Source organism: Streptomyces ochraceiscleroticus, from assembly GCF_000720485.1.
In the GTDB taxonomy this organism is placed as follows: Bacteria; Actinomycetota; Actinomycetes; order Streptomycetales; family Streptomycetaceae; genus Streptomyces; species Streptomyces ochraceiscleroticus.
This window is the reverse complement of sequence record NZ_JOAX01000011.1, coordinates 1-203,162: the sequence shown is the minus strand read 5'-3', so window position 1 is coordinate 203,162 and position 203,162 is coordinate 1. Positions and strand designations below refer to the sequence as shown.

Sequence of the window (203,162 nt, the reverse complement as noted above, 5' to 3'; positions counted from 1 at the left end):
ACCGAGATCTACACCTCTCTATTCGTCGGCAGCGTCAGATGTGTATAAGAGACAGCCCCGAAGGAGTGCGGGGCGAGCTCCCCGGAGGGATGGGCCAGGCAAGGCATGTGGTCCAGGGGACGGCCCGCAGAGGCGAGTTGGGCGGGTCAGATGGCCCAAGCAGGTCAGATGGCCAAGCCGGTCAGGTGGACCAGGGAAGGGGGTCTGAGGAGGTGTTCCAGTAGAGGGACTTTTGGCGTTGGTGGGCTCGGATGCCGTCGCGGCCTTTTTCGCGGCCGAGGCCGCTGTCCTTCATGCCGCCGAAGGGGGTGGAGATGCTGAATTGCTTGTAGGTGTTGATCCAGACGGTTCCGGCGTCGATGCGGCGGGCGAGGCGCCAGGCGCGGGCGGCGTCCTTGGTCCACAGGCCGCAGGCCAGTCCGTAGACGGAGTCGTTGGCCTGGGCGACCAGGTCGTCCTCGTCCTCGAAGGGCAGGGCGACCAGGACCGGGCCGAAGATCTCCTCCTGGCAGGTGCGGGCGGTGTTGGGCAGCCCGTCCAGGACGGTGGGCAGGTAGTACGCGCCGTCGCGGTACCGCTCGCCTTCGGGCGCTGCGCCGCCGCACAGGACGCGGGCGCCTTCCTCGCGGGCGAGGTCGACGTAGGCGGCGACGGCGTCCCGGTGCTTGTGGTGGACCAGGGGGGCGACCTGGGTGCTGGGGTCGGTGCCGGGACCGATGCGGAGTTTCCGCGTACGGGCGACGAGTTCGGTGAGGAAGCGGTCGTACAGGGGGCGGGCGACGAAGAGACGGGAGCCGGCGATACAGCTCTGGCCGCTGGAGGAGAAGATGCCGAACATCACGCCGGCCAGGGCCTGTTCGAGGTCGGCGTCCTCGAGGACGACGGTGGGTGACTTGCCGCCGAGTTCGAGGGAGACCGGCATCAGTTTGTCGGCGGCGGCGTGCGCGAGGGTGCGGCCGGTGCGGGTACCGCCGGTGAAGGTGACCTTGCCGACCGCCGGGTGGCGGACGATCGCGTCGCCGATGACACTGCCGGGCCCCGGGAGTACGGAGAGCAGGCCCGTGGGCAGGTCGTACTCGGTCAGCGCGCGGTGGACGATGCGGCCGAGGGCGAGGGAGACCAGCGGGGTCCATTCGGCGGGCTTGAGGAGTACGGCGTTGCCCGCGGCGAGGGCCGGGGCGAGCTTCTGGGCGTCGCTGGCGATGGGCGAGTTCCAGGGGGTGATGGCGCCGATGACGCCGATCGGTTCGTGGACGCTCATCGTGACGTACGAGCCCCGGGCCGGGGTGAGGGCGTCCTCGGCGGTCTCCAGGGCGGCGGCGGTGTAGCGGAAGGTGCCGGCGGCGCTGTGGACCAGGGCGCGCGTCTCGGTACGGGCCTTGCCGGTGTCGGCGGTCTGCAGGGCGGAGAGGTCTTCGGCGGCGTCCTCGATGAGGGCGGCGATGCGGTGCAGCAGCCGGGCGCGTTCGTGGGCCGGCAGGTCGCGCCAGGCCGGGTCGGCGGCGGCCCGCGCGGCATGTTCGGCGGCTTCGTCGACGTCGGCGAGCGAAGCGCCGCGGAGGACGGTGAGCACCTGGCCGGTCGCCGGGTCGGTGGTGGTGATCGGGGTGCCGCTGCCCGGCCGCCACTCCCCTGCCACGAGGATCTCGTCGGCCGGGATGACGTCCACGGGGAGCGCGTCCACGCGGGTCGCGTCCCCGCGGGTCGCGTCCAGGGAGGACGCGTTTACAGGGGACGCGTTCGCGGGGATCGACGACGGCGCGGGAGACCCGGACGGCGTCGACGCCCCGGACGACGCGGGAGACCCGGCCGATGCGGGGGCCCCGGACGACGCAGAAGCACCAAGCGACGCGGGGAACTCGGACAACGCGGGGGACCCGGACGGCACAGGAGCACCGACCGACGCGGGAGACCCGGCCGATGCGGATGACTCGGGCCGTGCGGACGGCGCGGCGGGCCTGGCAGGCGTCGGCGGGGTCGGAGGGTTTGAAGTCGAAGACATCGGTGGGTTCCCAGACATCGGTCGGTTCGCGGACATCGGCGGGTGCTTGGGCACGGGGAGTGCGGAGTGCGGACGTGGGATGTGTGCGGAGGTGGGAGGTGTGCGGACGGTACGGGGCTGGACGAGCGCGGACGGCCGGAAGGCCCCGCAGCCCCCAAAGGCCCGGAGCCCCGAAGGCCCCGAAGAGCCGCGAATCCCGGAGCCCCGGAGGCCCCGGAGTCCCGCAGCCCTGGAGCCCCGGACCGAGCAACTTCCGCGTGGTTTCGCACGCTTCGGCTTCGCTCAGCGCCTTCGGGCCGGTACAGACGTTGACCTCTCTCAGGGGACTTCTCTCTGAGGACCTCTCTCGGAGGACCTGCCCCAGAGGACTCCCCTCAGCGAGCTTCTCTCAGTGCCAGAAATCTAAGGGCTTAAGTAATTGCCCGCAAGGGTCCCCGTCGAAAAATTCGCCGGGGCCAGACCCTTGACTTCCACACCCCTTGAGTCGATAGAACTTAAGCCCTAAGACACTTGGCGCTTACGTACGGGACTCCCCCATCTCCCGGCGGACCCTGCGCCCGCCCACTCCCCCCCATTTCCCTCCCCCATCCCTCACCCGTGCCTCGTGCCGGGTCTGGAGGAATCCCGGATGAGAATCGACGCATCTCCGGGCCGTGACGCCGACGCCTTCCGCGCCGGCATCGCCGCCCGGTTCGAACGTCTCCCCCTGTCCCGCTGGCACGTCACCGTCCGCATCGTCATCGGCGTGGTGACCTTCTTCGAAGCCTTCGACCAGCTGCTGATCGCCTACGCCATGCCTGAGCTGCGCCAGGAGTGGCACCTCACGGACGGTGACGCCACCGCCGTCCTCACCATCGGTTCCGTCGGCATGCTCGTCGGCGCGCTCTTCTCGGGGCGGATGGCGGACCGCATCGGGCGCGTGAAGATCATCGCGGTCTGCATCGGCGTGTCGGGGCTGGCCTCGCTCGCGCTGGCCCTGAGCCCTTCGCCGACGCCCTTCATGCTGCTGCGCTTCGTGCAGGGCCTGGCGATCGGCGGTGAAGTGCCCGTCGCCGCGACCTTCATCAGCGAGATCACCCGCAGCTTCAAGCGCGGCCGTTTCGTCCTGCTGTACGAACTGGTTTTCCCCGCCGGCCTCACGCTCGGGGCCGTAGCAGCGGCGTGGATCGTGCCGGCGCTGGGCTGGCGCTGGATGTACGCCGTGGCAGCCGTGCCGGGGCTGCTGTGCATCCTCGTGCAGCGCACCGTTCCCGAGTCGCCGCGCTGGCTCGCCGACCGCGGCCGGCTGCGGGAGGCCGAGACGACGATGGACCTGATCGAGGCAAAGGTCGCCGCGGCGACGGGGGCCCCGCTCCCGCCGGTCACCACGGGCGCCGCGGACGGCACGCCCAGTACGCCCAGCGCGGTCAGTACGCCCGGCAAGGGCGGTGCGGGAACCGGGGCCACGGCAACAGCACGTACCGTCGCCCCCACTGTCCCCGCCACCCCCGCCGAAGCCGCCGCGACCGGTGTGAAGGGGCTGTTCACGGGGCGGTACCGGCGTCGGACGCTGGTCATCGGGGCGCTCTGGTTCACCGGCTACTTCGTCAATTACGGCATTACGTCCTGGCTGCCGACGATCTACGGGAAGCAGTACGGGCTGTCGCTCTCCGACGCGCTGATGTACTCGACGGTCACCTCGGTCGCCGGTTTCTTCGGCTGTCTGCTGGTCGCGCTCACCGTCGACGTGATCGGGCGGCGCAAGGTCTTCGCGCTCTTCCTCGGCGGCGCGGCCGCGCTGCTGATCGTGCTCGGCGCGCTCGGTGCCCGTACGCCCGTGCAGGTACTGGTGTGGACCTCACTCGCCGCGGTCTGCTTCTTCGGCTCGAACATCTGCCTGTACCTCTATACGCCCGAGCTGTACCCGACGCGGATGCGGGCGCTGGGGTGCAGCGTCGGCGGTGCGCTCAACCGGCTCGGGGTGATCCTCGGCCCGGTGCTGGTGGGGGCGATCTACGCGGGCGGGGGCCAGGTCTCCGCGGTCTTCGTGACGCTGGGCGGGGTGGCCCTCGTGGGTGCGCTGGCTGCGGCGTTCTTCGCGGAGGAGACGACGAACCGGCCGCTCGAGGAAGTGTCCCCGTAACAGCCGACGGGGAAGTGCGGTGCCCGCGGACACGGTGACCCGCGGGCACCGCGCGCTGGCTCTCAGTGGCAGCCGAGGCGTTCCAGGACGCGGGTGGCCTGGCCGGGGAGGGTGTCCGGCGGGTTGCGGCTGTGGTCTGCGCGGCGTCGAGGTGGGTGCCGCGCAGTGGTGCGCCGGGGAGCCGGGTCATGGTGACGCTCGGTGGTTCGGCGGTGAGGGCGCAGGTCAGTGGGTGTGGGGCGAGGCCGGGGGCGTGTTCGGCGAGCAGTGTGAGGCCGCGCCATTCGCGTTCGTGTTCGCCGCAGTCCCAGCTGCTGAAGCGCTTGGTGACGCGGTCCGCTTCGAAGGTGATGGCGTGCTTCGTGGTGAGGTCGGCCATGGGGCGATCCTCGCGTATCGCATACGGCGTTCACTTCACTCGTACGCGTACCGCATCATGTACGGCGCCTCACCTGCAGTGCCGCTCCCCCGACTCTCCCCGGCTCACCCCGTCCCACTCACCACCGGTGGATCGTCCGGGTCCGGGATGCGGGTGGACCAGCCGCCCGGGACCGCGCGGCCCTGCTGGGTGCGGAAGCGGACCGGGGCGGTGCCGACCCTCCGGGTGAAGAGGCGGCTGAAGTAGGCGGGGTCGTCGTAACCGACCCGGCGGGCCACCGCGGCGACCGGGAGTTCGGTGGCGGCGAGGAGTTCCTTGGCGCGGCCGAGGCGGATGCCGAGGAGGTAGTCCTTGGGGCTGCAGCCGGCGCCGCGGCGTACGGCGGTGCGGAGTTCGGCGGGGCTCATGCCGTGCCGGGCGGCGTGTTCGGCGACGGAGAGCGGCAGGAACGCGTCGCGGGCGAGCGCCTGCAGGACCGGGTCGCCGTCGGCGTCGGTGTCGGCGCGGGCGCGGCGCAGTGCGACGAGCAGTTCGTGCACCGCGGCGGAGGTCTCGACCTCCAGGAGCGGGTTGCCGCGGCGCGCCGCACGGGCGATGCGGCCGATGGCGGCGCGGGCGGCGGCGGTGTCGGCGAGCGGGACGAGCGGCCGGTCGGGGCGGGGTTCTATGTAACCGAGTTCGGTGTATGTGGTGGCGGCGGGGCCGGTGAAGTCGACGAAGCTCTCGTCCCAGCCGGTCTCCGGGTCGGCGCCGTAGTGGTGCGGGACGCCGGGGGTGAGCCAGAGGAGGGCGGGCGCGGTGACGGGGTGCCGGGTGCCGTCGGGGTCCGCGTACCAGCCGCTGCCCGCGTGGATGATCACGGCTACGTGGTGGTCGAGGGTGCGCGGGCCGACGGCGGGCAGCGTGCCGTGCTGGAGGCCGACGCCGAGGCAGACCAGGCCGAGCCGGTGGTGGACCGGGCTCGGTGTGAAGTAGCGCATCCAGGTGCGGTACACGCATCCTCCTTCCGTCGGCCGGCCGCCTTCCCCGGCCGCCCGCTCCGTACGGAACGCCGGCGCGCGGTCGCGGCCCGGCACGTACTCCGCTCCGCTCCACGCACTGCACGTACACCACGCAGTGCAGGTACACCACGCACCGCACACGCGGACGTTCCGTCCAAACAATGCCGATCTTTGTCCATGGACCGCCCGCCCCGCCAGGGGGTGAGCTGGACGCGACGCGAGCCGGGCGGGAGCGACGGGACGGACGACGTGGCGGATGACAAGGCGAGTCGTGTGAGGACAAATGAGCCTCACGGGGCCGAACGGCGAGAATTCGCCGTCGGGGGGCGGGAGTTCGCGCTCGACGGGCGGCCGGTGCGGCTGCTGTCGGGGGCGCTGCACTACTTCCGGGTGCACGAGGGGCACTGGGGCCACCGGCTGGCGATGCTGCGGGCGATGGGCCTGAACTGCGTGGAGACGTATGTGCCGTGGAATCTGCACGAGCCGCGCCCGGGTGAGTTCCGGGAGCTGGCGACGCTCGGCCGGTTCCTGGACGCGGTGCGGCGGGCGGGGCTGCTGGCGATCGTCCGCCCCGGCCCGTACATCTGTGCCGAGTGGGAGAACGGCGGGCTGCCGCACTGGCTGACCGGACCGCTGGGGCGGCGGGTGCGCACCCGTGATCCGGAGTATCTGCGGGCGGTGGATGAATGGTTCGCGGCGGTATTGCCACAGGTCATCCCGCGGCAGTGCGACCGCGGCGGCCCGGTGATCATGGTGCAGGTCGAGAACGAGTACGGCTCGTACGGCTCGGACGCCGCCTACCTCGCGCATCTCACCGACCGGCTGCGCGACCTCGGGGTGACCGTGCCGCTGTTCACCTCCGACGGGCCGGAGGACCACATGCTGACGGGCGGGAGCGTGCCGGGCGTGCTCGCGACGGTCAACTTCGGGTCCGGCGCGCGGGAGGCGTTCGCGACGCTGCGCCGGCACCGGCCGGACGGGCCGCTGATGTGCATGGAGTTCTGGTGCGGGTGGTTCTCCCACTGGAGCACCGGGCCGGACGGAGGAGCGGCCGCGGGCGCGCGGGACGCGGAGGACGCCGCGGACGCGCTGCGCGAGATTCTGGAGTGCGGTGCGTCGGTGAACGTCTACATGGCGCACGGCGGGACGAGTTTCGGCGGCTGGGCGGGGGCGAACCGGGACGGTGCGCTGCAGGACGGCGCGCTGCTGCCGACCGTGACGTCGTACGACTACGGCGCGCCCGTCGACGAGCGCGGCCGGCCGACGGCGAAGTTCTGGCGGTTCCGCGAGGTGCTGGCGCCGTACGCCGATGGTCCGCTGCCGGAGCCGCCCGCGCCGCAGCCGGTGCTGGGCGCGCCGGCGGAGGTGCGGCTGACGGGCTGGGCGCCGATGGACGCGGTACTGGACGGGCTGGGCGGTCCCGAGGTGCGGTCGGGGGTGCCGCCGACGTTCGAGGAGCTGGACGTGGACCGCGGGGTGGTGCGGTACCGGGTCTCGGTGCCGGGGCCGCGGGAGCCGTACGAGCTGCGGGTCCGTGGGCTGCGGGACCGGGCGGTGACGTTCGTCGACGGCGCGCCGGGGCCCGTACTGGCGGACGAGGACGCGGTGCTCGGGCCGGTGGCCGGGCCAGCGGAGGCGGAGCTGTGGGTGGAGTCGCTGGGGCGGGTCAACTACGGGCCGCGGCTGGGCGAGCCGAAGGGGATCACGGGCGGGGTGCTGCACGAACGGCAGTACGTGCACGGAATAGGGGCGCGGGGGCTGCGGCTGGATGCGCTGGAGGACGCGGGGGCGGTGGGGAAGCTGCCCTTCGGGGCGGGCGCCGGGGCCAGCGCGCGCGGGCTGCATCGCGGGAGCGTGACCGTGCCGGCCGGCGGCGTCGGGGACGCGCTGCTGGAGCTGCCCGGCTGGACGCGGGGCTTCGTATGGATCGGCGGGTTCCCGCTGGGCCGGTACTGGTCGGCGGGGCCGCAGCACGCGCTGTACGTACCGGGCCCGTGTCTGCGCGAGGGACCGAACGAGGTACTGGTACTGGAGCTGGAGGGCGCGGGGCGGGGGCCGGAGGCGGAGGTGCCGCGGCTGGTGCCGTGAAGCCTGACTCAGGCTCTCAGGCGCCCGGTCCGGACCGCGGCCCGGACCGGGCGCCCCGGGACCTCACACCTCCCGTACCTCGAACCCGTCCAGTACGAATTCCGCCGTCCCGTCGTCACCGGTCTTCCGCAGCCCCACCCACGTCTCGCCCTTCTCCGGGGCGGTGAACTCGTAGGTGTAGGCGGCCGGCTGGGTGGCGACGGGCAGCGATTCGCGGCTCAGCTCGCGCGCCGTCGGCTCGTCCACCGCCGTCACCCAGGCGTACTGGTCCGCCTTCTCGTTCTCGTACCGGAAGGTGACCCGGTAGCGGCGGCCCGGTGCGAAGCGCACGGTGTGCGGAACGGTCCGGTAGACCAGTCCGACGTTCTCGCCGCGCGACTTCAGCGACTGGCCGCCGTCGATCACATCGTCGATGGCCTTGCCGTTCCAGCCGCGCTGGGTGTACGGCGCGTGCCGCTGGGCGATGTGGGTGCGCGGGTCGTTCGCGCCGCCCGCGTCGCCCTTGACGAAGACGCCCCAGCCCTGCGGCACGTGCTCGAAGTCCTCGTAGGCGAGGGTGCCGTCCTTCTCCGTGCGGGAGGCGGCCACGACCCGGACGTTGTCGAAGCGGACGCGTGCCTGTCCGGCTGCCGCCTTGAGGGCCAGCGTCACCGGGCCGCCGCCCTCGGGAACGGTGAAGCGGGTGAACATCCGCTGGAAGCGGGTGCCGTGCTTGCGGTCGGCGCCGACGTAGTTGCCGGCCGTGGAGGTCTCCGTCCAGTTGGCCGCGGTGACCCCGTCGGCGGTGCGCACCGTCAGCTCGGCGCGGCGCCGCTCCCCCGCCTTCTCGCCTACCTCGACCTGCACGGATGCCGCGTAGGTACCGGGCGCGAGGCGGTCCAGGCGGCGGGCGACGGCTGCCGCGCCGCCGGCGCCGATCACCAGCTCGTAGTCGCCCAGCGCGCTCGCGCGGACCGTCGCCGGGCCGCTGACCTGCCAGCCGTCGAGCGTGCCGGAGTGGAAGCCGGGGTCGGCCAGGCCGGTGCCCTCGCCCCAGCGGGGGTCCTCCTGGGGCGCGGCCCGCTCCTTGCGGACGACGTACGGGACGCCGGCCGCGGCCTCGATGGTGACCTTGCCGCCCTTGACCGGCAGCCGCTTCTCGTCGGCGCGGCCCTGGTCGGTGAGGCGGTACAGGTACACCGTCCCGATCGCCCAGCCGCGCGGCAGCGTCCAGGTCGTCGTGCCGCCCTTGGGGCTGTAGTGGTAGAGCTTCTGCGGGTCGATGGCGCGGCGCGGCTCCCACGGCAGGAGGTAGGTGCCGTCGTCGTAGACGAGACGGCCGTCGGTGGTGATCCGCCGCTTGCCGCCGTCGGCGTCGGAGACGACCGTGCGGGTCGGGCCCTCGAAGGTGATCTCGTGGTCGGTCCAGGTCTTGATCGGGTACGCCTGGAGATACTTGGCGGGCAGCGCGTCCCGCCAGATCATCCGGTGGAAGGCGTGCCAGTCGGTCTTGCCGACCCAGCCCTCGAAGGTGCCCATGCGGGGCGCGCCGAGCAGGGTCGGCCACTTGTCGGCGAAGACGTCCTTGTGGTGGTTGCGCAGGAAGCGGATCAGCTTGCTGTTGATGCCGCGGGAGGTGTCGCCGCCGTAGTCGGTCTCGTTGGCCCAGTGCGACCACAGGGCGGAGCGCTCCAGGCCGTGGCCCCATTCGGTGGTGACCAGCCAGCCCTGGTCGCGCAGCTGGCGCTGGAGCCGGTCGGAGTTCCAGCCGGACTCGCGGAAGACGTCGATGTAGAGCATGTTCAGGGCCGGGTCGGTCTCATCGCGGAGCTGCTGGAAGCGGGCTGCGATGTCGCCGGAGACCAGGTCGCGGCGGGCGTCGATGCGGTAGGACTGGTCGAGCCAGTCCCACTGCTCGTTGGTCTTGTCGACCAGCGTCTCGGAGAAGGCGTGGGCGACGGGGTAGGACTCGGTGGCGTTGACATGGACGGCGAAGTCGCTGTTCCACTTCTTTCCGGCGCGTACCAGGGCGTTGAGGTCCGCGAGGCCGCCTGCGCGGGTGTTGTAGTTGCCGCCGTAGTCCGGGTGTGCGGAGTCGTGGCCCTCGGACTGGTAGCCCTTGAGGAGGGTGAACTGCCGCAGTCCGTCCGTCGCGAGGGAGATCCGCTTGACGTTGTCGAGGGTGGCGAGGAACGGATTGGTGGCCTGGCTGGCGAAGTTGAAGGGGATGTGCGGGACGACGCGCAGATGCTGTTCGTCCGCGCCGAGCGGCATGACCATGATGTCGCGCAGTGCGATGGCGGCGTCCTGCCAGTCGACGCGGCCGTCGCCGTTGCGGTCGCGGGTGAGGATCACGGTGGCGTACGGCAGGGGTTCGGTGGCGTCCACGGGGGCGGTGGCCGCGCGGTGGGTCCACTGGCCGCAGGCGAGCCGCGCCTCGACGTAGCCGTCGCGCTGTACGGTCTGCCGCCAGAGCCGGCCGTTCTCCCAGGTGGTGGCCCCGGACGGCTTGTCGTACACGGTGTTGGTCTCCAGCGCGGCGGCCAGCCGGCCGGTGGCGACCACCGCGTACGCGCATCCGAGGGGCGCGGCGTCGGCGGGCGTGCCGTCCGTGACCTGGACGAGGGTGTCGCCGCTCTTGGCCTTGTCCAGCTCGATCCGGGCCGCGAGGAGGCTCGCGCCGGGCTGGTCGCTGCGCACACTGAGCAGCGCGAGCGCGGGGATCTGCAGGGTGCCGACGCGCAGCGCGGCGGTGTCGGCGATCTTCGTGACCCGCCAGTGGACCTGCCATCCCTCGACCGCGATCTCCACGCCGATCTCGGTGCCGCCGTCGAAGGCGAGGGTGTAGGCGATGCGGTCGATGGGGGCACCTCCCTGCTCGAGCGAAGCCGAGAGCTTGGGGGAAGGTTGCGCGGTGACTTTCGGGGTGCGCGCCGTGCCGTCGATGACGACCTCGGTGACCGGCTCCGTCTGGCCGTGCAGCACGGCGCCGGTGCCGGTGTCGGTGTACGCGAGGACGCGTGGGAAGGCGGTGTCCACGCGGACCTGGAGCTGCTCGGAGCGGAGCACGGCCTCGCCCGCCCGGGGTGCCGCGTGCGCGGACGCGCCGCCGAGGGGCAGCGCGGTGCCGAGCGCGGCGAGGGCGGTGCCCGCGACGACGGTCCTGCGGCTGGGCCTGCGCCCGTCACCTGTCGGTTCGTTCACGCGCACTGTCCTCCTTCGCACCGGCACTGACTGTCGCCGGACAGCGTGCTGCCCGAGCGACGGATGCGCCCATGGACAAAGGAGGGACAGGTGTTGGACTAACGGGACGGCCCCGGCGCCACGGCCTGCGCCGGGCACCGGGGCCTCATCGCGGCTGCGCGGCGATCAGCCGCCCAGCTGCTCAGCGCCCTTCTTGATGTCCGCGGCGAACGCGCTCACCTCGGTGTACACGCCGGGCTTGCCCGGCCGCGCGCAGCCCTCGCCCCAGCTCACGATGCCGACCTGGAGCCACTCGCCCGCGTCGTCCTTGCGGAACATCGGGCCGCCGGAGTCGCCCTGGCAGGTGTCCACGCCGCCGGTGTCCAGCTTGCCGGCACAGATCTCGTCTCCGGGGGTCAGGTCTGTGCCGTAGGCCTTCTCGCAGGTGGCGTCGTCGATGAACGGCACCTGGGCCTTGAGCAGGTGGCGCTGCTGCTGGCCGCCCTCCTTGTCGGCGCCCCACCCGGCTATGGTGAAGTCGCCGCTGTTGAGCTTGTCGTCCTCCGCGATCTTCAGGGTGGGGAGGTTCTCGATGGGCTTGGCCAGCTTGATCAGCGCCCAGTCCTTGCCCTTGCCGTCGTAGCCCGGAGCCTGCAGGACCTCGGTGGACTTCACCTTCACGGCGGCGGAGTCCTTGAGGTCCACGACGCCGGCGGTGGCCGTGATCGAGGTGTTCGGGCCGCTGCCGTCCACGCAGTGGGCGGCGGTCAGCACGACGTCCTTGGCGTACAGCGCACCGCCGCAGCCCATCGACAGCCGCACCATGAACGGGAATTCGCCCTGCTGGGCGCGGGTGCCGCCGACGACCGTGGGGTGGTCGCCGCCGTCGCGGGCGGGGGTCGCGGCGCCGGCCGTGCCGGGCTGGAGGCTGACGGCCGCGAGGGCCACGGCTGCGACGGCGGTGGCTCTCTTGATGTGCTTCAGGTAGCTCAACGGGCTTCCTTTCGTGGGGGGTTGCACGTCTCTGACGAGCCCATGCCAACACCGGAGCCGGTGAACACCACCGCGCGGAACAAGAACCGGCAAAAAGAACCGGCACACACGGCAGCACACGAAAGGCGTCCGGACCCAGTGGGGGTGAGCCCGTAAAGCGCCCTGCGATTATGTGGAACGCGCGACAAGTGTGACAAGAGTGCCCAGCCGCTCAATTCCCTTACCACCGTGGGCAGTACGACCCGTACCGTCCCGTTACGCGCGCCCGTACAGTGGTCGGGTGGCAGTGGGAGGCACCCGTCCCGGCAGCGAGGTCGTGCACGGCTATCCGCATCTGGAGACGGTCCGGGCGGCCGTGACCGCGCTGTACAAACGGATGTCGTACGACACGGTGCGCACCTTCGAGACCGCCGTGCCGCCCGTCGACGCGGCCTTCGGCGACGAGGAGGATCTGCACCTGGGCGTGCAGCGGGTGGCCCGCGCGATGGTGGCGCATCTGCGGCTGCCGGACGCCCGCATGATCGTCTCCTTCCGCGGGATGCGGCACGCCGCGAACGTCGAACTGACCGCGGGGCCCGAGTACTTCATCGAGCTCAACGACCGCTTCCGCCACCACCGCAGGGACATCGCCGCCGCCCTGGCGCACGAGGTGATGCACATCTATCTGCACCGCCTCGGCCTGTCCTTCCCCGGCACGCACGCCAACGAGATCCTCACCGACACCGCGACCGCCTACCTCGGCGCGGGCTGGCTGCTGCTGGACGCCTACCGCGAGCACGGCACGTCCTCGCAGAAGCTGGGCTACCTCACCCCCGAGGAGTTCGGCTACGTCCTCGCCAAGCGGGCGCTGTTCTTCGGCGAGGACCCGGCGCCGTGGTTCACCAGCCCGCAGGCGTACGACGCCTACCGCGCGGGGCGGCTGCGGGCGCTGGACGACATCCGGCGGCCGCCGCTGGCCGCCGCGGGCCGGGCCGACCGGTGGCGGTACGCGAAGGACCGGCGCGCCGCCCGCACACCGCGCCGCTCCCCCGGCCCGCCGCAGGACGCCGGATACGCCTTCGACGGCCCGGGCCCGCTCCGCGTCTCCTTCCCGTGCCCGGCCTGCCACCAGCGCATCCGGCTCCCCGTGCGCGGTCCGCTCCGTGCCCGTTGCGCGCTGTGCCGCACGGAGCTGGAGTGCGACACGTAACGGCTACAGCCAGTCGGTCTCGGGCGTGGCCGCCGCGAGCGTCGCCGCCGCGTTCTCGGTGATCGGGTCGCCGTGCGGTACGCACACCACCTCGACCCGCTCCAGCGCGGCCAGCCGCCGGAAGGAGGCGATGGCCCGCTCCCGGTCGATGTTCATGGGACCGAGCACCGCCCTGCCCTCGCCGGTGCCGATGAGGTCCCCGGGGAAGAGCACCCGGGACTCCGGGAGGTGCAGGGCGATGCCGCCGGGGGTGTGGCCGTGCGTGGCGAGGACGTGCACGGGCTCGCCCCATCCCTCCAGTACATCGCCGTCGTGCAGCTCGGTGTCGACCGCGACGGGGCGCGGCGGCTCGATGCCGGACTCCGCGAGACCCGCCATGATCTTCTCGTGCAGGAGGCGTTCGGCGGCGGTGAGGACCGGCTCCGGCTCCGGCACCTCCCCGCGGATGGCCGGGGCGTCGGGCGCGCCCGCCAGCACGGTGGCGCCGGTGGCCGCCGCGAGATCGGCGGCCGAGCCGGTGTGGTCGAGGTGGGAGTGGGTCAGCACGATCTGCCGGACGTCCTCGGGGCGCCCGCCGAGCCCGGCCAGCGCCGCCAGGACCGCCGGTGCCGAACCGGAGACGCCGGTGTCCACCAGGGCGTACCCGGGCCGCCCGGCAGGTCCGCCGGTCGGCAGCCGCACGATGTACACATGGCCCACGGGGAACGGGAGTTGCCATATCGCGGGGGTGAGCTGTCGGGTTGTCATGCGGTGAACCTACGGCGGCGCGGCCGTGCGGATCAGGCCTTCCGCTGTGGGCTGAGCACCGGCCGCAATGCCTCCACAACGGCCAAGTCCTCGGCCTTCGAGCGCGCTCCAGCGCCTAGGCTCGGCCGTATGAGCCCTTCCATCGCGACGAACAAGAAGGTCGAACTCGCCGAACTGCTGGAGTTCGTCCGCCCCCGGCACCGCGCCATCCTGCTGACCCGCCGGTCCGACGGCACCCCTCAGGGCTCGCCGCTGACCTGCGGCGTGGACGACTCGGGCCGGATCGTGATCTCGACGTACCCGGAGCGCGCCAAGGTACGCAACGCCCGCCGCGCGCCGTCCGTCAGCGTGATCGTCCTCTCCGACGAGTGGAACGGCCCCTGGGTGCAGGTGGACGGCGAGGCCGAGGTCATCGACGCGCCGGACTCGGTCGAGCCGCTGGTGGAGTACTTCCGCAACATCTCCGGCGAGCACCCGGACTGGGACGAGTACCGCGAGGCCATGCGCAAGCAGGGCAAGTCCATCATCCGCATCACCCCCCGCCGCTGGGGCCCCATCGCCACCGGCGGCTTCCCGGCGCGGCTGGTGGAGGACGAGGGCTGAGCGCCTGACACACCGGCGCCATACACACGCGCGGCGCCTGCCCTCACCGGTCGGGGAAGGGGCAGGCGCCGCATTTGTTCCGTACGTCGTTGTACGGGACATTCAGGGGTGACGGTGCGTCACACAGTGCGTCACACGGCCAGTGCGCGGTCCGTCGGCTTGATCGGGGCCGGCAGCGAGGACGCGCCGGTCAGGAAGCGGTCCACGCCCTTGGCCGCGGAGCGGCCCTCGGCGATGGCCCACACGATCAGCGACTGGCCGCGGCCGGCGTCACCGGCCACGAAGACGCCGGGGACGTTGGTCTCGAACTCGGCGTTGCGCGCGACGTTGCCGCGCTCGTCCAGCTCCAGGCCGAACTGCTCGACGAGGCCGTTCTCCTTGTCGGTGCCGGTGAAGCCCATGGCGAGGGTGACCAGCTGAGCGGGGATCTTCCGCTCGGTGCCCGGCTTCTGCTCCAGCTTGCCGTCCTTGAACTCCACCTCGACCAGGTGCAGCCACTGGACGTTGCCGTCCTCGTCGCCCTCGAAGTGGGTGGTGTTGACGGAGTAGATCCGCTCACCGCCCTCCTCGTGCGCGGAGGTGACCTTGTAGAGCATCGGGAACGTCGGCCAGGGCTGGCTCTCGTTCCGCTCCTCGCCCGGCTTGGGCATGATCTCCAGCTGGGTCACGGAGGCCGCGCCCTGGCGGTGGGCCGTGCCGACGCAGTCCGCGCCGGTGTCGCCGCCGCCGATGACGACGACGTGCTTGCCCTCGGCGGAGATCGGGGACGTGGTGAGGTCGCCCTCCTGGACCTTGTTCGCGAGCGGGAGGTACTCCATCGCGAAGTGGATGCCCTTGAGGTCGCGGCCGGGCACCGGCAGGTCGCGGGAGGTGGTCGAGCCCGCGGCGATCACGACGGCGTCGTAGCGACGGCGCAGCTTCGCCGCGTCGATGTCACGGCCGATCTCCGTCTCGGTGCGGAACTTGGTGCCCTCCGCGCGCATCTGCTCGATGCGGCGGTTGATGTGCCGCTTCTCCATCTTGAACTCGGGGATGCCGTAGCGGAGGAGACCACCGATACGGTCCGCGCGCTCGTAGACGGCGACGGTGTGACCCGCGCGGGTCAGCTGCTGGGCGGCGGCGAGACCCGCCGGGCCCGAGCCGATGACGGCGACGGTCTTGCCGGACAGGCGCTCGGGCGGCTGCGGGGTGACGTCCCCGTTGTCCCACGCCTTGTCGATGATGGAGACCTCGACGTTCTTGATGGTCACCGGCGGCTGGTTGATGCCCAGCACACAGGCGGCCTCGCACGGCGCGGGGCAGAGGCGACCGGTGAACTCCGGGAAGTTGTTGGTCGCGTGCAGCCGCTCGCTCGCGGCCTCCCAGTCGTTGCGGTACGCGTAGTCGTTCCACTCGGGGATGAGGTTCCCCAGCGGACAGCCGTTGTGGCAGAACGGGATGCCGCAGTCCATGCAGCGCGACGCCTGCTTGCTGATGATCGGCAGCAGGGAGCCGGGCCGGTAGACCTCGTTCCAGTCCTTGACCCGCTCCTCGACGGGACGGGTCTGAGCGACCTCGCGGTCGTGGTTCAGGAAGCCCTTGGGGTCAGCCATTGGTCGCCGCCTCCATCATCTTCTCGTGGGTCTCGGACTCGGAGAGTCCGGCCTGCTCAGCGGCGTCCTTGGCGGCGAGCACTGCCTTGTACGTGGGCGGGATGACCTTGCTGAAGCGCGCGGCCGCGGCATCCCAGTCGGCGAGGAGCTTCTCGGCGACGGTGGAGCCGGTCTCCTCCTGGTGGCGGCGCACCACGTCGTGCAGCCACTGCTTGTCGGTCTCGTCCAGCGCGTGCACCGCGGAGACGAGCTCCTTGTTGACGTTGGCCTTGTCCAGGTCGATGACGTAGGCGAAACCGCCGGACATGCCGGCCGCGAAGTTGCGGCCCGTCTCGCCGAGCACGACCGCGTTGCCGCCGGTCATGTACTCGCAGCCGTGGTCGCCCACGCCCTCGGAGACCACCGTGGCGCCGGAGTTGCGGACGCAGAAGCGCTCGCCGACCCGGCCGCGGAGGTACAGCTCGCCGCCGGTGGCGCCGTAGGCGAGGGTGTTGCCCGCGATGGTGGAGTACTCGGCCAGGTGGTCGGCGCCGCGGTCCGGGCGGACGATCACACGGCCGCCGGAGAGGCCCTTGCCGACGTAGTCGTTGGCGTCGCCCTCCAGGCGGAGGGTGACACCCTTCGGCAGGAACGCGCCGAAGGACTGGCCGGCCGAGCCGGTGAAGGTGATGTCGATGGTGTCGTCGGGCAGGCCCGCGCCACCGAACTTCTTCGTCACCTCGTGGCCCAGCATGGTGCCGACCGTGCGGTTGATGTTGCGGATGGCGACCTGCGCCCGTACGGGCTGGGCCTCCTCCGCGGTGTCCGCGGCGAGCGCGTCGGCGGCCAGCTTGATGAGCTGGTTGTCCAGCGCCTTCTCCAGGCCGTGGTCCTGCACGGTGATCTGGTGGCGGACGGCGCCCTCGGGCAGCTCGGGCACGTGCAGCAGCGGGGCCAGGTCCAGGCCCTGCGCCTTCCAGTGCGTCACGGCCTGGGTGGTGTCCAGCAGCTCGGCGTGGCCGACGGCCTCCTCCAGCGTGCGGAAGCCCAGCTCGGCGAGGAGCTCACGGACCTCCTCGGCGATGAACTGGAAGAAGTTGACGATGTACTCGGCCTTGCCGGTGAACCGCTCGCGCAGCGTCGGGTTCTGCGTGGCGATGCCGACCGGGCAGGTGTCCAGGTGGCAGACGCGCATCATGACGCAGCCGGAGACCACCAGCGGGGCGGTCGCGAAGCCGTACTCCTCGGCGCCCAGCAGGGCGGCGATGACCACGTCACGGCCGGTCTTCAGCTGGCCGTCGGTCTGCACGACGATGCGGTCGCGCAGGCCGTTGAGCAGCAGCGTCTGCTGGGTCTCGGCGAGGCCGAGCTCCCAGGGACCGCCCGCGTGCTTCAGCGAGGTGAGCGGGGAGGCACCCGTACCGCCGTCGTGGCCGGAGATCAGGACCACGTCCGCGTGCGCCTTGGAGACACCCGCGGCGACCGTGCCGACGCCGACCTCGGAGACCAGCTTCACGTGGATGCGGGCCTGCGGGTTGGCGTTCTTGAGGTCGTGGATCAGCTGAGCCAGGTCCTCGATGGAGTAGATGTCGTGGTGCGGCGGCGGGGAGATCAGGCCCACGCCCGGCGTCGAGTGACGCGTCTTGGCGACCCACGGGTAGACCTTGTGGCCGGGCAGCTGACCGCCCTCACCGGGCTTGGCGCCCTGGGCCATCTTGATCTGGATGTCGTCGGAGTTGACCAGGTACTCGCTCGTCACACCGAAGCGGCCGGAGGCGACCTGCTTGATGGAGGAGCGGCGCGCCGGGTCGTACAGGCGCTCCGGGTCCTCGCCGCCCTCACCGGTGTTGGACTTGCCGCCCAGCTGGTTCATGGCGATGGCGAGGGTCTCGTGCGCCTCCTGCGAGATGGAGCCGTACGACATGGCACCGGTCGAGAACCGCTTGACGATCTCGCTGGCCGGCTCGACCTCCTCGATCGGGATCGAGGGGCGGTCCGACTTGAAGCCGAACAGGCCGCGCAGCGTCATCAGCCGCTCGGACTGCTCGTTGACCCGCTCGGTGTACTTCTTGAAGATGTCGTACCGGCCCGAGCGCGCGGAGTGCTGCAGGCGGAAGACGGTCTCCGGGTCAAAGAGGTGCGGCTCGCCCTCGCGGCGCCACTGGTACTCGCCGCCGATGTCCAGCGCGCGGTGCGCCGGGGCGATGCCGGAGGCCGGGTACGCCTTGGCGTGCCGCTCGGCGACCTCCTTGGCGACGACGTCCAGGCCCGCGCCGCCGATCTTGGTGGCGGTGCCGTGGAAGTAGGTGTTGACGAACTCCTCGTCCAGGCCGACGGCCTCGAAGACCTGCGCGCCGCGGTAGGAGGCGACGGTGGAGATGCCCATCTTGGACATGACCTTCAGGACGCCCTTGCCGAGCGCCTTGATCAGGTTCTTGATGGCGGCCTCGGCCTCGACGCCGGACAGGAAGGTGCCGGCGCGGACCAGGTCCTCGACGGACTCCATGGCCAGGTACGGGTTGACCGCGGCGGCGCCGTAGCCGATCAGCAGCGCGACGTGGTGCACCTCGCGGACGTCACCGGCCTCGACGAGCAGACCCACCTGGGTGCGCTGCTTCGTACGGATGAGGTGGTGGTGGACGGCCGAGGTGAGCAGCAGCGACGGGATCGGCGCGTGCTCGGCGTCGGAGTGCCGGTCGGACAGCACGATCAGGCGCGCGCCGTCCTCGATGGCGGCCTCGGCCTCGGCGCAGATCTCGTCGATCCGGGCCGCGAGGGACTCCCCGCCGCCGTGCACGCGGTACAGGCCGGAGAGGGTGACGGCCGTCATCCCCGGCATGTCGCCGTCGGCGTTGATGTGGATGAGCTTGGCCAGCTCATCGTTGTCGATCACCGGGAAGGGCAGGGTGACGCTGCGGCAGGAGGCCGCGGTCGGCTCCAGCAGGTTGCCCTGCGGGCCCAGCGAGGAGATCAGCGAGGTGACGAGCTCCTCGCGGATGGCGTCCAGCGGCGGGTTGGTGACCTGCGCGAAGAGCTGGGTGAAGTAGTCGAAGAGCAGCCGGGGACGCTCGGAGAGCGCGGCGATCGGCGAGTCCGTGCCCATCGAACCGATGGGCTCGGCGCCGGCCTTGGCCATCGGCGCGAGGAGGACGCGCAGCTCCTCCTCGGTGTAGCCGAAGGTCTGCTGGCGGCGGGTGACCGAGGCGTGGGTGTGCACGATGTGCTCGCGCTCGGGGAGGTCCTCGAGCTCGATCTCGCCGGCCTCCAGCCACTCCGCGTACGGGTGCTCGGCGGCGAGGGCGCCCTTGATCTCGTCGTCCTCGACGATGCGGCGCTCGGCGGTGTCCACGAGGAACATCCGGCCGGGCTGCAGGCGGCCCTTGCGGACGACCTTGGCCGGGTCGATGTCCAGGACGCCGACCTCGGAAGAGAGCACGACGAGGCCGTCGTCGGTGACCCAGTAGCGGCCGGGGCGCAGGCCGTTGCGGTCGAGCACCGCGCCGACCTGGGTGCCGTCGGTGAAGGTGACGCAGGCCGGACCGTCCCAGGGCTCCATCATCGTGGAGTGGTACTGGTAGAAGGCGCGCCGGGCCGGGTCCATGGAGGGGCTGTTCTCCCACGCCTCCGGGACCATCATCAGCACGGAGTGCGGCAGCGAGCGGCCGCCGAGGTGGAGCAGCTCCAGGACCTCGTCGAAGGACGCGGAGTCCGAGGCGTCCGGCGTACAGACCGGGAAGAGGCGGTCCAGCGTCTCGGTCGCGTCACCGAAGAGCTTGCTGGAGAGCTGGGACTCGCGGGCGCGCATCCAGTTACGGTTGCCCTTGACCGTGTTGATCTCGCCGTTGTGCGCGACGAAGCGGTACGGGTGGGCCAGCGGCCAGCTCGGGAAGGTGTTGGTGGAGAACCGCGAGTGGACCAGCGCGATGGCGGTGGCGAAGCGGCGGTCGGACAGGTCCGGGAAGAACGGCTCGAGCTGCCCGGTGGTCAGCATGCCCTTGTACACAATCGTGCGCGCGGACAGCGACGGGAAGTACACGCCGGCCTCGCGCTCGGCGCGCTTGCGCAGCGCGAACGCCTTGCGGTCCAGCGCCAGCCCGGTGTTCTCGCCGTCGGCGACGAAGAGCTGGGAGAAGGCGGGCATGGTGGCGCGGGCGCCGTTGCCGAGAAGCTGCGGGGCAACGGGGACGACACGCCAGCCGAGGACGTTCAGGCCCTCCTCGGACGCGATCGTCTCGATCTTCGAGACGGCCGCCTGGGCCTCGTCGGCGTCCGAGGGGAGGAAGGCGATGCCCGCGGCGTAGGAGCCGGCCTCGGGCAGCTCGAACGTGACGTTCTCGCGCAGGAAGGCGTCGGGGATCTGGAGCAGGATGCCCGCACCGTCGCCGGAGTCGGGCTCGGAGCCGGTGGCGCCGCGGTGTTCGAGGTTCCGCAGGACGGTCAGCGCCTGTTCGACCAGCGCGTGGCTCGCCTCGCCGGTGAGGGTCGCGACGAAGCCGACGCCGCAGGCGTCGTGCTCGTTACGCGGGTCGTACATCCCCTGCTGGGCGGGGCGCCCATCCATGGGCGACCAGGCGGCGCTGGTAGCGCTGCCGGTGGTCGCGGAGTGCGTGGACGCGGAACGCATCGGCTCTCCCAACGTCGTCGTGGCATGTGCAGTGCCGAGGGACGACGTTGGCCCTCCGCGAAATTTTGCGTGCAGGTTACAGGATGACCCCGATCTCGTGAATCGGATAGGGGCTTCCAGCATGCGGACACCGCTCGAAGCGGTGGATCAAGAACGCGATGGGACAGATCATCGTCCGACAGCGCGGGTCACCGGTAAGCGACGTTGCCTCCGGCGCCAGAGCCTTATGCCCGCTGCACCAAAACTGAAACCGCGAGGTAACAGGTTAATTATGCGTCTGCACGCATAGGGGCGTCACCCTACGGCGGTTCCGAACAGCGCGCCCAGGACGTATGTCACACCCGCGGCGGCACCGCCGAGGGCCAACTGGCGCAGTCCGCTGTACCACCAGGACCGTGCCGTCACCCGTGCAACAACCGCACCGCAGGCGAAAAGTCCCAGCAGCGCGAGCAGCACGGCGGGCCACAGCGCGGAGGCGCCCAGCAGGTACGGCAGGACCGGCAGCAGCGCGCCCAGCGCGAAGGAGCCGAAGGAGGACGCGGCGGCGACCAGCGGCGAGGGCAGGTCGGACGGGTCGATGCCCAGCTCCTCGCGGGCGTGGATCTCCAGCGCCTGCTCCGGGTCCCTGGAGAGCTGCGCGGCCACCTCGCGGGCGAGGTCCGGGTCCACACCTCGCGACTCGTACAGCGCGGCCAGCTCGTCCTGCTCGTCCTTGGGGTGCTTGCGCAGCTCACGGCGCTCGATGTCCAGCTCGGCCTGGACCAGCTCGCGCTGCGAGGCGACCGAGGTGTACTCCCCGGCGGCCATCGAGAAGGCGCCGGCGGCCAGCCCGGCCAGCCCCGTGATGACGATCGTCTGCTGCGACACCGAGCCGCCGGCCACACCCGTCATCAGGGCGAGGTTCGAGACCAGCCCGTCCATGGCGCCGAAGACCGCCGGCCGCAGCCAGCCGCCGTTCACGTCACGGTGCGTGTGGTTGTCACGGTGGGCGACATGCGTCGGAGCCGACGCGTCCATGACATCAATGACGGACATAGGGACCTCTCCCTCCCTCGCGAGGTGTGGGCCGATGAGCGGCACTTCCCCCTGCAACACCTTTGAAGTTAGGCGCCTCACACCCCTTCGCGCTAGCAAGGAAGGCCGTACTTACCGCGCTGACCTGCGGCTTTGCCAAAGCCCTCGCCGTGAGATCCGGATCACACCCTCTCTTTCGCGACCCGCCGGATACGGCCATCACGACATCGCTCCGATCCGGCGCGATCTCCCCCCATTCGCGGCAAACCGGCCCTAGCATCCCTCAGACGCGTACGCATCCGGACCGGCCGGCGGAAGGGCACGCACATGAGCACACCGCACGCCCCCTCGCCCGTCCCGGTCACCCCGGGTGACCGGCCCGCCGATCTGCGGGACCGGGGCCGCGGCGCGCTGCTGGGCCTCGCCGTGGGCGACGCGCTCGGCGCCCCCGCGGAGAACATGAAGCCCTCGCAGATCCGCCGCCGCTGGGGCCGCATCGAAGGCTTCGTCGCGGAGGACCCGGCGGGCACCGACGACACCGAATACGCCATCTTCTCCGGCCTGCTGCTGGCCGAACACGGCTCGGCGCTCACCGTGGCGCACGTCGAGGCCGCCTGGCACCAGTGGATCGCCGACCTGGACGAGGGCCCCTTCCGCGGCGCCGGGTTCAGCGAACGCGGCACCCTGGAGAACCTCCGCCGGGGCCTCGCCGCACCGATTTCCGCTCAGCACCGGCATGCCTGGAGCGACGGACTGGCGATGCGGGCCGCGCCCTTCGGCGTACACGCGGCGGGCCGGCCCGCCGAGGCCGCCCGGCTGGTCGCGGTGGACGGCACGGTCAGCCACGACGGCGAGGGCATCTACGGCGGACAGGCCGTCGCCGCCGGGGTTGCGGCCGCGATGGTCGCCCGGACCACCGACGCGGTCATCGCCGCCGCGCTCTCCGTCGTCCCCGAGGACTCCTGGACGGCGCGCTCGCTGCGCCGGGCGGTCGCCGCGGCCCAGCGCTCCCGGCTGGACCCCGGCATCACCCGGCTCGGCACCGAACGCGCCGTACGGTCCGCCGTCGTCATCGGCGGCTACCCCTGGACCGACCTGGCGCCCGAAGCGGTCGGGCTGGCCTTCGGCGCGTTCGCCGCCGCGGCCGGCGACTTCCCCGCCTCGGTCCTCACCGCCGTCAATATGGGCCGCGACGCCGACACCACGGCGGCGGTCGCCGGCGCCCTGGCCGGCGCGCTGGGCGGCTTCGCCGCCGTCCCCGAGGACTGGGCGGCGGTCATCGCCCCCGCACGCGGCAGCTGCCTCCCGTCCATGGCGGGCTACCACGTCCTGGACATCGCCGACCTGCTGACACCCGCGGGCCGGGAGACGTCATGACCGCCTCCGGCCCGGACGGCGGCGCTGCCGGGGATGCCCCTGACCCGCCGCGGGCGGCTGCCGCACCGTCGGGGCCGTTCGCGCAGTTCCCCGCGCCCCTGATCGCCCTCCGGGCTCGCCCCACCCCCGCTGCGGGCAGTCGTGCCGCCGCCTCCCCACCCACCCCCGCTGCGGGCGGTTGTGCCGCTGGGGCGGCACGGGCGGGCGCAGCGGCACCCCCACCGGCGGGCAGCCGAACCCCGCACCCCCCGCCCACCCGCACCGGACCCGCGGCCGCCCCCCAAGAGGAGCCCCGCCGCGCCAGCGGCACCGGCACCGGCACCGGCACCCGAATCGAGGGCCTACTCCTGGGCATCGCCGCAGGAGACGCCGCGGGTTGGCCGGCGGCACGGCACCGCGCCGCCCGCATGCCCGAGTGGACCCGCCGCCTCACCCGCGAGCTCGACACCTTCGCCGAGCAGAACGCCACCACCACCCTCCCCGTCCCCATCGCCCTCAACCAGCCCCCCGAACCGCTCCGCCTGGGCCCCTCCGACGACGCCGAGTGGGCCGCCTTCACCGCCGGCTCCGTGCTCACCGCGGCCGGTGCCTTCCTCTCCGACCTCGGCCGGGACCGCCGGATGCGGGCAGCGCTCGACCTCGCCTGGACCGCGCTGGCCTGCGAGGTCGCGGCCGCCGCCGACCGGGCCCCGGAGGTGGAGTCGGCCGTACTGCCGCTGCGTGCCCGGATCTCCGTACGCGCAGGGCTCGGCAACCTCGCGGCCGGGCTGCGGCCGCCCGCCACCGGCCACGACAACCCGCACTTCTTCGACGACGCGGCCTGCGTGCGCGCCGCCGTACTGGCCGTCGTCCACCCCGGCGACCCGGAGGCCGCCGCCGGGCTCGCCGAGTTCGACGCCCGGTACACCCAGGACGGCGACGGCGTGCACGGCGCCCGCGCGATGGCCGCCGCGGTCGCCGCAGCGCTCGGCGGTGCCGACGTGGCCACCTGTGTGGAGGCCGCGCTCGCCCAGCTCCCCGAGGGCACCGAGATCCGCCGCAACGCGCTGCACGCCGTACGCCTGGCCGAGACCACCGCCGACGGCCGCCCCGGCGCCGCCTTCGCCCTGGTCCCCACCCTGGAGCACGAGATCGTCGACCATGTCTACAGCTACGGCATCGCCGCCGCCGAGACCGTGCCGGTCGCCCTCGCGCTGGCCCTCGCGGGCGGCGGCCGGACCGCCGAGGCGGTGCCCGCCGCCGCCTGCCTCTCCCGCGTCGCCGACTCCGCGCCCGCCCTGGCCGGCGCGCTGACCGGCGCCCTCGGCGGGGCCGCCGCGCTGCCCGCCGCCTGGCGCGACGCCTGCCGCACGCTCTCCGGCTGCGCGCTGCCACGGCTGGCCGGCACCGACCTGGTCGAGCTGGCCGAACTGCTCGCGGGCACCGAACTGACCACCCCGCAGACGCCCATGGCCACCCAGCAGACACCCCTGGCCACTCCACAGACGCCCCTGATCAGCCCGCAGACGCCCCTGGCGAAAGGACCGGCCGAGCCATGACCGACACCGCCGCACCACCCACCACCACGGCGTGCCCCTCGCTCGCCGACCGTACGGCCGGTGCCCTCGCCGGAGCCGCGGTCGGCGACGCGCTCGGCGGGCCCGTCGAGGGCTGGAGCCCGGAGCAGATCCGGGAGCGGCACGGCGGCCCGGTCCGCGGCATCGTCGGCCCGTGGCACGAGGACTGGCGTACCGCCCGGCCCCTCGCGCCGTACCACAAGGGCGACGGCCACGTCACCGACGACACCCTCATGACCCACGCGCTGATCAGGGTGTACGAGCAGGTCCGCGACCACCTCGACGCGTACGCCGTGGCCGAGCATCTGGTGCCGGACCTGATGACCCACCCCCGCTGGATCCCCGAGCTGGAGGCCGAGGCGCTGCCCCTGCAGCGCGTCTTCCTCGCGGAGAAGTGGCTCGTCACCCGGCTCCATTACGGGCACGCCGACCCCCGCGAGGCAGGCGTCGGCAACATCGTCAACTGCGGCGCCGCGATGTACATGGCACCGGTCGGCCTGGTCAACGCCGGTGATCCGCGCGGCGCTTACACCGAGGCGCTGGACGTCGCGGGCGCGCACCAGTCCTCGTACGGGCGGGAGGCGGCCGGCGTCCTCGCCGCGGCGGTGGCCGCGGCCTGCACGCCCGGTGCCACGCCCGACTCCGTGGTCGAGGCGGCCCTCGCCCTCGCCAAGGACGGCACGCGCACGGCCATCGAGGCGGTCTGTGAAGTGGCCGTGAAGTACGACGAGTCCGAGCCCGCTTTGCCGCAACTCCGGGGTGCTGTCTCGCCGTTCGACACCGTGGGGCCCGAGTACCGGCGGCCCTCTCTCGGCGCCCGGCGGCCCTCCCGGCTCCACTCCATCGAGGAACTCCCCATCGCACTCGGCCTGTTGCTGATCGGCGGCGGCGACTACCGCGAGACGGTACTCGGCGCCGTCAACTACGGCCGCGACTGCGACTCCATCGCCACCATGAGCGGCGCCCTGGTCGGCGCGCTCGGCCACCCCGTGCCCACCGAGTGGACCGCGGCCGTCTCCGAGGCCAGCCGCCTGGACCTCACGGCCCCCGCGGAAGCCCTCACCGCCGTGACCCGCGAGATCCACCACCGCGATCTCCTGCGCCGCCGCGCCCACGAGGCCGCGTTCGCCGCCCTCACGGAGGTCCGGTGACATATCCGCCTCCGTCGCTGCGGGTGACCTGGGTCCAGCCGGAGGACCTGCTCGGCCACGAGCTGCGGCAGGCCGCCGAGGACGGCCGCGACGCCACCGTGATCCGCCTCCGCTGGCACACCGCGGGCGGCGGCCCCGCGCCGGAACGGGCCGGCGCCTCCCCCGCGCCCGCCCCGCCGCACCTCCGGACCCTCGCCACCGCCCTCCTGGACGACCTGGCCACGCTGCCCTCCCCGCTGGCCGCCGACGAGCCCACGGACCTGGCGGCCGTCCGGGCCGCTGCCCCGCCTCCGCCGCCGGTGCCCACGGCGCCCGGGCTGCTCCCCCGCCTCGAAGCCGCGTGGCTGGGCCGCGCCGCAGGCTGCCTGCTCGGCAAGCCGGTCGAGAAGCTGCCGCTGGCCGGCATTCGCGAGATCGCCCGGTCGACCGCGAACTGGCCGCTGCACACCTGGTTCACCGAGGCCGGGCTGGACCCCGCGACCGCCGCCCGGTACCCGTGGAACCGCCGCAGCCGCGCCACCTCGCTCGCCGAGAACATCGACGGCATGCCGGAGGACGACGACCTGAACCACCCGGTGCTCGGCCTGCTCCTCCTCCGGCGCCACGGCCACGCCTTCACCACCGCCGACCTCGCCCGGCTGTGGCTGGAGGAGCTGCCGGCCGGCCGGACGTTCACCGCCGAGCGCGTCGCGTACCGCAACCTCCTCGACGGCATCGAACCGCCGGACACCGCCCGCTTCCGCAACCCCTTCCGCGAGTGGATCGGCGCCCTGATCAGGGCCGACATCCACGGCTGGACGCACCCGGGCGACCCGGCCGGGGCCGCGGCCGCCGCCTGGCGCGACGCGGTACTGAGCCATACCGCCAACGGTGTGTACGGGGCGATGTTCGTCGCCGCGGCCCTCGCCCGGGCCGCCGCCGGGGGCGCGGACGTGCACGCCTGCCTGCGTACCGGCCTCGCCGTCGTCCCGCCGCGCGCCCGGCTGGCCCGGGCCGTGCGCTTCGGCATCGCGGCGGCCCGGGAGGCGTCCGACCGTACGCCGGCCGGCTTCGAGACCGTGGTGGACCGGCTGCACGCCGCGTACGGACGGCACCACTGGGTGCACGTCCTGCCCAACGCCGCCCTGCTCGCCGCCGCCCTCACCCACGCCGACGGGGACTTCACCGGGTCGGTCTGCCGCGCCGTCTCCGGCGGCTGGGACACGGACTCCAACGGCGCGACGGCCGGCTCCCTCACCGGCCTCCTGGCCGGCTCCCCCGAAGCGCTCCCCGCCCGCTGGACCGCCCCGCTGGCCAATCGCCTGGCCACCGGCATCGGCGGCCTGGACGGCATCGGCTTCGACGCGCTGGCCCGCGAAACGGCGGCCCTCGCGGTCACCGCCCCGCCCGACGAAAAACGGGCCGCGGCCCCCGATGAGGACCACGACCCGCTGTGCCCGGCGGACGGCCGGGACTAGAGCTTCTTGTTGCCGGTGTGCTCGGCGTCTTCCGTGCGCTCGGCGCCGTCCTTCGCCCGCCCGGCGTCGTCCGCCCGGTCGGCGTCTTCCGTCCGGTCGGCGGGCGCGTCGTCATCGGCGGGGCTGTCGGCCGGGCCGTCACCCGCACCGTCCGCCGCGTCGTCCTCCGGCTCGTCCGCTCCCGGCTCGACGACCGCCTCCCGGCCCGGCGACCGCTTCGCCGAGAGCACCATGTACACCAGCGCCAGGACCAGCACGATCAGCGCCGTCCATACGTTCAGCCGCAGGCCCAGGATGTGGTGCGCCTCGTCGACCCGCATGTACTCGATCCACGCCCGGCCCGCGCAGTACGACGCGACGTACAGCGCGAACGCCCGGCCGTGCCCCAGCTTGAACCGCCGGTCCGCCCAGATGACCAGGATCGCGACGCCGATGCACCACAGGGACTCGTACAGGAACGTGGGGTGGTACGTGCCGCCCACGCGCCCGATCGCCGGGTCCGAGGTGATCTGCAGCGCCCACGGTACGTCCGTCTTCCTGCCGTACAGCTCCTGGTTGAACCAGTTGCCCCAGCGGCCCATCGCCTGCGCCAGCGCGATGCCCGGCGCAACCGCGTCCGCGTACGCCGGGAGCGGGATGCCCCGGCGGCGGCAGCCGATCCAGGCACCCACCGCGCCCAGCGCGATCGCGCCCCAGATGCCGAGGCCGCCCTCCCAGACGTAGAACGCCTTGATCGGGTCACCGCCCTCGCCGAAGTACGGCTCATACGTCGTGATGACGTGGTAGAGCCGCCCTCCGACCAGGCCGAACGGCACCGCCCACACGGCGATGTCGGCGACCGTCCCGCTTTGGCCACCGCGCTGGATCCAGCGCTTGTTGCCGAGCCAGACGGCGATGAAGACGCCGATGATGATGCAGAATGCGTAGCCGCGCAGCGGGATCGGGCCGAGATGCACGACGCCGGTCGACGGGCTGGGAATGAATGCGAGGTCCATGGCAGCCCTGACGCTACCGCGCCGGGCGGGCCCGGCGGCAACCCACCCCGCAACGGCTCAGTAACGACCCCCCGTACGGCACTTCTGCGCCGTGCTTCTCTTCTTCACTTCTTCTTGTTCGCGTCCAGCACCATCTGCTTCAGCTTCTGCGGGGTCATCTGCGCGCTCTGGTCGGCGAAGAGGTTCTTCCCGTTGAGCAGGACGGTCGGGGTGCCCTGGAATCCGCCGCCCTGGAACGCCTCCTGCGACTTCTGCACGAAGCCGTTGTACTTCCCGTCCTGCACGCAGGAGCGGAAGTCCTGCGTCACCAGGCCCGGGACCTTCCCCGCCAGCTGGATCAGATACTTCTTGCTCGCGTACTTGTCCTGCTGCTCGGGGGGCTGGTTGCTGAACAGCACGTCGTGGTAATCGCGGAACTTGCCGGCGCTCTGCGCGCACAGGGCCGCATTGCCGGCGTTCAGCGAGCCCTTGCCGCCCATGTTGCCGTCGATGAGCAGGGCGAGGTGGTAGTCGGTCCGGAGCTGACCGTTGTCCTGGAGCTCATGGAGGGTCGAGCGGAAGCCCGTCTCGAACTGCTTGCAGGCGGGGCAGCGGAAGTCCTCCCACACCTGCAGCGTGGACGGGGCGCTCTTCTCGCCGACGGTGACCATCGGCTTGGCCCCGCCCGTCGCCCCCTTCGGCGCGGCGACCGGCGCGCTCTTGTCCTCGCCCGTCGACGACGCCCAGAGGGCGATGCCGGCGGCCACCGCCAGGACGACGACCACCGCCCCGGCGACCTTCGCCTGCCTGCCGCGCCGGGCGCGGGCCTTTTCCTTCTCGCGCTGTGCCTGCAGCCGCTCGCGGGCGCTGCCATCGGCTCGGGATTTCTGGCTCACACCCGTGAAAAACGAGGCGGAGGGACGCGACTGCGCCCCTCCGCCCCGGTTTTCGTCCTATCGAGGGACCCGCCCGGCGTGGGCTTTACGCACGCCGGGTGCGGGCGTTATGCCCGTACGCCCTTGGCCAGCTCTCCGGCCAGCTCGCGTACGCCCGCGAGCCCGGCCTCCAGGTCGCCCTCGTGCGCCAGCAGCCGCTTCACGAACGCGGAGCCGACGATGACTCCGTCGGCGAACTGCGCGACCTCCGTCGCCTGGGTGGCGTTGGAGACGCCGAGGCCCACGCAGACCGGCAGGTCGGTGGTGGCCCGGGTGCGGGTGACCAGGCCCTGGGCCTCCCAGCCGACGGACTCGCGAGTACCGGTGACGCCCATCAGCGACGCCGCGTACACAAAGCCCGTACCGGCAGCGGTGATCTTGGCGAGCCGCTCGTCCCGGCTGCTCGGCGCGACCACGAAGACCGTGGCCAGGCCGTGCTGCTCGGCGGCCTTCCGCCACACCTCGGACTCCTCGACCGGCAGGTCCGGCAGGATGCAGCCGGCGCCGCCCGCGGCGGCCAGGTCGGCGGCGAACCGCTCCACGCCGTACGCGTCGACCGGGTTCCAGTACGTCATGCACAGCACCGGCGCACCGGTGGCGGCGTGCGCCTCGCCGACCGTGCGGATCACGTCGACGATCTTGACGCCGCCGCGCAGCGCGATGTCGTCGGCGGTCTGGATGACCGGGCCGTCCAGCACCGGGTCGCTGTGCGGCAGGCCGACCTCGACGACGTCGCAGCCGCCCTCGATCATCGCGGTGACGGCGCGCACCCCGCCGTCCACGGTCGGGAAGCCGGCCGGGAGGTACCCGACCAGGGCCGCGCGGCCCTCGGCCTTGGCGCCGGCCAGTACAGAGCTCAGCAGCTCGAGGTTGCCCGCCATCACTTGGTCCCCTCCTCGTGCGCGCCGAGCGCGGTGTCCGTGGCGTCGGTGTCGTCCGCCTCGACCGCGTCGTCGGCGGGCGCGTCGTACAGCCCGAAGTACCGCGCTGCCGTGTCCATGTCCTTGTCGCCGCGGCCGGACAGGTTGACCAGGATCAGCCCGTCCTTGCCCAGCTCGCGGCCCACCTCCAGCGCGCCGGCGAGCGCGTGCGCGCTCTCGATGGCGGGGATGATGCCCTCGGTCTGCGAGAGCAGCCGCAGCGCCTGCATGGCCGCGTCGTCGGTGACGGCGCGGTACTCGGCGCGCCCGACGTCCTTGAGGTAGGAGTGCTCGGGCCCGATGCCCGGGTAGTCCAGGCCCGCGGAGATCGAGTACGGCTCGGTGATCTGGCCGTCCTCGTCCTGCAGGACGTAGGAGCGGGAGCCGTGCAGGATGCCCGGGGTGCCCTCGGTGAGGGTGGCCGCGTGCTCGCCGGTCTCCACGCCGTGGCCGCCCGGCTCGCAGCCGATCAGGCGGACGTCCTCGTCGGGCAGGAAGGCGTGGAAGAGGCCGATGGCGTTGGAGCCGCCGCCGACGCAGGCCACGGCCGCGTCGGGCAGCCGTCCGGCGCGCTCCAGGAGCTGCCGGCGCGCCTCCACGCCGATGACGCGGTGGAAGTCGCGGACCAGGGCGGGGAAGGGGTGCGGACCGGCGACCGTACCGAAGAGGTAGTGGGTCCGGTCGACGTTGGCGACCCAGTCGCGGAACGCCTCGTTGATCGCGTCCTTCAGCGTGCGGCTGCCGGACTTCACGGCGATGACCTCGGCGCCGAGCATCCGCATCCGGGCGACGTTGAGCGCCTGGCGCTCGGTGTCGATCTCGCCCATGTAGATGGTGCATTCGAGGCCGAAGAGGGCGCAGGCGGTCGCGGTGGCGACGCCGTGCTGGCCCGCGCCGGTCTCGGCGATGACGCGGGTCTTGCCCATGCGCTTGGTGAGCAGCGCCTGGCCCAGCACGTTGTTGATCTTGTGCGAGCCGGTGTGGTTCAGGTCCTCGCGCTTGAGGAAGATCCGCGCGCCGCCCGCGTGCTCGGCGAACCGCGGCACCTCCGTGAGGGCGCTCGGCCGGCCGGTGTAGTTGACCATCAGGTCGTTGAGCTCGGCCGCGAAGGCGGGGTCCGCCTTGGCCTTCTCGTACTCCTCGGCGACCTCGTCGACCGCGGCGACCAGCGCCTCGGGGATGAACTTGCCGCCGAAGGCACCGAAGTACCCCTGGGCGCTGGGGATCCGGCCCTCGGGGTCGGGAATGAAGAAGTCAGACGACATCCGACGTACTCCTCGTTCGGGGCGCACACATACGCCCCGGAAGTCTCGATATCTCGAAATACGGGCATCAAGCTACGTGCCGCGCACCACGGGCCCGGGTGTCACACTCCGCCGGAGCACCCGCAGGGGTGTCCGGTCAGGCGTGCGAGCCCGCGCGCAGCGCGGCCGTACGGCGCCATCGGCGCCCGTTGATCTGCCCCGGCTCCGAGCCGATGTGGTACCGGACGCGGCGTCCGTGGATGCGTCGCGCGGGCGCCCGGCAGCCGCGCGGCCTGCACCCGCGCCCCAGGGCCGCGTGCGGCAGGCGCGCGGCGCTCACCGCTGCCGGGCGCAGGCCCGGAAGCGGCGGCTGGGTGCGGGCGGCGGTCATGAGGGTCAGTCCCGTCCGTGCCGGATGGCGGGGTGCGAGCCGGCCGCGACGAGGTCGGCGACGGCGGCCTTCGGGTCCTTGCCGGTGACCAGCGACTCGCCGACGAGGACGGCGTCCGCGCCTTCGTTGGCGTACGCGATGAGGTCGTGCGGCCCGCGGACGCCGGACTCGGCGATCTTGACGATGTGGTCCGGGATCTCGGGGGCGACGCGGCCGAAGTTGCCGCGGTCGACCTTGAGGGTCTTCAGGTCGCGGGTGTTCACGCCGATGATCTTCGCCCCGGCGGCCACCGCGCGCTCGACCTCTTCCTCGTCGTGCGCCTCGACCAGCGGGGACAGCCCGATCGACTCGGCCCGCTCGATGAGCGAGACCAGCGCCTCCTGCTCCAGCGCGGCCACGATCAGCAGCGCCAGGTCGGCGCCGTACGCGCGGGCCTCCCAGAGCTGGTACGCGCTGACGATGAAGTCCTTGCGCAGGATCGGGATGTCGACCTTGGCCCGGACGGCCTCCAGGTCGGCCAGCGAGCCGCCGAAGCGGCGCTGCTCGGTGAGGACGGAGATGACGGCCGCGCCGCCCGCTTCGTAGTCGGCGGCGAGCCCGGCCGGGTCGGCGATGGCGGCCAGCGCGCCCTTGGACGGGCTGGAGCGCTTGACCTCGCAGATCACGCGCACGCTGTCGCCCTTGAGGGCGGCCACGCCGTCCTTGGCGGGGGCGGCCTTCTGTGCCCGCTCCTTCAGCTCGTCGAGGCTGACGCGCGCCTGTCGCTCGGCGAGGTCGGCGCGGACTCCGTCGATGATCTCGTCGAGCACACTCACGCGAGCGGCCTCCTTCTTGAGCGGTGGAGGAAAACTGTCACCCTCGGGGACGCGGTGCGCTCCCAGCAGGCACTCCGATGGTATCCGGCCAGGGGCGGTAGCCCCGCATCCGCCTGTCGGCGGTCCCACAACATGGACAGGTACCGGCCGCGCGAGCGCTCCCCGGCGGGCGCGAAAACGGCGCGGATCATGGGGCGAGAACCGATCCGGCGGGCACGTTGCGTACCACCGTGAAGAGCAGCACGACACCGCCGACGAGCCACCAGTGGACGGGTCTCGGACGCGGCCCGGCGACCGGCAGCCCGCGGGCGGCCCGCACCAGCCAGGCCGCCCAGAACACCGCGAACGCGGCGTAGCCGAGCACTGCCAGGGTGTTGGCGCCCAGCGCCGCGCCCAGGTCGCCGTGGGCCACCGCGTGCGCGCTGCGGAGCCCGCCGCACGCCGGGCAGTACAGGCCGGTGAGCCGCAGCAGCGGGCAGACGGGGTAGTGCCCCGCCTCGTTGGGGTCGACGGCGCCGACGTACGCGAAGGCCGCCAGGACCGTCGCCAGGGCGCCCAGCGGGGCCGCGAGGCGGCGCGCCGCGCCGGCGCGCGCGGCAGGGGCCGGGGGCGGTTGCTGCGGGCTGCGCGCCACGGGTTCGGTCACGGTCCCGATTGTTCCCCCCTACGCGCGAAGGCGCAGCTTTCCCGCCGCCGCACGGGCCGTTCCGCGCCATGAGCGCGGGGCGTGCGGGCGGCCGGGAAGCCGCGCCTTCGTCGTCGGGCGTCGGGCGTCCGAACGGGCGGTCAGCTCTCCTGCGGCTGGGGGCTGCCCTTGGCGCGCTTGGGCTCGGAGCCCATGCCCGCCAGCCGCATCAGGCCGCCGACGACCGCACCGGCGAAGATGAGAACGATGCCGGCCCAGAAGCCGGGCACGTTGGCGAGCACCGTGAAGACGCCCGCGACGCAGAAGCCGATGAACGAAATGATGACGCCGGTCCAGGCAGCCGGGGTGTGTCCGTGGCCGTGGCCATTGCTCGACATGAGTGCTCCTCGTTGCTTTCTCGCGCCTGGGTCGGGGCGCGGCGTTCGCTCGGAATCATTGTCCCTGATGCGGGGGGCGGCCCCGCCATCGGGTCGGTGCGGACCGGTGAAGGGACGTCGGCTAGGCGGTGGGGTCCTCGCCGCGGTCCAGGGACTTCCAGATCTCCTCCGGGCGGTCCAGGTCCGGCTGCTTGGCGGCGCGGCGCGGGCCGCGGGGGCCGTTGCCCGCGCGCTCGTAGCGCCCGGACATGGCGGGCCAGCGCCGCCCGTACGCCAGCGCCAGCAGCCCGGCGACCAGCAGCAGCGCGCCGCCGCCCGCGGCCACCCAGGGCCAGGCGGTGTGCGCGACGTCGTGGACGCCGGCGCCGCTCATGCCGGTGGCGGTGGCGGCCTTGGCCTTCAGCGCGGAGGTGTCGGCGTTGCCGAGGAGGGCGCCGGCGACGGTGCCGGCGCCGCTCAGCGCCAGCAGCGCGGAGACGGCGACGCGGCCCGCGCCGCGCACGGCGAAGACGGCGACCAGCGCGGCGAGCCCGACCACGGCGAGCGCGCCGGGCACGCCGGTGACGTCCTGGCCCGTCGCCTTCTGCGGGAGCTCGCCCTGGGCGACCACGGCGGTGGCGGTGGCCCAGGTACGGCCGGAGGACAGCAGGGCGAGGGCGGCGCCGAGCGCTCCCAGGAGGAGCGCGAAGGCCAGTGCCCTGCGCGGGGGCTTGGCCGACGAGGCTTCACCGGAGGCGGGGGCCTCCGTCTCGGCGGCATCGGGGCGGGGCTGGGGTACGGCACTCACACGTACCACTATCGCGTACGTTGCCGGGTGTACGTCGGCTCGGGGGTACCGACGGCCTTCGGCCGCGGTGTCCTCAATCGCCGGACGGGCTTATTCGAGGTTGTTCGCCGTGTTCACGGCCCTGAGTACCGCCGCCGCCTTGTTGCGGCATTCGGCGTCCTCCGCCTCCGGGTCGGAGTCGGCGACGATTCCCGCGCCGGCCTGGACGTATGCCGTGCCGTCGCGGAGCAGGGCCGTGCGGATGGCGATCGCGGTGTCGGAGTCGCCGGCGAAGTCCAGGTAGCCCACGCAGCCCCCGTAGACGCCGCGCCGGGTGGGCTCCAGCTCCTCGATGATCTGCAGGGCGCGCGGCTTCGGGGCGCCGGAGAGCGTGCCGGCGGGGAAACAGGCGGTCAGCACGTCGAAGGCGGTGCGGCCCTCGGCGACCTTGCCGGTGACCGTGGACACGATGTGCATGACGTGGCTGTAGCGCTCGATGGACATGAAGTCCACGACCTCGACGCTGCCGGGCTCGCAGACCCGGCCCAGGTCGTTGCGGCCAAGGTCGACGAGCATCAGGTGCTCGGCGCGCTCCTTGGGGTCGGAGATCAGCTCGTCGGCGAGGGCCTGGTCGAGCTGCGGGGTGCCGCCGCGCGGCCTGGTGCCGGCGATCGGGTGCACCATGGCCTGCCCGTCCTCGACCTTGACCAGCGCCTCCGGGCTGGAGCCGACGACATCGAAGGGGAGGCCGTCGCCGCCCTCGAAGCGGAAGAGGTACATGTACGGGCTGGGGTTCGTGGCCCGCAGCACCCGGTAGACGTCCAGCGCGGAGGCCGTGCACGGCGTCTCGAAGCGCTGCGAGGGCACCACCTGGAACGCCTCGCCGGCCCGGATGCGCTCCTTGATGTCCTCGACGGCGTCCTTGAAGGCGTCTGCGCCCCACTTCGCGGTGTACTCGGGCAGCTCGGAGGCCGGGAGCGCGGCGGCGTTCGACGGGGCCGGGCGGCCCAGGTCGTACGCCATGGTGTCCAGCCTGGCCACCGCGTCCGCGTACGCCTCGTCGACGCCGGTGTCCAGGTCGTTGTGGTTGATCGCGTTGGCGATCAGCAGGACCGTGCCGTTCCAGTGGTCCAGTACGGCCAGGTCCGAGGTGAGCAGCATGGTCAGCTCGGGAAGCCGCAGCTCGTCCTCGGTGGAGTCGCCGATCTTCTCCAGACGGCGGACGATGTCGTACCCGAGGTAGCCGACCATGCCGCCGGTGAAGGGCGGCAGGCCCTGGCCCTCGATGAGGTCGCGCGGGGTGTGCAGCGTCTCGATGGTCTCGCGCAGCGCGGCGAGCGGGTCACCGGCGGTGGGCACGCCGACCGGCGGGGTGCCGAGCCAGTGGGCCTGCCCGTCGCGGGCGGTGAGGGTCGCGGCGCTGCGGACGCCGATGAAGGAGTACCGGGACCAGCTCCGGCCGTTCTCCGCGGACTCCAGGAGGAAGGTGCCGGGGCGCTCGGCCGCGAGCTTGCGGTACAGGCCCACCGGGGTGTCGCCGTCGGCGAGGAGCCGCCGGGTGACCGGGATGACCCGGCGGTCCTTCGCGAGGGTGCGGAAGTTTTCGAGGTCCGGAGTCGCGGTGCCGGTGGTTCCCGTGGTCATGTCAGCGGATCCTAGTAGCGATCAGTGGCGGGCGCGGCTCCGTCCGCGTACTGATCGGCTCCGGCCGGACGGCCTCCCGAGGCGCGGTCAGCCCTCGGCGAGCAGTACGTCCTTGTCGAAGCAGGTCCGCGCGCCGGTGTGGCAGGCCGCGCCGACCTGGTCGACCTTGACCAGCACGGTGTCCGCGTCGCAGTCCAGCGCGACGGACTTCACGTGCTGGAAGTGCCCGGACGTGTCGCCCTTGACCCAGTACTCCTGGCGGCTGCGGCTCCAGTACGTGCAGCGCCCGGTGGTCAGCGTGCGGTGCAGCGCCTCGTCGTCCATCCACCCGAGCATCAGCACCTCACCGGTGTCGTACTGCTGCGCGATGGCCGGGACCAGGCCGTCGGGGGTGCGCTTGAGCCGGGCGGCGATGGCCGGATCCAGAGAGGCGCCGGACGGGGACGGGGTGGCGGGGCTGCTGCTCATGCCCTCCATTGTGCCGTGCGGCATCATGCGGACATGAACGACCAGTACCCGCCCCCTGACGACGACCGGGTGGCCAAGGTGGCCACGATCGTGGTGTGTGCGGTCTTCGCGGCGGCCGTTCTGGTGATGACGGTGATCCTCGTGCATCTGTGACGCGGGGCGCGGAAGGGACCGTGCGGCGTCGTGGCACGGACGGCCGGGGCGGCCGTAGGGTGAGGCCATGTCGACCCATGCCAAGCGTGAACGACTTCTTCTCGCCGATCTGTTGGAGAGCGCCGGACCCGACGCGCCGACGCTGTGCGAGGGCTGGAGCACCCGCGACCTGGCCGCCCATGTGGTGGTGCGCGAGCGGCGCGCGGACGCGGCCGGCGGACTGGTGCTCAAGCCGCTGGCGTCCCGGCTGGAGCGGGTGCAGTCCGAGTTCGCCGCCAAGCCGTACGACGAGCTGATCCGGCTGATCAGGACCGGTCCGCCGCGGCTGTCGCCGTACGCCCTGAAGCAGATCGACGAGGCGGCGAACACGGTGGAGTTCTTCGTGCACACGGAGGACGTGCGGCGCGCCGCGCCGGACTGGTCGCCGCGCGAGCTGAGCCCCGTCTTCGCCGACGTGCTGTGGTCCCGCATCGAGCGGATGGCCCGGGTGCTGGGGCGGAAGGCCCCGGTGGGCCTGGTGCTGCGGCGCCCGGACGGGCAGACCGCGGTGGCGCACCGCGGCACGCCGGTCGTCACGGTCACCGGCGAGCCGGGCGAGCTGACGCTGTTCCTGTTCGGACGGCAGCGCACCGCCGACGTCGAGCTGGACGGCGACAAGGAAGCGGTGGCCCGCCTCCACGAGGCCGAGCTGGGACTGTAGCCCCGTGAGCGGTCAGGCCGGGCGCCGCGCGTCCGGCCTGACCTCGTCCGTTTCGTACAGTCCCGTCTCCTCCAGCGTGCGCAGCCGGCGGTAGTCCGTCTCGATCTGCCGCGGATTGCGGTGGACGAGGTAGCAGACGCCGGGCGAGGTGAGCGAGTCGACGGTGGGGGCGAGGTGGTCGCCGACCTCGACGGAGAAGTGGTGCCCGGCGTACGAGGGCAGCGCGCGGATCTCGTCGAAGCGGGCCAGGGAGACCAGTCGGCCGCCGCGCGGGGAGATCAGGGAGACATAGCGCAGCGGGACGCGCGGCTGGGCCGGGCGGTCCGTGCGCGCCATGAAGGCGGCCGGATCGGCGCAGGCCAGCGCGGTCAGCGTGATGTGGTCGGTGCCGAAGCAGCGGCTGACCACGTCGGGCAGGATGCTGCCGGCCGGGCGGGCGCCGGCCTCGATCAGCACCGGTCCCTCGTCGGTGAGCATGATCTCGGTGTGCGCCGGTCCGTTGCGGATGCCGAGGGCGTCCAGGGCGCCGAGGAGGTACGGGCGGAGCGCGGCGGTGGCCGGCTCGCGCGCGGAGACCGGCTCCTCGTAGTCGTAGACCGGGGCGCCGCCGCGGCCCGGGCGCTTGTGGTAGCGCCAGATCTCGGCGATGTGGTGGCGGCCCGCGACGCTGACGGTGTTGGCGAAGTACTCGGTGCCGGTCAGGTGTTCCTGGACGACGACGGTGCGGTTGCGGGCGCCGGTGAAGTTCACCGAGCGCAGGATGTGGTCGAAGGCGGTGCACAGCTCCACCGGACCGGCGCAGAAGAAGACGTTGTCGGTGCCGGCGCTGTCGGCGGGCTTGACCACCACGGGCCAGCGGCCGTGCGAGCGGGCCCAGGCCAGGGCGGTGTCGAAGCGGTGGGTGCGCAGGGTGTCGGGCGCGCGCAGTCCGTGTGCCCGGACGGCCCTGGCCATCTCGTACTTGTCGCGGCGCACGCGGCGGCCGTCGATGACGTTGCCGGGCAGGCCGAGCCGGGCGGAGAGGGCGTCGGCGAGGTCCACGCCGGTCTCGTTGCCGGGCAGGACGCGGGCGGGCCTGTACGGGAGTACCGCGGTGACCAGGGCGTTCAGGTCGCCCCGGTACGTGAACCGGTCGGCGACCGCCTCGTGCGGGAAGGGCGTGCGCAGCAGGCGGTCGGCGATGCCGGGCGCGCTGTCGATGTGGACCGTGGTGATGCCGTGCGCGGCCAGCGCGGCGGGCAGGAAGCGGCCGCTGGAGTAGGCGTCAACTACCAGGCAGTGCATGGATCTTCTTGCCTTCCTGGGCCGCCGCGGCCGGGGGTGCGCCCCGGCGGGCGAGCAGCCCGAGCCCGATGAGGACGGTGATGACGGTGATGCCGACGGCGGAGGGCACCGAGAACGTCAGCCGTGTGTCGGCGAGTTGGAGCAGGAGCGTCAGGGCCGGCGCGAGGGTGCAGATCATGGAGGCGGTCACCGGGGTCACCCGGCGGACGCCGATCTGCACGAGGACGGCCGGTATGCCGACGCCGATGACGGCGACCACGGCGCCGGGCAGCAGCGCCTCGCCCAGCCGGGCGGTGTCGCCGGTGGCGGCGAGCAGCCAGCCGGCCGCGGCGACCAGGCCGAAGCGCAGGCCCATGACGGTGGGGACGTCGACGCCCGCGGCGCCCAGGCGGGCGGAGAAGACGACGTTGGCGGCGCCGCCCGCGCCGGAGGCGACCGCGGCGCACACGCCGAGCGCCATGACGGCGGCGGCCCGGTCGCCGACGCCGCTGCGGCCGTCCAGGGAGGCCCAGACCAGGCCGGCGAGGGCGAGGACGATGCCGAGCGCGGCGAGGAGTTCGCCGGGCAGCACGCGGTCCTTGCGCCACCACAGGTACTGGAGCAGCACGGTGCAGGCCGGGCCGATGGCGATGGAGACGACGTTGGCGACGGCCGGTTCCATGAGCTTGAGCGCGTACAGCAGGGACAGCCAGGTCACCGCGGTGGTGACGTTGAGGACGAGCAGGTCGGCGGCGTGCGCCCGGGCCACGGCGACGACCCGGGCCGGGCGCGTCCGCAGCAGCGTCAGACCGCAGAAGAAGACGCCGGTGAGGGTGAAGGCGACCGCGGCGACGCTGCCGGGGTCGAGGTGCTGGAGCCGCTGCGCGGCGAACACGTCCACCAGCGCGGAGAACAGGGCGAAGACGAACAGTGCGGCCACGGCACTCCCTAGCGGGTGGCCGGCGGGCCACCGGCACGGGCATCCGGTGGGCCGCCGGCGCGCCGCGGCCGGGGTCCGAAGAGCGCCCGGCCCACCCGGACCAGCGTTGCGCCCTCCGCCACCGCGGCCTCGAAGTCGGCGCTCATGCCCATGCTGAGCTGGCTCAGGCCGTGCGCGGCGGCGAGCGAGCGGAGCAGCCGGAAGTGCGGGCGCGGGTCGCGGCCGTACGGCGGCAGGCACATCAGGCCGACGACGGGCAGCCCGTACACGTCCCGGCACTCCTTGAGGAGCGCGTCGGCGGCCTCCAGCGGTACGCCGCTCTTGTGCGGCTCGTCGGCGGTGTTGACCTGGACGAAGCAGTCGGGCCTGCGCCCGGTGCGGGCCATGGCGGCGGCGAGGGCCGCGGCCAGCCGCGGGCGGTCCACGCTGTGCAGGACGTCGAAGCCGGTGACGGCCGCCGCGGCCTTCTTGGTCTGCAGCGCGCCGACGAGGTGCAGCCGGACGTCCGGGTAACGGGCGCGCAGCGGCGGCCACTTGGCGCGGGCCTCCTGGACCCGGCTCTCCGCGAAGTCGCGCTGGCCCGCGTCGAGCGCGGCGGCGACGAGCTCGCGCGGGTGGTACTTGCTGACCGCGACGAGCTTGACGGAGCCGGGCTCGCGGCCGGCGCGGCGGCAGGCTTCGTCGAGGCGGCGGGTGAGCACGTCGAGGCGCGCGGCGGGGTCCGGAGCCGGTCCCGGGTCGGGGCGGTGGCTGTCCGGGAGGCCGCCGTCGGGCGCGGTGCAGTCCGGCGCGTTGCGGTCGGGTGCGGTGCGGTCGTCGGTCATGGCGTTCACTCCGCCCCTTCCGCCGCGTAGGGCGCGTCGTCGGTGGCGTACTGCGCGTACCGGCCGTCCCAGACGCTGAAGTACTTCCAGGCGGAGTCGAACAGCACGGTGATCACGACGGCGTCCGGGGGCAGCGTGCGGGCGAGCCGCCGCGCGGCGAAGACATTGCCGCCCGCGGTCGGCCCGACGCACAGGCCCTCCTTCTCGATGAGCTCCTTCATGACCGCCCAGCCGTCGTCCCCGCTGATCAGCTCGACCTCGTCGACCAGTTCCTCGCGCAGATTGGCGGGCACCTTGCCGGGGCCGAGGCCCATCAGGTTGTGCGTGTGGTGGGTGAAGGGCAGGCCGTGGCGCTTGGCGTACAGGGCGGCCGAGCGGTCGACCTCGACGGCGGTGGTGCGCAGCCCCGGGTGGGCGGCCTTGAGGACGTCCGCGATACCGGTGAAGGTGCCGCCGGTGCCGAGGGAGCAGACGAACCGGTCGGGGACGAGGCCCAGCGCGTCGAGCGCGGTGACGATCTCGGTGCCGCAGGAGCGCCAGGCGCGCCAGTTCAGCTCGTTGGCGGACTGGTCCAGGTAGTGGCTGCCGGGGTGGGCCGCGACGTACCGGCGGGCGGTCTCCTCGCCTTCGAGGAGGAAGCCCTCGGGGTCGGTCTCGATGACGGTGCCCCCGAAGGAGGCGATCTGCCGGCGGCGTTCCTCGGTCATGCCGGCCGGCATGACGATGACGACGCGGTAGCCGCGGTCCCGGCCGGCCCGGGAGAGCGCCGCGCCGCCGTTTCCGGTGGAGCATTCGACCAGGGTCATTCCCGGGGCGATCGTGCCGGCCCGTTCCAGTTCGTCGAGCATGAAGGCGAAGACCCGGTCCTTGTGGCTGCCGGTGGGATTACGGAACTCGCACTTGGCGAATATCCGCGCGGCCCCCGGATCGGCAGTGCTGCGTAGTTCGTACAATTCCGTGTGCCCGATTTCGGCACCGTGCACAAATGCACTCACGTGCGGTTCCCCCGAACCCGTACTGGACAGCATGGTGAAAGAAGTGAAGAAGAAATGCCCGACCACGTCGGGACATGGCGAACCCGACCGCGTCAGACAGACGATCCCGACTGCGTCAGGAGACGACGAGCCGTACCGCGTCAGGACATGACGACGGCGCGCCCGGTCCGTTCATCGACGGTGATCCGGATGACGGACTTGACCGTGATGCCGAAGCGCTCGGCGACCTTTTCCCGGCCGCCGTTCTCGGGCTTCTCCACCGCCACGACGACCTCGCCGACCCGGGCACCGGCCGCCTGCACGGCCTCGATCAGCGCGAGCAGGGTGCCGCCGGTGCTGATCGTGTCGTCCACGATGGTCAGCCGGTCGCCCGGCTCGATGCCGTTGACGTAGAGCGTGCCCTGGAAGTACTCGCTGTCGATGGGCACCGACACGGACCGCGCGCCGAGGTCGTAGGTGTACCAGCGGGCGACCGCCAGCGGCAGCCCCGCGGCGAGCGAGAGCGCCCCGCCGAGAATGGCGCCCTTGTCCTCCTCGACAAGGATCTTGTCGGCGTCGAAGTCGCCCAGCGCGAGCATGCGGCCTGCGGCTTCCGCGAGGACTTCCGGGCGCAGCGCGGGCGATTGGTCCGTGAATTCGTTCACGGTGGTCAGATGGCGTCCCGACTTTACTGTGGGCGCGCCCGCGTAGACCTCTTCGAGCAGCATGGTGATGTTCTCCCCCGTTGATTCCCCCGATTGCCGGCCGCGGACTGCCGGACGGCAAGTGAGGCATTCGTACCGCGATGTCCCGTCGGCAAGCAATGGCGTACCGGATTTGTGCGTGGAAAACGCCGGTCGCGCAGCGCGCGGATATTCCCCGCGCGGCGCACGGACTCCCGCCACCAGGCAGGGCCGCCTCTTCGGCCGTACGGCAATATCACGTCGTACTGGCCGGAAACCGCCCCCGTGCTGCCGTGGCCGCCGGGGCGGGTCTAGCCGTCCGCGGCCCCGGGCGTGAGGTGGCGTACGAGGATCCGCTGCAGCTCGCGGGCCGCGCGGGGCGGCGAGACGTCCGCGCGGTGCGCGACGGAGATGTTGCGGTGCAGGCCCGGCGCGGCGAACGGGGTGCTGCGCAGCCCGGCCCGCTCGGCGACCATGATCGGCACGACGGCGCTGCCGAGCCCCGCCCGTACGAAGCCGAGCACCGCGTCCATCTCGCCGCCCTCGACGGTGAAGACCGGCTCGAAGCCGGCCGCGCGGCACGCGGCCACGGTGAATTCCCGCAGGTCGTAGCCGCGCCGGAACATCACCAGCGGATGGTCGCGCAGATCGTCCACGCGGAGGTACTTGCGGCGTACGGGCGGCGGCGCATCCGGCGCCGAGACCAACACCAGCTCCTCGCGCAGCAGCTCGGCGGTGGTCAGCGCAGGCGCCTGCACCGGCAGCGGGGTGATGACGAGGGCGAGGTCCAGCTCGCCCGCGGCCAGTACGCGCACCAGGTCCTGCGAGCCGCTCTCGTGCACCTGAAGATCGACGCCCGGATAGCGGTCGTGGAAGGCGCGGAGCACGTCGGGCACGACGGAGGCGCACAGGCTGGGCGGGGCGCCGAGCCGCAGCCGGCCGCGGCGCAGCCCGGCGACCTCCTGGACCTCGCGCCGCGCGGTGTCGGCGTCGGCGAGGATGCGGCGCGCGAACGGCAGCAGCGTCTCCCCCGCGTCGGTGAGCATGATGTGGCCGCGCGCCCGGTGGAACAGCTCGGCGCCCAGCTCCCGCTCCAGGGACCGGATCTGCTGGGAGAGCGAGGGCTGCGCGACGTGTTCCTGCTCGGCCGCGCGGGTGAAGTGCCGGGTGTCGGCGACGGCCGCGAAATAGCGGAGCTGCTGGAGCTGCATGCGGCCAGAATAGTGGCTCGATAGCCAACGTCTATGGAGTTGAGCTCCACCATGTCTTGGACTGATGGCTTATCGCGTCCCTACCGTCGTGCCCATGGCAGTGGACACCCGGACGGACCGACGGCCGTCCTCCTACGCGGGCATCCTGTGGCACTCGACCGTCGGCAAGAAGACGGCGATGGCCGTCAGCGGCATCGTGATGCTGCTGTACTTGGTCGCCCACATGCTGGGCAACCTCAAGATCTTCTTCGGAGCCGCCGAGTTCGACGGTTACGCCCACTGGCTGCGCACCATCGGCGAGCCCTTCCTGCACCACGAGTGGTTCCTGTGGATCGCCCGCGTCGTGCTGCTCGCCGCGGTCGTCGTGCACGCGGTCGCCGCGTACCAGCTCAGCCGCCGCGACATCGCCGCACGTCCGCAGAAGTATGCGCACAAGAAGAAGCGGGCCAGCTACGCCACCCGCACCATGCGCTGGGGCGGCGTCATCCTCGGCCTCTTCATCGTCTGGCACATCCTGGACCTGACGACCCTGACGGTGAACCCGCACGCCGCGGCCGGACACCCGTACGCCAATGTCGTCGCCACCTTCTCCACCTGGTACGGCAACGTCATCTACATCGTCGCGATGCTCGCGCTCGGCCTGCACATCCGGCACGGCTTCTGGAGCGCCGCCCAGACGCTGGGCGCCAACCGTCCGGGGCGCGACCGCACCCTCAAGGCCATCGCCAACCTCCTGGCCCTGGTCCTCACCCTCGGCTTCATCGCCGTCCCCGTCTCCGTGATGACCGGAGTTGTGAGCTGACATGAGCACCTACAGCGAGTACCGGACCGGCGAGCCCGTCGCCGACACCAAGGCCCCGGACGGCCCGATCAACGAGCGCTGGGACCGCCGCCGCTTCGAGGCGAAGCTGGTCAACCCCGCCAACCGGCGCAAGCACACCGTCATCGTCGTCGGCACCGGGCTGGCCGGCGGCGCGGCCGGCGCCACCCTGGCCGAACAGGGCTACCACGTCGTCCAGTTCTGCTACCAGGACTCGCCGCGCCGCGCCCACTCCATCGCCGCCCAGGGCGGCATCAACGCGGCGAAGAACTACCGCAACGACGGCGACTCCGTCCACCGCCTCTTCTACGACACCGTCAAGGGCGGCGACTTCCGCGCCCGCGAGTCCAACGTGCACCGCCTGGCCCAGGTCTCGGTCGAGATCATCGACCAGTGCGTGGCCCAGGGCGTGCCCTTCGCCCGCGAGTACGGCGGCCTGCTCGACACCCGCTCCTTCGGCGGCGTCCAGGTCTCCCGCACCTTCTACGCCCGCGGCCAGACGGGCCAACAGCTCCTCCTCGGCGCGTACCAGGCGCTGTCCCGGCAGATCGCGGCCGGCACGGTCGAGATGCACCCGCGCACCGAGATGCTCGACCTGATCGTCGTCGACGGACGGGCCCGCGGCATCGTCGCCCGCGACCTGCTCACCGGCCGCATCGACACCTACTTCGCGGACGCGGTGGTGCTGGCGAGCGGCGGCTACGGCAACGTCTTCTACCTCTCCACCAACGCCAAGAACTCCAACGCCACCGCGATCTGGCGGGCCCACCGGCGCGGCGCGTACTTCGCCAACCCCTGCTTCACCCAGATCCACCCCACCTGCATCCCGCGCTCCGGCGACCACCAGTCCAAGCTGACGCTGATGAGCGAGTCGCTGCGCAACGACGGCCGCATCTGGGTGCCCAAGGCCAAGGGCGACACCCGCCCGCCGGCCGAGATCCCCGAGGACGAGCGCGACTACTACCTGGAGCGCATCTACCCGGCCTTCGGCAACCTCGTCCCCCGCGACATCGCCTCCCGCGCAGCGAAGAACGTCTGCGACGAGGGCCGCGGCGTCGGCCCCGGCGGCCAGGGCGTCTACCTGGACTTCGCGGACGCCATCGCCCGGATGGGCCGCAAGGCGGTCGAGGAGAAGTACGGCAACCTCTTCGACATGTACGCGCGCATCACGGCGGAGGACCCGTACACGACGCCGATGCGCATCTATCCGGCCATCCACTACACGATGGGCGGCCTCTGGGTCGACTACGACCTGCAGACCACCGTGCCCGGGCTCTTCGCCATCGGCGAGGCCAACTTCTCCGACCACGGCGCGAACCGCCTCGGCGCCTCCGCCCTCATGCAGGGCCTGTCCGACGGCTACTTCGTCCTCCCCGCCACCATCAACGACTACCTCGCCCGGCATCCCCACGACGAGGTACCCGACGACCACCCGGCCGTCATCGAGGCCGTCACCTCGGTCACCGACCGCCTCTACCGCCTCCTCTCCAACAACGGCGACCGCACCCCGGACTCCTTCCACCGGGAACTGGGCGAGCTGCTGTGGGAGGAGTGCGGCATGGCCCGCACGGAGACCGGTCTGCGCAAGGCCCTGGACCGCATCCCCGAACTCCGCGAGGAGTTCTGGCGCCGCATCAAGGTCCCGGGCTCGGGCCAGGACCTCAACCAGTCCCTGGAAAAGGCCAACCGCATCGCCGACTACTTCGAACTCGCCGAGCTGATGTGCCTGGACGCCCTGCACCGCTCCGAGTCCTGCGGCGGCCACTTCCGCGAGGAAAGCCAGACCGAAGGCGGCGAGGCCGAACGCCGCGACGAGGAATTCTCCTACGCGGCGGCCTGGGAGTTCACCGGTACCGGCGAGGCGCCCGTGCTGCACAAGGAGCAGCTCGACTTCGAGTACGTCCACCCCACTCAGCGGAGTTACGCGTGAACCTCACCCTGCGCATCTGGCGCCAGTCCGGCCCCGATTCCGCGGGTCGTATGACCGAGTACGACGTGCGGGACATCTCGCCCGAGATGTCCTTTCTCGAAATGCTCGACACCCTCAATGAAGAGCTGATTCTGCGCGGTGAGGAGCCGGTCGCCTTCGACCACGACTGCCGCGAGGGGATCTGCGGGGCCTGCGGCATGGTCATCAATGGTGAGGCACACGGGCCGGAGCGGACCACCACCTGTCAGCTCCACATGCGGCACTTCGACGACGGCGACACGATCGACATCGAGCCGTGGCGCGCCTCGGCGTTCCCCGTGGTCAAGGACCTGGTCGTGGACCGTACGGCCTTCGACCGGATCATCGGGTCCGGCGGCTACATCACGGCTCCGACGGGCAGCGCCCCCGAGGCGCACGCCACGCCGGTGCCGAAGCCGGCCGCCGACACCGCCTTCGAGCACGCGGAGTGCATCGGCTGCGGCGCGTGCGTCGCGGCCTGCCCCAACGGCTCGGCGATGCTCTTCACCTCCGCCAAGGTCGTCCACCTCAACTCCCTGCCGCAGGGCGCCCCGGAGCGCGAGTCCCGGGTCCTGGACATGGTCGGGCAGATGGACGACGAGGGCTTCGGCGGCTGCACGAACACCGGCGAGTGCGCGACGGCCTGCCCCAAGGGCATCCCGCTGTTCAGCATCACGAAGATGAACCGTGAGTTCGTCCGGGCGGCCCGTAAGGCGTGAGCCCAAACCCCACTGACCGGCGCCGCGGCGGCAACCGACGCTCCGCAGCCGCGGCGCCTTTCAGACCGCGGCGGTCCCGATGAGACCCTCCCGTGTCACGAGGCGGGCGAGTTCTTCCTCGCCCAGCCCGTCCGTGCCATCGGGCCGCCGCGGCAGCACCATGTAGCGGCTCTCCGCGCTGGAGTCCCAGACGGTGACCGTGACGTCGTCGGGCAGTTCGAGCCCGAACTCCGCCAGGACGGACCGCGGATCGCGCACCACCCGCGACCGGTACGCCTCGCTCTTGTACCAGGACGGGGACGGCCCCAGCAGCCCGATCGGATAGCACGAACACAGGGTGCAGACGAGGACGTTGTGCACCTCCGTCGTGTTCTCGACGACCTTGAGGCGCTGTTCCTGGATGCCGCCGGTCATCGACAGGCCGAGCTCGGGCAGCGCCGTATTGGCGTCCGCCAGCAGCCGCTCCTTGAAGCCCGGGTCCGTCCAGGCGCGGGCCGTCACCCGCGCGCCGTTGACCGGAGACGCGCCGTTCAGCAGCTTGGTCAGGATCGCGTCGAGCTGGTCGTCGCCGACCACCCCGGCCGCCACCAGCCGCTCCTCCAGGCGGCGCACCCGCACCGCCACCGTGCTGCTCGCATGTTCCCCGCTCACGCCCGCTCCTCCGCTGCCTGTTCCAGGTACGACTCCCAGAGGTCCACCGTGACCTCGTGCGTGCCCTCGCCCCACAGCTCCCGGGCCGGGAAGGCGACGGTGTAGACGGTCTCCACGCGTGGCTCCGCGGCGCCCGTGGCCCGGTCGTCGGCCAGCGGCCAGCGGCCCTGCGACTCCACGACCCGGCCGGTGTGCCCGCGTACGTACCGCGGTGCCCGCGTGTGCCCGTCCGGGTCGGCGGCCCGTACCCGCACCCGCTGTCCGGCCGCGAAGGCCGCCGGCTCAGGCATCGCCGAGCACCTTCCGCTCGGCGACCAGCGTCTCGATGGCGTGCAGCCACCGCTCGTAGTACGAAGCCGCCAGATACTCGGCGGGCGCCATCCGTTCCACGGCGTCCCGGAACTCGTCCAGCGTGTAGACCCCGCCGCGCACCAGCGCCATGTTCAGCGCGTACACCCGCGCCTCCCAGTCCGCGTGGAACGGCGGCTCCCCCGCCTCGATCCGCAGCGCGCCGAACCCGGTCTGCCCGCCCACGTCGTTGACTCGGCTCATGGGCCGAGCCTACGGCGGTGGCGGGTCTCCGACCAGGAGATGTACCGGCCGTGTCAGCGGACCGGGTGACCCGTTTCGCGGAGGGTGTTCTTGACCTCGCCGATGCGCAGGTCGCCGAAGTGGAAGACGGAGGCGGCGAGGACGGCGTCGGCGCCGGCGTCGATGGCCGGCGGGAAGTCGGTGAGCTTGCCGGCGCCGCCGGAGGCGATGACCGGGATGGTGACGTGCTTGCGGACGGCGGCGATCATCTCGGTGTCGTAGCCGTCCTTGGTGCCGTCGGCGTCCATGGAGTTCAGCAGGATCTCGCCGGCGCCGAGCTCGGCGGCGCGGTGCGCCCACTCGACGGCGTCGATGCCGGTGCCGCGGCGGCCGCCGTGGGTGGTGACCTCGAAACCGGAGGGGGTGCTGGTGCCCTCGGGCGTGCGGCGGGCATCGACGGAGAGGACCAGGACCTGACGGCCGAAGCGTTCGGCGATCTCCCGGATCAGCTCGGGGCGGGCGATCGCCGCGGTGTTGACGCCGACCTTGTCGGCGCCCGCGCGCAGCAGCTTGTCGACGTCCTCGGGGGTGCGGACGCCGCCGCCGACGGTGAGCGGGATGAAGACCTGCTCGGCGGTGCGGCGGACCACGTCGTAGGTGGTCTCGCGGTTGCCGGAGGAGGCGGTGATGTCGAGGAAGGTCAGCTCGTCGGCGCCCTCCTCACCGTAGATCTTGGCCATCTCGACGGGGTCACCGGCGTCGCGGAGGTTCTGGAAGTTGACGCCCTTGACGACCCGGCCGTTGTCGACGTCCAGGCAGGGGATGACTCGGACCGCCAGGGTCATGTCTGTTCAGACCTCTCTGAAAGCTTCTAGTTCTACTTGGATCAGGATGCGGGGGTCGACGAAGCCCGAGACCACGACGACGGTCGTGGCGGGGCGGACCGCGCCGAAGAGCTCCTGGTGGGCGCGGGCCGCCTCGTCGATGTCGCGGGTGTGGGTGAGGTAGACGCGGGTGCGGACGACCGCGTTCGCGTCCAGGCCGAACTCCGTGAGGGCGTCGAGCGCCCTGGTGAAGGCGACCCGGGTCTGCTCGTACGGATCGCCCTCGCCGTACAGCACCGTGCCGTCGAACGGCGTCGTGCCGGCGACATGGACACGGTCACCGGCCGCGACGGCGCGCGCCGCTCCGAACGCCTCTTCCCAGGGTCCTTCACCAGGCACGCGCCGTACGTCGGTCATCGGTCCATCTCCCTGCTAGCGGGTGGCCTCCAGGGCCTCTTCGAGGGTGAACGCCTTGGCGTACAGGGCCTTCCCGACGATCGCGCCCTCCACGCCTTCGGGGACCAGCGTCGCGATGGCGCGCAGGTCGTCGAGGGAGGAGACGCCGCCGGAGGCGACGACGGGCCGGTCGGTCGCGGCGCAGACGTTCTTCAGCAGCTCCAGGTTGGGGCCCTGCAGCGTGCCGTCCTTGTTGATGTCGGTGACGACGTACCGGGCGCAGCCCTCGGAGTCCAGCCGGGCCAGCGTCTCGTACAGGTCGCCGCCGTCGCGGGTCCAGCCGCGGCCGCGCAGCGTCGTGCCGCGCACGTCCAGGCCCACCGCGATCTTGTCGCCGTGCTCGGCGATGATCTTGGCGACCCACTCGGGGTTCTCCAGGGCCGCGGTGCCGATGTTGACGCGCGTGCAGCCGGTGGCGAGCGCCGCGGCCAGCGAGTCGTCGTCGCGGATGCCGCCGGACAGCTCGACCTTGATGTCCATGGAGCGGGCGACCTCGGCGATCTGCGCGCGGTTGTCGCCGGTGCCGAAGGCGGCGTCCAGGTCGACCAGGTGCAGCCACTCGGCGCCCGACTGCTGCCAGGCCAGGGCGGCCTGCAACGGGTCGCCGTAGGAGGTCTCGGAGCCGGACTCGCCGTGTACGAGGCGGACGGCCTGGCCGTCGCGGACGTCGACGGCGGGCAGCAGTTCAAGCTTGTTCACAGCGTTCTCCGCGTTCACAGCGTGTCGATCCAATTGCTCAGGAGCTGGGCGCCGGCGTCGCCGGACTTCTCGGGGTGGAACTGGGTGGCCCACAGCGGCCCGTTCTCCACGGCGGCCACGAAGGGCTCGCCGTGCGTGGCCCAGGTGACCTGCGGCGCGCGCATGGCGGGGTTGCTGACCTCCAGCTCCCACTGGTGCACCGCGTAGGAGTGCACGAAGTAGTAGCGCTCGTCGGCGTCCAGGCCGGCGAAGAGCCGCGAGTCCTGCGGCGCCTCGACGGTGTTCCAGCCCATGTGCGGCACGATGTCGGCCTTGAGCGGGCCGACCGTGCCGGGCCACTCGTCCAGACCCTCGGTCTCCACGTCGTGCTCGATGCCGCGGCCGAAGAGGATCTGCATGCCGACGCAGATGCCCATGACCGGGCGTCCGCCGGCGAGGCGGCGGCCCACGACCCAGTCGCCGCGGGCCTCGCGCAGGCCCTTCATGCAGGACGCGAAGGCGCCGACGCCGGGCACCAGCAGGCCCTCGGCGTTCATGGCGGTGTCGTAGTCGCGGGTGACCTCGACGTCGGCGCCGACGTGGGCCAGCGCCCGCTCGGCGGACCGGATGTTGCCGAAGCCGTAGTCGAAGACGACCACTTTCTTACGGGGCGTGCTCAATTCCAGACCTCCAGCCGGACGATGCCCGCGACGAGACACAGCACCGAGCCGATGGCCAGCACCGCGATCAGGCTCTTGGACATCTGCTGCTTCCAGAAGGAGAAGACTCCGCCGAGCAGGAAGAGGCCCACGAGGATGAAGACCGTCGAGAGACCGTTCACAGCGCGCCCTTCGTGGAGGGCAGGATGCCGGCCGCGCGCGGGTCCCGCTCGGAGGCGTACCGCAGCGCCCGGGCCAGCGCCTTGAACTGGCACTCGACGATGTGGTGGGCGTTGCGCCCGTACGGCACGTGGACGTGCAGCGCGATCTGGGCCTGCGCGACGAAGGACTCCAGGATGTGCCGGGTCATCGTCGTGTCGTACGTGCCGATCATCGGCGCGATGTTCTCGGGCTCGGTGTGGATCAGGTACGGGCGGCCCGAGAGGTCGACGGTGACCTGGGCGAGCGACTCGTCCAGCGGGACCGTGCAGTTGCCGAAGCGGTAGATGCCCACCTTGTCGCCGAGGGCCTGCTTGAAGGCGGCGCCCAGCGCGAGGGCGGTGTCCTCGATGGTGTGGTGGGTGTCGATGTGCAGGTCGCCGTCGGTCTTCACGGTGAGGTCGAACAGACCGTGCCGGCCGAGCTGGTCGAGCATGTGGTCGTAGAAACCCACGCCGGTCGAGACGTCGACCTGTCCGGTGCCGTCGAGGTCGATCTCGACGAGGACCGAGGTCTCCTTGGTCTTGCGCTCGATCCTTCCAATGCGACCCTCGCGAGTCATGCGTCTGTCTCCTTCATGATCGCGCGCACCGCATCGAGGAACGCGTCGTTCTCGGCCGGGGTGCCGGCGGTTACCCGCAGCCAGCCCGGCACTCCGTTGTCACGGACCAGGACGCCCTGGTCGAGGATGGCCTGCCAGGCGGCGTGCTGGTCGTCGAACCGGCCGAACTGGACGAAGTTGGCGTCGGAGTCGACGACCTCGCAGCCGATCGCGCGCAGCTCGTCGACGATGCGGTCCCGTTCGGTCTTGAGCTGCTCGACGTACTTCAGCAGCGTATCGGTGTGCTCCAGGGCCGCCAGCGCGGTGGCCTGGGTGACCGAGGAGAGGTGGTACGGCAGGCGTACGAGCTGTACGGCGTCGACCACGGCCGAGTCCGCGGCGAGGTAACCGAGGCGCAGCCCGGCCGCGCCGAACGCCTTGGACATCGTCCGGGAGACGACCAGGTTCCGCCGGCCCTCGATCAGCGGGAGCAACGAGGAGCGGTGGCTGAACTCGCCGTACGCCTCGTCGATCACGACGAGCGCCCCGGCAGTGTCCGCCTTGGCGGCCTGCGCGGCCTCGTAGAGCGCCAGAACCGTTTCCGCTGCCACGGCGGTGCCGGTCGGGTTGTTCGGCGAGCAGATGAAGACCACGTCCGGCTTGCGCTCGGCGATGGCCTTCTTGGCGGCCTCGACGTCGATGGTGAAGTCGTCGTTGCGCGGCCCTGAGATCCACTCCGTGCCCGTGCCGCGCGAAATCAGGCCGTGCATCGAGTACGACGGCTCGAAGCCGATGGCGCTGCGACCGGGGCCGCCGAAGGTCTGCAGAAGCTGCTGGATGACCTCGTTGGAGCCGTTGGCGGCCCAGACCTGGTCCTTGGTGACCTCGTGGCCGCCGGTGCGGGAGAGGTACCGGGCCAGCTCCGTGCGCAGCTCGACCGCGTCCCGGTCCGGGTAGCGGTTCAGGTCGCGCGCCGCCTCGGTGACCCGCTCGGCGATCCGCTGCACGAGCGGCTCGGGCAGCGGGTACGGGTTCTCGTTGGTGTTCAGGCGTACGGGCACGTCCAGCTGAGGGGCGCCGTACGGGGACTTGCCGCGCAGCTCGTCCCGGATGGGGAGCTCGTCCCAAGGGGACGAAGAGGGATTCCTGGTCACTTGCCCTGCGGGACCTTCCAGTCGAACCTTGCCTTGATGGCCGCGCCGTGTGCCGGGAGGTCCTCGGCCTCGGCGAGGGTCACCACGTGGTGGGCGACCTCGGCCAGTGCGTCGCGGGTGTAGTCCACGACATGGATGCCGCGCAGGAAGGACTGCACGGAGAGCCCCGAGGAGTGGCACGCGCAGCCGCCGGTGGGCAGCACGTGGTTCGAGCCCGCGCAGTAGTCGCCGAGCGAGACGGGCGCGTACGGGCCGACGAAGATCGCGCCGGCGTTGCGGACCCGCGCGGCCACGGCCGAGGCGTCGGCGGTCTGGATCTCCAGGTGCTCGGCGCCGTAGGCGTCCACGACCTTCAGGCCCTCGTCCAGGCCGTCGACCAGCACGATCGCGGACTGCCGGCCGGCCAGCGCCGGGATGATCCGGTCCTCGATGTGCCGGGTCGCGCGGACCTGCGGCTCCAGCTCCTTCTCGACCCGCTCGGCCAGCTCCTCCGAGGCGGTGACCAGGACGGCGGCGGCCATCGGGTCGTGCTCGGCCTGGCTGATCAGGTCGGCCGCGACGTGCGCCGGGTCGGCGGTGTCGTCCGCGAGGATCGCGATCTCGGTGGGGCCGGCCTCGGAGTCGATGCCGATGCGGCCCTTGAGAAAGCGCTTCGCGGCGGCGACGTAGATGTTGCCGGGGCCCGTGACGAGGTTCACCGGCAGGCAGTCCTCGGTGCCGTACGCGAACATCGCGACGGCCTGGGCGCCACCGGCCGCGTAGACCTCGTCCACGCCCAGCAGGGCGCAGGTGGCCAGGATCGTGGGGTGCGGCAGGCCGCCGAAGTCGGCCTGCGGCGGCGAGGCGACGGCCAGCGACTCGACGCCGGCCTCCTGCGCGGGCACCACGTTCATCACCACGGACGAGGGGTAGACCGAGCGGCCACCGGGCACATACAACCCGACCCGTTCGACCGGCACCCACCGTTCGGTGACCGTGCCGCCCGGCACGACCTTCGTCGTCACATCCGTACGCCGCTGCTCACGGTGGACCGTGCGGGCCCGCTTGATGGACTCCTCCAGGGCGGCCCGGACCGCCGGGTCCAGCTCCGCCAGCGCGGTCCGCAGTGCCTCGGCGGGCACTCGCACCCGCTCGATCTCGACCCGGTCGAACCGATGGGCGTACTCGATCAGCGCAGCCGTGCCACGATGGCGCACGTCCTCGCAGATGGGCCGCACCTTCTCCAGGGCGGCTTCCACGTCGAACTCGGCACGGGGCAGCAGGTCGCGCAGGGCGCCGCCCTCGGGGAGGGCGTCACCGCGCAGATCGATTCGGGAGATCACCCCTCCAGTGTCTCAGACGTGCTGCCGGTGTCCGTCGCCCGTATCAATCGGTGATACGTAGTGCCCGGGGTGATTCAGACCACTGGCGTTCACGCGGTCACTCAGCGGGAATGGGGTGCCGAGGGGGCCGCAGCGGTACGCGTGGGACGCCCGGTACGCATGGAGAGACGGCGGCGCCCGGACGGCGCGGCCGGGAACGAGAGGGGGAGGCCGCGGTGAGTGACTCCACCGACGGCGACGCGCCGCCGGAGCTGGATCTGACCTCGGCGGAATGGAGCCTGTGGCAGGCGTTCCGCAACGGCAGCACCTGCGATCTGCGCACCGACGACCCGGCGCGCAACGATCCGCACGCCCGCCACGAGTGGGGCCCCGAGCGCACCGTGCGCGCCCGGGTCATCGCGCTCCTCCTGCTGAACGGCCCGCCGGCCCAGCCCGGCCGGGTCTCCGCGCTGAAGCTCACCGGCGCGTACATCACCGACTCCCTCGACGTCGCGGGCGGCACAATCGAGCCATTTGTGGAGCTGCGCGACTGCCGCTTCGAGAGGGAGATCGTCCTCCCCGAGAGCCGCTTCACGACGCTGCGGATGGTCAACTGCGCCATCCCCCGGCTGGAGGCCGCCCGCCTGCACACCGAGGGTGACCTGCACCTGCCGCGCTGCATCGTCCAGCGCGGCATCCGGCTCACCGACGCGCACATCGGCACGGACCTCATGCTCAACCAGGTCGTGGTGCACAAGGACCGGCGTGGCCGGTCCCTCACCGCCGACGGCCTGACCGTGGCCCAGGACCTCCAGGCCGAGATGATGGAGTCGTACGGCGAGCTGACGCTGCGCGGCGCCACCATCGGCGTGTCACTGAGCCTGCGCGGCAGCCGGCTGAGCAATCCCTACGGCCGCCGGGCCCTGAACGCCCCGCAGCTCACCGTGGAGCGCACGCTCTACCTCACCGCCGCCGGCCTCTCCGGCTCGGTCTCCAGCTCCGCCACGCCCCCGTACGGCATCACCACGACCCCGGCGCGCGGCACCCGTATGCAGCGCTTCGAGTGCGAAGGCGGCATGCGGCTGGACGACGGGCGCTTCGGGGACGCCGTCGACCTGGACCAGGCGCGCTTCATCCTGGAGTCCGACCAGGAACTGTCCATGCGCCGCATCCAGACGCCCGAGCTGCGCTTCCTGGGCGAGCGCCCGCAGCGCGGCCGGGTCATCCTCTCCGGCGCCCGGGTCGTGAACCTCGTCGACAAATCGACGAGCTGGCCCGGTCTGGGCGGCCTGTGGATGGCCGGTTTCGCCTACGAGACGCTGATCCCCCGCGGCCACTTCCCGCTCTCCCTGCGCCTGCAGTGGGTGGCGGCCGCCACGCCCGAGTACGCGCCCGAGCCGTACGAGATGCTCGCCGCGGCGCTCCGCCGCAGCGGCGAGGACTCCGACGCACGCGAGGTCCTCCTCGCCAAGCAGCGCAGACGCCGCGAAACCCTGCCGCTCGCCGCGAAGTCCTGGGGCTTCCTCCAGGACTGGACGGTGGCCTACGGATACCGCCCGGGCCGCGCCGCCGTCTGGATGGCCGTCCTGTGGGCGGTGGGCACGGTCTTCTTCTCGCAGAACCCGCCGCACGCCCTCAAGCCCGGCGAGACCCCGCTCTGGAACCCCTACCTGTACTCCCTCGACCTGCTGCTGCCGGTCATCGACCTGAACCAGGACAGTTACTGGCGCCCCGAGGGCGGCTCCCAGTGGGCCGCCGCGATCATGATCCTGGCGGGCTGGGTGCTGGCCACCACGGTCGCCGCCGGTGCCTCCCGGCTGCTGCGCCGCCAGTAGACCGCTGGGGCCGGGAAACACTCCTGTGACGCCCGGCCCCTCCGGGGGCGCCGCCGACCATTTAGGCTTACGGGCTGTGACCTCCGTGCGCCTACCGCTCTTCCCGCTGAACACGGTGCTGTTCCCGGGCCTCGTGCTTCCGCTGAACATTTTCGAAGCGCGGTACCGAGCTCTGATGCGGGACCTGCTCGACCTCCCGGAGGACGAGCGCCGCTTCGGAGTCGTCGCGATCCGCGACGGCCGCGAGGTCGCCGCCACCGCCCCCGGGATGCCCGACAGCACCGCGCTCCCCGACAAGGGCGCGGCGGCCGGCTTCGGCGACGACCCGATCCGCGCCTTTCACCCCATCGGCTGCGTCGCGGACGCGGCCACCATCCAGGAGAAGGGCGCCACCGCGGGCCCGGCACCGGAGGGCAGCGACGAGAACACCTCCTACGAGGTGCTGACCACCGGCACCACCCGCTTCCGGCTGCTCTCCGTCGACACCTCCGGGCCCTACCTCACCGGCGAGATCGAGCCGCTGGAGGAGGAAGAAGGGGAGGGCGCGGGCGCCCTCGCCGTCGGCGTGGAACGGGCGTTCCGCACGTACCAGAAGAAGCTGGCCTGGGCGAACGAGCGCACGGTGACCAGCTCCCAGGAGCTCCCCGACGACCCGGCCGTCCTGTCCTACCTGGTGGCCGCCGCGACCGTCCTGGACGTACCGCGCAAGCAGCAGCTCCTGGAGGCCGCGGACGTCGCGTCCCGTCTCGCCCAGGAGCTGAAAATGCTGCGCCAGGAGACCGCCGTGATCGGTAAGCTCCCGTCGCTGCCGGCCGTGGACCTCACCCGGCAGCCGACCAGCCCGAACTGACACGAGGCCGAGACGGTGGCGAAGAAGTCCAAGAACGGCAAGCAGGGCGGCACCCCCGCGACGGTCGCCCTGACTCAGGCGGGCGTCTCCTTCACCACGCACGCCTACGAGCACGACCCCGCCACCGCCTCGTACGGCGAGGAGGCGGCCCAGGCCCTCGGCGTCTCCCCCGACCAGGTCTTCAAGACGCTGCTGGCGGACGTGGACGGCACGCTGACGGTGGCCGTCGTGCCCGTCTCCGGCTCGCTGGACCTCAAGGCCCTCGCGGCCGCGGTCGGCGGCAAGCGCGCCACCATGGCCGACCCCGCGCTCGCCGAGCGCACCACGGGCTACGTACGCGGCGGCATCTCGCCCCTCGGCCAGCGCAAGAAGCTCCGCACCGTACTGGACTCCTCTGCGGAGGCCCTGACCACCCTCTGCGTCTCGGCGGGCCGCCGCGGCCTGGAGGTCGAGCTGTCCCCCAAGGACCTGGCGAGGCTCACCGAGGCGGTCTTCGCGCCGATCGGCCGGGCCTGAGGCACCGGCGCCGAGCCGTACTCGTACGGCCGACGCGCACCCTTTACGGCGCCCGCCACCGCGACTAGTACCCGTAGGGACCCCGACCGAGGAGGTCCCATGTCGAAGAAGACCCGCAAGCGCAAGTGGCGCATCAAGAAGGGCCGCGCCAACCACGGCCGCCGGCCGGCGTAGCCCCGCACCCCGCGACCGCGCGCCGCGGCCCCCGGGACGTCAGTCCCTCAGCACTCCTGGGGCGTCAGTCCCTCGGCGGCTGCGGCGCGTGCCAGTCCGGCTCGAACGGCTCGGGGTCGCGCGGCCCGAACATCCCCGTCAGCAGCAGTTGCGCCAGCGCGGCGCCGATCGGCCAGGCCAGCAGCGCGCCCTTGGCCTGCAGCCGCAGCGGCGCGTCGAAGGCCACGCCCTTGCCCACCGCCTTGGCGTGCGCCACCACGTCCTGCTCCGGACCCAGCAGCATCCCCAGCCGCCAGGCGAGCACCGAACCCAGCAGCCCGCCGACCACCAGTGCCACCACCAGCGGCACGCCGCCGCGCCGCCGCCACAGGAAGACCACCGCCGCGCTCAGCACGCCCAGTGCCAGCCCGAGGAGCATGAACGTGCCGTCGGCTCCGACCGACTCCTCGCCCTCGGCGTTCTTCAGATAGACGGCCCGGCCGTCCGAGATCAGCGGCACATGCGGCGCCAGCCACGCCCACAGCACGCCGAGCAGCACCCCGCACACCGTCGTGACCAGCACGATCAGCACGGCTTCCCGCAGCTCGCTGCGGAGACCGGGGCCGTCGTCCCCGTCCAGGGGGCGGGCGCCGGGCCCGCCGTACTCCTGTGGGGACGTCGGCACGGAGTCCTCCTCGGTCGCAGGCCGGGCCCACGGGGCGCGGGTGTCCCCCGGCTGCTGGTTCGACGGACGGTCGGGCGGGGTCAGCGGTGCACTCACCCCGCCATCGTGCCAGGTCCCGGCCGCGCCACCGGCGGCAGGACGCTTCTCCGGCCCGGTCGGCCCGCCTTGTTCGGTCACCGCACGGCCGCCCGGCGGTACGCCCACGTCGCCACGGCCAGCGAGAGCACGCCGACCCCGGCGCAGACACCCAGATCGGCGCAGATCAGCAGCCAGTCGGGGTGCGCCTCGAAGCTGTGTGCCAGCGCCTCCACGCCGTACGTGGAGGGCAGCAGGTCGCGCGCGTAGCCGATGACCGCGGGCAGCCGGCCGGCCGGCAGGACGCCGAGCAGCAGCGCCGCCGACATGCCGAGCTGGCCGAGGAGCGTGGCCAGTTCCTGGCGGGGCGCGAGCAGCCCGAGCGCGGCGCCCAGACCCGAAAGCGCCGCACCGGAAAGCGGGATGACCGCGACGAGTACCCAGAGGTTCGTCAGCGGCAGTTGGAAGAGGACGCTGCCGGCCACCGCGGTGACCACCGCGCCCGGCACGGTGAAGGAGGCGTATGCGGCCGCCGCGCCCAGCACCACGGCCGCCGGCGGCACCGGCAGCGTGGCGTAGTGGTCCAGGCCGCCGCCGGCCCGCAGTTGGCCGAAGTACTGCGCGAGCAGGTTCAGCGCCACGAACGCCACGACGAGCACGCTGGACCCGGACACCACGGCCCGCGCCTCCTCCGGCCCGTCCGCGACACCGCGCATCAGGACCATGATCCCGACGGACTGGAAGGTGGCGACGAACAGCAGCGGGATGCGGGCGACCCGGGCCCGGGAGAGCTGCGCGCGGTACACGGCGGCCAGCGCCGGGCGCAGCCGCGCGCGCGGCGCCAGCTCTGCCGCCGCCGGGACGTCGGGGGTCCCGGCACCGGCCCGCCCGCCGGTCACCGCCTCCGCAGAAACCACACTCACGCCGCGCCGCTCCTCTTCCGTTCCGGCCGGGCCGCTCTCACGCCTTCACCAAGCCTTCCTCAGTCCGCCCGCCGAGGGCGAGATAGACATCCTCCAGGCTGGGCGTGGCGAGCGTGAAATCGTCCAGCGCCGCGAAGGCGGGCCCGCCGGTGACCGCGGCCACCGCGGCCCGGGCCTCGTCCGGTGCCAGCCGCAGCGTCCAGCGCCGCCCGTTCTGGCGCGCGTGCTCGCCGAGCCGGGCGACCTCGGGCACGTCCAGCGGGGCGCGGTCGCGCCAGACCAGCTCGACGCGTACTTCCTCGCCGACCATTTCCTTCAGGCCGCCGGGCGTGTCGCAGGCGATGACCCGGCCGCGGTCGATCACCGCGACCCGGTCCAGTACGGTCTCCGCCTCAAGGACGTTGTGGGTGACGAGCAGGACGGTGGCGCCGCGCTCGGCGCGCCGCCGGTCCACGGCCGACCACACCGCGCGCCGCGCGAGAGGGTCCATGCCGGTCGTCGGCTCGTCCAGGACCAGCAGCGGGCGCTCGCCCACCAGGGCGGTGGCGAAGCAGGCCAGCCGCCGCTGGCCCCCGGACAGCTTCTTCAGCGGGCTGCCGGCGATCTTCGCGAGCCCCAGTTCGTCGAGGACGGCGTCCCGCTCGCCGCGCGCCGCGCGGGTCTCCAGGCCGCGCAGCCGGCCGGTGGTCTCCACGGCCAGCGCCACGGTCATCTCGTCCAGCGCGGTGGACTCCTGGCCGAGGTAGGCCAGCAGCCGGGCGGCCCGCTCGGGGTGGCGCACGATGTCGTGGCCGAGCACGGTGACGCTGCCGGAGTCCGGCCGCAGCAGCCCGGTGAGCTGCCGTACCAGGGTGGACTTGCCGGCGCCGTTGGGGCCCAGCAGGCCGAAGATCTCACCGCCCCGGATGTCCAGGTCGATCCCGTCGCTGGCGCGTACGGCGGGCACGTCGGCAGCGCCGCGGCGCCCGCGCACCGCGGGATACGTCTTGACCAGATCCCGCACGGCCACGACGGTCCCGCCGTCCGCGGCCTGCTGTGTGCCCGCTTTTGTGCCCGTCCTCACGAGGAACGAGGGTACGCGCCCGCCGTCGGCCCGCCGCCCGCGGGGCGGCCGGCGGGCGGCGCGGTCAGTCGGCCGCCGGCGCGTGCTCGGCGGCCGTGCGCAGGTCCACCTCGCGCCAGAACCCGGCCCGGATGGCGTACCGGTCGTGCTCGTCGATCTGGTCGTCCTTGTGCGCGAGCAGCCCGAACCGGGCGGCGTAGCGCAGCAGCTCGCCGTCGATGCGGTGCGGGATGCGCGGGTACTCCGTGGAGAGCTGCTGGAGGTGTGCGGTGTCGCTGAGGCGTTCGGTCCAGCGGCGGGCGAAGACCTGGCCGACCTCGAAGGGGTCGCCGCCGACCGCGGTGATGTCCTCCTCGCGGTCGGCCCAGCGTTGTTCGGCGCTGGTGAGCTGGGCGAGGGTGGGCAGCGAGGCGGTCTCCGGCGGCTCGCCGACCGGCCCGCCGGCCCGTTCCACCCAGCCCTTGTCGGAGGACCAGCGGAGCGTCGCGGCGGCGGGCACGGGGGTCCCCGCGGGCGGTGTCGTGTGGTTCTTGCCGAGGCCCGCGAGGTCCTTGGGGGTGGGCACGCCCTTGGTGCCGGCCGCGGCGGCGCCCGCCTCGGCGTCGCGGTCCTCCGTGCAGGTGCCGTCCGCCGTGGTGGGCCCGGCCGGTGCCGCGCCGTCGTGCGCGTCGGCGCGCGGGACATGCGCGGGCCGGGCCGTGCCGTTGCGTTCGCGGTGGTGGTGGTGGTGGTGCGGGTGGTCGCCGTCCTGGGCGGCCGCCGAGGCGGCAGCGGCAGCGGCGACCGCGGATTCCGGCAGCGGCGCCGAGAGGATCGCGCCGATTTCCGTACGCGGCACGGAGGAGGGCGGGCAGACGCCGCTGATGTCCTTGGCGCGCACCGCGCGGGTGATCCACGCGCGGTCCAGCACCCGGCGCTCGTCGGCCTCGGCGACCAGGTCCTCGGACTGGTTGTAGTCCCCGTCGGCAGCCTGGACGGCCCAGAGGTGTACGGCCACGCCGTGCTCCTTGGCCGACATCAGGCCGGGCAGCAGGTCGCCGTCGCCGGTGACCAGAACGATGTCGGAGCAGGCGCGGTTCCTGGCCAGTTCGGTGAGCTCGGCGTGCATCGCCGCGTCCACGCCCTTCTGTGCCCAGCGGCCGTCGCTGCGGGTCAGGGCGCCCAGCCGCACCGTGACCCGGGGCATCACCCGCAGCCTGCGGTGTTCGGGCTGCGGCACCCGGTCGGGGGCGCCGTCGAACCAGTAGATGCGCAGCAGCTTCTGCTCGGTATCGGCCTCGGCGCGCTCGCGCAGGCCCTGGATGAGGGCGGCGTGATCAACCGTGATCCGGGACCGGGCGGGCTCTCCGGCCAGCAGGCTCGCGGCGGCGCCCAGCAAATACCCGGCGTCCACCAGGACGACGCAGCGGTCCACGTTCCACCCTCTTCCCTAAAGGTCCTGCGGTCCGGTCGCCCCCCGGCTCGGCCTGTCGGCTGAGGTGTCCTCGGCTTTCGTCGAGTCTGCTTTCCTCGAGTCTGCCCGACCGGGCGGGGGTTATCTGCCGGAACTCGATCATCGGCGTGGCGCTTTACGCCGCCGCCGGCGCGATCCTGCCGCCGACACTCCGCCTCACCCAAGAGAATTGCCCGGAATGCACTCCTTTACCCGGCGTGTAACTCTGGCTTCGGCCCCGATCCCAGGATCCCCCTCAGGAGGCACGATCATGGCCAAGAACAAGAAGAGCCGGGACCGCAGTCAGAAGGCCGCCGAGCAGGCGGAGCGCGGACAGCAGCAGGCACAGCAGTCGGCGATGGAAGCACAGGCCAGGTCGGCCGCCACGGCAACACCGGGCGACGTCGCCCGCAAGCACCGCGAGCGCCGCTTCGGCCACAACTGACCGGCGCCGCACCTTGCGCGAGGGGCGCGCCCCGGGAGTTCCCGGGACGCGCCCCTCGTGCCGTGTGCGTACGGCGTCAGCCGGTCAGGCAGGAGGCGCCGAGCAGCACCTTCAGGTCGCCGAAGAGCGACGGGTCGGCGGTGACGCGGTGCTTGTCCAGCCGCAGCACGGTCGTCTTCCGCGTGCCCTGCAGCTTGATCCGCACCTCCGTCGAGCCACGGTGCTGGTTCAGCACGTCGCCCAGCTTCTCGACCAGCGGCGGGGTGACCTTGAGCGTCGGGATGGTGATCGTCAGCGGCGCGTTCGTCCCCGCGTCCGAGAGGTCGGGGATCATCATCTCCATGGCGACCAGCCGCGGGATGTCCTCGCGCTTGTCCAGTCGGCCCTTGACGAAGACGATCGCGTCCTCGACGAGCTGGGTGGAGACGAGCTGGTACGTCGCCGGGAAGAACATGCAGTCGATGGAGCCGGCCAGGTCCTCGACGGTGGCGATCGCCCAGGCGTTGCCCTGCTTGGTCATCTTGCGCTGCAGGCCGGAGATGATGCCGCCGATGGTGACGATCGAGCCGTCCGAGTAGTCGCCGCCGGTGAGCTGCGCGATCGCGGCGTCCGCCTTGTCGGACAGTACGTGCTCAAGACCGAACAGCGGATGGTCCGAGACGTACAGACCCAGCATCTCCCGCTCCTGCGCGAGCAGATACGTCTTGTCCCACTCGACGTCGGAGAACTCCACGTCCAGGCCGAAGCCGGGGCCGCTGTCGTCGGCGGCGTCGCCCATCCCGCCGAAGAGGTCGAACTGTCCCTCGGCCTCCTTGCGCTTCACCTGCACGACGTTGTCGATCATCGTTTCGTAGTGCGCGGTGAGGCCCTTGCGGGTGTGGCCCATCTCGTCGAAGGCGCCGGCCTTGATCAGCGACTCGGTGGTGCGCTTGTTGCAGACCACCGCCTCGACCTTGTCGAGGTAGTCCGGGAAGGAGGAGAACTTCCCCTTGGACTTGCGGGCGCGGATGATCGCTTCGACGACGTTCGTACCGACGTTACGGATCGCCGAAAGACCAAAGAGGATCACGTCGTCGCCCTGGGCCGCGAAGTTCGGCTCGGACTCGTTGACGTTCGGCGGGAGCACCTTGATGCCCATCTTGCGGCACTCGTTCAGATAGACCGCCGACTTGTCCTTGTCGTCGCGCACCGAGGTGAGCAGCGCGGACATGTACTCGGCCGGGTAGTTCGCCTTGAGGTACGCGGTCCAGTAGGTGACCAGGCCGTACGCGGAGGAGTGCGCCTTGTTGAACGCGTAGCCGGCGAACGGGACCAGCACGTCCCACAGCGCCTGGATGGCCTCGTCGGAGAAGCCGTTCTTCCGCGCACCGGCCTGGAAGAGGACGAAGTTCTTCTCCAGCTCCTCGGGCTTCTTCTTGCCCATCACGCGGCGGAGGACGTCCGCCTCACCGAGGGAGTACCCGGCGACGATCTGGGCGGCCTTCTGGACCTGCTCCTGGTAGACGATCAGGCCGTAGGTGAGGCCCAGGACCTCCTTGAGCGGCTCCTCCAGCTCCGGGTGGATCGGCGTGATCTCCTGGCGGCCGTTCTTCCGCTCCGCGTAGTTGGTGTGGGAGTTCATGCCCATCGGGCCCGGGCGGTACAGGGCCGAGACGGCGGAAATGTCCTCGAAGTTGTCGGGCTGCATCTGGCGCAGCAGCGAACGCATCGGGCCGCCGTCGAACTGGAAGACGCCGAGCGTGTCACCCCGACAGAGCAGCTCATAGGTCTTGGGGTCGTCCAGCGGGATCTCCAGGAGGTCCAGCTTGACGCCCTTGTTCGCCTCCACCATCTTGCGGGCGTCGTCCATGATGGTGAGGTTGCGCAGGCCCAGGAAGTCCATCTTCAGCAGGCCGAGCGACTCGCACTGGGGGTAGTCCCACTGTGTGATCGTCACGCCGTCGGTGTGCCGCGTCCAGAGCGGGGCGTGGTCCACGATCGGCTCGCTGGACATGATCACGCCGGCCGCGTGCACACCCATCTGCCGGACCAGGCCCTCCACACCCTTGGCGGTGTCGATGACCTTCTTCACGTCCGGTTCGTTCTCGTACATCCCCCGGATCTCGCCGGCCTCGCTGTAGCGCGGGTGCTCCGGGTTGGTGATGCCGTCCAGGTCGATGCCCTTGCCGAGGACGTCGGCGGGCATCGCCTTGGTGAGCCGGTCACCCATCGCGTACGGGTAGCCCAGCACACGGGCCGAGTCCTTGATCGCGTTCTTCGCCTTGATCTTGCCGTACGTACCGATCATGGCGACCTTGTCCTCGCCGTACTTCTCGGTGACGTACCGGATCACCTCGACGCGCCGACGCTCGTCGAAGTCGATGTCGACATCGGGCATGGAGACACGCTCGGGGTTCAGGAACCGCTCGAAGATCAGCCCGTGCTCGATCGGATCAAGGTCCGTAATACCCATCGCATACGCGACGATCGAACCGGCCGCCGAGCCACGACCCGGTCCCACGGCAATCCCGTTGTTCTTCGCCCACATGATGAAGTCCGCGACGACCAGGAAGTATCCCGGGAACCCCATCTGCAGGATGATGTCCATCTCGTACTCGGCCTGCCGCTGCCGGTCCTCGGGCACGCCGCCCGGGAAGCGGCGCGCCATGCCCCGGCGGACCTCCTCCTTGAACCAGGTGACCTCGGTGTAGCCCTCCGGGATGTCGAACTTCGGCATCAGGTCGCGCTTCTCGAACATCCCGGTGGTGTCGATCATGTCGGCGATCAGCCGGGTGTTGTCGCAGCCCTCCTGCCACGCCTCGGAGGAGTCGATGGCGTACATCTCCTCCGTGGACTTCAGGTAGTAGCCGGTGCCGTCGAAGCGGAAGCGGTCGGGATCCGAGAGGTTCTTGCCGGTCTGGATGCACAGCAGGGCGTCGTGCGCGCTCGCCTCGTGCGAGTAGGTGTAGTGCGAGTCGTTGGTGACCAGCGGGGGGATCCCCAGCTCCTTGCCGATCTTCAGCAGATCCTCGCGGACCCGGCGCTCGATCTCGATGCCGTGGTCCATCAGCTCCAGGAAGTACCGGTCCTTGCCGAAGATGTCCTGGTACTCGGCCGCCGCCTTCTTGGCCTCCTCGTACTGCCCCAGGCGCAGCCGGGTCTGGAGCTCACCGGAGGGGCAGCCGGTGGACGCGATCAGGCCCTCGGACCACTGGGAGATGGTCTCCTTGTCCATGCGCGGCCACTTCTGGAGCCAGCCCTCCTTGTACGCGTCGGAGGAGAGCCGGAAGAGGTTGTGCAGCCCGGTCTTGTTCGACGCCCAGATCGTCTTGTGGGTGTAACCACCGGAACCGGAGACGTCGTCGCGCTTCTGGTGCGGCTGGCCCCACTGGATCTTGCGCTTGGTCCGCCGGGACTCCGGGGCGACATACGCCTCGATGCCGATGATCGGCGTCACACCGGCCTTCTGGGCGCTGTGGAAGAAGTCGTACGCGCCATGGAGGTTGCCGTGGTCGGACATGGCGACGTGCGTCATGCCCATTTCATTGGCGGCATTGAACATGTCCTTGAGCCGCGCGGCACCGTCCAGCAGCGAGTACTGGGTGTGAACGTGCAGGTGCGTGAACGGCGGCTTGGCCACGGCGGAGGACCTCCATAAATGGTTACTGCGGCGCAAAGCGCCTCGATGAGGGGCGGTGGTCGGGCGACGGGTGGGCAGTCGGCGGCGGGTGAGGGAACGGTCTGGAAGTCTACGACTCCCGACTGACAACCGGCACGAACTCAGGCCGCCCGCCGGGCGTCGAACGGGGCGAGGTCGCCGAGATCACAGGCGCACCGTTCGCCCGCCGGTACCCGCATCCGGGGACGCGGTGGCGGGTCGACCAGCACTCGGACACCACACCCCAGGAGGTAGCTGCCCTGCTGGTCCGGAGTCCAGCGGGGCCAGACGTCACGCATGTGCTCGCCGGCCGGCTGCATGTACCAGCTGCCCGGAACGGACGGCTCGGCCTCGTACGCCGCGAGCCGCTCCGACGCCGACCGATATTCGCTCCGGTACACAGCTTCCGCATCGGGGGTGGAGAAGACACCGGCACGCCGGTCTTCCATGAGATCTGTCAGGTATCTCCGGAGCCGTGCGATCTCCTCACCGTGGTCCCGCTTCGCTCGGTACAGATGCTCGACGACGGGAGCGTCCGTCAACCGCTCCGCGATCTCCGCCTCCAGCCACTCCTCCACCGCATCGGCCCGGATACTCACACTCTTGTGCGGGGCTGCGAGCGCTCCAAGGCACCTCAGCGTCTCTGCGCCCGAAGATTCGGATCGCTTCATGTTCTTGCCGCAGAGTCCGCACACGACGATCCCGTACAGCCAGTGGGATGGCCTGTTCGGCCTCCGCGGCCGGTATCCGGATTCGAAGAGCTGAGCGACAGCGTCGTACTCGGCCTCCGTCAGCAGAGGCGACCAGAACTGCAGCGGGGCGCCATCTCGGCAGATCACTTTCCCCGTCCTGTGCTCGATGCGCCGCCCGAGCAGCGTCGGCGAGGTCATCACGATCTTGATGGATTTGTGTGACCAGGCGGCCGGAGCGGGCTCCGGCTTCGTGGAATTGTGCACGCGGGGCGCCGGCACACCGCGCGCCTGCAGATCCGCCGCAACACGCGTCGGTGAGTCGCCGGCCAAGAGACGATCCGCGAGCTCACGAATCACGGGCTCGGCGCGCTCGTCCCGCACGAGCACCTTCCCCGCTCCCTGCTGATTCGGGGCCGGGCGGAGCCCGTAAGGCACCCGCCCCCCGGTCCAGCGGCCGAGTCTCCTCATGTGGTTCTGTGCGGAGACGACTCGCTCCCGGTTCAGTTCACGTTCGAACTCGGCGAAAGAAGCCAGGACATTCGCTGCGAACCGACCGTGCGGCGTGGAGACGTCCCAGCCGTCCTCCACCGCTACCAGCCGCACTCCGCCACCGTCACACAGCTGGACAATTTCCGAGAAATGAGTAAGGGACCTGGCCAATCGGTCCGCCCGCCACACCAACAGCACATCGAACTGATCCAGCCGTTCGCACAACCTGCTGAGCGCCGGGCGCTCCCCGGGAGGCACGGCTCCCGAGACATTGCCGTCCACGAAAACTTCCATGACCGGCCATCCCTGTGCTGCTGCGAAGGCCCGGCAAGCAGCCTCTTGCCGGGCGAGCGAAGTGCTCGCTTCCGTGGTCCGTGACAAGCGCCCATAGATCGCCACTCGCTCGGCATTCACACGAATTCCCCCTCAACGTCAATCCCGCGAGGAAGACTCTCGTAGGTCGATACGTTGAGGGTCTTTTCATTCATTGGTTCACCCATACGTGCGACCAACATGCAACGGACTTCTCCGGAGCAGCCAGAAACGCGCACCACCCCGCCCTCACCACCCGGGCACTCACACGTAAGCTGCGACGTTGTCCGAGAGAGCCCCACCCGCACGACAGGAGACGCACTCGCGATGACCAGCACCTTCGAGGCCGACAGGACACAGCGCGGCGAGGAGATACTCGCCGTCTTCGACACCGCCTTCGGGGAGCTGCTCGCCGCCGATCCCACGGCCTTCCGTGTGAAGTTCCGCAAGATGGCCGCGTCCGCCTTCGCCTTCTACCGCGGCACGGCGTGCCTGTTCTACTCCGATCTGGATTCAGAGCAGCAGGGCGGCCCCTACCTGGATGAGCGGACCAGCCGGGTGTGGGTCCACGGTGACCTGCACGCAGAGAATTTCGGCACGTACATGGATGCCAACGGAAGTCTGGTATTCAACGTAAATGATTTTGATGAGGCTTATGTTGCTCCCTTCACCTGGGACCTCAAGCGCTTCGCCGCCTCCGTGGCGCTGATCGGGTACGCCAAGGCGCTCAGTGACGAGCAGATCACCGACCTGGTGCGTACCTACGCCGTCGCCTACCGGGAGCGGATTCACGCGCTGGCCGCGGGCGCCAAGAACGACGAGGTGCAGCCCTTCACGCTGGACACGGCGCAGGGGCCGCTGCTGGACGCGCTGCGCGACGCCCGCGCGCGCACCCGTTTCGCGCTGCTGGACTCGATGACGGAGATCCGCGACTTCGAGCGGCGCTTCTCCCCCGGCGGCGGCGCCATCGAGCTGGACGCGGCGACGCGGTACAAGGTCCTCGCGGCGTTCGACGGCTATCTGGAGACGCTGCCGGAGTCCAGCCTGACCCGCCCGGACTCCTACCGCGTCAAGGACGTGGTCGGCCGCCGCGGCATCGGCATCGGCTCGGCGGGCCTGCCCTCGTACAACATCCTGCTGGAGGGCAACAGCGACGCGCTGGAGAACGACGTCGTCATCTACATGAAGCAGGCGCAGACCCCGGCGGTCTCGCGGCACGTCACGGACCCCGAGGTGCGCGCGTACTTCCAGCACGAGGGGCACCGCACGGTGATCTCCCAGCGTGCTCTGCAGGCGCACGCCGACCCGTGGCTGGGCTGGACCGAGATCGAGGAGAACGGGAGCCGGCACGGCCAGCTCGTCGCCGAGGTCTCGCCGTACGCCGTCGACCTGGACTGGTCCGACATCGACGAGGTCGACGAGATCGCCGCGGTGGTGGCCGACCTGGGCCGCGCGACGGCCGCGATGCATGCCGCGGCCGACGACGAGAGCGGCCACTCGCTCGTACCGTTCTCCACGGAGCGCGCGATCGACGCGGCCATCGCCGCCGACGAGGAGGGCTTCGCCGAGCTGCTGGTGGACTTCGCGCACGGCTACGGCTCCCGGGCCCGCCGCGACCACCAGATATTCGTTGACCTCTTCCGCAACGGCCGCATCCCGGGGCTGTGATGGACGCTGGGCACCGGGGCCCGGGGCCGGGCCCCGGTGCGGCCCCGGGCCGGTCCCGATTCACAGAAACCCCTTAAGCGGCACTTATCCCGGCCCATGGCAGACTCGATTTCGATGGACATCTCGGCGGCACACCTGCGGGCACTGCGCGCGGCGCTCTTCACGGCGCTCTGCGTGACGCTGTCCGCTGCCTCCCATGTGCTGCTGTCCCGGATGCCGCTGCCGCTGACCACGGTGGGCGCGCTCGCCGTCGCCGTGTTCGTGCTCGCGTACGCGCTGGCCGGCCGGGAGCGCCGCTTCGGGCCGATCGCCGCGCTGCTCGTGCCGCTGGAGCTGGCCGCCGACACGGTCTTCAGCGCCGGCCAGCACGCCTGTTACGGCGCGGCCGGCGGCCCCGTCGCCGGCCCGTTGCGCTCGCTGGGCGTGGACCTGCTGTGCCGCGGCGGCGACGTCGGTACGCCGCTGGCCCCGGCCGCCGGGCACCAGCCGGCCCCCGCCTGCACCTGGCTGCTGCTGCTCGTCGCGCACGTCGCCGTCGGGCTGCTGGCCGCCGCCTGGCTGCGCCGCGGCGAGGCGGCGCTCGCCCAGTTGCTGGGCGCGCTGGCCGTCTTCGCGCTGCGGCCGCTGCTGGTCGCGGTCGCGGTGCTCACCGCGGGCCGCGCCCCGCGCCGCCCGGCCGTGCGCCCCGCGCCGGCCACCGGCCCCTCCCGCAGTACTCCGCTGCTCGTGCACTGCGTCGTACGCCGGGGACCACCGGCCTGCTCCCTCGCGGCCTGACAGCCGCGGGCCACCGGTCCCCTTCCGTACCCGTGCGGGGCGCACGCCGCCCCGGCACACAGCAGACCCCTGGAGCGACACGATCATGAGCAACCGCAACAGCCAGGCGAACAAGCAGGCAGCCCGCGAGCGGCTGCGCGCCGAGCGCGAGCGGCAGGCCAAGAAGGACAAGCTGCGCCGTCAGCTCACGGTCGGCGGCGCCATCGTCGTCGTCCTGGCCATCGCCGGCGGCATCGGCCTGGCCGTCGCCAACTCCGGCGGCGGCGACGGCAGCCCGGAGGACACCTGGGCCAACGCCAAGAACGCCAAGCTGGTCAAGCCCGCCCACACCTCCGGCGCCGACGGCACGACCGTCACCATCGGCGAGAAGAACGCCAAGAACACCCTCGCGCTGTACGAGGACCCGCGCTGCCCGGGCTGCGCCAACTTCGAGCAGAACGTCGGCAAGACCGTCGAGAAGGACATCGCGGACGGCAAGTACAACGCCACCTTCCACCTGGGCACCTTCCTGGACGACAACCTCCAGGGCACCGGCTCCAAGAACGCGGTGAGCGCGCTGGGCGCCGCGCTGAACAAGAGCCCCCAGGCGTTCCTGGAGTACAAGTACGCGCTGTACTCGAAGAAGTACCACCCGGAGGAGACCGGCCCGGACAAGTTCGCCGACGACGCGTACCTGATCAAGGTCGCGGACACCGTGCCGGAGCTGAAGGGCGACAAGGCGTTCCAGAAGGCCCTGAAGGAGGGCACGTACGACCGCTGGGCGCTGACGATGTCGGACGCGTTCAACAAGGCCAAGGACGTGCGGAGCACGCCGACGATCAAGCTGAACGACAAGATCCTCTCGGCCGACGGCCAGAGCGCTCCGTCGACCGTCGACGCGTTCAACTCCCTCGTGGACAAGGGTCTCAAGAAGTAACGGACGCATCCGCCGCGGCCGGCGGGCGTACGGGCGGCAGCCGTCCCGTAGGCCCGCCGGCCGTTGCCGAATCTTGACCCCGCGCCGGCCGGCCACCATGGCAGACTCCCCGCCATGGAGGGGACCGAATGAGCAACCGCAACAGCCAGGCCGCCAAGTCCGCGGCGCGTGAGCGCATCCGTGCCGAGCGGGAGCGGGAGAAGAAGCGCGCGAAACTCCGCCGTCAGCTCGTCGTGGCCGGTGGCGTGCTCGGCGTCCTGGTGATCGCCGGCGGCATCGGATACGGCGTCATGAAGGCCAACGAGCCCACCGGCTGGGAGGCCGCCAAGGAGGCGAAGCTGGTCGAGCCCGCGCACACGCAGGGCAAGAACGGCACCGAGATCCTCATCGGCGACAAGAAGGCCAAGGACACCCTGGAGGTGTTCGAGGACGTCCGCTGCCCGGCGTGCGCGGCCTTCGAGCAGTCCACCGGCAAGGTCCTCCAGAAGGACATCGAGGACGGCCGCTACAAGGTCCGCTTCACGATGTACGCGTTCATCGACGACATGGGCGGCGGCGAGGGCTCCAAGAACGCACTGAGCGCGCTGGGCGCCGCGCTGGACAAGAGTCCCGAGGCGTTCCTCCACTACAAGGAGGCGCTGTACTCGCTCAAGAACCACCCCGAGGAGTCGGTGGACACCTACGCCAAGGACTCCGCGCTGCTGAAGGTCGCCGAGCAGGTGCCCGAGCTCAAGGGCGACAAGGAGTTCCAGCAGGCGGTCGAGAAGGGCACGTACGACCGCTGGGCGATGGAGATGGCCGGGCTGTTCGGCCGCAAGGGCGTCAAGGGCACGCCGACCTTCATGCACGGGGACAAGAAGCTGGAAATGGCGCAGATCCCGCAGCAGCAGATGACGCAGGCGCAGTACAACAAGCTCGCGCAGGCCAACTTCAAGAAGATGATCGACGGGGAGTTCGGCCCGGCGAAGAAGTGACGGCGCGGGGGCGCCGACCGGGGTACGGATTCACGGATTCGATGGAATCCGTACCCCTCGCGATGCTTACCAGCCAGTAAGGTGATCGGCCGTGACCGATCATGACCAGATCTCGCGCCGTACTGCCGTCACGGCCGTAGCCACGACCGCCGCCCTGCTGCCCTTCGGCGCCACCGCCACCGCGCGCGCCGCCGAGCCCGCCGCCGCGGCCCCCTTCCAGCACGGCATCGCCTCCGGCGACCCGCTGCCCGACGGCGTCCTGCTGTGGACCCGCGTCACCCCCGCCGCCGACGCGCTGCCGGGCTCCGGCAAGGGCCCGGCCACCGAGGTGAGCTGGCAGGTGGCCGCCGACAAGGGCTTCGCCAAGGTGGTCGCGCGGGGAACCGCGACCGCCTCGGCGGCCACCGACCACACCGTCAAGGCGGACGTACGGGGCCTCGTGCCCGCCACCACCTACTGGTTCCGCTTCACCGCGCTCGGCGTCCACTCCCCCGTGGGCCGCACCCGCACCGCGCCCGCCGCCGGGACCGCGGCCGCCAACGTCCGCTTCGGCGTGGTCTCCTGCGCCAACTGGGAGTCCGGCTACTTCTCGCCGTACCGCCACCTCGCGGCCCGCACCGACCTGGACGCGGTGCTGCACCTCGGCGACTACCTCTACGAGTACAAGACGGGCGAGTACCCGGCGCTGAAGTACGTCGTGCGCCCGCACTCCCCCGGCCACGAGATCATCACGCTGGCCGACTACCGGATCCGGCACGGCGTCCACAAGACCGATCCCGACGCGCAGGCGATGCACGCCACGCACCCGGTGATCGCGATGTGGGACGACCACGAGTTCGCCGACAACGCCTGGCAGGGCGGCGCGTACAACCACACGCCCGGCGCGGAGGGCGACTGGGCGGCGCGGATGGCCGCGGCGAAGCAGGCGTACTTCGAGTGGATGCCGGTACGCCCCTCCACCGCCGGCACCACCTACCGCCGCCTGCAGTTCGGCACGCTCGCCGATCTGCACCTGCTGGACCTGCGCAGCTTCCGCGACGAGCAGGTGCCGGTCGGCAGCGGCAGGGCCGACGACCCGGGCCGCACGCTCACCGGGCGCGCCCAGCTCGACTGGCTGAAGGCGGGGCTGGAACGCTCGGCGGCGGCCTGGCGGCTGGTCGGCACCTCCGTGATGATCTCTCAGGTGGCCTTCGGGTCCGTGCCCGCGCATCTGCTGGGCCCGCTCGCCGAGGTGCTCGGCCTGCCCAAGGAGGGGCTGGCCATCAACACCGACCAGTGGGACGGCTACACCGACGACCGGCGCGAGCTGCTGTCGCACCTCAGCGACCGGTCCATCGGCAACACCGTCTTCCTGACCGGCGACATCCACATGGCGTGGGCCAACGACGTACCGCTCAAGGCCGCGACGTACCCGTCACAGGACCCGGTGGCCACCGAGTTCGTCGTCACCTCGGTCACCTCCGACAACCTCGACGACACCCTTCATGTCGCCCCGCACACGGCCTCGCTGCCCGCCGCCGCGGCGATCCGCGCCGCCAACCGGCACGTGAAGTGGCTGGACATGGACAGCCACGGCTACGGCGTCCTGGACGTCACCGCCGAGCGCACGCAGATGGACTACTTCGCCGTCTCCGACAAGGCGGACAAGAACGCCACGTCCGCGCACGTGCGCTCGTACCGCACGCTCAGCGGTACCCAGCGCGTGGAGCGGGCCGACGGGCCGGTGGTCTGAGCGGGGACCGCGTACGGCCGCCGGGCCGCGCCTCGGGGCTCCGGGCTCACAGGCTCGCGAGGAAGCCCAGCCCCACCTTCCAGGCACTCTCGGCGGCCTCCTTGTCATGGTCGGGCAGCCCGTCGTCGGTGAAGAGGTGCCCGGCCCCGGCGTAGCGGTAGATCTCCACGTCGGCGCCGGCCCGCTGCATGCGGAGGTACCAGGCGTTCAGCCAGTCGTGCGGCTCGAAGGGGTCGGGGTCGGCGACGTGGAGCTGGACCGGCAGCTCGTCCACAGAGGCGTCGTCGGCGATGTCGGACGTCCCGTGCATCAGCAGCAGGCCGCGCGCCTTCTCGTCGCCCAGCGCCAGGTTCTGCGCCACGGAGCCGCCGAAGGACAGGCCGGCGTAGACCAGCCCGCGGTCGGAGTACGGGGCCGAGGCCACCACCGCGCGCCGCAGCAGCTCGTCCTTGCCGATCTCGTCCTTGATCGCGATGCCGTCCTCGATGGTGTCCGCGGTGCGCCCGTCGAACAGGTCGGGAACGATCACTTCATGGCCGGATGCACGCAGCCGCTCGGCGCCCGCCTGTACAGCCGGCCGCAGCCCGTATACAGAATGGAACAGAATGACGGTTTGAGTCGCCGCAGAGCCGGTCACTGGATTCACTTCCCTGTCGATGGATCGCACTCCTTCCATCGTGCCAGTTACGGTCGACAGGGAGCGGACCCCGACCAGGAGGAATCACGTGTCCATGGAGGACGTACTGCGTCCGCTGATCGTCGTGGGCGGTTCGGTCGCCCTCACGCTCGCCCTGGGATGGGCGGCCGACCTGGCGATGCGCCGGGCCGACGCCGCGCGCCCGGACACCCCGCTGTGGGGGCTGCTGCGGCGCTGCCGGATACCGCTCCAAGTGGTGCTTCTGACGGCGCTGTTGCGCGGCACCTTCGACCGCACCAACCTCACGATCATCGACGCGCACAGCGCCGGCATCGGGCAGTTGCTCTCCCTCGTCCTGATCGCCGCCACCGCCTGGCTGGCGATCAGGATCTCGGCGGCGATCGTGGAGTCCTCGTACTCGCGGTACGCGGCGGGCGCCCGGGACGCCGCACGGGTCCGCCGGGTCCGTACGCAGGTCACGCTGATCCAGCGGGTGGTCACCGCGATCGTCACCGTCGTCGCCGTCGCCGCGATGCTGCTGACCTTCCCGGAGATGCGCGCCGTCGGCACCTCGATGCTGGCCTCGGCCGGTGTGCTGGGCATCGTCGCCGGTGTCGCGGCGCAGTCCACGCTCGGCAACCTCTTCGCGGGCCTGCAGATCGCCTTCGGTGACATGGTGCGGATCGGCGACACGGTCGTGGTGGACGGCGAGTGGGGCACGGTCGAGGAGATCACGCTGACCTTCCTGACCGTACGGACCTGGGACGAGCGCCGGATCACCATGCCGGTTTCGTACTTCACCAGCAATCCGTTCGAGAACTGGTCGCGCGGCGGCGCGCAGATGACCGGCACCGTCTTCTTTCAGCTCGACCACAGCGCACCGGTCGAGGAGATGCGCGAGAAGCTGACGGAGATCCTGAAGAACTCCGACGCCTGGGACGGCCGGGCGCAGACCCTGGTGGTCACGGACACCACGCCCACCACGATCGAGGTGCGGGCGCTGGTCACCGCCCGGGACGCGGACGCGATCTGGACGGTGCGCTGCGAGGTGCGCGAGCAGATGATCACGTGGCTGCGGGACGCGCACCCGTACGCGCTCCCGCGCATCGCGACCGCGCCGGCCCCCGCACTGGAGCCCGCCGAGGGGCAGGCCCGGCCCTCCCTTGAGAAGTAGCGTTTCAGCAGGAGATCAGGAGGACGTGCTGCGCATACTCCGTACGTCCAGGTGACGCAGCACCCGGTCGACCACCTCCGGGTCCGAGCCGGGCTCGCTGCGCGCCGAGAGCACTTCGTGGCGCGCGGCCGACAGCAGCTCGCCCTGGATCCGCTGGACCTTCTTCACGCGCGCGATGCGCTTGTCGTAGCCCTCGCGCCGCTCGTCGTCCACGATGTCCGGCGAGATGCGGGCGCCCATCTCGTACGTGCTCCGGGAGAGCCGCTCCACGACCTCGTCGGACAGCTCCTCCTCCGCCAGCACCTCCTTCAGCCGCTTCCTGGACGCCTTGACCACCCGGACCGCCAGCTCGCGCTCCAGCGCGTCCTCAGCGTCCGTGTCGGCCCGCACGCCCAGCTTCTTGACCAGGAAGGGCAGCGTCAGGCCCTGCACGACGAGGGTGGCCAGCACCACGGCGAAGGCGATGAAGAGGATCTCGTCGCGGGCCGGGAACGCCTTGCCGCCGTCGATCTCGTACGGGATGGCCAGCGCCAGCGCCACCGAGGCCACCCCGCGCATCCCCGACCACCACATCACGATGGTCTCCCGCCAGCTGGACGGGATCTCCTCCGCGATGCGGTGCCGGTGCAGCCGCCTGGCCAGCCACGCGGCGGGCAGCAGCCACAGCAGCCGGACGCCCACCACGACGGCGACGACGGCGGCGCAGGCCCCCAGGAGCTGCTGCCAGTGCCCGGCGGCGGTGCCGAAGATGTTGTGCAGCTCCAGGCCGATCAGGCCGAACGCGACGCCGGTGACGAGGGTGTCGACGACCTCCCAGAAGGTGTGCCCGGCGAGCCGGCCCATCACGTCGTCGGCGTCGGCGGCGTAGTGCGCGAGGAAGAGCGCGGCGGTGAGCACGCCCAGCACGCCGGAGCCGTGCAGCTCCTCGGAGAGGACGTACGCCACGAACGGCACCAGCAGCGACAGACCGACCTGCAGGGTCGCGTCGTCGACCACGTCCATCAGCTTGTTGGCCAGCCAGCCGAGCACCACGCCGACCACTATCGCCACGACGGCGGAGAGCACCAGCATGCCGACGGCGGCCGGCGCCGAGAAGGTGCCGGAGACCGCGGCGGCCAGCGCCACGTGGTACAGCACGATCGCGGTGACGTCGTTGAAGAGCCCCTCGCCCTCCAGGATCGACACCAGTCGGCGGGGCAGCCCGAGCTTGCCGGCGACCGCGGTCGCGGCGACCGGGTCCGGCGGCGCGACCAGCGCGCCCAGGACGACGGCGGCGGCCACCGGCAGACCGGGGACGACGCTGTGCGCGACGGCGGCGACGGCCGCGGTGGTCGCGAAGACCAGCGCCACCGCGAGCAGGAAGATCGGCCTGATGTTGGCGGTGAACTGGCGCCAGGACGTGCGCTGCACCGCCGCGTACAGCAGCGGTGGCAGCAGCAGCGGGAGGATGTACTCCGGCGGCACATGGACGTTCGGGACGAACGGCAGCAGGGCCAGCACGGCGCCCCCGATCGTCATCAGCACCGGTGACGGCAGCCCCAGCCGGTCACCCAGCGGGACCATGACCACGGCCCCCAGCAGCAGGACGAACATCAGGGCCAGCTGGTCCACGGCAGGCACGCTCCGGAGCTTCGAAATCAGTCGATCACTGATCAAGCCTGCCATGAAGTCCGGGAAACGCCCGCCGACAGGTCCTTCGGTGGCGGCGGGCCGAGCCGGTCCGGGGTGTCAGGCGCTCTCGGCGCGCACCCGGTCCAGGGCGCGCTGCAGGTCCTCCGGGTACTCGCTCTCGAACTCCACCCAGCGGCCGTCCGCCGGGTGCTCGAAGCCGAGGCGCACGGCGTGCAGCCACTGCCGGGAGAGGCCGAGGCGCTTGGCGAGCGTGGGGTCGGCGCCGTAGGTGAGGTCGCCGACGCAGGGGTGGCGGTGCGCGGACATGTGCACGCGGATCTGATGCGTGCGGCCGGTCTCCAGCTTGATGTCCAGCAGGCTGGCCGCGCGGAACGCCTCGACGAGGTCGTAGTGCGTGACGGAGGGCTTGCCGTCGGCGGTCACTGCCCACTTGTAGTCGTGCTGCGGGTGGCGGCCGATCGGGGCGTCGATCGTGCCGCTGAGCGGGTCGGGGTGGCCCTGGACGAGGGCGTTGTACCGCTTCTCCGGGACGCGCTCCTTGAACTGGCGCTTCAGGGACGTGTACGCGCGCTCGGACTTGGCGACGACCATCAGGCCCGACGTGCCGACGTCCAGGCGGTGCACGACGCCCTGGCGCTCCGCCGCGCCGGAGGTGGAGATGCGGTACCCGGCCGCTGCCAGGCCGCCGATGACGGTCGTGCCGGTCCAGCCGGGGCTGGGGTGCGCGGCGACGCCGACCGGCTTCATGATCACGACGATGTCGTCGTCGTCATGGACGATCTCCATGCCCTCGACGGGCTCGGCGACGATCTCCACGGGCGCGGGGGCCTGCGGCATCTCGACTTCCAGCCAGGCGCCGCCGTGCACCCGCTCGGACTTCATCACCTCGGACCCGTCGACCCGGACCTTTCCGGCGGCGGCGAGCTCGGCCGCCTTCGTACGGGAAAAGCCGAACATGCGGGCCAGCGCGGCGTCGACGCGCTCGCCCTCCAGGCCGTCCGGTACGGGCAGGGTGCGGATCTCGGGAATCGTGCTCACCCCACGAGTATGGCAGTCCCCGCGGACACTTCCGCCGGCCCCGCCCCTGCCTGTGGACAACCCTTGCGGGGCCCGGCGTCAGTCCTTGTGAACGGTGCCGTCCGGGTCCAGGCCGCGGAAGGAGAGCAGCACGATCAGGATGCCGCCGCAGACGATCCCGGAGTCGGCGAGATTGAAGACCGCGAAGTGCGCGGGGGCGATGAAGTCGACCACCGCGCCCTGGAAGACGCCGGGCGAGCGGAAGAGCCGGTCGGTGAGGTTGCCGAAGGCGCCGCCGAGCAGCAGGCCGAGCGCGAGAGCCCAGGGCAGGCTGTAGAGCTTGCGGGCGATCCGGAAGATCACCACGATCACCGCGGCGGCGATCAACGTCAGGAAGATGGTCAGCGCCTCGCCCATGCTGAAGGCGGCACCGCGGTTGCGGATCACCTCGAACTGCAGCAGCGTGCCGATCACCTGGACCGGCTCGTGGTGCTCCAGCTTGGCCACCACCAGCAGCTTGCTGCCCAGGTCCAGGAGGTACACGATCAGCGCGACGAGCAGCAGCGCGCCGATCCGCCGCCGCCCGCGCGGCGCGGCGCTCGCGCCCGTCTCCGCCACGCCCTGCTCGGTCTCCCCGCCGTCCCCCTGCCCGGGCTCCGGTCCGTTGCCCGGCGTACCGGTGATGCGCTCCGCCTCTGCCACGTGTGAGTCCTCAGCCCGTTCCGTGTCCGCGGCCAGGCCCCCGCCTGGCTGAGGTCGAGGGTACGGCACCGAGGGCAAGCGCAGGTGAGTACGGGTGCGGCTGCGCGTACCGGAACGGCACGGGGCCGGGGCGGCGCCGCCCCGGCCCCGCCCGCTCCTACCGCCGCTCGGTCTTCTGCTTGCACTCCACGCAGAGCGTGGCCCGGGGGAACGCCTGCATACGCGCCTTCCCGATCGGCTTGCCGCAGTTCTCGCAGAGCCCGTACGTGCCCGCGTCCAGCCGCTCCAGCGCCCGTTCGGTCTGCAGCAGCATCTCGCGCGCGTTGGAGGCCAGCGCCATCTCGTGCTCGCGGGTGATGTTCTTCGAGCCGGTGTCGGCCTCGTCACCCGTACTGTCGCTGGAGTCCCGCATCAGGCCCGCGATGGCGTCCTCGGAGGACCGGATCTCGTCGCGCAGCCGGTTCTCCTCCTCCCGCAGCATCGAACGGGCCTCCTCGACCTCACCCTCCGACCACGGATCCTCGCCCGGCCGTACGGGCAGCTCGGCGGCGGTCGCCGGGCCGGTACGCGCCTTGGGCAGGGCCGTCGCGGCGGCCGTCTGCTCACTGTCGTCCACCGCAGCGGCCGGTGCCCCGCCCGGAGTCTTCTTCGCCACCACCGTCTTGGCTCCCGTCTTTTTCGCGGGCACCGCCTCTTCCGGCGGTGCAGCCTTCTTGGCCGTGCTCTTGCCGGCGGCCGTCCCGGCCGTCGTCCCCTCGGCCCCGGTGTCCCCGGCGGACGCTTTCTCCGCCGTGGTCCGCCCGGCCGGGGCTTTCCCGGCCGGCGCCTTCTTGGCCGCGGCCTTCCTGCCCGTGGTCGTCTTGTGTGCGGCCTCCTTGGGGGGCGGATTCCCGGTCGCGGTTCTGTCCGTTCCGGTGTCGTCGGCCTCTGTGGACGCGTGCCCCGTCACGGCCTCCTCGGTCGCGGCGTCCTCGGGAGCGTCCTCCCCCACCGGCGCGTTCCCGGTCGCCGTCTTCTTCGCCGCGGCCTTCTTCGCCGTCTTCCTGGCGGGCTGCTTCTTCGCGGCGCTCTGCCCCGCCCCGGCATCACCGAGGGGCGCACCGCCGGCCCGGGCCGCCTCGTCGGGCCGGCCCGTCACGGGGTCGGGCACCGGGTCCGTCGCCGGGTCTCCGGCCGCGGCTCCGTCCGGCGGCGCGCCCCGTCCGTGCGCCGCCGTGCTGTCGTGCGCGGCGGTCTCTTTCGCCACCATGGCCGCGATCCCTTCACGTATGTGATCTTGCTCGCGAATCGTGACCGGAACGATAAATCGACTCACAGCACGCGGCAACGGGACGCACCGCCCTCCACCGTCCGGTCTCCCCGCACGGGAGCCCGGTCTGCAACCGTTGTGCCCCGCTCCCCGCCCGGTAATCCGGCCGCGATCCGGCAGCCCATCAGGGGCGCGGCGGCTCCTTCGTACGCCTGCCGCATTCCGTCGCGTTGCGTATCGGCATTCGGGTCAAGCTTCCCGCCGCCGGTACCCCGGTCGGCGCAGCACGGAAAAGCGGGCGGCCGTCCCGTCCCGCGCCCCGTACACTGGGCGGAGCGAAAGGCGTGGATGGGACGAGTAGCGCCGCACGCAGCCAAGAGCGACCCGGGGACGGTGGGAGCCCGGGGGTGTGCGCGACGTGAAGATCACCCCGGAGCCGCCGGAAGAACGCCCCAGGAAGCCCCTGGGTGCCATTAGACCCGGCATCGCGACCCCAATGAGGGGGCCGAGGAGTTCCTTCTCGGCCAAGGAGGGTGGTACCGCGGGAGCAGCAGCTCTCGTCCCTCCGGTCGGAGAACGCAAGCGGTGTCCGCCGGAGGAAGCCCCCGATGAGTCCCACACCCCAGTACAACCAGGTGCCCGCGCAGGTGGACCTGCCCGCCCTCGAGCATGCCGTGCTCGACTTCTGGCAGGAGCAGAAGGTCTTCGCGCGCACTCTCGAGCAGTCCGAGGGACGCCCGGAGTGGGTGTTCTACGAGGGCCCGCCGACGGCGAACGGCATGCCGGGCGCGCACCACATCGAGGCCCGCGTCTTCAAGGACGTCTTCCCCCGCTTCCGCACCATGCAGGGCTACCACGTCGGCCGCAAGGCCGGCTGGGACTGCCACGGCCTCCCGGTCGAGCTGGCCGTGGAGAAGGAGCTGGGCTTCAACGGCAAGAAGGACATCGAGGCGTACGGCATCGCCGAGTTCAACGCCAAGTGCCGCGAGTCGGTGACCCGCCACACGGACGCCTTCGCCGAGCTCACCACGCGTATGGGCTACTGGACCGACCTCGATGCCCCGTACCGCACGATGGACTCCGACTACATCGAGTCGGTGTGGTGGTCGCTGAAGGAGATCTTCAAGAAGGGCCTGCTGGTCCAGGACCACCGCGTCGCCCCCTGGTGCCCCCGCTGTGGCACGGGCCTCTCGGACCACGAGCTGGCCCAGGGGTACGAGACGGTCGTCGACCCCTCGGTCTACGTCCGCCTCCCGCTGACCTCCGGCCCGCTGGCCGGCGAGGCGGCGCTGCTGATCTGGACGACCACGCCCTGGACGCTGGTCTCCAACACCGCGGTCGCCGCGCACCCGGACGTCACCTACGTCGTCGCCACGGACGGCAACGAGAAGCTGGTCGTCGCCGAGCCGCTGGTCGAGAAGGCGCTGGGCGAGGACTGGACGACCACGGGGCAGCGCTTCACCGGCCGCGAGATGGAGCGCTGGGCGTACCAGCGCCCGTTCGACCTGGTCGAGCTCGAAGGCGCGAACTTCGTCGTCAACGCCGAGTACGTCACCACCGAGGACGGCACGGGCCTGGTCCACCAGGCGCCCGCCTTCGGTGAGGACGACCTCAAGACCTGCAAGGGCTACGGCCTGCCGGTCGTGAACCCGGTCCGCCCCGACGGCACCTTCGAGGAGGACCTCGCCCTGGTCGGCGGGCAGTTCTTCAAGAAGGCCGACGAGGCGCTGGTCGCCGACCTGGACGCGCGCGGCCTGATGTTCCGCCACCTCGCGTACGAGCACAGCTACCCGCACTGCTGGCGCTGCCACACGGCGCTGCTGTACTACGCCCAGCCGTCCTGGTACATCCGCACCACGGCCGTCAAGGACGCCCTGCTCCGCGAGAACGAGAACACCAACTGGTTCCCGGAGTCGGTCAAGCACGGCCGCTTCGGCGACTGGCTGAACAACAACATCGACTGGGCGCTGTCCCGCAACCGCTACTGGGGCACCCCGCTGCCCATCTGGCGCTGCGAGGAGAACCACCTCACCTGCGTCGGCTCGCTCGCGGAGCTGACGGAGCTGACGGGCACCGACCAGACGGGCCTGGACCCGCACCGCCCGTACATCGACGACATCACCTTCACCTGCTCCCACGAGGGCTGCTCGGCGGAGGCCGTGCGCGTCCCCGAGGTCATCGACGCCTGGTACGACTCGGGTTCGATGCCGTTCGCGCAGTGGGGCTACCCGTACCGCAACAAGGACCTCTTCGAGAAGCGGTACCCGGCGCAGTTCATCTCCGAGGCCATCGACCAGACCCGCGGCTGGTTCTACACGCTGATGGCCGTCGGCACGCTCGTCTTCGACAAGTCGTCGTACGAGAACGTCGTCTGCCTCGGCCACATCCTGGCCGAGGACGGCCGGAAGATGTCCAAGCACCTGGGCAACATCCTGCAGCCGATCCCGCTGATGGACCAGCACGGCGCGGACGCGGTGCGCTGGTTCATGGCGGCCGGCGGCTCCCCGTGGGCGGCGCGCCGCGTCGGTCACGGCACGATCCAGGAGGTCGTCCGCAAGACGCTCCTGACGTACTGGAACACCGTCGCCTTCCAGGCGCTGTACGCGCGGACGGCCGGCTGGGCGCCGAGCGCGTCCGACCCGGCGCCGGCCGACCGCCCGGTCCTGGACCGCTGGCTCCTCAGCGAGCTGAACTCCCTGGTCGAGGAGGTCACCACGGCGCTGGAGTCGTACGACACCCAGCGCGCGGGCAAGGCGCTCTCCGCCTTCGTCGACGACCTCTCGAACTGGTACGTGCGCCGGTCCCGCCGCCGCTTCTGGCAGGGTGACGCGGCCGCGCTGCGCACCCTCCACGAGGTCATCGAGACGGTCACCCGCCTGATGGCGCCGCTCACCCCGTTCATCACCGAGCGGGTCTGGCAGGACCTGGTCGTCCCGGTCAGCCCGGACGCGCCGGACTCCGTGCACCTGTCCTCCTGGCCGGTGGCGGACACCTCGGCGATCGATCCGACGCTCTCCGCGCAGATGGTCCTGGTCCGCCGGCTGGTCGAGCTGGGCCGCGCCACGCGTGCCGAGTCCGGTGTGAAGACCCGCCAGCCGCTGTCCCGCGCGCTGGTCGCGGCGGCCGGGTTCGAGACGCTCGGTGACGAGCTGCGCACCCAGATCACCGAGGAGCTGAACGTCTCCTCCCTGGCCTCGCTCTCCGAGGTGGGCGGCTCGCTGGTCGACACCACGGCCAAGGCCAATTTCCGTGCCCTGGGCAAGCGGTTCGGCAAGGGCGTCCAGGCGGTCGCCAAGGCCATCGCCCACGCGGACGCGGCGGCGCTGTCGCTGGCGCTGCGCGAGGGCACGGCCTCGGTCGAGGTCGACGGCGAGACGGTCAGCCTGGCGCCGGACGAGGTGATCATCACCGAGACCCCGCGCGAGGGCTGGTCGGTCGCCTCCGACTCGGGCGCGACTGTCGCACTGGACCTGGAGATCACCCCGGAGCTGCGCCGCGCGGGCCTCGCCCGCGACGCCATCCGCCTCATCCAGGAGGCCCGCAAGAACAGCGGCCTGGACGTCGCGGACCGGATCGCGCTGCGCTGGAGCTCGGCGGACGAGGAGGTCCGTACGGCGCTGACCGACCACGCGGCCCTGATCTCCGACGAGGTCCTGGCGACGGACTTCACGACGGGTGACGGGGACGACACGTACGGCGAGCCCTTCACGGACGAGCCGCTGTCGCTGACGTTCCGCCTCCGGAAGGCGTAACGCCAACGGACACCGCTCCGTACGCACAACACACCGAGGCCCCCGGTTCGAGCGAACCGGGGGCCTCGGCGCACCAGGGGCGCGGGGAACTGCGCGACCAACCACGACGGTGGTGCAGCCCGCCGTCGACCTGACCGCCCACGGCGATCATCGGCCCACGCCGAAGGCGAAAACGTCGGTCCACGCCGAAGGCGAAAAGGGCCGGGCCCCCGGGGAGATCCCCAGGGGCCCGGCCCTGATTGCCGACTAAGTGCGACGCGCCAGCGTCAGCCGCCTCAGCTGTCGTCCTCGTCGATGAGGAAGCCACGCATCGGCGACGGAGCCTGCTGCATCTGCTGCTGGCCCTGCGGCCGGACCGGCGCCATCGGCTGGGTCATGGCCGGCGACATCTGCTGCTGACCGCCGTACGACGGGGCGCTGCTGCCGTTCGAACCGCCGTGGCCGCCCATGGACTGGTTGCCGCCCATGGTGTGGCTGGAGCCGCCGCCCATGGAGCCGGCACCGGCCGACGCCATCGACGGGGACGCCGGCAGCGAGGCCGCAGCCGGGGTCCGCGGCGGGGCGAGCGACTCGTCGGACTGGTTCTCCAGCTGACGGAGCTGGCTCTCCAGGTACGACTTCAGTCGCGTGCGGTACTCGCGCTCGAAGCCTCGCAGGTCCTCGACCTTGCGCTCCAGCGTGGCGCGGGCGGACTCCAGGGAGCCCATCGCGACGCGGTGCTTCTCCTGCGCGTCCCGCTCCAGCGCGTCGGCCTTGGCGCGGGCGTCCCGCTCCAGGCCCTCGGCGCGGCTGCGCGCCTCGCCGACGATCTTGTTGGCCTCGGAACGGGCCTCCGCGATCGCCTGGTCTGCGGTCTGCTGCGCCAGCGACAGCACGCGCGCGGCGCTGTCACCGCCCGGGCCGCCCTGGCCCGGCTGCGGAAGCTGCGGGCCGCCCTGCGGACCACCCATCGGGCCGCCCATGGGACCGCCGGGGCCCATCTGGCCGCCGTGCGGGCCCTGCGGACCGGGACCGTGGCCACCGGGACCTGCGGGCAGCTGCGGTGCACCGCCGGGCAGCTGGGGCGGGCCACCCATCCCCTGCTGCTGGCCGGGCGGGACCGGCTGCGGACCTGATATGGCGGCGGGCACGGGGGCACCGGGCCGCTGCTGCTGCGGCGGGCCGTCCTGCTGCTCCTGCTGCTTGCGCATCCCCTGCTGCTGCTGGCTCTGGGCGGCAGCACGAGTGGCGGCGGCCAGCTTGGCGCGCAGGTCCTCGTTCTCCCGGAGCAGACGGGTCAGTTCTGCTTCGACCTCATCGAGGAAGGCATCGACCTCGTCCTCGTCATAGCCTTCTCGGAGGCGGACGGTCGTGAACTGCTTGTTCCGCACGTCCTCGGGGGTCAACGGCATCTCTTCTTCACCTCAACGTAGTCGTCGGCAATCGGCAAGACCGTATCGTTCACAGCCGGCTCACGGCCTCACGACGGTGATCAGGATGTAGACGATGATCATCAGTACGAAGAAGGACAGGTCGAGCGCCACGCCCCCGAGACGCAGCGGCGGTATGACACGCCGCAGAAGCTTGAGTGGCGGATCAGTGACAGTGTAAGTGGCCTCCAGTACGACCACCATCGCCTTGCCGGGTTGCCATGAACGGGCGAACTGGAACACGTAGTCCATCACCAGCCGGAAGATCAACACAATGAGGAAGCAGTACAGCGCGATATAGATCACCTGCAGTGCGATGCCCATCTCGCGCTTCCCTCTCCCCTTGCCTGTGCCGGCCCTACGGCCTCGGTGTGCCCGGTGTTGCGTCTCAGCTCTGGTTGAAGAACCCGCCCTCTGCGATACGGGCCTTGTCCTCCGCCGTGACATCGACGTTAGCAGGAGACAGCAGGAACACCTTCTGTGTCACCCGCTCGATGCTCCCGTGCAAACCGAACACCAACCCGGCCGCAAAGTCGACAAGTCGCTTCGCGTCCGTGTCGTCCATCTCCGTCAGATTCATGATCACCGGAGTGCCCTCACGGAAGTGTTCCCCGATGGTACGGGCTTCGTTGTAGGTCCGGGGGTGCAGTGTGGTGATGCGGTACGGCTCCCGCTCGGACACAACCTTGGGCATGATCACCGGTGCGTTCTTCTCCAGATTCGGACGTTCGGGTGTGATGGACGCCACGGGGGCGATTCGGGCGGGTCGTCCGTTTTCCGTACCCACTGGCGGAGACTCGCGCTGCGCCGGCGGCGATACGACTCGTGCCGGTTCGTCCCGTTCGGGGCGTGACTCCGTGGGCGGCTGGTGCTGTTGCCGCCTCTCGGGCTCGGGCTCCGGGTCGAGTTCGGGCTCGAAGTCGTCGTCGGGGTCGAAGCCCCGGCCGTCGTACCCATCGTCCTCCACGAGGCCGAGGTAGACCGCCATCTTGCGCATCGCGCCGGCCATTCTCTGCGTCCTCCGCTCTGTGGTGGATCGGCTCCGTCACCGGTCGCCTTGGATCCACTCGGCCTGCCCGTCTTTTGACGGTAATGACCATATTTTGTGCTGTGGTCCGACTTGCTTCGCGACGTTACCCGAGCCGTGGTCGGACTCCGAGTACCGCAGTGCCCACGCGTACATGTGTCGCACCGGCGGCCACCGCGTCCTCGAGATCCGAACTCATTCCTGCCGAGACCATTTTCGCAGCAGGATGACCCGCCCGCAGGCCGGATGCGATTTCCGTCAGCCGGTCGAAAGCCGCCCGCGGCCGGCCCGCGTACTGCCCTGCCAGCGGAGCGACCGTCATCAGGCCGCCCAGCCGCAGCCCGTCGGCCGCCGCCACCGCGTCGGCCAGCGCCGCCACCCCGTCCGGACCGACGCCGCCGCGGTCGCCGCGCTCCCCCGACTCGGCGTCAAGTGCCACCTGGATCAGGCAGTCCAGCTCGCGCCCGGCACGTACGGCCTCCTTGGAGAGCGCGGTGACGAGCTTGACCCGGTCCACGGACTGCACGATATCCGCGTAACTGGCCACAGACCGGACTTTATTTGTCTGCAATTGGCCGACGAAATGCCAAGTAAGCGGCAAATCCGAGCAAGCGGCCGCCTTGGGCGCCGCGTCCTGGTCGCGGTTCTCCGCGACGTGCCGGATGCCCAATTCCGAAAGGATACGGACATCGCTCGCCGGATAGGTCTTTGTGACCACAATCAGGGTCACATCATCGCGATTACGACCGGCTTTGGCACAAGCGGTGGAGATACGGTCCTCCACCCGGGCCAGGTTCTCGGCCAGTTCCGTTCTACGGTCCGTCACAGCTCAGCCGTCCAGCCATACATAACTCGCGAGCCGCCCCGTTGTGCGGTCGCGCCGGTACGAGAAATGGTCCGCCGATTCCAGCGTGCAGATGTGGGAATGTTCACGCACCCGCACGCCGCACCGGGCGAGTTGGGCGGCCACCCCGGCCACCACGTCCACCGCCGGGGTTCCCCAGCCGGTGGTCGCGTGGGCCTCGGGCACCGCGGCGGCGACCTCGGCGCGCATCGCCTCCGGCACCTCGTAACAGCGCCCGCAGACCGCGGGGCCGGTGTACGCGACGATCCGCTCGGGGTCGGCCCCGAGGGCGGTCATCGCCTCGACCGTGGCCGGTACGACCCCGGCCACCAGCCCGGGACGTCCGGCGTGCGCGGCGCCCGCGACCCCGGCGACCGGGTCGGCCAGGAGGACGGGGGTGCAGTCGGCGGTGAGGACGGCGAGGGCGAGACCCCGACGGGCCGTCACCACCGCGTCCACGCAGGGCACCTCGGTCCCGTCCCGCCACGGCCCGTCCACGACCGCCACGTCGCGTCCGTGCACCTGGTTCATCCAGACCACATCGGCCGGATCCAGTCCGAGGGACTTGGCCGCCAGCTCGCGATTGGTCCGTACCGCCTGTGGGTCGTCGCCCACGGCGCCGCCGAGATTGAGCTCGGCATACGGAGCGGCGCTCACCCCGCCCCACCGGTCGGTGAAGGCAAAGCGCGCGCCGCTCGCATCATTCGTCAGCACATCGTGCTGCTGCCCTATCACTGCGTGTCTTCGGCTACTTCAGGAAGTCCGGGACGTCCAGCTCCTCGGCCGTGCTGTCCGTGTACGGACGGGCCGGGGGAACCTGCGGGGCGATCGGGGGCGGGGCCGGGGCCTCGCTGACCGGCGCCGGCTCGACCGGGGCCGGCTCCTCGTCCCGCACCGGGACGGAGCCGAGGCCGCCGAAGGCCGGGCGGGGCTCCGGGGGCGCGGCCGGACGGCTCGCCGGAGCGGCCGGCTCCTCGCGCTTGCCGGAGGAGGACGAGCTGATGACGTTCTCGCGGCGGGCCGGCGGCTGACCGCCGTCGAAGCCTGCGGCGATGACCGTCACGCGGACCTCGTCGCCCAGCGCGTCGTCGATGACCGCGCCGAAGATGATGTTCGCCTCGGGGTGAGCCGCCTCGCTGACGAGCTGGGCCGCCTCGTTGATCTCGAAGAGACCGAGGTCGGAGCCGCCGGAGATGGACAGCAGCACACCGCGGGCGCCGTCGATGGACGCCTCCAGAAGCGGCGAGGAGATGGCCATTTCCGCGGCGGCCACCGCGCGGTCGTCGCCGCGCGCGGAGCCGATGCCCATGAGGGCCGAGCCCGCCTCGGACATCACGGACTTCACGTCGGCGAAGTCGAGGTTGATCAGACCCGGGGTGGTGATCAGGTCGGTGATGCCCTGGACACCGGACAGCAGCACCTGGTCGGCCGACTTGAAGGCGTCAAGAACGCTCACCTGGCGGTCCGAGATGGACAGCAGCCGGTCATTGGGGATGACGATGAGCGTGTCGACCTCTTCGCGCAGCTGCGCGATGCCGTCCTCGGCCTGGTTGGCGCGGCGGCGGCCCTCGAAGGTGAACGGCCGGGTGACCACACCGATCGTCAGGGCGCCCAGCGAGCGCGCGATGTTGGCGACCACGGGCGCGCCGCCCGTACCGGTGCCGCCGCCCTCACCCGCGGTCACGAAGACCATGTCGGCCCCCTTGAGGACCTCCTCGATCTCCTCGCGGTGGTCTTCGGCCGCCTTGCGGCCCACGTCCGGGTTTGCGCCGGCGCCGAGGCCACGCGTCATTTCACGGCCGACGTCGAGCTTGACGTCGGCGTCGCTCATCAGCAACGCCTGCGCATCGGTGTTGATCGCGATGAACTCGACGCCCTTGAGCCCGACCTCGATCATCCGGTTGATGGCGTTCACGCCACCGCCGCCGATGCCGACGACCTTGATGACTGCGAGGTAGTTCTGCGGTGCTGCCACGTCGAAGGCCTCTCGCCTCGAGTTACGTGTCGGTGCCTCACATGTGCTGTGGACAACGACTGATGCCGATGGGACGGTCCGTATTGCCGACCCGAACCCTAACGTTGAAGTTTAGGGTTACCAGTGCCTGTGTTCCCTGGGTTCTTTGGAACGAGACACTAAGTCGACAAGCGGCGCACGTTCAACGAACACGCCGAACCTCCCGTTTTTCTTTTCACCCTATGTGATCACCCGTAGTGGTAGCCATCCAGGGTGCTGGCCTGCGCGTACGTACGTCAACTCCCGGACGCGGCGGGCGCACTGGGGACGCTGACGTCGAAGTGGCGCGCATCACGCGCCGCTTTCAGCAGCGCGCGGAGTACCTTGGCCTTTTCCGTGCCGTGTTCCTCGCTGCCCCACTCGACCCGGCGTCCGCCGGTCAGCTCCAGGGTGATGGAGTCGTACGAACGTACGCGGATGACGCGCACGTCCTTGCCGACCGTATCGGGAAGCGCGGTGGCGACCTTCACCGCCGCGCGGTTCAGAGCAGGGATACCGAAACGGCGCAGGCTCGGCGAATCGGCCGCGTCCATTTCCAGCCGGGGTACATCGCGCGGCGCGATACCGACGGTGGCGAAGCGTACGCCCCGGTCGTCCACTTCACGGAACTTTCCGCCCTTTTGGACGACCAGGACGGGCTGGCGCTCCGTCACGTTCAGGGAGATGGTGTCCGGCCACGAGCGCTCCACTTCGACCGACTTGATGCGGCGGAGCCGGTCGGCCAGCCGGGCGGCGATACCGTCGGTGTCCACGGAGGCGAGCGGCGCGCCCAGGGGCACCTCCGCCGCGGCCTTCACCTCACGCACCGTCAGGACGTCGGTGCCGCGCACCTGTACCTGCTCCGCGCGGAGCCAGTCCGAGCCGTACAGCGCCCAGGTACCAAAGCCGACCAGCAGCGCTATGAGGACGGTGGCGACGATGAGCGTGCGGCGGCGCGGGCGGCCGGGGAGGCGCGCCCCCGGCCGCGGCAGCCGCAGCCACCGCGGCCGGAACCGCTCCTCCGGTCCCTCGGAGTCGGCGGGCGGGCCGGCCGGCACTCGTTGCTGCTCACCACGGCGGGCGGTGCTCGGTCCGGCCACGCGCGCTCCTTTTCCTGGCTCGGTTCACCTCCGGCGCGCCCCTTCGGCTCACTCGCCGATGCGTCAGCCCCGGCGGGAGGCGATTGCTTCGTAGACCATGCCGACGAGGAGTTCGTCGGCGTCTCTGCGGCCGAACTCGGCGGCCGCGCGGGACATCTCGTACAGCCGGTGCGGGTCCGAGAGCACCGGCAGGACGTTGCCCTGCACCCACTCGGGGGACAGCTGCGCGTCGTCGACCAGCAGGCCGCCGCCGGCGTTGACCACCGGCTGGGCGTTCAGCCGCTGCTCGCCGTTGCCGATGGGCAGCGGGACGTACGCGGCGGGCAGCCCGACGGCGGACAGCTCGGCGACGGTCATCGCGCCCGCGCGGCAGAGCATCATGTCGGCCGCGGCGTACGCGAGGTCCATCCGGTCCACGTACGGTACCGGGACGTACGGCGGCATCCCGGGCATGTTGTCGACCTGCGGCAGTTCGTTCTTCGGGCCGACCGCGTGCAGCACCTGGATGCCGGCGCGCTGGAAGCTCGGCACGGCGGCCTGGATGACCTCGTTCAGCCGGCGGGCGCCCTGCGAGCCGCCGGAGACCAGCAGCGTCGGCAGGTTCGGGTCCAGGCCGAAGGCGGCGCGCGCCTCGGCGCGTACCGCCGCCCGGTCCAGGGTCGCGATCGTGCGGCGCAGCGGGATGCCGACGTAACGGGCGTCGCGCAGCTTGCTGTCGGGGGTGGAGACGGCGACGAACTTGGCGTAGCGCGAGCCGATCTTGTTGGCCAGACCCGGCCGGGCGTTGGCCTCGTGCACGACGATCGGCACGCCGAGCCGCTTGGCGGCCAGGTAGCCGGGCAGCGCCACGTAACCGCCGAAGCCGACGACGCAGTCCGCCTTCGTGCGCTCCAGGATCTGCTCGGCGGCCTTGATCGTGCCGCGCAGCCGCCCGGGGACGGTGATCAGCTCGGGGGTGGGCTTGCGCGGCAGCGGAACGGCCGGGATCAGCCCCAGTTCATAGCCGCGCTCCGGTACCAGCCGGGTCTCCAGTCCGCGCTCCGTGCCCAGGGCCGTGATGCCCACGGTCGGGTCCTGCCTGCGCAGGGCGTCCGCGAGGGCGAGCGCGGGCTCGATGTGGCCGGCGGTCCCCCCACCGGCGAGTACGACATGCACCGAAATTCACCGCTCTCCGGACGGCAGCTTCTTGACGCGCCGTCTCATCGTCTTCCGTCTCACCCCAGCCGGCATTCTCGCGAATACCGGCTGCCGCATGGCCAGCGCCGCCCGCGCCGCGGGCTCGTCACGCGCGAAGGCGATCAGGAGTCCGACGGCGAACATCGTCGGCAGCAGGGCGGAGCCTCCGTAGGAGAACAGCGGGAGCGGGACACCGGCGATCGGCAGCAGGCCGAGCACCGCACCGATGTTGACCACGGCCTGGGCCGTGATCCAGGTGGTCACGCCACCCGCGGCGTACCGTACGAAGGGATCCTCCGTGCGTCCGGCCACGCGGATACCCGCATAGCCTAGAGCCGCGAAGAGGGCGAGTACCGACAGCGTCCCCGCCAGTCCCAGTTCCTCCCCGGTGATGGCGAAGATGAAGTCGGTGTGTGGCTCAGGGAGTTCACCCCATTTTTCCATACTCGCGCCGAGACCGGATCCGAAGAATCCGCCGGACGCGAGGGCGTATATCCCGTGCACGGCCTGCCAGCACTGGTCACCCGGGCCGGGGTCGGTCGCGCCGATGCACGCGAGCCGGGACATCCGGTTGGCGCTCGTCTTGATGAGGAGCGCGCCGATGACGCCGGCCGCTGCCAGCACCCCGACGAACAGCCGGGTGGGCGCCCCCGCCAGCCACAGCAGTCCGAAGAGGATGGCCGTGAGAATGATCGCGGTGCCCATGTCGCCGCCGAGCATGATGAGCCCGAGCAGCAGGAAAGCGGCCGGAATCAGCGGTACGAGCAAATGCTTCCACTGTGTCAGCAGCCGCCGCTCCTGCTTGCGCGCGAGCAGGTCGGCGCCCCACAGGACCAGCGCCAGCTTGCCGAACTCGCTGGGCTGGAGCTGGAAGGGCCCGCCGAGCGAGATCCAGTTCTGGTTGCCGTTGACCGCGACGCCTATCCCCGGCACCTGGACCAGGCACATCAGGAAGACGGAGCCGGCGATCAGCGGGTACGCCAGCGCCCGGTGCGCCCGGACGGGCAGCTTGGTCGCCAGCACCATCAGCCCGCCGCCGAGCGCCGCGGCGAGCAGCTGCTTGCGGAAGAAGTACGTGGGCGACAGCCCGGACTGCAGCGCCTTGATCTGCGAGGCGGAGTAGACCATGACCAGCCCGAGCACCATGATCAGCAGGCTGCCGCCGAGCACGAGGTAGTACGCCGTCAGCGGCCGGTCCCAGGCCCGCTTCGCCCGGTGGTACAGGCGCCGCGGGCCCGTGGGGTCGCCGGGGCGCGGCATCCGGGGGCCCGGCGGCGTCCGCCGTACCGGGCGCAGCGGACGCGGTGGGCTCGGCGGTGCCTCCTTCGCCGGTCGGGCCGTCATCCTCGTCCCTCCACAGATGCGCTGCGCCGCACGTCCACGACGCGGGCGGGGACGGACGGGTGGGTCTACTGGTCCTGCGCGGCCAGCTCGCGGACCGCGTCGGCGAAGGCGTCGCCCCGCTTGTTGTAGTTCAGGTACATGTCCATCGAGGCGCAGGCCGGTGCCAACAGGACCGTATCGCCCGGCCGGGCGAGCCGCGCGGCTTCCCGTACGGCCTCGGACATCGCCCCAGTGTCGGTCCGGTCGAGGTCGACAACGGGCACATCCGGGGCGTGTCGCGCGAGCGCTTCGGCGATCAGGGCCCGGTCCTTGCCGATCAGGACGGCACCGCGGAGGTGCCCCGCCGACTTCTGGACGAGCTCGTCGAACGTCGCGCCCTTGGCGAGGCCGCCGGCGATCCACACGATGTGCTCGTACGCGGCCAACGACGCCTCGGCGGCGTGGGTGTTGGTCGCCTTGGAGTCGTCGATGTACGCGATCCCGTCGACGTCCGCGACGTGCTGGATGCGGTGCGCGTCCGGGTGGAAGGCGCGGAGGCCGTCGCGTACGGAGGCGGGCTGCACGCCGAACGCGCGGGCCAGCGCCGCGGCCGCGAGGGCGTTGGCGATGTTGTGCGGAGCGGGCGGGTTCACGTCGGAGACCTCGGCCAGCTCCTGGGCCTGCTTCTGCCGGTTCTCGACGAACGCGCGGTCGACGAGGATGCCCTCGACGACGCCCACCTGGCCGGGTCCCGGCGTGCCGAGGGTGAAGCCGATCGCGCGGCAGCCCTCCTCGACATCCGCCTCACGGACCAGGTCCTCGGTGGCCTTGTCGGCCACGTTGTAGACGCAGGCGACGGTGTTGCCCTCGTAGATCCGGCCCTTGTCGGCGGCGTAGGCCTCCATGGAGCCGTGCCAGTCGAGGTGGTCGGGCGCGAGGTTCAGCACAGCCGCGGAGTGGGCGCGCAGCGAGGGCGCCCAGTGGAGCTGGTAGCTGGAGAGCTCGACGGCGAGCACGTCGTACTCGCCGGAGAGCACCACGTCGATGATGGGGGTCCCGATGTTGCCGACGGCCGCGGTGCGCAGCCCCTCGGCGGCCAGGATCGACGCCAGCATCTGCGTGGTGGTCGTCTTGCCGTTGGTGCCGGTGATCGCGAGCCACGGTGCGGCGTCGGGGCCGCGGAGCCGCCAGGCGACCTCCACGTCCCCGATGACGTCCACGCCCGCCTCGGCGGCGGCCGCGAAGAGCGGGCTGCTCGGCTTCCAGCCGGGTGAGGTGACGACCAGGTCGGTCCCCTCGGGCAGCGTCTCGCCGTCCCCGAGGCGTACGGAAATGCCCGCCGCCTCCAGCTCCGCCGCCGTGGCCCGCTGCTTCTCGCCGTCGCCGCCGTCCACGACGATGACGGTCGCGCCGAGCCCGGCCAGGGCGCGCGCGGCGCTGATGCCGCTCACGCCCAGGCCGGCGACGGTGATCACCTGGCCGGTGAAGTCCTGCGCGCTCACTTGGCTGCCTGCCAGCCGCCGTAGAAGATGCCGAGCGCGACGATCACGCACATGCCCTGGATGATCCAGAACCGGACCACGACAAGGACTTCGGACCACCCCTTCAGTTCGAAGTGGTGCTGGAGTGGCGCCATCCGGAACACGCGCTTGCCGGTGAGCCGGAAGGACCCGACCTGGATCACCACCGACATGGTGATCAGCACGAAGAGGCCGCCGAGGATGGCGAGCAGCAGCTCCGTACGGGAGCAGATCGCGAGGCCCGCGAGCGCGCCGCCGAGGGCGAGCGAGCCGGTGTCCCCCATGAAGATCTTGGCGGGCGAGGTGTTCCACCACAGGAAGCCGAAGCAGGCACCCATCAGGGCGGAGGCCACGACCGCGAGGTCGAGCGGGTCACGCACTTCGTAGCAGCCGGGGCCCGCGGTGATCTGGTTGGCGCAGGACTCCTGGTACTGCCATATGCCGATGAAGGTGTACGCGCCGAAGACCATCACCGAGGCGCCGGTGGCCAGGCCGTCCAGGCCGTCGGTGAGGTTCACGCCGTTGGACATCGCCAGGATCATGAACAGCGCCCAGATCACGAAGATCACGGGGCCGATCTGCCAGCCGAAGTCCTGGGTGAAGGAGAGCCGGTCCGAGGCCGGGGTCTGTCCGCGCAGGTCGGCGAACTGCAGGGACAGCACAGCGAAGGCGATGCCGACGATGAGCTGGCCCGCCATCTTGGCCTTGGCCCGCAGACCCAGCGACCGCTGCTTGACGATCTTGATGTAGTCGTCGAGGAAGCCCACCAGGCCCATGCCGGCCATCAGGAACAGCACCAGCACACCGGAGAAGGTGGGGTCGCTGCTCGTGATCACCTTGGTCAGCGCGTACGCGATGATCGTGGCCAGGATGAACGCGATGCCGCCCATGGTGGGCGTACCGCGCTTGCTGTGGTGGTCCCGCGGTCCGTCGTCGCGGATGAACTGCCCGTAGCCCTTTTTGGCCAGCAGCTTGATCAGCAGCGGCGTGCCGATCAAGGTCAGGAAGAGCCCGATCATTCCGGAGAAGAGGATCTGCTTCATCGTGTTCATCGGGTGGCGGCCCCGCCCTGCGCACCGTTGCCTGCCGCATCGTCCAGCAATGCGGCCGCGACCCGCTCCAGCCCCTCCGACCTGGACGCCTTCACCAGCACCACGTCTCCCGGCTGCAGCTCACTGCGCAGCAGGTCGACCGCCGCCCGTGCGTCGGACACGTGCACCGACTCCTCACCCCACGAACCCTCGTTATAAGCGCCCATTTGCAGCCAGGCCGCTTCCCTGCCCCCGACTGCCACGAGCTTGCTGACGTTGAGCCGGACGGCGAGCCGTCCGACCGCGTCGTGCTCGGCGAGTGACTCCTCGCCGAGCTCGGCCATCTGACCGAGCACCGCCCACGTACGCCGCCCCTTGCCCATCGACACGAGTGCGCGCAGCGCAGCCCGCATCGACTCGGGGTTCGCGTTGTAGGCGTCGTTGACGACCGTCACGCCGTCCGCGCGCTCGGTGACCTCCATGCGCCAGCGGGAGAGCGTGCCTGCCTCGGAGAGCGCGGACGCGATCTCGTCTGCGGGCATGCCCGACTCATGGGCGACGGCGGCCGCGGCGAGCGCGTTCGACACGTGGTGCTCACCGTACAGCCGCAGGATCACGGCGCTGCACCCGGAGGGTGTGTGAAGCGTGAAGGCGGGGCGACCGTCGTCGGTGAGCCGGACATCCTCGGCACGCACGTCGGCGTCGGCGGACTCGCCGAAGAAGACGGTGCGGGCCTTGGTACGCGACGCCATCGCACGTACGTACGAGTCATCGGCGTTGAGGATCGCGATGCCGCCCTCGCTCGCGTCGGGCAGCGACTCGACCAGCTCGCCCTTGGCCTCGGCGATCTTCTCGCGGCCGCCGAACTCGCCGATGTGCGCGCTGCCGACGTTCAGGACGAGCCCGATGCGGGGCGGGGTCAGCTCTGTGAGGTAGCGGATGTGGCCGACGCCGCGCGCGCCCATCTCCAGGACGAGGTGGCGGGTGCCGGACTCGGCCCGCAGCGCGGTCAGCGGCAGGCCGATCTCGTTGTTGAGGTTGCCCTCGGGCCACACCGTCGGGCCGCTGCGCTGCAGCAACTGCGCGATGAGGTCCTTGGTGCTGGTCTTGCCCGCCGAACCGGTCAGCGCGACGACGTCCGCGCCGGTACGCCGGACGACCTCGCGGGCCAGCGCGCCGAGCGCGGCCACCACGTCGTCGACCACTATCGCGGGCACGCCGACGGGACGCGTGGCCAGTACGGCCGCCGCGCCCGACCGCACGGCCTGCTCGGCGTAGTCGTGCCCGTCGACCCGCTCACCGGCGAACGCGGCGAACAGCGCGCCGTCGGTCACGGCCCGCGAGTCGATGACGACGGGGCCGGTGACCAGGACCGAGCCGTCCGGTATGTCGTGCGGCCGCCCGCCGACGATGCCGGCGATCTCGGCGAGGGACAGGGAGATCACAGGTCACCTCCGGCCGGGGGCTGGAGATGCCGAGATGGGGGTTGTGCGCGCATGGCGGTGTGTCATCCCTGGTGGTCGTGCTGCTGCTGCAACTTCAGTGAGCTCTCGATGGCCTCGCGCAGCACCTGGCGGTCGTCGAAGGGGCGAACCACTCCGGCGATGTCCTGGCCCTGCTCATGGCCCTTGCCGGCGACGATGACAGTGTCGCCGGGCTCCGCGCGGGCGACCGCGGCGGCGATGGCCGCGGCGCGGTCCTCCTCGACCAGTACCGTGCCGCGCTCGTGGGACGGCACGTCGGCGGCGCCCGCGAGCATGGTGGCGAGGATCGCGAGGGGGTCCTCGGAACGTGGGTTGTCGCTGGTGAGCACCGCGGTGTCGGCGAGCCGGGCGATCGCGGCGCCCATCGGCATGCGCTTGGTGCGGTCGCGGTCGCCGCCGCAGCCCAGTACGGCGTGGATCTTGCCCTCGGTGACCTTGCGCAGCGCGCGCAGGACCGATTCGACAGCGTCCGTCTTGTGCGCGTAGTCGACCACCGCGAGGTAGTCCTGGCCCGCGTCCACCCGCTCCAGCCGGCCCGGGACGCCGGGCACGGCGGCCACGCCGTCGGCGGCGGTCTGCGGGTCGACGCCGGCCACCACGAGGGCCGTGATGGCGGCGAGCGCGTTGGCGACGTTGAAGGGGCCGGCGATCGGCGACGCGGCGCGTACGGTCACGCCGTCCGGGCCGTGCACGGTGAACGTCGAGCCCAGCGTGCCGACCTCGACGTCGGCGGCGCGCCAGTGGGCGTCCGGGTGGCCCTCGGCGGAGAACGAGGTGACCGGCACCTCGGACTCGCCCTCGATGAGCCGGCGGCCGTACTCGTCGTCGAAGTTCACCACGCCCAGCCGGGAGCGGGCCTTGGTGAAGAGCTGCGCCTTGGCCTGGAAGTAGTCCTCCATGCCCGTGTGGAACTCCATGTGTTCCGGGCTGAGGTTGTTGAAGACCGCCACGTCGAACACGCAGCCGTCGACCCGGCCCAGTACCAGGGCGTGGCTGGAGACCTCCATGGCGACCGACCGGACGCCGCGCTCGCGCATCACCGCGAAGAGCGCCTGCAGGTCGGTGGCTTCGGGTGTGGTCCGCTCGGACTTCAGCCGCTCGTCGCCGATGCGGGACTCGACGGTACCGATCAGACCGGTCAGTCCCCCGCCGGCCTTCTCGGCCGCGGCCCGGAGTCCGCCGTCGATCAGGTACGCGGTCGTCGTCTTGCCCGACGTGCCCGTGATGCCGATCTGCAGCAGCTCCGCGCCCGGGTCGCCGTAGATCGACACCGCCAGTGCGCCCACCCGGGCCCGCGGGTTGTCGACCGTGAGGACCGGCAGGCCCGTCGCGGCGGCCCGTTCGGTGCCTCCGGGGTCGGTCAGGATCGCGGCGGCGCCCAGCTCGACGGCCTGTGCGGCGAAGTCGGCGCCGTGGAAGCGGGCGCCGGGCAGCGCGGCGTAGATGTCACCGGGGCGTACGGCGCGGGAGTCGTGCGTGATGCCGGTGACCGCGGCCTCCGCCGTCGGCACGGCCGTGCCAAGCTGGTGCGCCAGATCCGCCAGCGGGATGGCGCGGACGTGCTCGGGGCGGGGCGGGCCGGGGTGTTTGCCGGGGCCGTCCTGCTGGGCATTGGGGGACTGATCAGCATGTGACACGGCGGTGAGCGTACCGGGCCCATGGGCCTCACGGCGAAGCGAGGGACGCGACGGTGGGCGGTTCCCTGCGTCGGAAGTGATGGTCATCACGAATCACCTCATTCGCCCGGCTTGAAGCTGACCGGGAGTCGTGGTGCCTCGGCACCGGTCGGCGGCACCTGGAGCGACTTCAGCGCGAACTGCATGACCTGCTTGTAGATCGGCCCGCAGACCTGGCCGCCGAAGTAGCTTCCGCTGGTCGGATTCTGTACGGCGCAGTAGACGGTGATGCGGGGCTTGTCGGCGGGCGCGAAGCCCGCGAAGGAGGCCGTGTAGCCGTGGTAGCGGCCGGTCTTCGGATCCACCCGGTTGGAGGTGCCGGTCTTGCCGCCGACCCGGTAGCCGGGGATCTTCGCGGCGGTGCCGGTGCCCTCCTGGTCGTCGACCACGGATTCGAGCATCCGGGCGAGCGTCTTCGCGGTCTTCGGGCTCACCACGCGGGTCTTCTCGGGCTTCGGCGCGGCGACGTACCGGCCGTCGGGGCCCTTCGTGCCGCGGACGAGCGTGGGCGCGATCCGCTCGCCGCCGTTGGCGATGGTGGAGTACACGGAGGCGGCCTGCACGGCGTTGAGCGAGAGGCCCTGCCCGAAGGGGATCGTGTACTGCTGCGAGGTGCTCCAGTCCTGGGGCTTGGCCAGAATGCCGGGGGTCTCGCCCGGGAAGCCCAGCCCGGTCGGCTGCCCGATGCCGAACTTGCGCAGGTACGAGTGGAGCACCTGGTTCGCCTCGCGCTGGGTCTTGCCGAGCTGTTCGACCGACAGGATGGTGCCGATGTTGCTGGACTTTGCGAGCACGCCGTTCAGCGTCAGGTGCCAGGTGGGGTGGTCGATGTCGTCGGCGAAGAGCCGGTCGCCGCGGTGCAGCCGGTTCGGGACGGTGACGTGCGTGGACGGCGTCGCGGCGCCCTCCTCCAGCACGGCCGCCAGCGACATCAGCTTGCTGGTCGAACCTGGCTCGAAAGCGTCGCTCAGCGCGGCGTTCCCGAGCGCGTCGGCATCCGACCGCGTGATGTCGTTCGGGTCGAACGCGGGGGCGTTGGCGAGCGCCAGGATCTCGCCGGTCTTCGTGTCCTGGACGACGACGTAGCCGCGGTCCGCCTTGGACTTCTCGACCTGCTTGGTGATGGCCTCCTGGGCCGCCCACTGGATGTCCCGGTCGAGGGTCAGCTCGACGTCCGTACCGGGCACCGCGGGGTGCTCCTGGGTGTCGGCGGTGGGCACCCGACGTCCCCCGGACTGGGCGTAGACGAGCTTGCCGGCCTTGCCCGCGAGCTTCTTCTCCAGGCTCGCTTCGAGGCCGCCCGCGCCCTTGCCCTCGGAGTTCATGAACCCGAGCACCCCGGAGGCCAGCTCCTTGTTCGGGTACACCCGCTTGCTGTGCTCGTCGGCGAAGATGCCGAGCAGGACGTTGGGCCGCGGGTCGCTCTTGGGCGCGGCCTGCGCCTTGGCGTCCAGCGCGCTCCGCAGGTCCTTGATCTGCTTCCAGACCTGGGGGCTCTGGCGGCGTGAGAGCAGGACGTAGCGGGAGCCGGACTTGGAGAGCTTTTCGGCCAGTTCCTTCTGGTCCTCGCCGAGGATCGGCGCGAGCAGCGCGGCCGCCTTCTGGGGCGCGTCGTCGATCTTGATCTTGTCGGGCGCCAGCAGGCTCGGGTCGGCGGTGATGTCGTACGCGTCCACGGTGGTGGCCAGGTCCACGCCGTCCCGGTCGGTGATCGCGCCGCGCTCTGCGGCGAGCGTGACCGGCACGTACCGGTTGACGTTGGCCTTGGCCGCGTACACGTCGGCGTTCACCGCCTGCACCTGGAAGAGCCGTACCGCGAAGACCAGCATGACCAGCGTCAGCGCGACGGCCACCAGGCGGAGCCGGGGGCGGGGGTTGCCGAGGCGGAGGGGGGCCGGTGTGGGGGTACGGGGGCGCGGCGGCCGGGGCGCGCGCTTCTGTGCGGCTGCCGGGCGCTTCGGTGCGGCGGCGGCGCGCTTCGAGGCGGCGCCCGGGTTCTTCGGAGCGGCGGCCGGGCGCTGGGCGGAGGAACGATTCGCGGAGGGTGCTCGCTTCGGGTCACGGCGGGCGTCAGCGGGCCGCTTGGCGGCGGACGGGCGCTGCGGGCGGCCCTCGCCCCGGGGCGACGCGCCGCCCTGGGAGGGGCGCGGCACGCGGCGCCCGGGGGTGCCCGGGCGGGCGGGGCCGCGCCGGGCCTTCGGGTCGCGCCGGTTCTCGGGGTCCCTGGGGTCCCTCGGTTCGCTCACTGCTCCCCCTCCGTCTCCGTCCGGTCTGCGGGCGATGCGTCCGCGGGCGCGGCGTCGTGCGTCACGAGGTCACCCGCCGGCGGCCGTCGGGGAGGGCTGCGGGGAGGCGGTGGCGCGCGGGCTTCCGGACGGCGTGTGCGTCCCGGAGAGGGCCGGCGGGCGGCTCTGCGGCGCCTGCATCACCGCGGGCTGCCCCGTGGCCTCGCTGGGCGCGCCGCGCACCGTGCCGTCCGGGCCCAGGAAGGCCGGGTTGCCGCCGGGCACCATGCCGAGGCCGCGGGCCCGCTTCTCCAGGGAGCCGGGCGCCGAGTAACCGTCCACGTCCTGCTGGAGCGCCTGCTGTTCGTCCGTCAGTTCCGTGGTCTGCTTCTCCAGCCTGCTCAGCTCGAAGGAGCCCTGGTTGAGCGCGGAGTTCAGCAGCAGCAGCGTGATCAGGCCGGATCCGAGCAGCACCACGACCAGCAGCACGAACGGCGTGCGCGCCGCCGTGCTCGTACCGGAGGGGACCAGGGCGGCCAGCCGCCCGCCCCCCGTACCGCGAAGCCGCCCGGAACCGGTCACGCGTTGTCCTCCCGGATGCGTTCGGCGCCGCGCAGCCGGGCGGGCGCCGCCCTGCGGTTCTCCGCGATCTCCTCTTCCGTGGGCAGCTCGGCGCCACGGGTGAGCAGCTTCAGCCGCGGCTGGTACTGCTCCGGTACGACCGGCAGCCCGGGCGGTGCCGTGTTGGCGGCGCCCGCCGCGAACACCTGCTTGACCAGCCGGTCTTCGAGCGAGTGGTACGAGAGGACGGCGATCCGGCCGCCGACGGCCAGCGCCTGCACGGCGTTCGGTACGGCGCGCTCCAGCACCGACAGCTCGCCGTTGACCTCGATGCGCAGCGCCTGGAACGTGCGCTTCGCGGGGTTGCCGCCCGTGCGCTTGGCGGCCTGCGGCAGCGCGTCCCGGATCAGCTCGACCAGCCGCGCGCTGTTCGTGAACGGCTCCTTCTCACGCTCCCGCACGATCGCCGAGACGATCCGCTTGGCCTGCTTCTCCTCGCCGTAGGCCCGCAGGATCCGGACGAGCTCGCCCGGCGCGTAGCTGTTGAGGACCTCGGCCGCGCTCATCCCGGTCGTCTGGTCCATCCGCATGTCCAGCGGGGCGTCCTGGGCGTAGGCGAAGCCGCGGTCGGCCTCGTCGAGCTGCATCGAGGAGACGCCCAGGTCGAACAGGACTCCCTGGACGCGCGGCACGCCCAGCCGCTCCAGGACGTCCGGCAGCTCGTCGTACACGGCGTGCACGAGGGTCGCGCGGTCCCCGTAGGGCGCCAGCCGCTCCCCCGCGAGCTTCAGCGCTGAGGTGTCGCGGTCCAGGCCGATCAGGCGCGCGGCGGGGAATGTCGACAGCAGCGCCTCGCTGTGTCCCCCCAGACCGAGCGTGCAGTCGACGACGACCGCACCGGGCTCGGCGAGCGCCGGGGCGAGCATGTCCAGACAGCGCTGGAGCATGACGGGGACGTGGCGGGTATTGCTGCTGCTCATGCGCCTTCCGATGAGGAGGGCGGCGGATACCGCCCCCTCGGGGAAGGTGCCCACCTGCCGTTGGCCGACGGAGGCCGCACGTACTGTTTGGTCCCCGCCCGCTCTGAAGGGGAAGCGGCCGTCCGCCGACGGGGAAGTGACGTCGGATGGCCGGTGGAGCGGGAGGAGACCGAACCGCACGTGCGGTTCCCCGCGCGCGGGATTCGGGATCCAAGGAGAGTCTCACGCCTCCCACTTCGCGTCACTTTAGTCCACTCATCCCTTCGGTCAACCAACTGGTCGGGCGCGTCCCCGCGCGGCCGCCGGACGCCTCCGGGCCGCGCCCTCCCGGGCGTTGTCGATCATTGATTTCACTCGTACGGGGCAACGCCCACCCGTTCCTGTGGGTTACCTCACAGACAGGTCCGTTGATCCGCTATGCCCGTCCTCACAAGCGATGCTCCGGCGCCACAGCGATTACTTTTATGGCTATGTCGATATCCGCGTCGCAGGCACTGTCCCCGTCCGATGACCCCGCAGCCGCCCCTTCAGGCGACTCCGTCACCGATCGCATCGTCGAGGCCAACGCCCGATACGCCACGGCCTATACCGAAGCCGAAGCCGGCATGGACGCCCGTCCGGCCCAGAAGGTCACCGTGGTGACCTGCATGGACGCCCGGCTCAACCTCCCCGAGGCGCTCGGCCTCAAGGTCGGTGACCTGCACACCCTCCGCAACGCGGGCGGCGTGATCACCGATGACGTCATCCGCTCACTGACCATCAGCCAGCGTGCGCTGGGCACCCGTTCGGTGGTCCTCATCCATCACTCGGGCTGCGGCATGCAGACCCTGACCGAGGACTTCCGCAACGAGCTGGCCGACGAGGTCGGCGAGCGCCCGAACTGGGCGGTGGAGTCCTTCAAGGACGTGGATGCCGATGTACGCCAGTCGATGCAGCGCGTCCGTACGTCGCCGTTCCTGCTCCACACGGACGACGTGCGCGGTTTTGTCTTCGACGTGAAGACGGGTCTGCTGCGCGAGATCGACCCGCAGGACTGACGCGAAAAACCCCCGCACCCTCCCCTGTTCGCCGGTACGTCGACGACGTGCCGGCGAGCGTTTGTTCCGGCCGCCGTCCCTCCCGGTGACCGGTGCGCACCCTTCCGAGTTATCCACAGCCCATGACGCGAAGCCGCGCGGGCGGCAAGAATGCATAGGTGACGTCGTTTCCGGCCCGGCCGGGGACGGCGCGCGATCGGGGTGGGCCGGACCGGGAAAGAGGCGTCGGCCCTGAATTGGGGAACCCCCGCTTTTCGTGAGCGCGGGGCAGGGCCGAGGAGGGCCGGGTGACGACCTATGACGAGCGAGCGAGCCTCAGCGATCTGACCACCACAGCCGAGCGCGTCCGCCGGTCGGTGGAGGGCGTGATCGAGGGCAAGCCCGAGGTCGTACGCCTGGCGCTGACCGTGCTGCTCGCCGAGGGCCACCTCCTCATCGAGGACGTGCCGGGCGTCGGCAAGACCATGCTCGCCAAGGCCCTCGCCCGGTCCGTCGACTGCTCGGTGCGGCGCATCCAGTTCACCCCCGACCTGCTGCCCTCGGACATCACCGGCGTGAGCGTCTTCGACCAGCGGCAGCGCGACTTCGAGTTCAAGCCGGGCGCGATCTTCGCCCAGATCGTCATTGGTGACGAGATCAACCGCGCCTCCCCCAAGACCCAGTCCGCGCTCCTGGAGTCCATGGAAGAGCGCCAGGTCACCATGGACGGGCAGACGTATGCGCTGCCGAGCCCCTTCATGGTGGTCGCCACCCAGAATCCCCTGGAGATGGAGGGCACGTACCCCCTCCCCGAGGCCCAGCGCGACCGCTTCATGGCGCGCGTCTCGATCGGCTATCCCAGCGCCGAGGCCGAGCTGCAGATGCTGGACGTGCACGGCGGAAAGTCGCCGCTGGACGACATCCAGCCGGTCGCGCACGCCCACGACATCGTGAAGCTGGTCGAGGCGGTGCGCACGGTCCACGTCGCCGACCCGGTGCGCAGATACGCCGTCGAGCTGGTCGCCGCCACACGCAACCACCCCGACCTGCGCCTCGGCGCCTCCCCCCGCGCGACGCTCCATCTGCTGCGGGCCGCCAAGGCCGCGGCGGCCCTCGCCGGCCGGGAGTACGTCCTCCCGGACGACCTCCAGTCGCTGGCCGGCGCGGTCCTCGCGCACCGCCTGCTGCCCACCGCCCAGGCCCAGCTCAACCGCCGCTCGGCCGAGCAGGTGGTCCTGGAGATCCTGCATCACACCCCGGTCCCCGATCCCTCGGCGCAGTGGCCGCCGGCCTCCCGGAGCTACTGATGCGGGGCGGGGGCGGGGGCGTCGAGGCACCGGCGGCGGCCGGCCGGGAGTACGGCGAGCCCGGGGCGCCGGGGAGCGGCGGTTTTCCGGCCGCGGGCCTGCCGGAGGCCGGCGGGCTGCGGGCCGCGCTCGGCGGGCTGACGACGCGCGGGCGGTCCTTCCTGGCGGCCGGCGTCGCCGCCGCGATCTGCTCGTACGTCCTGGGCCAGGCCGACCTGCTCCGGGTCGGGCTGCTGCTGGCCTCGCTCCCCCTGGTCTGCGTGGCCGTGCTGTACCGCACCCGCTATCGGGTCGCGGGCAGCCGCAGCCTCTCCCCCGCGCGGGTGTCCGCCGCGGCCGAGACCCGGGTCCGGCTGCGCGTCGAGAACGTCTCGCGGCTGCCCACCGGCGTGCTGATGCTCCAGGACCGGGTGCCGTACGTCCTCGGGCCGCGGCCGCGCTTCGTCCTGGACCGGGTCGAGGCGGGCGGCCGCCGCGACGTGTCCTACCGCGTCCGCTCGGACCTGCGCGGCCGTTACCCCCTCGGGCCGCTGCAGCTCCGCCTGTCCGACCCGTTCGGCATGTGCGAGCTCACCCGCTCCTTCAGCACGCACGACACCCTGACGGTCGTCCCCCGGGTCGAGCCGCTGCCCCCGGTCCGGCTGGCCGGCGAGGCGTCGGGATACGGCGACGGACGCCACCGGGCCCTCGCGCTGGCCGGCGACGACGACGTGATCCCGCGCGGGTACCGCCACGGCGACGACCTGCGCCGGGTGCACTGGCGCTCCACCGCGCGCTACGGCGAGCTGATGGTCCGCCGCGAGGAGCAGCCCCAGCAGGCCCGCTGCACGATCCTGCTGGACACCCGGAGCGCGGCGTACCAGGGCTCCGGACCGGACTCCCCGTTCGAATGGGCGGTCGCCGGTGCCGCGTCCGTCGCGCTGCATCTCCTGGAGCGCGGCTTCTCCGTACGCCTGCTGACCGACACCGGCAGTTCCGTGCCGGGCCCGGACGGCGCCGGTGGCTTCTCCGGCGGCGGCGCCTCGGCCGACGCCGCGGGCCTGCTCCTGGACACGCTGGCCGTCGTCGACCACTCCGAGGAGCCCGGCCTGTCCCGGGCGCACGACGTCCTGCGCGGGGGCAACGAAGGGCTGCTGATCGCGTTCCTCGGCGAGCTGGACGAGGAGCAGACCGCGCTGGCGGCGCGAATGCGCCGGCGCAGCGGCTCCGCTGTCGCCTTCGTCCTGGACGGCGACACCTGGAGCGGTGCCGCGGCGCCCCCGCAGTCCGGTGCGGCGCCCGGCCCGCTCCTCCTGGCCGACCGCCTGCGGCTGCTCGACGACGCCGGCTGGACGGCCCTCGCGGTGCGGCCGCAGGACAGCCTGCCCGCCCTGTGGCGGCTCGCCGACACCGCGCGCACCCGGCGGACGGCCGCGCGCGGCGGGATGCCGCCCGGTGGCCCCGCCTCCGGGCGAGCGGGGGCGGAGCGATGAGCGGCCGGGCGCGGCTCGCGGTCTGCGCGCTGGTGGCGACGCTCAGCGCCGCCTGCGCGCTGCTGCCGCTGGTGGAGCCGATCGGCTGGATGTTCCAGGCGGCGATCCTGCTAGGGCTGGTGACCACGGTCGGCGCGCTGGCCCGCCGGGTCCCGCTGGCCCGCCCCCTGACCGTCGCCGCGCAGGCCCTGGCCGGGCTCGTGCTGCTCACGCTGATGTTCACCCGCGGCCAGGCCGTCGCCGGGCTGCTGCCGGGCCCCGACGCCTTCCGGGAGTTCGGCCAGCTCCTCCAGGAGGGCGCCGACGACGTCGGCCGGTACGCCATCCCGGCCCCGGTCACCACGGGCATCCGGCTGCTGCTGGTCGGCGGCGTGCTGGTGATCGGCCTGATCGTGGACGCGCTCGCGGTGACGTATCGCAGCGCCGCCCCCGCCGGCCTGCCGCTGCTCGCGCTGTACTCCGTCGCCGCCGGGCTGTCCAAGGGCGGTGCGGGCTGGCTGTGGTTCCTGCTCGCCGCGGCCGGCTATCTGTTGCTGCTGCTCGCCGAGGGCCGGGACCGGCTGTCCCGGTGGGGCCGGGTGTTCGGCGGCGGGCCGACGACAGCGGGCCGCCCGTACGCCACCGGGGGCACCGGGTTCACCGCTGCCGGCGGGCCCGCGCCGGCCCCGGTGCGCACGGGCCGCCGGATCGGCGCCCTCGCCCTAGGCATCGCCCTGGTCGTCCCGGCCGCGCTGCCCACGCTCGGCGGCGGGCTGCTGGACATGAGCGGCCGCGGCCGTGCCGGGGCCGACGGCGGCACGATCTCCGCGGTGAACCCCCTGGTGTCCCTGCAGAACAGCCTCAACCAGCCCGAGGACCAGGAGGTGCTGAACTACCGCACGACGACCCCCGACACCCGCGACCTGTATCTGCGGATCGTCGCGCTCGACCAGTTCGACGGGGCGGCCTGGAAGCCGTCGCAGCGCACGGTCGTGGACGTGCCGGACCGGCTGCCCGATCCCCCGGGCCTCGCGCCCGACGTGGACACCACCGCGGTGAACACCTCGGTCTCCACGGCGAAGTGGTACGCCCAGAACTGGCTGCCGATGCCCTATCCCGCCTCCCGGGTCGACATCCCGGGCCGCTGGCGCTTCGAGCCCGAGGGCCGCACCCTCGTCGGCGACCGGGGACAGAACACCCGCGGGGTCCGTTACCAGGTCGAGAGCCTGATCGTGCGCCCGACGGCCCGGCAGCTCGCCGAGGCGCCGCCGCCGCGCCGCGCCCTGCGGCGCGAGTACACCCGGGTGCCGGACTCGCTGCCCCCGGTGGTCCAGCGGACGGCACGGCAGGTGACGCGGGGCGCCCGCTCGGCGTACGCGAAGGCGGTCCGGCTCCAGGACTGGTTCGCGCTGAACGGCGGCTTCACGTACAACACCGAGGTCCGGGCGGGCAGCGGCACACAGGCGATCGCGCGCTTCCTGAAGCAGAAGGAGGGCTTCTGCGTCCACTTCTCCTTCTCGATGGCGGCGATGGCCCGCACGCTCGGCATTCCGGCCCGGGTGGCGGTCGGCTTCACGCCGGGCGGCAAGCGCGCCGACGGCTCGTACTCGGTCGGCCTGAAGGACGCGCACGCCTGGCCCGAGCTGTACTTCGAAGGCATCGGCTGGACGCGCTTCGAGCCGACGCCGAGCCGGGGCAGCGTGCCGGACTACACGATCTCCGCGGACGCGCCGGACGAGGACGACCCCGGCCGGGCCGAGCCACTGCCCGGCCGCACCGCGGCGCCGCCGTCCGAGCCGTCGGCGGACGGCGGGAGCTGCCCGCCGGACCAGCGGCGGGTCGCCGAGTGCGGGGCGCTGCCCTCGCAGTCCGGCGGCGGCCCGGCCGACGACGGTCCGGCGCCGGGGACGGTCGCGGCCGGGGTGCTCGTCGCCCTGCTGGTCCTGCTGCTGCCGGCGGTCCCGCTGCTCTGGCGGATACGGACCCGCGCCCGCCGCCTCGGCGCCGCCCGGCCCAGGAACCGGGGCCCGGGCGCCCGCAGCCGGGGCCCCGCGGCGGGTGTCCTCGGGCCCTGGCGGGAGCTGGTGGATTCGGGCTGGGACTACGGCATCGTCCCGGACGACGCGCTGACCCCGCGCAAGGCGGCCGAGCGGATCGTACGGGTCGGAGAGCTGACGGGACCGGCCGCGGAGGCGGCCCACCGGGTGGCCGGCTCGGTGGAGCAGGCGCTCTACGCCCCGCATCCGCAGGCCGTGCCCGGCCTGGCCGACGAGGTGCGGCGAGTACGGACCGGGCTGCGCGACGCGGCCTCCCGGCGGCAGCGGCTGCGCGCCGTACTGGCCCCGCGCTCCGCCGTCCGCCTGCTGTGGACCGCTTCGGCCCGCGCCTCGGCCGCCCTGGACCGGCTCCGCACGGCGATACCGGGCCGGTCGGCGGCCCGCTGATCCGGGGGCCGGCCGGACTGCCGGGCTGCCGGGCTGCCGCCGGAGGGTGCCCCGACATGAGTGAGTGGTGTGGGCCGGTCCCGGAAACCGGGGCCGGCCCACACCACTCTCAGATCTCGGAAGCCTCAGACGTCGAAAGGGCCAGGAGACGTAGAGGCGGGGCTCAGTGCCCGTATCAGTGGCCGCGTGTCAGTGGCCCTGTTCGTCCCTGCGGCGCTGCCAGCGTTCTTCGATGCGGTCCATCATCGAGCGCCGTGGCCGGGACGTACGGCGTGACGCTCCGCCTCCGCCGCCTCGGGCGGCCCCCGCTCCGGCCTGCTGCTCGCCCGGCTTGGGCGCCTTGCGCCAGCTCGTGACGGCCAGGACCGCGCAGCCGAGCATCACGAGGAAGCCCACCACGCTGATCCAGATCTGCTGCGCGACCATTCCGGCCATGAGGAGCGCGATACCTACCAGGAAGCCCGCGACCGCTTGGTAGACCCGTCGCCGGGTGTACGTACGCAGCCCGCTTCCCTCAAGCGCTGTCGCGAACTTGGGATCTTCGGCGTACAGCGCTCGCTCCATTTGCTCGAGCATGCGCTGCTCGTGCTCCGAGAGCGGCACGGAGTCCTCCTACTCGTCGGTCGCGGGGGGCGACCGGGTGCGACCCTTTCAGGATAGGCAGGGAATCGCCCCCGTGAAACCCGCCCCTCTACGCCAATTCACTGTCCGCGCCACCATGGTGGCCGGTGGTGATGCACCCTGCATTCCCCATCCGCCCTCCCGCCATGCCGGACGTGGTACCTCCGATCATACGGGGCGAAGCGGCTGATCGGGGGCCCTGTGGCCGACTGCACCCGGCAGTCGGGGTTCGCCTCGCGGCGCGCGCCCGGCTGCGGTAGGGGCAGCGGCCCGTCAGCCGCGCTCGGCGAGGACGTGCAGCTGGGTGGCGACGGAGTGGAAAGAGGGGAGCTCGGCGGCCGCGGCCTCGAGCTTCAGCAGCGCCTCCATGGCGCCGGGCTCGGTGTCCACGAGCACGCCGGGGACCAGGTCGGCGAAGACCCGCACGCCGTGCACCGCGCCGACCGCGAGACCGGTACGGGTCACCAGCTCGGTGAGCTGCTCGGCGGTGAAGCGGCGGGGCACCGGGTCGCCGTCGCCCCAGCGGCCCGCGGGGTCGCTCAGGGCGCGCTGCGCCTCGGTGAAGTGGCCGGCGAGGGCGCGCGCCAGCACGGCGCCGCCCAGACCCGCGGCGAGCAGGCTCAGCGTGCCGGCGGGACGGAGCGCCGCCACGGCGTTGCGGACGCCCTCGGCCGGGTCGTCGACGTACTCCAGTACGCCGTGGCAGAGGACCGCGTCGTAGCCGCTGCGCTCGACGACCTCGAAGAGGCCGTGCGCGTCGCCCTGGACGGCGCGTACCCGGTCGGCCACGCCCTCCTCGGCCGCCCGGCGCTCCAGGGCGAACAGCGCGTTGGGGCTGGGGTCGACCACGGTGACGCGGTGACCGAGCCGGGCGACGGGCACGGCGAAGTTGCCGGTGCCGCCGCCGGTGTCCAGGACGTCCAGGGCGTCACGCCCGGCGGCCTTGGCCCGGCGCTCCAGGGCGTCCTTCAGGACCTCCCAGACCACGGCGGTACGAAGGGATGCGCGCGGGCGCAGCGGGTCAGACACGGCGGGTGGCTCCTCGCGGGGGCATGTACTGATAGGCGCCTCCCACCCTATGGGGTCGCGCGCCCTCCGCCACGCCCGCGCATGGCCGAACCACACCCGGCGGCCGGTCCGGGCCGGTGCCGGACACGGGTTCCGGCCGCCTACGGGCAGTGCGCCCCGGGCGTTCTCCGGGGCACTTCGAGGTGGCTCAGAGGTGCCTCGGAGGGAATTCCCCTTCGCGCCCTCCCGGAGGAAAAGGGCGGACGCCGAAGTGCCGCCGGGTCGTCGGAAAAACCGGCCGGGCGGGAACTCCGCGGAATGCCGGGGAATCTCGGAAGAGACGGGCGGAGAGCGGACCGAAGGCAGCGGGCCGGGAATGAGACGACGCGGAATGCGCCCCGGGATTTCCCGGGCGAACCCCGCCGGAACGCGCGCCGCCATCACTTCCGGGCGCGGCCCACCACCCGGCCGCCGATTTTCCGGCCGCCGTCCGCCACGCTTCCGTCCGCCACGCTTCCGCCCGTCACCCGGCACGTGTCCGAGGTGGCGGGAGCAGTGGCTGGAGGGCCAGCAGGCGCTCGACGAGGCGGAGGAAGTGGGCGGCGGCGCGCAGGAGGTCATCGGCCTCCCGGGGGCCGGCCGCCCCGGGTATGCCCGCTTCGGCGCGGGCCCGGCGCTCGGCACCGGCGGCGAACAGGGCGCTCCACTCCGATAATTCGGGCGCGACCTCGGGCAGCACCTCCCAGGCGCTGCGGATGCGCTGCCGGCGGCGGAGCGTCGGCTCGGGCCGGCCCCGTACGGCCAGCACCGCGGCGGCGGCGCGCAGGGCGGCGAGGTGAGCCGTCGCGAAGCGCTCGTTGGGAGCTTCCAGGGACGCCGCCTCCTCCAGGCCGCGCTGGGCCTTGGCCAGCAGGTCGAGGGCGGCGGGCGGGGCGGCCGTCCGGCGCAGGACGGGATGAACATCGCTCGGGGGACCGTACGCAGCGGAACCAGCCCCAGTGGGACGAGTTGCCATGACGAACCTCCTGTCGTCGCATAACGGCTCGGAACCGCACAACCCATCGTGAGGCACACCACTGACAATCGGCCTGACCTGGACTTTCGCCCGGTAATCGAGCTGTAGTCCAGATCACGCCGGCCTCACTTCAGGCCGACTTGCGCCCACCCGGGCACCATGCGGCATACTTTTTGCACTGACTGGTCAGTTCAAGAGGGAGGGAACGTGGACAGCACCCCGCACGGGGCGGCGGTCAAGGCCCAGGGACTCGGAGTCAAGGGACCTCGCGGCTGGGCGTTCCAGGACGTCGACATCACGGCCGAGCCCGGCGCGCTGATCGCGATCGAGGGGCCGTCCGGCTCCGGCCGCACATGTCTGCTGCTCGCGCTCACCGGACGCATGAAGACGGCCGCGGGCAAGGCCCGGGTGGGCGGTCTGTCGCTGCCCAAGAAGATGGCCGCCGTACGGGCGGTCACGGCGCTGGCCCACGTGCCCGGTGTCGCCGAGCTCGACCCGGCCTTCACGGTCGCCGAGCACCTGCACGAGCGCGCCCTGCTGCAGCGCCGCTTCGGCAGCCCGGTACGCGCCCTGCTGCGCCCGCGCCGTGAGCGCCGCGCCGAGGCCCGGGGCCGGATCGATGCCGCGCTGGAGGCCGCCGGGCTGGACCCGGAGACGCTGCCCAAGGGCGTACGGACGTCCGTACGGGACCTGGAGCGGCTGGAGGCGCTGCGGCTGTCGGTCGCGCTGGCGCTCATCGGCTCGCCGCGGCTGCTTGCCGTGGACGACACCGACATGAAGCTGTCGGACGAGGAGCGCGCGCAGGCGTGGGCGCTGCTGCGCAAGCTAGCCGCTGCCGGGACGACGGTACTGGCGGTGTGCAGCCAGGCGCCCGAGGACGCCCTCGTGGTCTCCACGGCGCGCCGCCCGGAGAAGCCGCGGCCGGAGCCGGAGCAGAAGACCGAGTCCGGCTCGCCGGCAGCGAAGCCGGAGGCCGAAGCGGCCGCGGAAGACGGACCTGAGCCGGAGGCCGAAGCGGCCCCGGAAGCGGGCACCGAGAAGAACATCAAGAACGAGGAGGGGGCGGCGGATGCGCTCGCCGAAGCTGGCCGCGCTTGAGCTGAAGCGGTTCGGCAGGGGGAAGCTGCCGCGCGCCGCGCTGGTGGCCCTCCTGTTGCTGCCGCTGCTCTACGGGGCGCTCTACCTGTGGTCCTTCTGGGACCCGTACTCGCGCCTGGACAAGATCCCGGTCGCGCTGGTCAACACCGACCGGGGCGCCTCGGCGAAGGGCGAGCAGATCAACGCCGGCGACGACCTCGTCAAGGGCCTCGAGGACAGCGACACCTTCGACTGGCACCCCGTGAGCGCCGCCGACGCGGCCAAGGGGGTCGAGTCGGGCACGTACTACCTCTCGCTGACCGTTCCCGCCGACTTCAGCACGTCGATCGCGTCCAGCTCGGGCGACCACCCGGAGGCCGGCGAGCTGAAGGTCCGTACGAACGACGCCAACAACTACATCGTCGGGCAGATCTCCAAGACGGTCTTCTCCGAGGTGCGCGCCGCGGCGTCCGCGAAGTCCTCGCGCGGCTTCCTGGACAAGATCTTCGTGTCGTTCTCCGATCTGCACGACGCCACCCAGAAGGCGGCCGACGGCGCCTCCCAACTGAAGGGCGGCATCGGGGAGGCCAAGAAGGGCACCGGTGACCTGAAGGACGGCCTGGGCACCGCCAAGAAGGGCAGCAGCGACCTGGCCGACGGGATCGACACCGCCAAGAAGGGCAGCCACGACCTGGCGAACGGCCTGAAGGACCTCGACTCCGGGGCGGGCAAGCTGGACACGGGGGCCGGCCAGGTCTCCAAGGGCGCGGGCCAGGTGGCCGACGGCACCCAGAAGCTCGCCGACAAGGTGAACGAGGCCAACAAGGCCGTGGGTCCCTTCGTGCACGCGCACGGCAAGGAGATCGGCGACGCCGCGCGTCTGGTGGCCGACGGCTCGCAGGCCATCAAGGACAACCTCGACAGGCTGCCGAAGGCCGCCTCGGACGGGGCCACGGCCTCCCGGGGGCTGGCCAACCAGGTCGCGGCCTTCTACAAGCTGCGCTGCGAGAGCGCGCTGACCGACCGCGACCCGTCCTGCACCGAACTCAAGGACATGCGGGACAAGTCCGATGCCGCGGCCGACAAGGCCGAGGAGGTCAGCGGCCTGGTCCAGAACGAGAAGAACCTGGCCCAGCTGGGCAAGGACCTGGACCAGGTGCACCGGCTCGCGAGCACGCTGGCCGAACACGGCCCCACGCTCGGCCAGGACCTGGACACGGCCGTCAAGCAGGTCAACGACCTCAACAAGGGCGCGCACGCGGTCGCCACGGGCGCCGACAAGCTGGCCACCGGAGCGGGCGACCTGCACAAGGGGACCGGCACCGCCAAGAAGGGCGGCACCGACCTGGACACCGGTATGGGCCGGCTGCAGACCGGCGCCGGCGACCTCGACGAGGGCGTGGGCAAGCTGAAGAACGGCGCCGAGACCCTGAACGGCGGCATGTTCAAGCTGTCCGACGGCTCGGCGAAGCTGGCCGGCGGACTGCACGACGGCGTCAAGCAGATCCCGGACTACGACAAGGACCAGCGGGACGCCCGTACGGGTGCGATGTCCGACCCGGTGCAGCTCGCCTCGGGCTCGGCGCACAAGGCGCCCAACTACGGGACGGGCTTCGCCCCGTACTTCATCCCGCTCTCCCTGTGGGTCGGCGCGATGGTCGCCTACATGCTGATCCAGCCGCTGAACCGGAGGGCGCTGGCGGCCGGCGCGAGCGCCCTGCGGACCGCGGTGTCCGGCTGGCTCCCGGTGTTCGCCATCGGGGTGCTGCAGATCGCCGCCCTGATGTCCGTGCTCCACTTCGGGCTGGGCCTGGAGATGGTGAACGCGGCGGGCACGATCGGGTTCCTGGTACTGGCCACGGCCTGCTTCGCGGCGATCGTGCAGTGGCTGAACGCGCAATTCGGCGCCGCGGGCCGGATCCTGGTGCTGGCGCTGCTGATGCTCCAGCTCACCTCGGCGGGCGGCACGTACCCGGTGCAGACCAGCCCCGGCTTCTTCAACGCGCTGCACCCGTACCTGCCGATGACGTACATCGTCGGGGGCCTGCGCCGCCTCATCACGGGCGGTGACCTGACACCCGTGTGGCAGGGCAGCATCGTGCTGGCGCTCTTCACCGTGGGCGCGCTCGCGCTCACCACGTGGACCGCGCGCGGCCGGCAGGTCGTACGGATGAAGGACCTGCACCCGGAGCTCAGCTTGTGAGCAGGCACACCGCAGGGGGCACAATCGCCTCCATGGACAGCTCCCACACGCGTCGCGAGGCGACCCGGCGCAAGCTCTTCGAGGCCGCGGTGACGCTCATCGCCGAACAGGGTTTCTCCTCCACCACGGTGGACGAGATCGCCGAACGGGCGGGTGTCGCGAAGGGCACGGTCTACTACAACTTCGCGAGCAAGAACGTGCTCTTCGAAGAGCTGCTCCGGCACGGTGTGGAGATGCTGGCCGCCTCGCTCCAGAACGCCGCCGACGAGGTGGCGGAGCGGGGCGGCTCCCGGGTCGACGCGCTGGACGGGATGATCCACGCGGGGCTGTACTTCATCTCGCAGTACCCGGCGCTCACCCAGCTCTACGTGGCCGAGCTGTGGCGCACGAACCGGACGTGGAACTCCACGCTGATGATGGTGCGGGAACGGGCCGTCTCCGTGGTCGCCGACGTCATCCGTGACGCGGTGGCCGGCGGCGAGCTGAGCGAGGAGATCGACATCCCGCTGACGGCCTCCGCGCTGTTCGGAATGGTGCTGGTGGCAGCGCTGGACTGGCAGTCCTTCCAGCCGGACCGGTCGCTCGACGACGTGCACGCGGCGCTCTCCCGGCTCCTGCAGGGGCGGGTGAGCGGCCATCAGGGCACGGGCGGGGCCGGTGCCGAGGCCGGTAGCGGCCGTTCCTGAGGATGAGCACCCAGCCCTGAGTACACGTACTCAGAAGGCGAGATGAGTAGGTACGCGGATGGGCCGCGACCTGCGCAGACGGGAAAGTGGAGACCACGGAGGGGAAGCCGGCACCGGAACCGCCGACACGGGGCGGCGGAACGGTACGGCCTCCCCGACGTGGCAGGGGGAGCCCGGGGGAACAGGGCTCCACGGGGGAGCCACGGGGGAACGGGGCTCCACGCTCCACGGGGGGAGCACGGGGGAAGTACGGGGGACGCCGGGGAAACTCGGCGGAACGGGGGAAGTACGGGGGACGCCGGGGAAACCCGGTGGCACGGGGGAAGTACGGGGGACGCGCTGTCCTGGTCGGATCGAAGGGGGAACGATCCGCGCCAGGGCAGCGCGTTTTTTCGTGCCCGGGTGCCCGCGGCCCAAGGCCCGAGACCCGGTCGGCACCCGCTCCGACCTGCGGCGGGAGGCCACCCGGCGGCGTTGTCAGTGGTCGCCGATAAAGTCTCGGACATGGCACGGATTGCGGTGATCGGCGCCGGGACGGGCGCGATGGCGGCCGCCGCCCGGCTGGCCGTCGCGGGCCACCGGGTGGCGGTGTGGGAGCGCGGCGAGACCTATGGCGGCTCGCTGCGGCGGTTCGAGCGCGCCGGTTTTGGCTTCGACACCGGGCCCGGGCTGCTGCATCTCCCGGCCGTGCAGCGCGACCTGTTCGTCAAGACCGGCCGCGAGCCGCTGGAGAAGCTCGTGGACCTGGTCCAGGTCGACCCGGCGAGCCGCCATGTCTTCCCCGACGGCACGGACGTCGCCCTGCCGAACGCCTCGCGGGCCGGCGTCACCGAGGCGCTGGACCGGGCGCTCGGCGCGGGCGCGGGCGAGCGCTGGAGCGCGCTCCTGGGCCGCGCCCGGGAAGCCTGGGACCGGACCCGGCGGCCGCTGCTGGAGGAGCCGCTGTGGCCCGACTGGCGGGTGCTGGGGCGCGAGCCGTATCCGGCGGTCGGCCGCAAGGGCCTGCTCAAGCGGCGCCCGGCGCGCACCCTCGCCGAGGTCGCGGCCCTGGAGCTCAAGGACCCGCGGCTGGTCGCGCTGCTGGAGAGCCACGCGCTGGCGTACGGCTTCGACCCGCGCACCGCCCCCGCGAGCGCGACGGTCCTGCCGTACATGGAGCAGACCTTCGGCTCGTGGTACGTCGGCGGCGGGCTGCGCGCCCTGGCCACGGCGCTGTACGAGCGCTGCCTGGCCCGGAAGGTGGAGTTCACCTTCGGGGCCGAGGTGCGGCGGCTGGTCGTCAAGGACGGCCGGGCGGCCGGGGTGGAGCTGGCCGACGGTCAGGTGGCGGACGCCGACGTGGTGGTCGCGGGCGTCGACCCGTGGATGCTGGCCGGGCTGACCGGCGACTCCCCCGGCGCGGCCGGGCAGGTCCGCGGCGCGGACGACGTGCTGCCGCCGGCGGCGCCGCCGAGCGGGCGGTTCAGCGTCCTGCTGGCGCTGCGCGGCGCCCGGGAGGCGGGGGCCGCGCACCGTACGGTCGTGCACGCCACGGACCGGGAGGCGGAGCTGACCGGCGTCTTCGGGGGCGGCGGGCTGCCGCAGGCGCCCACGGTGACCGTGCTGCGCCCCGACGACCCGGCGCAGCGGCCCGACGAGGACCACGAGGCGGTGACGCTGACGGTGACGGTCCCGGCGCATGCGGAGGGCGGTGCGGGGGGCGTCGACTGGACGGCGGACGGTGTGGCCGGGGCGTTCGCCGACCGGGTGGTCGCGGCAGCCGCCGCCGCGGTGCCGGACCTGGGGAGCCGTGTCCTGTGGCGGGAGATACGGACGCCGGCGGACACCGCCGCCGACACGGGCGCGCGGGGTGGCGCGGTGCCCGGCCCCGCGCTGGCGGGGCTGGACGGACAGGCCCTGAGCCCGGCCAACGGTACGCGGATACCGGGCCTGTACACGGCCGGCGGCTGGTCCCATCCGGGCGGCGGCCTGGCCCACGCGGGCATGTCCGGCGCGCTGGTGGCGGGCCTCGTCGTCAACGGCGACGACTGGCGCGGCTCGCAGTAGCGGCACGGGCCCGCTGGGCCCCTCAGTACCGGTACTGCTGCCCGTCGTACCCCTGCTGCGGATAGCCGTAGCCCTGGTGCTCCGGCTGGTATTCGGGCTGGTGCGGGGGCTCTTCGGGCGGGAGCTCGCCGCCCGCGCGCTGCTGGGGGACCCAGACGCCGCCGGGCGGGGTCTCCGGGCCCGCGCCGTAGTGCTGGCCGTCGTAGCCCCCGCCGTACTGCGGCGGGACCTGGCCGCCGTGGCCGTAGGGGTCCTGCCCGCCGTAGGGGTCGGCGGGCGGGTACTGCGCGTAGGGGTCGTACGGCGCGCCGTACGGGTCCTGGCCCGCGTACGGATCGGCGTGGCCGGCCGGGCCGCCGCCGTAACCGCCGTAGGGATCGGCGGCGTAGCCGTCATGGGCGGCGGCGGGCTCGTAGTAGCCGCCGTAGGGGTCCTGCGGATGCTGTCCGGGCCGGGCGTCGGTGCTGTAGATGCCGTACTGGCCGGTCTCGTCCGGCAGCGGCTGCGGGGCGTAGACCGGCTCGCTCCGGGTGGCGTCCGTGCCGTACGGGTCGGCGTAAGCGTCCGGGCGGGCGTCGTAGGCGTCCGTGTACGAGGCCGCGACGGCGTCGGGCGAGTAGCCGGCGGCACCGGCGTACCCGGCCTGCGGGCCGTAGTCATCGGCGTGGTGGCCCTCGGTGCCGTGGCCGTCACCGGCCTCCTGCGGGGCGTGCCCGTCGTCGTCGGGGAACGGGCCGGCCGCCGGGTCGAAGACCGCGCCGGCGGCCTCCGGGACCGGCTCGGCGGTCCCCCGGCCGCCCGGGCGCCGCCGTCGGCTCACCCGGGGCCGGCCGGCCTCGAGGGCCCAGCCCATCGTGAAGCCGCGCCGGAAGGAGAGCGTGACGTAGGTCTGGCCCACCGCGAAGGCGATCGCGCCGACCGCGATGACCACGATGGACGGCAGGACCACGCCGATGACGACGCCGAGGAAGCCGAAGAAGGCCAGCAGCCGCCAGCGGAGCCGGGCCTTGTACTGCAGCAGGACCTCGCCAAGCAGCCATAGCGCCACGATGCCGAATGCGAGGTAGAGGATCGTCCAGCCCATGTACGCCCCTGTTTCCGCCGCTGTGGGCCACCGTGGTCAGGTCTGCTGGTGCAGACCCAGATTCTCGTAGATTTCCAGCGTCGCCGTGGAGTGGTTCAGGGTAATGAAGTGCAACCCCGGAATGCCCTCGGCGGTCAAGCGTGCACACAGCTCCGTGGCGTACTCGATACCAATGGAGCGTACCGCCGCGGGATCGTCCTTGACGGCCAGGATGCGTTCCGCCAGCTCGGGCGGGAAAGCCGCATTGCTGAGCTGCGCGAACCGCTCGATCTGCCGGACGTTCGTGACCGGCATGATCTCCGGGATGATCGGCGTTTCGCAACCGGCGGCGGCCACCCTGTCACGAAGACGCAGATAGTCCTCCGCGTAGAAGAACATCTGGGTGATCGCGAAGTCGGCGCCCGCACGGCACTTGTCCACGAAGTGCCGGATGTCGGTGTCCCAGTCGGTGGAGCGCGGGTGCATCTCGGGGAAGGCCGCGACGCCCACGCAGAAGTCGCCGGACTCCTTGATGAGCCTGACCAGGTCGGCGGCGTACGCGATGCCCTCGGGGTGGCGCACCCACTCGCCCAGCGGGTCGCCGGGCGGGTCGCCGCGCAGCGCGAGCATGTTGCGGATGCCGGCGTCGGCGTACTGGCCGATGATGTTGCGCAGGTCCGCGATGGAGTGGTTGACCGCGGTCAGGTGCGCGACCGGGGTGAGCGTGGTGTCCGTGGCGATCCGCTCGGTGGCCCGGACGGTGCCCTCACGGGAGGTGCCGCCGGCGCCGTAGGTCACCGACACGAAGGTCGGGGCGACGGCCTCGATCCGGCGAATGGCCTTCCACAGGGTCCGCTCGCCCTTCTCGGTCTTCGGGGCGGCGAACTCGAACGAATAGGACCGCTTGCCGGAAGCGAGCAGTTCGCGCACCGTACGCGCGCGGTCAGTCCTGGTGGAAGCTGTACCTAGGGCCATACCGGCAGGTTAACCACCGGCCAGGCAGGCCCCCAACCATGCCCGGCGCTATGCCCCGGTTTGCCGGTTTCCTGTTCACCAGTCGGACACTTCACGTCAGACCACTGCTCACCGGCCCGGGGCGCCGCAACCCCCTGTACGCAGGGAGTCACACGGGGTGTGCCGCCGCGTCACGCTTCGCCCGCGTCACGCTTCGTACGCGCGGATCCGCTTCGCCAGCTCGGCCGCCGCCGCGCCGGGGTCGGCTGCCTCGGTGAGCGCGCGCACCACCACGACCCTGCGGGCGCCCGCCGCCAGCACCTCGTCCAGATTGCCCGCGTCGATCCCGCCGATCGCGAACCAGGGACGGTCGGGGCGCTGCGCCGCGGTGTACCGCACGAGGTCCAGGCCTGGGGCGTGTCGGCCCGGCTTGGTCGGGGTGGGCCAGCAGGGGCCGGTGCAGAAGTAGTCCACGCCCGGCTCGGTGAGGGCGGCGTCCACCTCCGCCTCGGCGTGCGTGGACCGGCCTATCAGGACGTCCTCGCCGAGGATGGCGCGCGCCGCGGGGACCGGCAGGTCGCCCTGTCCGAGGTGGAGCACGTCGGAGCCGATGGCGTGCGCGACGTCCGCCCGGTCGTTGACCGCGAGGAGCTTGCCGTGCCGCCGGCAGGCGTCCGCGAAGACCTCCAGGTGCGCCAGCTCCTCGCCGGCCTCCATGCCCTTGTCGCGGAGCTGCACGATGTCCACGCCCGAGGAGAGCACCGCGTCCAGGAACTGCGGCAGGTCGCCCTGCTCCTTGCGGGCCCCCGTGCACAGGTAGAGGCGGGCGTCGGACAGGGCCTGTCGTGCGGTGCTCATCGGGTCTTCCCCCAGACGGGGCGTACGGACCGGGCCGGGCCGGGCCGTACGCCCTTCGGTTGCGGCGGTGGTGGCGGGTGTGTCAGACGGCGAGCGCCTGTGCCCGGCGCTTCACCTCCGTGCCGCGATTCTCGCGCAGCGCCTGCGCGGGCGTCCCCGGCAGGGTCTCATCCGCGGTGAACAGCCACTCCAGCATCTCTTCGTCGGTGAAGCCGTCGTCCCGGAGGAGCGTGAGCGTCCCCACCAGGCCCTTGACGACCTTGCCTTCCTTGATGAACTCGGCCGGCACATGGAGGGCCCTGTTCTCACCGCGGCGCATCGCGATCAGCTGGCCCTCCTTGACCAGCTGCCGGACTCGCGTCACCTCGACGCCGAATTCCTCGGCGATGTCGGGGAGGGTGAGCCAGGCGGAAACCAGTCCATCGATCTTTGCGTCAATCTCGGTCACACCCCCAAGCGTGCCATCCCCCACTGACAGTCGGTAGCCGGGCATCGCCATCAGTGCACACCACCGGCCACACGGGGCGGCCGCGCTGCTGCTAAACCGCCTGCGCCGCAGCCGATTTCAGGGGTACCGAGGCGTCCGCCGCGGCCGTCCGGTCCAGCAGCGCGCCCCGCTCGATGAGCTTGCGCCCCTGCGCCAGGTCGCGCGGCCGCCCCACGGCCAGCAGCGACACCAGCGCGCCCTCCCGCAGCCACAGCACCGTCCAGGCCGCGCTCGCCGGGTCCCCGCGCCAGACCAGCTCGTCGGCGACGCCGTGGTACCCGGCGCACTGGACGAACCGGCCGAACTGCTCCGACCAGAAATAGGGCACGGGGTCGTACACCGTGCCCTCCACCTCGCACCGGGCGATGTTCGAGGCGACCGTGCGCGGCCCCTGAAGGGCGTTGTCCCAGTGGTGCACCAGGAGCCGGCGGCCGTAGCGCGCGGACGGGAAGGAGGCGCAGTCACCGACCGCGTACACATCGGGCACCGAGGTGCGCAGCCGCTCGTCGGCCCGTACGGAGCGGTCCTCGCACAGCTCGACACCGGAGCCGGCCAGCCAGTCCGTGGCGCAGCGCGAGCCGATGCCGATCACCACGGCGTCCGCGGGCAGCGATGTGCCGTCGGCGAGCAGGACGGCGCCGTCCTGTACCGCGGCGACTCTGGTCCCGGTACGGAGCGTGGCGCCCGCGTCGGCGTACCAGCGGGCCATGTGGGCGGCGACCTCTTCGGGCAGCGCGCCGGCCAGCGGGCGGTCGGCGGCCTCCACGACGGTGACCTCGCAGCCGGTCTCGCGGGCCGCGGTGGTGAACTCCGCGCCGATCCAGCCCGCGCCGACGACCACGATGCGCTGCTGTGCGGCCAGTACCGGGCGCAGCCGCTCGGCGTCGTCCAGGGTGCGCAGCACGTGCACACCCGGTACGCCCTCGCTGCCCGGGAGGGTTATCGCCTCCGCCCCGGTGGCAATGACCAGCCGGTCGTAGGGCACCGGGCCGGCGTCGGTCAGCACCTCATGGGCGTCGGCGGCGAGCCCGGTGACGCTCCTGCCGAGCACCAGCTCGATCCCGAGGGAGGCGAAGTCGACGTCGAAGGCCGAGCCGTCCGCCTTGCCGAGCAGCACCGCCTTGGAGAGCGGCGGCCGGTCGTAGGGCGGGTGCGGTTCGGCGCCGAGCAGGGTGATCGTGCCGCGCCAGCCCTGTTCGCGCAGGGCAACGGCGGTCTGCACGCCCGCCATCCCCGCGCCGGCGATGACGACGCGGCGCGAGCGGTCGGGGGTCCGCGAGTACTTGCTCTGCTGGCTCACTCGATCACTCTAGGACGCGCCCCCTGGCCGGACTCAGCACCTCGCGACGAGATCTCTGACACAGGGTCACGCTCCGGCCGCGCAGAGCACCCTTACGGCGAGTATTGCGCGCGTACTACTCTGACGGCACTTGTACTCGCGGGAGCCCGGACGCACCGGGCTGAGAGGGAGGCTGCGGCGGCCTCCGACCGTACGAACCTGATCCGGGTCATGCCGGCGAAGGGAGGGGTTGGACACCTATGCATCCACCTGCACGTACACCATCGGGGACGGCTGCCGGACGGCCCGACGCGGTGATCGTCGGGGGCGGTCTCATGGGGCTCGTGACGGCCTGGCGGGCGGCCCAGCGGGGCCTGCGCGCCACGGTCGTGGACCCGGAGCCGGGCGGCGGCGCTGCGCGGGTCGCGGCCGGCATGCTGGCCGCCGTCACGGAGCTGCACTACGGCGAGGAAACGCTCCTGGGGCTGAATCTCGACTCCGCGGCGCGCTATCCGGCGTTCGCCGCCGAGCTGGCCGAGGCGAGCGGCCAGGATTTGGGACACCGGCGGTGCGGCACGCTCGCCGTGGCCCTGGACGCCGACGACCGGGCCCACCTGCGGGAGCTGCACGCGCTGCAGCGCCGCTGCGGCCTGGACTCGGAGTGGCTGACCGGCCGCGAGTGCCGGAAGCTCGAACCGATGCTCGCGCCGGGCGTGCGCGGCGGGCTCCGGGTGGACGGTGACCACCAGATCGACCCGCGACGGCTCGCGACGGCCCTTCTGACGGCCTGCGAGCGGGCCGGGGTGGAGTTCGTACGGGAGCGGGCCGGGCGGCTGACGGTGGCCGGGGAGCGGGCCACCGGCATCGAGCTGACTGACGGCACGGCGCTGCCGGCCGGGCAGGTCGTGCTGGCGGCGGGCAGCTTCAGCGGGCGGCTGGCCGGGGTGCCCGAGCACGTACGGCCGCCGGTCCGGCCGGTCAAGGGCCAGGTGCTGCGGCTGAAGATCCCCGCCGCGTACGGCCCGTTCCTGTCCCGCACCGTGCGGGCCGTGGTGCGCGGCGGCCCGCTCTATCTGGTGCCGCGCGAGAACGGCGACATGGTCGTCGGCGCCACCAGTGAGGAGCTGGGCTGGGACACCACGGTGACCGCGGGCGGCGTCTACGAGCTGCTGCGCGACGCGCACGAGCTGGTGCCGGGCATCACCGAGCTGCCGCTGACCGAGACGATCGCCGGGCTGCGCCCCGGGTCGCCCGACAATGCGCCGCTGCTGGGCCCCACCGCGCTGCCCGGCCTCCTGCTGGCCACCGGTCACTTCCGCAACGGTGTGCTGCTCACGCCGGTCACCGGCGACGTCATGGCCCACGCGCTGACCACCGGCGCGCTGCCCGAGGAGGCGCGGCCCTTCACGCCGCTGCGCTTCGGGCCCGCAGCCGCCCCCGTCCCGGCGCCGCAGCGCGCCGCACTCCAGGAGCAGACCGCATGACCGCCTCGAAGGCACCCGGCCCCGCATCCGGGGCCGGCCCCACCGCCCCCGTAGCCGCGCCCGTCACCGTCTCCGTGAACGGCGAGCCGCGCGAGATCCCCGGCGGCCTGCCGCTCGACCGGCTGGTGGCCACGCTGACCACCGCCGCCAGCGGGGTCGCCGCCGCCGTCAACGAAGAGGTCGTCCCGCGCAGCCAGTGGGCGGCGACCCCGCTCGGCAACGGGGACCGCGTCGAAGTTCTCACCGCAGTCCAGGGAGGCTGATCCGTCCAGATGGCCGATACGTACACCATCGAGGAGACCGCCGCCCCCGAGGCGGCGCCGAGCGCGGCTCCCGAAGGCGACCCGCTGGTCATCGCCGGTACCGCCTTCCGGTCCCGGCTGATCATGGGGACCGGCGGCGCGCCGAGCCTGGACATCATGGAGCGCGCGCTGCTGGCCTCCGGTACGGAGCTGACCACCGTGGCGATGCGGCGGCTGGACCCGACCGTGCAGGGCTCGGTGCTCTCCGTACTGAACCGGCACGGCATCCGTACGCTGCCGAACACCGCGGGCTGCTACACAGCCGGCGAGGCCGTGCTCACGGCCCGGCTGGCCCGGGAGGCGCTCGGCACGGACTGGGTGAAGCTGGAGGTCGTCGCCGACGAGCGGACCCTGCTGCCGGACCCGGTGGAGCTGCTGGACGCGGCCGAGACGCTGGTCGACGACGGGTTCACGGTCCTGCCGTACACCAACGACGACCCGGTGCTCGCGCGGAAGCTGGAGGACGTGGGCTGCGCGGCGATCATGCCGCTGGGCTCCCCCATCGGCTCCGGGCTCGGCATCCGCAACCCGCACAACTTCCAGTTGATCACCGAGCGGGCCGGGGTGCCGGTCATCCTGGACGCGGGCGCCGGCACCGCCTCGGACGCCGCGCAGGCCATGGAGCTGGGCTGCGCCGCCGTGATGCTGGCCTCGGCCGTCACCAGGGCGCAGGAGCCGGTCCTGATGGCGCACGCCATGCGGCACGCGGTCGAGGCGGGCCGGCTGGCCCACCGGGCGGGCCGCATCCCGCGCCGCCACTTCGCCGAGGCGTCCTCGCCGGCCACCGGAATGGCCGAGCTGGACCCGGAGCGGCCCGCCTTCTGAGGCATCTCGGCCAGGGGCGCCGGAAGCCCGCCAGCGGCGCCGGAAGGCCCGCCACCGGCGCCCCGACCTGCGCTTCACACCCCTCCGTCCGTCACCGTTCGGCTGCAGTCCGGCCCGTACGGCACGGAGGGCATGAGGGCGGTGGACAGTCCCTCGTAGACTCGTCTGCCGTGGATACCACCCTTCAGGACCCCCTGGTCGGACAGCTGCTCGACGGCCGCTACCGCGTCCAGGCGCGCATCGCCACCGGCGGGATGGCGACGGTCTACCGCGCCGTCGACACCCGGCTGGACCGTGTGCTCGCCCTGAAGGTGATGCACCCCGCACTGGCCGCCGACGCCTCCTTCGTCGAGCGCTTCATCCGGGAGGCGAAGTCGGTGGCCCGGCTGTCGCACCCGAACGTGGTCGGCGTGTTCGACCAGGGCACCGACGGCACGTACGTGTACCTCGCCATGGAGTACGTCGCGGGCTGCACCCTCCGGGACGTGCTGCGCGAGCGCGGCGCCCTGCAGCCGCGCGCCGCGCTGGACATCCTGGAGCCGATCCTCGCGGCACTGGGCTCGGCACACCGGGCGGGCATGGTGCACCGCGACATGAAGCCGGAGAACGTGCTGATCGGGGACGACGGCCGGGTCAAGGTCGCCGACTTCGGCCTGGTCCGCGCGGTCGACACCAATACGACGGCCACCACCGGCACGGTGCTGGGCACCGTCTCCTACCTGGCGCCCGAGCAGATCGAGGACGGCAGCGCGGACACCCGCGCCGACGTCTACGCCTGTGGCGTGGCCCTCTACGAGATGCTCACCGGCAGCAAGCCGCACGGCGGCGGCACCCCGGCCCAGGTGCTCTACCAGCACCTCCACGAGGACGTGCCGGCACCGTCCGCGCTCGTACCGGGGCTGCCGCCCGAGCTGGACGACCTGGTCGTCGAGGCCACCGCGCGCAACCCCGAGGTGCGCCCGCAGGACGCCGTCACGCTGCTCGCGCTGGCCCGTAACGCGCGCGCCGCGCTTACGGACGAGCAGCTGGACACGGTGCCGCCGCAGGCGAAGGCCGCGACCGGGCCGGCCGGCGCCGAGGACCGTACGAGCGTGATCCAGCGCGCGGCCGCGGTACAGCTCTCGCTGCCCGAGGTGGCCGACGCCGCCGATGACACGGCGGGCCACACCACCCGCCTTGAGATGCCGCCGGCCGCGGACGGGACGACGGGCCGGCTGCCCACGGGGGCAGCGGGCGGCGTACGGGGCGCGGAGACCGCCCGGGCGCCGCGCCGCAGGACGCTCGTCGTCGTCCTCGCGCTGCTGGCCGCGCTGCTCGCGGGCACCGGCGTCTGGTACGTCACCACCGGCCAGTTCACGACCGTGCCGACGGTGCTGGACATGACGCAGGCCAAGGCCGAGCGGACGCTGCACGGCGCGGGCCTGGACGTGAAGGTGCGGCGGGCGTACAGCTCCACCGTGAAGCGCGGCCACGTGATCTCCACCGACCCGGAGAACGGGCAGCGCATCCGGGGTACCGGCACGGTCACCGTGACGCTCTCCAAGGGCCCGGACATCGTCTCCGTGCCGGACCTGTCCGGTACTCCGGTCGCCGACGCCAAGCGCAAGCTGCGGGACCAGGGGCTGACCCCGGGGACCGAGCGCAGGGCGTTCAGCGACGAGGTGGCCAAGGGGTCGGTGATCCGTACGGACCCGGACGCGGGGGCCAAGCGGCGGCCCGGTACGGCGGTGGCGCTGACCGTCAGCCGGGGCAGCGCGATCGACGTGCCGGACGTGGTCGGCGACGACCGTTCGGACGCGGCGGCGGAGCTGCGGGAAGAGGGCTTCCACGTGAAGTTCGCCGCGGCGCCGGTGTACTCGGAAGAGGACAAGGGCGCGATCGCGCGGCAGTCCCCGACGGCGGGCGAGCGGCTGGGCGAGGGGGACACGGTGACGCTCACGCTGTCCAAGGGGCCGCAGATGGTCGAGGTGCCGGACGTCGAGGGCCAGCAGGTGGACGACGCTAAGCAGGTGCTGACCGCCGCGGGCTTCGAGGTCGAGGTGAAGAAGCCGTTCTTCTTCCCGACGGACACGGTCGGCGGCCAGTCCGTGGACGCCGGTGACACCGCCCCGAAGGGCAGCACGATCACCATCACCCTGGACAGCAAGCTGTGAGGCGTACCTGACAGCCGGGGAGGCCCGGCCGCCTGGCACCCTTGACGGTGTGAGCACTTCTCCGCAGCGCGCCCGTGAGCGCAATCCGATCGGCGGCCACGTCCCCGTGGCCGGCGGTCTCGCCAAGGTCGGCATCCCGTACGCCCAGGAGATCGGCGGCGAGTCCGTCCAGGTCTTCGTCGCGAACCCGCGCGGCTGGGCGACCCCGCCCGGCAATCCGATGCAGGACGAGGCCTTCCGTACGGCCTGCGCGGAGCGTGACATCCCCGCGTACGTGCACGCGCCGTACCTGATCAACTTCGGGTCGCACAACGCGGTGACGGTCGAGAAGTCGGTGGAGTCGCTGCGGCACTCGCTGCGGCGCGGCCGCGAGATCGGGGCGCTCGGCGTGGTCGTGCACACCGGCTCGGCGACCGGCGGGCGGGAGCGCGCCACGGCGCTGGCGCAGGTACACGAGTACATGCTGCCGCTGCTGGACGAGCTGACCCACGACGACGACCCGTGGCTGCTGCTGGAGTCGACGGCCGGGCAGGGTGCCTCGCTGTGCTCGCTGGCGGAGGATCTCGGGCCGTACCTGGACGCGCTGGACCGGCACCCGCGTGCGGGCCTCTGCCTGGACACCTGCCACGCGTTCGCGGCCGGGCACGACATGGCGGCGCCCGGCGGCACGAAGGCGCTGCTGGACGAGCTGGTGGATGTCGCGGGCGAGGGCCGCCTGAAGCTGATCCACGCCAATGACTCCAAGGACGTGGCCGGGGCGCACAAGGACCGTCACGAGAACATCGGGTCCGGCCACATCGGCGCCGAGCCGTTCCGCGAGCTGTTCCGGCACCCGGCGACCGCGGGCGCGCCGCTGGTCATCGAGACGCCGGGCGGCAAGGAGGGCCACGCGGCGGACGTCGCGCGCCTGAAGGTGCTGCGGGACAGCGGGGACACGCCCGAGATCTCTTGAGGAATACCCCAGGGGGGTATACGGTTCCTGTTCTCGGCAGGAACCGTTCCTTCCTGGATGGGGGCTCCCATGCAGCACCAGCACGTACACGCCGAGCATCACCACACGGCACCCGCGCCGGCCGGCTGGGCCATGGCGGCCAAGGCCACGCTGCACTGCCTCACCGGCTGCGCGATCGGCGAGATCCTCGGCATGGTCATCGGCACCGCGCTGGGCTGGCACAACGTGCCGACGATGATCCTGGCCATCGCCCTGGCGTTCGTCTTCGGCTACTCACTCACGCTGCGCGGCGTCCTGAAGGCCGGTCTCGACTTCAAGGCGGCCGTCAAGGTCGCGCTGGCCGCCGACACCCTCTCGATCGCGGTCATGGAGCTCATCGACAACGGCGTGATCGCGCTCGTGCCGGGCGCGATGGACGCGCACCTGTCGGAGTGGCTGTTCTGGGGGACGCTGGCGTTCTCGCTGGTCCTGGCGTTCCTGGTGACCACACCCGTCAACAAGTGGATGATCGGGCGCGGCAAGGGGCACGCCGTGGTGCACCAGTACCACTGATACCGCCGAGGGGTAGGGGGCTCAGAGCTCCGGACCGTCGCCCGGCTCCTCCTGGTAGGAGTAGCGCTGCTCGCGCCACGGGTCACCGAGGTTGTGGTAGCCGCGCTCCTCCCAGAAGCCGCGGCGGTCCGCCGTCATGTACTCGATGCCGCGCACCCACTTCGGCCCCTTCCAGGCATAGAGGTGCGGCACGATGAGCCGTACGGGGAAACCGTGCTCCGCGGTGAGCAGTTCACCGTCCCGGTGGCCGGCGAACAGGCAGCGCTCGTCCGCGAAGTCCGCCAGGGGCATGTTCGAGCTGAATCCGTACTCGGCCCAGACCATCACATGAGTGACATCAGGGGCCGGCGGCGCCAGGTCGAGCACCGTACGCGTCAACACCCCGCCCCATTCGGCACCCAGCACGCTGAACTTCGTCACGCAGTGCATGTCGGCGACGACGGTGGCATACGGCAGCGAGGTGAATTCCTCGTGCGTCCAGCAGTGCTTGTCACCGTCGGCCGTGGCGCCGAACACCCGGAATTCCCAGCGCTCGGGGCGGAACTTGGGGACGGGCCCGTAGTGCGTGACCGGCCACCCGCGCTGCAGACGCTGCCCCGGAGGAAGCTGTGGAGGCTCCTCTTCGCGGCTATCCGGCTGACCCATGCCTCCATGGTGTCAGACCGGAAGGGGTGCTGATGACCAGGGCGGGACTGATTCGGGCAACTCCCACTAAGCGTGCACTTACTGGACGCTCCGCGCGCCCCGGTGCAAGGATGCCCGGCACCTGTTCAGTCGACGTGTGGAAGGAGCCCCGCAGTCATGCAGGGAGACCCCGAGGTCATCGAGTTCCTCAACGAGCAGCTGACCGCCGAGCTGACCGCGATCAATCAGTACTTCCTGCACGCAAAGATGCAGGAGAACAACGGGTGGCCCAAGCTCGCCAAGTACACCCGGTCCGAGTCGTTCGACGAGATGAAGCACGCGGAGATCCTCACCGACCGGATCCTCTTCCTGGAGGGCCTGCCCAACTACCAGCGGCTCTTCCATGTCCGCATCGGCCAGACGGTCACCGAGATGTTCCAGGCGGACCGGCAGATCGAGGCCGAGGCCATCGACCGGCTGCGGCGCGGCATCGAGGTCATGCGCAACAAGGGCGACATCACGTCGGCCAATATTTTCGAGAGCATCCTCGCCGACGAGGAGCACCACATCGACTACCTCGACACCCAGCTGGAGCTGGTGGAGAAGCTCGGGGAGCCGCTGTACATCGCGCAGCTCGTCGAACAGCCGAGCTGACGGGCCGCGGGAGCGCTCAGGCGGCTTCGGGGTACCGGGCGGGCGGCTCGACGATCTCGGGTGCGGCCGGCTCGGCGACGGACGTCCCGGACGCGGCCGGTTCCGCCGGATCGGCGGCCAGCGGCGCCGCGTCCCCCTGGTCGATCAGCGTGCGGCGGGGGCAGCTCCCCCGACCGAGGAGGGCCTGTATGCGGCGTACGCAGCCGCCGCAGTCGGTGCCGGCCTTGCAGGCGGAGGCGATCTGGCGCGGCGTGCAGGCGCCCGTCCCCGCGTGCTCACGCACCTGCTCCTCGGTGATGCCGAAGCACGAGCAGACGTACACGCGGTTCACCCCCGTACCTTTCCCGTAGCTTCGGATGATCTTGAGTGAGGTTACCCTTACCTTACCCGCCATGGCGGGCGCTTAACAACGCAGTGGGGCGCGGATCACAGGATCCGCGCCCCACTTCGCGTCTACGCGCCCGTCTACTGGTCCCGGTACATCTCCGCGACCAGGAATGCCAGGTCCAGCGACTGGCTGCGGTTCAGCCGGGGGTCGCAGGCCGTCTCGTACCGCTGGTGCAGGTCGTCGACGAAGATCTCGTCGCCGCCGCCCACGCACTCCGTGACGTCGTCACCGGTGAGCTCGACGTGGATGCCGCCCGGGTGCGTACCCAGCGACTTGTGGACCTCGAAGAAGCCCTTGACCTCGTCCAGCACGTCATCGAAGCGCCGGGTCTTGTGACCGGAGGCGGCCTCGAAGGTGTTGCCGTGCATCGGGTCGCTGATCCACGCGACCTGCGCGCCCGAGGCGGTGACCTTCTCCACCAGCGTGGGCAGCTTGTCGCGGATCTTGTCCGCGCCCATCCGGGTGATGAAGGTCAGCCGGCCCGGCTCGCGGTCCGGGTCCAGCCGGTCGATGAGCGCGAGGGCGTCCTCGGGCGTCGTCGTCGGGCCGAGCTTTACGCCGATCGGGTTGCGCACCTGGGCGGCGAACTCGATGTGCGCGTGGTCGAGCTGCCGGGTGCGCTCGCCGATCCACAGCATGTGGCCGGAAACGTCGTACAGCTTGCCGGTGCGCGAGTCCGTACGGGTCAGCGCCGTCTCGTAGTCCAGCACCAGCGCCTCGTGCGAGGCGTAGAACTCGACGGTCCTGAACTCCTCCGGGTCCACCCCGCAGGCGTTCATGAAGTTCATCGCCCGGTCGATCTCGCGCGCCAGCGCCTCATAGCGCTGCCCCGAGGGCGAGGACTTCACGAAGTCCTGGTTCCAGGCGTGCACCTGGCGCAGGTCGGCGTAGCCGCCGGTGGTGAAGGCGCGCACGAGGTTCAGCGTCGCGGCGGAGGCGTGGTACATCCGCTTCAGGCGCTGGGGGTCCGGGATCCGGGCCGCCTCGGTGAACTCGAAGCCGTTGACGGAGTCGCCGCGGTACGTCGGCAGCGTCACGCCGTCGCGGGTCTCGGTCGGCTTGGAGCGCGGCTTGCTGTACTGGCCGGCGATCCGGCCGACCTTGACGACGGGCACGGACCCGGCGTACGTGAGGACGGCGCCCATCTGGAGCAGCGTCTTGAGCTTGTTGCGGATGTGCTCGGCCGATACCGCGTCGAACGCCTCGGCGCAGTCGCCGCCCTGCAGCAGGAACGCCTCACCACGGGCGACGGCTCCCAGGCGCTCACGCAGCTGGTCGCACTCGCCCGCGAAGACGAGCGGCGGATAGGACTCGAGCTCCGCGATCACATCGCGCAGAGCCTCTTGGTCCGGCCAGTCAGGCTGCTGCGCCGCGGGCAGGTCTCGCCAGGTGTTGCCACCGGCGTGGATTTCAGCGTTCACGGTCACCTCGTCAACATTACGGGGTCTTCGCGGGCGTCCAGTACGCCGACCGCAGTATGAGACAGGGCCCACACGGGACACGCCGCCCCCGGTCACCACGCGGCTCACTCCGGGAACGCGTCCTCCGGGGTGCCGCGGGCCACGGCCGCCAGGGTGGTGAGCGCGTACGGCAGCAGGTCCGGCGGCGCGCCCGCCAGGGCCAGGCGTACGGCGTGCGGTGCGGGCGCCGTCCCCTGCGTGCCCTCGGGGGCGACCGCGAAGGCGGTGCCCGGGGTGACGGCGATGCCGCGCCGTGCCGCGGCCGCGAGGAAGCTCTCGGCCCGCCACCCCTCCGGCAGCTCCCACCAGGCGAAATAGGAGCGCGGGTCGGCGCTGACGGCGAATCCGTCGAGGTGCCTGCGGACCAGGGCCTGCCGCTCCGCCGCGTCCCGGCGCTTGGCCCGCACGATGCGGTCCACCGTGCCGTCGGCCAGCCAGCGGGTCGCGGCCTCCAGCGCGAAGCCGGTGGCGGTCCAGCCACCGGACCGCAGCGCGGAGGCGACGGCGTCCCGGCGGGCGGCGGGCGGGAGCACGAGGCCGACGGTCAGCCCCGGGGCCAGCCGCTTGGAGAGGCTGTCGACGAGGACGGTCCGCTCGGGGGCCAGGGCGGCGAGCGGAGGCGGCGCGGCCGGCCCGGCCTGCGGCGGGACGGGCCCGGCCGCCGAGCTGCCGGGTGCCGCCGGGACCGGGTCTTCGTCCAGGAACGACCAGATCGCGTCCTCCACGGCCCACAGGTCCAGCTCGCGGAGGGTGTCGGACAGCTCGACACGGCGCGGGGCCGGCATGGTCACGCCGAGCGGATTGTGCAGCGTGGGCTGGAGATAGACCGCGTGCAGCGGAGCCGAGCGGTGAGCGGCCCGCACGGCCTCGGGACGCAGCCCGTGCGCGTCCATGGCGAGCGGCACGAGGGTCACTCCGATCCGCGCCGCGATGGACTTGACCAGCGGATATGTGTGCGCCTCGACGCCGAGGCGGCCGCCCGGCGGGACCAGCGCGGCCACCGCCCCGGCCACCGCGTGCCGCCCGTTGCCTGCGAAGAGGATCCGGTCGGGGTCGGGAGTGAAGCCGGTACGGGTGAGGAGCGCGGCGGCCGCGGCACGGGCGGCCGGGTGGCCGGCCGGGCCGAGGGGCCGCAGGGCCGCGTCGAGCGCGTCCGGGCGGAGCAGCGGGGCCATCCCCTCGGCGAGCAGTGCGGCCTGCTCGGGCACGACCGGGTAGTTCAGCTCCAGATTGACGCGGGTCCCGGCGTCCGGGGCCGCGGGCTCGGCGAGCGCGGGGCCGGGGGCGTGCTGGGCGGCCCGGACGAACGTACCGCGGCCGACCTCGCCGACGGTCAGGCCGCGGCGGGCCAGCTCGCGGTAGACCCGGTGCGCGGTGGAGTTGGCGATGCCGTGCGTACGGGCGAAGGCGCGCTGGGTCGCGAGCCGGTCGCCGGGGCGCAGCCGCCCCGCGGCGATGTCGGCCGCGACGGCGTCCGCGACGCGCAGATAGTCGTCCGTGCCGGCCATAGGAATCCCCCATATTGCACCGAGAGCAATGTTTTTATTGCACCGAGATTGTGCGCGCCATAGCATCGAGCCGTCAAGAGGCACATGCCTCAACAGGCATACGGGAGGGGCGAGTTGCCATGGGCATCGCGGAGCTGGACGGCGGCGTACGGATCGCGTACGAGGACCGGGGCGAGGGGCCGCCGGTGCTCCTGGTGCACGGCCACCCCTTCGACCGGACCATGTGGGCGCCGCAGACCGCCTTCCTGGCCGGCAACGGATTCCGCGTCGTCGTTCCCGACCTGCGCGGGTACGGCGGCTCCCCGGCCACGGGCCCGCTCGACGGGCTCGCGGACTTCTCGCGCGACCTCGCCGCGCTCCTGGACCATCTCGGTGTCGACGAGCCCGTCGTACTCGGCGGACTGTCCATGGGCGGCCAGATCGCACTCGACTTCTGCCGCCTCTTCCCCGCGCGCGTACGGGGTCTCCTGCTCGCCGACACCTCGGCGCCCGCCGAGACCGAGGACGGCAGGAAGTGGCGCCACACCCTCGCCGACCGGCTGCTGCACGAGGGCCTGACCCCGTACGCCGACGAGGTGCTGGACAAGATGATCGAGCCTCGGACGATCGCCGACCGCCCCGATGTGGCCGCGCACGTCCGCCACATGATGCGCGGCACGTCGCCCGAAGGAGCGGCCGCCGCGCTGCGGGGCCGGGCCGAGCGCCCCGACTACACAGCCCTGCTCCCCCGGATCACCGTCCCCGCCCTCGTCGTGGTCGGCAGCGAGGACACCTACACGCCACTCGCCGATGCCCAGTACCTGCACGACCGCCTCCCGGACTCCGTCCTCACGGTCGTCGAGGGCGCGGCCCACATGCCGAACCTGGAACGGCCCGGTGTCTTCAACGCCGCGCTCGCGGAGCTGCTGCGCAGGAGCATCGGGTAGGGTGCACAGCATGTTCGCGCAGACAACCATGAACTGGTGGTGGACCGCTCATCCGGCGGCCCACTGATTCGCGCGCACACCACAGACTTCGCGAAGGCCGCCCGAGGGGCGGCCTTCCTGCGTTTTCCGGGCCGTTCCTCTCCCCAGCCCCTGTGTGAGAAGGACGAGGACCATGCACCTGCCCGAGCTGCTCGCCGACGACCGGCCCTTTGCCCTGCTGCGCCGCCGCACCCCCGGCCACGATCAGGGCACGGTCGAGGTACTGATCGGCCCGGTCGCCTCGTACGACCGGCTCGCCGACCTCCCCGAGGGCCTGGCCCTGGTGCCGTTCCGGCAGATCCGCGAGCGCGGCTTCGACGTGCGCGACGACGGCACACCGCTGGTCGCGCTGGTCCCCGAGGAGCGGTACGAGCTGCCGCTCGCCGACGCGCTGGCGCAGCTCCCGGACCACGCAGTGCAGGTCCAGGGCAGCGGCTTCGACGTGAGCGACGAGGAGTACGCCGGGATCGTCGGGCGGGTGCTGGACCAGGAGATCGGCCAGGGCGAGGGCGCGAACTTCGTGATCCGGCGGACCTACGAGGGCGAGATCCCGGGCTTCGGGCGGGCCGACGCGCTGGCCCTGTTCCGGCGGCTGCTGGCCACGGAGCGCGGCGCGTACTGGACGTTCGTGGTGCACACCGGGGAGCGCACGCTGGTCGGCGCGAGCCCGGAGGTGCATGTCCGGATGAGCGGCGGCACGGCCGTGATGAACCCGATCAGCGGGACCTACCGCTACCCGGCCGGCGGCCCCACCCCCGAGGACCTGCTGGAGTTCCTCGCCGACGGCAAGGAGATCGAGGAGCTCTCGATGGTCGTCGACGAGGAGCTCAAGATGATGTGCACCGTCGGCGACAAGGGCGGCGTCGTGATCGGGCCGCGCCTGAAGGAGATGGCGCACCTCGCGCACACCGAGTACGAGCTGCGCGGCCGGTCGTCGCTGGACGTGCGGGAGGTACTGAAGGAGACGATGTTCGCGGCGACCGTGACCGGGTCACCCGTGCAGAACGCGTGCCGGGTCATCGAGCGGTACGAGCCGGGCGGGCGCGGCTACTACGCGGGCGCGCTGGCGCTCATCGGCAGGGACGCGGGCGGCGCGCAGACCCTGGACTCGCCGATCCTGATCCGCACCGCCGACATCGACGCGGACGGGAAGCTGCGGGTGCCGGTCGGGGCGACGCTGGTGCGCGGCTCGGACCCGGCGAGCGAGGTCGCCGAGACGCACGCCAAGGCCGCGGGCGTGCTCACCGCGCTGGGCGTGCGGGAGGCACCGGCCCGCCGCGCGGACGCCGCGCCGCCGCGGCTGGCCGACGACCCGCGGGTGCGGGCCGCGCTGGACGCGCGCCGGGCCGGCCTCGCGCCGTTCTGGCTGCGGATGCAGACCACCGCGCCGACCGCCGCGCTGAGCGGCCACGCGCTGGTGATCGACGCCGAGGACACCTTCACCGCGATGCTGGCGCACCTGCTGCGCACCTCGGGGCTGACCGTGGAGGTACGGCGGTACGACGAGCCGGGGCTGCGGGAGGCGGCGCTCGCGCACGAGGGGCCGATCGTGCTGGGCCCGGGGCCCGGCAACCCGTCCGACGCGGCCGACCCGAAGATGCGGATGCTCCGCGCGCTCGCCGCCGAGCTGGTCCGCGAACACCGGCACGGGCTGCTGGGCGTCTGCCTGGGGCACGAGCTGATCGCCGCGGTGCTCGGGCTGGAGATCGCCCGCAAGGACGTGCCGTTCCAGGGGGCGCAGGAGCGGATCGACTTCTTCGGGCGCGAGGAGACCGTCGGCTTCTACAACACCTTCACCGCGCGCTGCGACGAGGCGGCCGTCGCCGAACTGGCCATGCACCGCGTGGAGCTGAGCCGGGACCCGGCGACCGGGGACGTGCACGCGCTGCGCGGGCCGGGCTTCGCGGGGGTGCAGTTCCACCCCGAGTCGGTGCTGACGCTGGACGGCGCGGCCCTCACCTCCCAGCTGCTGGCTGCCGTTCTGGTGTGAGCCGCCCCTCCGGGGCGACGAGGAGGTTCTCGCCCGCGCGGCCGGCCAGGTAGTCCTCGACATTGGCGAGTGTGGTGTCGACGATCTGGCCGACCGCGTCCTCGGTGAAGTACGCCTGGTGCGAGGTGACCAGCACGTTCCCGAAGGTCATCAGGCGGGCGAGGGTGTCGTCGTGGATCACTTCGAGGGACTTGTCGAAGAAGAAGAGGCCCGCCTCCTCCTCGTACACGTCCAGCCCGACACCGCGCAGCCGCCCCGCCTTGAGGGTCTCGACCAGAGCCGCGGTGTCCACCAGCCCGCCGCGGCTGGAGTTCACCAGGATCGCGTCGTCCTTCATCGCGGCCAGCGCGGGCCCGTCGATGAGGTGCCAGGTGCTCTCCAGCAGCGGTACGTGCAAGGAGACCAGGTCGGACTCGGCGAGCAGCCGGTCGAGGTCCACGTACGTCATGCCCAGCTCGGCGCAGGCGGGGTTGTCCGCGACGTCCCAGCCGAGCAGCCGCATCCCGAAGCCGTGCGCGATCCGGGTGAACGCCTCGCCGATCCGGCCGGTGCCGACGACGCCCGCCGTACGGCCGCGGAAGTCCCGGCCCATCAGGCCGTCCAGCCGGAAGTCGAAGTCGCGGGTGCGGTGGGCGGCCCGGACGAGGCGCCGGTTGACGGCCATCGCCAGGCCCCAGGCGAACTCGGCGACGGAGTACGGCGAGTAGGACGCGACCCGGCCGATGGTCAGGCCCAGGTCGGCGGCGGCGCGCAGGTCGATGTTGCTGTGCCCGGTGGAGCGCTGGGCGATCATCTTCGTGCCGCCGGCCGCCAGCTCCTGGAGCACCTCGGCGTTCAGATCGGCGTTCACACCGGCCGTGATGATCTCGTAGCCGGCCGCGATGGGGGCCGTGTCGCGGTTGAGGGAGACGTCGAGGCAGCGGATCTGGTGGTGGCCGTCGAAGGCCCGCTCCAGCAGCGGCCGCTCGTCGGCCTGCACGCCGAACGCCAGGATTTCCACGCTTCCTCCCACTGATCCCCGTATCGGGCACCTTGCGGCGATGGGCCGAATATACGGCCCACCGCCCGGCGGCGCGCGCCGCGTCAGCCGAAGAAGACCCCGGCCTCGGAGTACAGCTTCGGGTCGACCGTCTTCAGCTTCGCGGTGGCCTCGGCAAGCGGCACCCGCACGATGTCCGTACCGCGCAGCGCGACCATCGTCCCGAAGTCGCCGTCGCGCACGGCGTCGATGGCGTGCAGCCCGAAGCGGGTGGCCAGCCAGCGGTCGAAGGCGCTGGGCGTGCCCCCGCGCTGGGTGTGTCCCAGTACCGTCGTGCGCGCCTCCTTGCCCGTGCGCCGCTCGATCTCCTTGGCCAGCCACTCCCCCACCCCGGAGAGCCGGACGTGCCCGAAGGAGTCGGTGGAGTCGTCCTTCAGGACCATCTGGCCGTCCTTGGGCATGGCGCCCTCGGCGACGACCACGATCGGCGCGTACCGCACCTTGAAGCGGGACTCGACCCAGGCGCAGACCTGGTCGATGTCGAAGCGCTGCTCGGGGATGAGGATGGCGTTGGCGCCGCCCGCCAGGCCCGAGTGGAGCGCGATCCAGCCCGCGTGCCGCCCCATGACCTCCACGACCAGGACCCGCATGTGCGATTCGGCGGTAGTGTGCAGCCGGTCGATGGCCTCGGTGGCGACGCCGACGGCGGTGTCGAAGCCGAAGGTGTAGTCGGTGGCCGAGAGGTCGTTGTCGATGGTCTTGGGGACGCCGACGCAGGGCACGCCGTGCTCGGCCGAGAGCCGTGCGGCGACGCCGAGGGTGTCCTCGCCGCCGATCGTGACCAGCGCGTCTACCTCACACTTGGCGAGGTTCTCGCGAATTCGCCGGACGCCCTCCTCCTGCTTGAAGGGGTTGGTGCGCGAGGACCCCAGGATCGTGCCGCCGCGGGGCAGGATGCCGCGCACCGCGGGGATGTCCAGGGGGACCGTGTCACCCTCCAGCGGCCCGCGCCAGCCGTCCCTGAAACCCACGAAGTCGTACTCGTACTCCTGGGTGCCCTTGCGCACCACCGCCCGGATGACCGCGTTCAGACCGGGGCAGTCGCCGCCACCGGTAAGCACTCCTACCCGCATCGCTTCTTCCCTTCGTCCCGTGATGGACCGACGCGGGTCACGCTAATGGTGATCCAGGTCACTCAGGAGAGGAACGCGGGGCTGATTCCGGTGATTTTCCGGGGTGTTGGGCCGCTCCGTTCACTCGTACGAGCGGTCCGTGCCGGGGCGCTCAGGGCGTGTCGAGCCCGCGCTCTATCGCGTACCGGACCAGCTCGACCCGATTGTGGAGCTGGAGCTTGCCGAGGGTGTTCTGGACGTGGTTCTGCACCGTGCGGTGCGAGATGACCAGGCGCTCGGCGATCTGCTTGTACGAGAGGCCCTTGGCGACCAGCCGCAGCACCTCGGTCTCGCGGTCGGTGAGCCGCGGCGCGCCCGGCTCGTCCGCGGTGGCCGGGGCCGGGTCGCTCGCCAGCCGGCGGTACTCCCCCAGCACCAGCCCGGCCAGGCCCGGGGTGAACACCGGGTCGCCGACGGCGGTGGAGCGCACCGCCTCGATCAGCTCCGCCGTGCTCGCGGACTTGACCAGATAGCCCGTCGCGCCGGACTTCACGGCCTCCAGCACGTCCGCGTGCTCACCGCTCGCGGAGAGCACCAGGACCCGCAGCCGGGGGTTGGCGCCGACCAGCTCACGGCAGACCTCGACGCCGGGCATCCCCGGGAGATTGAGGTCCAGGACCAGCACGTCGGGCCCGGCGGCCTGGGCTCTGCGGACCGCCTGCGGCCCGTCGCCCGCGGTCGCGACCACGTCGAACCCGGCCTCGGCCAGGTCCCTGGCCACCGCGTCCCGCCACATCGGGTGGTCGTCGACCACCATGACCTTCACGCCCTGCGGCTCGCTCATGCGCCTGCCTTCGCCCGTCGTCCGCCCTCGGGCGCCCCGCCCTTGGGAACCATCAGCTCCACCTCCGTGCCCTGGCCGGGGACCGAGATCCACTCGGCGCGGCCGCCGAGGTCCCGCAGCCGCCCCCGGATGGAGAGCGCGACCCCGAGCCGGCCCTCGCGCTCGGCGTCGGCGAGCCGGCCCTCGGGGATGCCCGGGCCGTCGTCCCGCACCGTCACCAGCACCGCCTCCGGCTCGTCCTCGACCAGGATCCACGCATGGGCGCCGGCCCCCGCGTGCACTCGTACATTGTCCAACGCGGCACTGACAGCGGCGGCCAGCTCCGCCGCGCGGCCCGCCGGGAGCAGTACCGGGGCGCCCGGCTCGGAGAAGGTGACCCCGGCGCCCGCGTGCGGCGCGAGCAGCGCCCGCACGTCGCACGGCTCGTCGGCGAGCTCGTCCTGCCCCTCGGGCACGCAGTTGTCGCCGTACGAGGGCCCGTCCGCCTCGCTGTCCTCGTATCCCGTGCCTTCCGTGCCCGCCGCGTCCGGAGCCGTGCTCCGCCTCTTCGCGGGCACCAGGCCGCTGGAGACCAGCGTGCGCAGCGCGACCTCCTGCTCGCCCGCCATCCTGCCCAGCTCCGCCGCCTCGCCGCCGAGCGCGGCGCCGCGCCGCTGCACCATCGCCAGCACCTGGAGCACGCTGTCGTGGATGTCGCGGGCCAGCCGCTCGCGCTCGCGGGTGGCCGCCTCGATCTGCAGGGCGCGCGCGAGGGTGCGCTCACTGGCCCTGGCCACCTCGACGACGTAACCGATCGCCACGCTCGCGACCCACACCAGCAGCACGTTGTGGACGGTGTCGCGGGCGAACTCCTGGCGCTCGGCGAGGTTGGCGAGGGCCACCACCGAGGAGGCGCCGGCCGCCCAGCGCCAGCCGCCCTTGATCGCGAAGCCCAGCGCCGCGCCGGCCGTCCATATCGACGGCAGCGTGGGCGCGCCGCCCGCGATCCGCGCGTGGGTGTCGACGAGCGGGGTGACCAGGATGCCGGCGACCGCGAACGCGAGGTCGCCGAAGAGGAAGCGGCGGCTGCACCGCTCGGCGGAGGTCGTGCAGCGCCAGGTCAGCACCATCCACACCGTGAGCGCCGCCATGTAGGCCGCGCCGCCCCACGGGTGGGCGTACTCGGTGTAGTTGAGGGAGAAGATCACCACGGCGTAGACCAGGGTGAGCACCCGGTACCCCGTCAGCGCCCGCCACAGCGGGAGTTCGACGGACATCCGCAGCACCCGCGGCTGTCGGGTACGCGCCTTGGCCCCCTCGGCCGTTTCTTCCACCGCCGTCGTGCTCGCCGTCCCCGCCGCCACGGCCGGTATCCGGTCCTCCGCTGTCATCTGGCCCACCCCTCGCCGGCCGGCTAAGCGCCGGAGCCGGACTTCTTCGCCGCCTTCTCCGCCTCGGCCTGCTTCTTGGCGGCCTCGGCGATCTGCCGCTTGGCCGCGGTCGCGTAGATGTCGACGTACTCCTGGCCCGACAGCTTCATGATCTCGTACATGACCTCGTCGGTGACCGACCGCAGGATGAAGCGGTCGCCCTCCATGCCGTGGTACCGGCTGAAGTCCAGCGGCTTGCCGATGCGGATGCCGGGCCGGATCATCTTCGGCACGACCTTGCCGGGCGGCTGCACCTTCTCCGTGTCGATCATCGCCACGGGGATCACCGGGGCGCCGGTGGCCAGCGTCACCCGGGCCAGGCCGCCGGGCTTGCCCCGGTAGAGCCGGCCGTCGGGCGAGCGGGTGCCCTCGGGATAGATGCCGAACAGCTCGCCGCGCTCCAGCACCTCGATACCGCTCTTGATCGCCGCCTCACCGGCGCCGCGCCCGCCGGAGCGGTCCACCGGAAGCTGGCCCACGCCCTTGAAGAACGCGGCGGTCAGCTTGCCCTTGACGCCGGGCGAGGTGAAGTACTCGGCCTTGGCGATGAAGGTGACCTTCCGGTCGAGCACCGCGGGCAGGAAGAAGGAGTCCGAGAAGGACAGGTGGTTGCTCGCCAGGATCGCGGGCCCCTCGGCGGGGATGTTCTCCAGGCCCTCGACCCAGGGGCGGAACGCCAGCTTCAGCGAGTTGCCGATGGAAAACTTCATTGCGCCGTAGATCAACGCCACTCCTTCTGTGTCCGACGCAAAGACCTTAACCCGCGCGGCGGCCCGCCCCCTCACCGTGCATGGCGCCGCCGCTCCCCGCAGGGCACACCCTTCCCTGCGGACCTATCCGGGCGGCTGGGCTTTGCGTACCCTGCAGTTACCAGCTTTCGCCGCAGGCCGGCGCTCTTCCTCATCTCCTTTGTCTCTCGCTTCCCCTTTACCGAACGGAGTCCTCCGGTGCCGCTTCTCCCCGGGGCCGAGCCGTTCCGCCATGAAGGCGGTCGGGTCGGCGTCCTCGTCTGTCACGGCTTCACCGGCTCCCCGCAGTCCGTCCGCCCCTGGGCCGAGTACCTCGCGGCCCGCGGCCTCACCGTCTCGCTGCCGCTGCTGCCCGGGCACGGCACCCGCTGGCAGGATTTGCAGGTCACCACCTGGCAGGACTGGTACGCGGAGGTGGACCGCGAGCTGCGCGCGCTGACCGCCCGCTGCGACCAGGTCTTCGTCTGCGGCCTGTCGATGGGCGGCGCGCTGTCGCTGCGGCTGGCCGCCCGGCACGGCGATGCGATCAGCGGCCTGGTCGTGGTGAACCCGGCGAACAAGGTGCACGACGCGGCGGCCCCGCTGCTGCCGGTGCTGCGCCATCTCGTCCGTACGACCAGGGGGCTGACCAGCGACATCTGCCAGGCGAACGCGATGGAGACCGGCTACGACCGGGTGCCGCTGCACGCGGCGCACTCCGTACGGCAGTTCTTCCGCCTGGTGGACGCCGAGCTGCCGCAGGTCACCCAGCCGCTGCTGGTGATGACCAGCCCGCAGGACCATGTGGTGCCGCCGGCCGACTCCGAGCGCATCATGAGCCGGGTCTCGTCCAAGGACCTGCGACAGAAGCTGCTGGAGCGCAGCTATCACGTCGCCACCCTGGACCACGACGCCGAGCAGATCTTCGAGGACACCTACGACTTCATCGCCCGCCTCGCACCGGCCGTGAAGGGGGAGGGGACGACCACCAGTGGGGGAGCGTGACTCGCGCGATCCTCTGGACGAGGACGCCGCCTGGGCAGAGATCGTGGCCTCCTACGGGGAGGAGCCGGCCTTTCCCGCGCCGGAGGACCGGCCGTCCGCGCCGGTCTCCGTGCAGCCGGAGGCCGGGGAGCCGGAGCGCCCGGTGACGGACCTGGACCTGGAGAAGGGCCTGGCGAACTGGGAGAAGGAGCTGGGCCTGGAGAAGAAGCCGGCGGACGGCGCGGACGCGGCGCGGGAGAAGGCGGCCGAGGCGCCGCAGCCGGGTGCCGCTGAGGAGGCGGCGGGTGACGCGCCGCCCGCCGAGCGGCCGGCGAGCGGTCCCGCCGACCGGCCCGGGGACGCCTCCGGTGACCGGCCCGGCAGCTTCATCGTGTACGCGCCGGGCGTCGGGCCGCGCGACTGGTCGGCCGACGCGCCCTCCGACGAGGACTTCGACGAGGACGACGAGGGCCACTTCACCCCGCCCGAGCCGCCGCCGCTGCCGCAGGCCGACGTGACGACCAAGTTCGCCTGGATCGCGGTACTGGGCGGCCCGCTGCTGCTCATCCTGGTGATGATCTTCCAGCAGCCGGTGACGTGGTGGATCACCACGCTGGGGATCGGCGGCTTCCTGGGCGGCTTCGCGACGCTTTTCGCCCGGATGAAGACCGATGACGAGGACGACGACCCCCGGCCCGGGGGCGGTGCGGTCGTCTGACGACGCCGGGCCGCCCGGGGCGGGCCGCTCAGGAAGCGGCCGGCACCCGTAGCGCCGCCAGTACCGGCAGGTGATCGGAGGCCGCCAAGAGGTCCGCCTCCCGTACGCCCGGGAGATCGATCGGTACGCCGCACGCCAGGACCTCCACGCCGGAGGTCGTGAACACGCCGTCGATGCGCTGGTGCGGATCGTGCGGCGTGGAGGTGTACTCGCCGCCCCAGGGCGCGGCCTGCCAGGCGTCCGTCAGCGACCCGGCCAGCCGCCGGAAGCTGCGGCCCTTGGGCCGGTCGTTGACGTCGCCGCCGGCCACCGCGTGCGGCGCGTCCAGCAGCGCGAGCCGTTCCAGGAGCAGCCCCGCCTGCTCGTACCGCTCCGCCGCGCTCAGGCTCAGATGCGCGCTGAGCACGCCGAGCCGGGCTCCCCCGATGCGCAGCACCGCGGTCGCGAAGCCGCGCCGGTGCAGGCCGGGGGTCTTCGGCAGCAGGACGTCCTCGGCGCGCTCCACGTGGGCGCGGAGCGAGGTGAGGATCATCGGGCCGCAGGCGGTCGCGCCGCCCGTGGCGTACACCAGCTCCGATTCCCGGGCCAGGGCCGCCGCGGCCTTCCGCCAGCGGAAGAAGCGCGGCGCCTCCTGGATGAGCGCGACGTCGGGGGCGCAGGCCCGGACGACCCTGGCGAGCGCCGCCCGGTCGTCACGCATCGAGCGGATGTTGTAGCTGAGCACCCGGATGACGGCGGAACCGTCGGACTCGGTCGCGGACTGCGGGAACCCGGCCGCGGTCTCCGGGCGCTCGGCCACCACCACTCAGCCCTGGCGTGCCAGGTCGGCGGCGCCGACGAGCCCTGCCTTGCCGCCGAGCTGGGCGGCGAGGACCTGGGCGTGCGGCCGCCACTGATTGCCGACCAGCCAGCGGCGGAAGGACTTGCGGATCGGGTCCAGGACCAGCTCGCCCTCGTCGGAGACGCCGCCGCCGACGATGAAGGCGGAGGGGTCGAAGAGCGAGGCGAGGTCGGCCAGGCCCGCGCCGGCCCAGCGGGCCAGCTCGCGGAAGGAGTCGACGGCGACCGGACAGCCCTGCCGCGCGGCCTCGCTGACGTGCCGGCCCTCGATGCCCTCGGAGGTGCCGTCGCCCAGGCCGAGCAGGATCCCGGCGTTCTCGGGGGTGGCGAAGGCGCGCTGCCGGGCGTACCGGAGCAGGGCGCGCCCGGAGGCGTACTGCTCCCAGCAGCCCTGGCTGCCGCAGCCGCAGAGCAGGCCGTCCGGCACGACCCGGATGTGGCCGAACTCGGCCGCGACGCCGAAGCGGCCGCGGCGCAGCTTGTTGCCGATGATGATGCCGCCGCCGAGGCCCGTGCCGAGCGTGATGCAGATGACGTCGCTGTGGCCCTGGCCCGCGCCGAACTTGTACTCGCCCCAGGCCGCGGCGTTCGCGTCGTTCTCCACCACGACGGGGAGGCCGACGCGCTGCTCGACGTTGTCCTTGAGCGGCTCATGGCGCCAGTTGATGTTCGGGGCGAAGAGCACCGTGGCGCGCTTCTCGTCGACGTACCCGGCCGCGCCGATGCCGACGGCCTCGACCTGATGGCCGGCCCCGACGCTGCGGACCGCGTCGGCGATGGCCTCGGTCAGCAGCTCGGAGGTCGGCGGGGTCGGCACCTTGCACGTCTCGAGGATCGTGCCCTCTTCGTCGACCACGCCGGCCGCGATCTTCGTGCCGCCGATGTCGACGCCGATGGTGAGTCCCATGTGTCCCTCAGTTTTCCGGTCGAACCCCGCCAACGGACAACCGTACCGGAGCCGGGGCCCCACCGGAGGCCAATGGATCACCAGGCGGACATCTGATCCGCTAGTCGAGGTCGATGCGCTCGCTGCCGCCCGCGCCTGCCGGGCCCTCGTCGTCGCGTCCGCCGGGCCCCTCCGGGCCCTCCGTCTGCCGGTCGCGGGCCGTGGCGTCCCGCCCGTCGGCCGCGCCCTGGGTCCAGCGCCGCTCGCCCGCCTCCACAGCGGAGCGGTACGCGGCGAGCAGCTCGGAGCCGGCCGCCGCGAGGTGGTCGAAGACCTCGGGGTTGCGCTCGATCACCGGCTCGACGGCGGCCCTGGCCTGCTGGAGGAACTGGTTGACCGCGCCCTTCGCGGCGATCCCGCCGACGGCGCCGGGCAACTGGATGCCGGCGATCTTGTCGCTCACGGCCTCGGCGAGCTTGCGCAGCTCCTCGGCGGCGCTGCCCGGCTGCCGGCCGTACTCGGCGCGGCGGCGGGCCCGCTCCGCTGCCAGGTCCTCGGCGCATGCCTGTTCCCAGGCGTTGTCGTCCGTCCCGTGCGGGTTGTCGGCGGGGCGCTCGGTGTCATCGGTCATGACGGGCTCCTGGCGGCGGTACGTCGGAGTGCGGGTGCTTCCGACGTTACCGGAATGGCGGTACCTGCTGGTCCCGCAGACCGCAGGCACCTTTCTTCATCGGCCGCCCGGCCCGCCGCTCTCCCGGGGCCACAGCTCGGGGTCGGGGGTGAAGCGGATGTGCAGTACCCCGTCGCGCAGCCCGGCACCGGAGACGGTGCAGCGGCGCAGTGCGGAGGGGAGCGTACGGATGCGCCGGAACGGGCCGACCGTGATGATCAGTTCTTCGCCGCGCCGGACCAGGCCGAGTGCGTCACGGGTGGCGCCGGGCAGCGGCAGCTTCCAGATGAGCAGCCCGTCCTCGGCGAGGCGGTCCGCCACGGTCCCGGCAAGATCCGCGCGGCTCGTACCGCCGTCCGCCGAGCCTTCCGCTGCACCGTCCGGCTCGCCGATCAGCTCTGCCAGCTCCCCCGTCCCGCGGGGATCGCGGCCCAGGTGCGGCACCTCGTGCACCGGTACCCCGGCGAACTCCTCCCGCAGCTCCTTCAGGGCGGCCTGCTGCTGACCGGAGAGCCCGGCCAGGAACGGGTCGGCGGAGCCGGCGGGCAGCAGCCGGTTGGCGACCACGGCGTCCAGCCGGTGGCCGAAGAGGGCGAGGCCCGCGCGGGCGGTGCGCAGATCGGCGGCGCCGGCCGGACCCGGCTCGACGACCAGCCGCACGCTGGTGCCCGGGTCCTCGATGACGGCCTGCACGGCGGCCAGTTCGTGCTCCCAGCGCGCGGCGGTCTCGTACACCTTCTGCGCGGGCATCGGCACCCCGGCGAGCTGGGCGAGTACCGGGCGCAGCGCGCGGGCCGCCTGCCGCTCGGCCGGCAGCAGCCGGCGCAGGCCCCGGCGGGCCTGCTCGGGCAGGGCGAGCAGGCGGACGGCCCGGTCGGCGGGCGGCAGGTCGACCACGACCAGATCCCAGGCGCCGGCTTCGTGCGCGGCGCGCAGCGCGTGCAGCAACGCGAAGATCTCCGCGCCGGGGAGTTCGGTGAGCTCGTCCTCGTCCAGCGGGGTGGCGCCCAGCAGGTCGAGCGCGGCCGCCGCACGGTCCTGGAAGGCCAGGAACTCGCGGCGGAAGTGGTCGGCGGTGTCGACCCGGAGGGCCCACAGGCCGGGCGCGGCCTCGGTGGGATCGCCGGTCAGCGGCGTGCCGAGGACCGCCTCGGGGACGCCGCTCTTCAGGGTGAGGAGGAGGACGCGCTGCTGCCGCCGCGCCGCCGCGAGGGCGGTGGCGGCGGCGACGGTGGTGCGGCCCGCGCCGCCGGGGCCGGTGACGAGGACCGTACGCACGCTCAGCCGCTCGCGGCCTCGTCGGAGGCGCCCGGGGCACCGCTCTCGACACGCTTCTTCAGGCCGGCCAGCGCGCGGTCGATGATGACCTTCTCGGCCTTGCGCTTGATCATGCCGAGCATCGGGATCTTGACGTCGACGGTGAGCTGGTACGTGACCTCCGTACGCGCCCCGCCGTCCTTCGGCGCCAGGCGGTAGGAGCCGTCCAGGGCGCGCAGCATCTGGGACTTGACGAGCGACCAGGCGACCTCGTGCTCGCCGGTCCAGGTGTAGGCGAGGGTGTGGTCGTCCTTGATGGCGCCGGCGTCCAGCACGAGCCGGACCTGCTTGGCGCGGCCCTGGTCATCCTTCTCCAGTACCTCGGCCTCCTTGACCTCACCGGTCCATTCCGGATAGCGGTCGAAGTCGGCGATCACTCCCATCACATCGGCGGGTGCCGCCTCGATCGTGATGCTAGAGCTGGTGTGTTCGGCCATCGCCGTGACTCCTCCATGCCGATTCATGCCGGTGCGCCGACTCGTGGGGCCCGTGTCCGGACGGTGCGGACGACCGTGTCCGACCCTGCTGCTGAAGGCTACCGCGCGGCGGGGGCCGCCCCGACCCGCGGTCGGCGGGCGCGGCCCGGCACAGCACGGGTGACCGAGGGTCCCGACGGGCTCCGCGGGTCACCACTCCAGCGCGAACGGCGTCCCGGTGGCATTGAAATGCCCGACATTGATGCACTCCGTCCGCCCGATCCGCATCCGCCGGGACAGTGGCTGGTGGACGTGGCCGAAGAGGGAGTAGCGCGGGCGGGTGCGGTGGATGGCGTCGAGGAGGGCGCGACTGCCGCGCTCGAAGCGGCGGGCGACGGTGTCGTAGCAGAGGTCGGGGACGTCGGGCGGGATGTGGGTGCACAACACGTCCACCTCGCCGACCGCCTCGACCTTCGCCGCGTACTCCTCGTCGCTGATCTCGAAGGGCGTGCGCATCGCGGTCCGCAGGCCGCCGCCGACGAAACCGAAGACCCGGCCGCCGATCTCCACCCGCTGGCCGTCCAGAACGGTGGTGCCGGGACCGGCGAACTCCGGCCAAAGGCCGGGCAGATCGACATTGCCGTAGGTGGCGTACGTCGGAGTGGGGAACGCGGCGAACATTTCGGCGTACTGCTTGCGCACCGCGCCCTCGATGGCGGCGTGCTTGTCCCGCCCCGCCCACAGCCGGCGGCCCAGCTCACGCGCTTCCTCGAAGCGGCGGGCCGTGCGCAGTTCGACGAGCCGGTCGGCGTTCTCGGTGCCGAAGAGGTCGGGGAAGATCCCGCGCGAGTGGTCGGCGTAGTCCAGGAAGAGGACCAGGTCACCGAGGCAGACCAGGGCGTCGGCCCCGTCGCCGGCGGAAGCGAGGTCCCGGCTGTTGCCATGTACGTCACTGACCACATGTACGCGCATACGGCTCAGATTAGGCCCCCGGGTCTGGCGCCGGGAGACCCCGCCCACCTGCGGTTACTTTCGAGTCACCGAAAACCTGGACTACGCTGCGCGAATGCAGTCCAGAGATGTGTGACGCATAAAACATCTGGGCGGACCCCCCTATCCCCGAAGGCATACCGGTGGGTAACGTCCGGGCAGTCCAATCCCTCCCCTGCCTGATCATGGACCGCAGCCGGCCTGACGCACAGCGTGGTGACGCCGGCGCCACCGAGGAGCAGCAGTCTTGCGCGAGTTCAGCCTTCCGGCCCTGTACGAGGTCCCCGCGGACGGCAACCTGACGGATCTCATCCGCCGGAATGCCGCGCAGCACCCCGATGTCGCGGTCATCGGCCGCAAGGTCGCCGGCCAGTGGCAGGACGTCACCGCCGCCGCCTTCCTGGCCGAGGTCCGTGCGGTGGCCAAGGGGCTGATCGCCTCCGGCGTCGGCCCCGGCGACCGCATCGGCCTGATGTCCCGCACCCGCTACGAGTGGACGCTGCTGGACTTCGCCATCTGGAGCGCCGGCGCGGTCACCGTCCCCGTCTACGAGACCAGCTCCCCCGAACAGATCCAGTGGATACTGGGCGACTCCGGCGCGGTGGCCTGCCTGGTGGAGACGCCCGGACACGAGGCCGCGGTGGAGTCGGTGCGCGACCGGCTCCCGGCCCTAGCCAACATCTGGCAGATCGAGCGGGACGCGATAGCCCGGCTGCACGCCGCGGGCGACGGAATGTCCGACGACGAGGTGGACGCGCGCAGCGCCCTCGCCGACGCCGACTCCCCCGCCACGATCGTCTACACCTCCGGCACGACGGGCCGCCCCAAGGGCTGCGTCCTCAGCCACCGCGCGTTCTTCGCCGAGTGCGGCAACATCGTCGAGCGGCTGCGTCCCCTCTTCCGTACCGGCGACTCCTCCGTCCTCCTCTTCCTCCCCGTCGCGCACGTCTTCGGGCGCCTGGTCGAGGTCGCCTCCGTCATGGCCCCCATCAAGCTCGGCCACGTCGCGGACATCAAGCACCTCACCGACGAACTGGCCGCGTTCAAGCCGACGATGGTGCTCGGCGTGCCGCGCGTCTTCGAGAAGGTCTACAACACCGCGCGGGCCAAGGCGCAGGCCGACGGCAAGGGCAAGATCTTCGACAAGGCCGCGGACACCGCGATCGCCTACAGCCGCGCGCTGGACACCGCGGCCGGCCCGTCGATGAGCCTGAAGCTGAAGTACAAGGTCTTCGACCGGCTGGTCTACGGCAAGCTGCGCGCCGTGCTCGGCGGCCGCGCCACGCACGCGATCTCCGGCGGCGCGCCGCTGGGCGAGCGCCTCGGCCACTTCTACCGCGGCATCGGCTTCACGGTCCTGGAGGGCTACGGCCTCACCGAGTCCTGCGCCGCCACCGCCTTCAACCCCTGGGACCGGCAGAAGATCGGCACGGTCGGCCAGCCGCTGCCCGGCTCGGTCGTCCGCATCGCCGACGACGGCGAGGTCCTGCTCCACGGCGAGCACCTCTTCACGACGTACTGGAACAACGAGCAGGCCACGGCGGACGCGCTGTCCGACGGCTGGTTCCACACCGGTGACATCGGCACCCTGGACGAGGACGGCTACCTCGCCATCACCGGGCGCAAGAAGGAGATCCTGGTGACGGCCGGCGGCAAGAACGTCGCGCCCGCCGTCATCGAGGACCGCATCCGGGCGCACGCGCTGGTGGCCGAGTGCATGGTCGTCGGCGACGGCCGCCCCTTCGTCGGCGCGCTGGTCACCCTGGACGAGGAGTTCCTGCCGCGCTGGGCCACCGAGCACGGCAAGGTGGGCAAGAGCGCCGCCGAGCTGACCGAGGACCCGGAGCTGCTGGCCGCGGTCCAGCGCGCGGTGGACGACGGCAACGCGGCCGTCTCGCGCGCCGAGTCGGTACGCAAGTTCCGCGTCCTGCCGACCCAGTTCACCGAGGAGTCGGGGCACGTCACCCCGTCCCTGAAGCTCAAGCGCAACGTGGTCGCGAAGGACTTCGCGGAGGACATCGAGGCGCTTTACCGGGGCTGACGCCCTGGAAGTACGCCAAAGGGCCGGCCCGGGACTCCGGGCCGGCCCTTTGCCGTCAGGGCTACAGCAGCTCCTTCAGACGCTCCGCGAGCAGGTCCCAGCGCCACTTCTCCTCGACCCAGGCACGGCCGCGCTCGCCCATGCGGCGGCGCAGGTCCGGGTCCTGGAGGAGGGGGACGATGCGGTCGGCGGCGGCGGTCGGCGAGCCGCCGGGCACGACCCAGCCGGTCTCGCCGTCCAGCACCGCGTCCGGGGCGCCGCCGGAGTCGCCCGCCACGACCGGCAGCCCGGTGGCGGACGCCTCCAGGTAGACGATGCCCAGGCCCTCCACGTCCAGGCCGCCGCGCCGGGTGCGGCAGGGCATCGCGAAGACGTCGCCCGCGCCGTAGTGCGCCGGCAGCTCCGCCCACGGGACGGCGCCGGTGAAGTACACGTCGTCGGCGACACCGCGGGTCTCCGCGAGGGCGCGCAGGTCCTTCTCGTACGGGCCGCCGCCGACGATCAGCAGGGCCGCGTCCGGGACCGCGGTACGGATCCGGGGCATGGCCTCGATCAGGGTGTCCTGGCCCTTGCGCGGCACGAGCCGGGACACGCACACCACGACCGGGCGGTCGGCGAGTCCGAGCCGGGCCCGAACCTCGTCGCCGCCGGAGCCGGGGTGGAAGGTCTTCTCGTCCACGCCGGGCGGCAGTTGGGCCATCCGCGCGGCGGCCGCGGGGGTCAGCGCCCGCGCGATCCGGGAGCGGGTGTACTCGCCGAGGTAGGTGAGCGTGTCGGTGCCCTCGCCGATCCGCCGCAGCAGCTCCCGCGAGCCCGGGAGCTGCGCCCAGCCCGCCTCGTGGCCGTGGGTGGTGGCCACGATCCGGCGCGCGCCCGCCGCGCGCAGCGCGGGCGCCATCAGCCCGAGCGGGGCCGCGGCGCCGAACCACACCGACGTACAGCCGTGTTCGCGCAGCAGGGCCGTTGCGCGGCGGGTGACGCGGGGGGTGGGCAGCAGCATCGTGGTGCGGTCCCGGACCACGGGGTACGGCTGCTCGGCGTCGAAGGCCGCGGTCGCCGCGAGGCCGTCCGCGCTGCGCTTCCAGGTCGACGCGTAGACGACGACCTTCTCCGGGTCGAGGCGGAGCGCCATGCTGTGCAGAAATGCCTGGATTCCGCCGGGGCGGGGCGGAAAGTCGTTGGTGACGATCAGGGTCTTGTCCATCGAGTGCGACAGTACCGGGTGCCGTTGGTGACCCAGCGACGCGATTACCCGAGTTCTTGGTTCACGTACATTCGCCACTTCGCCGTGAACTCCGCCGTGGAGAGGTGCAGCTCCTTGCGCAGCGTGCGGTCCAGGCCCTGCGCGCCCTTCGGGGCCGTCGCCATGGCTCGGTAGAACGATGTCAGGCGGGATTCGCCCCAGGTGTCGGCGATCAGGCGGCAGGCCAGCCAGGCGCCCTCGTAGGCGCGGTTCAGGCGGTCGGCGCCCGCGTCGAAGGTGAAGTCCGCGGCGGTCGGCAGCCGCTCCGGGAGGCGGCCCGCCGCCACCGCGCGGGTCAGTTCCGGCGCGGCGGCCCGCGGCGTGCGCCGCGCCGTGCGGTACGCGATCCAGTCGGCGAAGCCCTCGGAGAGCCACAGCGGGGTGGCGGCCGTCGTCACGGCACGGGTGGCGACGTGGGCCGTCTCGTGGGTGAGGACGATCACCCGGCCCAGGGAGCTCAGCTCCCCGTACGCCTGTGGGTTCACGATCACCCGGTCCGCCGGCGCCCGGTTCGAGGTGCCCGCCTCGCCCGTGGTGACGGCCGCGATGCCCGTGTACGCGGAGTCGTCCGAGGAGCCCAGCAGCTCGGCCATCCGGCGCACCGAGTCCGGCGCCTCGACCACCACCTTGCGCGACCAGCGGCCCGGCCAGGCGTCCGCGACGGCCGGCACCGCGGCGTCCGTGCGCCGGGCCAGCTCCCGCAGGCGCGCGGCCGGCTGCCCGGTGCCCAGCACCAGGCTGCGCTCGCCGCGTACGAGACGGACCCGGCCCTGGTCCCAGAGCTGGCGCGCCGTCCGCTTGCCGTTCAGCGCGCCGTCGGTGTCCGAGGTGATCCGCCAGTGGCCGTCGCGCCGGGTGAGGGTGAGGTACTGGATGGTGGTGACAGGCGCGGTGTCGTACCCGGCGAGGCGGTACCGCAGCCGGACTTCGGCGGCGACGCGGGGACCGCTGCCCGCCGCGTCGGGGAGCGGGAAGGCGCCGGTGCGCACGAGGCGGTAGCGCCAGTCGGCGAGCGGCACGCCGCGCAGGTTGGCGAACATCTCCCGCTGCCGGTCCCGGAAGCCGTCCGCCGCCGGGTCCACCGAGGCGAGGAAGGCGCCCTCGTCGTGGTCGCGGACGGCGGCGGCGCGGGCGTCCAGCACCTGCTGCACGGCCGTCCGGTCGGCCACTTCACGGTCGGGGCCCCCGCAGCCCGTGAGCACCGCGAGCAGCAGGGCCAGACAGGCCGCCGCCCAGGTCGCCGCCGTGTGCCGCCGGTACGGCCGCCGCTTTTCCGCCACCCGCCGAATCGTACGCGTGAGCGGATACCGGTGAGCAACATTCGGACGCCCGGCAGCCGCTTCCGGCGGGACGAGGCTCAGACGCGGGTCACCCCGGACACCGGCATCATGCCGACCGGGTCGTAGCGCACCTGCGCGCCCGGGTGCGGCGCGTGCACGACCTGCCCGTTGCCCACGTACATCCCGACGTGGCTGGCGTCGGAGCGGTAGATCACGAGGTCGCCGGGGCGGGCCTGGGACAGCGGGACCTGGCGTCCGGCGTACCGCTGCGACTGCGAGGTGCGCGGCAGGGAGACCCCGGCCCTGGCGTACGCCCACTGCATCAGACCGGAGCAGTCGAAGGACCGCGGGCCCGACGCGCCCCAGACGTACGGGGCGCCGACCGCCGACCGGGCGGCGGCCACCGCGAGCGCGGACCGGCCGGCGAGCCCCCTGAGTTCGGTGAGCTCCGGGAGGGCTCCGTCGCGGGCGCCGCGCGAGGCGCGGGTGTAGGCCGCCCGGTCGCGCGCGGGCAGCGCGGCGAGCAACTGCCGGGCCGCGCCGAGCTTGCGTTCGACGGCGTGCTTGTGGCGGGCGACGGCGCGCCGGGCCTCCTCCAGCCTGGCCAGCCGGCCGGCGGCCTCCCGGCGCTGCCGCTGCAGCAGCCGCTCGGCGTCCACCAGCCGGTTCAGCCGCCCGGCCTGGGCGGTGCCGAGCCGGTTGAGCGTCTGCGCCTTGTCGAGGTAGTCGGCGGGGCGCGCGGAGAGCATCAGGGCGAGCGAGGGGTCCACGCCGCCGGAGCGGTACTGGGCGGCGGCCATCGCGCCGAGCCGGTCGTGCAGGCGGTTCACCCGTTCCTGGGCGCGGGCCGCGCGGTCCTGGAGGACCGTTACCTGGTCACGCAGTTCGGCGGTGCGTTCCTTGGCGCCGTTGTACCGCTCGGTGGCCCGTTCAGCACGGGCATAGAGCGCGTCGACGCGCGCGGTGAGTTTCGCGTGGCTCGCGGTCCGGCCGGCGCCGGTACCGGGGTCGGCGGTCGCGGGGACCGCGGTCAGCGCGGCGGCGGTGGCCGCGGCGGCAGCCGACATCAGCGTGATCCGTGCCGGGCCCTGCGGGCCGGCCGGTGAGGAACGGCGGTGGGACGCCACGTGAGGCCGCACTCCCTTCCCGTGCAGCCCCTGCCGCCCGGGGCGGGCGGTCCGTGTCCGGCGACTGCGAGGGCAGACAGTAATCGCGCCGGTACACCCCGGCCAAAGACCTCCGGACCCGTACAAAAATCCGCCTCGCCGGTGACTGCGCAGGTCACCGGCGAGGCGGTAAGTCAGCGGCGGCTGCCGCAATTCCCCCGATCGGGCGGCACGTTCGGACGTTTCCGGCGTGTCGGGCCGGCCGTCGTCACGCAGCGTCAGCCGCGTACACGTCAGACGCGGACGCCGTACATGAAGGGCATGTTGTCCATCGCCTCGAAGCGCACCGCGGCGCCCGGCTTGGGCGCGTGCAGCACCTGGCCGTTGCCCGCGTACAGGCCGATGTGGTGCAGGTCGCTGTAGAACATGACCAGGTCGCCGGGCTTGAGCTGGCCGCGGCCGATCTGGGTGCCGGCGGTGGCCTGCTCCTGCGAGGTGCGCGGCAGCGACTGGCCGGCCTGCTGGTAGGCCCACTGCGTCAGGCCCGAGCAGTCGAAGGAGGACGGGCCGGTGGCGCCCCAGACGTAGGGCGAGCCTATCTTCGTCTTCGCGGCGGCGAGGGCCGCGGCGGCCCGCTGCGAGCTGGGGACGGCGCTGCCGAGGTCGACCCGGCTGTTGGCGCGGTTGGCGCGCTCCTCCTTGGCCTGGAGCGCCGCGCGCTCCTTGGCAGTGAGGGTGTTGAGCAGCTTCTGCGCCTTGGCGAGCTTGCCCTGGATTTCGTCCTTCTTGTCGCCCAGCGCCTTGCGGGTGTCGGAGAGGTCCTTGATCTTGCCGGCGGCCTCTTCGCGCTCCTGCGACAGGGTGCGCTGCTTGTCCGCGATGACCTTGAGCTGCGACGCCTGCTTGCCGCTCAACTGGTCGAGCGTGGACGCCTTCTCCAGGTAGGTGTCCGGGTCGCCGGAGAGGAAGAGCTGTACCGAGGGGTCGATGCTGCCGCTGCGGTACTGGCCCGACGCGACCGAGCCGATGCCCTTGCGGAGCTTGTTCAGCTCCTCCTGGCCACGGGCGACCTTGTCCTGGAGGCGGTCGACCTCCTTCTGCAGCTTCTGCTGGTCCTCCTTGGCACCGTTGTACTTCTCGGTGGCCTGCTCCGCCTGCTCGTAGAGCTTGTCGACCTCGGACTTGACTTCTTCCTTGGTCGGCTTCGGCGCGGCCTGAGCGGCCTGGGAGGACAGGGCGACCGCAGCGGCGGCGGTCGCGGTGAACACGGTGACGCGCGTGCGGCTCGGCTGCTTGGGTCGACGGTGGGACGCCACGGGGGCGAGCTCCTTCTTCCTTCAGCCGCCTACCGGGTGGTGGGGGGAACTGGGGTCCCCGGCTCCGCGTGAACGCCGCGGACTCGGCGGTTCCTTCACTGTTCATCCCGGTTGGATGATCAACTGCATGAAGGCTCGGGGCCTGACCTTAGTAACCGAGTTGTGATCGCTTCAAATCTTCACGGGAAAAAACTTGGCCACACGCGCATCCTTTACCAATGTGGCACCGCCCGTAGCAGGTAACTGACGCTCCGAGACCGCCGGACGGGCCGCCGAGTGTTCTATCCCACATCGCCCGCACCGCGGCCGACGACCGCTCAGGTACGGGCAAGTCGCTTGAGAAGCAAGGCCGATGCCACCGGACGGGCCCCCGCCTTCGCCACTCCGTCGGCCACTTCGCGGTCGGTGGAGACCACCACGACGGGACGGCCGGGCGGTTCGGCACGTACGAGCTGACGAATCAACTCATCGGCCGTTACGCCCGGTTTGCTGAAAAGAACCCGTACGCCCCGCGGTGGGGCGAGCAGTACCGGCGCGGCCAGCTCGGCGCCGTCGAAGACGCATGTCATCTCGGCGCCGGTCTGCGCGGCCAGTACGGCCAGCCCGCCCAGCAGCCGCAGCCGCTGCTTGTCCAACGGCATCGTCGGATAGCCGGTCTTGGTGACGTTGTAGCCGTCCACCACGAGGTGGGCCTGCGGCAGCGCCAGGAGCTGGTCCAGCAGCGCCGGGTCCGTGTCGGACAGGGCGCGCGCCGCGACGTCCTTCGGGGTCATCCGGCCCGGCTCGACCGCGTCGACCGTGTCGGCGGGGTGGACGTTGGCCGGCGGCAGCGCCAGTTCGCGGCGCAGACCCTGGGCCGCGTCCAGGACGGTGTCCAGAAGCAGTCGCAGGCGCATGTCCTCGACACTGCGCCCCTCCCGCGCGGCGCGGCGCCCCGATTCGAGCGCCGATTCCGCCTCCGCGACCCGGGCTTTGAGCCGGCGCATCTCGCTGTCGCTGGTCGCCTTGTCCGTGGCCGCCGCGGAGCGCAGCGACTCGGTCTCGGCCTCCGCCTTGCGCGCCGCGGCCTGCGCGCGCTTCACGTCGCTGAGCGCGCTGCGCAGCTTGCGCTGCAGCACCTCGTTCTCCTTGCGCGCCGCTTCGAGGTCGCCTCTCGCCCGGTCGGTCTCGGCGCGGGACGCCGCCCGCGCCTCGGCCAGCTCCTCCCGCAGCCGGGCGAGCTCCCGCTCGGCCTCCTCGCCGGCCCGCTGCTCGTCCGCGCGCCGGACCTCCTCGCCCGCGGCGGCGACCAGCTTCGCCCAGCCCGGCGGGCGCAGAACGTACGCCGCCGCCGCGACGTCCATCGGGTCGGCGGCGGCGGGCGGGGTGCCCTGCTGCAGGGCCTCGGCCAGCTCGGCCTGGGTCTCGCGCAGCCGGGCCGCGATCCGCTGCCGGAAGACCGGATCGCTCTCCAGCGCCGCGGCCATGGCGTTGCCCGCGAACTTCAGCCGCCGGGACGGCGTAAAACGGGCGTACTGCCGCAGAGGTGGCGGGAGTTCGGCGACCGTCAGGCCGCCGAAGGACTCCGCGGTGAGCGCCACGACACGGCGCCGCACGCCCTCGGGCAGGGGACGGTCGAGCACTTCGTCGGCCGCACCGGCCTCCGGGTCGCGCTCTTCCCCCTCATGCCCTGCTGGACGCTCCACCACTGCTGCACCGCTCCGATCTCAGGCGTCCGCGCCGGGGCGGTCCACCAGCTCGATCTGGTCGACCGCGTTGCACCAGCGGCAGCGGACGGACTCGATGCTCTCACTGAGCACCTCGCGCTCCTCGACCTTGGGCTCACCGGCCAGGTCGAGGTGGACGTACTCCACCACCTTGGACTGGCGGGTCACGTCGAAACGCGTGAGGTTGCCGCACAGGGTGCAGCGCCACCGGGTTTCGGCCGTCGGCAGGGGAACAGCCATTGTGTCGTCCTCTTTCGTCAAGCGTGGTGCGGTTGTGCGGTCTCTCGCGGTGCGCCGTCGAACTGCGGAGGTACGGAAAGTACTGCCCGTAACCCTACGGCCTGGTGGACGCCGGGTCCCGTCCGCGCCCGGGTGCCGGAACACGGCGAGGCGCTCTGTCCCCTTTGTGGCTATTACGGCATGATCACTTCATGTCGGCCTCGTTCCCGTCCCCGCGGACCGTGTTCTCCCGTATGACCAACATCCTGATCGGCATCTGCTGCGTGGTGTTCGTCATCGGCCCGGCCTCGGGGCTGAACGGGATACACGGCACGGGTGAATCGCTCCTGCAGGCGCAGAGCGCGTACTTCGCCCGCTGGGGCGTCATCCCCCGCGACCTGTGGAGCGGCGATCCGAAGGCCCTGCTCACCCCGCTCACCGCGCTCTTCGTGCACGGGAGCTGGCTGCACCTGCTGGGCAACATGCTCTTCCTCTACGTCTTCGGGGGCATGGCCGAGGCCAGGATGGGCCGGCTGCACTTCGCGGTCTTTTACGTCCTGACCGGTTACGTGGCCCTGATGGGCTATGCGGCGGCGCACGCCGAGTCGGGCCAGACCCTGGTCGGCGCGTCCGGATCGATCTCCGGCGTGCTCGGCGCCTTCCTCTATCTCTTTCCCCGCGCGCGGGTGACCAGCCTCTTCCCGTTCCTCTTCTTCCTGCCGCTGCGCTTCCCCGCCTGGGCGGTGCTGCTCTTCTGGTTCGTCCTGCAATGGCTGGCGGCCCAGCGCGCGGTCAACGGCCCCGGCGTCGCCTATCTGGCCCACGTCGTCGGCTTCGTACTGGGCTTCCTGTACGCCTGGGTCCGCTACCACGTACCGGACGCTCCACCGCAGGCCGCGCCGGGGCTCCCCGGTAGGGTGGAGCCCACAGAACGGCCGACCGAGGGAGAGAGCCAACCGTGATCACTTCGATCGTGCTCATCAAGACCAGCGTGGACCAGATCCCGGAGATCGCCGAGAAGATCGCGGCCCTCGACGGCGTCAGCGAGGTCTACTCGGTCACCGGCGCGCACGACCTGATCGCGATGGTCCGGGTGGCCGAGCACGACGAGCTGGCCGACGTCATCCCCGGCCGCATCAGCAAGGTCCCCGGCGTCGCCGCCACGGAGACCCACATCGCGTTCCGCACGTACTCCCAGCACGACCTGGAGGCGGCGTTCGCGATCGGGCTGGATGCGTAATTCTTCAGCCTGTCCTGGGGGCACCTCCCAGCGGTAGCTGGGGGAGATTGAGGACAATCCTGAACGCCGAACGGCCACCGGCCGGCAGCGGTCCCTCAGCAGGACCACCACCGGCCGGTTCTTCCGCGGCTCAGGCCGCTGCGCCGCGATCCGGCACGCAGCGCCCTTCCTCGGTCCGGTAGGACCACTTCGCACCGTCCCGCACGAGCTCCTTCACCGCGCTGACGAACCGCTCCACATGCTCATCGGGCGTCCCAGCCCCAAAGCTCACCCGGATGGCGTTCAGCGACCGCTCCCCCGGCCGGGCGTCCGGCGCGCCGCACTCCCCCGGGTCCTGCGGGTCGCTGCCCAGCAGGGTGCGCACGAGCGGGTGGGCGCAGAACAGCCCGTCCCGTACGCCGATGCCGTACTCCGCCGACAGCGCGGCCGCGAAGTGCGAGCTGTTCCAGCCCTCCACGACGAACGACAGCACGCCCACCCGCGGCGCGTCGTCGCCGAACAGCGACAGCACCTTCACCTCGGGCACCTCGGCGAGCCCGGCCCGCACCTTCCCGATCAGCTCCTGCTCACGGGCGACGAGGCTGTCGAAGCCCGCCTCGGTCAGCGCCTTGCACGCGGAGGCGATCGAGTACACCCCGATCACGTTCGGCGAGCCGGCCTCGTGGCGGGCCGCCGTGGTGTGCCACTCCACCTGTACGCCGCCGTCCTCGCGCCGCGCGACCTTGCGGCTCGCGCCGCCGCCGGCCAGGTACGGCTCGGCGTCCTGCAGCCAGTCGGCGCGCCCGGCCAGTACGCCGGACCCGAAGGGCGCGTACAGCTTGTGGCCGGAGAAGGCCACCCAGTCCACGTCCAGCTCGGCGATGTCCACCGGGTGGTGCGGGGCCAGTTGCGCGGCGTCCAGCACGATGCGCGCGCCGTGCGCGTGCGCCGCGGCGGCCAGCTCGCGCACCGGCCACAGCTCACCGGTCACGTTCGACGCGCCGGTCACGCACACCAGCGCCGGGCCGTAGGGCTCGCGCTCGGCGAGCGCCTTCTCCAGCGTGTCGACGGCCTGCTGCGGGGTGCGCGGGGCGTTCAGGTACGTCACCTCGACATCCGCCCGCTGCTCCCAGGGCAGCAGCGACGCGTGGTGCTCGGTCTCGAAGACGAACACCCGGGTGTGCGCGGGGAGCACGCTCGCCAGCAGGTTGAGCGAGTCGGTCGTCGAGCGCGTGAAGACGACCTGGTCCGCGGCGCGGCAGCCGAGGAACTCCGCGACCGTCTGCCGGCTGTTCTCGAAGAGGTCGGTGGAGAGCTGGGAGAGGTACCCGGCGCCGCGGTGCACGCTCCCGTAGTACGGCGCGTACGCGGCCACGTCGTCCCACACCCGCTGCAGGGCCGGGGCGCTGGCGGCGTAGTCCAGCGCGGCGTAGGTGACCTCGCCGCCGGTGACGAGCGGGACGCGCACGTCACTGCCGAGAACGGGGAGCGGCGCGGCGGCGGTGCAGGCGGGGTCGGCGTCGGCGGAGTCGGCGGTGGCGAGGGCGGTTTCAGGGCGCACGGACATGGCGGAGTCTCCCGGGGATGCACGAGATGTGCGAAGTAGGCGAATGACACGCACGGGGCGTGGAAGGACCCGCGGGCGCACGGAAGCCTCGTACGACTCGTACAGAGGGGCGCCACAGGCGGGGTGTTCGGAAAACGGGGCCTACAGGCCCTAGCGCATTCGCTGCATCACGGAAGAGCTCCCTCGATAACCAGGATCCCTGGCGAGGGATCCGCGCTTGCCGCTGGCCTTGCTGCCTGCGGCCTGGTCATCACCCGGGGCACCCCGCCACGGACGGAGGGTTGCCGGACAGCAAGCCGGGGCCTAATCGCTGTCACTCGTGACCTGCCGAGAATCATGCCACATGATCACTGCACCGCAAGGGGTGTCCGCATCCCGGACACCCCTTGCGTCGCGGACCGTGGCGCTACGCGTGCGAAGCGGCCACCCACCGGTCCAGTACACGCTGTGCGGCACCGGAGTCGATCGACTCCGCCGCCCTGGCCATCCCCGCCGCGATCTGGTCGTTCAGCGGGGCGTCCGTCGGGTCCAGGGCCACCAGCGCGGCCGCGGAGTTCAGCAGGACCGCGTCCCGTACGGGGCCGGTCTCGCCGGCCAGCAGGCGGCGGGCGACGTCCGCGTTGTACGACGCGTCCGCGCCGCGCAGCGCCTCCACGGGCACCAGCTCGATGCCCACGTCGCGCGGGTCGAAGGGCACCTCGCGCACGGTGCCGTCCCGCACCACCCACACCGTGGAGGTCGCCGTGGTCGTCAGCTCGTCCAGGCCGTCGTCGCCGCGGAAGACCAGCGCGGAGGAGCCGCGCTCGGCGAGCACGCCGGCCAGGATGGGCGCCATCCGGGCGTCGGCGACGCCGGTGGCCTGGGCCGCGACCTTGGCCGGGTTGGTGAGCGGGCCGAGCACGTTGAAGGTCGTGCGGATGCCGAGCTGGCTGCGGGCCGGGGCGACGTGCCGCAGCGAGGGGTGGAACTTCACCGCGAAGCAGAAGGTGATGCCGGCCTCCTCGGCGACCTCCACCACCCGGCGCGGCGCCAGGTCCAGGTTCACGCCGAGCTTCTCCAGGACGTCGGAGGCGCCGCTGGCGGAGGACGCGGCGCGGTTGCCGTGCTTGACGACCTTCGTGCCCGTGCCGGCCACCACGATCGAGGACATGGTGGAGATGTTCACGGTCTTGGCGCCGTCGCCGCCGGTGCCGACGATGTCCACGCTGCGGCCCGGCACCTCGATGAGGTTGGCGTGCTCGTACATCGCGCGGACCAGCCCGGAGATCTCCGCGACCGTCTCGCCCTTGGCGCGCAGCGCCACCGCGAAGCCGGCGATCTGCGCGTCGCTGGCCTCGCCGCGCATGATCCGGTCCATCGCCCACTCGGTGGAGTCGGCGGAGAGGTCACGGCCTTCGAGGAGGGCGTTCAGCACGCCCGGCCAGGTGCGGGCCGCCACGCTGCCGCCGCCATCCGGGGTCACAACGTTCATGGTCCACGCTCCTGGGTGAGTCAAAAATCTTCACAGCGAGCCTATCGGGCCCGGTGCAACGCCGGAGGGCCCCGTCCGGTGCTCGGACAGGGCCCTCTGGGTGGCGTTCTTTGCTACGTGCTCGGGGTCAGCTCGGGTGTACAGACCTGGCCCCGCGGAGATCAGTGGTGGCCGTGGCCGCTGGTGATCTCCTCGTACTCCTCCACCGTGGGCTTCGGAATGACGTTGTCCTCGCCGTAGAAGCTCTTGGAGAGCTTGGCGCGGAGCTTGTGCGAGCGCTTGATCTTGCGCCGGACGCCGTTCTCGTCGACCTCGGGGCCGATCTCCAGCGGCTTGGGCTGCTCGTGCTGGGTGAGCGCGTGCAGCTGCTCCTGGGTGAGCGGCTCGTGGACCTCGATGAACTCACCGTGCGGCAGCCGCTTGATGATGCCGGACTCGCGTCCGTGCAGCACCTTGTCGCGGTCGCGCCGCTGCAGACCCATGCAGATCCGCTTGGTGATGATGAAGGACAGCACCGGGCCCACGAAGAACGCGATCCGGACGAACCAGCTGATCGAGTTGATCGACAGGTGGAAGTGCGTCGCCCACAGGTCGTTACCACCACCGACGAGCATGACCAGGTAGGCGAAGAGCCAGGCCACACCGAAGGCGGTACGGGTCGGGGCGTTGCGCGGGCGGTCCAGCAGGTGGTGCTCACGCTTGTCGCCGGTGACCCAGGACTCGATGAACGGGTAGACCGCGATGGCCGCCAGGACCAGCGGGAAGACCACGATCGGGATCAGCACACCGAAGTTCACGGTGTAGTGACCGGCGATGTTCCACTCCCAGCCGGGCATGACACGGATCAGACCCTCGGCGAAGCCCATGTACCAGTCGGGCTGGGCGCCGGTGGACACCTGGTCCGGACGGTACGGGCCGATGGCCCACACCGGGTTGATGCTCGCGATCGCGGCGATCACCGAGATCACACCGAAGACCAGGAAGAAGAAGCCTCCGGCCTTGGCCATGTAGACCGGCAGCAGCGGCATGCCGACCACGTTCTTCTCGGTCTTGCCGGCACCCGGGAACTGCGTGTGCTTGTGGTAGAAGACCAGGATCAGGTGCGCCACCAGCAGGCCGAGCATGATGCCCGGCAGCAGCAGGACGTGCACCGTGAAGAACCGCGGAATGATGTCGTGGCCGGGGAACTCCCCGCCGAAGATGAACATCTGCAGGTACGAGCCGACCAGCGGCATCGCCAGGATGACACCCTCGATGAAGCGGACACCGGTGCCGGAGAGCAGGTCGTCCGGGAGCGAGTAACCGGTGAAGCCGGTGAACATGCCCAGGACGAACAGCAGGAAGCCGAACAGCCAGTTGACCTCGCGCGGCTTGCGGAAGGCGCCGGTGAAGAACACCCGCATCATGTGGACCATCATGCCGGCGAGGAACACCAGCGCGGCCCAGTGGTGGATCTGCCGGATCAGCAGGCCGCCGCGGACGTCGAAGCTGATGTCCAGCGTCGACTCGAACGCCTGCGTCATCCGGATGCCGTGCATGGGCACATAGGAGCCGTGGTAGACGACCTCGGCCATGCTCGGGTGGAAGAACAGCGTCAGGTAGACGCCGGTCAGGATGATGATGATGAAGCTGTAGAGGCAGATCTCACCGAGCATGAAGGACCAGTGGTCCGGGAAGATCTTGCGCATGTTGGACTTGGCGAGGCTGTAGATGCCCAGCCGGCCGTCCGCCCAGTCGGCGATCCGCTCGCCCCGCGGCGCCTGGCCGCGGCGCGCGTTGGTCGCGCTCGTCTCGTTACTCATCCGCGCTCCCAGAAGCTCGGGCCGACGGGCTCCGCGAAGTCGCTGACGGCTTCGAGGTAGCCGTCCTTCACCGTGATGTGCAGCTGCGGCAGGGCGTGCCCGGCCGGGCCGAAGATCACGCGGCCACCGTCGGAAAGGTCGAAGGTGGACTGGTGGCAGGGGCAGAGCACGTGGTGCGTCTGCTGCTCGTACAGGGAGATCGGGCAACCGACGTGGGTGCAGATCTTCGAGTACGCCACGATGCCCTCGTGCGACCACTCAAGTTCCTGCTTGTCCTTGATGTTCTGCGGCTGGATCCGCACGAGCATCAGGGCGTCCTTGGCGATCTTCGAGTGGAACTCGTGGTCGTCCTCCTCCAGGCCCTCGGGCTTGGCGAAGGTGAGCGAGCCCACCGCGATGTCCTCAGGACGCAGCGGGAGGTTGGTGGACTGGTTGACCAGGCGGATGCCCTTCTTCCAGCCCGTGGTGCGGAGCTTCTTCTCCGGCAGCGGACCGAGGTCGCGCAGCAGCACCACACCGGACAGCGGCACCAGGGCCAGCGCGCCGAACATGGTGTTGCGGATCAGCTTGCGGCGGCCCATGCCGGACTCCGCGGCGCCTTCCCGGAAGTCGGCCATGACCTTGGCCTTGACCTCGGGCTCGGCCTCGATCGGGTGCCGCTCCTGGGCCACCTCGACGTCGGACATCAGCGTGCGGGCCCAGTGGACCGCGCCGGCGCCGATGCAGAACAGCGCCACGCCGAGCGTCAGGCCCAGCGCGAAGTTCAGCGCGCTGATGTGGCCGAGCGGCCAGACGTAGATGATCTTGTCGATCGGGAAGATCACGTACGAGGCGATGAAGCCGATCGTCGCGAGCATGGACACCACGAAGAACAGGGCCACGGTGCGCTCGGAGCGCTTGGCCGCCTTCTCGTCGATGTCCTGGATGCGGTGCTCGTGGGGGGGCAGGCCCGGGTCGGCGAAGGGGTTCTCCCTCGTCGCCACGTCACCGTGGGCGCCATCGCGCCCACTGGGCAGGGTTTCTTCTGGCACGTCTGCGTGTCGTCCAGTCTCACTCATGACTTCTTGGCCTTCGCTGTCCGGGCTGCGACCCAGATGGCGACCGCGACCAGTGCGCCCAGGCCGAAGATGTAACCGAAGAGGCCCTCACTGACCGGGCCGAGACCGCCCAGCTCCATGCCGCCGGGGCTCGCGGTCTTGTCGCCGTTGACCTCACCGAGGTAAGCGACGATGTCCTTCTTGTTGGACTGCGAGAGGGAGCCGTCACCGAACGAAGGCATGTTCTGCGGGCCGGTCTCCATGGCCTCGTAGATGTGCTTCGGGTCGACCCCGTCGAGCGCCGGTGCGAACTTTCCGTTGGTCAGGGCGCCGCCCTTACCGGTGAAGTTGTGGCACTGCGCGCAGTTCGTACGGAACAGCTCACCGCCCTTGGCGATGTCCGCTCCGTCCTTGCTGTACTGCTCCTTGCCGGGCACGGAGGGACCGGCACCGAGCGACGCGACGTACGCCGCGAGCTGGTCGATCTCGGCCTGGCTGTAGATGTTCTTCTTCCGCGGCACCTGGGCGCCGGGCTGCTGCGCCGGCATCCGGCCGGTGGCCACCTGGAAGTCGACGGCGGCGGCGCCCACGCCGACCAGGCTCGGGCCGTCGGAGGTGCCCTGACCGCCGGTGCCGTGGCAGCTTGCGCAGCCCACGGCGAAGAGCTTCTTGCCCTCCTTGATGGCAAGAGACTGGGCGGTGTCATCGGCCTGAGCCTTGTCCGCCGGCGCGAACGCGGCGTACAGCCCCCCAGTGACCGCCAGCGCGAAGAGTAGGACGACGAGCGCCGCCAGCGGATGGCGCCGTCGTGCGGAGAGCTTTTTCACGGATTACCCCGGTGTCAGGATCTTCTGCGTCGATGCTTCTGGTCTGTGTCTGTCTGAACTGCGGGTCCGGTCGGGACCGGACTACCTACTTGATCAGGTAGATCGTGGCGAAGAGGCCGATCCAGACGACATCGACGAAGTGCCAGTAGTAGGACACGACGATGGCCGCGGTGGCCTGTTCGTGGGTGAACCTCTTGGCCGCGTACGTCCTGCCCAGGACCAGCAGGAAGGCGATGAGGCCGCCTGTCACGTGCAGTCCGTGGAAGCCGGTGGTCAGGTAGAACACCGAGCCGTACGGTCCGGACGAGAGCGAGAGGCCCTCGTGCTTGACCAGCTCCGTGTACTCGAAGACCTGACCGCCGATGAAGATCGCACCCATGATGAAGGTGACCACGAACCAGGCCCGGAGCTTCTTGACATCGCCGCGCTCGGCCGCAAAAACACCGAGCTGGCACGTCAGAGAGCTGAGCACCAGGATCGTGGTGTTCGTCGCGGAGAACGGAAGATTCAGCGCATCGGCGGATTCCTTCCAGTAATCAGCTCCGGTCACCGATCGGAGGGTGAAGTACATCGCGAAGAGGGCCGCGAAGAACATCAGCTCGGAACTCAGCCAGATGATGGTTCCGACGCTGGTGAGGTTCGGCCGATTGACCGACGGGTGCGCGTGCCCGGTTTCTACTGCTGTTGCTGTCGCCACGACCGACATTATGTCGGTCGCTTATCTTGCGCTCACTCCGGGGGGTGCCGTTCGGTGTGTCAAGGGGGTGTGCCCTGCCCGTACGGTCCAGTGGCGGGGTCCCCCGAAGGGGGGAAGCGCACCTTCCGCCCCCTCTTGGCTGCCCCGCTCCGACCAGTCCTGACGGGCCGTCGGGCGCAGCATTGATCCGTACGAACCCTCCTGCACTTGCCCTTCCGGGCAGTAGCATCCGCTGAACGGGACCGGCCCCAGTGGTGCTCCCGTCGACGGTGCTCCCCAAAAGCGTGGAGGAACGATGCAGGCGACTGCCACGGTGCTGGTCTACAGCGATGATGCGGGCACCCGCGAGCAGGTGCGCCTCGCGGCCGGCCGGCGACCCGCCGCCGATGTGCCGCAGGTGGAGATTGTGGAGTGCGCGACACTCCCGGCCGTCCTCGCGGCCCTGGAACAGGGCGGCATCGACGTCTGTGTGCTGGACGGCGAGACCGCCCCGGCGGGCGGCATGGGCGTGTGCCGGCAGATCAAGGACGAGATCTTCAACTGCCCGCCGGTGCTGCTGCTGATGGGCCGCCCGCAGGACTCCTGGCTCGCGACCTGGAGCCGGGCCGACGCCGCGGTGACCCACCCGGTCGACCCGGTGGCGTTCGCCGACGCGCTGGCGGGGCTGCTGCGCCGCCGCCTGCTCGCGCAGACCTGACCGACGGCCCCGCGCGGGGCCTCGCGGACGTACAGCAGGGCTTGAAGGGCGTACAGCGCCCCGTCCGGGCGGGAAAAGGCCCGGACGGGGCGCTGTGTGCCGTTCTGCGGGCCGCTCAGACCCGCGGGCGCAGTCGGGCGGCGTCGGCGGGCGCGGCGGCCTCCTCGTCGCTCCCGGCGCCGCTCACGCCGCCGCCCAGCGAGCTGCCGGCGCGCCACTTGTCCCAGGGCAGGTTCCAGTCGCCGAACCCGTTGTCGAACGGGACCATTTTGTCGCCCTTGCTGTTGACCACCTGGACGACGTCGCCGACCCGTACGTGGTCGAAGAACCAGTGCGCGTCGCCGGTCGACATGCCGGTACAGCCGTGGCTGACGTTGGCCGCGCCCTGCGAACCCACGGACCAGGGCGCCGCGTGCACGTACTCGCCGCTCCACGTGACGCGGGTGGCCCAGTGGACCGGCAGGTCGTACGCCTCCGAACTGCCCCGCGCGATGCCCACGGTGGTGCTGCGCATCCGGACGAACGGCTCCTTGCCCAGCACGGTCTTGATGCCGTTGCGGGTCTCGAAGCCGGCCTTGCCGGTGGTGACGGGCAGCGTCTTGATCACTTTGCCGTTGCGCCGGACCGTCATCCGGTGCGCGGCGGCGTCGGTGACGGCCACGACCCGGTCGCCGGTACGGATCCGCACCGGCTTGCCGGGCCCGCCGTACAGGCCCTCGGCGACCTTCAGGCCCTGCAGGTTGCTGTACGCCTCGACGGAGGCGTGCGCGGGCCAGTAGGAGCGCGGGCGGTAGTGCAGGGTGCGGTCGTCGACCCAGTACCAGGAACCCACCACGCGCGGGCTGCTGTCGACCTTCAGGGCGCCCTCCACGAGCGCCTTGGCGCGCGCGCCGCGCACCGGCCTGCTGAGCTCCGCGGTGAGCGGCTGGCCGACGCCGTACGTGCCGCTGTCGGGTCCGAAGGTGACCCGCAGCCGCCGGTCGCCGCCGCCCCGCGTCTCCATCCGCAGGACCTTGCGGCCCGGCTTGCCGTCGCTGTCCTCGGTGCTCACCCGCACGGTGTAGCGGGTGCCGGCGGCGAGCGGCACGGTGCTGCGCCAGCGGGTGCCGTCGGCGGTCAGCCGGCCGCGGATGTGGCGCCCCGCGGTGTCCGTCGCGGTGACGTCCGTGATCCGCGCCTCGTCGCCCGTGGTGGTGACTTCCAGTGGCCGGTCGGGGTCGGCCTTCCGCTCGCCCGCCGGGGCGTTGGCCGCGATCTGGCCGGCCGCGTCGTAGGGCTGGGCGGCGAGCGGATCCGATGTGGCCCCGCCGCACCCGGTGACCCCCGCCGCCAGGGGCAGCAGCAGGAGCGCTGAGCTGAGCACCGTCCGGGATCGTGGCATATGGCTCATAGGCCCAAAATACGAAGAGGCACGCCGGGGCGGCGCGTTCAAGGACTGCAAATGGGTCGGGCCCGGCCACTCCTTGGAGTGGCCGGGCCCGACCCGTGCGTGCGGAACCGCGCTTACTGCGTGCGGTTCTCGCCCCGGTAGTACTCGAACACCCAGCCGAACAGGCCGACGAGGATGATCGGAGCGGAGAAGTACAGCAGCCACCAGCCGAAGACGACGCCCAGGAAGGCGAACGCACCGCCGATGCCCAGCGAGAGCGGCTGCCAGCTGTGCGGGCTGAAGAAGCCCACCTCGCCGGCGTCGTCCGCGACGTCCGCGTCCTTGCGGTCCTGCGCGCCCGCGTCGACCCGCCGGGCCGTGAAGGCCAGGTAGTAGCCGATCATGATGCACAGACCGAACGCCAGGAACAGCGCGGTGGTGCCCGCCGGCTCCTTCGACCAGACGCCGTAGACGATCGCCATGGCGAGGACGAAGACGGAGAGCCAGATGAACATCTTGCCCTGGATCTTCACTTGCCGGCCTCCTTCGTGCCGCCCATGAGCGCCGTGTCCTTCTGACCGTCGTTCTCGAGCACGTCGAGCGCGGCGATCTCAGGGTGGTGCAGGTCGAACGCCGGGGATTCGGAGCGAATGCGCGGCAGGGTGAGGAAGTTGTGCCGCGGCGGCGGGCAGGAGGTCGCCCACTCCAGCGAGCGGCCGAAGCCCCACGGGTCGTCGACCTCGACCTTCTTGCCGTACTTGGCGGTCTTCCAGACGTTGTACATGAACGGCAGGATCGACAGGCCCAGCAGGAAGGAGCTGATGGTCGAGATCGTGTTCAGGGCGGTGAAGCCGTCGGCCGCCAGGTAGTCGGCGTAACGACGCGGCATGCCCTCGGCGCCCAGCCAGTGCTGGACCAGGAAGGTGCCGTGGAAGCCGATGAACAGCGTCCAGAACGTGATCTTGCCCAGGCGCTCGTCCAGCATCTTGCCGGTGAACTTCGGCCACCAGAAGTGGAAGCCGGCGAACATCGCGAAGACGACCGTACCGAAGACGACGTAGTGGAAGTGCGCCACGACGAAGTACGAGTCGGAGATGTGGAAGTCCAGCGGCGGCGAGGCCAGGATGACGCCGGTCAGACCGCCGAAGGTGAAGGTGATCAGGAAGCCGACCGCCCACAGCATCGGGGTCTCGAAGGACAGCGAGCCCTTCCACATCGTGCCGATCCAGTTGAAGAACTTCACACCGGTCGGAACCGCGATGAGGAACGTCATGAAGGAGAAGAACGGCAGCAATACACCGCCCGTGACGTACATGTGGTGCGCCCACACGGTCACCGACAGACCCGCGATCGAAATCGTCGCCGCAATCAGACCGATGTAACCGAACATCGGCTTCCGGGAGAAGACCGGAATGACCTCGGAAATGATGCCGAAGAATGGCAGCGCGATGATGTACACCTCTGGGTGTCCGAAGAACCAGAAGAGGTGCTGCCAGAGCAGTGCGCCACCATTTGCCGCATCGAACACATGCGCACCGAACTTGCGGTCCGCCTCCAGGGCGAACAGTGCGGCGGCCAGCACCGGGAAGGCCAGCAGGACCAGCACACCGGTCAGCAGGACGTTCCAGGTGAAGATCGGCATGCGGAACATCGTCATGCCGGGGGCACGCATGCAGATGATCGTGGTGATGAAGTTGACCGAGCCGAGGATCGTGCCGAAGCCGGAGAAGGCCAGACCCATGATCCACATGTCGGCACCGACACCCGGCGAGCGGACCGCGTCCGACAGCGGGGAGTAGGCGAACCAGCCGAAGTCGGCCGCACCCTGCGGGGTGAGGAAGCCGGCCACCGCGATGAGCGAACCGAAGAGGTACAGCCAGTAGGCGAACATGTTCAGCCGCGGGAACGCCACGTCGGGCGCGCCGATCTGCAGCGGCATGATCCAGTTCGCGAAGCCGGCGAACAGGGGCGTCGCGAACATCAGCAGCATGATCGTGCCGTGCATCGTGAACGCCTGGTTGAACTGCTCGTTCGACATGATCTGCGTGCCGGGACGGGCCAGCTCGGCGCGCATGAAGAGCGCCATCAGGCCGCCGATGCAGAAGAAGGCGAACGAGGTCACCAGATAGAGCGTGCCGATCGTCTTGTGGTCGGTGGTCGTCAGCCACTTCACCACGACGTTGCCGGGTTGCTTCCTGCGTACGGGCGGTGCTGCCGGAGCCGATGCGGCGGCGGCACCCTGAGGATCGTTGAGGATGCTCACTTGTTCTTGGTCTCCGCGTTCCTGGCGTGGTCGGTCTGCTCGATACCGGCCGGCAGGTAACCGTTCTGGCCCTTCTTCGCCAGGTCCTTCAGGTGCTCCTGATACCGCTCAGGAGACACGACCTTGACGTTGAAGAGCATCCGGGAGTGGTCGACGCCGCAGAGCTCGGCGCACTTGCCCATGAAGGTGCCCTCCTTGTTCGGAGTCACCTCGAAGACATTGGTGTGACCCGGGATGACGTCCTGCTTCATCAGGAACGGCACCACCCAGAAGGAGTGGATGACATCACGCGAGGTCAGGATGAACTGGACGGTCTCGCCCTTGGGCAGCCACAGCGTGGGGCCGGGGTTGCCGTTCTGCGGGTTCCGCTCGCCCGGCGTGCCCTGGTCGTAGACGCCCTCGGCACCCGCGGGAGCCGACTTCTTCCACTTGTCCGGGATGGCGGAGAGCTCCTTGGAGTTGACCGCCGAGTTCGACTTGTCGCCGTCGACGTCCTCCATGTAGTTGAACGCCCAGCTCCACTGGAAGCCCACCACGTTCACGACGTGGTCCGGCTTCTTGGAAGTCTTGAGAAGTTCGTTCTCATCGCGCGCGGTGAAGTAGAACAGCACCGCGATGATGATGAACGGGACGATGGTGTACAACGCCTCGATCGGCATGTTGTACCGGGTCTGTGCGGGGACCTCCACCTTGGTCCGGCTGCGGCGGTGGAAGATCCAGCTCCAGATGATCAGGCCCCACACCAGCACGCCCGTTGCGAGGGCGGCGGCCCAGGAGCCCTGCCAAAGGGAGAGGATCCGCGGCGCCTCATCCGTGACCGGCGTTGGAAAACCGAGGCGGGGGAAGTCCTTGTATGTGCAACCGGTCGCGGTCGCCAGGACCAGGCCCGCAGCCAGCACCTGCGGCAGCTTCCGCCGCATCGGGCGCCGCGACGAGCGGTCGGAGCCGTTGGGACTCACGTAGCGCCTTCCCGAGAGTCTCGCCCGCGATCTCACCGGCTGCGGCCGTCTCAGCTGGTCGGTCGCCGGCCCGTCACGGGCAGGGGTTTGGATGTTTATGCGGACCAAACCCTACTGGACGCTATTTGGCGTCGCGCGGGGAGGGTGCCCAACGCGGCGCGTTGCCCCCCGAAGGGGTGGCCATCCGCTCCCACTGGGCGCCCGCGGCCTCCGGATTCCCCGCTTCCTCCCGGCATCTGACGCCGCGCCCGGCCGCTTCGTTCCGGCGTCTTACCCGCCCTTCCCGGTGACCGATACCGCGCCCGGTCATTCCTTCCCGGGGGCCCGACGCCGCGCCCGGCGCGCAGGACCGCACGCGTTAGCGTTTCGTCCGTGCCCTACTTCGATGCCGCGTCCTCCGCTCCCCTCCACCCCGTCGCCCGCGAGGCGCTGCACGCCGCGCTCGACGAGGGCTGGGCCGATCCGGCCCGGCTGTACCGGGAGGGGCGGCGCGCCCGGCTGCTGCTGGACGCCGCGCGCGAGGCCGCGGCGGAGGCGGTCGGCTGCCGCCCCGACGAGCTGGTCTTCACCCCGTCGGGCACCCGCGCGGTGCACACGGGCGTGGCGGGCGCGCTGGCCGGCCGGCGGCGTGTCGGTGCCCGGCTGGTCCACTCCGCCGTCGAGCACTCCGCCGTCCTGCACGCGGCGGAGACGCACGAAGCCGCGGGCGGCAGCGTGGCCGTGGTGGGCTGCGACCGTACGGGCCGGGTCGACCCGGCCGAGTTTGCCGCCGCGCTCACCCCGGACACCGCGCTGGCCGCCCTGCAGTCCGCCAACCACGAGGTGGGCACCGAACAGCCGGTGGCCGAGGCGGCGGAGGCGTGCCGCGAGGCGGGCGTGCCGCTGCTGGTGGACGCCGCCCAGTCGCTCGCCTGGGGGCCGGTGGCGGGCCCCTGGTCGCTGCTGGCGGGCAGCGCGCACAAGTGGGGCGGCCCGGCCGGGGTGGGGCTGCTGGCGGTGCGCAAGGGCACCCGCTTCGCGCACCAGGGACCGGCCGACGAGCGCGAGTCGGGGCGCGCCCCCGGCTTCGAGAACATCCCGGCCGTCGTGGCAGCGGTCGCGTCGCTGCGCGCGGTACGGGCCGAGGCGGTGGCCGAGGCTGCCCGGCTGCGCGCCCTGGTGGACCGGATCCGCGCCCGGGTCCCGGAGCTGGTGCCGGACGTGGCGGTGGTCGGCGACCCGGAGCGGCGGCTGCCGCACCTGGTGACCTTCTCGTGTCTCTATGTCGACGGGGAGACGCTGCTGCACGCCCTGGACCGGGCGGGGTTCTCCGTCTCCTCCGGTTCCTCGTGCACCTCCAGCACGCTCACCCCCAGCCACGTCCTGAAGGCGATGGGCGTGCTCTCGGAGGGCAACGTCCGGGTGTCGCTGCCGGCCGGGACCTCCGACGCCGACGTGGAGCGCTTCCTGGAGGTGCTCCCGGGCGCGGTCGCCGCGGTACGGGAACAGCTGGGCGCGCCCACGGAGCGGCCCGCGCACGCGCCCGAGGGCACGTCCGGCGAGCTCGTCGTGGACGCGCTCGGCGCCCGCTGCCCGGTTCCGGTGATCGAGCTGGCGAAGGCGATCACGGAGGTCCCGGTCGGCGGCACGGTGACGGTGCTGTCCGACGACGAGGTGGCGGCGCTGGACATCCCGGCGTGGTGCTGGACGCAGGGCCAGGAGTACCTGGGAGAAGCGCCGGAACCCCCGGAGCGCGGCGCCGCCTACGTGGTGCGGCGCCGCGCCTGAGCGGAGCGGTCAGTTCAGGTACTGCTGGATCTCGGCGGCGGCCTCGTGGCCGTACGCCTTGGTGAAGCGGTCCAGGAAGTGGCTGCGGCGCAGCTCGTACTCCTGCGTGCCGACCGTCTCGATGACGAGGGTGGCCAGCATGCAGCCGACCTGCGCGGCGCGTTCCAGGGACACGCCCCAGGCGAGGCCGGAGAGGAAGCCGGCGCGGAAGGCGTCGCCGACGCCGGTCGGGTCGGCCTTGGCGTTCTCCTCGGGCACGCCGACCTCGATGCTGGGCTCGCCCTCGCGCTCGATGCGGACGCCGCTGGCCCCGAGGGTGGTGACGCGGGTGCCGACCTTGCCGAGGATCTCCTCGGCGGTCCAGCCGGTCTTGGACTCGATGAGGCCCTTCTCGTACTCGTTGGAGAAGAGGTAGGCCGCGCCGTCCATGAGGGTGCGGATGTCGTCGCCGTCCATGCGGGCGATCTGCTGCGAGAAGTCGGCGGCGAAGGGGATGGAGCGCGAGCGGCACTCCTCGGTGTGCCGGATCATCGCCTCGGGGTCGTCGGCGCCGATCAGGACCAGGTCCAGGCCACCCACGCGCTCGGCGACATGCTGCAGCTCGATGAGGCGGGCCTCGCTCATGGCGCCGGTGTAGAAGGAGCCGATCTGGTTGTGGTCGGCGTCGGTGGTGCACACGAAGCGGGCGGTGTGCAGCACCTCGGAGATCCGTACGGACGCGGTGTCCACGCCGTGCCGGTCCAGCCAGGCGCGGTACTCGCCGAAGTCGTTGCCGGCGGCGCCGACCAGGATCGGCTCCGTGCCGAGCTGGCCCATGCCGAAGCAGATGTTCGCGGCGACGCCGCCGCGCCGCACGTCGAGCTGGTCGACGAGGAAGGAGAGGGAGACCGTGTGGAGCTGGTCGGCGACCAGCTGGTCGGCGAAGCGTCCGGGGAAGGTCATCAGATGGTCGGTGGCGATGGAGCCGGTGACTGCGATACGCACGGCGATTCGCTCCTGCGGGGAGGCGTGGGGCGGTGACGGACGTGACCCAACGCTACCCGTTCGGGACTCCCGCTCCGACCTGGCGAAACTACCCGATAGTAGGGCTTCTTCCCCGGGGCCTGGGGTGCGTACGGTGCGCATATGACCCAGCATGTGAAGCCCGTCACAGCAGCTCACCCCGCCGGCCGTCGCCCGGACGGCGGGGAGCACGACTCGATGGAGCAACTGCGCGGCGACTGCGCCCGCATGGCGCCGCACTGGAAGCCGGACGGCCTGTCGGCCGGTCCGCGCCGTCCGGCCGCCGAGCTGCGCGGGATCACGGTCCCCGCCGCCTCTGCGAAACTGCTGGAAGGGATGTCCGAGTACGGCGACTGAGTACGGCGATCCATACCTCCACCGCTCTTCCACGGGCCGCGGGCGGAACCGCCCGCGGCCCGGCTCCGTCCAATCGGCGTCCCCCTCACGGAGGATGGCGCATCAGTTGTTCAGCGGAGCCGAAGGAGCGATGCGGTGAGCACCGAGGACACTCCCCCTGCCACCGGCGGCGGGAACCCCACCGAGAACCCCACCGCCCCGGGACGGCGCGGGCGCAGGCCGCTGGTGGTCGCCTCGATGGCCGCGGCCGTGCTGCTGGCCGGCGGCGGCGCGGCGTACTGGGCATCCGGCGCGTCCGGCCAGGACGGCGAAGGCGGCGCGGGCGCGGCGGCCGACCCGCCGCCGCTGGCACTGGAGGGATACGGCCAGTCCCAGTCCCGCGACGGCATCGCGCCGGGCGAGCCGAATCCGCAGGGCGCCGGATACCGCGCGGTCGCCGGGCTGCCGGACGGCCCGGCCGACGCGCCCGTGTACCGCCCCCAGGGCCCCATCGGCAAGGACGCGGTGGCGCGGCTGGCCAAGGCGCTGGACGTGGCGGGCCAGGTCCGCTCCGAGGGCGGTACGTGGAAGGTCGGCGGCCAGGACAAGGACTCCCGCGGGCCCGTGCTGCAGGTGGCCAAGGCCGGCACCGGCTCGTGGACGTTCGCGCAGTACGGCACGCCGGGCGGGGTGAACTGCGCGCTGCCCGCGACGCCCAAGGGCAAGGCGGCGGACGAGCAGACCGGGCACTCCTCCGACGGGCCCGGCTGCCCCTCGTACCGCGGCCGGGAGGCCACGACCGAGGACGACGGCAGCGGCAAGGGCGCCGTGTCCCAGGAGAAGGCGAAGCAGGCGGTCAAGCCGGTGCTCGCGGCACTGGGGCAGCAGGACGCGAAGCTGAACGCCGGCGGGCTGTCCGGCGCGGTGCGCATCGTCTCGGCGAACCCGGTGATCGGCGGCCTGCCGACGTACGGCTGGCAGAGCGACCTGCAGGTCGGCGCGGACGGCCAGGTGGTCGGCGGCAGCGGCCAGCTCGCGCGGCCGCTCAAGGGCGACACGTATCCCGTACTGAGCGCGGAGAAGACGCTCGCGCACCTCAACGGCGGGGCGGCCGGCTCCGGCTCGGCCGAGGGCAAGGGCAAGGACGCCGAGTGCGCCACGCCGCTGCCGGACAAGGACGGGAAGGGCGGCGGCAAGGCGGACGGGAAGGATGTCGCGCCGTGCGAGCCGGCGCCCGGGAAGCCCGCGCCCGCCGAGGTGACCGGCGCCCGGTTCGGCCTGTCGGTGCAGTTCGTGAACGGCAGCCAGGCGCTGGTGCCGTCCTGGATGTACGAGGTGCGGCAGCCCGGTTCGACCAGCGGCAAGGACGCCCGCACCACGGTCGCGCACCCGGCCGTCGACCCGAAGTTCGTGGTGGACCGGAACGCCGGGGACGCCGCGACGCAGCGGCCCGCGCATCCGCCGCAGGGCGGCAAGGAGGGCAAGAAGGGCGCGATGGGCCTGGAGTCGTACTCGGTGGCGGACGGCGGCAAGAAGCTGACGCTGCACTTCTGGGGCGGGGTGTGCAGCGACTACTCGGCGAGCGCCGACCAGTCGGGTACGGCCGTGACCGCGCAGGTCACCGGCAAGGACAAGAAGCCGGGCGGGGTCTGCGTCAAGGTCGCCAAGCAGTTCACCAAGACGGTGACGCTGGATTCCCCGCTGGACGGGCGGGAGGTCATCGACGCCTCCAGTGGCGAAACGGTGCCGCAGACGCAGAAGTGACGGCGGGCCGGAGCCGCCGGTAGGGCGGTCAATGACGAAGGCGGCGTTCCCCGAGGGGAACGCCGCCTTCGTCTGTGTCTCCGTGTGCCGGAGCCCGTCGGCTCAGCTGAAGGAGTCGCCGCAGGCGCAGGAGCCGGTGGCGTTGGGGTTGTCGATCGTGAAGCCCTGCTTCTCGATGGTGTCGACGAAGTCGATGGAGGCGCCACCCAGGTACGGGGCGCTCATCCGGTCGGTCACGACCTTCACGCCGTCGAAGTCCTTCACGACGTCGCCGTCGAGCGAGCGCTCGTCGAAGAAGAGCTGGTAGCGCAGGCCGGAGCAGCCACCGGGCTGGACAGCCACGCGCAGCGCGAGGTCCTCGCGGCCCTCCTGCTCCAGCAGGCTCTTCACCTTCGACGCGGCCGCGTCGGACAGGATGATGCCGTCGCTGACGGTGGTCTCGTCCTGAACGCTCATCTACATCTCTCCCGGGTTGTACGGACCCCTTGCCCTCGGCAGTAACCGACGGGGCCCCGGATTCATTCCGGGCGGGCTCGAAGTTCTGGCGGAATTCTCCGCCCCTCCTCATGCTCGCACACCCCATCCGGAAGGTCAGCGGCTGACGGCATACGGCCGGCCGGGTAATGCGTCACATCGACACAATGCCCATCGTCAAACTGACGTGAAGCGGCTATGATAGATAACGTCATTTCGACGAAAAGTCGAAAAGGTTCTCCGTAACAACGAAGAGAGGGTGCGTGTCGTGACCACCGCCCAGCCCCGTCAGGACCTCGACGTGCAGCCCACGCCGCTCGCGCTGCTGCTCCTCGGCCGGGAGGCCGACCCGAAGAGCGAGCGCGGCGTCGAGTGCCCCGGCGACCTGCCCGCTCCCTCCGACCCCGACCTCGTCGAGCGCGCCCGCGCCGCGAAGGCGAAGCTCGGGGACAAGGTCTTCGTCCTGGGGCACCACTACCAGCGCGACGAGGTCATTGAGTTCGCCGATGTCACCGGCGACTCCTTCAAGCTCGCGCGCGACGCCGCGGCCCGCCCGGACGCCGAGTACATCGTCTTCTGCGGCGTGCACTTCATGGCCGAGTCCGCGGACATCCTCACGGGCGACGACCAGAAGGTCGTCCTCCCGGACCTGGCGGCCGGCTGCTCGATGGCCGACATGGCCAGCGCCGAGCAGGTCGCCGAGTGCTGGGACGTGCTGACCGAGGCGGGCATCGCCGAGCAGGTCGTGCCCGTCTCGTACATGAACTCCTCCGCGGACATCAAGGCGTTCACCGGCAAGCACGGTGGCACGATCTGTACGTCGTCCAACGCGAAGCGGGCGCTGGACTGGGCGTTCGAGCAGGGCGAGAAGGTGCTGTTCCTTCCCGACCAGCACCTGGGCCGCAACACCGCGGTGCGCGACATGGGCATGTCGCTGGACGACTGCGTCGTCTACAACCCGCACAAGCCGAACGGCGGGCTCACCGTCGAACAGCTCCGCGCGGCGAAGATGATCCTGTGGCGCGGCCACTGCTCGGTGCACGGCCGCTTCTCGCTGGAGTCGGTCGAGGACGTACGGGCGCGGATACCGGGCGTGAACGTGCTGGTGCACCCGGAGTGCAAGCACGAGGTCGTGGCGGCCGCGGACTACGTCGGCTCGACGGAGTACATCATCAAGGCCCTGGAGGCGGCGCCGGCCGGGTCGAAGTGGGCGATCGGTACGGAGCTGAACCTGGTCCGCCGCCTGGCGAACCGTTTCGCTCCGGAGGGCAAGGAGATCGTCTTCCTCGACAAGACGGTCTGCTTCTGCTCGACGATGAACCGCATCGACCTCCCGCACCTGGTCTGGGCCCTGGAGTCCCTGGCGGACGGCAAGGTCGTCAACCGGATCGAGGTCGACAAGGAGACGGAAGACTTCGCGAAGCTGGCGCTCGAACGAATGCTCGCCCTGCCATAACAAGCCCGTCTGGGGGCACCTCCCAGCGGTAGCTGGGGGAGATTGAGGACGAGCGGCCGCCAAGCCGCGATACACCGGGGCGCCCCACTCCTGAGCGGAGGGGGCGCCCCGGCGCGTTGATCAAACGCTGGCCGGTTCCGGCGAGCGGTCCTCGTCGGTGACCTTCGGGCCGTCGGCCCGCTTGGCCGCCTTCTTCGCGGCCCGCCGTTCCCTCCGCAGCTCGATCATCGCGTACAGCGTCGGTACGAGCAGCAGGGTCAGCAGCGTGGAGGTGATCAGGCCGCCGATCACGACGACCGCCAGCGGCTGGGAGATGAAGCCGCCGTCGCCGGTGACCGAGAGGGCCATCGGGAGCAGCGCCATGATCGTGGCCAGCGCCGTCATCAGGATCGGACGGAGCCGGTGGCGGCCGCCCTCGATGACCGCCTCGACCACGCCGTACCCCTGCGCCCGGTACTGGTTGATCAGGTCGATCAGCACGATCGCGTTGGTGACGACGATGCCGATGAGCATCAGCATGCCGATCATCGCGGGCACGCCCATCGGGGTCCCGGTCGCGACCAGCAGACCGATCGCGCCGGTCGCCGCGAAGGGGATCGACACCAGCAGGATCAGCGGCTGGATCAGCGACCGGAAGGTCGCCACCAGCAGCATGAAGACGATCGCGATGGCCGCGAGCATCGCCAGGCCGAGCGAGCTGAACGCCTCGTCCTGGTCGGCGGAGACGCCGCCGATCTCGGCCGTGGCGCCCTTGGGCAGGTCCAGGTCCTTCAGCTCGGACTGGAGCTGGGCGGTGACCGCGCCGGTGTTGTCACCGGTCGGCTTGGCGGTGACCGTCGCGGACCGGGCGCCGTCGATGCGGGTCATCTGCACCGGCCCCGGCACGGTCTTCACCTCGGCGATGTCGCCGAGCCGCACCACGCCCGACGGGCCCGGCAGCGCCAGCTTCTTCAGCTCGGCCTCGGTGGTGGCCGGGTGCGCCGACTTCACGACGACGTCCCGCTCGGCGTCGTCCAGCAGCGCCGTGCCGCTGGTGGTGCCGCGTACCGCCTGGGCGACGGCCTGGCCGAGGGTGGCCTGGGAGTAACCGGCGGCCGCCGCCTTGCTGTTGGCGGTCACGGAGATCCGCGGCACGCTCTCCGCCAGGTCGCTGGTGACGTCGGTGACGTAGTCCAGGCCCGCGACCTTCTTGCGTACCTGCTCTGCGGCGTCCTTCAGTACGTCGCCGTCGGCTGCCTTCACGACCACGCTCAGGTCCTGATTGCCGAACGCCTGGCCGGCCGAGACGGTGGTGTCGCCGATGGCGGGGCCGAGCTTCGCGAGGCCGTCCCGGATGTCCTCGACGACCCGGTCGGAGTCGTCGGCGCTGGCCAGCTTGACCTGGTACGACGCCTGGTTGGCGGACGAGCCGCCGCCGAAGGCCGCCATCATGCCCGACGAGCCGACGGTGACCTGGTAGTCCCGCACGCCGTCGGTGTTCGCGAGCACCTTCTCCACCCGCTTCGCCTGCTTGTCGGCGGCGGTCAGGCTGGTGCCGGGGGCCAGTTCCTGCTGGAGGGACAGGGTGTCCTGGTCGCCCTGGTCGAAGAAGTTGGTCTTGAGCAGCGGGGCCATGCCGAACGTGCCGATCAGGATGACGACGGCGATGACCAGGCTGGTGATCCGGCGCCGGGTCGCGAAGCGCAGCACCGGTACGTACAGCCGCTGCAGCGCGCTGCGGCTCTCCTTCTCCTCGGCGGCCTTGCGCAGCGCCTCCGGGTCGCCGCCCTCGGCGTCCTTCGGGGCGCGCAGGAACCAGTACGAGAGGACCGGTACGACCGTGAGGGAGACCAGCAGCGAGGCCAGCAGGGCGACGGTGACGGTGATCGAGAAGTCGCCGAAGAGGGCGCCGACCATGCCGCCGACCACGCCGATCGGCAGGAAGACCGCGACGGTGGTGAGCGTGGAGGAGGTGATCGCGCCGGAGACCTCGCGGACGCCGGTGAGGATGGCGTGCTTGCGCTCCTCGCCGTAGCCCAGGTGCCGCTTGATGTTCTCCAGGACGACGATGGAGTCGTCCACGACCCGGCCGATGGCGATGGTCAGCGCGCCCAGGGTCAGCATGTTCAGCGACAGGTCGCGGGTCCACAGCACGATCAGCGTGATCACGACGGACAGCGGGATGGAGACCGCGGTCACCAGCGTCGAGCGCAGGCTCAGCAGGAAGACCAAGATCACGATCACGGCCATGACCAGGCCGAGCAGGCCCTCGGTGGTGAGGGACTCGATGGACTTGGAGACCTGCGGGCCCTGGTCGGAGACGACCGTGACGTCCGCGTCCTTGCCGAGGTCCGCGCGGATCTGCGGGAGCTTGTCCTTGACCGCGTCGGAGATGGCGACGGCGCTGCCGTCCTGGTCCATGGTGATCTGGACGGCGAGGCTGGGCTTGCCGTTCGTGCGGGTCAGGGAGGTCGGGGTGGCCGACTCCTGCTTCACGGTGGCGATGTCGCCGATCCGTACCGGCGCGCCGGCCCCGGCCTTGCCCGCCGCGGCGCCGGCCGCTGCCGGGGAGACGGTGAGGTCCTTGATCTGCTGGAGCGAGGTGTAGCCGCTGCCGACCTGGACGGTACGGCTCTTGCCGTCCTCGGAGAAGGAGCCGGCCGGTACGGAAGCGCCGCCCGCTTCGAGGGCCTGGCCGAGCGCCGCCGGGGTCAGCCCCGCCTTCGCGAGCTTGGCGTCGTCCGGGGTGACGGCGACGACGCGGCCGCGGACGCCGCTCACGGTGACCTGGCCGACGCCCTCGATGTCCTTCAGGGACGGGACGACGCTGCGGTCCAGGCGGTCGGCGAGGGCCTGCTGGTCCTGGCCCGCTGAGGAGACGGCCAGCACGGTGGTCGGCAGATCGTCGGTGCCACCGGCCACGACCTGCGGGTCGACGTCCTCGGGCAGCTTGGCGCGGGCCCGGTTGACGGCCTGCTGGACGTCGGCGACCAGCGACTTGGTGTCATTGCCGTAGTCGAACTCGGCCATCACCACGGCCGAGCCCTCGCTGGCCGTCGAGGTGACGCCGGTGATGCCGTCGACCGCCTGGATGCCGTCCTCGAGGGGCTCGACGACCTGCTTCTCGACGACGTCGGGCGAGGCACCCTGGTACGGCGCCACGACGGACACCATGGGCATATCGATGGACGGCAGCAGCTGCTGCTTGAGCTGTGGGATCGCGATGGCCCCGAAGACGATCGCCACGATCGACATCAGTGCTATCAGGCCCCGTTGTGCGAGGCTGAGTCGGGACAGCCTGAACATGGGTGGGGTCTCTCTCTTTTGTTCTGAACGCTTCTCGGCACCGGCCCATGGCGGGCCCGCTTACACCATCCGGTACGGAGAGCGCTGTTTCCCTAGCACCCAGGTCCATTTCCGGGGCCGGGGCGTACCGCGTCCGTAGTACGCCCCGCTCCACCCGCTGCTACACCCGCGGGCGGACGAGTCCCGATTCGTACGCCATGACGACGAGCTGCGCCCGGTCGCGGGCGCCCAGCTTGGCCATCGCACGGTTCACATGCGTCTTGACCGTCAGCGGGCTGACGGTGAGCTGCCCGGCGATCTCGTCGTTGGACAGGCCGCCCGCGACCAGTACCAGTACCTCGCGCTCCCGGCCGGTCAGCGACGCCAGGCGCTCGGCGTCCGGCCCCGCGCCGCCCTCCTCGCCGCTCCCCTGCGCCAGGAACCTCGCGATCAGCCCCTTGGTGGCCACCGGCGAGAGCAGCGCCTCACCGGCCGCCGCGACGCGGATGGCGCTGAGCAGCTCGTCCGGCTCGGCGCCCTTGCCGAGGAAGCCGCTCGCGCCCGCCCGCAGCGCCTGGATCACATAGTCGTCGACCTCGAAGGTCGTCAGGATCACCACACGTACGCCGGCCAGCTCCGGGTCCTCGCTGATCATGCGGGTGGCGGCCAGCCCGTCCACGCCGGGCATCCGGATGTCCATCAGGACCACGTCGGGCGCGGCCGAGCGGGCCAGCTCGTACGCCTCGGCGCCGTCCGACGCCTCGCCCACCACCCGCATCCCGGGCTCGGAGTCCACCAGCACCTTGAACGCGCTGCGCAGCAGCGCCTGGTCGTCGGCGAGCAGCACCTTGATCGTCATGTTGTCTCCCCCGTGCGCGCGGGCTGCAGCGGCAGCCGCACCCGTACCTTGAAACCGCCGGCCGGGCGGGGCCCGGTCTCCACCGTGCCGCGCAGCGCCGCGACCCGTTCCCGCATTCCGATCAGGCCGTGGCCGCCGCCGTCCGTACGGTCCGCCGGCTCCTCCTGCCCGTCGGGGCGCGGGCGCGGCCCGGCGGGCCGCCCGCCGCCGTCGTCCAGCACCGTCAGCGTCAGCGCCTCGGCCGACCGGACGATGCGGACCGTGGCCCGGGCCCCTTCCCCCGCGTGCTTGTGCACATTGGTCAGCGCCTCCTGGACGATGCGGTACGCGGTGAGGTCGACCGAGGCGGGCAGGCCCTCGGGGCTGCCGGGCGGCAGCTCCAGCTCGACGGGCAGCCCGGCCCGTACGAAACCGTCGATGAGCTGGTCCAGGACGCCGAGGCCCGGGGCCGGTTCGGTGGGGGCCTGCGGGTCGTCGGACTGGCGCAGCAGGCCGACCGTGGCACGCAGCTCGTCCAGCGCGGACCGGGACGCCTCCCGGACGTGGGCGAGGGCCTGTTTGGCCTGGTCGGGGCGGCTGTCCATGACGTGCGAGGCGACGCCTGCCTGAACGTTGACCAGCGCGATGTGGTGCGCGACGACGTCGTGCAGCTCGCGGGCGATGCGCATGCGTTCCTCGGCGACCCGGCGCCCCGCCTCCTCCTCGCGGGTGCGTTCGGCCCGCTCGGCCCGCTCCTCGATGGCGGCCACGAAGGCGCGGCGGCTGCGGACCGCGTCACCGGCGGCCGCCGCCATCCCCGTCCACGCGAAGATCGCCAGGTTCTCCTGGGCGTACCAGGGCCGGGTACTGGTGAGCATCGCGGCGGCGGTGAGCACCAGGACGGTCAGCGCGCCAATCCGCCAGGTGGTGGGGCGGTCGGTACGCGCGGCGAGGGTGAAGACGGCGATGACCGAGGCGGCGGCGACCGGGGCGCGCGGCTCACTCGTGGCGGTCACCAGCTCGGCCACCGTCATGGCGCAGGTGAAGGCGAGGACGCTGCGCGGGTAGCGGCGGCGCAGTACCAGCGCGGCGCAGGCCAGCGCGGCGAAGAGGACCGCCGTCGGCTCCAGCGGGTGGGCGCCGAAGCGGGGCCCGTACCGGCGGTGCGGACCGGCCGCCGCGCCGATCAGGATCACCGCGAAGACGGCCACCGCCAGGACCGCGTCGAGCACGACGGGGTGCGCGCGGAGCCGGGCGAGCAGCGCGGGCCCGGGCAGCGGGCCCTGTCCGGTGGCGAGGGGAGTCACGAGGAGAAACGGTAGCGCCCCGGCCACCGGGCGCGGCCCGCCGAGGCGGACTGCGGCCCGGTGGCCGGGGCGCGGACCTGCTGGAAGAAGCCGGGCGGTCACGCCCCCTTGTGCTGGGGACGGGGCCGCCGGAGCGGGCTGGTCAGCCCGGGATGAGGCCGTCGTCGCTGAGCATCTCGCGGACCTCTTCGAGGGTGGCGTCGGGGCCGGGGAGGATCAGCTCCGAGGGCTCCAGGGAGTCGTCGGGCAGCGGGTCGCCCAGCCGGCGTACGGCGTCGAGCAGCGCGCCCAGCGTCCGCCGGAAGCCGTCCGTGTCGCCGCTCTCCATCTCGGCGAGCAGCTCGTCATCGAGCTTGTTGAGCTCGATGAAGTGGCTGTCCGCCACCCTTACCTGCCCCTCGCCCATGATCCGTACGATCACGACGGTCTCCTCTGGTCCGGTCCGGCGATCCCGACGAGGCTATCCGCGCCTGCCGGTCACTGCTTGTCGAAACGCGGCTGGTCCTGCTGCGGCGCCTGCTGGGCCTGGCCGCCCTGACCGCCTTCGATGGCCTGCTGCCCGCCGGAGGTACCCCCGGCCAGCTCGGCCTTCATGCGCTGCAGCTCCAGCTCGACGTCGCCGCCGCCGGAGATCCGGTCCAGCTCGGCGGTGAGGTCGTCCTTGGCCATGCCGGTCGGGTCGTCCAGCGCGCCGGACGCCAGCAGCTCGTCGATGGCCCCGGCCCTGGCCTGCATCTGCGCGGTCCGGTCCTCGGCGCGCTGCACGGCCAGGCCGACGTCGCCCATCTCCTCGGAGATGCCGGAGACGGCCTCGCCGATCCGGGTCTGCGCCTGGGCCGCGGTGTAGGTGGCCTTGATGGTCTCCTTCTTCGTACGGAAGGCGTCCACCTTGGCCTGGAGGCGCTGCGCGGCGAGCGTGAGCTTCTCCTCCTCGCCCTGCAGCGTCTGGTGCTGCGTCTCCAGGTCGGTGACCTGCTGCTGCAGGGACTGCCGGCGGGAGAGCGCCTCGCGGGCCAGGTCCTCACGGCCGAGCGCGAGGGCCTTGCGGCCCTGGTCCTCGAGCTTGGAGGACTGGCCCTGGAGCTGATTGAGCTGGAGCTCCAGGCGCTTGCGGGAGGTCGCGACGTCGGCGACCCCGCGCCGCACCTTCTGGAGCAGCTCAAGCTGCTTCTGGTAGGAGTAGTCGAGGGTCTCGCGCGGATCCTCGGCCCGGTCAAGGGCCTTGTTGGCCTTCGCGCGGAAGATCATCCCCATCCGCTTCATGACACCGTCGCTCATGGGCCTCGAGCGCCCCCTTCTGACCGAGTTTCTTCGGGCTTCGGCTCCAGCACATCTACAGACCCCACAGTACGGGCCCGGGTTCCATTACCGCACTGGTTGGACGCGGATGTGCTCCTCCTGCAGGACGATCAGGTACATCCCTTTCTCCGGCGCAGGGAGTAGGCGGGGTACGGGTACCCGGCCTGCCGTTGCCGGATCGTTCCCCTCGGACTCTGGCCCTCCGAGGCCGACCGCGTACCCTTGGGTTTTGTGTTCCGAAGCCGTTCGAAGGATGAGCAGGCCGCGACCGCCAAGGTGACCGCGGACCAGCCCCAGCAGCCACGCGACCCGCAGGCCCCCAAGGGCCGCCCGACGCCGAAGCGCAGTCAGGCGCAGAATCAGCGCCGTACTCGCGCGCAGTCGGCACCGGCCAACCGCAAGGAGGCCGTCAAGGCCCAGCGGGAGGCCCGCCGCGCCGACATGGCCAGGCAGCGCGAAGCGCTGGCCAAGGGCGACGAGCGGTACCTCCCCGTCCGGGACAAGGGCCCGGTCCGCCGTTTCGCGCGCGACTACGTCGACTCGCGCTGGTGCGTCGCGGAGTTCTTCCTGCCGGTCGCCGTGATCATCCTGGTGCTGACCATGGTGCGGGTGCCGCAGATCCAGAGCATCGCGCTCATCCTGTGGCTGGTCGTCATCCTGCTGATCGTGCTGGACTCGATCGCCGTCTGGATCGGCCTGACCAAGCGCCTCAAGGCGAAGTTCCCGAACGAGAACCTCAAGGGCGTCAAGCCCTACGCCCTCATGCGCACCCTCCAGATGCGCCGCCTGCGCCTCCCCAAGCCGCAGGTCAAGCGGGGAGAACGGCCCTGAGCACGGCTTCCTCCGGCTTTGCCGGAGGGGCCGGCCCCTGGCTCGACGAGCTCGGGGGCATCCGGAACACCGTCCGGCAGGAGCTCGTGGCCCGGCAGCTCGAGGAGCAGATCACCGCGCGGTTCCCGGTGGGCCAGCGGCTGCGCGTCCTGGACGTCGGCCTCGGCCAGGGCACCCAGGCGCTCCGCCTGGCCCGCGCCGGCCACAAGGTCACCGGCCTGGAGTCCGACCCGACGATGCTGGCCGCGGTCCGCGCGTCACTGGCCGGTGAGCCGGCCGGCATACAGGAGCGGGTCCAGCTGATCGAGGGCGACGGCCGGGACACCGGCGTGCACTTCCCTGCCGGCACCTTCGACGTGGTCCTCTGCCACGGCGTCCTGATGTACGTCGACGAGCCCGACCCGATGCTGGCCGGGCTGGCCCGGGTCCTGGCACCCGGCGGCCTGCTGTCCGTCCTGGTGCGCAACGCCGACGCGCTCGCGCTGCGCCCGGGGCTGTCCGGCGACTGGGACACGGCCATGACCGCGTTCGATACGCCCCGGTACAAGAACCGGCTCGGCCTCACGGTGCGCGCCGACCGGCTCGCCGCGCTCACCGACACCCTCACGGGGATCGGCGCCCCGCTGCACGCCTGGTACGGCGTGCGGCTCTTCACCGACCTCGCGGCCGACGACGCCGTGCCGCCGCCCGTCGAGGAGCTGACGCGGCTGCTGGCCGCCGAGGAACGGGCCGGACGCACCGATCCGTACCGTGCGGTGGCGGCCCTGCTGCACCTGTGCGGCGTGCGGGGCTGATCCTGCGGACGCCACGCTCATCCTGCGGACGTGAAGGGGCGGCGGACCACTGGGCCCGCCGCCCCTCACGCGTGCCGGGAGCCGCTCAGCCCTCCGCCGCCTCGCCGCTCTCCTCGGCGTGCAGGCTCATCGGGCCGTAGACCTTCACGCCGTCCTCGAACAGGGTCACCTGGTCCACATCACGGTCCAGGAGCGTCTTCCACTCCTCGCCGATCCAGGACTCCGCGTCCCCCTGTGTCGAGAAGTCCTCCGGCGCCTCTCCCGCCGGGGCCTCCGTACCGTCGGCCTTCTCGAACCGCCACGTCCACGCCATGTCCGCCTCCATGTCCCACCGGGTACGTGCTTGCTCGTGCTGGTGCCGTGCAGTGGTCATGTCCTGTGCCGCCGCTGAGGTGTGATGCCCCGTGCTGCGCTCAGGTGACATGTCCCGTACTACTGCGCAAGTACTGATCAGCAGCCTAACGGCCGTGTCGAGACGTCCCCCCGCGCGCCCGCGAGCCGGGGACAGGAGAAAATCGGCGGGTGGAACTGACACTGCTCGGCACCGGGGCCCCCGAGGGCCTGCCCCGCCCCGGCTGCCCCTGCGCTTCCTGCGCCGCCGCCACGGGTGACGCGGCGCGGGCGGCCACCGCGCTGCTCCTGGACGGCGCCCTGCTCCTCGACCTGACCCCGGGGGCCGCCTTCGCCGCGGCCCGCGCCGGGCAGTCGCTCACCAACGTGCGCCAAGTGCTCCTGACGCACCCGCACGAGGGACCCGCCGTCGAGGTGCCCACCGGGGTGCCGCAGCCGGGCCGGGTCGCGGACGGGCGGGAGCTGGCGCTGCTGGACGGGCACCGGGTACGCGCGGTGGCGGTGGACGTGCCGGGCACCGGCTACGAGATCGGCGGCACCTACGGCGAGCGGCTGCTGTACCTGCCGCCCGGCGCCGCGCCCGCCGGTGCCGCCGCCGAGGGCAAGGGGCCGTACGAGATGGTCGTACTGGACGTACTGGGGCGCCCCGACGCGCTGGCCCGGCTGCGGGCGAATGGCGCCGTGGACGCGGCGACCGACGTGATCGCGGTGCACATCGACCACGACACCCCGCCCGGAGAGGAACTGCACCGGCGGCTCGCCGCGCTGGGCGCGCGTGCCGTGCCGGACGGCACGTCGCTGCTGGTCGGCGAGTACCACGCGGTGCCCGACCTGCCGCGCAGGACGCTGGTGCTGGGCGGCGCGCGCAGCGGCAAGTCCGTCGAGGCCGAGCGCCGGCTCGCCGCCTTCCCCGACGTGCTGTACGTCGCGACCGGCGGGCTGCGGGACGGCGACACGGAGTGGGCGGCGCGGGTCAGCGCGCACCGCGAGCGCCGCCCGTCCTCCTGGCGGACCGCCGAGACCTGCGACCTGGTGCCGCTGCTGGCGGGCGAGGACGAGACCGGCTCCGGTGCCGGTCCAGGCCCCGGCTCCGGCTCCGCGGAGAAGACCGCCGACTCCCCACTGCTGATCGACTGCCTGTCCCTGTGGCTCACCCACGCCATGGACGAGGTGGGCGCCTGGGACGACGAGACCTGGGCGAACGGCGGCGAACGGGCGCTGCACGCGCGGGTGGACGAGCTGGTGGCCGCTGTACGCGCCACCCGCAGACCGCTGGTGGCGGTCAGCAACGAGGTCGGTTCCGGAGTGGTCCCCGCGACCCCGGCGGGCCGCCGCTTCCGGGACGAACTGGGCCGCCTGAACGCCTCGTTCGCCGCCGAGTGCGAGCACGTGCTGCTGGTCGTCGCGGGGCAGGCCATTACGCTGCGCGGGTGACGCGCGCGGGCGGCGGCCCGTGTCCCGCTTGCCGGACGGCCTTCCGTACCGTCACCTGACGGCATGGAACCGTTCGACGAGGCGGTGCGCCGCTATCTGCGGGACCGTCCGCAGGCCACGGTCGTGGCGCTCGGGGAGGGCCTGGACACCGGCTTCTGGCGGGTGGACAACGGGCAGTTGCGCTGGCTGACCGTCGAGGAGCCGGCGACCGCCGCGCTGCGCCGGATGCTGCTGCCGGACGGTCCCCGGTGGCGCACCCTCACCGGCCGGGCCACCGGGCCCCAGTGGCCCGCCGCCGTCGCCCGCCCCGCGCTCGGCGTCCTGGTCCTCGTCTTCGGGCCGCCGCCCGCCGCCGGGGCGCTGCGCGAGCTGCGTGCCCTGTGCGCGCGCCGGCTGCCGGGCGCGGCGCTGCTGCTGGAGGCCCCGCTCCGGCGGCGGTACCGGCCGTCCGCGCACCGAGGGCGGCGTTCCCGGTAACCTGCGCCGAATGAGCGCCCTGAACCTCGATGACTTCTCGAACCTGATCGAGCGCCCCGACGGCGGCCTGCGCCGGGACGCCGAGGAGCGGCGGGAGCGCCGCCTCGTGCGCCCTGCCGCGCTGGGCCGCCTGGACGAGCTGGGCGACTGGCTGGCCGCCGTGCAGCAGCAGGTTCCGGTCCGGCCCCTCGACCGGGTCCGTACGGTGCTGTTCGCGGGCGATCACGGGGTGGCCGGGCTGGGCGTCTCGGGCCGCCCCGCGGGCAGCGCGGCGGAGCTGGTGCGCGGGGTACTGGACGGGACGAGCCCGGCGGCGGTGCTGGCGCGGCGGTTCGACGCCCCGCCGCGCGTGGTCGACATGGCCCTGGACTGCGACCCCGGCGAGCTGCCCGAGGACGTCACCCGGCACCGCGTGCGGCGCGGCTCCGGGCGGATCGACATCGAGGACGCGCTGACCGCCGAGGAGACCGAGCAGGCGTTCCGCGCGGGCATGGCGATCGCCGACGAGGAGGCGGACGCCGGTACGGATCTGGTCGTGCTCGGCGATCTGAGCGTGGGCGGCACCACGGCGGCCGGCGCCCTGATCGCCGCGCTGTGCGGCACCGACGCCTCGGTGGTCACCGGGCGCGGCGGCGCCGGCATCGACGACCTGGCCTGGATGCGCAAGTGCGCGGCGATCCGCGACGCGCTGCGCCGGGCCCGTCCGGTACTGGGCGACCAGCTCGCGCTGCTGGCCACGACCGCGGGCGCCGATCTGACCGCGGCCACCGGCTTCCTGCTGCAGAGCGCGGTGCGCCGGACGCCGGTGATCCTGGACGGCGTGGTCTCCGCCGCCTGCGCGCTGGTGGCGCAGCGGATCGCGTTCCGCGCGCCGGACTGGTGGGTGGCCGGGCAGGCCGGCGGCGAGCCGGCGCAGGCCAAGGCGCTGGACCGGATCGCGCTGACCCCGCTGCTCGACCACGGCGTCACGGCCGGCGAGGGCACGGGCGCGCTCCTGGCACTGCCGCTGGTCCAGGCCGCGGCGTCCTTGGCGGCGGAACTCCCGGTACGCCCCGAGGAGTCCACGAAGGAGTGAGCACGCGCCCCGCCAGGGGCGCGGGGCGTGTCGATATGCGGCTCCGCCGCGTGGGCGCGCCCAGCCACAACGGCGCCGCACCCGGCAACGGTCCCGTCGGGGCACCCCCGACTCCGCACCGGCGCGCCGGCCACGGTTAGCCTGCCGCGGTGAGCGACACCACCGACCGACCGGCCGCCCCGACCCCCACAGACGCACTGCGATTCGCATTCGGCACCCTGACCGTGCTCCCCGTACCGCTGACCCGCTGGGACCGCGAGACGGCCCGCGGCGGCATGCTCTGCGCACCGCTCGCCGGGCTGGTCGTCGGACTCTGTGCGGCAGCACTCGGCGCGGGACTGCTCCTGCTCGGCGGCGGACCCCTGCTCGCCGCCGTCGGCACGGTCGCGGTACCGGCCGCGCTCACCCGCGGCCTGCATCTGGACGGGCTCGCGGACACCGCCGACGGGCTGGGCAGCGGCAAGCCGGCGGACGACGCGCTGCGCATCATGAAGCAGTCCGACATCGGCCCGTTCGGTGTGATCGTGCTCCTCCTGGCGCTGCTCGCGCAGGTCGCGGCGCTCCACGAGCTGTACGCGGCGGGCTGGGCGTCGGGCGCTGCGGCGGCCGTGGCCGGCGCGGTCACGGCCCGCCTCGCCCTCACCCTCGCCTCCCGGACGGGCGTGCCGGCGGCCCGTCCGGAGGGACTGGGCGCCGCGGTGGCGGGGACGGTCCCCGTACGCCGGGCGGCGGTCGCCGTACTGGCCGCCCTGGCCGTACTGGCCGGTCTCGGGGCGTACGGAGGCGCGTACGGCGCCCTGCACACGGCCGTCGCGGTCCTCCTCGGTCTCGCCGCCGGCGAGGTACTGCTGCGGCACTGCGTGCGGCGCTTCGGCGGCGTGACGGGTGATGTGTTCGGCGGACTGGCGGAGACGGCCGGGCTGGTGACCATCGTGGTGCTGGCCCTCGGCTGACGCCGCCGCTCACCGGCTCAGCAGGTCTGCCGCCAGGCCGTCAGGTCCATGTCCTTCCGCAGCGAGCTGAGCTTCAGCTTCCGCGACGTCGCGCAGAAGCGCTCCGGCGGCAGCTCGTACTCCACGTGGAAGACGGCCTTGCCCGCACGGACGAACGGAGTGAGCCGCTCGCACTCGTCGTACTGCGCGCACTGCTCGTTCACCGCGAAGTCGAAGTCGCCCACCAGCTCCGGGATCTGGTCGAGGTCGTTCTTCAGGCCGACCGCCATGCCGCGCTCGTGCGCGAGGCGAGCCACCATGCGGTTGAACTCGAGCTGGTCGGCGGCGGTCAGCGGGAAGCCGGAGCGGTTGGCGTAGCCGTCGACGTTGTCCGGCTCGATCGCGTCGAAGCCCTTGTCGCGGCACATGTCGAACCGCTCGGCCAGCAGCGGTTCCAGCACGTCCAGCCGCCGGATGTCCAGCCACCGCTCGCCCTTCCAGCCGTTGGACCGGCCGATGACGGAGCGCGGGAAGTCGCCGGCGTCCGGGCGCCAGTCCTCCCAGGCGCCGACGCTGAGGTAACAGATCACCTTGCGGTCGCGGCGGTGCAGCCCGGCGACGGTGGCCGCGCTGTGGTCGAAGCCCTCGATGTCGTAGACGGGCGCGTCGACGCTCCGGTCGAGGCGGCCGCTGAGCTGCCACTGCCAGTCCGTACCGGGCTTCGGCTGCCAGCGCGCGCCCCGCGCCCGGTCCGTCCCGTCCCCGCCGCCCTCCCCGGGCGGAGCCGTCGTACAGGCCGTGGCGAGGGCCAGCAGCAGCGTGACCAGGCCGAGGGCGTGGGTGAACGGCCGTCTCATGTACCGGCTCTCCTGTCTGCGACGCGGCGCGGTGCCGCGCTCCGCCTTCAGGGACGGTGATCACCGGTGGGTGGTTGCCCGGCCGCGGCGACATCCGGCGGCCCATCCTCCGGATAAATCCGCCATACCACCCCGTAGTCACCCAAGTCCCGGCACAACCAAGGGAGTTCGCTTCGCGGGGCGGCAATTCGGCCGGTCGGAAGGGGGAACGGGTATGGCATCGGGCGGGACCGGGCAGGGCACCCGAGCGTAGGCTCGGCGCCAGCAGCGCCACGAGCGCTCATGGATCCCCGGACGGAACAGGACCTTCAATACCGTGACTGCACTGACCCTCAGTACTTCATCCGCCGCGACGCTGCGCGCGGACGCCGTTGTCGTCGGCCTCGTCAAGGGCGCCAAGGGCCCCGTCGTCGCGCCCGGCGCCGAGGCCGTGGAGACGGCCTTCGACGGCAGGCTCGCCGACGTCCTGGAGACCCTGGGCGCGAGCGGCGCCGAGGGCGAGGTGACCAAGGTCCCGGGCGGCTCCGGGCTCAAGGCGCCGGTCGTGCTGGCGGTCGGTCTGGGCGAGGCCCCGGCCGAGGGCAAGAGTTACGACAACGAGGCGCTGCGCCGCGCCGCCGGTGCCGCCGCGCGTGCGCTGACCGGCACGAAGAAGGCCGCCTTCGCGCTGCCCGTCGCGGACGCCGACGCGGTCGCCGCGGTCTCCGAGGGCGCGCTGCTCGGCGCGTACAGCTTCACCGCCTACCGCAGCAGCAACGGTGACGCCAAGAAGGGCGCGGACAAGTCCGCACCGCTGGCCGACATCGCCGTTCTGGGTGCCAAGCCGCGCGACAAGGCCCACAAGGCCGCCGCCGAGCGTGCGCAGGCGCTGGCCGCGGAGATCAACCGCGCCCGCGACCTGATCAACACCCCCTCCAACGGCCTCACCCCCAAGACCTTCGCCGCCGAGGCGCAGGCCGCGGGCAAGGAGTACGGCCTCAAGGTCGAGGTGCTGGACGAGAAGGCGCTCAAGAAGGGCGGCTACGGCGGCCTCATGGGCGTCGGCCAGGGCTCGGAGAACCCGCCCCGGCTGGTGAAGATCAGCCACACCCACGCCAAGGCGAAGAAGCACCTGGCGCTGGTCGGCAAGGGCATCACCTACGACTCGGGCGGCATCTCCCTGAAGCCGGCCGGCCACAACGAGACGATGAAGTGCGACATGAGCGGCGCCGCCGCCGTGCTCTCCGCGGTCGTCACCGCAGCCCGCCTGGACCTCCCGGTCAACGTCACCGGCTGGCTCGCGCTCGCCGAGAACATGCCGTCGGGCTCGGCCACCCGCCCCGGCGACGTGCTGACCATGTACAGCGGCAAGACCGTCGAGGTGCTGAACACCGACGCCGAGGGCCGCCTCGTCCTCGCCGACGCGATCACCCGCGCCTCCGAGGAGACCCCGGACGCGATCGTCGACGTCGCGACGCTGACCGGCGCGATGGTACTGGCGCTGGGCAATCGCACCTTCGGCATCATGGCCAACGACGACGCCTTCCGCACCTCGGTCCACGAGATCGCCACCGAGGTCGGCGAGCAGTCCTGGCCGATGCCGATGCCCGCCGAGCTGCGCAAGGGCATGGACTCCCCGGTCGCCGACATCGCGAACATGGGCGAGCGGATGGGCGGCGGCCTGGTCGCCGGCCTCTTCCTCCAGGAGTTCGTCGGCGAGGGCATCACCTGGGCGCACCTCGACATCGCGGGCCCGGCCTTCCACGAGGGCGCGCCCTACGGCTACACCCCCAAGGGCGGCACCGGCTCCGCGGTCCGCACCCTGGTCCGGCTCGCCGAGCGCACCGCCGCGGGCGACCTGCTCTGAGAGCCTGTACCCAGGCTCCGACCTGCTGCGGACGCAGTGCAACGAAACGGCCCCGGGCTCCGCGCGCGGGGCCGTTCGTGCGGGCGCGGACAGGTGTTCGCTCTCGACGAAATCCGTAGGTCCGTACGGCTGCGTAACCCGTCCGGGCAGCCGATCGGCGGGCCCCGGGCCCGGCCCGCCGTCCCGCCCGTGTTCAACAAGTGCGAAGATGGGGCTCGGCAGGACAGGGCCCCCCTTACCCAGGGCCGAAGTACTAGCGGCCGAACAACAGCCGCCGTCCGGTCATCGGAGACCGGCTCCGGCGTACCCATGCATGGAGGACGTGACGTGGCGAACGACGCCAGCACCGTTTTCGACCTAGTGATTCTCGGAGGCGGTAGCGGCGGCTACGCGGCTGCCCTGCGCGGTGCGCAGCTCGGCCTGGACGTCGCCCTGATCGAGAAGAACAAGCTCGGCGGCACCTGCCTGCACAACGGCTGCATCCCCACCAAGGCGCTGCTGCACGCCGGTGAGATCGCGGACCAGGCCCGTGAGGCCGCCCAGTTCGGTGTCAAGACCTCGTTCGAGGGCATCGACATCGCCGGGGTCCACAAGTACAAGGACGAGGTCATCTCGGGTCTGTACAAGGGTCTGCAGGGTCTGGTCGCCTCCCGCAAGGTGACCTACATCGAGGGTGAGGGCCGGCTGTCCTCCCCCACGTCCGTCGACGTGAACGGCCAGACCGTCCAGGGCCGCCACATCCTGCTGGCGACCGGCTCCGTGCCGAAGTCGCTGCCGGGTCTGGAGATCGACGGCAACCGCATCATCTCCTCGGACCACGCGCTGACGCTGGACCGCGTGCCGGAGTCCGCGATCATCCTGGGCGGCGGCGTCATCGGCGTCGAGTTCGCCTCGGCGTGGAAGTCCTTCGGCACCGACGTCACCGTGATCGAGGGCCTCAAGCACCTCGTCCCGGTCGAGGACGAGAACAGCTCCAAGCTGCTGGAGCGCGCCTTCCGCAAGCGGGGCATCAAGTTCAACCTCGGCACCTTCTTCGAGAAGGCCGAGTACACCGAGAACGGCGTCAAGGTCACCCTTGCCGACGGCAAGACCTTCGAGGCGGAGGTGCTGCTGGTCGCGATCGGCCGCGGCCCCGTCTCCCAGGGTCTCGGTTACGAGGAGGCCGGGGTCGCCATGGACCGCGGCTACGTCCTCGTCGACGAGTACATGCGGACGAACGTGGAGACGATCTCCGCCGTCGGTGACCTCGTCCCCACGCTCCAGCTCGCGCACGTCGGCTTCGCGGAGGGCATCCTGGTTGCGGAGCGACTGGCCGGTCTGAAGACCGTGCCGATCGACTACGACGGCGTGCCGCGCGTGACGTACTGCCACCCGGAGGTCGCCTCGGTCGGTATCACCGAGGCCAAGGCCAAGGAGCTGTACGGCGCCGACAAGGTCGTCGCTCTGAAGTACAACCTCGCGGGCAACGGCAAGAGCAAGATCCTCAAGACCGCGGGCGAGATCAAGCTCGTCCAGGTCAAGGACGGTGCCGTGGTCGGCGTCCACATGGTCGGTGACCGTATGGGCGAGCAGGTCGGCGAAGCCCAGCTGGTCTACAACTGGGAGGCTCTGCCGGCCGAGGTTGCGCAGCTCATCCACGCGCACCCCACGCAGAACGAGGCGCTCGGCGAGGCCCACCTGGCCCTGGCCGGCAAGCCCCTCCACTCCCACGACTGACCCCCAGTCCGGGCGCGACCACATCCCGCAATTCGTTAGGAGCAACTGAAACCATGGCGGTTTCCGTAACCCTTCCGGCGCTCGGCGAGAGCGTCACCGAGGGCACCGTCACCCGCTGGCTCAAGGCCGAGGGTGAGCGCGTCGAGGCCGACGAGCCCCTGCTCGAGGTGTCGACCGACAAGGTCGACACCGAGATCCCCGCCCCCGCGGCCGGCGTCCTGGCGTCCATCAAGGTCGCCGAGGACGAGACCGTCGAGGTCGGCGCCGAGCTGGCCATTATCGACGACGGCTCCGGCGCGCCTGCCGAGGCTCCGGCCCCGGCCGCTGCTGAGGCCCCCGCCGCGCAGCCCGAGCCCGAGGCCGCCCCGGCCCCGGCCGCCGAGGCCCCCGCCGCTCCGGCCGCCGGCTCCGCCGAGGGCACCGACGTCGTCCTGCCCGCGCTGGGCGAGTCGGTCACCGAGGGCACCGTCACCCGGTGGCTGAAGGAGGTCGGCGAGTCCGTCGAGGCCGACGAGCCGCTGCTCGAGGTCTCCACCGACAAGGTCGACACCGAGATCCCGGCCCCGGCCTCCGGCACCCTGCTGGAGATCGTGGTGGGCGAGGACGAGACCGCCGAGGTCGGCGCCAAGCTCGCCGTCATCGGTGCGGCCGGCGCTGCCCCCGCGGCCGCTCCGGCCCCGGCCGCTCCGGCGCCCGCCGCCGAGCAGCCCGCCCCGGCCCCGCAGCCCGAGCCCGCCCCGGCGCCGGCTCCGGCCGCTCCGGCTGCCCCGGCCGCTGAGGCCCCGGCTCCGGCTCCGGCCCCCGCCGCGCAGCCCGCCCCCGTCACCCCGGCCGCCCCCGCCGGTGAGCCCGACGGCGCCTACGTCACCCCCCTGGTCCGCAAGCTGGCCCAGGAGAGCGGCGTGGACCTCGGCTCGGTCAAGGGCACCGGCGTCGGTGGCCGCATCCGCAAGCAGGACGTCATCGCCGCCGCCGAGGCCGCGAAGACCGCTGCTCCGGCCGCTGCCGCCCCGGCCGCCTCCGCCGCGCCCAAGACGCCGGCGCTGGAGGTCTCGCCGCTGCGTGGCCAGACCGTCAAGATGCCGCGGATGCGCAAGGTCATCGGCGACAACATGATGAAGGCCCTGCACGGCCAGGCGCAGCTCACCTCCGTGGTCGAGGTGGACATCACCAAGATCATGCGGATGCGCGAGAAGGCCAAGGCCGGCTTCGCGGCGCGTGAGGGCGTCAAGCTGTCCCCGATGCCGTTCTTCGTCAAGGCCGCCGTCCAGGCGCTGAAGGCCCACCCGGTCATCAACGCCCGGATCAACGAGGACGAGGGCACCATCTCGTACTTCGACTCCGAGAACGTCGGAATCGCGGTGGACAACGAGAAGGGCCTGATGACCCCGGTCATCAAGGGCGCCGGCGACCTGAACATCGCGGGCATCGCCAAGAAGACCGCCGAGCTGGCCGGCAAGGTCCGCGAGAGCAAGATCAGCCCGGACGACCTGTCGGGTGCGAGCTTCACGATCAGCAACACCGGCTCGCGCGGTGCGCTGTTCGACACGGTCATCGTGCCGCCGAACCAGGTCGCCATCCTGGGCATCGGTGCCACCGTCAAGCGCCCGGTGGTCGTGGACCACCCGGAGCTGGGCGAGACCATCGCGGTGCGCAACATGACCTACCTGTCGCTCTCCTACGACCACCGTCTGGTGGACGGCGCGGACGCCGCCCGCTACCTGACCACGGTCAAGCAGATCCTGGAGGCCGCCGAGTTCGAGACCGAGATCGGTCTCTGATCCCGACCGGCCCTCAGCAGGTGTGACGAAGGGGACGGCCCCGGTTCGTACGAACCGGGGCCGTCCCCCGTTGCGTCCCCGCAGATAATGAACCGTTGGCCTGCCCGTCCCGTGCGCCGGCCCGTCCGCCGCTAAGGAGCACCCGCATGACCCCACCCGTCGTCCATTCGCTGCGCGAGCAGATCCGCGAGCACATCCTCGAGGGGATCGTCAGCGGCCGCTGGCAGCCGGGCGAGCGGATCGTCGAGCGGCGTATCGCGGTGGAGCTGGAGGTCAGCCAGACGCCCGTGCGCGAGGCGCTGCGCGAGTTGGAGAGCCTGCGGCTGATCGAGTCGGCACCGAACAAGGGCGTACGCGTACGGAATCTGACCGCGGCCGACCTGAAGGAGAGCTATCCGGTCCGGGCGGGCCTGGAGCAGGTCGCGGCGGAGCTGGCGGCCGGGCGGCTGGCGGACGACACCGCGGCCCTGGAGCGCGAGGTCGCGGCGCTCACCACGGCCGACGCCGCGGGGGACGGCGAGGCGCAGGTACGGCACACGGTGGCCTTCCACCGCGAGATCATCCGGGCAGCGCGGAACGACGTCCTGCTGCACACCTGGGAGTCGCTGGGCGTGGAGGTGTGGACGACGCTGTCGATCCGCTGGTTCTCGCCCGACCCCCGCTCGCACGCCCAGGACCACCAGGACCTGGTCGACGCGTTCCGGCGGCGCGACCCGAAGATCGGCGAAATCCTCAAGGCACACGTCCTGAGCTGCGCACCTCGGGTCTGAGGAGTCCGGGAGGATCTTGACGGAGGTCGGCGGGCCTTAGCGGAGTGAGCCTCCGGGGGCTCATTTGAGGCTGGCACGCGGTGCCCAAAAACACGACACCCCGTGCCGACCTGCGGTTATTCCGCCCGGAAGCGTTGATCGATCATCGATCAGGGGCGTATCGTCCTCCCTCGGGGCGCGACACCCTGCCTGCCAGCAAAACCTCGCACCTCCCTCCCTCCGTCCGGAAAGGGGCCACCCATGCCCGATCCCGTACGTTCTCCGTACAGCCAGCTCGACCAGCTCCCGGACAGGGATCCGCAGGAGACGGCCGAGTGGCGCGAGTCCGTCGACGCCGTCACCAAGGCAGCGGGCCCGCAGCGCGCGGACTACCTCATGCGCCGCGCCCTGGAGCACACCGCGCGCAACGAAGGCAGCGCGCTCCCCCCGCTCCTGGAGAGCGACTACGTCAACACCATCCCCACCGCCGACGAGCCGGACTTCCCCGGTGACGAGGCGATGGAAGCCCGGATCACCGCCTGGAACCGCTGGAACGCCGCCGCCATGGTGACCCGCGGCTCGCGGTTCGGCGTCGGCGGCCACATCGCGACCTTCGCGTCCGCGGCCTGGCTGTACGAGACCGGCTTCAACCACTTCTTCCGCGGCAAGGAAGGCGACGGCTCCGGCGACCAGCTCTACATCCAGGGCCACGCCTCGCCCGGCATCTACGCCCGCGCCTTCCTCGACGGACGCCTCGACGAGCAGCAGCTCGACAACTTCCGCCAGGAGGCCGGCGGCAACGGCCTCCCGTCCTACCCGCACCCGCGGCGCCTGCCCTGGCTCTGGGAGTTCCCGACCGTTTCCATGGGCCTCGGCCCGCTGTCGGCGATCTACCAGGCCCGCTTCAACCGCTACCTCCAGGGCCGCGGCATCAAGGACACCGCCAACTCGCACGTCTGGGCCTTCCTGGGCGACGGCGAGATGGACGAGCCCGAGTCGACCGCCGCCCTCGCGCTGGCCGGCCGTGAGGGCCTGGACAACCTGACCTTCGTCATCAACTGCAACCTGCAGCGCCTCGACGGTCCGGTGCGCGCCAACTTCAAGATCGTTCAGGAGCTGGAGGCGCAGTTCCGCGCCGCCGGCTGGAACGTCGTCAAATCCCTGTGGGGCTCCGCCTGGGACGAGCTCTTCCAGCTCGACACCACGGGCGCGCTGGTCCGCCGGCTGCGCCAGGTGCCGGACGCGCAGTTCCAGACGTACGCCACCCGCGACGTCGCCTACATCCGCGATCACTTCTTCGGCGCCGAGCCGGCCCTCGTCGAGCTGGCGAAGCTGCTGACCGACGCGAAGATCGCCGAGTGCTTCCACACCGCCCGCGGTGGCCACGAGGCCCGCAAGGTGTACGCGGCGTACAAGGCGGCCGTCGAGTTCAAGGGCGCGCCGACCGTTATCCTCGCGCAGACCGTCAAGGGCTACACCCTCGGCCCGGGCTTCGAGTCCAAGAACGCCAACCACCAGATGAAGAAGCTCTCGGGCAAGGAGTTCCGCACCATGCGGGACCTGCTCGACCTGCCGATTCCGGACTCCAAGCTCGACGAGGAGCTCGTACCGTACGGCCACCCCGGCGCCGACTCCCCCGAGGTCCGCTACCTCCAGGAGCGCCGTGCGGCGCTCGGCGGTCCGGCCCCGGCCCGCCGCCTGCACGCCTCCGCCGCGCTGCCGCAGCCCGAGGAGCGTGCCTTCAAGGCGCTGTACAAGGGCTCCGGCAAGCAGGAGATGGCCACCACGATGGCCTTCGTCCGGCTGGTCAAGGACCTGATGCGGGACAAGCAGACCGGCAAGCGCTGGGTGCCGATCGTCCCGGACGAGGCCCGTACCTTCGGCATGGAGTCGCTCTTCCCGTCGGCCGGCATCTACTCGCCCAAGGGCCAGACGTACGAGCCGGTCGACCGCGACCAGCTGATGTACTACAAGGAGGCCACCGACGGCCAGATCCTCAACGAGGGGATCACCGAGGCCGGCGCGATGGCCGACTTCATCGCCGCCGCGACGTCGTACGCGACGCACGGCGAGCCGATGATCCCGTTCTACATCTTCTACTCGATGTTCGGCTGGCAGCGCACCGCCGACCAGATGTGGCAGCTCGCCGACCAGCTCGGCAAGGGCTTCATCGTGGGTGCCACCGCCGGCCGTACGACGCTGACCGGTGAGGGCCTCCAGCACGCCGACGGCCACTCGCACCTGACCGCGTCCACGAACCCGGCGTCGCTCAACTACGACCCGGCCTTCGCGTACGAGATCGCGGTGATCGTCAAGGACGGTCTGCGCCGGATGTACGGCGAGACCGCCCCCGGCGAAGACTCGAACGTCTTCTACTACCTCACCGTCTACAACGAGCCCAAGCAGCAGCCGGCCATGCCGGAGGGCGTCGAAGAGGGCATCGTCAAGGGCCTGTACCGCTTCAAGGAGGCCGAGGGCGCGACCGACAAGGCCCCGCGCACCCAGCTCCTGGCCTCCGGCACCGCGATCCACTGGGCCCTGGAGGCGCAGCGGATCCTCGCCGAGGAGTGGGACGTGGCCGCCGACGTGTGGTCCGCCACCTCCTGGGGCGAGCTGCGCCGCGACGCGCTGGAGTGCGACACCGCACGCCTGAAGGGCGAGGAGCGCGTTCCCTACGTGACCCGTGCGCTGGCCGGTGCCGAGGGCCCGGTCGTCGCGGTCAGCGACTGGATGCGGGCCGTGCCCGACCAGATCGCCCCCTGGGTCGAGCAGGACTGGGTCTCCATCGGCACCGACGGCTTCGGCCTCTCCGACACCCGTGAGGCCGCCCGCCGCCACTTCGGCGTCGACCCGCAGTCCGTCGTCGTCCAGGTCCTCGCGGCGCTCTCCCGGCGCGGCGAGGTCAAGGCGGAGACGGTCAAGGAGGCCGCCGAGAAGTACGGCCTGTGAGCCGTGCCTGACGTACGGCTTGCGGGCCGTGCCTGAAGCAACATCGGGGCCGTAGCGCTCCGGTGGGCGTCGGGGCCGTGAGGGAGCCCCGGCGCCACCCCTCCCGCGTACGGGCCGCGTGCCCGTACGCCCCACCACTCCCGTGCGGAGGCAATCCACCCGCGCCCGGACCTCCGCACGGGAACCTTTCGCCACCTCGTTGTCAGTGCCGGGCGGCATCATGAACGCATGCGTGCTGCCCGGCTGATCAAGATGGTGCTGCTGCTCCAGTCCCGGCCCTCGATGACGGGGGCCGAGCTGGCGCGCGAGCTGGAGGTCTCCGAGCGCACGGTCGCCCGGGACGTCCTCTCCCTGTCCGAGGCCGGCATCCCCGTCTACGCGGACCGCGGCCGGACCGGCGGCTACCGCCTCATCGGCGGATACCGCACCCGCCTCACCGGCCTCGGCCGCAGCGAGGCCGAGGCCCTCTTCCTCTCCGGCGTCCCCTCGGCGCTGCGCGAGCTGGGCCTGGCCGACGCCGCCTCCGCCGCCCGCCTCAAGGTCTCCGCGGCCCTCCTCCCCGAGCTGCGCGACGCCGCGACGGGCGCCGCGCAGCGCTTTCATCTGGACGCGCCCGGGTGGTATCAGGCACCGGAGACTCCGCCCCTGCTCCCGGCCATCGCGGATGCCGTATGGGACGACCGCTGGATCACGGCCCGCTACCGCCGCAAGGACACCGAGGTCGAACGCGAACTCGCGCCGTACGGGCTCGTGCTCAAGGCGGGGGTCTGGTATCTCGCGGCCCGCGCGGAGGGCGCGCGCGACACCGACGGGGAGGAGCACGGCGGCTTCCGGGTCTACCGCGTGGAGCGCTTCACCGCCGTCGCCGCCGGCGAGGACCGCTTCATCCGCGACCCGGACTTCGACCTGCCCGCCTTCTGGGAGGAGCGTGCCGCCCAGTTCGCCCGCTCGATCCTGCGCGAGGAGGTGACCGTACGGCTCACGCCCGCGGGCGCGCGACGGCTCCCGCATGTGACGGACCGTACGGCGGCCGCGGAGGCCATGGCGGCCGCCGGGGCCCCCGACGACCAGGGGCGGATCACCGTCACCCTCGCCGTCGAGGCCCTCGACGTCGCCTACGGCCAGCTGCTCGGACTCGGCCCGGAGGCGGAGCTGCTCGGGCCGCCGGAGCTGCGCGAACGGTTCGCGGAGGCGGCACGGCGCACGCACGGGTTGTACGAGTAGCCGCGCCGCCGCCGGGTCACCGGTATCCCGTCACATCCGCCGGCTTCCCCGCCCGCTCGACCTCTTCGATGTACCGCCAGGCGTCCGGTGCCGAGCCGTCCGCGTCCGTGAAGCCGTACGCCTTCGCCAGCCCGCCGCTGGACAGCGACTGTCCGTTCCACCGCGCCACGTCCGGATCGGTGGCCAGCGCCGCCAGTGCGCGCCCCACGAACACCGGCGTCTCGGAGATCGCGAAGTGCGGGTTCTGCGCACAGCCGTCCCGCCAGTTCTCCTCCGTCACCTTGAAGTACGTGTCGAGCATCGCCTCCGAGCGCAGCCACCCCGGCGTGAGGCAGACCGCCGTACAGCCGTACTCCGCCAGCTCCTCCCCCAGGTCCCGCGCGATCCGGATCGGCGCGCTCTTGGCGAGGTCGTAGTAGAGCGGCTTGCGGTACTCGCGGTTGGACTCGGCCGTGCCGTCCGTCACCTCCACGACCAGCCCGCCGCGCCGCCGGATCAGCAGCGGCAGCGCGTACCGGCTGGTGATCAGGTGGCTCTCGACGCCCAGCCGCAGCACCCGCAGCCCCTTGCCGAGGTCGTGCTCCCACGCCTTCTTGTCCCACTCGACGTGCCGGTCACCGCCCCACAGGTCGTTGACCAGCACGTCCAGCCGCCCGTGGTCCCGCTCGATCCGCTCCACCAGCGCGCGTACATGCGCCGGCTCCAGATGATCGACCCGTACCGCGATCCCGGTGCCTCCTGCTGCGGTCACCCGCTCCGCCGTTCCCTCGATCGTCTCGGTCGCCCGGCCGACCTCGCTGACGTGGTCCCGCGTCGTCCGTCCCGTGACATAGACGACCGCGCCGGCCCGGCCCAGCTCGACCGCCATCGCCCGCCCCGCGCCCCGCGTGGCCCCGGCGACGAGCGCCACCTTCCCCGTCAGCGGTCGCCCTTCCTGCCCGTCGTTGTCCGTCCCGTTCCGCATTTCGCTCTCCATACCGCGACCCTCGCACCCAAACCCGTCACCTCCTGTCCGCTTTTCCGGTGAATTCCGTGTCGGTAACGACCCGGACGGATGCCCGCGCTCCGCGTGCGCGGCCGGGCGGCAAGCTGGATGCTGGACCCTGTGATGGACGAGACGGAGTTCTGGGAGCTGATCGACGACTCCCGCGAGGCGGCCGAGGACGACCCCGAGGAACAGGCAGATCTGCTGATCGAGCGGCTGATGCGGCTCGATCCCGACGCCGTGATCGACTTCGCCCGGCACTTCGAGGCGCGCTACAACCGCGCCTACACCTGGGACTTGTGGGCCGCCGCCGTGATCCTGCTGGACGGCGCGAGCGACGACGCCTTCGACTACTTCCGCTGCTGGCTGATCGGCCAGGGCCGGGAGGTCTTCGAGGGCGCGCTGCACGACCCCGACCGGCTGGCCGACCTGCTCCCGGACTTCGACGAGGAGGAGGACGGCGACGCGGAGGACCTGGGGTACGCGGCGGACGAGGCGTACGAACGCCTCACCGGCACCGTGATGCCCGACCTCGGCATCGCCCCGGCGCCCCGCGAACCCCTCGGCACCGTCATCGACTTCGAGGACGACCGGGCCCTGGAGGAACGCTTCCCCGCCCTGTGGGAACGCTTCCGGGGCGCGTCGTACGAGTAAGGCGGGCGGCCGGGGTCCCTCCGGCCCAGCCCCGTCCTGCGGCAGCGTCCCTCAGACCGCGGTCCGTCCGGCCTCCGGGTCCCTCAGCCCGTTCTCCGTGCGGCGGCAGGGTCCCTCGGCCCCTGGTCCGTCCGGCAGCAGGGCGCCTCAGCCCGTGGTGGCCCCGTCCAGCCACCGCCCCATCAGCACGTCGTCCACGTACTGCCCGTCCAGCCGGAACTCCCCCGGCAGTACGCCCTCCACCCGGAACCCCGCAGACTCGTACAGCCGCCGGGCCGGCGTGTTGTGCCCCAGCACCCGCAGCGTCATCCGCTCCGCGCCCTCCGCCACCGCCCGGCCGATCGCCGCGTCGAGCAGCGCGCGGGCCACCCCGCGGCCGCGCGCCCACCCGTCCACGGCCAGGCCCTGTATCTGCCGCACATGCGCATTGGAGGCCAGCGGAATCGGCCGTACCAGGCGCAGGTACCCGGCCGTCCGGCCGTCCGCCTCCGCCACCAGGAAGTCGTCCGGCACATGCCAGGCGTCGAAGAACGGGTCGTACGGCGGCACCGGGCGCGGCTGAACGGAGTGCAGCGGCGACCAGGTCCGCCGGTCCAGCGCCCCCAGCGCCGCCTCGTCGGCGGGCACGGCAGTACGTACGATCGGCTCGGGCATGCCGGTCACTGTGCCACGCGTGCGCCGCCACGGGCAGTATGGGAACCATGCGGATCGCGATCACCGGCTCGACCGGTCTCATCGGCACGGCGCTCCTGCGGTCACTGCGCGCGGACGGCCACGAGGTGCTGCGCCTCGTCCGGCACACGCCACGCGCCGCCGACGAAGTGGCCTGGGATCCCGAACGGCAGACGGTCGACGCCGCGTCGCTCGCCGGCTGCGACTCCGTGGTCCACCTCGCGGGCGCGGGAATCGGCGACCAGCGCTGGACGTCCGCCCACAAGAAGCGGATCCGCGACAGCAGGGTGCTCGGCACCGCCGCGATCGCCGAGGCCCTCGCCTCCCTCGACGCCCCGCCGCGCTCCTTCGTCTGCGGCAGCGCGATCGGTTACTACGGCGACACCGGCGAGCGCCGCGTGGACGAAACCGCCCCGCCCGGCGACGACTTCCTGGCCAAGGTCTGCGTCGAGTGGGAGGCGGCCGCCGACCCGGCCGTCGAAGCCGGTATCCGTACGACCTTCCCGCGCACCGGCCTGGTCGTCTCGCGCACCGGCGGCGCCTGGGGCCGGCTCTTCCCGCTGTTCAAGGCCGGACTCGGCGGCCGCCTGGGCGACGGCAGCCAGTACTGGTCGTTCATCTCGCTCCACGACCACATCCGCGCCCTGCGCCACCTCATCGACGACGAGGCCCTGTCGGGCCCGGTGAACCTCACGGCCCCCGAGCCGGTCACCAACCGCGCGGCAACGGCCGCCATGGGCAAGGCCCTCCACCGCCCCACCCTCCTCACCGTCCCCCCACCGGCCCTCCGCCTGGCCCTCGGCGACCTCGCCACCAACATCCTCCAAAGCCAACGAGTCATCCCCACCCGCCTCTTGGAAAACGGCTTCACCTTCACCCACCCGACGATCGCCTCGGCAATCGCTGCCGCGTAGCAGGGTCGCGGCCGGGGCGGGCGCGGGACGGGTGGCGGGATCGGGCCCGAGGCGGGCGCGGGGCTGGGGCCGGGGCGGGCGCGGGGCCGGGGCGAGCGCGGGGCCGGGGCAGGGCGCGGCGCTCGCTCCTATCCCCCTATCCCCGCCCCGGGGGCCCTCCCCCACCCCACCCCCCCCGC

179 protein-coding genes and 2 riboswitches are annotated in these 203,162 nt (G+C 71.9%); of the genes, 66 read left to right on the top strand and 113 right to left on the bottom strand.

Translation table 11 applies throughout. The features are described from left to right. Positions 1–181: 181 nt before the first annotated feature. Positions 182–1,660, bottom strand: coding sequence for an aldehyde dehydrogenase (locus tag IG84_RS0116490; protein ID WP_037800378.1), 1,479 nt, complete (start codon positions 1,658–1,660; stop codon positions 182–184). Positions 1,661–2,630: 970 nt separating this feature from the next. Here IG84_RS0116490 and IG84_RS0116480 point away from each other — a divergent pair. Next, positions 2,631–4,124, top strand: a complete 1,494-nt coding sequence (locus IG84_RS0116480) for an MFS transporter (RefSeq protein WP_031057122.1) — start codon at positions 2,631–2,633, stop codon at positions 4,122–4,124. A 483-nt stretch (positions 4,125–4,607) separates the two neighbouring features. Here IG84_RS0116480 and IG84_RS0116475 read toward each other — a convergent pair whose 3' ends face one another. Then, positions 4,608–5,498 carry a helix-turn-helix domain-containing protein gene (locus IG84_RS0116475; RefSeq protein WP_031057118.1) on the bottom strand — a complete coding sequence of 297 codons (891 nt, stop codon included), beginning with the start codon at positions 5,496–5,498 and terminating at the stop codon, positions 4,608–4,610. Between the two features lie 279 nt (positions 5,499–5,777). On the opposite strand from IG84_RS0116475, the gene IG84_RS0116470 reads away from it, so the two are divergent. Continuing rightward, positions 5,778–7,592 carry a glycoside hydrolase family 35 protein gene (locus tag IG84_RS0116470; RefSeq protein ID WP_051861785.1) on the top strand — a complete coding sequence of 605 codons (1,815 nt, stop codon included), beginning with the start codon at positions 5,778–5,780 and terminating at the stop codon, positions 7,590–7,592. A 63-nt stretch (positions 7,593–7,655) separates the two neighbouring features. On the opposite strand, the gene IG84_RS0116465 is transcribed toward IG84_RS0116470, so the two are convergent. Together IG84_RS0116465 and IG84_RS0116460 are read right to left on the bottom strand one after the other, a co-directional pair. Next, a complete protein-coding gene (locus IG84_RS0116465; RefSeq protein ID WP_031057111.1) occupies positions 7,656–10,775 on the bottom strand; it encodes an endo-alpha-N-acetylgalactosaminidase family protein in 3,120 nt (1,039 codons plus the stop codon). A gap of 165 nt (positions 10,776–10,940) precedes the next feature. Further along, positions 10,941–11,747: a S1 family peptidase gene (locus IG84_RS0116460; protein ID WP_031057107.1), complete on the bottom strand. Its 807-nt coding sequence runs from the start codon at positions 11,745–11,747 to the stop codon at positions 10,941–10,943. Between the two features lie 280 nt (positions 11,748–12,027). Between IG84_RS0116460 and IG84_RS0116455 the strand changes: the two genes are divergently transcribed. Then, on the top strand, positions 12,028–12,936 hold the full coding sequence (locus IG84_RS0116455; protein ID WP_245659370.1) for a hypothetical protein: 909 nt from the start codon (positions 12,028–12,030) through the stop codon (positions 12,934–12,936). Positions 12,937–12,939: 3 nt separating this feature from the next. Here IG84_RS0116455 and IG84_RS0116450 read toward each other — a convergent pair whose 3' ends face one another. Next, positions 12,940–13,683 (bottom strand): MBL fold metallo-hydrolase, encoded by a 744-nt coding sequence (locus tag IG84_RS0116450; RefSeq protein WP_031057102.1) that lies wholly within the window; start codon positions 13,681–13,683, stop codon positions 12,940–12,942. Positions 13,684–13,812: 129 nt separating this feature from the next. Between IG84_RS0116450 and IG84_RS0116445 the strand changes: the two genes are divergently transcribed. Beyond that, positions 13,813–14,286, top strand: coding sequence for a PPOX class F420-dependent oxidoreductase (locus tag IG84_RS0116445; RefSeq protein WP_031057100.1), 474 nt, complete (start codon positions 13,813–13,815; stop codon positions 14,284–14,286). A 131-nt stretch (positions 14,287–14,417) separates the two neighbouring features. On the opposite strand, the gene IG84_RS0116440 is transcribed toward IG84_RS0116445, so the two are convergent. The 3 genes from IG84_RS0116440 to IG84_RS0116430 form a co-directional block, all read right to left on the bottom strand. Continuing rightward, a complete protein-coding gene (locus tag IG84_RS0116440) occupies positions 14,418–15,878 on the bottom strand; it encodes a glutamate synthase subunit beta (RefSeq protein WP_031057097.1) in 1,461 nt (486 codons plus the stop codon). Next, a complete protein-coding gene (gltB, locus tag IG84_RS0116435) occupies positions 15,871–20,418 on the bottom strand; it encodes a glutamate synthase large subunit (RefSeq protein ID WP_031057093.1) in 4,548 nt (1,515 codons plus the stop codon). Before gltB ends, IG84_RS0116440 begins: the two co-directional genes overlap by 8 nt. Positions 20,419–20,775: 357 nt before the next feature. Then, complete coding sequence (locus IG84_RS0116430) at positions 20,776–21,516, bottom strand: VIT1/CCC1 transporter family protein (protein ID WP_382467347.1); 741 nt, start codon at positions 21,514–21,516, stop codon at positions 20,776–20,778. A 306-nt stretch (positions 21,517–21,822) separates the two neighbouring features. Here IG84_RS0116430 and IG84_RS0116425 point away from each other — a divergent pair, with 306 nt between their 5' ends. Genes IG84_RS0116425 through IG84_RS0116410 form a run of 4 tightly spaced genes read left to right on the top strand, consistent with a single transcriptional unit; the run spans position 21,823 to position 27,036 of the window. Beyond that, positions 21,823–22,872, top strand: coding sequence for an ADP-ribosylglycohydrolase family protein (locus IG84_RS0116425; RefSeq protein ID WP_107053892.1), 1,050 nt, complete (start codon positions 21,823–21,825; stop codon positions 22,870–22,872). Beyond that, on the top strand, positions 22,869–24,410 hold the full coding sequence (locus IG84_RS0116420) for an ADP-ribosylglycohydrolase family protein (RefSeq protein WP_342668438.1): 1,542 nt from the start codon (positions 22,869–22,871) through the stop codon (positions 24,408–24,410). Before IG84_RS0116425 ends, IG84_RS0116420 begins: the two co-directional genes overlap by 4 nt. Continuing rightward, positions 24,407–25,579, top strand: coding sequence for an ADP-ribosylglycohydrolase family protein (locus IG84_RS0116415; RefSeq protein WP_031057082.1), 1,173 nt, complete (start codon positions 24,407–24,409; stop codon positions 25,577–25,579). Before IG84_RS0116420 ends, IG84_RS0116415 begins: the two co-directional genes overlap by 4 nt. Beyond that, positions 25,576–27,036: an ADP-ribosylglycohydrolase family protein gene (locus tag IG84_RS0116410; protein ID WP_078648868.1), complete on the top strand. Its 1,461-nt coding sequence runs from the start codon at positions 25,576–25,578 to the stop codon at positions 27,034–27,036. The genes IG84_RS0116415 and IG84_RS0116410 overlap by 4 nt, the downstream gene beginning before the upstream one ends. Here IG84_RS0116410 and lgt read toward each other — a convergent pair. From lgt to hisI, 11 genes are all read right to left on the bottom strand, one after another. Next, positions 27,033–28,031, bottom strand: coding sequence for a prolipoprotein diacylglyceryl transferase (gene lgt, locus IG84_RS0116405; RefSeq protein ID WP_031057077.1), 999 nt, complete (start codon positions 28,029–28,031; stop codon positions 27,033–27,035). The two genes, IG84_RS0116410 and lgt, sit on opposite strands and share 4 nt — an antisense overlap. 104 nt (positions 28,032–28,135) lie before the next feature. Next, on the bottom strand, positions 28,136–28,906 hold the full coding sequence (locus tag IG84_RS0116400) for a DsbA family protein (RefSeq protein WP_031057075.1): 771 nt from the start codon (positions 28,904–28,906) through the stop codon (positions 28,136–28,138). A 107-nt stretch (positions 28,907–29,013) separates the two neighbouring features. Then, positions 29,014–29,826 (bottom strand): tryptophan synthase subunit alpha, encoded by an 813-nt coding sequence (gene trpA, locus IG84_RS0116395; RefSeq protein ID WP_031057071.1) that lies wholly within the window; start codon positions 29,824–29,826, stop codon positions 29,014–29,016. Next, positions 29,826–31,130 carry a tryptophan synthase subunit beta gene (trpB, locus tag IG84_RS0116390; protein WP_031057070.1) on the bottom strand — a complete coding sequence of 435 codons (1,305 nt, stop codon included), beginning with the start codon at positions 31,128–31,130 and terminating at the stop codon, positions 29,826–29,828. Before trpB ends, trpA begins: the two co-directional genes overlap by 1 nt. A gap of 136 nt (positions 31,131–31,266) precedes the next feature. Beyond that, positions 31,267–31,500: a tryptophan biosynthesis modulator TrpM gene (trpM, locus tag IG84_RS0116385; RefSeq protein WP_031057066.1), complete on the bottom strand. Its 234-nt coding sequence runs from the start codon at positions 31,498–31,500 to the stop codon at positions 31,267–31,269. A 5-nt stretch (positions 31,501–31,505) separates the two neighbouring features. Further along, positions 31,506–32,315: an indole-3-glycerol phosphate synthase TrpC gene (gene trpC / locus IG84_RS0116380; RefSeq protein ID WP_031057063.1), complete on the bottom strand. Its 810-nt coding sequence runs from the start codon at positions 32,313–32,315 to the stop codon at positions 31,506–31,508. Between the two features lie 187 nt (positions 32,316–32,502). Then, positions 32,503–32,961: a DUF2752 domain-containing protein gene (locus IG84_RS0116375; protein WP_078648865.1), complete on the bottom strand. Its 459-nt coding sequence runs from the start codon at positions 32,959–32,961 to the stop codon at positions 32,503–32,505. Between the two features lie 140 nt (positions 32,962–33,101). Then, positions 33,102–33,338, bottom strand: coding sequence for an HGxxPAAW family protein (locus IG84_RS0116370; protein ID WP_031057058.1), 237 nt, complete (start codon positions 33,336–33,338; stop codon positions 33,102–33,104). Positions 33,339–33,459: 121 nt separating this feature from the next. After that, positions 33,460–34,125 (bottom strand): TIGR02234 family membrane protein, encoded by a 666-nt coding sequence (locus IG84_RS0116365; RefSeq protein WP_031057056.1) that lies wholly within the window; start codon positions 34,123–34,125, stop codon positions 33,460–33,462. 90 nt (positions 34,126–34,215) lie between these two features. Beyond that, positions 34,216–35,748: an anthranilate synthase component I gene (locus IG84_RS0116360; protein WP_031057053.1), complete on the bottom strand. Its 1,533-nt coding sequence runs from the start codon at positions 35,746–35,748 to the stop codon at positions 34,216–34,218. Between the two features lie 87 nt (positions 35,749–35,835). Further along, positions 35,836–36,225, bottom strand: a complete 390-nt coding sequence (gene hisI / locus IG84_RS0116355; protein WP_078648863.1) for a phosphoribosyl-AMP cyclohydrolase — start codon at positions 36,223–36,225, stop codon at positions 35,836–35,838. A gap of 211 nt (positions 36,226–36,436) precedes the next feature. On the opposite strand from hisI, the gene IG84_RS0116345 reads away from it, so the two are divergent. After that, a complete protein-coding gene (locus tag IG84_RS0116345; RefSeq protein ID WP_031057046.1) occupies positions 36,437–37,069 on the top strand; it encodes a TIGR03085 family metal-binding protein in 633 nt (210 codons plus the stop codon). Positions 37,070–37,081: 12 nt separating this feature from the next. On the opposite strand, the gene IG84_RS0116340 is transcribed toward IG84_RS0116345, so the two are convergent. The 6 genes from IG84_RS0116340 to IG84_RS0116315 form a co-directional block, all read right to left on the bottom strand. Beyond that, positions 37,082–38,353 carry an ATP-grasp domain-containing protein gene (locus IG84_RS0116340; protein WP_037800363.1) on the bottom strand — a complete coding sequence of 424 codons (1,272 nt, stop codon included), beginning with the start codon at positions 38,351–38,353 and terminating at the stop codon, positions 37,082–37,084. Then, positions 38,334–39,272: an EamA family transporter gene (locus tag IG84_RS0116335; RefSeq protein WP_031057133.1), complete on the bottom strand. Its 939-nt coding sequence runs from the start codon at positions 39,270–39,272 to the stop codon at positions 38,334–38,336. The genes IG84_RS0116340 and IG84_RS0116335 overlap by 20 nt, the downstream gene beginning before the upstream one ends. Positions 39,273–39,280: 8 nt before the next feature. Further along, positions 39,281–40,096, bottom strand: a complete 816-nt coding sequence (locus IG84_RS0116330) for a YggS family pyridoxal phosphate-dependent enzyme (protein ID WP_078648884.1) — start codon at positions 40,094–40,096, stop codon at positions 39,281–39,283. Between the two features lie 5 nt (positions 40,097–40,101). Next, positions 40,102–41,091: a cysteine synthase family protein gene (locus IG84_RS0116325; protein WP_037800362.1), complete on the bottom strand. Its 990-nt coding sequence runs from the start codon at positions 41,089–41,091 to the stop codon at positions 40,102–40,104. 140 nt (positions 41,092–41,231) lie between these two features. Next, positions 41,232–41,798: a phosphoribosyltransferase family protein gene (locus IG84_RS0116320; RefSeq protein ID WP_031057035.1), complete on the bottom strand. Its 567-nt coding sequence runs from the start codon at positions 41,796–41,798 to the stop codon at positions 41,232–41,234. Positions 41,799–42,064: 266 nt separating this feature from the next. Further along, complete coding sequence (locus IG84_RS0116315) at positions 42,065–42,964, bottom strand: LysR family transcriptional regulator (RefSeq protein ID WP_031057032.1); 900 nt, start codon at positions 42,962–42,964, stop codon at positions 42,065–42,067. Between the two features lie 94 nt (positions 42,965–43,058). Between IG84_RS0116315 and IG84_RS0116310 the strand changes: the two genes are divergently transcribed. Genes IG84_RS0116310 through IG84_RS0116300 form a run of 3 tightly spaced genes read left to right on the top strand, consistent with a single transcriptional unit; the run spans position 43,059 to position 46,451 of the window. Beyond that, on the top strand, positions 43,059–43,766 hold the full coding sequence (locus tag IG84_RS0116310) for a succinate dehydrogenase (protein ID WP_031057027.1): 708 nt from the start codon (positions 43,059–43,061) through the stop codon (positions 43,764–43,766). Position 43,767: 1 nt separating this feature from the next. Next, positions 43,768–45,714, top strand: coding sequence for a fumarate reductase/succinate dehydrogenase flavoprotein subunit (locus IG84_RS0116305; RefSeq protein ID WP_031057024.1), 1,947 nt, complete (start codon positions 43,768–43,770; stop codon positions 45,712–45,714). After that, the gene (locus IG84_RS0116300) at positions 45,711–46,451 is read left to right on the top strand and encodes a succinate dehydrogenase/fumarate reductase iron-sulfur subunit (RefSeq protein ID WP_030256414.1); all 741 of its coding nucleotides are present in this window, start codon (positions 45,711–45,713) and stop codon (positions 46,449–46,451) included. The genes IG84_RS0116305 and IG84_RS0116300 overlap by 4 nt, the downstream gene beginning before the upstream one ends. Before the next feature lie 60 nt (positions 46,452–46,511). Here IG84_RS0116300 and nthA read toward each other — a convergent pair whose 3' ends face one another. Genes nthA through hisD form a run of 11 tightly spaced genes read right to left on the bottom strand, consistent with a single transcriptional unit; the run spans position 46,512 to position 53,486 of the window. After that, the gene (gene nthA, locus IG84_RS0116295; protein ID WP_031057020.1) at positions 46,512–47,102 is read right to left on the bottom strand and encodes a nitrile hydratase subunit alpha; all 591 of its coding nucleotides are present in this window, start codon (positions 47,100–47,102) and stop codon (positions 46,512–46,514) included. After that, positions 47,099–47,392, bottom strand: a complete 294-nt coding sequence (locus tag IG84_RS42625; RefSeq protein ID WP_031057018.1) for an SH3-like domain-containing protein — start codon at positions 47,390–47,392, stop codon at positions 47,099–47,101. The genes nthA and IG84_RS42625 overlap by 4 nt, the downstream gene beginning before the upstream one ends. After that, positions 47,385–47,654 carry an SH3-like domain-containing protein gene (locus IG84_RS42620; protein ID WP_031057016.1) on the bottom strand — a complete coding sequence of 90 codons (270 nt, stop codon included), beginning with the start codon at positions 47,652–47,654 and terminating at the stop codon, positions 47,385–47,387. The genes IG84_RS42625 and IG84_RS42620 overlap by 8 nt, the downstream gene beginning before the upstream one ends. Before the next feature lie 53 nt (positions 47,655–47,707). Beyond that, a complete protein-coding gene (gene hisF / locus IG84_RS0116280) occupies positions 47,708–48,478 on the bottom strand; it encodes an imidazole glycerol phosphate synthase subunit HisF (RefSeq protein WP_031057015.1) in 771 nt (256 codons plus the stop codon). Between the two features lie 6 nt (positions 48,479–48,484). Further along, positions 48,485–48,874, bottom strand: coding sequence for a Rid family hydrolase (locus IG84_RS0116275; protein ID WP_031057013.1), 390 nt, complete (start codon positions 48,872–48,874; stop codon positions 48,485–48,487). A gap of 15 nt (positions 48,875–48,889) precedes the next feature. Continuing rightward, the gene (gene priA, locus IG84_RS0116270; protein WP_031057011.1) at positions 48,890–49,612 is read right to left on the bottom strand and encodes a bifunctional 1-(5-phosphoribosyl)-5-((5-phosphoribosylamino)methylideneamino)imidazole-4-carboxamide isomerase/phosphoribosylanthranilate isomerase PriA; all 723 of its coding nucleotides are present in this window, start codon (positions 49,610–49,612) and stop codon (positions 48,890–48,892) included. 14 nt (positions 49,613–49,626) lie between these two features. Beyond that, positions 49,627–50,277, bottom strand: a complete 651-nt coding sequence (gene hisH / locus IG84_RS0116265; RefSeq protein ID WP_037800373.1) for an imidazole glycerol phosphate synthase subunit HisH — start codon at positions 50,275–50,277, stop codon at positions 49,627–49,629. Beyond that, a complete protein-coding gene (locus IG84_RS41585) occupies positions 50,268–50,432 on the bottom strand; it encodes a hypothetical protein (protein ID WP_031057006.1) in 165 nt (54 codons plus the stop codon). Before IG84_RS41585 ends, hisH begins: the two co-directional genes overlap by 10 nt. Further along, entirely contained in the window at positions 50,429–51,031 is a 603-nt protein-coding gene (gene hisB / locus IG84_RS0116255) for an imidazoleglycerol-phosphate dehydratase HisB (RefSeq protein ID WP_031057003.1), read from the bottom strand. Before hisB ends, IG84_RS41585 begins: the two co-directional genes overlap by 4 nt. Then, a complete protein-coding gene (locus IG84_RS0116250) occupies positions 51,028–52,164 on the bottom strand; it encodes a histidinol-phosphate transaminase (RefSeq protein ID WP_031057001.1) in 1,137 nt (378 codons plus the stop codon). Before IG84_RS0116250 ends, hisB begins: the two co-directional genes overlap by 4 nt. Further along, positions 52,161–53,486 carry a histidinol dehydrogenase gene (gene hisD / locus IG84_RS0116245; protein WP_031056999.1) on the bottom strand — a complete coding sequence of 442 codons (1,326 nt, stop codon included), beginning with the start codon at positions 53,484–53,486 and terminating at the stop codon, positions 52,161–52,163. Before hisD ends, IG84_RS0116250 begins: the two co-directional genes overlap by 4 nt. Before the next feature lie 215 nt (positions 53,487–53,701). On the opposite strand from hisD, the gene IG84_RS0116240 reads away from it, so the two are divergent. The 4 genes from IG84_RS0116240 (at position 53,702) to IG84_RS43045 (ending at position 56,840) form a co-directional block, all read left to right on the top strand. Further along, complete coding sequence (locus tag IG84_RS0116240) at positions 53,702–55,300, top strand: hypothetical protein (RefSeq protein ID WP_031056996.1); 1,599 nt, start codon at positions 53,702–53,704, stop codon at positions 55,298–55,300. A 76-nt stretch (positions 55,301–55,376) separates the two neighbouring features. Then, positions 55,377–56,150, top strand: a complete 774-nt coding sequence (locus tag IG84_RS0116235) for an LON peptidase substrate-binding domain-containing protein (protein ID WP_031056992.1) — start codon at positions 55,377–55,379, stop codon at positions 56,148–56,150. Positions 56,151–56,165: 15 nt separating this feature from the next. Next, positions 56,166–56,666, top strand: coding sequence for a Cys-tRNA(Pro) deacylase (ybaK, locus tag IG84_RS0116230; RefSeq protein ID WP_031056989.1), 501 nt, complete (start codon positions 56,166–56,168; stop codon positions 56,664–56,666). A gap of 99 nt (positions 56,667–56,765) precedes the next feature. Beyond that, positions 56,766–56,840, top strand: coding sequence for a hypothetical protein (locus IG84_RS43045; protein ID WP_465270438.1), 75 nt, complete (start codon positions 56,766–56,768; stop codon positions 56,838–56,840). 64 nt (positions 56,841–56,904) lie between these two features. Here IG84_RS43045 and IG84_RS0116225 read toward each other — a convergent pair whose 3' ends face one another. From IG84_RS0116225 to IG84_RS0116210, 4 genes are all read right to left on the bottom strand, one after another. Next, positions 56,905–57,600 carry a DUF2567 domain-containing protein gene (locus tag IG84_RS0116225; RefSeq protein ID WP_037800372.1) on the bottom strand — a complete coding sequence of 232 codons (696 nt, stop codon included), beginning with the start codon at positions 57,598–57,600 and terminating at the stop codon, positions 56,905–56,907. A gap of 77 nt (positions 57,601–57,677) precedes the next feature. Beyond that, a complete protein-coding gene (locus tag IG84_RS0116220; protein WP_382467355.1) occupies positions 57,678–58,496 on the bottom strand; it encodes an ABC transporter permease in 819 nt (272 codons plus the stop codon). A 43-nt stretch (positions 58,497–58,539) separates the two neighbouring features. Beyond that, positions 58,540–59,565, bottom strand: coding sequence for an ABC transporter ATP-binding protein (locus IG84_RS0116215; RefSeq protein WP_037800360.1), 1,026 nt, complete (start codon positions 59,563–59,565; stop codon positions 58,540–58,542). Positions 59,566–59,629: 64 nt separating this feature from the next. After that, positions 59,630–60,979 carry an NYN domain-containing protein gene (locus tag IG84_RS0116210; protein ID WP_031056977.1) on the bottom strand — a complete coding sequence of 450 codons (1,350 nt, stop codon included), beginning with the start codon at positions 60,977–60,979 and terminating at the stop codon, positions 59,630–59,632. A 289-nt stretch (positions 60,980–61,268) separates the two neighbouring features. Between IG84_RS0116210 and IG84_RS41580 the strand changes: the two genes are divergently transcribed. Beyond that, a complete protein-coding gene (locus tag IG84_RS41580; protein ID WP_169749880.1) occupies positions 61,269–61,442 on the top strand; it encodes a hypothetical protein in 174 nt (57 codons plus the stop codon). Between the two features lie 76 nt (positions 61,443–61,518). Here the strand turns inward: IG84_RS41580 and dnaE are convergent, their stop codons facing one another. Then, positions 61,519–65,061, bottom strand: coding sequence for a DNA polymerase III subunit alpha (gene dnaE / locus IG84_RS0116200; RefSeq protein WP_031056975.1), 3,543 nt, complete (start codon positions 65,059–65,061; stop codon positions 61,519–61,521). Positions 65,062–65,201: 140 nt separating this feature from the next. Continuing rightward, a complete protein-coding gene (locus tag IG84_RS0116195; RefSeq protein WP_245659372.1) occupies positions 65,202–66,659 on the bottom strand; it encodes a recombinase family protein in 1,458 nt (485 codons plus the stop codon). 240 nt (positions 66,660–66,899) lie between these two features. Here IG84_RS0116195 and IG84_RS0116190 point away from each other — a divergent pair, with 240 nt between their 5' ends. The 5 genes from IG84_RS0116190 to IG84_RS0116170 all read left to right on the top strand — a co-directional run bounded on the left by IG84_RS0116190 (position 66,900) and on the right by IG84_RS0116170 (position 72,639). Next, a complete protein-coding gene (locus tag IG84_RS0116190) occupies positions 66,900–68,240 on the top strand; it encodes a DUF2252 domain-containing protein (RefSeq protein ID WP_031056970.1) in 1,341 nt (446 codons plus the stop codon). A gap of 114 nt (positions 68,241–68,354) precedes the next feature. Continuing rightward, positions 68,355–69,017 (top strand): hypothetical protein, encoded by a 663-nt coding sequence (locus tag IG84_RS0116185; RefSeq protein WP_031056969.1) that lies wholly within the window; start codon positions 68,355–68,357, stop codon positions 69,015–69,017. 85 nt (positions 69,018–69,102) lie between these two features. After that, positions 69,103–69,933, top strand: a complete 831-nt coding sequence (locus IG84_RS0116180) for a thioredoxin domain-containing protein (RefSeq protein WP_031056966.1) — start codon at positions 69,103–69,105, stop codon at positions 69,931–69,933. A 128-nt stretch (positions 69,934–70,061) separates the two neighbouring features. Further along, positions 70,062–70,907, top strand: coding sequence for a thioredoxin domain-containing protein (locus IG84_RS0116175; RefSeq protein WP_031056963.1), 846 nt, complete (start codon positions 70,062–70,064; stop codon positions 70,905–70,907). 91 nt (positions 70,908–70,998) lie between these two features. Beyond that, positions 70,999–72,639 (top strand): alkaline phosphatase D family protein, encoded by a 1,641-nt coding sequence (locus IG84_RS0116170; RefSeq protein WP_031056958.1) that lies wholly within the window; start codon positions 70,999–71,001, stop codon positions 72,637–72,639. Positions 72,640–72,685: 46 nt separating this feature from the next. On the opposite strand, the gene IG84_RS0116165 is transcribed toward IG84_RS0116170, so the two are convergent. Further along, entirely contained in the window at positions 72,686–73,276 is a 591-nt protein-coding gene (locus IG84_RS0116165; RefSeq protein ID WP_031056955.1) for a dienelactone hydrolase family protein, read from the bottom strand. A gap of 94 nt (positions 73,277–73,370) precedes the next feature. On the opposite strand from IG84_RS0116165, the gene IG84_RS0116160 reads away from it, so the two are divergent. Beyond that, positions 73,371–74,450 (top strand): mechanosensitive ion channel family protein, encoded by a 1,080-nt coding sequence (locus IG84_RS0116160; protein WP_078648858.1) that lies wholly within the window; start codon positions 73,371–73,373, stop codon positions 74,448–74,450. Between the two features lie 15 nt (positions 74,451–74,465). Here the strand turns inward: IG84_RS0116160 and IG84_RS0116155 are convergent, their stop codons facing one another. The 4 genes from IG84_RS0116155 to IG84_RS0116140 form a co-directional block, all read right to left on the bottom strand. Further along, positions 74,466–76,043, bottom strand: coding sequence for a Na+/H+ antiporter (locus IG84_RS0116155; protein ID WP_382467354.1), 1,578 nt, complete (start codon positions 76,041–76,043; stop codon positions 74,466–74,468). Between the two features lie 135 nt (positions 76,044–76,178). Beyond that, positions 76,179–77,120 (bottom strand): RluA family pseudouridine synthase, encoded by a 942-nt coding sequence (locus IG84_RS0116150; protein ID WP_031056946.1) that lies wholly within the window; start codon positions 77,118–77,120, stop codon positions 76,179–76,181. A gap of 78 nt (positions 77,121–77,198) precedes the next feature. Continuing rightward, entirely contained in the window at positions 77,199–77,801 is a 603-nt protein-coding gene (gene lspA / locus IG84_RS0116145; RefSeq protein WP_031056944.1) for a signal peptidase II, read from the bottom strand. Positions 77,802–77,958: 157 nt separating this feature from the next. Then, a complete protein-coding gene (locus IG84_RS0116140) occupies positions 77,959–79,050 on the bottom strand; it encodes a TraR/DksA C4-type zinc finger protein (RefSeq protein WP_031056941.1) in 1,092 nt (363 codons plus the stop codon). 608 nt (positions 79,051–79,658) lie between these two features. Here IG84_RS0116140 and ileS point away from each other — a divergent pair. Then, positions 79,659–82,802 carry an isoleucine--tRNA ligase gene (ileS, locus tag IG84_RS0116135; protein ID WP_031056938.1) on the top strand — a complete coding sequence of 1,048 codons (3,144 nt, stop codon included), beginning with the start codon at positions 79,659–79,661 and terminating at the stop codon, positions 82,800–82,802. 275 nt (positions 82,803–83,077) lie between these two features. Here the strand turns inward: ileS and IG84_RS0116125 are convergent, their stop codons facing one another. From IG84_RS0116125 to rsmH, 16 genes are all read right to left on the bottom strand, one after another. Continuing rightward, entirely contained in the window at positions 83,078–84,193 is a 1,116-nt protein-coding gene (locus IG84_RS0116125; RefSeq protein WP_031056936.1) for a DivIVA domain-containing protein, read from the bottom strand. A gap of 60 nt (positions 84,194–84,253) precedes the next feature. Then, entirely contained in the window at positions 84,254–84,535 is a 282-nt protein-coding gene (locus IG84_RS0116120) for a YggT family protein (protein WP_031056935.1), read from the bottom strand. A 64-nt stretch (positions 84,536–84,599) separates the two neighbouring features. After that, positions 84,600–85,220 (bottom strand): cell division protein SepF, encoded by a 621-nt coding sequence (locus tag IG84_RS0116115; RefSeq protein WP_031056933.1) that lies wholly within the window; start codon positions 85,218–85,220, stop codon positions 84,600–84,602. A gap of 124 nt (positions 85,221–85,344) precedes the next feature. Continuing rightward, positions 85,345–86,064, bottom strand: a complete 720-nt coding sequence (locus IG84_RS0116110; RefSeq protein WP_031056931.1) for a YggS family pyridoxal phosphate-dependent enzyme — start codon at positions 86,062–86,064, stop codon at positions 85,345–85,347. Positions 86,065–86,067: 3 nt separating this feature from the next. Further along, on the bottom strand, positions 86,068–86,817 hold the full coding sequence (pgeF, locus tag IG84_RS0116105) for a peptidoglycan editing factor PgeF (RefSeq protein WP_031056929.1): 750 nt from the start codon (positions 86,815–86,817) through the stop codon (positions 86,068–86,070). A gap of 13 nt (positions 86,818–86,830) precedes the next feature. Then, positions 86,831–88,057 carry a cell division protein FtsZ gene (gene ftsZ / locus IG84_RS0116100; RefSeq protein WP_031056927.1) on the bottom strand — a complete coding sequence of 409 codons (1,227 nt, stop codon included), beginning with the start codon at positions 88,055–88,057 and terminating at the stop codon, positions 86,831–86,833. A 275-nt stretch (positions 88,058–88,332) separates the two neighbouring features. Beyond that, positions 88,333–89,175, bottom strand: coding sequence for a cell division protein FtsQ/DivIB (locus tag IG84_RS0116095; RefSeq protein WP_031056925.1), 843 nt, complete (start codon positions 89,173–89,175; stop codon positions 88,333–88,335). A 63-nt stretch (positions 89,176–89,238) separates the two neighbouring features. Then, positions 89,239–90,330 (bottom strand): undecaprenyldiphospho-muramoylpentapeptide beta-N-acetylglucosaminyltransferase, encoded by a 1,092-nt coding sequence (gene murG, locus IG84_RS0116090; protein ID WP_031056921.1) that lies wholly within the window; start codon positions 90,328–90,330, stop codon positions 89,239–89,241. A gap of 6 nt (positions 90,331–90,336) precedes the next feature. Beyond that, positions 90,337–91,695: a putative lipid II flippase FtsW gene (ftsW, locus tag IG84_RS0116085; RefSeq protein ID WP_031056919.1), complete on the bottom strand. Its 1,359-nt coding sequence runs from the start codon at positions 91,693–91,695 to the stop codon at positions 90,337–90,339. Positions 91,696–91,760: 65 nt separating this feature from the next. Next, positions 91,761–93,176: a UDP-N-acetylmuramoyl-L-alanine--D-glutamate ligase gene (murD, locus tag IG84_RS0116080; RefSeq protein ID WP_031056916.1), complete on the bottom strand. Its 1,416-nt coding sequence runs from the start codon at positions 93,174–93,176 to the stop codon at positions 91,761–91,763. Further along, on the bottom strand, positions 93,173–94,237 hold the full coding sequence (gene mraY, locus IG84_RS0116075; RefSeq protein WP_031056914.1) for a phospho-N-acetylmuramoyl-pentapeptide-transferase: 1,065 nt from the start codon (positions 94,235–94,237) through the stop codon (positions 93,173–93,175). Before mraY ends, murD begins: the two co-directional genes overlap by 4 nt. A gap of 5 nt (positions 94,238–94,242) precedes the next feature. Then, complete coding sequence (locus IG84_RS0116070) at positions 94,243–95,670, bottom strand: UDP-N-acetylmuramoyl-tripeptide--D-alanyl-D-alanine ligase (protein ID WP_031056911.1); 1,428 nt, start codon at positions 95,668–95,670, stop codon at positions 94,243–94,245. A gap of 62 nt (positions 95,671–95,732) precedes the next feature. Beyond that, complete coding sequence (locus IG84_RS0116065; protein ID WP_031056906.1) at positions 95,733–97,436, bottom strand: UDP-N-acetylmuramoyl-L-alanyl-D-glutamate--2,6-diaminopimelate ligase; 1,704 nt, start codon at positions 97,434–97,436, stop codon at positions 95,733–95,735. 8 nt (positions 97,437–97,444) lie between these two features. Continuing rightward, complete coding sequence (locus IG84_RS0116060; RefSeq protein ID WP_031057130.1) at positions 97,445–99,538, bottom strand: peptidoglycan D,D-transpeptidase FtsI family protein; 2,094 nt, start codon at positions 99,536–99,538, stop codon at positions 97,445–97,447. A gap of 162 nt (positions 99,539–99,700) precedes the next feature. Continuing rightward, positions 99,701–100,192 carry a cell division protein FtsL gene (gene ftsL / locus IG84_RS0116050; RefSeq protein WP_031056903.1) on the bottom strand — a complete coding sequence of 164 codons (492 nt, stop codon included), beginning with the start codon at positions 100,190–100,192 and terminating at the stop codon, positions 99,701–99,703. Further along, positions 100,189–101,151, bottom strand: a complete 963-nt coding sequence (gene rsmH, locus IG84_RS0116045; protein WP_031056900.1) for a 16S rRNA (cytosine(1402)-N(4))-methyltransferase RsmH — start codon at positions 101,149–101,151, stop codon at positions 100,189–100,191. The genes ftsL and rsmH overlap by 4 nt, the downstream gene beginning before the upstream one ends. A gap of 470 nt (positions 101,152–101,621) precedes the next feature. Here rsmH and IG84_RS0116040 point away from each other — a divergent pair, with 470 nt between their 5' ends. From IG84_RS0116040 to IG84_RS0116025, 4 genes are all read left to right on the top strand, one after another. After that, complete coding sequence (locus IG84_RS0116040; protein ID WP_031056898.1) at positions 101,622–102,188, top strand: beta-class carbonic anhydrase; 567 nt, start codon at positions 101,622–101,624, stop codon at positions 102,186–102,188. 287 nt (positions 102,189–102,475) lie between these two features. Next, entirely contained in the window at positions 102,476–103,474 is a 999-nt protein-coding gene (locus IG84_RS0116035; RefSeq protein ID WP_031056895.1) for an AAA family ATPase, read from the top strand. Beyond that, positions 103,474–104,946, top strand: coding sequence for a DUF58 domain-containing protein (locus tag IG84_RS0116030; RefSeq protein WP_078648882.1), 1,473 nt, complete (start codon positions 103,474–103,476; stop codon positions 104,944–104,946). Before IG84_RS0116035 ends, IG84_RS0116030 begins: the two co-directional genes overlap by 1 nt. Continuing rightward, positions 104,943–107,369, top strand: a complete 2,427-nt coding sequence (locus IG84_RS0116025) for a transglutaminase TgpA family protein (protein WP_031056890.1) — start codon at positions 104,943–104,945, stop codon at positions 107,367–107,369. Before IG84_RS0116030 ends, IG84_RS0116025 begins: the two co-directional genes overlap by 4 nt. Before the next feature lie 189 nt (positions 107,370–107,558). Here IG84_RS0116025 and IG84_RS0116020 read toward each other — a convergent pair whose 3' ends face one another. From IG84_RS0116020 to IG84_RS0116010, 3 genes are all read right to left on the bottom strand, one after another. Next, positions 107,559–107,972: a DUF3040 domain-containing protein gene (locus tag IG84_RS0116020; protein ID WP_031056887.1), complete on the bottom strand. Its 414-nt coding sequence runs from the start codon at positions 107,970–107,972 to the stop codon at positions 107,559–107,561. Between the two features lie 291 nt (positions 107,973–108,263). Next, the gene (locus tag IG84_RS0116015; RefSeq protein WP_031056884.1) at positions 108,264–109,019 is read right to left on the bottom strand and encodes a methyltransferase; all 756 of its coding nucleotides are present in this window, start codon (positions 109,017–109,019) and stop codon (positions 108,264–108,266) included. A 502-nt stretch (positions 109,020–109,521) separates the two neighbouring features. Further along, entirely contained in the window at positions 109,522–110,013 is a 492-nt protein-coding gene (locus IG84_RS0116010) for an SAV_6107 family HEPN domain-containing protein (RefSeq protein WP_030256571.1), read from the bottom strand. Between the two features lie 207 nt (positions 110,014–110,220). Between IG84_RS0116010 and IG84_RS0116005 the strand changes: the two genes are divergently transcribed. The 4 genes from IG84_RS0116005 (at position 110,221) to IG84_RS0115990 (ending at position 116,025) form a co-directional block, all read left to right on the top strand. Then, positions 110,221–111,111, top strand: a complete 891-nt coding sequence (locus IG84_RS0116005; RefSeq protein ID WP_031056880.1) for an ATP-binding cassette domain-containing protein — start codon at positions 110,221–110,223, stop codon at positions 111,109–111,111. Then, positions 111,083–113,293 carry a YhgE/Pip domain-containing protein gene (locus tag IG84_RS0116000; RefSeq protein WP_031056877.1) on the top strand — a complete coding sequence of 737 codons (2,211 nt, stop codon included), beginning with the start codon at positions 111,083–111,085 and terminating at the stop codon, positions 113,291–113,293. Before IG84_RS0116005 ends, IG84_RS0116000 begins: the two co-directional genes overlap by 29 nt. A gap of 32 nt (positions 113,294–113,325) precedes the next feature. Continuing rightward, positions 113,326–113,979: a TetR/AcrR family transcriptional regulator gene (locus tag IG84_RS0115995; RefSeq protein WP_031056875.1), complete on the top strand. Its 654-nt coding sequence runs from the start codon at positions 113,326–113,328 to the stop codon at positions 113,977–113,979. A 504-nt stretch (positions 113,980–114,483) separates the two neighbouring features. Continuing rightward, positions 114,484–116,025 carry a phytoene desaturase family protein gene (locus IG84_RS0115990; RefSeq protein WP_031056873.1) on the top strand — a complete coding sequence of 514 codons (1,542 nt, stop codon included), beginning with the start codon at positions 114,484–114,486 and terminating at the stop codon, positions 116,023–116,025. A 22-nt stretch (positions 116,026–116,047) separates the two neighbouring features. Here IG84_RS0115990 and IG84_RS0115985 read toward each other — a convergent pair whose 3' ends face one another. The 5 genes from IG84_RS0115985 to IG84_RS0115965 all read right to left on the bottom strand — a co-directional run bounded on the left by IG84_RS0115985 (position 116,048) and on the right by IG84_RS0115965 (position 120,687). Further along, on the bottom strand, positions 116,048–117,109 hold the full coding sequence (locus tag IG84_RS0115985; RefSeq protein ID WP_031056870.1) for a hypothetical protein: 1,062 nt from the start codon (positions 117,107–117,109) through the stop codon (positions 116,048–116,050). A gap of 36 nt (positions 117,110–117,145) precedes the next feature. Continuing rightward, a complete protein-coding gene (gene metF, locus IG84_RS0115980; RefSeq protein WP_030256589.1) occupies positions 117,146–118,063 on the bottom strand; it encodes a methylenetetrahydrofolate reductase [NAD(P)H] in 918 nt (305 codons plus the stop codon). 186 nt (positions 118,064–118,249) lie between these two features. Further along, positions 118,250–118,900: a thiamine phosphate synthase gene (gene thiE, locus IG84_RS0115975; protein ID WP_031056867.1), complete on the bottom strand. Its 651-nt coding sequence runs from the start codon at positions 118,898–118,900 to the stop codon at positions 118,250–118,252. An 82-nt stretch (positions 118,901–118,982) separates the two neighbouring features. Beyond that, on the bottom strand, positions 118,983–119,348 hold the full coding sequence (locus IG84_RS0115970; RefSeq protein WP_031056864.1) for an Rv2175c family DNA-binding protein: 366 nt from the start codon (positions 119,346–119,348) through the stop codon (positions 118,983–118,985). 91 nt (positions 119,349–119,439) lie between these two features. Beyond that, positions 119,440–120,687, bottom strand: coding sequence for an NAD(P)/FAD-dependent oxidoreductase (locus tag IG84_RS0115965; RefSeq protein ID WP_031056862.1), 1,248 nt, complete (start codon positions 120,685–120,687; stop codon positions 119,440–119,442). 128 nt (positions 120,688–120,815) lie between these two features. Then, positions 120,816–120,930: riboswitch (TPP riboswitch) on the top strand. Here IG84_RS0115965 and thiO point away from each other — a divergent pair. The 6 genes from thiO (at position 120,927) to IG84_RS0115935 (ending at position 126,934) form a co-directional block, all read left to right on the top strand. Beyond that, the gene (gene thiO / locus IG84_RS0115960) at positions 120,927–122,150 is read left to right on the top strand and encodes a glycine oxidase ThiO (protein WP_031056859.1); all 1,224 of its coding nucleotides are present in this window, start codon (positions 120,927–120,929) and stop codon (positions 122,148–122,150) included. Its footprint overlaps the riboswitch before it by 4 nt. Further along, positions 122,147–122,413 carry a sulfur carrier protein ThiS gene (thiS, locus tag IG84_RS0115955; RefSeq protein WP_051861770.1) on the top strand — a complete coding sequence of 89 codons (267 nt, stop codon included), beginning with the start codon at positions 122,147–122,149 and terminating at the stop codon, positions 122,411–122,413. Before thiO ends, thiS begins: the two co-directional genes overlap by 4 nt. A gap of 9 nt (positions 122,414–122,422) precedes the next feature. Next, positions 122,423–123,277 (top strand): thiazole synthase, encoded by an 855-nt coding sequence (locus tag IG84_RS0115950; protein ID WP_031056854.1) that lies wholly within the window; start codon positions 122,423–122,425, stop codon positions 123,275–123,277. A gap of 170 nt (positions 123,278–123,447) precedes the next feature. Next, on the top strand, positions 123,448–125,430 hold the full coding sequence (gene pknB, locus IG84_RS0115945) for a Stk1 family PASTA domain-containing Ser/Thr kinase (protein WP_031056850.1): 1,983 nt from the start codon (positions 123,448–123,450) through the stop codon (positions 125,428–125,430). Between the two features lie 49 nt (positions 125,431–125,479). Beyond that, positions 125,480–126,382 carry a deoxyribonuclease IV gene (locus IG84_RS0115940; protein WP_031056847.1) on the top strand — a complete coding sequence of 301 codons (903 nt, stop codon included), beginning with the start codon at positions 125,480–125,482 and terminating at the stop codon, positions 126,380–126,382. Between the two features lie 69 nt (positions 126,383–126,451). Beyond that, the gene (locus tag IG84_RS0115935; RefSeq protein WP_031056843.1) at positions 126,452–126,934 is read left to right on the top strand and encodes a DUF4396 domain-containing protein; all 483 of its coding nucleotides are present in this window, start codon (positions 126,452–126,454) and stop codon (positions 126,932–126,934) included. 21 nt (positions 126,935–126,955) lie between these two features. On the opposite strand, the gene IG84_RS0115930 is transcribed toward IG84_RS0115935, so the two are convergent. Further along, complete coding sequence (locus IG84_RS0115930; protein ID WP_031056841.1) at positions 126,956–127,579, bottom strand: sulfite oxidase-like oxidoreductase; 624 nt, start codon at positions 127,577–127,579, stop codon at positions 126,956–126,958. Between the two features lie 156 nt (positions 127,580–127,735). On the opposite strand from IG84_RS0115930, the gene bfr reads away from it, so the two are divergent. Further along, the gene (bfr, locus tag IG84_RS0115925; protein WP_031056839.1) at positions 127,736–128,212 is read left to right on the top strand and encodes a bacterioferritin; all 477 of its coding nucleotides are present in this window, start codon (positions 127,736–127,738) and stop codon (positions 128,210–128,212) included. Positions 128,213–128,228: 16 nt separating this feature from the next. Here bfr and IG84_RS0115920 read toward each other — a convergent pair whose 3' ends face one another. The 3 genes from IG84_RS0115920 to IG84_RS0115910 all read right to left on the bottom strand — a co-directional run bounded on the left by IG84_RS0115920 (position 128,229) and on the right by IG84_RS0115910 (position 131,568). Next, positions 128,229–128,534 (bottom strand): (2Fe-2S)-binding protein, encoded by a 306-nt coding sequence (locus IG84_RS0115920; RefSeq protein ID WP_078648879.1) that lies wholly within the window; start codon positions 128,532–128,534, stop codon positions 128,229–128,231. 143 nt (positions 128,535–128,677) lie between these two features. Further along, positions 128,678–130,027, bottom strand: a complete 1,350-nt coding sequence (locus tag IG84_RS0115915) for a class II 3-deoxy-7-phosphoheptulonate synthase (protein WP_031056836.1) — start codon at positions 130,025–130,027, stop codon at positions 128,678–128,680. A gap of 98 nt (positions 130,028–130,125) precedes the next feature. Further along, positions 130,126–131,568: an aminotransferase-like domain-containing protein gene (locus IG84_RS0115910; RefSeq protein WP_031056833.1), complete on the bottom strand. Its 1,443-nt coding sequence runs from the start codon at positions 131,566–131,568 to the stop codon at positions 130,126–130,128. A gap of 119 nt (positions 131,569–131,687) precedes the next feature. Here IG84_RS0115910 and IG84_RS0115905 point away from each other — a divergent pair, with 119 nt between their 5' ends. The 3 genes from IG84_RS0115905 to IG84_RS0115900 all read left to right on the top strand — a co-directional run bounded on the left by IG84_RS0115905 (position 131,688) and on the right by IG84_RS0115900 (position 134,523). Further along, complete coding sequence (locus IG84_RS0115905; protein WP_031056828.1) at positions 131,688–132,494, top strand: alpha/beta fold hydrolase; 807 nt, start codon at positions 131,688–131,690, stop codon at positions 132,492–132,494. Positions 132,495–132,504: 10 nt separating this feature from the next. After that, positions 132,505–132,561: a trp operon leader peptide gene (locus IG84_RS42920; RefSeq protein ID WP_223733736.1), complete on the top strand. Its 57-nt coding sequence runs from the start codon at positions 132,505–132,507 to the stop codon at positions 132,559–132,561. 105 nt (positions 132,562–132,666) lie between these two features. Further along, positions 132,667–134,523: an anthranilate synthase family protein gene (locus tag IG84_RS0115900; RefSeq protein WP_031056826.1), complete on the top strand. Its 1,857-nt coding sequence runs from the start codon at positions 132,667–132,669 to the stop codon at positions 134,521–134,523. Here the strand turns inward: IG84_RS0115900 and IG84_RS0115895 are convergent. The 5 genes from IG84_RS0115895 to IG84_RS0115875 all read right to left on the bottom strand — a co-directional run bounded on the left by IG84_RS0115895 (position 134,489) and on the right by IG84_RS0115875 (position 139,577). After that, positions 134,489–135,523 (bottom strand): 2-hydroxyacid dehydrogenase, encoded by a 1,035-nt coding sequence (locus tag IG84_RS0115895; RefSeq protein WP_037800357.1) that lies wholly within the window; start codon positions 135,521–135,523, stop codon positions 134,489–134,491. The genes IG84_RS0115900 and IG84_RS0115895 overlap by 35 nt on opposite strands. Positions 135,524–135,606: 83 nt before the next feature. Continuing rightward, positions 135,607–136,635, bottom strand: a complete 1,029-nt coding sequence (locus IG84_RS0115890; RefSeq protein WP_031056818.1) for a 6-phosphofructokinase — start codon at positions 136,633–136,635, stop codon at positions 135,607–135,609. Positions 136,636–136,786: 151 nt separating this feature from the next. Continuing rightward, the gene (locus IG84_RS0115885; RefSeq protein ID WP_030256637.1) at positions 136,787–137,458 is read right to left on the bottom strand and encodes a response regulator; all 672 of its coding nucleotides are present in this window, start codon (positions 137,456–137,458) and stop codon (positions 136,787–136,789) included. After that, entirely contained in the window at positions 137,455–138,714 is a 1,260-nt protein-coding gene (gene macS / locus IG84_RS0115880; RefSeq protein ID WP_037800367.1) for a MacS family sensor histidine kinase, read from the bottom strand. Before macS ends, IG84_RS0115885 begins: the two co-directional genes overlap by 4 nt. A 137-nt stretch (positions 138,715–138,851) precedes the next feature. Further along, a complete protein-coding gene (locus IG84_RS0115875; protein WP_031056812.1) occupies positions 138,852–139,577 on the bottom strand; it encodes a lysophospholipid acyltransferase family protein in 726 nt (241 codons plus the stop codon). A 237-nt stretch (positions 139,578–139,814) separates the two neighbouring features. On the opposite strand from IG84_RS0115875, the gene IG84_RS0115870 reads away from it, so the two are divergent. Both IG84_RS0115870 and IG84_RS0115865 read left to right on the top strand, forming a co-directional pair. Beyond that, a complete protein-coding gene (locus tag IG84_RS0115870; protein WP_031056809.1) occupies positions 139,815–140,600 on the top strand; it encodes an alpha/beta hydrolase in 786 nt (261 codons plus the stop codon). Beyond that, entirely contained in the window at positions 140,587–141,297 is a 711-nt protein-coding gene (locus tag IG84_RS0115865; RefSeq protein ID WP_031056805.1) for a hypothetical protein, read from the top strand. Before IG84_RS0115870 ends, IG84_RS0115865 begins: the two co-directional genes overlap by 14 nt. Positions 141,298–141,325: 28 nt before the next feature. Here the strand turns inward: IG84_RS0115865 and IG84_RS0115860 are convergent, their stop codons facing one another. From IG84_RS0115860 to IG84_RS0115835, 6 genes are all read right to left on the bottom strand, one after another. Then, the gene (locus IG84_RS0115860) at positions 141,326–142,096 is read right to left on the bottom strand and encodes an endonuclease/exonuclease/phosphatase family protein (protein ID WP_031056804.1); all 771 of its coding nucleotides are present in this window, start codon (positions 142,094–142,096) and stop codon (positions 141,326–141,328) included. A gap of 6 nt (positions 142,097–142,102) precedes the next feature. Next, positions 142,103–143,044, bottom strand: a complete 942-nt coding sequence (locus IG84_RS0115855; protein ID WP_031056801.1) for an ROK family glucokinase — start codon at positions 143,042–143,044, stop codon at positions 142,103–142,105. A 100-nt stretch (positions 143,045–143,144) separates the two neighbouring features. Further along, complete coding sequence (locus IG84_RS0115850; RefSeq protein ID WP_031056798.1) at positions 143,145–143,654, bottom strand: DUF5304 domain-containing protein; 510 nt, start codon at positions 143,652–143,654, stop codon at positions 143,145–143,147. A gap of 96 nt (positions 143,655–143,750) precedes the next feature. After that, positions 143,751–144,971 carry an ArsA family ATPase gene (locus IG84_RS0115845; RefSeq protein WP_031056795.1) on the bottom strand — a complete coding sequence of 407 codons (1,221 nt, stop codon included), beginning with the start codon at positions 144,969–144,971 and terminating at the stop codon, positions 143,751–143,753. Between the two features lie 2 nt (positions 144,972–144,973). Further along, positions 144,974–145,447 (bottom strand): SRPBCC family protein, encoded by a 474-nt coding sequence (locus tag IG84_RS0115840; protein ID WP_031056794.1) that lies wholly within the window; start codon positions 145,445–145,447, stop codon positions 144,974–144,976. A 189-nt stretch (positions 145,448–145,636) separates the two neighbouring features. Next, a complete protein-coding gene (locus IG84_RS0115835; protein ID WP_031056793.1) occupies positions 145,637–146,398 on the bottom strand; it encodes a metallophosphoesterase family protein in 762 nt (253 codons plus the stop codon). A gap of 265 nt (positions 146,399–146,663) precedes the next feature. On the opposite strand from IG84_RS0115835, the gene IG84_RS0115830 reads away from it, so the two are divergent. Then, complete coding sequence (locus IG84_RS0115830; RefSeq protein WP_031056792.1) at positions 146,664–148,457, top strand: AMP-dependent synthetase/ligase; 1,794 nt, start codon at positions 146,664–146,666, stop codon at positions 148,455–148,457. A gap of 61 nt (positions 148,458–148,518) precedes the next feature. Here the strand turns inward: IG84_RS0115830 and IG84_RS0115825 are convergent, their stop codons facing one another. The 6 genes from IG84_RS0115825 to IG84_RS0115800 all read right to left on the bottom strand — a co-directional run bounded on the left by IG84_RS0115825 (position 148,519) and on the right by IG84_RS0115800 (position 155,348). Further along, positions 148,519–149,661, bottom strand: coding sequence for a glycosyltransferase family 4 protein (locus IG84_RS0115825; RefSeq protein ID WP_031056791.1), 1,143 nt, complete (start codon positions 149,659–149,661; stop codon positions 148,519–148,521). A 44-nt stretch (positions 149,662–149,705) separates the two neighbouring features. After that, entirely contained in the window at positions 149,706–150,980 is a 1,275-nt protein-coding gene (locus IG84_RS0115820) for a hypothetical protein (protein ID WP_051861764.1), read from the bottom strand. Positions 150,981–151,057: 77 nt separating this feature from the next. Beyond that, positions 151,058–152,107 carry a C40 family peptidase gene (locus tag IG84_RS0115815; protein WP_031056788.1) on the bottom strand — a complete coding sequence of 350 codons (1,050 nt, stop codon included), beginning with the start codon at positions 152,105–152,107 and terminating at the stop codon, positions 151,058–151,060. 272 nt (positions 152,108–152,379) lie between these two features. After that, positions 152,380–153,402 (bottom strand): C40 family peptidase, encoded by a 1,023-nt coding sequence (locus tag IG84_RS0115810; RefSeq protein ID WP_031056785.1) that lies wholly within the window; start codon positions 153,400–153,402, stop codon positions 152,380–152,382. Between the two features lie 317 nt (positions 153,403–153,719). After that, positions 153,720–155,090 carry an NYN domain-containing protein gene (locus IG84_RS0115805; RefSeq protein WP_078648856.1) on the bottom strand — a complete coding sequence of 457 codons (1,371 nt, stop codon included), beginning with the start codon at positions 155,088–155,090 and terminating at the stop codon, positions 153,720–153,722. 18 nt (positions 155,091–155,108) lie between these two features. Further along, the gene (locus tag IG84_RS0115800) at positions 155,109–155,348 is read right to left on the bottom strand and encodes a hypothetical protein (RefSeq protein ID WP_030256686.1); all 240 of its coding nucleotides are present in this window, start codon (positions 155,346–155,348) and stop codon (positions 155,109–155,111) included. 191 nt (positions 155,349–155,539) lie between these two features. On the opposite strand from IG84_RS0115800, the gene IG84_RS0115795 reads away from it, so the two are divergent. Continuing rightward, entirely contained in the window at positions 155,540–156,289 is a 750-nt protein-coding gene (locus IG84_RS0115795; protein WP_063761805.1) for a rhomboid family intramembrane serine protease, read from the top strand. Beyond that, on the top strand, positions 156,286–156,567 hold the full coding sequence (locus tag IG84_RS0115790) for an Lrp/AsnC family transcriptional regulator (protein ID WP_031056779.1): 282 nt from the start codon (positions 156,286–156,288) through the stop codon (positions 156,565–156,567). Before IG84_RS0115795 ends, IG84_RS0115790 begins: the two co-directional genes overlap by 4 nt. A gap of 130 nt (positions 156,568–156,697) precedes the next feature. On the opposite strand, the gene IG84_RS0115785 is transcribed toward IG84_RS0115790, so the two are convergent. From IG84_RS0115785 to ctaE, 6 genes are all read right to left on the bottom strand, one after another. Further along, positions 156,698–158,113 (bottom strand): aminotransferase class V-fold PLP-dependent enzyme, encoded by a 1,416-nt coding sequence (locus IG84_RS0115785; protein WP_031056777.1) that lies wholly within the window; start codon positions 158,111–158,113, stop codon positions 156,698–156,700. A gap of 208 nt (positions 158,114–158,321) precedes the next feature. Then, positions 158,322–158,438, bottom strand: a riboswitch (SAM riboswitch). A gap of 81 nt (positions 158,439–158,519) precedes the next feature. Further along, positions 158,520–159,584, bottom strand: a complete 1,065-nt coding sequence (trpD, locus tag IG84_RS0115780) for an anthranilate phosphoribosyltransferase (RefSeq protein ID WP_031056775.1) — start codon at positions 159,582–159,584, stop codon at positions 158,520–158,522. Between the two features lie 161 nt (positions 159,585–159,745). Then, positions 159,746–161,386, bottom strand: coding sequence for a cytochrome bc1 complex cytochrome b subunit (qcrB, locus tag IG84_RS0115775; RefSeq protein ID WP_031056774.1), 1,641 nt, complete (start codon positions 161,384–161,386; stop codon positions 159,746–159,748). Further along, entirely contained in the window at positions 161,383–162,444 is a 1,062-nt protein-coding gene (qcrA, locus tag IG84_RS0115770) for a cytochrome bc1 complex Rieske iron-sulfur subunit (protein ID WP_031056771.1), read from the bottom strand. Before qcrA ends, qcrB begins: the two co-directional genes overlap by 4 nt. Continuing rightward, positions 162,441–163,250: a cytochrome bc1 complex diheme cytochrome c subunit gene (gene qcrC, locus IG84_RS0115765; protein ID WP_031056767.1), complete on the bottom strand. Its 810-nt coding sequence runs from the start codon at positions 163,248–163,250 to the stop codon at positions 162,441–162,443. The genes qcrA and qcrC overlap by 4 nt, the downstream gene beginning before the upstream one ends. An 85-nt stretch (positions 163,251–163,335) precedes the next feature. Beyond that, positions 163,336–163,956 carry an aa3-type cytochrome oxidase subunit III gene (ctaE, locus tag IG84_RS0115760; protein WP_031056764.1) on the bottom strand — a complete coding sequence of 207 codons (621 nt, stop codon included), beginning with the start codon at positions 163,954–163,956 and terminating at the stop codon, positions 163,336–163,338. A gap of 286 nt (positions 163,957–164,242) precedes the next feature. On the opposite strand from ctaE, the gene IG84_RS0115755 reads away from it, so the two are divergent. Next, positions 164,243–164,644: a DNA-binding transcriptional response regulator gene (locus IG84_RS0115755; protein ID WP_031056762.1), complete on the top strand. Its 402-nt coding sequence runs from the start codon at positions 164,243–164,245 to the stop codon at positions 164,642–164,644. Between the two features lie 115 nt (positions 164,645–164,759). Here the strand turns inward: IG84_RS0115755 and IG84_RS0115750 are convergent, their stop codons facing one another. The 4 genes from IG84_RS0115750 to ctaC all read right to left on the bottom strand — a co-directional run bounded on the left by IG84_RS0115750 (position 164,760) and on the right by ctaC (position 169,235). Beyond that, on the bottom strand, positions 164,760–166,007 hold the full coding sequence (locus IG84_RS0115750) for a L,D-transpeptidase (RefSeq protein WP_037800355.1): 1,248 nt from the start codon (positions 166,005–166,007) through the stop codon (positions 164,760–164,762). A 140-nt stretch (positions 166,008–166,147) separates the two neighbouring features. Then, complete coding sequence (locus IG84_RS0115745; protein WP_030616574.1) at positions 166,148–166,546, bottom strand: cytochrome c oxidase subunit 4; 399 nt, start codon at positions 166,544–166,546, stop codon at positions 166,148–166,150. Next, on the bottom strand, positions 166,543–168,276 hold the full coding sequence (gene ctaD, locus IG84_RS0115740; protein WP_031056758.1) for an aa3-type cytochrome oxidase subunit I: 1,734 nt from the start codon (positions 168,274–168,276) through the stop codon (positions 166,543–166,545). Before ctaD ends, IG84_RS0115745 begins: the two co-directional genes overlap by 4 nt. After that, positions 168,273–169,235 carry an aa3-type cytochrome oxidase subunit II gene (ctaC, locus tag IG84_RS0115735; RefSeq protein WP_031056755.1) on the bottom strand — a complete coding sequence of 321 codons (963 nt, stop codon included), beginning with the start codon at positions 169,233–169,235 and terminating at the stop codon, positions 168,273–168,275. The genes ctaD and ctaC overlap by 4 nt, the downstream gene beginning before the upstream one ends. Before the next feature lie 372 nt (positions 169,236–169,607). Here ctaC and IG84_RS0115730 point away from each other — a divergent pair, with 372 nt between their 5' ends. Further along, entirely contained in the window at positions 169,608–171,002 is a 1,395-nt protein-coding gene (locus tag IG84_RS0115730; protein ID WP_031056753.1) for a cysteine desulfurase/sulfurtransferase TusA family protein, read from the top strand. Between the two features lie 9 nt (positions 171,003–171,011). Here IG84_RS0115730 and IG84_RS0115725 read toward each other — a convergent pair whose 3' ends face one another. Continuing rightward, positions 171,012–171,986, bottom strand: a complete 975-nt coding sequence (locus tag IG84_RS0115725; protein WP_031056751.1) for a carbohydrate kinase family protein — start codon at positions 171,984–171,986, stop codon at positions 171,012–171,014. 141 nt (positions 171,987–172,127) lie between these two features. On the opposite strand from IG84_RS0115725, the gene IG84_RS41175 reads away from it, so the two are divergent. Both IG84_RS41175 and IG84_RS0115715 read left to right on the top strand, forming a co-directional pair. Then, on the top strand, positions 172,128–172,361 hold the full coding sequence (locus IG84_RS41175; protein WP_031056748.1) for a hypothetical protein: 234 nt from the start codon (positions 172,128–172,130) through the stop codon (positions 172,359–172,361). 135 nt (positions 172,362–172,496) lie between these two features. Then, a complete protein-coding gene (locus IG84_RS0115715; RefSeq protein ID WP_031056747.1) occupies positions 172,497–174,104 on the top strand; it encodes a hypothetical protein in 1,608 nt (535 codons plus the stop codon). 102 nt (positions 174,105–174,206) lie between these two features. Here the strand turns inward: IG84_RS0115715 and erpA are convergent, their stop codons facing one another. After that, positions 174,207–174,560, bottom strand: a complete 354-nt coding sequence (gene erpA / locus IG84_RS0115710) for an iron-sulfur cluster insertion protein ErpA (RefSeq protein WP_030256738.1) — start codon at positions 174,558–174,560, stop codon at positions 174,207–174,209. Between the two features lie 277 nt (positions 174,561–174,837). Here erpA and nadA point away from each other — a divergent pair, with 277 nt between their 5' ends. Beyond that, positions 174,838–176,034, top strand: coding sequence for a quinolinate synthase NadA (gene nadA / locus IG84_RS0115705; RefSeq protein ID WP_031056742.1), 1,197 nt, complete (start codon positions 174,838–174,840; stop codon positions 176,032–176,034). Positions 176,035–176,154: 120 nt separating this feature from the next. Here nadA and IG84_RS0115700 read toward each other — a convergent pair whose 3' ends face one another. The 5 genes from IG84_RS0115700 to IG84_RS0115680 all read right to left on the bottom strand — a co-directional run bounded on the left by IG84_RS0115700 (position 176,155) and on the right by IG84_RS0115680 (position 182,706). Further along, on the bottom strand, positions 176,155–179,319 hold the full coding sequence (locus IG84_RS0115700; RefSeq protein ID WP_031056738.1) for an efflux RND transporter permease subunit: 3,165 nt from the start codon (positions 179,317–179,319) through the stop codon (positions 176,155–176,157). A 160-nt stretch (positions 179,320–179,479) separates the two neighbouring features. Beyond that, entirely contained in the window at positions 179,480–180,157 is a 678-nt protein-coding gene (locus IG84_RS0115695) for a response regulator (protein WP_031056735.1), read from the bottom strand. Further along, positions 180,154–181,443, bottom strand: coding sequence for a sensor histidine kinase (locus IG84_RS0115690; protein WP_031056732.1), 1,290 nt, complete (start codon positions 181,441–181,443; stop codon positions 180,154–180,156). Before IG84_RS0115690 ends, IG84_RS0115695 begins: the two co-directional genes overlap by 4 nt. Before the next feature lie 142 nt (positions 181,444–181,585). Continuing rightward, positions 181,586–181,864, bottom strand: a complete 279-nt coding sequence (gene pspAA, locus IG84_RS0115685) for a PspA-associated protein PspAA (protein WP_031056729.1) — start codon at positions 181,862–181,864, stop codon at positions 181,586–181,588. 56 nt (positions 181,865–181,920) lie between these two features. Beyond that, positions 181,921–182,706, bottom strand: coding sequence for a PspA/IM30 family protein (locus tag IG84_RS0115680; protein ID WP_031056726.1), 786 nt, complete (start codon positions 182,704–182,706; stop codon positions 181,921–181,923). Between the two features lie 267 nt (positions 182,707–182,973). On the opposite strand from IG84_RS0115680, the gene IG84_RS0115675 reads away from it, so the two are divergent. Both IG84_RS0115675 and IG84_RS0115670 read left to right on the top strand, forming a co-directional pair. Beyond that, positions 182,974–183,573: a DUF3043 domain-containing protein gene (locus tag IG84_RS0115675; RefSeq protein WP_078648854.1), complete on the top strand. Its 600-nt coding sequence runs from the start codon at positions 182,974–182,976 to the stop codon at positions 183,571–183,573. A gap of 86 nt (positions 183,574–183,659) precedes the next feature. Continuing rightward, a complete protein-coding gene (locus IG84_RS0115670; protein WP_031056720.1) occupies positions 183,660–184,367 on the top strand; it encodes a class I SAM-dependent methyltransferase in 708 nt (235 codons plus the stop codon). A gap of 85 nt (positions 184,368–184,452) precedes the next feature. Here IG84_RS0115670 and IG84_RS0115665 read toward each other — a convergent pair whose 3' ends face one another. Beyond that, on the bottom strand, positions 184,453–184,680 hold the full coding sequence (locus IG84_RS0115665; protein ID WP_031056718.1) for a hypothetical protein: 228 nt from the start codon (positions 184,678–184,680) through the stop codon (positions 184,453–184,455). A 209-nt stretch (positions 184,681–184,889) separates the two neighbouring features. Here IG84_RS0115665 and IG84_RS0115660 point away from each other — a divergent pair, with 209 nt between their 5' ends. The 4 genes from IG84_RS0115660 (at position 184,890) to IG84_RS0115645 (ending at position 188,657) form a co-directional block, all read left to right on the top strand. Beyond that, positions 184,890–186,152, top strand: a complete 1,263-nt coding sequence (locus IG84_RS0115660; protein ID WP_031056715.1) for a bifunctional adenosylcobinamide kinase/adenosylcobinamide-phosphate guanylyltransferase — start codon at positions 184,890–184,892, stop codon at positions 186,150–186,152. Between the two features lie 63 nt (positions 186,153–186,215). Next, on the top strand, positions 186,216–186,629 hold the full coding sequence (locus tag IG84_RS0115655) for a hypothetical protein (protein WP_051861762.1): 414 nt from the start codon (positions 186,216–186,218) through the stop codon (positions 186,627–186,629). A gap of 10 nt (positions 186,630–186,639) precedes the next feature. Beyond that, positions 186,640–187,704, top strand: coding sequence for a nicotinate-nucleotide--dimethylbenzimidazole phosphoribosyltransferase (locus IG84_RS0115650; RefSeq protein ID WP_031056709.1), 1,065 nt, complete (start codon positions 186,640–186,642; stop codon positions 187,702–187,704). A gap of 149 nt (positions 187,705–187,853) precedes the next feature. Next, positions 187,854–188,657, top strand: a complete 804-nt coding sequence (locus tag IG84_RS0115645; protein ID WP_031056708.1) for an adenosylcobinamide-GDP ribazoletransferase — start codon at positions 187,854–187,856, stop codon at positions 188,655–188,657. Between the two features lie 17 nt (positions 188,658–188,674). Here the strand turns inward: IG84_RS0115645 and IG84_RS0115640 are convergent, their stop codons facing one another. Then, on the bottom strand, positions 188,675–189,493 hold the full coding sequence (locus tag IG84_RS0115640; RefSeq protein ID WP_031056707.1) for an endo alpha-1,4 polygalactosaminidase: 819 nt from the start codon (positions 189,491–189,493) through the stop codon (positions 188,675–188,677). Positions 189,494–189,809: 316 nt separating this feature from the next. Between IG84_RS0115640 and IG84_RS0115635 the strand changes: the two genes are divergently transcribed. From IG84_RS0115635 to IG84_RS0115610, 6 genes are all read left to right on the top strand, one after another. After that, positions 189,810–191,339, top strand: coding sequence for a leucyl aminopeptidase (locus tag IG84_RS0115635; RefSeq protein ID WP_031056706.1), 1,530 nt, complete (start codon positions 189,810–189,812; stop codon positions 191,337–191,339). 327 nt (positions 191,340–191,666) lie between these two features. Further along, entirely contained in the window at positions 191,667–193,055 is a 1,389-nt protein-coding gene (gene lpdA, locus IG84_RS0115630; protein WP_030256793.1) for a dihydrolipoyl dehydrogenase, read from the top strand. A 53-nt stretch (positions 193,056–193,108) separates the two neighbouring features. Next, the gene (gene sucB / locus IG84_RS0115625; RefSeq protein ID WP_031056704.1) at positions 193,109–194,836 is read left to right on the top strand and encodes a 2-oxoglutarate dehydrogenase, E2 component, dihydrolipoamide succinyltransferase; all 1,728 of its coding nucleotides are present in this window, start codon (positions 193,109–193,111) and stop codon (positions 194,834–194,836) included. Between the two features lie 146 nt (positions 194,837–194,982). Continuing rightward, the gene (locus IG84_RS0115620) at positions 194,983–195,606 is read left to right on the top strand and encodes a GntR family transcriptional regulator (protein WP_031056701.1); all 624 of its coding nucleotides are present in this window, start codon (positions 194,983–194,985) and stop codon (positions 195,604–195,606) included. Between the two features lie 240 nt (positions 195,607–195,846). Beyond that, complete coding sequence (gene aceE / locus IG84_RS0115615; RefSeq protein WP_031056700.1) at positions 195,847–198,534, top strand: pyruvate dehydrogenase (acetyl-transferring), homodimeric type; 2,688 nt, start codon at positions 195,847–195,849, stop codon at positions 198,532–198,534. 228 nt (positions 198,535–198,762) lie between these two features. Continuing rightward, the gene (locus IG84_RS0115610) at positions 198,763–199,758 is read left to right on the top strand and encodes a helix-turn-helix transcriptional regulator (RefSeq protein WP_031056697.1); all 996 of its coding nucleotides are present in this window, start codon (positions 198,763–198,765) and stop codon (positions 199,756–199,758) included. A 16-nt stretch (positions 199,759–199,774) separates the two neighbouring features. Here the strand turns inward: IG84_RS0115610 and IG84_RS0115605 are convergent, their stop codons facing one another. Beyond that, positions 199,775–200,722 (bottom strand): SDR family oxidoreductase, encoded by a 948-nt coding sequence (locus tag IG84_RS0115605; protein WP_051861789.1) that lies wholly within the window; start codon positions 200,720–200,722, stop codon positions 199,775–199,777. A 144-nt stretch (positions 200,723–200,866) separates the two neighbouring features. On the opposite strand from IG84_RS0115605, the gene IG84_RS0115600 reads away from it, so the two are divergent. Further along, positions 200,867–201,397, top strand: coding sequence for a DUF4240 domain-containing protein (locus IG84_RS0115600; RefSeq protein WP_031056693.1), 531 nt, complete (start codon positions 200,867–200,869; stop codon positions 201,395–201,397). 147 nt (positions 201,398–201,544) lie between these two features. On the opposite strand, the gene IG84_RS0115595 is transcribed toward IG84_RS0115600, so the two are convergent. Further along, complete coding sequence (locus tag IG84_RS0115595) at positions 201,545–202,051, bottom strand: GNAT family N-acetyltransferase (RefSeq protein ID WP_031056689.1); 507 nt, start codon at positions 202,049–202,051, stop codon at positions 201,545–201,547. 38 nt (positions 202,052–202,089) lie between these two features. On the opposite strand from IG84_RS0115595, the gene IG84_RS0115590 reads away from it, so the two are divergent. Beyond that, a complete protein-coding gene (locus IG84_RS0115590; protein ID WP_031056686.1) occupies positions 202,090–202,983 on the top strand; it encodes a TIGR01777 family oxidoreductase in 894 nt (297 codons plus the stop codon). Positions 202,984–203,162 lie beyond the last annotated feature (179 nt).

What these genes read in the sequence shown, in the direction of transcription:
- IG84_RS0116480 (WP_031057122.1), top strand. Translation starts at nt 2,631, where the DNA reads ATGAGAATCGACGCATCTCCGGGCCGTGACGCCGACGCCTTCCGCGCC.
- IG84_RS0116450 (WP_031057102.1), bottom strand. Translation starts at nt 13,683, where the DNA reads ATGACAACCCGACAGCTCACCCCCGCGATATGGCAACTCCCGTTCCCC.
- IG84_RS0116445 (WP_031057100.1), top strand. Translation starts at nt 13,813, where the DNA reads ATGAGCCCTTCCATCGCGACGAACAAGAAGGTCGAACTCGCCGAACTG.
- IG84_RS0116440 (WP_031057097.1), bottom strand. Translation starts at nt 15,878, where the DNA reads ATGGCTGACCCCAAGGGCTTCCTGAACCACGACCGCGAGGTCGCTCAG.
- gltB (WP_031057093.1), bottom strand. Translation starts at nt 20,418, where the DNA reads ATGGATGGGCGCCCCGCCCAGCAGGGGATGTACGACCCGCGTAACGAG.
- IG84_RS0116430 (WP_382467347.1), bottom strand. Translation starts at nt 21,516, where the DNA reads ATGTCCGTCATTGATGTCATGGACGCGTCGGCTCCGACGCATGTCGCC.
- IG84_RS0116425 (WP_107053892.1), top strand. Translation starts at nt 21,823, where the DNA reads ATGAGCACACCGCACGCCCCCTCGCCCGTCCCGGTCACCCCGGGTGAC.
- IG84_RS0116420 (WP_342668438.1), top strand. Translation starts at nt 22,869, where the DNA reads ATGACCGCCTCCGGCCCGGACGGCGGCGCTGCCGGGGATGCCCCTGAC.
- IG84_RS0116415 (WP_031057082.1), top strand. Translation starts at nt 24,407, where the DNA reads ATGACCGACACCGCCGCACCACCCACCACCACGGCGTGCCCCTCGCTC.
- lgt (WP_031057077.1), bottom strand. Translation starts at nt 28,031, where the DNA reads ATGGACCTCGCATTCATTCCCAGCCCGTCGACCGGCGTCGTGCATCTC.
- trpA (WP_031057071.1), bottom strand. Translation starts at nt 29,826, where the DNA reads ATGGCGGGCAACCTCGAGCTGCTGAGCTCTGTACTGGCCGGCGCCAAG.
- trpB (WP_031057070.1), bottom strand. Translation starts at nt 31,130, where the DNA reads ATGTCGTCTGACTTCTTCATTCCCGACCCCGAGGGCCGGATCCCCAGC.
- trpM (WP_031057066.1), bottom strand. Translation starts at nt 31,500, where the DNA reads ATGACCGCCGCCCGCACCCAGCCGCCGCTTCCGGGCCTGCGCCCGGCA.
- IG84_RS0116370 (WP_031057058.1), bottom strand. Translation starts at nt 33,338, where the DNA reads ATGTCGAGCAATGGCCACGGCCACGGACACACCCCGGCTGCCTGGACC.
- IG84_RS0116360 (WP_031057053.1), bottom strand. Translation starts at nt 35,748, where the DNA reads ATGACCACGGGAACCACCGGCACCGCGACTCCGGACCTCGAAAACTTC.
- hisI (WP_078648863.1), bottom strand. Translation starts at nt 36,225, where the DNA reads ATGGAGGGCATGAGCAGCAGCCCCGCCACCCCGTCCCCGTCCGGCGCC.
- IG84_RS0116345 (WP_031057046.1), top strand. Translation starts at nt 36,437, where the DNA reads ATGTCGACCCATGCCAAGCGTGAACGACTTCTTCTCGCCGATCTGTTG.
- IG84_RS0116340 (WP_037800363.1), bottom strand. Translation starts at nt 38,353, where the DNA reads ATGCACTGCCTGGTAGTTGACGCCTACTCCAGCGGCCGCTTCCTGCCC.
- IG84_RS0116330 (WP_078648884.1), bottom strand. Translation starts at nt 40,096, where the DNA reads ATGACCGACGACCGCACCGCACCCGACCGCAACGCGCCGGACTGCACC.
- IG84_RS0116320 (WP_031057035.1), bottom strand. Translation starts at nt 41,798, where the DNA reads ATGCTGCTCGAAGAGGTCTACGCGGGCGCGCCCACAGTAAAGTCGGGA.
- IG84_RS0116315 (WP_031057032.1), bottom strand. Translation starts at nt 42,964, where the DNA reads ATGCAGCTCCAGCAGCTCCGCTATTTCGCGGCCGTCGCCGACACCCGG.
- IG84_RS0116310 (WP_031057027.1), top strand. Translation starts at nt 43,059, where the DNA reads ATGGCAGTGGACACCCGGACGGACCGACGGCCGTCCTCCTACGCGGGC.
- IG84_RS0116305 (WP_031057024.1), top strand. Translation starts at nt 43,768, where the DNA reads ATGAGCACCTACAGCGAGTACCGGACCGGCGAGCCCGTCGCCGACACC.
- IG84_RS42625 (WP_031057018.1), bottom strand. Translation starts at nt 47,392, where the DNA reads ATGCCTGAGCCGGCGGCCTTCGCGGCCGGACAGCGGGTGCGGGTACGG.
- IG84_RS42620 (WP_031057016.1), bottom strand. Translation starts at nt 47,654, where the DNA reads ATGAGCCGAGTCAACGACGTGGGCGGGCAGACCGGGTTCGGCGCGCTG.
- hisF (WP_031057015.1), bottom strand. Translation starts at nt 48,478, where the DNA reads ATGACCCTGGCGGTCCGAGTCATCCCCTGCCTGGACGTCGACAACGGC.
- IG84_RS0116275 (WP_031057013.1), bottom strand. Translation starts at nt 48,874, where the DNA reads ATGACCGACGTACGGCGCGTGCCTGGTGAAGGACCCTGGGAAGAGGCG.
- hisB (WP_031057003.1), bottom strand. Translation starts at nt 51,031, where the DNA reads ATGACTCGCGAGGGTCGCATTGGAAGGATCGAGCGCAAGACCAAGGAG.
- IG84_RS41580 (WP_169749880.1), top strand. Translation starts at nt 61,269, where the DNA reads ATGGCCAAGAACAAGAAGAGCCGGGACCGCAGTCAGAAGGCCGCCGAG.
- IG84_RS0116190 (WP_031056970.1), top strand. Translation starts at nt 66,900, where the DNA reads ATGACCAGCACCTTCGAGGCCGACAGGACACAGCGCGGCGAGGAGATA.
- IG84_RS0116185 (WP_031056969.1), top strand. Translation starts at nt 68,355, where the DNA reads ATGGACATCTCGGCGGCACACCTGCGGGCACTGCGCGCGGCGCTCTTC.
- IG84_RS0116180 (WP_031056966.1), top strand. Translation starts at nt 69,103, where the DNA reads ATGAGCAACCGCAACAGCCAGGCGAACAAGCAGGCAGCCCGCGAGCGG.
- IG84_RS0116175 (WP_031056963.1), top strand. Translation starts at nt 70,062, where the DNA reads ATGAGCAACCGCAACAGCCAGGCCGCCAAGTCCGCGGCGCGTGAGCGC.
- IG84_RS0116160 (WP_078648858.1), top strand. Translation starts at nt 73,371, where the DNA reads ATGGAGGACGTACTGCGTCCGCTGATCGTCGTGGGCGGTTCGGTCGCC.
- IG84_RS0116155 (WP_382467354.1), bottom strand. Translation starts at nt 76,043, where the DNA reads ATGTTCGTCCTGCTGCTGGGGGCCGTGGTCATGGTCCCGCTGGGTGAC.
- IG84_RS0116140 (WP_031056941.1), bottom strand. Translation starts at nt 79,050, where the DNA reads ATGGTGGCGAAAGAGACCGCCGCGCACGACAGCACGGCGGCGCACGGA.
- ileS (WP_031056938.1), top strand. Translation starts at nt 79,659, where the DNA reads ATGAGTCCCACACCCCAGTACAACCAGGTGCCCGCGCAGGTGGACCTG.
- IG84_RS0116125 (WP_031056936.1), bottom strand. Translation starts at nt 84,193, where the DNA reads ATGCCGTTGACCCCCGAGGACGTGCGGAACAAGCAGTTCACGACCGTC.
- IG84_RS0116120 (WP_031056935.1), bottom strand. Translation starts at nt 84,535, where the DNA reads ATGGGCATCGCACTGCAGGTGATCTATATCGCGCTGTACTGCTTCCTC.
- IG84_RS0116115 (WP_031056933.1), bottom strand. Translation starts at nt 85,220, where the DNA reads ATGGCCGGCGCGATGCGCAAGATGGCGGTCTACCTCGGCCTCGTGGAG.
- ftsW (WP_031056919.1), bottom strand. Translation starts at nt 91,695, where the DNA reads ATGACGGCCCGACCGGCGAAGGAGGCACCGCCGAGCCCACCGCGTCCG.
- mraY (WP_031056914.1), bottom strand. Translation starts at nt 94,237, where the DNA reads ATGAAGCAGATCCTCTTCTCCGGAATGATCGGGCTCTTCCTGACCTTG.
- rsmH (WP_031056900.1), bottom strand. Translation starts at nt 101,151, where the DNA reads ATGAGCAGCAGCAATACCCGCCACGTCCCCGTCATGCTCCAGCGCTGT.
- IG84_RS0116040 (WP_031056898.1), top strand. Translation starts at nt 101,622, where the DNA reads ATGTCGATATCCGCGTCGCAGGCACTGTCCCCGTCCGATGACCCCGCA.
- IG84_RS0116030 (WP_078648882.1), top strand. Translation starts at nt 103,474, where the DNA reads ATGCGGGGCGGGGGCGGGGGCGTCGAGGCACCGGCGGCGGCCGGCCGG.
- IG84_RS0116025 (WP_031056890.1), top strand. Translation starts at nt 104,943, where the DNA reads ATGAGCGGCCGGGCGCGGCTCGCGGTCTGCGCGCTGGTGGCGACGCTC.
- IG84_RS0116010 (WP_030256571.1), bottom strand. Translation starts at nt 110,013, where the DNA reads ATGGCAACTCGTCCCACTGGGGCTGGTTCCGCTGCGTACGGTCCCCCG.
- IG84_RS0116000 (WP_031056877.1), top strand. Translation starts at nt 111,083, where the DNA reads ATGCGCTCGCCGAAGCTGGCCGCGCTTGAGCTGAAGCGGTTCGGCAGG.
- IG84_RS0115995 (WP_031056875.1), top strand. Translation starts at nt 113,326, where the DNA reads ATGGACAGCTCCCACACGCGTCGCGAGGCGACCCGGCGCAAGCTCTTC.
- IG84_RS0115990 (WP_031056873.1), top strand. Translation starts at nt 114,484, where the DNA reads ATGGCACGGATTGCGGTGATCGGCGCCGGGACGGGCGCGATGGCGGCC.
- IG84_RS0115985 (WP_031056870.1), bottom strand. Translation starts at nt 117,109, where the DNA reads ATGGGCTGGACGATCCTCTACCTCGCATTCGGCATCGTGGCGCTATGG.
- metF (WP_030256589.1), bottom strand. Translation starts at nt 118,063, where the DNA reads ATGGCCCTAGGTACAGCTTCCACCAGGACTGACCGCGCGCGTACGGTG.
- thiE (WP_031056867.1), bottom strand. Translation starts at nt 118,900, where the DNA reads ATGAGCACCGCACGACAGGCCCTGTCCGACGCCCGCCTCTACCTGTGC.
- thiO (WP_031056859.1), top strand. Translation starts at nt 120,927, where the DNA reads ATGCATCCACCTGCACGTACACCATCGGGGACGGCTGCCGGACGGCCC.
- thiS (WP_051861770.1), top strand. Translation starts at nt 122,147, where the DNA reads ATGACCGCCTCGAAGGCACCCGGCCCCGCATCCGGGGCCGGCCCCACC.
- IG84_RS0115950 (WP_031056854.1), top strand. Translation starts at nt 122,423, where the DNA reads ATGGCCGATACGTACACCATCGAGGAGACCGCCGCCCCCGAGGCGGCG.
- IG84_RS0115935 (WP_031056843.1), top strand. Translation starts at nt 126,452, where the DNA reads ATGCAGCACCAGCACGTACACGCCGAGCATCACCACACGGCACCCGCG.
- IG84_RS0115930 (WP_031056841.1), bottom strand. Translation starts at nt 127,579, where the DNA reads ATGGGTCAGCCGGATAGCCGCGAAGAGGAGCCTCCACAGCTTCCTCCG.
- bfr (WP_031056839.1), top strand. Translation starts at nt 127,736, where the DNA reads ATGCAGGGAGACCCCGAGGTCATCGAGTTCCTCAACGAGCAGCTGACC.
- IG84_RS0115910 (WP_031056833.1), bottom strand. Translation starts at nt 131,568, where the DNA reads ATGGCCGGCACGGACGACTATCTGCGCGTCGCGGACGCCGTCGCGGCC.
- IG84_RS0115905 (WP_031056828.1), top strand. Translation starts at nt 131,688, where the DNA reads ATGGGCATCGCGGAGCTGGACGGCGGCGTACGGATCGCGTACGAGGAC.
- IG84_RS0115900 (WP_031056826.1), top strand. Translation starts at nt 132,667, where the DNA reads ATGCACCTGCCCGAGCTGCTCGCCGACGACCGGCCCTTTGCCCTGCTG.
- IG84_RS0115890 (WP_031056818.1), bottom strand. Translation starts at nt 136,635, where the DNA reads ATGCGGGTAGGAGTGCTTACCGGTGGCGGCGACTGCCCCGGTCTGAAC.
- IG84_RS0115885 (WP_030256637.1), bottom strand. Translation starts at nt 137,458, where the DNA reads ATGAGCGAGCCGCAGGGCGTGAAGGTCATGGTGGTCGACGACCACCCG.
- macS (WP_037800367.1), bottom strand. Translation starts at nt 138,714, where the DNA reads ATGTCCGTCGAACTCCCGCTGTGGCGGGCGCTGACGGGGTACCGGGTG.
- IG84_RS0115875 (WP_031056812.1), bottom strand. Translation starts at nt 139,577, where the DNA reads ATGAAGTTTTCCATCGGCAACTCGCTGAAGCTGGCGTTCCGCCCCTGG.
- IG84_RS0115855 (WP_031056801.1), bottom strand. Translation starts at nt 143,044, where the DNA reads ATGGGACTCACCATCGGCGTCGACATCGGCGGCACGAAGATCGCGGCC.
- IG84_RS0115850 (WP_031056798.1), bottom strand. Translation starts at nt 143,654, where the DNA reads ATGACCGATGACACCGAGCGCCCCGCCGACAACCCGCACGGGACGGAC.
- IG84_RS0115840 (WP_031056794.1), bottom strand. Translation starts at nt 145,447, where the DNA reads ATGGCCGAACACACCAGCTCTAGCATCACGATCGAGGCGGCACCCGCC.
- IG84_RS0115835 (WP_031056793.1), bottom strand. Translation starts at nt 146,398, where the DNA reads ATGCGCGTACATGTGGTCAGTGACGTACATGGCAACAGCCGGGACCTC.
- IG84_RS0115825 (WP_031056791.1), bottom strand. Translation starts at nt 149,661, where the DNA reads ATGGACAAGACCCTGATCGTCACCAACGACTTTCCGCCCCGCCCCGGC.
- IG84_RS0115800 (WP_030256686.1), bottom strand. Translation starts at nt 155,348, where the DNA reads ATGGCTGTTCCCCTGCCGACGGCCGAAACCCGGTGGCGCTGCACCCTG.
- IG84_RS0115795 (WP_063761805.1), top strand. Translation starts at nt 155,540, where the DNA reads ATGTCGGCCTCGTTCCCGTCCCCGCGGACCGTGTTCTCCCGTATGACC.
- IG84_RS0115785 (WP_031056777.1), bottom strand. Translation starts at nt 158,113, where the DNA reads ATGTCCGTGCGCCCTGAAACCGCCCTCGCCACCGCCGACTCCGCCGAC.
- trpD (WP_031056775.1), bottom strand. Translation starts at nt 159,584, where the DNA reads ATGAACGTTGTGACCCCGGATGGCGGCGGCAGCGTGGCGGCCCGCACC.
- qcrB (WP_031056774.1), bottom strand. Translation starts at nt 161,386, where the DNA reads ATGAGTAACGAGACGAGCGCGACCAACGCGCGCCGCGGCCAGGCGCCG.
- qcrA (WP_031056771.1), bottom strand. Translation starts at nt 162,444, where the DNA reads ATGAGTGAGACTGGACGACACGCAGACGTGCCAGAAGAAACCCTGCCC.
- ctaE (WP_031056764.1), bottom strand. Translation starts at nt 163,956, where the DNA reads ATGTCGGTCGTGGCGACAGCAACAGCAGTAGAAACCGGGCACGCGCAC.
- IG84_RS0115755 (WP_031056762.1), top strand. Translation starts at nt 164,243, where the DNA reads ATGCAGGCGACTGCCACGGTGCTGGTCTACAGCGATGATGCGGGCACC.
- IG84_RS41175 (WP_031056748.1), top strand. Translation starts at nt 172,128, where the DNA reads ATGACCCAGCATGTGAAGCCCGTCACAGCAGCTCACCCCGCCGGCCGT.
- erpA (WP_030256738.1), bottom strand. Translation starts at nt 174,560, where the DNA reads ATGAGCGTTCAGGACGAGACCACCGTCAGCGACGGCATCATCCTGTCC.
- IG84_RS0115700 (WP_031056738.1), bottom strand. Translation starts at nt 179,319, where the DNA reads ATGTTCAGGCTGTCCCGACTCAGCCTCGCACAACGGGGCCTGATAGCA.
- IG84_RS0115695 (WP_031056735.1), bottom strand. Translation starts at nt 180,157, where the DNA reads ATGACGATCAAGGTGCTGCTCGCCGACGACCAGGCGCTGCTGCGCAGC.
- IG84_RS0115680 (WP_031056726.1), bottom strand. Translation starts at nt 182,706, where the DNA reads ATGAAGCGGATGGGGATGATCTTCCGCGCGAAGGCCAACAAGGCCCTT.
- IG84_RS0115665 (WP_031056718.1), bottom strand. Translation starts at nt 184,680, where the DNA reads ATGGCGTGGACGTGGCGGTTCGAGAAGGCCGACGGTACGGAGGCCCCG.
- IG84_RS0115655 (WP_051861762.1), top strand. Translation starts at nt 186,216, where the DNA reads ATGGAACCGTTCGACGAGGCGGTGCGCCGCTATCTGCGGGACCGTCCG.
- IG84_RS0115650 (WP_031056709.1), top strand. Translation starts at nt 186,640, where the DNA reads ATGAGCGCCCTGAACCTCGATGACTTCTCGAACCTGATCGAGCGCCCC.
- IG84_RS0115640 (WP_031056707.1), bottom strand. Translation starts at nt 189,493, where the DNA reads ATGAGACGGCCGTTCACCCACGCCCTCGGCCTGGTCACGCTGCTGCTG.
- sucB (WP_031056704.1), top strand. Translation starts at nt 193,109, where the DNA reads ATGGCGGTTTCCGTAACCCTTCCGGCGCTCGGCGAGAGCGTCACCGAG.
- IG84_RS0115620 (WP_031056701.1), top strand. Translation starts at nt 194,983, where the DNA reads ATGACCCCACCCGTCGTCCATTCGCTGCGCGAGCAGATCCGCGAGCAC.
- aceE (WP_031056700.1), top strand. Translation starts at nt 195,847, where the DNA reads ATGCCCGATCCCGTACGTTCTCCGTACAGCCAGCTCGACCAGCTCCCG.
- IG84_RS0115610 (WP_031056697.1), top strand. Translation starts at nt 198,763, where the DNA reads ATGCGTGCTGCCCGGCTGATCAAGATGGTGCTGCTGCTCCAGTCCCGG.
- IG84_RS0115605 (WP_051861789.1), bottom strand. Translation starts at nt 200,722, where the DNA reads ATGCGGAACGGGACGGACAACGACGGGCAGGAAGGGCGACCGCTGACG.
- IG84_RS0115600 (WP_031056693.1), top strand. Translation starts at nt 200,867, where the DNA reads ATGGACGAGACGGAGTTCTGGGAGCTGATCGACGACTCCCGCGAGGCG.
- IG84_RS0115595 (WP_031056689.1), bottom strand. Translation starts at nt 202,051, where the DNA reads ATGCCCGAGCCGATCGTACGTACTGCCGTGCCCGCCGACGAGGCGGCG.
- IG84_RS0115590 (WP_031056686.1), top strand. Translation starts at nt 202,090, where the DNA reads ATGGGAACCATGCGGATCGCGATCACCGGCTCGACCGGTCTCATCGGC.